Origin of the sequence: Plantactinospora sonchi, from assembly GCF_036422035.1 — a bacterium.
Lineage (GTDB): Bacteria > Actinomycetota > Actinomycetes > Mycobacteriales > Micromonosporaceae > Plantactinospora > Plantactinospora sonchi.
Window position 1 is genome coordinate 1 of the sequence record NZ_JAZGQK010000013.1, and the last position, 230,686, is coordinate 230,686.

The window sequence follows — 230,686 nt, forward strand, 5'->3', positions numbered from 1 at the left end:
TCGATGTCCAGTTCGGTGATCTGTACGTCGACGCCGAGGGCGGCGAAGCTGGACAGTGTGGTGCGGTAGTTGCTGGGGTACGGCGAGCCGCTGTTGAAGTGCGACTGGAAGCCGACGCAGTCGATCGGCACGCCGCGCTGCTTGAAGTCCTGGACCATGCGGTAGACGGCCTGGGTCTTGTCCCAGGTCCAGTTGTCGGTGTTGTAGTCGTTGTAGCAGAGTTTGGCGTTGGGGTCGGCGGCGTCGGCGGCGCGGAACGCGGCCTCGATCCAGTCGTTCCCGGTGCGTTGCAGATTGGAGTCACGGCGGCCGCCGCCGTTGCCGTCGGCGAACGCCTCGTTCACCACGTCCCAGGAGTCGATTTTGCCCCGGTAGTAGGTGGCGACCCGGGTGACGTGGTTGAGCATCGCGGAGCGCAGCGCGGTGCCGCTCATGCTCTGCATCCAGCCGGGCTGCTGGGAGTGCCAGGCGAGGGTGTGGCCGCGGACCTTCCAGCCGCGGCTGGTCGCGTGGTTGACGATCCGGTCCGCGTTGGTGAACGTGAACTGGTTCTGCTGCGGCTCGGTCGCGTCGATCTTCATTTCGTTCTCGGCCGTGACCTGGTTGAACTCGCGGTTCAGGATGGTCACGTAGGTGTTGTCGCTGAGCTTGTTCGCGGCCACGGCGGTGCCGAAGTAGCGTCCGCCACGTTCGGCGGCGGAGGCGCCGAGGGTGGTCGCGGCGCTGGCGGAGCCGGCGAACGTGATCGCGGTACCGGTGGCGACCAACGCGGCGGCGGCCGAGACGAGCAGGACCCGCATACCTTGCCGCAACTTCGGGCGTCTACCCGTTGGCGGGAATACGTTGCTCATGGTTCGTGCCTCTCGAAGGTGGTGTGGTGGGCGGGGTGTGACGGGCTACCGCCTGCCGTGGTGCCCGCTCAGCAGGTGCGGTCGATCTGCGTGAGTTGCCCCCGGCCGCGGGGCGGTGGGGCCGGGTACCTCGGGCGATGGTTCCTCCTCAGGCGGTTCGGGTCGGTCGAGGTGGCGTACGCCGGCACCCCGGCGCGGCAGGTCAGCCGCCCGATACGGTGGCGCGAGGTAGCCCTTCCGCGCGTGGTCCGGTGCCCGGATGCCGGTCTCCACCGCGCGGACCTCATCGACACGACTCGATTTCGGGATGCTAACGAAAGAATTCCGAAACTTCAACGGGCCGGCTGTTGGCCCGATCTGGTCGAACGGTGCGGCCCGGCGGGTCGAAAGTCCGCTGATCCGTCAGCTGTCGGCGCTGAGTCGCTGGTCAGCTCCGGTGCGCCGGCATGGGACTGCCCGGCGACACGCAGCGCACATGTTCGATGAAAATTTCCGGAACTAACCGTCGGTCCCGGTCGGCGGCAGGGCCGCCTCCACCTCCGCGAGCCGCCGCCGCAGGAACCTGCGTTCCGGCTCGTTGCCGACCAGGTCAAGGGCCTGTCGGTACGCCGTCGCGGCCTCCGCGTCGCGGCCGAGTCGGCGCAACAGGTCCGCCCGGGCGGCGGGCAGCAGGTGGTACGCGGCCAGCCGCCCGCTCCGGTCGAGGTCGTCGAGCAGGGCCAACCCCGCCGACGGGCCGTCCCGCATCGCGACCGCGACCGCCCGGTTCAGTTCGACGACCGGTGACGGTGCCACCCGGGCCAGTACGTCGTAGAGCGCCACCACCTGTGGCCAGTCCGTGCTCGCCAGGTCCGCCGCCTCGTCGTGCAGTGCGGCGATGGCGGCCTGCACCGCGTACGGGCCGGGCTGCCCACGTGTCCCCGCGCCGGGCTCCCCGCCGAGCGCGGCGAGCAGGAGTTGTCGTCCCTCCGTGATCCGCGTCGAATCCCAGCGCGTCCGGTCCTGGTCTGCGAGCAGGACGACGTCGCCGTCGGGTGTGGTCCGGGCGGCCCGGCGCGCGTCGACCAGGAGCAGCAGGGCGAGCAGTCCGGCGACCTCCCGCTGCCCGGCCAGCAGCCGGTGCAGCAGCCGGGCCAGCCGGATCGCCTCGTCGGCGAGGTCGACCCGGACCAGTCGCGGGCCGGCGCTCGTGGCGTACCCCTCGGTGAAGATCAGGTAGATCACCTGGAGCACGGTGGGGAGCCGGACCGGAAGTTGGTCGACGTCCGGTACCCGGAACGGGATGCGCGCCTGACGGATCTTCCGCTTGGCCCGGGCCACGCGTTGGGCCATGGTCGGCACCGGAACCAGGAACGCCCGGGCCACCTCCGGGGTGGTGAGCCCGGCCAGGTGACGCAGGGTCAGCGCGACCCGGGCCGCCTCGGGCAGTGCCGGATGGCAGCAGGTGAAGAAGAGCCGCAGCCGCTCGTCGGGTACGTCGTCCGGGTCGTCGGTGGAGACCGCCGGCCCGTCCCGTTCCGCCTCGACCTGGAGTACGGCGAGCCGGGCCGCGTACGCCTGGTCGCGTCGCAGCCGGTCGACGGCCCGGCGGCGGGCGGTGGTGAGCAGCCACGCCGCCGGACGTGTCGGTACCCCGTGCGCGGGCCAGTGCCGAAGGGCCGCCTCGATGGCGTCGGAGGCGACCTCCTCGGCGAGGTCGAGGTCGCCGAACTGCCGGACCAGGGTGGCGAGCAGTCGGCCGTGTTCCTCGCGGAAGACCCGCTCGACGGCGTGCGTCTCGGTCACGCCGGGTCGGTCCACCAGTCCGGCTTGTCGAACTCCATGACCGGCCGGATCTCGACCGTGCCGCGCGACGCGGCCGGGCAGCGGGCGGCCCAGTCCACGGCGGCGTCCAGGTCGGGCAGGTCCACCAGGTAGTAGCCGCCGAGGATCTCCCGGGTCTCCGCGAACGGCCCGTCGGTGACGGTGCGCCCGCTGTCGGCGCCGACCCGGACACAGGTCGCGGTCTCGGTGCCCTGCAACGCCTGGCTGTCGAGCAGGGCACCGGCGTCCGCGAGTGCCTTGTCGTAGGCCCAGTAGGAGTCGATCTCGGCCTGGACCGCCGCCGGCTCGGCCGGGTCGCCGGCCGGGTCACCGTAGAGCAGGAACAGGTACTTCACGGTTGTCTCCCTCGGGTCGTCGTCGGGGGCGATCGCCTCCCAGCCTGACGACGAACGGACCGGGCCGGAATCGACACACCGGCCGGATCCGATTGTCGTGACCTCGATCCGGACCACCGACAAAAATTCTTGTCTTGACGGGAGCGATTGTCGGTGGAAGAGTATGGGCATGTTCGAAATCGCGGTGATCGAGGACCCGACAGCGGCCGAGGTGTCACTGGACCCGATCCGGGCCCGCCTGCTGGCCGCCCTCACCGAACCGGCATCGGCGGCGACGCTGGCGTCCCGGGTCGGTCTGGCCCGGCAGAAGGTGAACTACCACCTCCGGGCACTGGAGCAGCACGGCCTGATCGAGCTTGTCGAGGAACGCCGCAAGGGCAACATGACCGAACGGGTCATGCGGGCCACCGCGGCGTCGTACGTGATCTCGCCGGTCGCCTTGGCCGCCGTACGCCCCGACCCGGCGGCCCAGGCGCCGGACCGGCTCTCCGCACGCTGGCTGCTGGCGCTGGCCGCCCGACTCGTCCAGGACGTCGGCGCGCTGATCACCGGCGCCGACCGGGCCGGGAAACGGGTCGCCACGTTCGCCGTCGACGGCCGGGTGCGGTTCGCCTCCGCCACCGACCGGGCCGCGTTCGCCGAGGAACTCGCCGCCACCCTCACCGCCCTGGTCAGCAAGTACCACGACGAAAAGGCGCCCGGCGGCCGCGAGCACCGGGTGCTGCTCGCCCTGCACCCCAGCGCCGACCCCGCACCCACCCGGTCCACAGACGACGACACCACCGAGGAGTGAGTGACATGACCAGCCCCGCAGCCATCTCGACGTACCCGATCGCCCGGACCGTCCGGACCGCCGAGCCCACCACGGCACGCGGCCGCCGCCGGCAGCGCGCCCTCGGTGTCGGCGCCGCCGTCGTGTCCAGCAGCCTGCTCTACCTGGTCGCCCGCGCGGCCGGCACCGACTTCGTGCTCGTCGCGCCGAACAACCCGGTGCCGCACCCGCTGATCCTGCCGGAGATCGCGGTCTTCGCCCTGCTCTTCGGCCTACTCGGCTGGGGCACGCTGGCGCTGCTGGAGCGGTTCACCCGGCACGCCAGGGTGATCTGGAGCGCGCTGGCCGGCGTGGTCCTGCTGGCCTCGTTCGTTCCGGTCTTCCTCGAGCGGGCCAGCACGGACACCCGGATCATGCTCTGCCTGATCCACGTCGCGGTCGCGGTCGCGCTGGCCCCGATGCTGCGCCACCGGGCCGGCCGCGCCCGCTGACCCCGCCTCCACCGGCACATCCCGCAGCCGCCACCCCGACATCCGCACCAGCGACAGCGAACAGCGCGTGCCGGGCCTGGAACGTCCACCGGGACAACCAGACCCGGCACGATCTTCCGAAAGGACGGAAACACACCGTTATGGGACACCAATTCGAACTGCAGAAGACCGTCGAGCTGGCCGCGACGCCGGAAGAGGTCTGGGCGGCGATCGCCACCGGTCCGGGCATCGACTCCTGGTTCATGGGGCGCAGCGAGGTCGAGCCCCGCGAGGGCGGTCGGACGCGGTTGTCGATGCTCGGCCAGGTCGCGGAGGCGACGGTGACCGGCTGGGAGCCCGGCAAGCGGTTCGCGAGCCGGACCGAGCCTGGCCCCGACGGCACGTTCCTCGCCACCGAGTACCTCATCGAGGGCCGCGACCAGGGCAGCACGGTGCTCCGGATGGTGCAGAGCGGCGTGCTCGGAGACAACTGGGAAACCGAGTACGAGGCGATGCGGGTCGGCTGGGACATGTACCTGGGCAGCCTGGCCGCGTACGTGGCCCACTTCCCCGGCCGGAGCGCCACCCCGGTCACCGCGTTCCGCCCCGGCGCCGGACACCCCGACCAGGTGTGGGCCGCCGTCACCGGCGCGTTCGGCGTCACCGGCCCGGTCACCGAGGGCGTGCCGGCCCGGCTGACCGTGCCGGGACTGCCGCCGATCGACGGGGTGGTCGACCTCGTCGGCCTGCCGACGTACTTCGGGGTCCGCACCGACGACGCGATCTACCGGTTCCTGCACTCCGGCACCGAACGGGGCAACGCCCTGGTCGTCGGACACCACATCTTCGCCGCCGACCCCGACCCGGCCCGGACCGAGCAGGCCTGGCAGGAGTGGCTGGACCGGCTTCCCGTCGGCTGACCGTCCCGCTGCCGGTCGGTCGCGACCCAGCCCCTGGCCGTCCCGCTGCCGGTCGGTCGCGACCCGGCCCCGGCCGCTCAGGGTTGGTCAGGTGCCGGTCCCCGTCGACCGTCCGGATCTTCGGATCCCCCGGTCCGTCGGCGGGCCGGCACCGGCACCGGCGTGATCCGCATGCCGGCGAGCCCGTGCAACGAGTACAGCAGTCCGAGCACACTGCCCCGGTCCTGGAGCAGCCGCCACTTCGCCTCGTGCAACGCCTGCCCCACCGTGGAACCGGTGAGCAGACCCGTGTAGAACCACCGGCTCATCACGGCTGCCGTCCCGTCCGGGATGTTCGCCGAGGTGCCGATGACGCCCCGGTTGCCGTTGCGCTGGAACGGCTGGAGCAGCGAGATCGCACTGTGCGGGTCCATCACCGCCGTACCGCAGGCGTTGAGGAACACCAGCGGCTTGTCGGTCCGGTGCGTACCCACCCGCCCCGGACCCTGGGCGGCCCAGTGCTCCACCAGGTCGCTCTTCAACTCACGCAGCAGGACCCGCAGCTCCCGACGCTGCTCGTCGGCGAGCAGGTAGCCGTGCCCGTCCGGGTCCTCCGGCCGGGCCTCACAGTCACAGGCGAAGTGCAGGACCTGGTCGGCCGGTACGCCCCGACTGCCGTCGACGCCGAGCGCCGGGTCACACAGCTGCGCGGCCAGGCTCGGCGCGTCGGGCTTGCCCACGTCACCCGGGTACGGCCCCTCCAGCCGGAGCTGGTCGCCCCGGCCCCGGAAGAAGTCCAGCTCCTGCCGGGCCCCCGGATAGCCGGCGTGGTAGACCATCCGGAGCGGCAGCCGGTCCCAGCCAGCGAGGTCCAGATTCCACTGCACGTCGTCCCGGTCCCGGCGCTCCACCACGGCGGCGTAACCGGGAAAGGCGAGCGCGGCCTGCTCCAGCTCCGGCTGGTCCCGTACCCGTGGCGGGCGGGCCGGTTCGAACAGCGGCAGCAACTCCCACGGGAAGACGTGGTCCGACCGGGTGATGACGTGGATCAGCGGCGGCTCACCCGACCGGACGCGCCAGGTCGGACAGGCGGTACGCAGGAACTCGACCAGTCGGCGCGAGTCGTTCTGCGGATCCGTCAACACGTCGAAGAGAAACGCCCGACCGTACGCGCCGAGCGCCGCCAGGCTGTCGCCGGCCGCCACCAGGTTCCGGCGCGCCCTCTCCTCCGGGTCGGCCGGCACGGGTGCGTCGACCCGCCCCCGGTGCTCCCGCAGAATCCGGCCGAGGCCGGCGTTCAGCTTCGCGCCGTGCTGGCGTACCTCGCCGAGCGGGGCGAGCCGGACGGTCAGGGTCGCCCCGACGCCCGGCGCCTCCAGGTCGAGCCAAAGCGCACCCTCGCGCTCCCCCGTGTAGACCCGCACCGTGGGCCGGTGGTTCGTCCGGTGGTCGGCGCGGTGCACCCCGCCGCTGGTTCCGTCGCTCATCCGTGACCCTCCCGTCCGGTCCGGACCGGTCGCCGTCGTTCACCCGTCGCCGTGCTCCGGACCGGTCGACGGCACCAGACGGGTCGAGGCGCCGTCCGACACCGCTTTGACCTGGATCGGCAGCGACTGCACCAGGCGGGCCGAGGAGAGCAGCACGATCCGCACCTCGTGCTCGCCGGCCTCGGGAAAGACCAGCTCGGTGTGGTGCCGGACCTGAGCGTTGTTGACCGGGCAGGTGACGGTCAGCTCCGGCCGGGACACCTCGACAAACGGCGCGTCGATCAGCACGTTGAGCTCGACCTCCGGCGCCGCCGTACCGGCCGCCGCCGCGGGTCGCCAGACCGAGGGCGGCTCGAGCACCGGATGCTCGCCGAGCGCGTACGGCCGCTGCCCGGTCGCGACGACCACGGTGAGTTCGCAGCGTTCGCCGACCGGCGCCTGCCAGACCGGCTCCGGACCGGTACCCGACACGGCCACGGTGGCCGGCCCGCTCAGCTGTACGCCGACCGCGCCCCGGAACGCCACGGCCGGCGCCGGCGCCAGCGCCTGCCGGATCTCGTCCCGCAGCCGCCCGGTGACCGAGCTGGTGACCCGGGCGGTCAGCGACTCGGTGCTGGCCGCCGAGAGGCTGACCCGGTCGGTGGGAAACGCGGCGTACGGGGCCGGGAGTTCCGGACGCGGCAGCCCGGTCGGGAACTCCCGGCCGGCGAGCAGCGGTTCACGGCCGCTGGCCTGGTCGTGTTCCAGGATTCGCAGGACGTCCCGGAGCGCCGCCCAGTCCTCCTGCTCGGCGAAGGTCGCCACGGAGGTCATCAGCAGGTGCCGGGCCGCCTCGCGGTCGCCGGCCCGCAGCCGGATCTCGCCGCGTACCCGGTCCAGCCGGGCGGCGAGCGCGGCGAGCACCGCGGCCGGCTCGCCCCGGACGTGCAACAGGTCGAGCTTGCCGGCGGCCACGTGGGCGAGCCGGTCCGCCTCCACCCACCAGTCCAGCGCGAGCACGGTCCGGGCCAGCAGGCAGTACGTGCGCACCTCGCCGATCGGGTTGCCCATCCGTTGGAAGGTGACCGCGGCGGCGGCGGCCCGCCGGACGGCGCGTACCGCCGCCCAGGCCTCGGTCGGCCCGTCGCCGTCCTCCGCCACCGCCCGCCCGTCGCCGTCCTCGGCCATGGCCCGACCGAGCAGCGACCGCGCCAGCCGGTACTGCACCGTCGCCTTGCGGCGCTGGTCACTCGCCACGAACTGGAGGGTCTCGCCGAAGTACGCGTCCGCGCTGTTCCAGTCACCGCGCCGACGTGCGGCCTCGGCCAGCGAGAGCAGGATCCGGTAGCGGGTGGCGTCGGGGATCCGGGGGTCGAGCAGCTCGTCCTTCGCCGCCTCGGGGGTGTCGACGTGGTGCACCTCGCCGAGCAGTACCCGGACCAGTCGTTGCTCACCCTGGTCGTCGACGGCCACCGCGTGACGGTGCGCGTCCTCCAGCGCGTCGATCGCCTCCCGGTACCGGGCGGCCTGCATGAACGCCTCGCCGATCTTGCGTCGGGCGGTGGCGAGCCGCAGCGCCGCCTTCCGGGCCTCCGGTGAGTCGTCGTCCGGGGCGTCGAGCCGCAGCCGCTCGCAGAACGTCGTCGCCCGGTTGAAGGTCTCCTCGGCCTCCCGGTACCGCTCCACCGCGACCAGGTACGTCCCGGCGGCGAGCAGGACGTCGACCAGACCGAGCCAGTCCTGCTCCCGTTCGGCGGCCTGACTCGCGCTCCGGTACGCGTCCAGGGTCTCGGCAGTGGAGACGTTCGCCGGTACGCACCCGTCCAGCCAGGCGCCGATCCGCCAGCGGATCCGGTCCGGGGTGTCCGCCGTTCCGACCAGCCGGAGCAGGTTCGGGTACTCGAGTCGTACCCACTGCTGCGGGCTGTCCGCGATCCGTTTCGGCAGTGTCGAGTTGGCCGACAGCCACCGGGGCGCCTCGATGGCGGCGAAGTCTGCCTCCAGTACGGCCAGCGCCGCGGCGACGACCTCCAGGTACGCCTCGTCCAGCCGGGCGAAGGCGGCCTCGACGTCGGCCCGGGGCATCCGGGCGGCCTGCTCGGTGGCGAAGAGTCGGACCAGCGGGTGCAGGCCGTACCTGGCGACCCGCGAGGTGTGGTCCATCCCGTGGTCCTGCAGCAGTTGCGCGGTGGCCAGCCGGTCGACGAGCGCGTCCGCCTCACCGCCGGGCAGCCGCATCATCGGGGTCAGTACCCACGGTACGAAGGTGGCCGACGGGATCAGGGCGAGCAGCGCCAGCGCGGTCTGTTCCTGGGGGAGGAGCCGCTCGTACTCGGTCCGCAGGTGCCGCCGCAGCGGGCGTCCGGGTCGGACCAGCCAGCCGAGCCGGGACCGCTCCTCCCGGAGCAGGCCCGCGACCTGGCAGGCGTCCGCACGGTCCTCGGCCACCCGTTCGGCGGCGGCGCGGATGGCCAGCGGCAGGCCGGCGCAGTAGTTCATGATCTCCGCGACGCATTCCGGACGCACCCCGTCCGGTACGCCGGAGACCGCGGCGAACATCTCCAGCGCGCCGTCGTCGTCCAGCGGTGCCAGGTGGTACGACGGCGCCGGCAGGTGGTCCGGCCAGAGCAGGTCACGACGGCTGGTGATCAGCACGGCGGTGGCCGGCGAGTTCGGCATGACCAACTGCACCTGTTCGGCGCTGCGCGCGGCGTCCAGGATGAACAGCATCCGTTTCCGGGCGGTGAGGGAGCGGAAGACCACGGCCCGGGCCTCGGTGGTCGGCGGCATCTCACCGACCTGCCAGCCGAGGGCGAGCAGCAGCTCCTGGAGAATCTCGTGCGGCGGCCGGTCGGCGCTGCCGGTGCCGAGGCTGACGTACACCTGGCCGTCCGGATACTGCGCGGCCAGGTCCCGGGCCAACGCGTCGACGAGCGCGCTCTTGCCGACCCCGGGCATGCCGTGCACCCGCAGCACCACCGGACCGGTCGCCGGTTGGCCCTGTGCCGGGCGTCGCCGGCGCCACCACGACCGGCGGGGCGGTTCCGGCCGGGCCGCCCGCTGCGCCTCGTGCTGCTCGCGCAGGTCCGCCAGTTCCTCGGCGCGGCCCCGGAACAGGTCGTCCCGGGCCGGCAGGGTGGGCACGGCCTCGATCCGCCAGCGGCCGAAGCGCCACCGGCCGAACCACCGCCGGGCGAGCCAGGCCAGGCCGGTCGACCCGGCCAGCCACCCTCGTACCTCCTCCCGGCGGCTGCCCGGCGGTTGCCCCCGCCGGGCCCCCGACCCGCTCGGACGCCCCGACCCGCTCGGACGGCGTGACCCGGCCGACGGTGTCGGCCGGCCGGCGGCCCGGGGCGGCGTGGCGCGAGGCTCCCGGGGGACCAGCGGTTTGCTGGACTCCAGCGCCTCCGGAGGTTCGAGCAGCAGTACGGTGACGGCGCCGAACACGCTCAGCGCGCTGAGCGCGACGTACTGCCAGCCGGTCGGGATGTTCTCGTAGAGCGTGCTGAGCACAACCGAGAGACCGGTGAAGATGGCGCCCGCCCACAGCCGGAGCCAGTGCGCACGGCGCCGGAGCCGCTGGAGCCGGACGCGTAGTGATACCGGCTCGGCCGATCGTCCCCGGTCCCTCGCCGTCATCTCGCGGCGACGGTCGTCGCGTGGGGTCGACGGGTACGGGACGGGCCGCCACCTGGTGGGCTGCCGCCCGCCTCGGTCGGCTCGTCACGCAGTTCGGACTCCACCTCCCAGAGCAGTCGGGCCGCGAGCCAGTGCCCGTACGCGTCGCCGACCCTGGTGTACGTCTGCTTGGCGGCCTTGAGCAGGGCGCTCGCCTCCTGGACCCGGTCGGCGAGGTGGTACGCCTGGGCCAGGGCGGTCGCGGCGTCCGTCATGATCCACCGGTCACCGCAGCGCCGGAACGTGCCGTGGCTCTCCTCCAGCAGCGGAATGGCCCGTTCGAGGTTCTGTTCCGCCAGGTACGCCCGACCGAGTTCCAGCCGGGCGTGCCCGGCGCCGTAACGGTGTTCCAACCGGGTGAAGCCGGACAGCGCGGTGATGGCGAATTCCCGACTCTGGTCGAACTTCTCCTCCTGGAGCAGCAGCCGGGCATGCTGGAGACGGATCCAGCAGCACCGCAACTGCTGGTGGGCGGCGGGATCGGCGGTCAGTTTCTCCGCCTCGGAGAACAGCTCCCGCGCCCGTTCCGGATCCGCGCACATCTGCTCGACCACCCCGTGCGCCAGCAGGATCCCCGGCAGTTCGCGACGGGCGGCCGAACTCTGCGGCGCACACAGCTGCTTGGCCTGTGCGGCGTACCGCCGGCCCTGTGCGCAGTCGCCCCGGAGCGCCTGCAGCACGATCTGCTCGCGGAGCACCCGGATGTGCTCCACGTCGTCCCCGGCCTCCCGGACGGCTTCCAGGGCCTCGCCGAGTTCCGCCTCCGCCTCCGGGATCTGCCGCTGCCCCAGCCGCAGGCTGCCCGACAGCCGCAACGCGCGGGCCCGGACCAGCAACGAGCCGCTGCCCAGCTCCCGGGCCTCGCGGACGTACGCCGCCGCGGCGTCGATCCAGCCGAACTCGGCCACCACCTCGCCGAGCGCGACCAGGGCGAGACCCTCCCGGACCTTGGCCGGGGTGGTGGCGCCGGACCGGCTGTCGACCCGCCGTACGTCGTCCTCGCGGCACCAGGCCAGCAGCTCCCGGGCGCTCTCCAGCGCCTCGTTGAGCCGGCCCTCGTCCAGTTGCTGGTAGACCGTCTGGCCGAGCTGCCGTTCGAGGTCCCGGGCGACCCGCCCCTCCCGCTCGGTCCGCAGCGCTCCCCGGATGCGCTGCTGCGTCTCCGGGTCCAGCGCGGTGCCCATCCGACGCGCGGCGTAGACCTGGGCGTACCAGGGCAGCGTGTACGCCGAGACGCCGGACTCGTCGTCGACCTGCCGCTCGGCGAACCGGGCCAGCGCCAGCCGGTCGAGCAGCCGGGCGGCGAGACCCGGCGGATCCTGCTCGTCGGGGCGTTGGCCGCGCAGCAGGGCGGCGAGCATCCACGGCTGCACCTGACGGGTGTCGGCCAGGCCCAGCACCAGGAGGGCGTTCTGCTCGGCGCGGGTGAGGAGGGCGTACGCCAGGTCGAGGACCCCGGTGAAGGCGATGTCCGGGTCACCCGGCCCGGTGGTCGCCGCCTCCTCCATCCGTCGTACCGCGACCTCCAGTGTCCAGTTGCGACGGCCGGCGAGGACGGCACCGGCGATGGAGAGCGCGACCGGATAACCGGCGGACTCCGCCACGATCCGGGCCGCCTGGGTCGGCTCCTGCGGCACCCGGTCACCGCCGACGAGTTCGTCCAGCAGCTTGGTCGCGGCCGGGGTCTCCAATGGGCCGACCGGCACACTGAACAGGTGCGGGACCGACTCCCGCAGGGTCGGCAGCTCGCCCGTCGCGGTGACGACGGCGAGGCAGCGCCCACCGGCGGGCAGCAGCGGCAGGATCTGCTCGGCCGACTCCACGTCGTCGAGGATGACCAGGACCCGACGCCGCCGGGTACGTTCGTGGTACCAGCTGCGGTACTCCGTCGGGGCGGGCTGGCGTTCCTTCGGCCCGTTCAGTGCCCAGACGAAGACCGCGAGCCGCTCCTCCGGGGTGGTGACGTCGGCGCGGTCGAACCGGAACAGCAGCTGTCCGTCCGGGTACTCCTCGGCGACCTGGTGGGCCAGGTGGATGGCGAGGGCGGTCTTGCCGACACCCCGGGCACCGTGCAGCACGATCAACCGGGGTCCGGACCGGTCCTCGGCCGGCGTCGAGAGGTACGTCCACATCTCGGCCAGCGTGTCGTCGCGGCCGACGAGCAGGCCCGGCGGCGGCAGCTCGGCGGGGATCACCGGCTGGTGCCGAGGACTGTCGGCGGTCCGTTCGAGACCACCGGGGACGGCCGCGACCGGCGGAGCGGCGGCCCGCCGGCGCCGGACGACCGCCAGGAGGACGAACATCAGCAGCGCCCCGGTACTGACGGCCGTGATGTTGATGATCGTCGGAAGGAGCCAGGGGCGGAACAGGATGGCCATCGTCGCAAAGATCAAAATTATCGCCACGTACAGAAGCAATCGGATCCGTGCGCGCATCGAGTCTCTCCCCCTCTGGTTGTTCCATGATGGCGAGAGCGGGCAAGCCAGGCCAGCCATTGCGTCCCTTTAGTTCCCGAACACGGCGTGACGTGGTTCGATGCTCGGCCATTCACACATCGGAAATCAGCCGTCCGGATGAGCGGCCCGCGCCCCGGCTGTCGGGTCGCCGACTCTTCGCGGGGCGCCGCGGCGACGACGGTGTCGCGATGCCGCCGGCCAGGACATCGGCCGGCTCCGCCGGCGGTATTGGTTCAGCGCCGACGCTTCGGTACACAGGTATGTCAACAGTCGGATCAACCCCGGTCCGAAGTTGGTCGTCCTCGTCGCCGGCCTAGTGTTGGTACCCGCCCTCGCCGTGACACCGGACATTGGAGGCGTGGCTGGGGACATCGCTCCGGTCATGTCGGAGCCGGCTGGCGAGGGCTCGGCTCGATCGCGTCCATTTGCTAGCGTGCCGGACAGACATTCACGATCGACGATCGTCGGGGGATCGTATGTGGGGTGGTGACCCGGGCGCGGGTGGTCTGCTGGATCCGGACAGCGCACATGACGAGATCGCCCGGTGGCGGGGGCGTGTCCACCGGATGGCGGTCGACACGGAGTCCATGAGCGCCCGGCTTCGGGACGCGCGGATGACAGCAGCCGACGACGACGGGTTGGTCGAGGTGACGATCGACGCCACCGGCCGGTTGGTTGACCTGCGGCTCAGTGAGCGAACCAGGCAGGTCTCGACCGACGTGGTGGCCAGGACGGTCATCCAGACCATCGCGGTAGCGGCGCGACAGTTGGGTGAACGCGCGCAGCAGATCATCGCCGAGACGGTGGGAACGGATTCGCCGGCTGGTTACGAGATCGCTGAGCGGGTGGGGCAGCAGTTGCGGATGCCGGACCCGACGGTGGGCGGCGAGGACGACCGGCCGCGGTGGCGGTGAGACGCGGTGACCGGTTTTCGTGCCGCGGCGGATCAGATTCGCGTACACGCGCGCAACGTCGAGGCGGTCCAGCACCGCTTCGGTGCGGTGAAGGCGGCCAGCGCGCACATCGAGCGGAACGACGCGGCGTACGGACTGCTGTGCCAGTGGCTTCCGGCGGTGCTGGAGGGCCGGCACGTGCGCCAGGACGAGCTGTACGCCTACGTCGAAGAGAACTTGTCCCTGGTGGTGCAGGCCCTGCGGCAGACAGCGGACGCGTACGACAACGTTGACGGCCGGGCCGCGCAGCGGATCGGCGCGTCGTACCGGCCGACGGGACAACCGTGGTGAGGTCCGGCTCGACCGTGGTGGGGCGGGTTCGATGACCGACCCGTCACTCATCGCCGGTGTCGAGTCGACGCGTGAGGTGTGGACCGGGGCCTCGCTGGCGGACTCCGTCGAGGGCCTGGTCGACGCGATCCGCAGCGAGGGTTGGGTCGACGACCTCCTGGCCGGTACCGGGCTGGCGCTCGAGGTCGCGGGAACGGTCCTGGACCCGTTCAGTGCGTTGCTGGCGAACGGGCTCGGTTGGGCGATGGAGTACTTCGAGCCGCTACGGGAGATTCTCGACAAGCTCACCGGTATGCCGGACGTGGTGGCCTCGCACTCGGCGACCTGGAACAACATGGCGGCCGAACTGCAGGGGATGGCCAACGACCTGAACGGGCACCTGGGCCGGGACCTGCCAGACTGGCAGGGCGGTTCCGCCGAGAGCTACCAGAACCTCATGGTCCACAACGTGGACGCGCTGGCCGGACTGGCGGGGATTTCGGCAGCTATGGCGGTGGCAACCCAGGCAGCCGGAGATCTCGTACGCGCCACCCGCGACATCGTCCGGGACCTTATCGCGGATCTCGTGGCGCGGGTCATCGTGTGGGCCGTCGAAGCGATCTTCGTGGTCACGATCCCGGTGATCGCCGCGCAGATCGCCGCTGCCGTCGTCAAGTGGACCGGGCGGATCCTCAGCTTCGTCACCGCCCTGGTCAACAGCCTGACCAACCTCACCCGGTTGCTGAACGGGTGAGCCGGCCATGAGCAGACCCCGAGGGCCACGTGGCGGCGACGGCGACGCCCCCACCACGGGCGGCACCGGCAGCGGGGACACCTCCACCGGCGCTACCGGCAGCGGAGACACCCCCACGGGCGGTACCGGCAGCGGGAGACCGCCGGGGCGGCAGCGCGGGCCGGCGTCGGCGCAGAGCGTCGGCCAGGGGCAGCAGTCAGTCGGCGAATCCGCGCGGCTGGGCCGCCCAGATCCGGGAGCGTCATTTGGCGGTGGGCCGTTGGTGCCGGGGACACCGCCGAGTACCCCGCCGTCCGGATCAGCGACGGACCCGACGCTGGCCGGCACGACCGCGAATCCCGCCGGCCCCGCGACGTCCGGCGTACCGGGGTCCCCTGGTTCGCCGGCGGGGCCGGGCGGACCACCGGCTGGTTCGCCGGCCGACATCCCGGACTGGCGCCAGCGCATGGACGCCGCGCTCGGCACGGGCGGCAACCCGCCCGTGCTGGCTGGCACGCCGGGCGCCTCGGGAGCCGGCGCCAGCACCGGTGCGGGCGGCACGGATGGCGGCGGCTCCGGAGGTGGTGGTACCGGAGGTGGCGGTACTCCGCCGGGCGACGGTTCTGGCCCTGGTCGCGGCGGCTCGGACGACGGCGGTAGCCCAGGCGATGGTGACGGCAGCGGTTCGGGCGACGGGAACGAGGGGCCGTACACACCGGCTGACCGGACTGACCAGGAGTTGCAGGACGACCTGGATCCCACGCCACGCGACGGTGAGACGCCTGCGCAGGCGGGTGACCGGGCTGACGCCGCCGCAGCGGAGATCGAGGTCCGGCGGTACGTCGAAACCTACGAGCAACTCGGCGACGAGCCGCCCCGGTTCGACGTCGCCAACAACGACGCGCAACACGGCAACCTGACCGGCCGGGACCACCCGCACACCAACGAACGGCACGGTCCGGACATACGGCTGGAGCGCGACCCGACCGGCACCGACCCCACGATCGAGGGCCGGATCTACGGCGATCCACCGTGGGGCAACCACGCGACTTATTCATTCCGATGGGACGACCCATCGGTGCAGAACAGGGCGATCAACGAGTATGTAAACCAGAACTGGGAGCAAATCCGTCACGAGTTGGCGGTGAACGGGAGACACGACGGAGGCTTTGACTTTGGTAACCGCGTGGGCGAGGGGTACTACAACGACGGGGCGTACGGCGCCGGGCCCCGGCAGGCCCATCACCACGTGACCAGCTACGTCGAGATTCGAATCAGAGTCGTGCCTGGTTCCAATCCATCCGAGCCGTATATCCTTAGTGCATTCCCCAGCGCCAACCCGAAAGGTTGAGCCAGCAATGGATCTGTCCCGGTTGCCTGAGTCGGCCCGTAGGCGTGCCGAGCAGCTCAATGCCCGTACTCCGCTGGAAGTGGTTACCGATCTTGCTGCGGGGTACCTGGCGGACGCTGACGGCTTTGACGAGGTGATCGATGACATCCGTAGTGCAGCGGCGTACAATGTACGAAATGTCCGGGGTCAGATTGCCGCGATAGAGCAGGTGCTGGCGGAGCCGCAGCCACCGAACGCTCTCGCCCACATAGTGATCTGGAGAGGCAACTGGCCCTTGGACGACGACCCCACGGACGCTGGGGCGGCTGCCTTCCTTGCCGAACTTGCCGATCATATGCGGGCGGCGGTTGCCGAGGTGGAGGCCGCCCGGCAGGCGCGGTTCCGGAAGCCTGCGGCCACGGAGCACACCACCGGTTCCGGCGAGCGGACCGCAGGGCCGGACGAGCCGACGTCACCCTGAGCTTCACCCGACCCGCCGTCCGTCCCCACCGTTCCACGGCACCGAGGCAACCGCCGCTGCGCGAGTCCGTCCCGGACCGACGGATCGAAGAGCAACCAGGCCTCCGGCGCACCCTCGTCGCCCTGCCTCGTACGACATCATCCGGAGCTGCACGGGAGCCGCCCGACTGGCGACTCCCTCGACCGCTCGTCCAGTCGTCAGCCGCCCAGCCGTTCGACCACTGGGCGCCGGATCACGAACTTGCCCGGCTCTCGTACCTGCTCGAACGCCGCGTTGTTGAGCAGCACGCAGCTTCCGGACGGGCTCGTCACCGTGACCGTGACGGACTTGTTGTTGTCCAGGTTCGTGACCTTGAGCTTGGTGCCGACCGGGAAGACCCCGCTGGACGCGGCCGGCCCGGCATCCTCGTTGAACAGGGTGACCGTCGAGCCCTTGCAGACGACCTCGCCTGTCCCGGACGAGCCGCTGTTCGAACCGTTGCCACCGGAGTTGTCGCTGCCCGCTCCGTCGTCGCCGTCCGGGTCGGCGGGCGCCTTCGGCGGTTGCTCGCCCGGTCCGGCCTCCGGCGGGGCGGCCGGCGCGGCAGGAGCGTCCGCCCGTACGTCTGCGGTGCAGCCGGCGGTGGCCCGGCGCTGCTGGATGAGGTCGACCACGGCCTGCCGGTTGGCGATCCGATCGGCGGAGAGCGCGTCCGGGTTGGCCTGCTGCTCGGCGATGAAGTTCAGGTTGTTACGCAGCGCGGTGTCCAGACCGGTGCAGTTCTCGCCCGCGTTGCCCAGTCCGGTCCCGGCAGCCAACGCGCCGCCGAGCAGGGCTGTCGCGGCCACGCCGAGGAGGATCTTCCGCGCCCGGCTGGTCGTCCTGCCTCGCCTGTACATAAACACTGCTCCCTCGGTCGTCTGCTGCCCGTTGCAGCCGCCGATGGATACGTGGGTGAACTCCGGGCGGATTTGTGCAAATCCCTAAATGTTCCTTAACTGCCACCGATGCTCGCCGCCAGCGGTGGGAACCGCCCGACGCGTACGGCTACCGGACCGGTACCCCGGCCATCGATGTGGCGCAGGGTCCTGTTCGTGGCGTCCGGTCGACCAAGTGTGAGGGGTGCCGTCTGGCGATGTGGAGCGCGCGTACCGCCTCGGAGACGGCGACCGCGCCCTCGCGGTGCCCGATGGTGTCGTCGCCGAAACCCGGGCTGTGGACGAGTAGTACGGGAATGCCCGCGATGTCGACGTCGGTCGGGCTGCACTCGTAGGCGCGGGTTTCGCCGTCAGGTCGTACCTCGCCCGAGGAGTCACGGCCGTGTGGCATGTGTGCTCTGCCGTCTCAGAGTGGCGCTCAGCGAGACCGTCCGGCCCTGGGCGCCGGTGAGGGTCCGCCCGTCCGCCCCGATCACGTACGGTTGATCGAGCGTGACCACCCGCCTGCTACGTTGGCCATCGTGAATGCCGACAAGGGACTGCCGATGCGGTCGATCGCGGGAACCGCGCTGTTGCTGGCGGCGATCGGTGGGTGTTCGTTCACGCCGATCGAACCGGTGGATCCCGGCATCAGTTCCGCGACGTCGAGGCCGCCGGTCGAGCTCAAGTCCTTCGACCCGCCCACCCGCTTCGATGCCGCCGCCGTCACGCCACTGGAGGTCTCCACGGACGCGGACGAGGTGCTTCTGCACGGCACCACGGCGGTCGTTCCGATCCACGGCAGCAAACCGACGGCGTCCTCCGAGGACGAGATCCGTCTGGTCGACGTCCGCACCAACACGGTGCGGGAAGTGATCAAGCCGACGTACCCGCTGCCGAAGATCGGCACGGTGACGGTGTTGCCGGCGCTCACGTCCGTCGGAGGCCGGCCGACCGTGCTCGCGCCGTTCCTCGGCGAGTCGCCGGGACAGGGCACCACGCCGGGCCGTCCGCTGGTCGAGGTCGTGGCAATCGACCCGGAGAGCGGAAAGGCTGACTGGCGCGCCGAGATCCCGGTCGAGGGGTGGCCCGAGAACGGCAGTGCGAACGGCGTCGAGGTCTCGGTCGTGGGCGTGGCCGACGGGGTGGGAATCGTTCGGATCGCGGACTCGTCGCTGTCGGCGGAAGGCGGCGACACGTACGCGCTGGATCTGGGCAGCCGCAAGGTGCTGTGGAGCATGCGCGGGTTCGCGGGGCGGGCCGTGGCGGCCGGAGTGGTCGCGGGCCAGCAACCCGGAGCCGGGCAGACGCCGAAGGTCCAGGTGCGCGGAATCGACGCGCGAACCGGCCGGCAGCGGTGGGCGTCGCCGCGTGACGCGTACTCGGTCGACGTGTTCGCGGCCGGCCCGTCCAAGGCAGTGGTCCGGGGACGCACCGAACCGGACGGGAAGCGGTACGTCGAGGTTGTGGAGATCGCGACGGGACGGGCGGTGACCGTCACCGAGGACAAGCCCGATGCGCCGGCCCCGCACCCGCAGGACTGCGTGTACGACGAGCAGGCCATCACAATCTGCTCCGGCAACGACTGGGTGGGCGCGCTCGACGCACAGACCGGCTCCTGGCTGTGGTCGATCACGAAGGGTGGCTCGCGTCTCGTTCCCTACGTGACCGGCGCCTGGCACGGCGTCGTCTACGGAAGGACCGACAACGGCCCCGTCGTCCTCGATGGCAGGACCGGTACGGACCGGGAGACCCAACCGGGAGTCGCGCCCTCGGTGGTGAACGACTCCGTGGCGATCGGCCCGTGGCCCGGCGGCAACCTGGGGTCGAGCAGCTACCCGGTGATCGGGTGACAGGCGTTCGTCAGCTGGGACCAGTCCGCTCACCGGCTGCCCACCGCAGGTCGGGGTGACGCGGCGACGGGGTGGCCGGTTGTCCGGCCGACCACCCCGTCCATCCGGCTGGACAGCGCCGGATACCGGTCGGAGACCCTCCCGCCACGTCGGTGTAGGCAGGAGCGTGCGTGCCTGCTCGACGAGGATCACGACAGCGGGGTCAGCGCCGCAACTGCTGCGTGATCGTAGGGTCGGCGATCTGGGTGTCCTTCGCCAGCATGAACGCCTTGCTGAGGATGACGGCGAGCACCCGGTCACCCTCGAACGGGAGGAAGACGTCGCGGGTCGAGGAGCCGACCGACTGCTTCGGCACAATGCAGAGGTACTGGTCGTTCGGGCTCATCAGGATGTTGCCCGAACCAAGATGGATCTTGTAGGTGCGCAGGTCGCCGCGGACGACGAGGAAACGACCCTCGACCTCTGCCCGGTCGGCGATCGCCAGCCGGGGGACGAGGCGTCCGAGTATCTCCTTGCGGGTCTGCGCGGTGCCGCTGAGCTCGCCGAAGCTGTAGGACGCCCAGTACTCGCGGAACTGTCCTTCCGGACCGCCGTCCTGCCAGGTCGGGTCGTTACCGACGCTGGCGACGCCGACGAACAGGTCAACGTCCCGCAGGACCTCGCTGAGTACCAGCGGCGGGATCTCGGCCAGCGGCAGCGGATCGGTCGGCTGCGCGTCCTGGTGTATCCACTGCGCGTAGCCGCCGCCACCGGCGTGCGCGTGGTTTTCGGGTGCCGAGATCGGATAGAACCGGACCTGGTCGGTGGTGATCCGCAGGTACGCCCCCGACTCGGTGGCGTCGGTTTCCCAGTCGTCGCCGACGCCCTCGATCCAGAACTCCGCACGCAGCCCCCACTGCGTCAGCTCGCGGGTGGCCGGCTCGTACTCGTCGTCGACCATCATCCGCAGCTTGTTGCGCCATCCCCGGGCCGCGGTCAACGCGTGGAACTGGTGCTGGCGCAGGATGTGCGCGGCGTACCGGTTGGAGTAGACCCGGGTGTTCTCCTCGGCCGCAGTCAGCAGATAGACCTCGCGGTGTGCCTGCTTGAACGGTTGGGTGACGCGTTTGGCCTCCAGCCACGCGCGCCAGGCGATCACCTCGTCCACCTCACGGCCGATCGGATGCCACAGCCGTACCGTCTCGCCGGCAGCGATCTCCTTGTCTTCACTGGTACGCAGAGCGCCGTCCCAGTACGCGCACGGCACGTCGTCGACCAGCCAGATCAGCCGACGAGCCAACGTGCCGACCAGCGGATGGTCGAGGTAGCGGGCGCGCCAGGCCTCGAACGGCCAGACCCGCTGGGCGAGGAACTGGCGGTCGAGGCGTTCCGCCTGGGCCGACAACATCTTTTCCACGTCCTTGACGGCGGCCTTGAACTCGGCGAGTTGCTCGGAGTACGCCGAGCGCACCGAGGCGGGGACCGACTTGACGGTCTTCCCGGCACTGTTGCGCCAGGTGACCGTGACCGTCCCGGACGTGGCGTCCAGCGTCGCGGAGGCCTCGCCGAAGTGTTCGACGCGCCTGCCGACCTCGGTCAGCCCGTACGCTGGAACGGCCAGTTCCTCGACCTCGTCCCGGGTCAGGTGCAACGCGGCGGCCCGGGCGTCGAGGGCCGCGTTCAGCTCCTTCAGCGTGCCCTTGAAGGTGACCCGTGCGGCGAGTCGGGCGAGCTGGGCGAGCGCCTCCTCGGACGGGACGCGCGACAGCGCGTACACGCAGGCATTGGCGACCTTCGGGCTGCGCGGGCCGAGCCCGGTGGCCTTGCGCAGTGACGTCTCGACCAGCGCCCCGAGCACCCGTGGGGTCTCGGGCTGCTCGGGCAGGAACGAGACCAGCCAGACGAGTCCGCGCAGTACCGTGGCGTTGAACTGGTCGAAGGCCTCGTTGACGTCGTGTTCCCACCGGGTGCGGTTGAGCAGGATGGTGCGCGGACGCCCGACCAGGCCAAGCCAGGTCCGCAGCCGGTCACCGGGATCAGTCAGCTCGACCAGTAGCTCGCGGCCGGTCGTTTCCCACCTCTGCGACGGCTTGGCACTCGTCGCGGTCGCCGCGTGCCGGAACACCTCGTACCATCGGCGGGCCTCGGCAGGGTCGAGCGACGCGACGTCGGCCAGGGCACGATCGGCCCACGCCTCGCCCGGATTGAGCATCGGTACGTCAAGCTTGTCCAGCAACGGCTTGATCGCTTCGGCGGCGCTCCAGTAGCCGTGCGCGACGGTGCGGCGCAGCATGGCGACGACCTCCACCGGAAGCGGCCGGCCGGCTTCGAGGAGAAGTTCGGTCATCCGCCGCAGCTCGTCGCCGCCGAAGTAGGCGGTGTGCCTGGCGCCGAAGGCGAGTGCCACCGCGGCCGAGTCTGGTGTCCTGATCTTGCTGTAAGGCTTGACCAGGATTTCCAGCAGGTCGTTGGTGACGCGCCGCTGCTCGGTCTCGGTGACCTGGCAACAGCGTTCGAGGACCGCCATCAGCAGCTCGGGCTTGCGCTCGGGCGCGAGGAGCCCGAGCGCGGTGGTCGCGTCCCGACTCTCGTGGCCCCAGTCCCCGGTATAGACGGCGGTGTAGGCCATCACCTCGTCGGTCAGGGCCTCGACGTCACCGTGCCGGGCGAGTGCCGCCATCCGCTCGGCGCGTTCGGGGAAAATCGTCGGCGTCGGCATCAGCCACCGACCAGCGGGACGAGCTTGAGGAAGGTGACCTGTGCCCCCCGGGTCAGCTCCACGACCGCGTCCAGTTCCTCGACCTGCTGGTCGTCGACGAGCACGATGAAACCATTGCGGGAGAACGCCTCCAGGGCCAGGGCGGCCTGCTGCTCCGGATCGACCCGGCGCGGCTCCTTGAGCTTGAAGCCGTTGAGCGTTCGCTCGGTGTCGGTCGGCTGCATCAGCCCTCGGAAGACGTCACCACCCTTCGCGTTGTGCTCCGCGACCTCCTGGAAGACGCGGCGGCGGATCACCTCACGCAGCGGCAGCCGCTCCTCGAAGATCTCCAGATGCCACGCCGCACTGCGCTCACCCGCGGTCGTCTCATCGACAAAACTCACCATGGCCATGGCGCCGCAGTCTAGGACGGCCCTCCGACAGCGCATCGGCACTCCGTCCTCGGTTCTCGGTTGGGCACGACCTTGTCGCCGTTCATCCGATCCGGCTCGTCACCTCTGCGGTTCGAGCCAGGCTAAGATTCGATGTCACCGCGCTGTCACCGAACGATCACCGCGTCCGAGCTGCCAGGCGAGACGCGTACGGGGAGTTTCTCGTTTGGAGTTCCGAATACTGGGCCCGTTGGAAGTGGTCGCTGACGGGACACCCGTACCCCTGCAAGGCACGCGTGAACGGCGCATCCTGGGTCTGCTGGCCGCCAATTGCGGTCGCCTGCTTTCGCTGAATCAGCTCGTCGACGCGGTATGGAACGACGAGCCGCCGGTCACCGCCGCGGCCAGGGCCGGTAGCCACGTCTCGGGCCGTGCTCGGGGCCGGGTGGGTTGCTGCGGTGTTCGCAGAGAAGCTACGACGGGCGGCCGAGGCGGAGGGTGTGCTGGCGGGCTATGTGGAAAGCTCGCACCGCCTCGGAAACTGCGACCGCGCCTTCACGATCCCAGATGGTGTCGTCGCCGAACTCCAAGCCTCGGACCAGAAGGACGGGACTGCCGGCGATGTCGACGTTCTCCGCGGTGAACTCGTACTCGCGGTTGTCTCCGTCGTCGTCGACCACGCTGACTGTGTAGGACGACTCGTCCTTGGCGGCCATGCCGGTCAGCCGCCAGCGAGCCGGGGGTAGGTTGTCTGTCATTGCTTAAACACCGCGTTCCCGTTCCAGTACTTGAGAAATTCGTCAAGGTCCATAGCGTATGACGACCCGCCGCCCCACGGGTCGCGGATCATGATTCGCCCGTCGGGGCGTACTCCGTCGACCACGACTGCGTGTCCGATCGAGTTGAGCGGGTCCTTGAGCTCGGCGTCCCAGGGTGCGCGTGGGTTGAGCAGGTTCAACGCGTCGGGGCCGACGTAGCCGCCGCGCCAGTCGGGGCCGAGAGCCGATGGTAGGCGGTCGATCGGTGCTGGCGCGCCGAGCGTATCGATGAGGTCGTCCTGCGATTTTCCCGACAGTATGGCGCCGGTAGCGGAGACACAGGAGGCGTCGTTCTGCTGAGCTATCGCCCCGCCGGGCGTTTCGTCGATCGTGCGCCAGTTGCCGCCGGCGCCGGCCATGGACGGGTCGCGGGCCGGTACCGCGCGGATCGGACCGGTCTCGGTCGCGCGGCGCTTGAGCAGGTCGGCGATGGTGGCGACGATCTCGTCGAGTTGGCGGGCCAGCGGCGACAGATTGTCCAGGCTGCGGATCACCGCCCGTAGTACCCGGGCGATCCGGGCACCCCATTTGGCTACCAGGGCAGCGACCTGCGAGCCTACGTACGGGGTCGCGGTGCCGAGGCTGAGGACCTCCTCGGCGGTCCAGAGCGGTAGTCGGACCAGCAGAATCGAGACGCACTCGCCGATGAGATCGCGCACCAGTGTGGGGTCTGTGGATCTAACGGTGTTTCCGGACGCACTCGCCGATGAGATCGCGCACCAGTGTGGGGTCTGTGGATCTAACGGTGTTTCCGGCCTGACCTACCGGGCGTTGTGCCTGGTGAGGGGGTGCCGTGATGACCGCGACACTGAACAACGTGACCCCGAGAAAGGCCAAAGCCGACCAGTCGGCGGAGGCAAAGGCCTGGGTCCTGCGTGTGCAGGCTTACGCTGCCGGGAGCCGAGTCATCCTTCCTCGTCATCGAGCAGTTCGCGGCGCCATTCGGCGAATCGGCTGCGGAGATCGTCCAGCGCTCGGCCGGTGACGCCGTACTGGGCGAAGTCGTCGGGATCGAGCTGGGCGGCTTGTCCGAGCGCGTCGGCGAAGATGCGCGGGTCGAAGCCACGGTCGGCGCGCTGCGCGAGGGTGAGGAGGGCGTCGCGGGTGTAGCGACCGGATCGGAGCGTGGCGTCGATGTCGATGAAGTCCCGGGCGAACGCTCGCCCGTAGAGGGCGCTCATCTTGTTCGCGACCGCGTCGTCGGGGTGCAGTACCGGTCCGATCGCCATGAGGATCGGTTCGTTGGCACGCCAGTCCACGCCGAGTTCGACCTTGGAGGTCCGTACTCCGTCAGTGACGGCCAGTCGGGCGAACGTGTCGTACTGACGCTCGGTCTCGACAGTCAGGCCATCATCTCGGTAGGCGTGCACGACGGCGATGACCGCGGCGGTGAACTCGTTGCGGCGGTCCCAGGCGGTGAACAGGTCGACGTCCTCGCTGGGCCGCTCGAGAAGCCCGGCGGCTTGGACTGCGTAACCGCCGGCCAGCGCGAAGCCGTATCGATCGGCCGCCGCGAGCCCGGTACGGGCGAGGCGTTCGTGGAAGGGGTCCACCGCTATGCCGCGTTGCTGCGGGTTGCGGCGAGTTCGGGGAAGGCTTCCTCCCAGCGCTGACGAAGTTGGGGTGGCAGCCAGAGGGTGGGCCAGAGCCGCCGGAGCAGGTCGGCGTCGAGCCAGGTGTTCAGGTCCTCGACCGTGGCGGCTTCGGTGAGGACCACCTTGTACATGCTGGCCAGGCGTGTGGCCCGGTTCAGGTCGTACTCGGCGTGCCCGGACCAGTCGAGATGACGCGGAAGCGTCACCGTGCCTTCGGTCGGGCCGTGCAGTGCGGTGAGGGTTTCGGCCACCACGTAGGGCCTCCGGTCGCCGTAGGGCCGGTAGTCCGCCGGCGGCTGGGGCGATGTCCTGCGCCGGCTGATGTTTGTCGCCCGCCGGACCTCCGGCCGTAGCGCCTGACGAATCGTCTCCCGGCTGTACCCGGTGACCCGCTGCAGATCCACCGGCCGCCACCCGGCCGCGTGGAATGCCCGAAGCTGCTCGTCCCGCTCGGTCAACGCAGCCGCCCGCGTCGCCTCGTACCGGGAGACAACCGCGTGCAGCTCATCCTCGGAGAACCGGCCCATGCCCATCAGCCTACCATGCTAGGCCCAGCACGCTTGGCTTTCAGGCATATCTCAATAACCGGCGGGACCAGCGATGGTGATCGCGATGGATGCACTCATGTTCTGGTGAAGCCTCGTCCGTCGACGACCACTCACACCGGGCGAACCGCAGATTCGTGGTCAACCCGCCCCGTGACTGCCCACTGCGTGACTTTCGGGCTCGGCATCGACGCCATCGGAGGCGACTCGATTCGCAATCCGCCAGAGGTGCGGGCGCCAGCGGGCGTGCTGATAAGGCCCGGGTGCTGGTAGATCGACCTGAGTCCCAGGTGATCAGGCTCGCGGCATGGAGGCCCGCCCGCAATGTGGTCAGGCCGTCCCACCACCCGCCGGCCGCTGCCACCGAGGGACCAGTCATGGGTCATCTGTCGAGGCGTGTACGGGGCGGGCATGTCTTCTACGGCAAGCCGACCCGGGTGCGGCACTTTCGTTGTACCGCCTCCGCCATGCTTCACAGTCAGACCTGTAGGAAAAACCAGCCCAGGCGCCTCTTCAGGCGATGTTGCGGCGCTTTTTCTTGATTCTCTCGGCGACTGCGTCGGCTGCGTTGTGTGGAGTTCTTTGGTGACGCTTTGGTAGGTGTCGCGGGTGAGCGTGGTGGTGTGGCCGAGTTGTTCGGAGACGATGAAGTGATGGCCCACAATGCAATGACCCTGAGTCGTGACGCCCGGGGAGCCAACTGCGGCGTGCGATCGGGGGCACAGGGGCTGCGGTGGCCGGCCGGAAGACCGGCCACCGCAGCGGGGACGGGATCAGTGCTTGCGCCAACTCCAGCGGTTGCCGGATGGTGCCCAGTCGGTGCTGACCGGCACCGACTCAGCGGCAGCAGCAACTGTCGCGCCCGACGCGGCCGAGGCGGAGGGTGGCGTCACGCCGTCGCAGCCGCCGGAGTCGGGGCGGCCGGTCAGGAAGTACGCCTCGAGGTGCTCGGTGCACTCCGGCACCCGCGCGACCGAACCATGGATGTCGTCTTCGACGGTGAACGCGGTGCCGCCGATCTTCGCCCGCACCTGGGCGACCCACGGGAACGGCGTCGGGCTCTCCCACCGGTGCCCCGACAGCTGCAGCGAGCCGTTCGACTTGCGCAGCCGGAACGGCTCCGTCGCGGGGATCGGCCAGCCGGCACACATCTGGGTGAAGGGTGCCAGGCCCGCGGTGATCGGGAACTCCCGCTGCCAGCTCCGGTACGTCCTCCAGAAGGTCGGGAAGTCGTGCGGGCTGGTGTCGTCGTTGCACAGGATCGCCCTGCCTGCGGCGTCGTTGAACTGCTCGGGAAGGTCGGCCGGCGGCTCGGTCGGTTCCTGCGGCCCGTCCCCGATGAGGATCGGCCGGAGTGCGTCCGGCACGGGGTCGCCGGTCGTCGCCGTGGTCAGCGCCGCCAGCGCGGGCGTGCCTTCCGTCCAGAGCGGGCTGGGCGAGACGGCCAGGAAGGCGGCCAGGTTGCCGTCGATCGGCTGGTCGAGGTCGCTGAACACGATCGGCGTCGCATCCAGCTTCGCCTTCAGCTGCTTGACCAGGGCGATCACTTCCTCGGCGGTGTCGCCAAGGTGGTACGTCGCGTCCCGCTCCGCAGCCCAGGTGGCCCAGCGCGGAATCTTGCCCTCGTCGGCGGCGATCACGTCGTGGAAGCGGGAGTCGAGCCGGTTCGCGGTCGGGCCGACCACGCTGTCCAGCCACATCCGGCCCACCGACTGCGGGTAGAGGCTGCGGTAGACCTGGCCGAGGAGCGTGCCCCAGGAGACGCCGAAGTAGCTGAGTTTCTCCTGCCCGAGCGCCTTGCGTACCTGATCGAGGTCGCGGGCCACGTTGGCGGTCGTGAGCTGTCCCAGGAAGGTGGGGTCGCTCTGCCAGCAGGTCTGGTTCTGCAGAACCTGGAAGTCGTAGATCTTCTTGGCGGTCTCCTCGGTGAGCGGCCCGGCCGGGATCTCGGGCGGCGTGATGTCGTTGCCCGGGTGCGCGCACGCGGCCCGAGTGCTGTAGCCGACGCCGCGCGGGTCGAACCCGATCAGGTCGTACTTCACGGCGAGCGCCTCGAACTGCGGGCTGGTCAGAGCCAGCTCGTGCGGCATCAGATAGCCGCTGCCGCCCGGCCCGCCCGGGTTCACCGCCATGCTGCCCAGCTTGTGCCGCTGGTCGGTAGCCCGGAGCCGGCTGATCGCGACCGTGATCTTCGTGCCGTTCGGGCGGTTGTAGTCGAGCGGCACCTGGACGGTGCCGCAGTCGGTTCGGGCGAGCAGCGCCCGGATCCTCGGTAGCTGCTCCGGCGAGACACCCATCGCTTCGAGGGTCTCGTCCGAGTAGGCCACGCAGTCGCTCCACGTCACCGCTGGTGGCGCCGCGCTCGCCCCGGCCGGCGGCGCAAGGGCGACGAGCCCTGCACCGGCCGCCATGACGAGCACCCCGATCCCGGCGACAATTCCTTTGCGTCGTGTCATGCGGACATTGATACAGATGGACGCGTCAAGCCGAGGTAACCAAAATCGTTCAGGTTTCTCCCAGCCACGTGTTCATGATGTATGCCAGCCAACGGGACGGCGCAGTACAGATCTGCGACGCGATCATCGAGAACGCGATCCACTACTCCGCCAGGGAGCTGCTCGGCTGCGCGACGCCCTGACTGAGATCGACGAGTTCGCCGCCAGGCAGGAGAAAATCGTGGCCGACGAGCGGTGGATCATCGAGGGCAACTACGCCGGGACCCTGTCCATCCGGCTGGCCGCCGCCGACACCGTGATCTTCCTCGACCTGCCCGCGCTGACCTGCCTCTGGGGCATCGCCCAGCGACGCCGGCGTTACCGGGGCGGCCAGCACCAGGCCGACGGTGTCTACGACCGCATTACCTGGAGCTTCGTCCGGTACATCCTCGGCTACCGCCGCACGATGCGGCCCCGAGTCCGCAACTTGATCCAGGAGCATGGGCCGCAAGCAGGCTGATCATGCTCACCGGCCGCCGCCAGACGCGCGAGTGGATCGACCGCGTGCGTATAGACAGCCAGTTGTGACGTGACGACGAGGGGCGGCCGGGCAAGACGGCGGCGCCGCCACCGGCTCCGGGCGAAAGAAAGCCCGCTGCCGAGAGGCTGGGATGGGACGCGAGGCCTGAGCCGCCCCCGGCTGTGGACCACGTGTGCTCTGCCGTCCCTGACCGGCGCTGAGTGACGCTGCCGGACCATGATCGCCGGTGGCGGTCCGCACACCCGGCCGGATCACGTGCGGTCGGTGTGCGGTCGCCTGGCTGCGGTGCCAGCGCCGACCGCCGCTGGGGCTCCCTGCGGTACGCTGACAGCCGCCGCTAGGTAGTGTGGATCACCAGGCCCTCGTAGCTCAGGGGATAGAGCATCGGTTTCCTAATTGGGAATACCAATGTCGGGGCTGGTCGCCGACCTGCAGGCCTGCTTACTGGCATACCGCCCTTTTGTGCAAAGCTGCTCGTTGAGCGCTCCCTTGACAAGCGGCGTTCTCAACGGCCGAGCCCGTTCGCGACCGTGGAGTTGGTCGAACGCAGTCGCCTGAACGAGAAGGGTGGAGGGCACTCGGTCATGATCGCTCGTAGGGCAGAAGCGTATGCTCATTGCCCCTCTACTCGGCTTCGTTGCTGTGATCCGTCGGGCGACCATCCGCAGTGCCGATCGCTGCGTCCGTGGTCGTCGCGAGCGGAGGCCCGTCGGAGGTGGACCAGTGGGTTACAAAGCGCATATGCGGATAATCTCCGATCGGTCCTGTGGCTGCGTCCCTGAGGACGAGCAACAGGCCGAGGAGCCAAGCCGCGAGGGCGCCGCCAGCGACGAGGGCCACAGCGCTGCCAAAGCCCGAGACGTAGGAAAGCCTAACTGAGCTGCCGTAGGGAGGTCCCACCGTCAACCTCAGTCGGCGTCACGACGCCGACCGAGGACGCAGCTATCGGACATTGGTTAGTCCGTTCTGCGCTCGCCGAGGTCGTGCAGAGCGGTGCTGAGTTCGTAGATGAAGCATACGAGGCGGCGGGTGTCCGCGGCGTTGACGGCCAGAAATTAAAACCACGTCTCGGATGGGCCTCTTCGTTCCCGACGGGAGGCATTGAATGAACAGGTTCAACGCGTTGGGCCGACTAGCAGGGCCCGAACCGGACCCGCGGCTCTGCCGGACGGGTGGTCACGAAGGGGCGCCGTAGAGGACTGCTGCTATGGCCGCGCGCATGTCGGCCGCCGTCGAAAAGCGGCCGGCCGGGTCCTTGGCCATGGCTCGCTCCACGATCTTGTCGTAGGCTGCGGGAACGTCGGCCCGCACCGAGCTCGGCACCCGTACCGGCTCCTCCGTGGCTGCGATGAACAGCTTGTGCAGGTTCGTGTGCGGGAACGGATACTCCCCGGTGAGAACAGGAAGAAGCTGACACCGGCGGCGTAGATGTCAGCCGCCACACTGGGCACCGAGCCGGTGATCATCTCGGGGGCCAGAAAAGCGGGTGTCCCGATGATGTTCCCTTCTTTCCTGAGCGGGTGCGCGGAGGTTTCGTTAACCAGAAACGAGACCCCGAAGTCAAGGATCTTTATTGAGCCTTCGGGTGTCAGCATGATATTGGCGGGCTTGACGTCGCAGTGAATCACCCCGGCGCGGTGGGCGTGCTCTAGGGCCACCAAGGTCTCGCACATGATCTCCGCGGCGTCGTCCGGCTCGACCTCGCAGTGCCCAGTCAGCTCGGACAGCGGCTGGCCTGGCACGTACTCCATCACGAAGAACCGCTTTCCGCCCTGTTCCGCTACGTCGTAAATGGCGGCGATGTTCGGGTGGTTGAGTGCGGCCACGGCACGAACCTCCGCCCAGAAGGCGGTCTCCAGGTGTAAGCCGTCGTGTGGTGTCTTGCACGCGACCGTCCGCCTCAGGAAGTGGTCCCAGGCCAGAGATACCGTGCCCATACCCCCCATCCCGACCTTCTTGTCGAGCATCTCGTAACGAGACTGGGAGGTGTCAGGGGCACCGACGCTCGGCCGGGCGAGCGTCTCCGGCTCCATCGGGAGGTTCAGACGTTCCGCTAGCGCGACCAGGCGGGCGCCGCGGGGAAGCCGGGCCTGTACCGGGGATTCTGGCCGGTGGAGCGGATTGCGAGCCAGGCCGAGCGCCCCGGACGTATCCGTACCGGTGCGTTCCGGCAGGGGGCGGCCTCTAGCGGCGAGCGCCGACTTGACGTAGGCGTAGGCGAGATCCACCGTGATCACCCTGGGGCCGCCGGCGATGCCGCTGGTGAGCAAGTCGAGTAGTTCTCCGGTGAACGCGGTGTACCGTTCGCCCGGTGGGGCAAGCGCCGGGCCGTTCTCGCTCGCCGAACTGAGTACAACCGCGCCCGCTGTGGCCGCCTGCAGGCGGACCGCGTCGGCTGCGCCCGCCATCAGGCCGTGTGCCTTGCCGCTGAAGCAACTGTCCAGAATCACTACCCGGCGGGTGGCCCGCGTGTCGGCCAGCAGCGTCTTGATCCAAGTGAACGGCACGCATGTCCAAGGCTCGTAGTGACGCGACCCGGTCAGCGACAGCGAGAATTGCATCTGGTCGTCCAGATGGCCATGTCCGCTGTAGTAGACGAGCAGGGTGTCGGTGGCCTCGGCGGCTGCCCGACGGACCGGCTCGACCAAGTGGGCCACCTGCCCGGGATCGACCACCGGCAGGATGTTCTCCCGGGGAAGCTGCCAGCCGTCCGACGCGGCGAGGTGATCGGCGAGCGCCTGGACGTTGTTCCGAACGGCTGGCAGCGGGTCGAGATGCACATACCCGGCGGTCCCGATCAGGCACGCTCGCGATCCGCTCGGGCTCGGCATGGTCACTGCGGTCACTCGTCCGCTGTAGCCGATTCGATCGCCCGCGTCACCTCGGCCGGATCCGTGACGTCGATGACCACGCTCCGCTCGCCGACCTCGATCCGCACCACCGGCGCCTGTGCCCGGCTGCGCCGCCAGGCCGCGATTGCCAGCGCGAGATTCGCCGATGAGAACCCGATGTTGACCACCAGTTCGATGACCTCGGTGGCCCCCATAGTCCCCGGCGCCGGCTGCACGGGTACGACCGCGATCTTCGCAGTCGTCCGGATCTCGTCCTTTTCCCGCAGCCAATGCGCGAGTCGCCGAAGGTCAAGCGTCGATCCGTCGAGCGTCACCCGGTAGATAGTCAACCCGGAACCATCCCATCCTCTGCTTGTCGCGGTCAGCAGCACCATAGTGGCGTCCGCGCGCCAGCCCGTCTCCGAGCGCTTCTCCGGGTGCCTGCCGACGAGGAAGGTGGGCCGACCCCTCGCCTTCCTGACGTTGCTGGCGACGATGGCGTCTGCCCCGACGCCCAGCACACCGGCCGAAGTGTCGCGTTGCTGACCTGCGCAGACGACTTCGCCCCGTCAAACGTGGCTGCGCCTGGTTCCGCGCTGAGTTGCTCGACCGGCACAATGTCGGCCATGACCATGGCGTACGGGCAGGCGCACCATACGTTCCTCCGGGAGGCTGTGCCCGACATTCAGCGTCTGATTGACCTCCACACGTCGGAGACCGGCGCGGGGCGCGGCCGGCGCCGCACCGACATCCAGGTCGTTACCCGTTCGGCGATCGTCATGACGTGCGCGTCGTGGGAAGCGTTCTGCGAGGACCTTGCCTCGGAAGCGCTGCGCAAGATCGCGATCCGCACGAAGGACCCAGCTGACCTACCGGCCGAGATCAAGAAGACGTTGAAGAAAAGTCTTCTTGCCGAGAAGGACGACCTCGCAATCTGGTCCATCGCCGGACGAGGTTGGAAAGATCAGCTCAAGCTACGCGCCGACATGATCGTTGCTGACGAGGACCGATCGCTCAACACACCGAAGCATCGGCAGGTCAAATCGTTCTTCCGAGAAAATGTTGGCATTGGGGACATCACCCAGTGCTGGTCGTGGGTCCGATGCCAGCCCGATACAGCATGCCGGAAGCTGGACGAGTTCGTGGCGCTACGTGGCTCGATTGCCCACCGCCGAGCCCCTGCCGGGAGCGTGTATAAGCGGGAAGCGGTCAGCTCTTTGGACCTTGTGCAGAGACTCGCTTCGTGCACTGCGAAGCAGGTCGACGAGTTTCTCGCCAAGACGACCGGCCGCGGTCTCATCAGACGAGACATCAACGCGTAGCTGCGGGCAACGAGGGCCATCGACGCGGCGAACACGCCGGGCAGGTTGGTGCGGGTGCCCGGGGAGTCGACGGTGACGAGCGGTCGTCATCGAGGGTGACCAGGCCACGGAACACGTCGCTGCGGGGGTCGTGGCCGATGGCGACGAACACGCCGGTGACGTCCAGGACCCGGGGTCTGGCCGGTGTTGGACATCCGCAGCCGGGCTCCGGCGACGGCACCGTCGTGGCCGAGGATCTCCTCGACGACGCTGTTCCATACCACCCGGACGTTGTCGTTGCTCAGCGCCCGTTCGGCCACGCTGCGGCTGGCCTGGAAGGTGTCGCGGCGGTGGATGACCTTGACGCCGCGGGCGAAGCGGGCCAGGAAGGTGGCTTCCTCCACGGCGGTGTTCCCGCCGCCAACGACGGCGATGTCCTGGGCGCGGAAGAAGAACCCGTTGCAGGTAACGCAGGACCGTCATGCCGGTTGCAGCGCCAGAGACGTCCCGCATGTCGGACAGGAAACACCGACCAGCGTGCAGTCGTTCGCGCACGGGCTCCAGTCCCGACAGCGGTGGCATTCCCTGTCTGGATCGTGCTGCATCATCGCCGAGCACCTGCAGTTGTTGCAGATCCACCAACCGTCCGCGGGAGCCATGGGCTGCGGAACCGTCAGCAGGTGAAACGATCCCCGGACGATGTAGTGGCGTCCGCCCGTCAGCTCAATCGACCCTTCGTGCAGACGCCGGCTTCGTAGTCGGCGGCCCGTTGGGCGATTTCAGTCCTCTCGCGACGAACGGCTTCGACAGCCTGCGCAACGTCTGTACTGGAGATCATCCACCGCCCAGAAACCTTGACTACCGGTACTCGCTGGCCGCCCATGAATACAGTTCCGTCTCGATGCGCCTGGTCGCGGTACCAGGAGTACGCGTTTCCGCCGCCGAAAATCGCTACGCCTCGGTCAGCGGGATGAGATCAGGTAGCGCACTCATGATCCGCCACTTTCCTTCCATGCTGCTCGAGGCCCGGCTGAGGCCACCAGCAAAACCACGGTACGCCGGGCCACCGACAGGAGGCCGGGTCGGGACGAGAGCCTTTAGGGGCTTCCGTCCGGGACGTCGGCTGTAGTTCGACGGCCGCCGGCAACTCCCGGCATGACAGCGGCGCTCCGCCCTTCACAAGGTGATGAGCCAGGAGGCCGAGGTCGACGGCAATCAGCTCGCAGCCACCCTGAATGAGCGGGTCTTGTGCTGCCCGCAGGTGTGGTACTGCCCTCGCAGGAAGAGGTGCAGCAGGCCGGTTTGGCCGCCTCGCCGGACTGGGCTGCCACATACAGCCGTGTTCAGCTCCATCGAGTTCGCCGTGCCCCTTACTGTCGGGTGGTGCAGCGATGGGATTCGCTCAATGAGCGGCAGCTCGATCTGCTTCGTCGGATCCACGGCGGCTATGACCTCAGCGGGCCGGACGGCGTCAAGTACCGCCGGTCGGTGCGTGCGCTCCAGGATCGGGGCTTGGTGACGGTGACACGCAAAGCAGGGGTGTGGAGGGCATCGTCGACTGACGCCGGTCGCTTTTACCTTGAGCATGGCCACCACCCCGATCATCCCGACCACCGTGCCGCCCTCCCCCTGCCCGAGGCGCCGGCCCCCGGTGGCATCGGCGGCGACCCTTCGTCGGCGGACCTGCTGCGATCGGCTCGCGAACTGCTCGACCGCCTCGTTCGACCTGCGCGCTGTCGAGCAGGGACAAAGCGCGTCAGGGTTTAGGTTCATGATAGTTCTGTGGCATATGAGCTGAGCAGACTCGACGAGCGGCGATTCGAGGAGTTGTGTAGGGCGCTCGCGATGCGAGTGCTGGGCCCGGCGGTCCAGGCCTTTGGCGCGGGACCGGACGGTGGCCGCGAGGCCACCTTCGACGGCGAGGTGTCGTTTCGGCCTGATTGGTGCGGCTACGGCGTCCTCCAGGCGAAGTGCCGCCGGACCGCTGGCGGTGTCGCCGATGCTCAATGGTTGTGCCAGACCCTCACGAGCGAGCTGGACCAGTGGCTTGATGCGCGACGGCGGCGCGTCACCGACGGCCGGATCCCGCAGTACTTGATCGTTGCCACGAACGTCCGCCTTTCCAGCGTCGCAGGGCGCGGCGGCATCGACCGCGTCAACGACTTACTCAGCGCATACGGGCAGCGCCTCGGCCTCAAGGGCTGGGCCTTGTGGGACGCCAATCAGCTGTCTGCCTACCTGGACGCCTATCCCGAGATCAGCCGACGTTTCGCGGAATTCCTCACGCCCGGGGATGTCCTGGCTCAGGCCATGGACACCATCAATGATGTCAACGAAGCCCTGCGTGAGCGGCGGAGCGCGGCCGGAGCACCGAAGCGCCGGGTCGTCGACTGGGAGCCCTTCGACCTGGGCGTGCACCGCTCGATCAGCCCGGCGGAGCAGGTCGCGACGACGCTGCCGGACTACGTTGGTCGAAGCCATGACGCGAACCTTCGCCGGCTGCTGCACCCCATGCCCATTAACGGCGTGTTCATCGTCCTCGTCGGTGGCTCGTCGACCGGGAAGACGCGCACCGCATACGAGGCGGTCCTGACGTGCCTGCCGGACTGGGCGCTGGAGTTCCCCACTACCGCCCTCGCCTTGGGGGAGCGGCCAGCGAGTCCGCCCTCAGTCATCTGGCTCGACGAGGCGCAGCGGTATTTCAGCTCCCCCCACGGCGAGGCGGCGGCCGTCGCCCTGATGGAGATACTGCGATCGAACGCGCCTGTGGTCGTGATCGGCACCCTGTGGCCGCAGTACTGGCAACGCTTCGCCACGCAGCCGAACCCAGGCGACGCCGATCCGCACCATGAAGTTCGAACACTGCTGGCCCGAGCCGTCCGCATCGACGTACCGTCGACATTCCTGCCCGTCGATGTCGAACTGGCCCGGTCGCGCTCCGATCCACGCCTCCGCGACGCCATCGCGACCGCCGGATCCTCGAACCGGGTCACCCAGGCACTGGCAGCCGGCCCGGACCTCATCGCCGCCTACCGGGATGCCGATCCGTACGCCCGAGCGCTCATGCTTGCCGCAGCCGATGCCCGCGCCGCCGGTCGCGCCGCCCCGCTGTCTGCGACCATGCTCGAACACGCGGCGGCAGGTTATCTCGACGAACAGCATCGAGCCCGCACCGAACCTTGGTTCGCCGCAGCCCTTGCCTACGTCACCCGCATGGTCAAGGGCGTCATCGCTCCGCTGACGCCGGTGCGGTCTCAGCCCGACCTCGGCGAGCCCGACGGCTACGTGCTCGCCGACTACCTCCTTCAGCACCTGCGTCCAGAGCAACACATGTATCCGCTGCCCCCACAGTTGTGGACCGTCCTGCTCGCCGATCCAGGCCCGATCGAGGACCAGCTACGCCTGGCCAGGGAAGCCGAGGAACGCCACCTCTACCGCGACGCGGTCACACTCTGCGCGTCGCCGGCCAATCAGGGCTCACCCGGTGCGGCCATGGCCATCGGCGTGCTTCTCAGCAGACTCGGCCGGCACGACGAGAGCGACCCCTGGGTAAGACGAGCGGCCGAACTCGGCCATAAGGGCGCCATTCAATCGCTCGCACAGCGGTACGTGTGGGACGCGACCTCGGGTCAGGAGGTGCACGAAGACCCGGCTGACGCCGAGCGACACCTGCGACAACTCGTCGCGAACCCTGACGATCTTGACTCTCTTGTTCGGCTCGTGGACCTGCTCACCGACAGCGGACGCAGCGACGAGGCCCACCGCTTGTTGACGAGCCGCGCCGAACAAGGCGACCCCCCGCACTGGTCGTGCTGGCAAACGTGCTGTACGAGCAAGACCAGCAAGGCGATCTGGAACCCCTGCTGCACCAGCAAACCGCCAAGGGCAGCCCGATCGCCGCGATCCTGCTCGCCGGCCTCATGGATGAACTCGGCCGCGCAGAGGAGAGCCAAACACTACGCTCGACCATTGTCCAGAGGATCCCCGCGGATGCCCTCCAGCACTGCATCGAACTACTGATCGAGGCCGACCAGTGGCGCGGAGTGGACGACTTGTTGCGACACGCGGCCGAAGAGGGCCATGCCTGGGCCATGCAGCGGCTCGCCGGACTGCTCATCGAGGACGGCATCGAACTCGACGACGATCCCGAACTCTTCGAAGAAGGCGAAAGCTGGCTGCGGCGGGCCGCCGACGCCGGCGACAAGCACGCAAATCTGCTGCTGCCCAACCTGCTAGAACGCCTAGGCAAGACCGAGGATGCGGCGGATATCCTACAGCAGCGGGCGACCACCGACGACCAGGAAGTCCTCCTCGACGTTGCCGACCAACTCATGCACCTCGGGCATCACGACGAGGCGAACGAGGTGCTTCGGCGGTTGACTGCCGCTGGGAAACCCCAGGCGCCGGTTCGGCTCGCGCACGTCCTCCGGCAAGCCGGTCAGCTCGAGCAGGCCGAGGTGCTCCTTCGCCAGACAGCCGCCGAGGACCTGCACGCGCTCGTCGAACTGGCCCGCATGCTCGCCAAAACCGGGCGCACTGCTGAGGCGGAACAACTAATGCGTGGCGTGGTGCAACCAACGACGGAAGTATTGTCGGCGCTGGCCGATGTACTCGAAAAGGACGGGCGCGCAAAGGAGGCCGATCGGGTGCTTCGTGACGCGTGCCTGGCAGGTGCTGACCTCATCGAACTCGAATTCAGCTTGCAAGGGACCGAGGCGGAGCAATTGCGCCGCTACGGGCTAGAGCCTGATGGGCGAACCGCAGCGCCATGGCGCGCCCCTGAGCCCACTCCCAAGGCGCGCACGGCAGTCAACGAAAATCTACCGTTCGCGGAGTGGTTCGGTCTGCCCTATCCCCGTTATTCCGAACGGGGGCCATAGGCGCCGGCGGCCGCTGTTCGCGCGGCGAGCGCAGACGAAGCCTCCAAGCATCAGCCCCAGCCAGCTGGCGACGATGCCCAGCGGCACCACCGGCTCTGGCAAGTCAATCGACGAGGTCATCGAGGAACTCGGCCATGCCCGTGCCTGAGCATCCGGAGGCGAAGTCGCCGCGGCAATTTGGCCAGCGTGAACGCCGTCCCGCATAGCGAGTGGGATCGTTAAGGAGACGGTGATGGAGGTGACACCGGAACTGGTGCTCGACCGGGTGAGGGCGGCGCATGGCGGCTCAAGCTGGAGGGCTTGGACGAGGAATCCCTGGCCGCGTGGCGACACGCGGCGAAGGTGGCCAAGCTGCGGTTGCTGCGAGCCGGTCCGCACCGGCTGCGCAGCTGGTCGTTTCCGGGTGGCATGTCGCTGCTGCTTGTGGAGGTCGACCGCCGGGGCGTCGAGTCGCCCGCGTTGGCGCCACCGGATCAGCCAACCCGGCAGTGGGTTCCGCCTCCGCGTCCACGGCCCCGCACGCAGGAGTTCCTCGGCCGGATCGTCCCGGTCCCTTCGACGGTGCGCCGCCCACACCTGATCGTGCAGGAGCTCACCGAAACGCTGGACTTCCCCGAGTGGATGATCTACCAGCACCGGCCCTACCTGGTGCCGAACAAGCGCCGGCCGTTGCAGCGGATGCGCCAGATCTGGCAGGCCATCATCACCGAGGCCGAGTTCTGCGGGTACGAGACGCTGTTTCGGCACAACCGACGGGACCACTACGACAGCGGTTCAGCTGATCCTGCGCATCGACCGAGACGAGTTCCCGCTCCAGCTCTACGGGGAGCGCGGCAAGCCGCTACAGCAGACGATCAAGGAAGTGCACCCGGCGCGGCGCCGCGGCTACGACACCTAGACCGACAGCCCCGACCAACCCCTGCACAGGCAACTCGGCGAGGTCTTCACCCACATCGAGCAGTGGGCCGATCTCCTGATCGCGCGCCGCGAAGCCGAGGAGCGCCGCGAACAGCAGCGCCGACGGGAACGACAGCGGCGAGAAGATGAGGCCCGACGTCAGTTTACCGAGGACCACCGTCGCCAGACCATCCAGGCGCGCGTCGGCGAGCGGCAGTTCGCCGACGACGCCCGCGCCCACGCGGCAGGGCTAGCGGCAGTCGCTTACGGCTTGGAGCCCGACCGTGCGCAGGAGGTGCGGGCCTGGGCGACGTGGATCCTGCAGCATGCCGACCACGTTGATCCCCGGCTCAGCCGGGAGGGCATGCCGAAGACGCCGGCACCCGAGAGGGACGACCTGCGGCCGTACCTGCCTTCGGGGCACTGGTACTAGCCGTGGTACCAGCGGCGGTTCGGGTGCCACGGCTGGTAGGGCGGCGTAGAAGCAGTCCTCTCGGCGTGCTGCTGTCTCGGTGCGGACACGGCCGCCGATGGCGGTGGATCGTCGGGCCTCCAGGCGGGTCGGCCAGCGGGTCAAGGTCATCGGCGTAGGTGTGTGCCCATGCCAGCCACGGGTCGTCGATCCGCATGCCGGCGGTGACGAGATCGGTGCAGTAGGAGCGGATGTTCTCGGCCAGTAGCCACGCAGCTACCTGCTGTCGCAGGATCTGGTCGCGGTGCGCCGTCACCGCCCGGTCGCGTTCCTGCTGCAGCCGCGCCTGCTCGGCCCGTTCTGCTGCGTCGCGGCGGTCACGAAGTCGCCGGCCTCGCTGGCGCAGGTCCGTCAGGATGGCGGGCAACTCGTCCTCAAGGCGCTTGCGGGCGTAGTCCGTCCACTCCGCCACGCCGGCGTCTGCGTCGGTGACCGTGAGCACCAGGCGCAGCGTCCAGCGGGCTCCCTTCTCCTCCCGTACTCGCACCTGGAGAGGCTGTTCGTCGACGACCACGCTCAGCAGCGCGTCCGTACCCCGCCTGACGGCCCATGCCCGTTTCTCCGCCTCCAGGCAGAGCGCTTGCAGGAGCATGAGCGTCCGGGAGCGGCTTTCGTCGGACTCCGGTAGGCGGCTGGGCTGCTTACGCAACCGGTCGATGACCGGATGAGGATCCACCAGAAGCTCGGGGACCGGCACCGATGAGCGACTTGTCGGCTGGTACTGCTTGCTCGGGTGGCGGCCCCGCCGTAGCTCAATAACCAGGTCACCGGTGTTGCGGCCTGGGTGAACCAAATGCCAGCCCTTGGGCACATGTCCGCCAAACCGCAAAGCATGGATGAGTCGACGCCAGGCCGCTCTCACCTGTTCTGGGGGGTCCAGACCCTGCACAAATCCCTCCGCCTTCTCGAGCAGGTCCAACAACCCCTGTACCGAGGCGGGCGGCCTCGTGGACCCGGGTAGGGCGTCCATGCAACGATGCTTGCACACCTCTGTGCGGCTACGAGGGAGGCTGGCGGCAACTCCGCGACGACCTCTGGTCGGGTAGGGCAGGCAGGAAGAGGAAGTGGCCGGACGCGCGTCATCGGCTGAGCTGTGGAACCTCGACGCTCATCTCCCGCCCCGACCGCTGCAGGCGGGTACTGAGAAGGCCGGCAGGAACCTTCTGCAGTGCTGCCGTGCGTGGTGTTTCGGCTGGCAAGGATTTGCGGTCAGCGACGACGCACGGCAAACGTGATTCGCTTCGTCTTTGCCGGCTCCCTGAAGTCAAGGCCGGTGCCGTCTTCGAAGGTCATTCGTCCGGTCGGCATAGGTGTCCCGGCGGCCGGGCTCCATGCGGTGGTCTCTCGCAACGCCGCCATTTTTCCGGTCCGCTCAAGGTCGACGGCTATGACGTGGACGCGGCAAACCACGTCGACCCGCCGAGCGTCGTCTTGGGCGACCAGGTCCACGATCTGGTCGCCGACCAGGTCGTCGAGCGAGGGCGTCAAGGTCTTCAACGAGTTGACGCCGTACACCCGGAAAGACTCGATCTTCTTACCCACGACCCACTCGCGCGCTGTGTTGACCTCTTGTGAAGCCAGCGCTCTTCCCACGGGCGGTCTCCGATCTCGGGCCTGACGATCGCCAGAGTACAGCCTACGGGTTTTGTCTCCGCTGGTCCCGGGGGGTGATGTCATCCGGCCCAACACTGCGGCACCGAAGCCGTCTGTTGAGGCCGCGTGGGCACCGATCATGAGGAGTATGACGAAAATCGCAAAAACACCCTTCCTGCCAAAACCAGCCTTATCAATTCTAATCGCCTTGTTCCAACGCCTAATCTGTAAATCCGCTGACCGATCCCAGGGCATCTAGATCGCTTGCACCGAATGTCAGACGTTGGCGATACCGTGTCAGGTACTACTCTGTCGGGGTGTGCTGGCCGTGGTTTGCGCGGTCGGCCCCTCGTTCGTCAGCCCTCTGTAGCAGCGAGAAGCTTATGGTGGTGACCTCGATGCCCCGTCCGCATGAGCCTGTGCCTCAGCAGCGGTTGGCCGACCTCTCAGCAAACACCCGGGAACGGGCGGTTGCTGGGTGACACCGAGCGGTGAAAGTGCGCCAGTTTCGGGCGGCATGGATGCCACCGGGTCCCCCGAAAGCTCGCCGGCCTCTCTTCAGACCAGTGAGTTCGTGGAACGCCTGTACCGCAGCACCAACAGCTATGCGGACCGCTTGACCGCCGAAGAACTCGCTTGGATCGATGTGGACCTCGGTCTCAACGATCATGTCCTGGGTCTGGCTCGCGCCCACCATCAGATCATCATCACGGGTAACCCCGGTGACGGAAAGACGCACCTCATCGAGCGACTCAGGCCAGCGTTAGAGGCGGCCGGAGCGGTTGTTCTTACCGATGCCAACGAATTGTCCGATGACAGCATCCTCACTCACTGGCGCGACTGCGACCGGGACCGTCGAGCCATGGTGCTAGCTATCAATGAGTGGCCGCTTTTCGTACTGCGTCGCCACCCGTTGGCTGTCGACTTCGAGCCACTCAAGGCAGCGCTTCGGCAGGTGCAGCAGGCGGTGTCCTATGGCCGGGAGCCTGTGAAGGAGGTTGAGGGTCCCGTTCGAGTCCTCGACCTTAGCATGCGGAATGTGCTTGCTGCGCCCATCACACTCGGGGTCATTGCCCGTCTAACCGATGATCGGTTTTACACCAGCTTGTCGCCAACAGACCCGGCCGTCGTCAACCGTGAGGCATTGCGCCATCCTCAGGTTCGAGAGCGGATCGCCCTGATGCTTGCGGAGGTTGCACGGCGAGGCCACCACGCAACAATGCGTCAGTTGGTCGGTTTCGTGGCGTTCCTGATCGCCGGAGGGGCAACGGCTGCGGTCCGGCTCGCGAGCCAGGGTTCGCACCGATACCACTACGCGCAGCTTGCCTTCGAAGGCGGCGTCGGACCGCTGTTCGATGCCGTCCGGGAGGTTTTCGACCCCGCTGCCGTAACGCACCCCCGGCGCGACACAGAGCTCTGGCAGGGGACCACGAAGGCAGAAGAGTGGATCGACGGGCTCCGCCCACCTGCCATACAACCGATGCCGGCGGATGGCCGAGATAACGAGTATCGCGCGCTCAAGCGGCGGTTCTTCTTTGAGCACCGTGACGGTCGGTCGCTTCTCGACCTCTTGCCCAGCGATGAACGCAGCTTCGACAGGCTGGTCACGGAAGGTAACGGAGCAGGCGGAGGCGTTGTCCGACAACTGCTTCTAGCAATCAACAGGTTCTACGAGCCGGACTGCCCGGATAGCGACCGCGAACGCCTCGTCCTCTGGCAAAGCCACCGCTTCGACGTTAGGGCCCCAAGCACGTTCCTCTCCCTGCACGAGGTTCATCATGGCCGATTCGAGGTAGATCCACCCAAGCTGGCTCCGTGGGTCGACGAGTGGTTGCCCGATGAGCAGCGTCTCGTCCGGACCTTTGCCCTGACCGCTACAGACGAGTACGGCGTGGCGGTCGCCAGCCTCTTGGTCGATCGCGCGTTGTACTTAACGCTTTCCGAGGCCAGGTGGGGCCTCGGGCGAACGAGTTGGTCGCGGAGCGCAACTCGGCGCATTACACGATTTGTCGACAGCGTGCATAATTCCGTGGGTCCGAGCAAGACAGAAGTTGTGGATGTGCGAATCCGCAACGTGGAGAAGAACATCGAAGCGAGGTTCGAAATTCAACGTCATCCGGCGAGGTACCGACTGTGACAACGGACCTGAAGGTCTTCCTGAATGACCTCTACATCGCCGAGTTCGGACTTGTTCCCACCAACAACTCGATCAAACCTGTGCACGTAGCCAACGGCCTCGGAAGGGCGTTGATGGGACGCGCATATGACTCGGACGCACTAGCCGAATTTCTTCGGCCATCAATCCTAAACCAGAAGACACGTGAGAAAGTCGAGCGCAATCCGAATAGCGCAATCCTTGAGCGTTACGGCGAGGCGATCACCAGTCGCGATGGTGAATTCATCGATCGAGACTCGCTTAGCACGTTGCGGAACCTTGCCGAAGGCGTGCTGGGGACAGATAAGGCCGTATTCGGCGAAGCGGCACGCTCCTCATACACCCTGTCCAACGAAACACTCCTCACCCGTGATCCATCGGATCATCGCTGCGGCATATTTCTGGCGCGTTTACTGACGGCTGGGCATGAAGCGGATGCCGCCACCCACATCCGTAAACTGCTGTCAACTGACGACGACCCGTGGTCGATGCTGGCAATGCCGATGGCGAAGCTCGCTAAACCGCAGGGCGTTGATACCGCAACCGAAGCTGCAATGCGGCACGCCTATGCTCCCTTGATCGTTGATGATGCAAGCATGCCTGCTTTTGCTTCACCTACCCTCACCTACCTTCGCCGCTCCTTTGACCGTCTTGCCCGTTTCGAGCGAACCAGCGGTTCGAAGTTGAATTCCCTTCGAAGGCTGGTGACATTCGCCTGCTTCGCCGTACACGTCCATCTGATCTCCCGTTACTCCGAGGCTGTTGAAGGCGCTCCACGCTCCCCGATCCTGCTCGACATGTTCGATGGCTCCCGCACATCCCTGCGTAATGCATCGCGAGCATCCTTTCGGGCTGCGGGCGACACGATCGAGGCGTTGATGCTGCTTCGTATTCGAGAACGGCTTCAGCCACAGGTCAGCGCCCTCGGGGCTGAACAAGTGATCGCAGGCCTCCCCGCCAGGGTTCAGGACCGGGTCCGGCAGGGCTTCGATGCGTATCGTCACGACGACCAGGTGTCCGAGTTGGAAGCCATCGCCGAGGCGTTCTGGCAAGTTGCCGCGGAAGAGAAAAACCATCCGCGAGGCTTCCTGGCAGACCTTGGCCGCCGCGCTGGTTACCTCACTCCTTGGTCCGTCGCCGGTCGCGGCGGCAAGCAGCAAAAGCGCTATGGGATCAATGCCGAATTCCTCGAAACGCTCGTTGCGGCCACTGTCGATCCAGAGAGGCCGCTCGACTTTCCGGAGTTTCTCGACGAAATTCGCACGAACTATGGAATCGTGGTCGGACAGCGCTCCGATGACCAGATCGTGCGATGCAATAACCTGGCACAGAAGCCATTCGGGACGCCAACTTCCGTAAGCGAGGAGGAGTTGCGACTCAACGTCGAGGCATTGCGCAGGGCAATGCTTGAGGCTGGCTACGCGAAGGCGTTCGCCGACGGGCAGACCGTCATCACTACCGACCCAAAGAGTTTGGCGCTGCTATGACGACGATCGACCCTCGGGAACAGCTAGTCAGCGAGCTGCTGTGCCGTAAGGTGGTTGAGCTGTACGGATCGGTTGGCGTCCTTGTTCGGGACATACCGCATTTCGACGCACGCACTGTGCTAGCCCGGCTGAGCGGGATCCTAGACAGGTCCGACTTGCGGGTTGCGTTGCTGTCGAGCGATGCTCTGGCCCTGGCGGCCGAGGTTGGCATGCCGGCAGATAAGTTCACCAATAGCGTCCAGCAAGCCGAGCAGTGGCGTAATGACAGAAGCCTTGAGGCGACGATCGTGGTGATCGCGGCCGGAGATCAGGCACGGCTTTCATCGCTGCAAGACTTCGCTCCCATCGGCCCGGTCGAGCTCAAGGGTCTACTTATCAGGCAAGCACAGCAGCAGCTCGCTGGCGCCAACGATGTACTCATCAGTTGGTGGAAACGGCTCGGCGGCGACCGGAACATCTCTTTCGGGCAACTTCTCGACTACTACACCTCATTGCCAGACGGGCCTGACCAGGCGATGGAGTTCAAACTGAAGTCGAGCAGGGAACTTCCGCGCTTGGGCCTGCTGGCAGACCCGAAGCTGTTTGACGACGCGAGCGACCGGGCGGTCGCCAATCGCATTCAGAGGAACCGCGATCTGGTCGGTCGGCTCCAGACGCTGACGGAAAAGGACCGGCGCGCAATCGCCGAGAACATCGCTAAAGAGGCTGATCCGAACCGACGCGCGGCTCTTCGGCGCAGTCTTCGCCTCCTTCGGCAACTGCGCCGCGGCGAGTCGGCGGATCAGCTCACTGTCGCTGACGCCGAAGATCTCTTCTCGGTCCGCCGGTGGCAACCCTCGCCCCTGCCAGCAGACCATGGCGCGGTACCTGGTCCCATCACACCGCCAGATACCAGTACCCAAGGCCCTCACCCCTCGGGCGGCGTCGTGGATGGTGGGAACGGAAATCGGCCGCTCGACACGCCGGTTTCGGCCTCGACTGTCGCCGCGGACGCATTGCTTTCCGGTGACGCGTCTCTTCAGGATGATCTCGACGCCGCCGTGGAGTCGGCTGCAGGAGTCAGCGAACTCGACAGCGGGGGAACTCCCGTCGGCACGGAACGATGGGAGGACGAGCTTCCCTCCGGGATCATCGTCCAAGGGCAGGTCTCCGGCGAAGTCGTCGACATCGTGACCCGGCTCGTCGGCGTCGGTCGTTACGGGGGCTGGATCGATGGGAACGACGGCGACATCTGGGAGAGAATCCGCGGCTACCGGGGTGAAGATGACCTCAAGGCAGAGTGGACCAGCCAGCAGATCCTTGAGTTCCTCGATAGCCTCGACGACGACGCTGGCCGGGAACTACGTGCGCGGTTTGAGTCGTTCGACAAGGCTCGAGACAAGATCGTGGGGTATGCGGGTCGTCTGACAGTCGAGCCCCTTGCGGTGGCCGCGGCACGGAATTCAAGGGTTGTGATCTGCGACTACGTCGAGCGGTATCACGACCTATTAACGTGCATCGGCAACACGTACGGGAAGCTGTTTGCGGAGTACACCCAAGATGTCAATCAGGTCATCTCCCAGATCTTGAAGCTCGACACCATTGCCTTTGGGTCTGGCCTGACTACGATCGCGATGCTCACGCCCCTGCATCCCTTGTACCTGTGGCGGTACTCTGAATTCGCGCGCATCGTTGTCGCTCAACGTGATCGGCTTAGCGCACGCGACCTCCAGTTGGTGAGGGACTCGGCGGGAAAGCTACCTAACTTTCTGACCAGTCTCTGCCTCCCAGATCTGACGCCTGATACGCCACAGGTTCTGCCTCACGTTAGCGATATCGGGCATCTTCCGTACTTCGCGGTTAAGCAAGAACGAAGCGTGGGGCAAGACGGCTATGCGCAGATTCGTCGCATCGTCGAGGCGTTCCTTGAAGCACACCCTCCAGCGCGCCACGGGCTCCGCCTGGCGTTGCTGGACCCGCCCGGCCCAGGGCCGTATCTGAAGCTGTTGACCGACCTGGCGTACAGCGAGAAGATCCAGGGCGCTCACCTAACCGTGCTCTACAAGGGCCGCAACGCTGGAATCCAGTCGCTCGAACTTGATGACGACGACGAGGCGCGGGTAGCGCAACTCTTCCACGCAACCACAGAGGATCGGCGCTTCAGTTTCGAAGTGCGCGCACTGCCGGCCGACACGGTGAAGCCACCGGGAGGCATGCTTGCACACGTCCTGGTGGCATTCGACCAATCGGCAGGTATGCAGGATGCGCTCAGCTTCATAGAACAGCCGGTCCAGCCCCTCGCGATGCCTCAGCGACTTAAGTACCGCGTATTTGCCAAGACTGTGGACCTGGAACCCGCGCCAGGCGGGCCCTTCGCCGCCTATTTCACGGTTGCCCAACTGATTGCCAAGCAGGCACCCGCGTCACGCCTCGCCATGCGACAGGATGGCGACGTGCGGGAACGCCTCAAGGCTGTAGCGGCAACGGCACCGTGGTTCGTCCTGGCCGATCGGCACGTCGACCGAGACCTCATGCTCGGGAAGCTTCAGGTCTTCAGCGGTCGCGATCGCACCCGTGAGGTAGTTGCATTCGCCGACGCCACCGACCCGTTTCGGCGAGCGCTGCGCGAGGTTGTCCGTCAGTACAACACTGCCGTCAGTGACGCTGACCTTGACGAACTCCTGCAGGAGCTAACAGAACTTCTCGACGTTGGTGCCTTGACACTCACTACTGACCTCGAGCGCCAAGTTGATCAAAACCGAACCAAGGGTTTGCTTGGAACGCTCATCGTGGCGCGGTGGTATAAGAAGAACCGGCCCGCGGATCGCAGGCGTCTTCTAGTCAGCCTCGATGATGATATGGCCCGTAGGTGGTTGCACCTGCACGAAGACGCCCGAAGGGCCGACCTGCTCGGGATCGAGTACAGCGAAGAAGGGTGCATTATCACCGTCTTTGAGGTGAAGACGATGCAGGACACCTCGGCTGAGTTTCATATTGATGGTGACACCGCCACGGGGCCGGCAGTCAATCAGGCCCTGTCCACCGGCATGCTGCTTCGTGACGTGTTCGATCCCGACCGGGCAGATGAGCTTATCACGACGCCAGCTCGCCGGGAGATCCTTCGAACGCACGTGTATCGCGAACTCGCGAAACGCGGCCACGACACCGACGAACGACGGGCCTGGGCAAGTGCCTCGCAACGGCTGTTCGAAGGCGAGGTGCCCTTCACCATCGAGCTGCATCTCGTCGAGGTCTCCATCGGTGTGGACACGGAGTCGCTACGACCGCCCAGGCGTGTGAGCGCCCAGGCCACCAACGGTCACACTTTCCCGCTCACCGTGACGCAACTGAACGAATCCGGCGTAGGCGCGCTGCAGCAGGCCGTCCCGCCCATACGTGGAGTGCCCAGTCCGCCGGAACAAGAGACGCCACCAAGGGCGGAACCAGACAGCCCTACACCTTCTGAAGTAGGGCGATCAGTCTCTGCTCCCGCCGAAACGACCCTTGCTAGGTCGTCGTCTAGCAGAGTCGCAGCCCTTGAGACCTCAGCAGCAGCCTCGTCGTCGGCTGACCGGCCGCGCGCGCTTCTTGGTGAAGCTGCCGGGCAGTACGGCAGGCCGGTTGACGTCTGGTACGACCCGCAGCGTCCCGACCGTCCGCTGGCCAACGGCCATATTGCAATCACTGGGGAGACCGGCAGTGGCAAGACTCAAGCCACCAAAGCGATCCTGCGCGAACTCATGGCGGCGCCGAACGGTCTGCCAGCCCTGATTCTCGACTTCAAAGATGACTACGCGGGCGCGGAGTACACGCGTACCGAGCAACTGTCCATGTTCGACGCCAGTATTGGGGGGCTGCCCTTCAACCCGTTGGTACCGCCGACCGATCCCACCTCAGGCCGGGCAAACCCGATGTCGCACGTGCATCAACTCGTCGGCATCCTTAAGCGGATCTATCGCCTTGGGGACCAGCAGGCATACCACCTGCGCGAAGCAATGAAAGAGACCTATACGATCCTGGGGCTCGACGGTAGAGCCTTCACACCAGCGTCGGACCAGACATATCTACCCTTTGACGCCATCCGTGAGGTGCTCGAACGTGAAGGCCATGATGCGCTCATCGGGCGCCTGTCGCCCATCTTTGATCTTGGGTTGTTCGCCGGCGACGGAGACGGCTCTACGCTCGAGCAGCTGCTCGACGGGCGTTCCGTGGTCCGCCTCAGCCAACTGCCCGGCGAGGAGGTCAAGAATGCGGTGGCCGAGTTCCTGTTGATGGCCCTCTACAACCAGCTCATCCGACGGCCACAGCCGCGGGTGCTGAAGCGGCTTGTCGTGCTGGACGAGGCGTGGCGCCTCGTCCAATCACCCTTCCTGGAACCTCTCATGCGAGAGGGTCGGGCGTTCGGCGCGGGTGTCGTCATTGCCACGCAGTACCCGAAGGATCTGCCCGATGCAGTGTCCGGCGCTACGGCGACGAGACTGTTTTTCAGCCAGACCCAGGTCGACCAGGTTCGTGCGGTCCAGAAAGCCCTGGTCGGAAAGACCAGCGGCCCTGAAGCCGAACGCTTGGCCGAAGCAGTGAGAACGATGGCTCCCCTTACCTGCTTTGTGCAGAACGCCCACCAGACGGCATACACACGAACCTCAGTTCGTCCCTACTACGAGCGCATCATCGATGTTGACCCGGTGCCACACGATCGCCTCTTCTAGGCAGTCAGTACAGCTCCAACTGCTCATGTTCACCGGCGGCCATTGGCAGATCGGGCAGTGTGACGCGCGCACCGTGCCTGACCGGTCTGGTTAGGCGGTGCGCCGTGACCGCCTCCAGCACCGCCGGCGACTTGCTACGTGGGTGGCACCACCGACGCATCCACCATGCGGAAATGGCGTCCACGTCTGCGGTGCTCTTACGACGGTGGAACTTGTAGCTCGGCTCGGCGTCGCTACCAAGCAGGTAGGGCAGAAGGTTGTCCACCAAGCTGATGCCGTAGATGATGCGTTGACGCCCATGCTGCAGCAGGGTGTCCGACGGCCACTGCAGGAGGTCGAAGCCGTGACGAACCTTGCGGAACTTCGGGTTCACCCCTTCGCCGAAGATGCTGTTGACCCGCGCGCCGCGTGCCGTCTGCTCCGCAAGACGCACCAACGCTCGCACCGATTCCGCCGATAGGTGCGACGTGCCGAACGACTTCGACCGGCCGAGCTGGCGGAACTCGATAGGAGAGAGCCCGCCGAGAACCTCGGGCGGGATCCGGATCCGGTTGTACTGGCTGGCGCCCGAGCCGTAGAGCGAGGTCGTTCCGACGAAAACCAGGTTTGACCGCCGACGGATCGGTCGACCTGCCATCGATGACGCGATCTCACTGGCATAGGTCGAATAGCGCCGGTGGTAGGCCCTAACGACCGTTGGGCTGACCGCCAGCATGCTCACGAGCTTGCCCCCAAGCAGCGCATTATAGGGAGCGACAGCGCCGCATACGGTGAGATCAGCAATCTCGGTTCCTACTGCATCAGCTTTCGCTCGACGCAGTACGGACATGATCGCCCGCCGGGCCTTCGGGCTGTCGAGCGCGCCGGAGAGTCCGGTGCGGCTTGCCTTCGGGTATAGGTAGGGCGCGAGCGCTTGTCGAGCGCTGAGAAGATCGGCCAGTGCCAAGCAACGCTTACTGCGGAAGAGGTCGGATTCGGCACGTCGACGCCAGCTTTGGACATCGTCGGCGTCGTGAACCCTTTTGAAGTCCGTTGCCTTGACGAACCGGTGATGATCTCGGCGGCGAGTTTCTGCCTCCTTCAGCAATCGCTCGATTGCATCCGTGGTGGGATTTTCCCACAGCGATGGCCAGTACAAGCCGTCTTTAATCAAGTCATCGACATGCAGTTCTTCCAACGCTGTCTGCAGTCGGGCGGTGATCCACCGAGCCATCCGCAGAGTCGGGGCGGCGCGCAGGTTTTCAAGGAACACTGCCGGTTGCCAACCGATCCAGTCATCGCGTTCCGCTAGTTGTACGACAGCGCTGCCAAGTGCGGCGATCCCGATTACCGGGTGGAATGGGGCTGCACGGTCTCGAATTAGAATCATCATGGTACGCCCGGGAGTGCTCGTGTACTGATTAGACCAGGTATGACGAAAGTACCGCCAAATGTCCATGAGCCTGAGCCCAGTCTGCATGCAGCGCTCACTACTGGACACTACCTGTACGTATGGGTCGATCACTCCACGCAACCGGGCCAGATCCGCGTCGCCGTCGATCTCGAGAGCCTGAAGAGCCGTCGAGAGTTCCTTGCCATCTCTCATGAGGCTGAAGATCGATACGAACTTACCCTCGAACTCCCGCGGCTTCTCCATGGCGGCGATGAAACGACGCACCGACGGGATGGACAGCTGCTCATCTCGTTTGATGAGCTCCTGTCGCCTTACTCGACTCTTCTCCTCGACGGGATCGGCGACTCCAAGCGGCGGAGCGATGGCCACCTCGTGGTCATCGACCCGCACGTTCCACCCTTGACCAGCAAGATCAAGCAGAACGTGGGTGGCGGCTGTGAGCGCGGCGTTGTCCTTCGCGAGGCAACGTGCTCGTGCGGCCTGACGTGCCGAAGCGTCATCGGTTGCCAGCGCGCGACCAAGCGCCGCAAACGCCCGCCGCTCAGCGGGTTGACACTCTGGTGGGCAGGGGAGCGAGTACCACATCTCGATCATGCTAGGCATTCATGAAGGTGGCGAGGACGTCGGCCCACATCTGGCGCAGCGTCTGTGCATGCCCCCGCTCGGCGCCTCGCCGCAGCGTTGCCTCAGCGCGGGCGGAGGCCAGAAGTGTGAGAGCAACTTGACGAGCAAGGTCGTGGTCTCTGCCTAGCTCACTCATCGCGAGCGGACCATACAGATCCCGATACCAGGGATGCTTCGTGTTGAGTAACACGATGATCTGCCGATCTCGCACGACGACCTCAAATGCGCCCATCGTGGGCAGTTCCGCGGCTGCAATCTGGTACGGCGCGTCGTGCCGGCTCAGGCCATCCACCAAGTCCTTGAGTTCGTCGGGGATGGGCCGGCGCCCGCGCGGCAAGGACGGCAGTGAGGCCTCAGCACGTGCAGCCTGCCGCTCCGCCGCGCTCAACGGCTCTGCGGCCTTCACGAGCATGAATTGGTTTCGGGCGCGACCGTTTAGCGCACGAGCGATCGTCTCCAGATCCGGTGAGATAATTTCCAACAGTTCTGGTCGCGGTGAGATCGCCTGCTTGGCATGGGTGATCCCAAAAAGTTCGTCGAGGACTGGGTCGAACCTGATCTCGCACCGCCACCAGTCATCGTAGTTCTCGCGACGTTTACCGCCCATGAAGAACCACCCGCGATCGATTTCGCGGCCCGCGCGGATGATAGAGACCGGCGGGCCAGCCGTAACGCCCATTGTCCGCTTCTCCTCCGTCGACAACCCGTGCCAGCGATCGATCGGAAGTTCACTGAAAGTAACCGATATCGTGCCGGTCATGGAACCTGCCGGGATCTCGTACAGGAGATCGTCGCCAAACTGTCTACCGCCGGTGATTTTTGACCCAGGTTGCAGACACAGAGGATCGTTTGCTACCACAGGTTGCCCGTTCACCTGAAGACTGACGCCGTCGGCAAGGAAGTGTCGGTAGATTCGCCCTAGATCGTCCTTGAGCCTCCGGACGAGCGCAGAAGAACGTTTGTATTCCACCCTGTCGCAGCGCGTCAGCCGCACCACTGTACCGGAGTCGGTGTTGGGTACAAACGCCGGCCGGTCGATGTGCTCGACAGGAGGCAGCGCAGCATCACCGGCGTGCACCAGTTCGTCGATGTCTAGCCTCGACCGAAGGACACCGACACCAAGTCGCCAGGTGTAGACCTCAACGCGCCGGCTTCGGCTGAGCGCACCGTTCGGCAACCCCATGCCGTAGCGCCCCAGCGACCTCCGGTCGTTGAACCGGCTCGTTCCGCCGAAGGTCAGCGCCTCCGCGAGTGTCTCAGCGTCCATGCCCACGCCGTCGTCGACGACCATGATCTCAATTTGCCGGTCGGGGCTCCGCGCGGCAGCAACCTCAACCGCGACCTTCCGCGCTCCAGCCTGTAGGGAGTTATCGATCAGCTCCGCGATCGCCAGTCCGGTCGTCTTGTACCCAGTGTCGCGGGTTGCGAAGAGGAAGTTGGCGGGGTTCACGAGCCGAGGCCGAACGACTGGACCGCTGTCGACCTGCGTCGCCATCAGTAACGCCACCTCCTGCCGGCCCATTCGCCGGATGCGTGATCGTATATTGCCACGTGAAATGCGATAGATATGTTTTAGACGCGCGTCTTGGCGATAGACTACCTCGGTGTCCGGAGCAGGTACATGACCACGCGGCGACGAATCAGCGCCGATACGCCACTCCCTGAATGCCCCGAGAAGCGCATCGGCCTTTCGTTGCCAGCTCCGATCAGCGATCGACTTGACGATCTCGTAACGCTCGCTGAGGAGACGGGCGAACGAACAAATCGCAAAGAGCTTGTCGCCTCGCTGATCCTCGCTGCGCCCCCGGTAGGTGAGGACGTGGCGCTTCTGCTGTACGCCTACCGGCGGGTGTGCGACGGAGTGGGGGATTCCAGCCGTCGATGCCAAGGGCGGCCCGGTAGGCGACAATGAACAGCCGTCTCCTGATTTGCGGAACACCGAAGTCAGCAGCGTTCAGGCTCGCGGCCCGGACCACGCAGCGCTCGTCGTCCGGCACGTCACCGTCATCTAGTCGCTTCTTCAGGCGCTGATGATGCTGTCGCCAATCCTCGTCGGGCTTGCGGACCTCATGGGGCAGGCGCAAGCCGTCGAGGATGTAGTCGTAGTAGTCCCTAAATGATGGGCGTGTTAGCCCCACCACGTTTTCGGCAATGACGACCTTGGGGCCGCACCTGGTGAGTGACGCGGAACATCTCGGGCCGGAGGTCACGCTCGCCCCCGATCTTCTCCTCAATGTCCTGCCCCTTGCCTGCGATACTCCAAGGCTGACAAGGGACATCCCCGGCAAGCACGTCCACCTTCCTCTAAAAAGGGGCAAAATCGATATCTTGGACCTTCCCCTCAATTAGGGGCCATTTGGCGTCTGTCGCTGGTATCGCGCGCGCCGCCGCGAACCAGGTCAGGGCAGTCCTTGACGCGGTTGTTCCTCAGGGATTCACAGGCCCGTTGGTAAAACTCGACGGCTAAACGGTGGCGGTAGCCGGCGCGATGCAGACCCTCGGCGAGCCCTCCGGCTCTGGTGAACAATCCTATGCTGGTCAGAGGCTCGGCGGTGCTTTCCGCATGCTCTGAACCATTAGAACGTTTGTTCATTACCATCCCCGCTGCCCTACAGCCGCCACGGTGATTCTGAAGTCTCCGCATGGCCATCTCCAGCGTTGGCCGCTCACATCCAACAGGCCATCCCGCAGGAATTCAACTCGCCCACGCGGTTGGCCCCTGGCCGGATACGCCGCGACACACGTCAGATGCTCGACTGAGGTTCTTTTGGCAACTCGGAGGCCTTCGAGCATGCTCGGAGGAGCTGAAGATGGTCGTCCCGGCGCTATGCGCCGAACACACTTGCTGCCAGGAGTGCTCCGGCGACGAGGTACGGCCCGAACGGAAGCTGCCGCTCCGCTGGGTTGCGGGCACATCGCAACCCAGTGGCAGCGTTCGGGATGGCGAGGAGATACGGCTGCGCCGCGCCAAGAAGCACCGCAGCCCAGCCAACGGTTCCGAGAGCGAGGCCGAGTAGCCCGGCAAGGCGGACATCACCTATCCCCACCCTGCCGCCGATCACCGCGAGTAGCAGGTACGCACCTGCCAGCAGCACCCCGTCGGCGAGGGATATGCCCAGAGCCCAGGGTTGGCGGGACACTGCGGCGGCCACTGCGACGATCCCAACCAGGGCGGCGGCAGGGGTGAGCACCACCGGATTGGGCAGCCGACGTACAGCTACGTCGGTGCCGGCCAGCGAAAGCCCGGCACCGGGTACCAGCAGCCACACCGTCGTCAGGGCCAGGCCCTTCGCGGCCGTCGGTGCAAGCCGCCAGGCCAGCGTGATCGGAGTGGCTGCGAAGGATTTGGTGAGCAGCAACCATGCGGGGCCGAGAGGTTGTCCGCAGGTACCCGCAGCGGCTGCCGAGGCTGACCCAGCCACGCGCTCCCGGCGGGAAGGTCGTCTGGCAGTGATGGCAGGCAGCCCGGGGCGGAAGGACGGCCGGCATTGACACGCAGCCGAGTACGAAATCTTCGCGGCCGGGGACGGGCCGTGATGGTGTCACCCCTCTCCGGCGTTCAAGTGGTACCCGGAGACTGTCAACGCCGGCTGAACTTTGGCTCTGGCATAGATCCTGTGATTGATCTTGGTGGCGGTTCACGGTGTGGTCAGGACGCGTTTGCGGAGGGGGTCGAGGTTCGCTCGGCCGTACATCTGTCGCTTGATCGTCTTGATGCGGTTGACCTGGCCCTCGACCGGACCTGAACTCCAAGGTTGGGCGAGGCCGGCGACGACGGCGTCGCGGTCGCTGACAAGACCGGCGGCGAAGCCGCGGATCTCGGGGTATCCGGCGTGGCGGGCTCGGTCGATCCAGGCGTGCGAGGTGCTGCCCGGTGCCTTGGTGGCGGACCAGCGCGGCGAACCCGCGGGCGAGGCCGGCGACGGTGTCGAGGTCCGGGCAGCGGCGGCGGGCGTCGGCGAGATCGACGTGTTCGTCGTCGGTGAGTTTGTGGCCGGGTCGCATGATCCAGGCGGTGATCCGTCGGGCCGACGGCACCCGGACTGCGGTCGCAGGGGCAGGCCGGGCGCGGTTGATGGTGAGCCAGTCCCGCAGCACCCGCAAGCTGCCTTGGTAGCCGCGGGCCAGGATCTCGGCGTGCAGGTTAGCGGTCTGGTGGATGCCGTCGGTAAGGCGTTGCCGCAGGTAGGAGTGGAACGGGGCGAGGATGCTGGGTCTGCTGCTGGCATTCGGGCCGATCAACGCCTCGGCGGTGGCGGCATGGGCGTACTTACGGGCGGTTCTGACGTTCATGTCGAGGCGGCGGGCGGTCGCGCTGATCGACAGTCCTTCGGCTCGTAGGGCGTGCACGGCCGCGTGGCGTTGGCGGGTGTTCGCCGCCCGACGCCCCGCCTCGCCCGGCTCGTGCGCCGGCGTGACCAGGGCAGATGTTGGTTCGATGTGGGTGCGTAGGCAGCGGCGGTGCCCGCGGATAATTTTCTCGACGGTGTCGCTGAGGTTCTTCAGCAGGTGCCACCGGTCGGCGACCTGGATCGCGTCAGGTGCTCCCTTGCGGGCGCCGTCGGCATAGCTGCCGCCTCGGTCGCGGTAGATGATCTGAACACCGGGATGGTCGTGCAGCCAGGCGGCGAGGGTGTCGGCGGTGCGGTCGGGCAGAACGTCGATCGGCCGGCGGGTATGCATGTCGAGCAGCACGGTCGCGTAGCGGTGCCCACGGCGTCGGGCAAAGTCGTCCACGCCCAGCACCGTCGGTGTCACCGGCGGCGGGTCGGGCATACGGCGGATCATCCGGATCAATGTCGAGCGGGAGACCGACACCGCCAACCGCTGCGCCAATCTGCTGCCCGGTCGACCGCCCAACGCCACCGCGACGGCCTCCAGGTCACCGGCCGCCACGACGGTGTGACGGGCATGCCGACGAGTCAGGCCGGGGACCTGCTCAACGAAGGTCCGCCGCCCGCATTCGGTGTTCACGCAGGTGAATCGGCGGACCGTCAACGCGACCAGCACCTCGTGACCACCTAACCTGACATCGGCCAGCCGCCGCACATAGCGACCATGCCTTGTGGTCGACCAGGTGCTGCAGGTGCCACACCGGGCCCGCACAGTCTGTGTCGCCGCATCGATCCTGACCCCGACGCCCCGGACCACCACCGCTTCCAACCGCAGGCCCGCCAGGTGCGGCAGCAACGCCGGAATGATCTCCATCCCGGCACCCAACCCGAACTACCGACGAGCGCGACTCACAAAATGTGTGCCAGAGCCAGTTTTCAGGCGGAGCTGACAGAGACCAGTGCCGACATCGTGTGCAGCGCCCGGCGCTACGGCTGCGCGTCACACTTCAACTCCGGTCAGCCCAGCTGTCGGTGTCGCACCGCGCCGGCTGGCAGGGGTCCAGCGGCCGAGGCGCGGTTCTAGGCGGTCCTGCGGCGCTTGTTCTTGATTCGTTCGGCGACTGCGTCGGCTGCGTTGTGGTGGAGTTCTTTGGTGACGCTTTGGTAGGTGTCGCGGGTGAGTGTGGTGGTGGTGTGTCCGAGTTGTTCGGAGACGACTTTGATGTCGATGCCGGCGTCGAGGGCGATGGTGGCGGCGCCGTGGCGGAGGTCGTGGAGGCGGATGGGTGGTAGTCCGGCTCGTCGGACAAGTTTGTTGAAGCGTTGGGTGACGAGGTTGGGGTGCCAGGGGTGTCCGTTGGGGCGGACGAAGAAGAGTCCGGTGTCGGGCCAGGCGGGTCCGGCTTTGAGGCGTTGGGCGGCGCGGCGGGCGCGGTAGGCGGTGAGGACGCTTGCGGTGTCGGCGTCGATGGTGAGGTCGCGGTTGCCGGCTCTGCTCTTGGGTGGTTTTTGCCGCGTCCGGTGGCCGTGGGTGGCGATCTGGTTGTTGATGGTGACTTCTCGTTTGTCGAGGCGGACTTCGGAGTCGCGTAGGCCGCAGGCTTCGCCGCGGCGGGGGCCGCGGTAGGCCATGAAGTGGAAGAGGGGGTGTAGGTCGGGGTCGTGTTCGGCGGCGTGGTCGAGGAACTGGGCGAGGAGTTCGTCGGTCCAGACCATGACTGGGCCGGGGATCTTGCTGGTGGTTTTCCAGTGTTCGACGCGTTCGGGTTCCCAGACGATGGGGTGTGGGCGGTCGCCTCGGGTTTTGACGAGGGTGGCGGGGTTGGTGACGCCGACGATGATCTCTTCGGCGAGGGCGTCGTTGATGGCTTTGCGCAATGTGGCGCGGATGAGTCGGCGGGTGGACGGGCCGCAGGGGCGGATGCCCTTGACGGTGGCCCGGACCTTGGGGTCGGGGCTTGTCTTGGCGGCGTGGATCTCGGCTGTGCGTTGTTCGATGGCGGCGAACATGTTCTTGATGTGGTGGGGGCGGAGTTTGTCGAGGGGGATGGTCCCGAGGTGGGGGATCAGGTAGTTACGGACGTGGGATTCGTAGCTGAGGATCGTGTTCTCGTCGATCTGGAGGCCGGTGACCCAGGTGGTCAGGTATTCGGCGACGGTGGGGGCGTCGGCGAGCGTGCCGCCGGTGCGTAGTCGTCGTCGGATCTCGTCGGGGTCGGGCAGGGGTCCGCGGGTGCGGGCGACGTGTTGGAGCATGTCGCCGATCTCGACGCCGCGGGCGCGGTCGCGTCGGGCGAGGGCGAGCAGGGAGCGGACCTGGTCGAGTTCGTCGGCGGCTTCGGTGCGGGCGTTGAAGCCTCCTCGGCGGAGTGGGCGGCGGCGGCCGTCCGCGGTCTTGGGGAGTTCGAGTTGGTAGTGCCAGTGGCCGTGGTCGGAACTCCAGGAGCCGTTGGCGCGGCGGAGTTTGGGGCACTGGACGCCGATGAGCTTGCCGGTTTCGGTGTCGCGGCAGCCGCATCGTTTGAAGATTGATCCGTCAGGCATGGGATCGGGAAGCTCCTTGGCAGAGGTGTTTGCTGGTTGTGGTGCTCGGGGTGAGCAGCGGATTCGCCGATGGACATGAACGCGTGCCTTGCGGATGGGATCAAGTCGCCACCCACGGCGTCGTCGTGTCCGCCGTCGGCTGGTGCCTCCCTGACCGCCCCGGCGACGGGCCGGGGCGGTCAGGGAGGCGGATCTGGTCGTCAGCGGTGTGCCGGGTAGCTGTAGTCGCCGTCGACGACGGCTTCGTCGCCGGGCCGTTCGGGGTCGTGGATGGGGTGTGGGGCGAGTGGCTCGACGCTTCCGCGGATCGGGTCGGCGGGTGGCCACAGTTGCGGGGTGTGGGGAAGTTCGGCCAGGGCGAGCCGCTGGTGTGCGCCGATCGGCTGCCACACCGGGTCAGCAGGGTGGCCCTGTTCCGGGTTGCTGGTGACGACGGTGAGCTGTCGCAGGTTGCGGCGGTCGAGATGCCACCGCAGCTCGTCTTCACGTTGTGGGTCGGCGGCCTGGAACAGCAGGGTCGCCAGGCCGGTGCGTTCCGCCAGCGGCGGATAGGAGTGGACCCGGTCGGCGAGGGCGGCGATGCCGATCCCGCCCGGGTCGGGTTCGAACCAGAAGCCGTGCCGGCTGCGGTCGTGGATGTACTCGCCGTGCCAGGTGGGACGCCGCGCAGGCGTGGTGACCATGGCGCAGGTACGCGGTGACCACCAGGTACGCAGGTCGGTGCCGGGCTGGGTGCGGGCGCGTGCGGCGAGGTCGACGAAGAACTGGTTGGTGTGGAGCAGGCTGAGCAGGCTCTCGTGGACCCACAGTCGGTCGCGGGCGCGGTACACCCGGGCCGGGGTGACCCGGCCGCCGTCGGGTCGGGTGATCTCGGCGCCGAGCGGGCCGAGGCACCACCAGGTCTCGAGGGCGTTGAGGTGGATGTTGGTGGGGAGGCGGTCGATCCAGCCGCGGCGGGCCAGGATCATGAGCCGCCGGGCGGTCGACGTGGGGCTGTCGGCGAAGCCGAGAGCGGTGAGTTGGGCGGTGGTCAGGGTCCGGTGTTCGGCGAGCATCTGGACGGCCCACCGGTCACGGGGGTAGAGGCGGCCGATTTCGGCGAGGAACAGTTCCGCCGGTATCGGCCTGGTGGACGGGACGGTGAACTGGGGATGGTGTGGGGTCTTCACGACCTGTACCTCCGGTAGGTGTGCCGCGGTTCGCGGCGAGGGTTTGGGACAGGGGATCCCGCCGGGGGCCGTCGCTGTCGTTCGGCGGGCGGAAACGCCTCCGCCGCCCGGCGCGGTGCGCGGGCGGCGGAGGCGGACAGGGCTGGGCCGACGGCCGGTGTCGACACCGCCGGGCGGGCGCGGGGTTCCGGGCTACGGCGGTGGGCCGTCGGCCCGGTTGGGTGCTGTCGGTGTGAGGCCGAGGGCGGTGAGGATCGGGGCGACGGGTACCCGGTAGTGGGCGCCGGCGCGGATGACGGGTACGGGGAACGCGTCGCGTTTGACCAGCCGGTAGGCGGTGGCCAGGGAGAGGTTGAAGATCTGGGCGGCGGTGGCGAGGTCGGTGCTGACGCCGAGGGCGTGGATGCTCTCGGCGTCCCAGACCGGGCCGCCATCAGTTCCGCCGGGAGGGCGGGTACGGCTTCTTCGTCGGGTGGTCACAGGAAGCTCCCTTTGGAGAACGGGTGTGGGGTGGGTGTGCTGGGGTCGTGTGTCGTGGCGGGGCCTCCCTCCGTTCGCGGCGGTGGCGGTCAACGACGTCGGGACGGAACGGGCGTTGGCGAGGTTGACCGGTCAGGTTGAGCCGGGTGGGGACCCGATCGCGTCGGGCCCGTGTTCGGGCTGTTCGAGGTACGGGAGCGCCTCGGCGAGGCCGGCCAGGGTGACGAGGCCGTGGTGGCGGTGGAGCCACCACAGCGGTCCGGCAGGGCTGCTGCCCGCACGGGTGGCGTGGTCACGGCTGGCGGTGGCGACCGGGACGAGCAAGGGCTCGTCGGCCAGGCGCTGGTGGAGGTGGTGGGCGCGTTCGGCGGAGTGGAGCCAGAACAGCACCGGCCAGCGGGGGCCACGGTATGTGGCCATCCGGTGGTAGCCGGCGAGTTTGCGGACGAGTTCGGTCAGTGGCTCGGTGCCGGTGTCGTACTCGAGGAAGAACGGCACCCGCCGGTTGTCGGCGCGCCAGACGCCGTGCCCGTCGGGGTGGATGGGCGCGGGGTGGCCGCGTAGTTCGATCAGGGCGTCGGGGCCGGCGAGGGCGCCGGGTTCGCGGCACCGCGTTTCCGGCCACCACCGTTGCAGTTCGTGGTCGGGGTGGGTGCGGGCGTGGCCGGCGAGGTCGGTGAAGAACTGGTTGACGCCGAGTCGGTGGGCCAGGACGCGGGCGACGGTCCAGCGGCGGCGTCGGGCCTTCGTTTGGCTGGGGCGGGGTGGTGGCTGGTCGCGTTGGGCGGCGACGATCTCGGCGCCGAGCTGGTCGAGGACGTAGTGGTAGGGGTAGGTGCCGCCGTCGGTCTTGAGCGGGCGGAACCGGTCGACGACGCCGACGCTGCGCAGCCGGCGGAGCCGGCGTTGGGCGAAGTCCAGCGACGGGAACAGGGCGTGGGCGATCTGGGGCGTGGTCAGCACGCCGTGGTCGGCCAGCCAGTCCAGGAGTAGGTAGTCGCGGGCGATCAGTGTGGACTGCACACGTAGAACCTGGTCAAACACCGTTTCTTCTTTCTGTGATGCCTACGGGGGAGAGGGGAGACCGGAAGGTCTCTCTGAGTCGAGGCGGAATCTGTCACCGGCGCGGTGTGCTGGGATGACAGGCGCAGCCGGGGTCCGTGTCGGGGTCAGGTTCAACAGCGACCCGGAAACGTGGGCAGACACCGACGGAAACACCGACCGCGGAACCGTCCCGGCACCCTGACTTGCGGCAAGGCAGGGCGAGGCGAGACACCGGCACGGTGGGATGCCACAGCCGGAGCGGCACGAGCCGCGGCCCGGCCAGCATGGGAGCTCCGGCGGCGGGTGGCCGTGGCGTCACCTCCCCGGCGGGTGACGGGGCGATGCCGGCGGCCCGGGGTCGGCTGTCGCTCACTCACGGGCTGGCCGGCGGCGTACCTGACCGTGCGCCGCTGGGGCCCCCGCCGCTACGGTGCCTGGCTGGTTCCGCCGCCGCCACGCCCCCATACCCAAACCGGCGTTTGTGAGCTCTGGCGAACACTTGCCGAACTCACAGCCGCTCACAGCCGCTCACGCGGGAGACGTCGCCCGTACCGCCGGCCGCTGTGAGAACTACTCTCCGTGTCTGTCGGGTTCTCCATCGGTCTGTGAGTGCGGCAGGGGTCCGGACCTGACGCTCATCGACCGGGCGGCCGACACGACGGACGCCGCTGCGCCATCCCCAACCAGTCCGGCCGTCCGGCCCTGCCGCCACCCGCTCTCCGCATCGGGGCCCACGTGCCCTCGCCACCGAACGACGTTGCTGATCAGAAGGGCACCCGCGGTGCGCGGATGGCGGACACGCGATGTCCGTCGTTCGGCCGGAAGCTGAGGACATCACCTCTGACATCGAAGACCCCGATTGGACAGGACGTGACACCGGTACCTGTGACATTGACTAAAATCGTTGTCACAGGTTGTCCGGCGGAGACTGTGTCATCGACGCATGTCTCCGGACATCGGATCCCCTGGCGCTGTCGCGGGCGATGACACCGGCGCTCCGCCGACGCGGCCCTGACATCTGGACACGTTGACCGCCGACGTCGCCCGCCAGTCTCCGAGAGGGGCGGCAGGCTACGTCCCCTGACCCCGTAAAGGCGAGTGACGAACCGATGAACCATCCGTCGATGCAGCTCGCGAGGCGTCCTCGCCGACACCGACTCCAGGCCGCGTGGGTGTCATCGGCGAATCGCCGTACGTCTCGGCGGATGTCTCACCAACGGTGCACCGCAACCTTCGTGACCTGTCCCAGGGTCGCTGACAACTGTCATCGCCAACCTGTGACATTCGCGAACATCCATGACAACCAAGGGGTCTTGCCGGTTTTGACATCGACCAGCAGCTATTGACAGTGGTAGGTGGTGAAGCCTGTGACATCGACATACGCCGTTGACGCGAGGTGCTGTCAAAGGTGTCAGGGAGTCGGACGTCGCCCGGGTGACAGGTGGCCGGCGTCGCGGCGGCCGTACTCGTCCCGTCACCCGGGCCCGCCTCGGTGGCTCCGCGACCGTGCTCGCGCTCGGGTGGCGACCGGGATCCGACCGCGCCGCTCAACTCATCCCTCACATACCAATCGGGCTTTGTCAGACGTGGCGAACACTTGGCGATCTGACGCCGGTCTGACAGCGCTGAGACGCATCCGCCGGGTCGCCGCTGACAGATACCCAGAGTGACCGCCGGTGGTGCGCGCTCCGCCAGGTCGGCCGCCCGAAGGGGGCGGGGCCGGTGGCCGCGCCGGCTACCAAAACCGATTCCGGACGCCTGAGCGCCCGTACCGCCGGACGCGGGCTCGCCGGTCACCCGCGCCGAGACCCGACGGCGGGCCGCCCTGTCAGATCGCTGTGAGAGCTCCGTCAGAAGCCGCCGGCCTGCCCGCGACGAGACCCGACACGGCAGTCGCGATATCTGACAACACAGCTCAGCCGCAATAGTCAATCTATGATCTTCCAACTCGAAGATCGACTTCTTGTGAGTGTGGTGTGGTATGCGGCCCGTGGCCGGTAACCGCTGTGAGACCCGTGTCAGATCGCCAAGTGTTCGCCACGTCTGACAAAACCCGTTTGGGAGGTGGGGCGATCGCGTCGCACCGACCGCTCCGGCAGGCGACTTGATCTCCGGTCGAAGGTGAGCGTGGATCGTCCCGGCCGACGTCGAACCCCGGCCGCGGTACCGCCGGCGCGCCTTCGACGACGCCCCCCTGAGCCGTCGACACTCAAGGAGATCGAACATGCCCGCCGGAAACGCCGCCCACGGTCTCGCAGACGCCGCCCACGATCCCGGCCAGGACGTCCCGCGCGACGTCACGGATGTGCTCCTCTGGCGGATGGCCGCCAGGGTCGTCGCCGCCCACCAGCCCCAACCCGGTCGGCCGAGCCGCTGTACGAGCCTGCTTTGCGTCGGACAGCAGTACCCGTGTCCGCCGGTACGCGCCGCCCGCCGCGCCCAGCAGGTCAGCCGCCGCCTACCGGCGGCGACGACGGCAGACGAGGCGCCGGCGCGAGACCAGCCGGCGGTGGCTGGTCGACCGGCGCAGCCTCCGCCGCGCCGCCGGTTCGCTGACTGGTACGCCGCCACCCGCGCCATGATCCAGCCGCTGCGGACGCGGGAGCGGCCGGCCGTGCCACGACCCGGCCGTACGCTGCCGGCCGCGCTCGTGATGCCGGGTCCGGTTCGGATCCGTGGCGTGTCGACCGCTTGATTTCCGCAACATCAACTGCGGGATCGGCTACGTTTTCCGGCATGGGTCTGCTGGACGACGCGGTGACGGTGCTGGACGAGCGCGGGGTGCTGGAACCGCTGGGTGACCTCATCCGGCAGGTGTACCGGCGTGCCGCGGAGCGGCACGAACCCGAACTCGGCGACGACGCGATGAGCTTCGGCACCACCGTGTGGCGCAACCTAACCAACCTCGGCAAGGCCACCTTCGACGGCGTCGACGGGGTACGGGTCCGACTGGAGGACAACTCCCTGGAGATCGTCTGCGCCGGCTACGTCGTGCGCCTGTACTCGCTGCAGGGCGGAATCGAGTCGATCCGCTGGGAGGGCAGCGAGGCCCGGCTCGGCGGGGCGGTCGAGAACAGCCGTGACGGGCAACTCGCCTTCGACGACGAGGAACAGTTCCCCGAGGTGTTCGCCGGCGTCCTGCCGCCGAAGCGGCACATCCGCATCGCGCACACCGGGGACATCACGACCGGGGAGGCGATCGCGTACCTCGGCCTGCCCCGCGACAACCGCGACGGCGGCTCACCCTGGTTCGAGGTGAAGGTCTGGTTCGGCGAGCCGACCACGGTCGGTACCCCGCTGCCGATCGTCGGCGACCCGGCGGAGCTGCCGGTACAGCGGCACGACGAACTGCCGATCCCCGAACTGGCGATCGAGACCCTGCGGCCCGGCTCGGCATCCGGCCCTACCGCTGGTCGTGTCGTCGGCCGACTGGCGTGACCGGCGGGCAACGACCGCCGGTACCCGCCGCCGCGGCGGCCGCCGCGTTCGAGCCGCACGCGCTCGGTCTGGCCCGTCGTTGGCGCCGGATGCGTAAGAACGAACTCGCCCGGCAGATCGGTGTGACAGCGGCGGCGGTCAGCCAGTACGAACTCGGTCAGGCCCGCCCGTCGGCGGCGGTGCTGGCCCGACTGGCGCTGGCCCTGTCGATGCCGGCCGAGTTCTTCGCCTCCGGCTTCCCCACACCCACCACGCCCGGCCACGCACACTTCCGCAGCCTCCGCGCGACCAGCCAGGCCGAACGCGACCAGGCGGAGGCGTTCGGCGAGGTCGCCTGGCGGGTCGTCGAGGTGATCGGCCGACACCTGCGACTTCCCGCGTTGCGGCTACCGCACCTCGACCTGCCCGAACCGGTACGCGCCGAGGACATCCGCGCGGCGGCGCTGGCGGCACGGCAGGCGTTCGGCCTCGACACCGGCCCGGTCCCGCACGTCGTCCGACTGCTCGAGGCGTACGGGGTGATCGTGCTCGACCTGCCCGACGTCTCCGAACGCGTCGACGCCTTCTCCCACTGGTACGGCCAACGCCCGTTCGTCTTCCTCAACCCGGCCAAGAACGACAAGGCCCGCTCACGGATGGACGCCGCCCACGAACTCGGCCACCTCCTGCTGCACCACGACGCCGAACCCGGCAGCCAGATCCTCGAACGCGAGGCCACCGCGTTCGCCTCCGAACTCCTCGCCCCCAGCACCATGCTGGCCGACGAACTGCCGACCCGACTCGACTTCGACCGGCTCCACGAACTGAAACGCCGCTGGGGCGTCAGCCTCAAAGCCCTCGTCTACCGCGGCAACGACCTCGGCATCTACCGCGACCACACCTACCGACGCGGAATGACCCTGCTCGCCCAGTGGGGCTACCCCGAACCCGGCGACCTCGGCCCCCGCGAACAACCAGCACTCCTCGGCAACGCCACCGAACTCCTCCACCAGCAACAGGTCACCACCGAAAACCTCGCCACAGCGGCGGGCCTGCCACCAGCCCTCGCCCAGACCGTCATCAACGCCGCCACCGAACGCGTCCCGGAACTCCGGCTCACCCTGATGTAACCGGTGACCGTCCCGAGTTGTGAACCATCAGCGATGTCACCGGAGGTAGAGGTACAGGTCTCCGCCTACCAGTCTGGAAATTGGCGTACGCCTCGTTGTTCTGGCCAATCGTGACGAGATACGGGCACGCCCTCATAAAACTGATCAATCTGCGGATAGGGGCGAGTCGTGCGTCAGATCGTACGCAGGTCCGTGCGAGCCATCCTGCTGGATGAGGACGACCGCCTTGTATTGATCAAACGGACCAAGCCCGGCCAGGCACCGTACTGGACAACGCCGGGCGGCGGCATGGAGCCGACAGACGCCACCCTGGAGGCGACGCTGCGCCGTGAGCTGCGCAAAGAGCTCGGTGCCGAGGCGGCTCGTCTCGCCCAGGTGTTCCTGTTCAGCGCTCCCGACGGAGCCGGCGTCTCTGTCCAGCACTTCTTCGCCTGCCGGCTGCTCCAGCTGAGCGACGATGTGCGCACCGGGCAGGAGTTCGCCGATCCGTCGCGTGGCGAATACCAGCTTGACCGGGTTTCAATCGACATGCTGGACGTGGTCGACCTGAAGCCGGAAGCGCTGAAGGACTTCATAGTCGCCAACGAGGAGGCGCTGCTCTCGATGTAAGGAGGCTGGCCAACATCCTCGGATCGAATCGGGTCGCCCGGGCTGCTCCCATCCGTGCCGGAAGGTGCCGGCATCCCTCCCCGAACACGGAATCGCAGCAATACAGGGCTCGTCCGTCAGGCGACGTTGGTAGTCTGCGCGGTCTGCTTGATGGCGTCGTGGCCTCAGGGGAAGATGCTTGGGTGATCACTGCTGTGTTCTTCGATGTGGGCGAGACGATCGTCGACGAGTCCCGGGAGTACGGAACCTGGGCGGACTGGCTCGGCGTACCGCGCCACACCTTCTCGGCTGCCTTCGGCGCAGTGATCGCTCGGGGCCTCGACTACCGGGAGACGTTCCAGGTGTTCCGGCCGGGGTTCGACCTGGCCGTGGAGCGGCAGCGCCGGGCCGCTGCGGGACAGCCGGAGTCGTTCACCGAGGAGGACCTGTACCCGGATGCCCGGCCGTGCCTGGCCGAGCTACGCGAGGCAGGGCTACGTGTCGGCCTGGCCGGCAACCAGACGGCGCGGGCGGAGACGATCCTGCGCGCCCTGGACCTGCCGGTCGACGTGATCGGCACGTCGGACGGCTGGGGTGTGGAAAAGCCGTCCACGGCGTTCTTCGAACGAGTCATCGCCGAGGCGGGCTGCCCGGCAGGCCAGGTGCTCTACGTCGGCGACCGGCTGGACAACGACATCCGGCCGGCCCAGGAGGCGGGGATCGCAACCGCCCTGGTCCGTCGCGGCCCCTGGGGTTACATCCTCGACGATCACGCGGTCAGCGACCGCTGCCTGTTCCGGCTCGACTCACTGGCCGAACTGCCCGACCTCGTGCGTAAGCACAACGAGTCGGCCGGCTAACTTCCCGGAAGAGCGGCCCGGCCAGCGCTGAGAGCGGCGACGCGTTCGTCGAGCTGGACGCCGTGTCGGCTGTCGCCGAGTACGGGGCGAACGGCTCGGACCCGGTCGAGGCCGGTGCCGTACCAGTCGTCCTGCAACGCATCGACCGCCTGGTTGAGGTAGTCGGCGGCTCGGTCGCCGTCGGTGCCGTGAGCGGTGGCGAGGTCAGCGAGGACAACGCTGCGCTGTTTGGCGCTGGTGCCGGTGAGCCCGGCGAGTGCCTGGTCGAGTTGACCGGCCGCCTCGCGGTGGTCGCCGCTGGCGAGGGCGACGTAGCCGGCAAACGAGTGCAGGCGGCCGTCGTCGTAGAAGTCGAGCCATTCGACCGGGGTGGAGTCGCCGTCGATCGCCCCTGCCGCCAGGTCGATGTGGCGGCGGCTCGCGGCCGCTGCTCCGGCTCGCGCCTCCACCTCCGAGGCGACGCAGTGCAGCCACGAGCGGACGACGGGACTGACGCCGTGCCAGGTGTGTTGCAGGGCCGCGTCGATCAGCGGGCGGGCGTTGGCCGGGTCGTGGCCGAAGGCGGGGATGAACGCCATGTGGCCGAGGACTGCGGCGGCCAGGGCGTGGTCGCCGGCTTCGCGGGTGGCGGCGAGGGCGACGTCGTAGCAGCGTTCGGCGATGGCGGGTTGGCTGAGGTCGAAGAAGGCGAGCCGGGCGGTGAGCAGGGCGGATTCGGCGAGCGCGCCGGCGAGATTAGCCCGGCTGTGGCCGGAGGCGGCGCGTAGGAGCCCGACGCCGAGCTGGGTGTGGGCGTAGGCGGCCTCGTAGAGCGGCCGGGCAGGGCTGGTCCAGTACAGCTCGCGCTGGCAGCGCACGATCTGCCGGTACGAGTCGGGGTCGACGGTCTTGCCGTCGGCGTACGCGGCGTCGGGGTCGAGGGACAGCAGCGGTGCGACCAGGGGCAGCATGCTGGCGCCGACGAGCGCGCGTAGGACGGACGCGCGGTCCCAACCGTTGCCGTTGTCGTCTCCGGTGAGCATGTCCCACAACCTCCTGAACTCGTGCAGTGTTTCCGCGTCCGGGCGTACGGCCAGCTCCTCGGTGGTGAGCAGGCCGAGGTCACTGGCTGGCTTGCCGAGGATCGCGACCAGGTGTTTGCGGTAGCGCGGGTCCGGCCACCGCTCGCCGATCTCCCAGCGTCGGACGGTGTTGGCGTTGAGCCCGGTGTCGGTCTCGCCGGCGCGGCTCATCTCGGTACGGATGCGTTCGGTGATCTCCTCATAGGACCAGCCGCGTTGGAGTCTCTCCCACGCGAGCCGCCGGTTCGGGGGATAGCGCCGTTCCGCCATCGCGCACCTCCGCACATCGCCTGTCGACATGGATCACGCTAGCCAGCTCGGCTACGGGTCGTCACTACCTGGTTGCGACTGGACGGGCAGTGGACGGTACCGGTCCACGGCTGTGGACGGTTCGCTGATGCCGAGCATCGAACACCGCCGTTCCCGGTGGTGCCGATGGTCGCCGAACCGACCGTCAACGGCATGGGGTTCATGGTGAACGAATTGATCGGCATTGACCAGACGTCGCCCGAGTTCAGCAGGCTCGCCGCAGTGACGGTCGGTCTCGGTCCCGTGGGGTTGATTCCCCGCCTGTGTACCGCCATCGGGGCTGCGCGGGCGGGTGACCGGCGGGGCGCTCCCAGCCGCCGCCTCCGGTGGCGGACCTGCCTACCTCTCGGGCAGGTCCGCCACGCCGGGCAGGTACCCGGGCTCGGCGGGCCCGGCGCTTCGCGAGCCGATCCTCTCCTACCCACGCTGTCAGGTGGCGGGCCTGCGAGTACTCGACGTGGAAGGACGTAAGACGATGATGTCCCGAGTCCTGGTGACCGGCGCCGCCGGGTTCATCGGATCGCATCTGGTGGACGCGCTGCTGGCCAGGGGTGTCACGGTCCTCGGTCTGGACCGCCGCCGCCTCGGCGAACATCCCCTGGCGGGCGAGAACCTGGCAACGGCCGTGACGAACAGGTTGTTCACGCCCTACCACCTGGATCTGGCCACAGACCAGCTCGACGATGTGGTCAAGGGCTGCGACACGGTCTTCCACCTCGCCGCCCGGCCCGGTGTCCGCCAGTCGTGGGGCGGCGAGTTCCTCGACTACGCCCAGGCGAACGTCGTCGGCACCCACCGGCTGCTCGACGCCTGCACCCGGGAGGGCGTACGGCGACTGGTGGTGGCCTCGTCGTCGAGTGTCTACGGCCCGGCGGACCGGCCGAGCCGGGAAATCGACCCGACCTGCCCGGTCTCCCCGTACGGCGTCAGCAAGTTGGCCGCCGAGCACCTCTGCCTGGCCTACGCCCGTCGACCGGACAGCAGGCTAAGCGTCGCCGCGCTCCGGTACTTCACCGTGTACGGGCCTCGGCAGCGACCCGACATGCTGATCGGCAGGATCCTGTTCGCGGCCTACACAGGGTTCCCGATCACGCTCTACGGCGACGGCAGCCAACGCCGCGAGTTCACCTACGTCAGCGACGTCGTCACCGCGACCCTGGGAGCGGCGCACCTCGACGTCCGAGCGGCGGTGATCAACGTCGGTGGCGGCGCCAGCGTCTCCATGCGTGGCGTGATCGACGAGGCGGCGAAGGTCACCGGCCGCCAGGTGCCGGTCAAGGTCGTGGACGCCCAGCCAGGCGACGTACCAGCGACCGCCGCTGACCTGACCCGCGCCGGACGACTGCTCGGCTACTGGCCCACCGTCGGCCTGCACGAGGGACTCGCCCGGCAGTCGGCCTGGCTGGTCAACCTCTCCCGCGACCGACTCGCCGCATTCACCTCCTAATCCCCGCAGGGAGCCTTGATGATCGTGTTGACCGCGAACTCGGCGAGCGAACTGTTCACCGCCGCGTGCCAGGCCGTGCTGCTCAACGGCCACGTAGCCCGTCCCCGTACCCTCACCACGACCGAGGTCGTCGGCGCGCACCTGTGCCTGACGAACCCCCGACGACGACTCGTCGACGTGCCGCCCGCCCGAGTGATCAATCCAGCGTTCGCGGTCGCCGAGGCGCTGTGGATCCTCTCCGGCTCCGACGACCCATGGATCTTCGACTACAACGAGAACCTCCGCAGGTACGCCGACGACGGGGTACTCCGCGGCGCGTACGGGCCACGACTACGCCGGTGGGGTGGCCGGATCGACGAGTTCGACGCGGTGATCGACCAACTCGACGCGGTACGCCGACAGTTGCACGCGGACCGGGATTCGCGGCGGGCGGTTATCCAGCTCTACGACCCGTCCCGCGACCATCGCGGCTACCGGGACGTGCCGTGCACCCTCGGCTACCGGTTCTTCATCCGGCACGGCCGACTGGTGATGCACACCAGCATGCGCAGCCAGGACCTGTGGCTCGGCTTCCCGTACGACATCTTCACCACCACGCTCATTCAGGAACTGCTGGCCGGCTGGCTCGGTGTAGAGCTGGGCGAGTACCACCATCACGTCGATTCACTGCACCTGTACGCCGAGAACGCCGAAGCGGCCGCCGCCTCGCTGAACGGCACCCCCGGTAGCGCCGAACTCGACCCGGTCGAGGTGCCCTGGCCGGACTTCGACACCCTGCTCCAGCGGGTGATCTCGGGCCTCGTGCAGCCGGCGGACGGGTCAACCTGGCACGCGTTCGGCCGGACGCTCGCCAGCTACCGTGCCTGGAAGGCCGGCGAACGCGACCAGGCACGGGCCCTCGCCGCCGACACCCCTGGCCCGCTCAGTGACGCCCTTTCGAGCTGGTACGACCACCTCACCCCCGCGCTAATGGGTGACCCGCGATGACGGCCACCCACGCACGCAGACGCGACGCCGAGGTCGTGCTGGGGTTCTGCGCCTACACGCACGACTCCGCGGCGGCACTCCTCGTCGACGGACACCTGATCGGCTTCGCCGAGGAGGAACGCCTCGACGGAATCAAGCACAGCAAGGCGTACCCGGAAAACGCCGTCACCTGGCTCCTCGGCGAAGCCGGATTGACCGCGAACGACGTGACGACAGTGGCCTACAACTTCGACGGACGCCGCTACCGGTCCGCGCTCGGCCAGCTACCCGCGCACCTGCTCCAGTCGGTGACCCGTCCGCGGGCGATGCCCCGGGCCCGCAGCTTCCTGACCGTGCACCGCCGCTACCAGGCCCGGATGCGGGACCTGGCCCGGAGCTTCCCACGCGCCCGACTCCATCCGGTGCTGCACCACCGCGCACACGCTCTGTACGCGTTCCTCGCCTCCGGTGTCGACGACGCGGCGGTCCTGGTCGTGGACAGCCTCGGTGAGCTGCAGACCACCACGATCTGGCACGCCGCGCACAACGACGAGCAGCCCTTCCGTCTCGACCTGCACACCGCGATCGACGACCCCGCGTCACTCGGCTACGTCTACGGCGCGGTCACCGAACACCTCGGCTGGCGGCGCGGCGACGAGGAGGGCACCGTCATGGCGCTGGCCGCCCTCGGTGACCCGACGCGCTTCCGAGCACTGCTGAGTCGGGCAGTTCGGCTCACTCGGGACGGGTTCACCCTCGACCCGGCGCTGATGCCACTGCGCGTGCTGTCCAGCCGGTACGCCCGGACGAGTCCGGCCTTCACAGCCGCGACCTGCCCACCTCGGCTGCCAGGCGAGCCGGTCGAGCCAGTACACGCCGACCTGGCCGCCGCGCTGCAGGAACGCACCGAGCACGTGATGCTGCACCTGTCCGGACAAGCCACCCGACTGACCGGATCCGGCCTGCTCTGCCTCGGCGGAGGCGTGGCGATGAACTGCGTCGCCGCCGGCCTTATCGCCCAGTCAGGCATCGTCGACGAGATCCACGTGCCGCCCGCGCCCGGTGACTCCGGCACGGCCATTGGCGCGGCCGCAGCCGCCTGGCTCGACGCCACCGGCCGGCCACCCACCGGCATCGAAGGGCGCTGCTACCTCGGCCCGGCGTACCCGGACCTGATGCTGCCACCGGAGCCGCGCCCCGGACTGACCGCAGAACGCCCGGCCGATCCCGTCCGGCACCTGGCCCGTCGCCTCGCCGCCGGCGCGCTCGTCGGCCTCTTCACCGGTCCGCTGGAGGCCGGACCACGGGCGCTCGGCAACCGGTCCATCCTCGCCTCGCCTTTCGCGTCCGGCGTCGTGGACCGGCTGAACGCCACGGTGAAGTTCCGCGAGCCGTTCCGGCCTTTCGCCCCGGTCGTCCTCGCTGACAAGGCGGCCGACTACGTCCGGCTCCGCCAGCCCTCGCCGTACATGTCCATCGCCGCTCCGGTCACCGACCTGGCCCGAACCCAGCTGCCCGCGATCGTGCACGCCAACGGCACCGCCCGGGTCCAGACCGTCACTTGGACGCAGTATCCGTTCCTCGCCGAGGTCCTGGCCGCCTTCGGCGAGATCACCGGGCATCCGGTTTTGATCAACACCTCGCTGAACGTCAAGGGCAAGCCGATCTGCGGGACCCCGGACATGGCCCTGGACTGCCTCACCGCGACCGGCCTGGACGCCCTGCTCATCGAGGGCTGGTGGGTGACGAAGTGCTGATTGGCTACAGCTTTTGGGGATTCCTCGGCCCGGGGATCGTCGACACCCCCGACGGGGGACGCAGCCACCGCCGAGCCCTCATCGACGGGCTGCGCCAGACCGGTCACGACATAGTCTTTCTCCAAGCCAACCGCGACCTGGACGAAGCGGGCCTCGACCTCACCGACCGCTACCGGTGGGACGCCGGCCTGCCTGACCTCGATGCCCTGTTCCTCGAATGGCGCTGGCCGATCCCGGGCCGAAACACCACTCCCTGCGGCCGGCCCGGACACACCTGCGACCTGCACCGCCAAGCGGAACTCGTCGCCCACTACACCGAACGGCTCAGCACCCCGACGATCCTGTGGGACAAGGACCGCCGACTTGCCCCGACCGATCCCCTCCGCCGCGCCGACAACGTCACCGTCTGCGAGCCGGCCCTCCACCCGAGCCCGGGCGCCGTGCCGCTGCTCTTTCCCGTCCCCGACACAGCGCTCGACACGGCCGACCCCACTGCGCTCGCCGCCTGCCAGCGGCCGACACCGCTCGTCTATGTCGGCAATCAGTACGACCGAGACGACGCCTTCGACACTTTCTTCGCGCCCGCCGCCGCGCAGGTGCCCCATCTGATCGCCGGCAAGTGGCCCGACACCAGCCGGTGGTCCGGCCTCAACTTCGTTGGCCGGATCCCGTTCCTGCGGGTCGCCGAGATCCATTCGGGTGCGCTCGCCACCGTGCTGCTGCTGCCCGACCGCTACGCCCGCGCCGGCCAGGTCACCCAACGGATCTTCGAAGCGGTCCTCGCCGGCTGCGCTCCGCTCCTGCCCACCACCGTCCGAGGCGCCGCCGGCCTCGTACCGGCGAGCCTGCGAGTCGGCGATGCCGCCGACGTACGGGACCGGGTTGGCTGGCTCATCGAGATCGCCGGTACCAGCGAACACACCACGCTGATCGGCGAGTGCCTGCACCGCCTCGACCCGTTCCGGCTCTCCACCCAACTCGACGTTCTCGACCGTCTGCTGCGCCGCGCGAAAGCGACACGGCAATGACCCACCGTGTCGATTCAACCGCGCCAGGTGTCGCGCCTACCCTGGAGAACCATGGACAGGATCGCCATCATCGGCTGCGGCGGCAGCGGCAAGTCCACCGTCGCCCGGCAACTGGCCCAGATCCTCGACGTACCCCTGACCCACCTCGACGCGATCTACTACGACGAGCAGTGGAACCCGCTGCCCCAGGACGAGTTCGCCGCCAAGCAGGAGAAACTCGTCGCCGGCGAGCGGTGGATCATCGAGGGCAACTACGCCGGCACCCTGCCTATTCGGCTGGCGGCAGCCGACACCGTGATCTTCCTCGACCTACCCGCGTTCACCTGCCTCTGGGGCATCACCCAACGACGCTGGCGCTACCGGGGCGGCCAACACCAGGCCGACGGTGTCTACGACCGAATCACCTGGAACTTCGTCCGCTACATCCTTGGCTACCGGCGCACCATGCGGCCCCGGGTCGAGACCCTCATCCGGGAACACGGGCCGCACGTCCGACTGATCTCGCTGCGCAGCCGCCGACAAGCCAACCGACTGGTCGACCGAGTACGGCAGCAGGCCCAGCCAATGGCGTAACCGCGCGGGGACGGGAGGCGGCCGGTGTCGGCTAACCCGTTCCTCGACCCCGCGCTGGTCCACGGCGACCTGTACCGCACCGACGACCGGCTCGCGGAACGCACCCGCGCGCTACGCCAAGCCAAGATCGCCGGACGAGACGCCGCCCAAGTCATCGTCGACCTGCTCGCCCAACGGACCTCACCCGTTGCAGTCGTGCTCGACATCGGCTGCGGACGGGGCACCACCACGCTGCGGATCGCTGCTGGTCTCCGCCCTCGACGACTTATCGCGGTTGACACCTCTGCCGCCCTGCTGGACACCGTCCGTACCCGGCTGGCCCAGGCCAACGAGGTCGGCTCGGCGGTCTGCGCCGACTTCCACCACCTGCCGTTGCCCGATGCGATGGCCGACGCGGCGGTAGCCGCCTTCTGTCTCTATCACTCGGCCACACCGGCCGCCGTGGTCGCGGAGATCGCCCGCTGCCTCCGTCCCGGAGGTGTCACCGTCCTGGTGACCAAGTCGCTGGACAGCTACGCCGAACTCGATCAACTCGTCCAAGCAGCGAACCTCGACCCCGACGCCACACGCCGGCCGAGCCTCTACGAGAGCTTCCACAGCGACAACATGGTCGCCCTCGCCGCCACCCACCTCACCGTGCTCGACGTCCTGCACGAGCGGCACGTCTTCGAGTTCGCCGACGCCACGCACCTCGCCCGATACCTCGCGACAACCCCGAAATACCGGATCCACTCGGCAGGCGGGCCAGCCAACCTGGCCGCGATCCTCCAAGAACGGCTGCCGGTGCCGCCGTACCTGACCCAATCCACCGTCAGCTACGCCCTGGCGGTGCGACCGTGACCAGCAACCTCCTCCTCAAGCGGTACGACGACCCGAAACGCTGCTCGGCAGCGGCGGCCCACCACGCCTGGCTCACTTCGCTGGAGTCTGGGGTCCGCCTCCCGCACCTGGTCACACGGACGAGTCGTCACCTGGCCTTCGAGCGGCTACCGGGCCGGACACCCGACGTGCCCGACCTGCCTCGCGTGGCGTCCGCGCTCGGTCGGCTGCACGACGCCGCGTACGGCAGAGAACTGCACTCCACGCGCCTCGACCAACCACACGTCACGTCGACCGGGCTGACGCTCCCCGACTTCACCGCGCCGCGTCGCGAGGCGCTACATCGGGCCGCCCGCGTCACCGGAATCGACCTGGCCGCGCTCGACGCCATTCTCGAACGGCCTGGCCGGCCCGCGGCCTTCTACAAGGACCCAAACGTCCGCAACTACCTCGTCAAGGCAGGGACCGTCGCCATCGTCGACTTCGACGATCTCACCCTCGCCCCTTTCGGCTACGACCTGGCCGGCCTGCTCGTCACCGCCTCGATGACGTACGGCCGCCTCAGCCAGCAGACCCTCACGGGCTGCGTCGAGGGCTACCGGGCCGCGATCGCGCCGAACTCCTGCGACCTGGAGGAGCTCCGCCAGTACGCCGAACTGCACCACCTCTTGACGCTCCGCTACCTCGGCGCCAACGGATACCGGCACCCGTGGCCCACCGTCCGGCCCTGGCCCGACCCGTTCACACCGACCTGACCACCCCGAAGGAGCCCTGCCGATGGCCCCAACCACCGAACTCGTCATCGCCCGCCACGGCCAAGCCGCCTGCAACGTCACCGGAATCGTCGGCGGCGAACACGGCTGCACCGGACTGACCGACCGGGGACGCCATCAGGTCAGCCGGCTCGCTGCTCGGCTGGCCGCTGAACACGACGATCGCCCCTACGCCGTCTTCTACTCCACGCCCCGGCGTCGGGTGGTCGAGACCACCGAGATCATCACTGAGGCACTCCGCCTGCCCACCACCGTCGAGCCAGACCTTCGCGGTCCCGACCACGGCGACGCCGACGGCCGTCCGTGGGCAGACATCAAGACTGCCTTCCAGGGCCCGCCACAACACAATCCGGACACGCCGTACGCCGACGGCTCCGAAACCTGGAACCAGTACCTCGACCGGGCAATCAGCGCTTTACAGAAGATCCTCGCGCGGCACGACGGCGAGAGGATCCTCATCGCCGCCCACGGCGAGACCATCGAGGCGGCCAACCACCTCCTCCTCGCACTCCCCCAGAACGCCTGCCTACGGCTCGGCTTCGTCACCGATCACGCCTCGATCACCCGATGGCAACACCCAACCAACCGGTTCGGCCGCACCATCTGGCAACTCGTCACCCACAACGACACCCGACACCTCGAACCCCGACGATGAGCACCGATCTTCTCGGACTCTGCCGGCGCCTCCTCGACACCGACGCGGTACCGGTCACGTGGCACCGAGGCCACGGAGGTACTCAGGTGCTCCGTGCCTCGACCGCAGAGCACGGCGAGGTAATCGTCAAACAACACCGCACACACGAACGGCACACGCAGGAGGTACACGCCTACTGGACCTGGATCTCAGCCCTCGGCGACCAGGCGCCCCGCCTACTCGCGGCAACCGACGATCCGCCCGCGATCGTCATCACCGCCGTGCCAGGTATCCCACTCGACCAGCGGAAGCTCGATTCCGACGCTGAGCGAGACGCCCACCGCCAAGCCGGGCTGCTACTGCGGACACTCCACGCCGCCGGACGACCGAGGTTGGAGCCGGACTGGACGGCCTGGCTCGCCGAACGCGCCGAGTACTGGATCCACCAAGCCGGCGACCGCATCACACCCAGCTACCGCGCCGAAGTACGCGCCCACATGCGAGCCCTCCAAGACCTCGCCCCATTACCGGCCGTGCCGTGTCACCTCGACTTCATGCCCCACAACATGATCTACGGCGATGACGGGACGGTTCGCCTGATCGACTTCGAACACAGCCGCTACGACCTATCCGCCCGCGACCTCGTACGCCTCGCCACCCGCATCTGGCCCCTTCGCCCAGACCTACGCGCGAGCTTCCTCGACGAGTACGGCCAGCTCACCGCGCGCGACCGCGAGATCGTGGAACACGCCACCTACCTCGACGCCCTAACGAAACTACGCCGCATCCGGCCGTTTACGTCGCCGGTGTAGTAGGCCCAGTGGTTATGGCGGAAGAAGTCTGCTCCACCCGGACGGCCACAATTCGCCCCACAGTGCCAGCTCCGCGACAGGATGTCTGCGTGACCGTGGACGCGGTGGTGGGATCGTCGGAAACAAAGCTTCTAGTGATTCGAGGCAACTCGGGATCGGGGAAGAGCTCAATCGCGCGAGAGGTGCGGCAACGCCACGGGCGGGGGATGGCGCTGGTGGAGCAGGACTACCTGCGCCGCGTCGTCCTTCGGGAACGCGACGTCGACGGCGGCCTCGCCCCCGAGCTGATCTCCCAGACCGTGCGGCTCGCGCTGCGGCACGGCTACCATGTGGTCCTCGAAGGGATCTTCATCTCCCACCGGTACGGGCCGATGATCTCGGCGTTGCGCCGGGACCATCGCGGTGACACGCACGTGTTTTACCTGGACGTGTCCCTGGAGGAGACGCTGCGCCGGCACACGCTCCGGCCGCAGGCGTCCGAGTTCACCGCCGAGGACATGCGCGGCTGGTACCGACCTCGCGACCTCCTTGGCCTGCCCGACGAGATGGTGGTCCCCGAGTCCTCCTCGCTGGGGGAGACGGTGGCGTTCATCCAGTACACCGCTGGCCTCGTCGCGCCCAGCCCGGCCGCCGGCTGAGACCCGCCGGGGCGCGCCACACCGAGCCACGCCTGGCCTCGGCTCTGGCGCGCCGAAAGCCAGTTGCCGCCTCCACCCGCTGACCCCTCTCCAACGGGCGTGGGCTCGGCAGCGAGTTACCGCTGGCCGAGGATCGTTGCGGCCGCGAGGACGAGGGCGGTCACGCCGATCGCGGGCGGGCGGCCGTCGGATGCCATGAACCGGAAGTACAGCGCGGCAGCAGGTGAGCGGCCAGCCTCTCCCGGTCCACCGGCAGTCCAGCGAACCGGTCCAGCAGCCACGGCGTGCTCAACACGCGCCGTGCGACCGGGTGCTCGACGGCCAAGGTGAGGTGCACCGTTGCCGCTGCTGCTCGCCATGACGTTCCGGGTGCTCGCCGACCGGCTGCACGACCGCCTTGCCAAAGAGGGGCACCCTGACATACGACCCGCACACGGCTTCGTGGTCGGGCACCTGGTGACCTCGCACGGCGCGAGGGCGGTGGAGTTGGCCGGCTACCTCGGCGTCACCGAACAAGGAGCCGGCCACATCATCGGGGAACTGGAACGGTGGGGATACGCCGAACGCGTCGGACGTCCCACAGACGGCCGCAGCCAACTCATCATCGCCACGGACAAGGGGCGCTCCCTGGTCGCACGCGTGACCGCGATATGGCAGGACGAGGAGGCCCGGTGGTCGGCCTCATCGACGCCGACAACCTCGAGGGCTTTAGCGAGGCCCTGCAGACCTATGTCGGCGCCACCAGTGACGGGCGTTCCCCGATGAGGCCGGCCTGGTAGCCGATGCGGCCAGCCGGCCGGACAGGCGGGTGACGGCGGGGTGCCGCAGGCCTCAGGTGGCGTTACGACCACCGTCGACGTCCAGGATGGCACCCTGGACGAAGCTCGCATCGTCTCCGGCAAGGTAGGTGATCGCGGCGGCGATTTCCTCAGGGGCCGCCGCTCGCCCGGCTGGGGCGGCCGCAGCCAGGCGGTCCAGCCCCGTGCCGAAGGGCTGAGTCCCTTCGGTGCGGGTGGGGCCCGCGCTGACCGCGTTGACGCGCACCCCGCTGGGTCCGAACTCCGCTGCCCACGCCTTGGTCAGCAGGAGGAGCGCCGCTTTGCTGGAACCGTAGAGCGCGAAACCGGGCATGCCGAAGCGGCCCGCCATGCTCAGCACGTTGACCACCGCGCCCCGCCCGCGTGCGGCCATCGCCGGACAGAGTTCCGCGACCAGGAGGAAGGGCGCCTCGACGTTCACCGCGTAACAGTGCGCGAAGTCCTCGTGCGTGCCGTCGGGGGTGCGACCGTGCGCCGGGTACACGGCGGCGTTGTTGACGAGGATGTCGATACGCCCGCCGCCGAGCTCGGTGGCGCGCCGGGCCATCGCCGGCGCACTGCCGGCGTCGGCGAGATCACCCAGCAGCAGGTCGGCCGTGCCGCCGGCGCTGCGGACGGCAGTCAGCACCGCCTCGCCGCGCGCTGCGTCCCGACCGCCGACGATGACGTGAGCCCCTCGACGGGCGAGTGAGACGGCTACCGCCCTCCCGATACCGCTGGTGGCGCCGGTGACGAGCGCCACCGAGCCGGCCGATACCGATGTGTTCATGCGGCCTGGCCCTGCTGATCTGGACCTTGCCCACGCCGGTCGTGGACGGTGATCGCGTACCCGTCGGGGTCTGTGAAGATGAAGTTCCGCCCGAACGGGCCGTCGGAAGGCGGCACCATGATCGGAACGTCGTGGGCCACGAGCTCGTCGTGAACAGCCTGAGCGTCGTCGGCGCCGAGCCATACGACCACGCCCGCGCCGGGCTGCGGCGCGACGGCGTCGAGATCCACCCCGGGCAGCGGCTCCCGCAGGGCGAAGGCGATGGGCTGTGTGGCGAACACGATCGCGTGCGGCGGAGCTCCCGCCGTGCGCTCGAGTCCGAGGTGTGTCTCGTAGAAGGCTGCAGCCTTCTCGAGATCTCGAACTTGCAGGCCGATGAAGTCCGGTCCAATGACGGTCACAGCGTTCTCCTCCATGTCAGCATGTTGACACGCCCAGTGTGTGTCATCATGCTGACATGAGTCAAGAGGAGGAGTTCCGACCGGTCGACGAGCAGGTCGGTTATCTGCTGAAGAAGGCGGCCAGCGCGCTGCGCACGGCGATGGACAACGCGCTGCGCCCCTTGGACCTGACCGTTCCGCAGTTCGTGTGCCTCGAACGGTTGCGTCAGCAGCCGGGAATGTCCGGCTCGGAGCTGGCCCGCGCCATGTTCGTCCGCCGGCAGTCCATGAACCTGGTCGTGAAAGGACTGGAGCGCCGTGGACTGCTGATCCGCTCGCCGGTTCCGCGGCACGGCAAGGCGTTGCCCACCGAGCTGGCGCCGGCGGGTATGGAGAAGCTTGCCGCCGCGTACCAGGCGGTCAGCGTGGTCGAGAGGACATTGCTGGACGCGTTGACGCCCGACGGCGAGCGGCGATTGCGCGCCGACCTCACGGCCTGCGCCACCGCCCTGACCAACCTGGCCGGAGAAGCCGAGCCGGACTGAGTCGATCCGGCGGTGCCGCATCATCGGTCGAGGTGGGCGACCGTCACCTTGACCGATTCCACGACCGGCACGCCCGGGGTGACCGGCGGCCGGTCCACGACGACCACCATCAACCCCAACGTCCGCGCCGCCTCGAGTTTGGCCGCCGTCATCGCGCTCCCGCCCTCCTCGGTGACGAGTGCATCGATCGCGTGCGCGGGCATGAGGGCCGTCTCTTCGGCACCGCGAACGGGCCACGGTCCAGCACCATTTCCAGACGCGGCAGGAGTGGGAGGGACGGCGGGTCGACGCAGCGCAGCAGGAACAGCATCGACTGGTTGCCTTTCCTGTCCGGCGGGTTGGTGATGGCGGCCCAGATCAGCAGTACGAGCAGCGCGACTATGAACAGCCGGGTAAGGCGGATCCGGAGGCGTAGCCAGGTCCAGGCCAGAGCGCTGGCCCGTACGAGCGCAGCGACGAGTAGTAGGCCGCCGGCGGCGACGGCGAGGAGATCGATCGGGTTGGGGCGGTGGAGGGTCACGAAACGGCCTCGTCGCGGCGGGGCGGGTGGGGCTGTCGGGCGGGCCGCCACATGGGGTGGAAGGTGACGCCGTCAGGCAGCTGGAACGGCTGTCTGGGGAGGTAGCCGTGTCTGGCGTAGAGGTCACGGCTGCCGTCGCTGCTGGCCTCCAGATAGGCGGGTAGGCCGACGCGGTCCAGCCTGGCGTGATGGTGGTGTAGGAGGGCGGTCCCGCGGCCGGTGGACTGCTTGCCGGGTGTGACGGCGAGGAACGCCAGGTGGTGGTGTGGCTCGGTGGGTTGGTGGGTGTGGAACAGCTTGTCGAGGGTGCGGAACCGGTCGGTGTAGGGGGCGCAGGCGATGGCCAACCGCCGTTCGTACTCCACGGGCGGGGGCATGGGGCTGGTCCGGTGAAACCAGACGGCGACGGCACTGCGGTCTTCCAGGACGTGGACCTCGCCGTAGAAGAAGGCGTGTTCGACAAGGATGCGGAAGTTCGCGGTCAGGATCGTCCGTCGCTGGTCCGGGTCGGGAACGAGCCAGGCGACGGGAGCGAGTGGCAGGAACGCCTCGGCGATCAGCGCGCTGACGGCCTCCCGTTCCCCGTAGGTGGCTCTGGTGACGGGTGGTAACTGGCTCACCGCGACGATCCCTGACCGGAGGCGGCGTGCCGGTGAGCTGCCGGCGTGGGGAGGGTGGTGGCGGTGCTGCGGGCGCCGAGTCCGATCGTGGCGTACACGTGTGGGCGGGTCCGCTTCAGCAGGAGACCCCAGGCGGTTCCAGCGGCGGCGACGGCCAGGTAACCGGCGGGCACGGCCCAGGCGAGGTGGTGGTTGTCGGGGACGCCGAGCAGGGTGGCGATGTTGCCGACCGCGAGGACGACCACCACGATCAGGGCGAGGGCTGCGGCGGCGGGGGCGATGAGGCGTCGCCAGACGGTCTCGTCGTGTGGGCTGTGGCCGAAGAAGGCGACGACGGAGATGCTGGTGGTGGCGATGAGGAACAGCACACCGAGTCCGCCGGAGGTTCCGGCCCAGTAGAAGAGGTGGATCAGCGGGTCGGTGCCGGCGATCGTATAGGCGACGATCACGACCAGACCGATGGCGCTCTGCCACAGCGAAGCGGTACGCGGTGCGCCGCTGGTTCGGGAGGTGCGGCCGAGGCCGGCGGGGAGGACCCGTTCGCGGCCGAGGGCGAACATGTAGCGGGCAGTGGTGTTGTGGAACGAGATCATCGCGGCGACGATGCTTGTCACGAACAGGGCGTGCCCGATGTCCACCATCGTCTGGCCGAGATGGTCTCCGGCCTGGTTGAAGATGACCTCTGTCCCTTCCGCGCGGGTGACCTCGACGATCCGGTCGGGGCCGGTCGCGACGGTCATCGCCCAGGCGGACAGGGCGTAGAGGACAGCGATCACGGCGACGGACAGGTACGTGGCGGTCCGCACGGTGCGATGGGGGTCTCGTGACTCCTCCGCGAAGACCACGGCGGCTTCGAAGCCGACAAACCCGAGCACGGCCAGGATGAGGATGGCGCCGACGCCGGGGCCGAACAGGCTGCCTGGTGCGAGGGTGTCGACGGCGACCTGCCCTCCGGCGGGGTGGGCGAGACTGCCGACGTTGTAGACCATGATGATTGCGACCTCGGCGAGCAGGAGGACGGCGAGGACCTTGCCGTTCAGGTCGACTCGCCGTACGCCGAGAGCGGCGGTGACCGCCCACGCGAGCAGGGCGATGACCCACCAGGGCGGCACGACGCCGAACCACTGGTCGAGCAGCGGTTGGGTCGCCGCCCCGATCGCGCCGTACAGGCCGACCTGCAGCGCGTTGTAGGCCAGCAGGGCCACCCAGGCGGCGCCGACACCAAGCGGCCGGCCAAGGCCCTGGGCGATGTAGGAGTAGAACCCGCCCGGGTTGGCGACATGCCTGGCCATCGAGACATAACCGACGGCGAACAGACCGAGCAGTAGCCCGACGAGGAGGAAGGCGAGGGGGATACCGGTCAGACCGGTGGCCGCGTAGCCGGTGGTGATCACCCCGGCGACCACGGTGAGCGGAGTCGCCGCGGACAGGACGAAAAAGAGTACGGCCGGGACACCGAGCCGGTCGGCGGCGAGACTCGCCGTGACTGGACCGGCCCGGAATGGTGCGGCGGATAGGGACATCGAGGATGGCCTCCGAATTCGAGGGGTGTGGGGCGCGGGGTGGTCAGGTGCGGTAGGCGAGAACCGCCTGGCCGACGGCGACGTGGGTGTGGGTCAGCAGTTCCCGCAGTGGTGGGGCGATGCTGTCGGCCAGGCGATGTAGGTAGTTCCGGCTGGACGCGGGTGCGTCGCGTAGCAGTTCGTCGGCCAGGCCGCTGACGGCGACGAGGCGGGCGAGGAACGCGTCCGTCTGGCTCATCTGTCGGCGCTCGCGCAGATTGACAGACAACCTGGCCGTCGGCCAGTGGGCGGCGTTCCAGTCGACCGGAATCCACCGCACCTCGGCGGGCCGCAGAAGCCGACGCGACGCCTCCCGGCGGACGTGCCCGCCGCGCCACAACCGCTGTGCGACCTGGTCGTCGGCGTCGCCGGCGAGGAACTCGAGCCAGACCTGTATCGCTGTGTGCTGCGGCTGGGCAGCGAGTTGCTCCAACACGGCGTGGGCCAGGACGTCGGTGGGCGGGTTCCGGTCGACCACCCGGAGGCGCCCGTCGCGGGCGTCGATCCTCCCGGCCCAGACGAGTTCGGCGAGCAGTGACGCCGCCAGGCCGAGCCCGGCCACCCGCCCGTTCACCCGGAGTTTCCCCGTCACGTCGTGATGAGTCAGACGCCAGAAGTCGTCAGCGAACCGCACTTCAACTCACCCACATCGGATAAGGGTCGGGAACAGCGGTAGTGCGCCAGCCCGCCGCCACGCCCTTCCCGGCAGTGACGGCGGGCGGCAGCCTCACGCCCGCGACACGAACGAAAGATCGTCAACTCGTGCTGAGGACGCACTGTTATTCCCCACAACCTGATCACGTCTTTCAGGTCGGCCCCCAGCCGATGGAGGCGGACTGCGAACTCCGCCGGAATGGGGATGATCGCCATAACCAATTCCTGTCGGGTTAGCGGGCTGAGTCGACGCACCAACGCATCGGGTTTCGATGTCTTTCGTCGACGCATCTATTTGCTCGAATTTTGGACGTCGCTGCAATGGTCCTCATGCGGACAACCGTCGTGTCCGCATGTACGCGGCCAGCTGCGCCCGGTGCCGTCGCGGGTGGGACCAGCTCCCCTGCCGGCCGGTTGTACCCGGTGCGAGCGGCCGGACCGGCCCTGGCGACGAGATCGTTCTGCACTTTCCGGTCGTACTGTGCTCTGATCGAGAGGTGGACGAAGAGGCGGAGTCGTTAATCGGGGGGATCGACGTTGAGGCAGTGCCTGTCGAGCCCGACTCGGCGGAGCCTGGCGCCAGTTTCGACTGGTTGGCGAGCACAGGCGTCGGGCTGAGTTGGGTTGAAACCCAGCCGCTGACGGGTCGAACGATCGTGGTGCGCGCAGACCCCGCCCGAATCGCCGGCTACGCCGTGCGGGACGAGAGCGTGGGCAGCTCGCTGCACGCGTACGGCGGCATGCCGTATCTGTTCACGACCTCGGGCGCGCTGGTGGCGGTGAACGCGGCCACTGGCCAGCTCAGCGCTCCATCCGGACGCACCAGTGACGCGTTCACGTACGGGGACCTGGCCGGCGGTGACGGTCAGGTGCTCGTTGTGCGCGAGCATGATCGTGGCGATCAGCTCATCGCCCTTGCTCCGGCCTCCGGCCGGCTGCGGGTACTACTGGCCACGGATGGCTTCCTCGCGTCGCCCCGCGTCCACGAGGACCGCCTGGCGTGGATGCAATGGGCCAGCGACGTCATGCCATGGGACTCCTGCGAGATCTGGATCGCCGACTACAGCCCGGTCCAGGGGCTCCGGCGGCCGCGACGTGTGGCTGGTGGTCCGACGGAGTCGGCGATTCAGCCGCACTGGGGCGCTGACGGCACCTTGTACTTCATGTCGGACCGGTCTGGCTGGTGGAACCTCTACCGGTGGCGTGACGGCCGTGCCGAGGCGGTGGCACCGATGCCGGCCGAGTGCGCGACAGCGCCCTGGGAGTCCAGCTATGCCAACTACCTACTGCTGCCGGGCCAACGAGTCGCTATGACGGTGCAGTCCGGACCGGAGCAGCACCTGGCGGTTGTCGAGCCCGATGGCGGCAGTCGAATGATCCAGACACCGTACACGTCCATCAAGCCCTACCTGGCGGCATTGGGTGACAGGGTCGCGTTGATCGGCGCCTCCCCGACACGGGCGTCGGAGATCGCGCTGGTCGCGACGGACGGCAGTGACGAGATCGAGGTAATCAGACGTTCGACCGCCCGAGGCGGGGCGCCCACGGCGTCGGCACCCGAACAGCTCCACGTCAGGGCCGACGGTGCGACGACCACCGTGCTGTTCTATTCACCCACGTCCGCCGAGGATGGAGGGCCGCCGCCGCTGATAGTGCGGCCACACGCCGGCCCGACGTATCAGAACGAGCTGCGGCTCGATCGCGAGATTCAGTTCTTCACCAGCCGCGGTTTCGCGGTCGCGGAGGTCGACTACCGGGGCAGCACCGGCTACGGCCGCGCGTTCCGCAAGGCACTCGACGGGAACTGGGGCCGTCTCGACGTAGAGGACTGCCGAAACGCCGCCCTCTATCTCATCGCGTCCGGGCGGGTCCGTTCGGACGCGGTTTTCATTTCCGGAGCCAGCGCCGGTGGCTATACCGCGCTGAAAGCGGTGTGCGACGACGGTCCCTTCACGCTCGCGGTCGCACGGTCGGCGATCGTCGATCCGCAGCGGTGGCGGACGACCGCACCGAGGTTCCAGCGCCCGCATGCGACGATCCTGGCCTCGGCGACATCGCCGGTGGTCGCGGAGCAGGTGCGGCGATCTGTGCTGCTGGTGCATGGCGCGGCCGACCAGGTGGCGCCGATCGGCGACGTTGACGGACTGGCGGCGGCGCTACAACAGCGCGGGCTGCTGGCCGACCTGGTTCGATTCGACGGAGTGGGCCACTATCTGTCGGGTTCCGCACAGCAAACCGCCCTCGACGCGGAGCTGGCCGCCTATCGGAAGGCGCTGCGACGAATGGGGGTTGCTATGCCGGCGTGACGAGCGGCCGCAGAGCTGCGTGGGCGTAGTCGGTGGTCTCCCGCACCTCGGGCAGATCGGCGTGTGGCTGCAACTCGGCGAGCATGAGCACGATGCGATGGGTGGTACGGAACGAGGCGAGCCCGGCGGCGTGGTCGACGGCACGCCGTGCGGTGGCGCATGCCTTGTCCAGTTGGCCGGCGCGGGCAAGGGCCGCGGCCTGGAGCGCGGTGTCGATGCTGACGCGTCGGGCCCGATCCGGTGGCAGGAGCCGCAGAGCCGTTTCGGTCTCCCGCTGCGAGAGTTCGTAGAGTCCCAGGTCGAAGAAGCAGTGGGCCTTTTCGTCGGCGAGGTCGGCCTCGCCGAAGTAGCTGATCCACCCGGGCTCGTCACCGGCCCGACTCCGACTGAGGTCCGCCTCGGCCTGAAGCAGCGCGGCGGCGCAGGCGGCCTCGTCGCCGCAGCGGGCGTGAGCGCGGGCGAGCACCGTGCGTAACGCGGCCCGGATTGCGGGAGTGGCCTGGCCCTCCGTGCCTGCGAGCCCGGCGGTGGCCAGCCGTAACGCCTGGCCCGGGTCGCCGCAGTGCAATGCCAGGTGAGCCAGGCTCACCGCGACGAGGTACCCACCGTAGAGCCGGTTCCCGGAGCGGGCCGACAGGTCGAGTGCGTGGAGGTAGTGCTGCTGCGCGAGACCGTCGACGCCCAGGTCGACCGCCTCGTACCCGGCCAGTTCCAGCATGCCGGTGGCGATGTTCGGCGCCATGGTGGCGAGGCTCGGCAGCCGGCCATCCAATGTCGCGGCCAGCGTGGGGTAGATCGCGCCGGCACCCCGTACATGGTCTTCGCTGCGCAGTCGTTCCAGCATGGCCGCAGCGTTGGCTACGTCGCCATCGTCGGCGGCCGGGCGTCGGCTGCTCGACCGTGTGGCGAGCAGCCAGTCGAGAACCGGACGATCAGTGGCGGCGCTGCGGAACGTGGTGGATGGCGTCGCACCGTCCCGGGCCGCGCGCAGCAGCCGTTCCCGCTCGATCAGCGGCAACAGCCGGGTCAGGGAGCCGCCTCCATTGAGCTGCTGGTCGCAGCGTTCGATGAACTCGCGGGACGGGATCCGCTCGGCGGTCTCGATCCGGCGGACGAGGTCACGGTGGGCGAAGACCCGCACACCAAGCTCGGCCTGCGACATGCCGCAGGTGGTGCGCAGGTAGCGGATTCGGGCACCGACGTAGTCCAGCACCGAGCGTGCTGGCACCAACGGCTTCGGAACCTGTCCCACCTGGATGGCCGTCCTCGTGACCTCGCCCTGAGCGACCGGGCAAGTGCCGATTGTTTCCGACCCTCGCGCCACACGCAACATCGATGTTTGCCTTCGCGTTTCTGTCCGGCGTTGAGTGTGGCGGTGCGGACACGAGGGTTGGCCACACGCGGGGTCTCGAATGGCGGCTTTGCGGACCGGTAGGACCATCGGAGCCTACGACCCGGTCGGGAACCCGATCCTGCCCCACATTCACGTCTCGGTAGGCCTCAAGGAGCATTCGGCCACGGCGCACACCAGCCACCTGCTGGCCGCCCGGGTCCAGTTCCTCACCGAGATGCTCCTGGTCGAAGTTCTCGACCCGCCGATCACCCGGCCTCGCAAGCCCGACCTGTACGGCGTCCCGCTGCTCACGTTCGGCCCGCCGTCCCAATCACCTACGATGCGACAGTGACAGCCGCGAGGTAGCCAGGGGCTTCTCAAGTCTGGGCAGGGCGCCGTAGTGCGGACATGACCGCACGGGTGTGCACGACACCCTCACGGACCAGTTCCGTTCGATCGTCTGCGCAGCGCACTATCGTCAGGTGGTTGGCCGTGGGGCAAATCCCTCCGTCGACCGCAACCGACACATCAGCTCCGGACTTCGCGATGAACTCCTGGACTTCGGCAAGGTTGATGGATGGTCCGGGGGCATCCATGACAGAGAGGTTGGCCGTCGTGGCGGCGATCAGACACGATGCTCTCGCCGCCAGTTCCCCCAACAGGCCAGGGGCATAGGTGACCAAGGCCCAGGGTGTACCCACCATGCGGTATCGCGATCCGTCGGATGCGTCGCGCCATCGAAGCAGCAACGCCATATCCCCTGGCCAAAACGCATCCGCCAGAAGCTCCGCCTCCGCGGTCAGGCGGAAGTGCTGCCGTACGGCGTCCATCGACGGGGCGACCAGGACCATTGCCTTCTCGGTTGGCCGCCGCTTGGCGGCGAAGATCCGGGTGCAGGCATCCGCGTCGCCCGCGTCACAGCAGATCATGTACCACCGACTCGTCGGCATGATGACAAGCTCGCCGGCCTCCACGGCCCGCCTCGCGAGGTCAACTTCGGATGGGGATACGACACGCATTTGGATCTCCGGTCAGCCGAATTCCATCATCGGATGAGCTGCCACCACCGGTCGTGAGCGCATGGACGCGCCGCAGCTGGTTCAGCGGGCGGCTCGCTCGTACGGTCGTGGTCATCCCGTCGAGAGCAGCGAGTTGGGCCCCGTCCGGCCCAGAGGCGATCACCGTAGGACGATCTGCGCCCCGAGAAGTAAGTACAGAAGAGGATTCTGGTAGGTCAGGTCAGATCGCGAGTGGCTGCAGCGGTGCGTACTCCAGCCACGGATCGCGCAGCGCCTCGAGCCGCTGGTGAGCGTGGCGGGCGTGCGCGACCCGGAAGTACGCCATCACCCGCGGCGTCATGGACGTGTTGCGACCGACAGCGTGCGGGACAAGGTGGTGCATCAGCAGTACGTCCCCCGGCTGTCCGAGCAACGGTGTGCCTTCTTCGTCGTCGATGTGTGGCGGGACCTGGTCAGTCATGCCGGCTGACCACTCCGAACGGAACCACTCCGCCATGCGGAGGTGACCACCTGGCACGTAGCGCAGTGCGCCGCTGTCTCGGTCGGTGACCTCGGACAACACGACCCCGACCAGGAGTGTGAAGGTACGCAGCTCGGCAGGATCGAGATGGGGGCAGGCCACCCCGTCTACATGCATAGCCTTCGCCGACTGGGCTGCCCCCTGGGCGTCTGGGATACGGATCTGAATCTGGGTCGTCGACACCGGCTGTGTTTCCGGAACGAGCGAGGCCACCAAGTTGAAGATTCCGGATTCGTGAAACAGGGCAAGCATGTCTGGGTGCGTACCCAACTCGGGCGCGAATGTGCGCTGCGTATATGACTCGATAAGGTCTGACTGCATCTTGCCCTGGTACCAGCCATTAATCAACAACCGGGCGCGGTCGACGAGTTCGGAATCTACGAAGTTTCGCCGGATCACAATGCCTTCTCGGACGAATTGAGCCATTTCGTGCGGGGTGATGGCGGCGGACATGGAAGCCTCCAAGGGGTCACGGTACTGGCGGCAACGGGTTTGCCTTGGTCAGGCGCGCGATGACATCGGAACACCGATCGAGGGCGCTGGAAATTATCTGCTCACCGAGTTCGGCGGACGCCTGCCGCGCGTCTCCGCCGATAATGCCGAGCTGACCCATTGAGGGATCGTCCGAGTCCCAGGGCCAGGTGCACCCGCGGTCGAGGACGAGCCGGCGGATGTCAGCGACCTGGTTCGGGTTGGGAACGTAGTCGACTGGCAGCAGAGCGAGGCGTACGTCCTGTGGGGACAGCGCCAGCATCATCGAGGTTTCCCGCAGCCCCGCGTGGATATCCGGCGATTCTCCGCCGGCCCGGACGGTCGCCATCGAGCTGGGGTGTAGGACGCAGACGTTGACCCGGTGGCGCTGACGCAACTCGTAGACGATGGCCTCGAGGATGCCGCGGTTTCCGCCATGTCCGTTGACCATGAGAAGGTTACGAACATTGGTGGAACGAACGTATTCGGCGCAGACGGTGTCCAAAAGGCTCGTGAAGACCGAGACTGGCAGGGTGATCGTGCCGGGCGCCCAGGCGTGCTCGGGTGAGAGCCCGTAGGGGATGGCCGGCAGCGCCCACAGGTCATGGCTCGCGCCGTACCGGCGGACCAGCCAGTTGGTGAACTGCTCCGCGATCACGGTGTCGGTGGACAGGGGAAGGTGCGGTCCATGCTGCTCATAGGATCCGATGGGCAGGCAAAGCACCGATGTCTCCGTCAGCGCGGAGCGGATCTCATCGGTAGCGAGCCGTCCGACCTCGCGAATTCGCGTGGTCATTGCTGGCTCCGGCGGCCGATGCGGATAAGAAACTCGTTGTTCTCGTCAAAGGTGTCGTCGTCGCTGAACCTCGCGAGCGTGTGACGGACGGCGGCCTCGAACTCCGGAAGGCGGTCACCAAACAGGTGAGGCGCGGCAAATGAAGTGGAGTAGAGGTAGCCGAGGATGCTCTCCGCCGACCAAACTCGATGGACCGCCACCCGCATCTCTTGGACGTCGTTGAAGGCTGATTCTTGCATTATCTCGCTGTACGGCCGGTCGTGGTGACGGAACACCCCGGCGCCAGCGCGGCGCTCCTTGCCCAGGAAGTCCTGGATCATCTCACGGATCGCGGACTTCCAGGGACTGCCCGCAGCCCAGAAGCTGTTGTCTCCGAAGATCGCGACAGCGCCGTCTGGGGCCACCTGGTCGTCCAGTTGCCGTAGTACCCCAGCCTGGTCAAGCCAGTGAAACGCGCGACAGATGGTCACAAGGTCGGCGCGCCAGTCGTCTGGCGGCGTGAACTCCTCAGCGGCACAGCGTCGCAGGGCCATCAGGGTTCCGCCCGGCACCTGCGGCCTGAGCACCGCTTCCGCTGCGGCCAACATGTCGGAGTCGGTGTCGATGGCGAGGATGTCGTCGAAGTGGGGGAGCAGCGCCTCAACGACCAGGCCCGTGCCGGTCCCCACGTCCAGCAGGCGTCGCGGGCGACGCTCTGGCGCCGCCGCGGTCAGGACGTCGGTGACAGCTGCTGGGATCCCGGGACGGTACCTGCGGTAGTGCTCCACGGTTCCGGCGAACGTACTCATCGAGGCCTCCTCATACACAGGTCACGCACGTGTTCCGCAGCAGCGCCGAGATTGGCCGCTACCAGCACGTCTGACCTAACGAACCGGTTTGCTTCGGGCAGTGCACGGCCTTTGGAAATCCAGATCGCGCGCGCCCCGGCGTGGATAGCGCCGAGAATGTCACACTCCCAGTGGTCCCCGATATGCACGATCTGGCGCGTGTTCAGGCCCCACCGAGATGCGACTACCTGGAAAGCTCGACGATCGGGTTTGGCATAGCCGATACGACAAGACGGGAAGTGATCGGCCACCCACAGCGACAACATCGACTTCAATCGTTCAGGCTCTGCCTCGATGCAGGTGACGTTCGACAGTGTCACCACCGGAAGCACGGCGCTGATCCGTTCGAGCGCCTGCGGCACCTCAGGGAATAGACGTAACGGTGCGGGGGTCATGTTGCGGGGGAATTTGGTAGGAGGTAGGCGGAGAGCCCGGCATACCTCGTCAACAAGCTGGTCAGTGATTGCGGACGCGGTGTGCAGCCGCTGCCGCAGCAGGCGGACAGCGTCACGAGGGTCCAGCGGGGACGCGGCCACCAGTGCGGCGGTGATGCCAGGGCGCTCAGCGATGCCCAGGGTGCCGCCGACGTCCATGGTGACGAGCGCTGGTGACTCAGCCGGCATTCGCGGATCCCTGCCCCGATCGTGCCGTTTCGTCAGTCGCCTGTCCGGCGAACGGATCCATCGCAGGGATCGCGGCGACGATTGCATCGATGCGGGCCTGCCGGATATGACTCGTGGCTGCCTCTTCGAGGAACGTCAGCGCGTAGCGGAGTTCAGCGTCGTCGAGGTGATCGAGCGCCCGCTGATGCCGGGCTGCTGCCGCTGCCAGATCAGCGGGTATCGCGCGCCGTCGGCTGCCATGCGGTAGGTGCAGTACCCCAGAGCAGCTTGTCGCCAGATCGGCGAACGCCTCCGGGGCGACCGGACGCAGTACCGTCACGTCGTCGAGCGTGATGATCCGTACGGCGATCCGCCGATCACCGAGTTGGAGTACGCCCGTGAGGAAGGTGTCGTGGCCGCCGAGCCGCTCGGCGAGCACGAGTTGTGCCCCACCCTCGGCGTGACCGACCGCCCCGGCAACGGCCACGCTGGTAGCACTCGCTGGCATCATTGCCTCCTGGGTGTGAGGCCAAGGCCTGGCGCCTCGGGCACGAGGAGCCGGCCGGCGTCGTGCCGGATTGGGTCCGTGAACAACGTCTGCCGCCGAGGTTCCCACTGCATCTGGTACTCGACCGCCAGCACGTTGTCAGGGAACGCGGCGGCCAGGTGCACGGCCGGAACGAGGGACCGCCCGTGCGGGTACACCGGTACGCCAGCGGCGATCGCCCGCCTCACCAAGGACAACGCTGCGGTGAGACCGCCGCAGCCGACCACGTCGAGGGTGAACGCGCTCAGCGCCCGCAGGCCCAACAACGGCGTTGGGTCGTCGCCCAAGCGCAAGCGCTCACCCAGCGCCAACGGTGGATGCGAGGCAGTCAGGAGCCCATAGCCCTCCATGTCATACGTGTCCAGCGGTTCCTCCAGCCAGACCAACCTCGCGGGGTCTACCAGCTCGCTGAAACGCAGCATCAGCGCCTCATCCCAGGCCCAGAGTGCATCGAAAGCAGTCGGTGCGCCCGCAGCCTCGCTGACCCGTTGAACGACTAGCGCCAACCGCTTGGCGTCGGCCTCGATTTCCAGTCGCGGGTCCGGTCGAAGGCCCCACTTGGTGGACCGCCATCCCTGATTGGCGACGCGCCGAACAAGATGTGCGGTGGACCCGACGCTGACATCGAGGCGTAACCACGAGGCGTACGCCGGTACGGCGGTCTGGTCACCGGACGCCCCGAGTAGCACCGAGACGGGGCTTCCTTCCAGTCGGCCATGAAGATCCCAAACCGCGCAATCCAGCGCACCGATGGCCCATGAGGCCACGGCTCCGAGCGGTGCACCCAGGCCGCGCTGTAACTGGACCAACAGACGGTCATGGTCAACAACGGAAGCGCCGATCGCCAATGACGCGACGCAGGCATCAAGCAGCGCTGCGGCTGGGCCGCTCACCGGCCCGTACCAGCCCGTATGTCCGGCGGCACGCACCGCGACGAGGTGGGCGTCGTCGCCCGACCCCACCAGATCCGAGTAGTCGATGATTTCGATGCTCTCGATCCGAGGCTGGTTCATGCGGGGATTCCGTCCACAGGCTCGGCCGGCACAGGAGTGGTTGTTCGGGCCTTACTGGTGTTTCCGTCCGCTGACAGCGCTCGTCGGCCTTCCCCGGCCCAGCGTGCCGTCAGCAGGCGTTCCGCCGCCGCGGATAGTCCGGCCACGTCCATTCCGGCGGTCTCCGCCAGCCGGTGCTGCGACATTGGCCCAGCCGGTTCACACCACCCAATCACCGTCACCGGTCGGCGCAGCCGGCCCTCGATCAGACCCCAAACTGCCGCACGGTGGCCGAGCGTTGCGATGACAAGTGGCGCGGTAGCACCGAAGTAGTGCCGAATCTCGGCAGCCGACAGCCCGGACGGCCAGATTGCCGGGTCTCCGAGGGTGGTCAAATCCTGTACGCCGACGACCCGGACCCTGAGGCCCCGGCGTTGCCTGAGGGCCAGTGCCGCCGGGCGGGCGATCGTTGCGGGCAGGTCGCCAGCGGCGAGAATAACAAGGTCCGGCTCGCCATCGTCGCTTGTGTGCGGCCAGACCGCCAGGCCACGAGCGCACTCCTGCTCGACGGTTTCCAGCGGTTGCTCGTCGGTGGGGTGCTTGCCCGCGAGAATGACGTTCACCTGACCGACCGAGTTGAGCGCGCGGTCGAGCACCACTGCGAGCCGACTCGGATCTGCGGGGGTCAGCACCCGGACTGCCGGGTCTTGTGTCGCCAGCAGGGCCGTCGTCAACGACGGGTCGCCGTGGGTGTAGGTGTTGTGCCACCCGTACGAGGTGAGCAACAGGTTCAGGCTCGGTCTCTTCTCCGACGCCGCCATGACCCGGTACTGCTTGAGCAGTTGGACGAGCCCGGTCAGCAGCAGCGGAGCGAAGGCTTCGTACGAGACGAGCAGGCCGCGGCGGCCTGTGGCAGTCCAGCCAGCGAGCCAGCTCAGCAGGACTTCCTCCGCGAGCACCTCGGTAGCCCAGGGCTCCTGGGCAAGGTCGCCCAGTCGGTTCGATGCCAGTTCGTCGGGACTGAACAGATGGAAGTCTCCGTCGCCGGCATGCTTTCGGAGTACAGCGGTCACCGCACTGGCGAAGCAGCCGTATCGGACAGGTGTCGGAGGCTCACCGGCTGAGGAGTGTCGCGCCGTACGGCGTGGTCGCACACGACCCTGCACGACCCGGACGGCCTCGGCCAGTGCGCCCGTCGCGGTCCCGTTGGCGGTGAAGAGCTCCGCCGGGCGGTACGAGGCAAGCCACTGCCGAAGCGTGGCCAGCTGATCCGGGTGTCGCCGGGGGTCCGTGAGAGGCGTCTTGTGGGTGAGTGGGGTGCCCAGGAGCGGGCGCGCCGCCAGTTCCGCCGGGCCGCTCCACCCCTTGGTGCACCGGAGGAATATCGCTGTCGGAAGCTGCTCCCGGACCGCGGTGACCGCTGCGACGAGCGCCGCGCGAAAGCTCTGGTGTTCCCCGAGACCCGCCGCGTTGAGGTGGACAACGCTCGACCGCCAACCCAGTCCGGTGGCGTACCCCCGCAGTGCGTCATCGTCCATCGCTCCGAGGAGCGACTGGCTCCCCATGCGGAAGCCGTTGACCTGGATGATGGGCAACACCCGGGTACGGTCGGCCAGCGCGCGGCCGGTCAGCCATGCTGCCGCCGTTGCCGGCGTCTCGCACTCGCCGTCGCCGAGCACCGGCACCAGGATCCGATCGGGGGCGTCGAGCGCCGCGCCCTGAGCGAAGGCGAGCGCGCCGCCGATTTGCCCGCCGAGGTACCAGCCGCCTGGTAACGACGGTGACACCTCGGCACCGAGTCCGTCGAGATCGGGAAATGCGGCGACGAGCCGGGAAAGACCCTTGGCGTCCGCGCCGAAGCGGGGCCGTACCCTGGCAAGATCGCCGGTGAGCCAGGCCATCGCGACCTGGGCGACGCCAGCGTGGCCAGCACCGATTATTGGCACGAGTTCGTCATCGATGCTCGCTCCTGCCAACATCACGTGGCTCAGGACGAACGCGACGCCCGGCACCGTTCCCCAGTGTCCCGACGGACGGTTCTTAACCTGTTCGGGGACCAGCGGTTCGGTCAGCAACGGGTTCGACTCCAGGTGGAGTTGCGCCACGCTTACATATGTGACAGCGCGCCAGAGAGCGTCGGCCAGCTGCGCGAAATCCGTCATCACGCCGCTCCCGGAGCCGAGAAGTCGGGTAGCGCCTCGCCGTCGAAGGTGAAGTACCACAGCGGCCGGTAGCACTCCCACGCCGCCGGTCGGAGACCTGTCGGCCCGATGACTGCCTCTATGGCACGCCGCGCCTCCAGATAAAACTCCAGGTCGATCGCTCCCGGCGACCGCAAACCGGCCATGATCGAGTTATGTGCCTGGTACACCTGGAAGTTCGGAAAGTCCGTGATGTGCCGGCCGAGTTCGGTGATCCCAGCGACCAGGTCGGTCAGCGGATCGAGCCCGACGATATAGGTGTACGACGCATCCAAGCCGGCCTGGCGCGCTCGGACGAGCACGCCAGGCATCTCGGCCCTGGACACTTCGGCCTTGCTCGCCTTGAGCAGCAGATCCCGTCGGGTGAAGCACTCCGCCGTCAGCCGAAGCACGAATGGCGCCACGCCAGCGGCCAACTCCTGGAAGGCATCAAGGCTGCGGATGACCGACGTCAAGAACCCGATCCGAGCCGAGATTCCGTGTCGGGCAAGCGCAGCCCGCAGTCCGAGCAGATGGTGCACTGCGGATGATTCACGTTCAAAGCAGCCGGTCGAAACCGTCACCTCCCGTAGCTCTGTGAGGTCTCGACGGGGGTGCTGCTCGACCAGTGCAGCGAGTAGTTCGTCCAACCCTCGGTCCTCGGTCAGCCGGGGATCGGCGGCCGCCTCCAAGGTGTTGGGGCAGAACGCGCACCCGGTGCAGCGACTACGGGCGTTCGGGTTCAGGGTCGCGGCGCGCCCACCCCGGCGGAAGTAACCGCCCACCGCCTCGTCGGCGTCAATCCGCTCGACCTGGGCAACGAGCTTTCCCTGGAGCGTGAGGTTCCCGTCGTGCAGCTTGAACGGCGAAACGTCGGCGTTGAGGGGCACGATCACCTGCCACGACACCTGCGGTTGCCTCGTGAGCCGGACGGTGAGCCGAGCGCGACGCCGATCCTGGTCGGACGAGATCCCGTACAGGTTGACGGCTATCAGGAGTGCGTCCTCGACGGGTACGGAGTGTCGTATCGCGCATCGTTCGAGCTGTCCAACAGTGATGGGTGCGTTATTGGCCAGTGTGGCGTTGGGGGTGACCGACACGATCGCTCCTTTGTCCGCACGTTGAGCCCGGAGGTCCCTGCGGCTGTCTTGGAGCAGCACAGGTCCATCAATTCACTCGGACCACGGCACCACGCACAACGCTCCGCATGCGGACAGCTACCTTGTCCGCATGCCATGAACGGCGCGGACTCGATTGCAGGCAGCCTCGCTCGGCGACGCCGACGACGGACTCTGCCTCGGCGAGGCCGCCCGCCGGGTCGCGGAACGGTCACCCGCGAGCGTCCACGCCTCCGTGCTGTCCCGCCTCGCGTACGCCTACGCCGCCGCCGTAAGCGCGCCCCGGCCGTCGCCGACCTGCTGCCCGAGCTGGAGAACGCGCTCGCGCGGCAGCGGGCCTGACACTACGGTCGATCGATGAGCCGCAGCGACGTCGACGTCTTGGTGATCGGCGCTGGTGTGTCTGGCCTGACCAGTGCCGTCTGCCTTGCCGAAGCCGGAATGCGGGTCACGGTCTGGGCAGCCGAGCTACCCGAGCGAACCACGTCGTACGCCGCCGGGGCGATGTGGGGTCCGTACCACGTCGAACCCGTCGACCGGGTACGTCTCTGGAGTGCCCAGACCCTTGAGGTTCTGCGGCAACTCGCCACCGACGCGAGGACTGGGGTGCGCCTTGTCCCCGGTGTTGAGGCGTCCCGTAAACCGGTCGATCCGCCGGAGTGGGGGCACCAGCTCGACGGATTCCGGATGTGTGAAGCAGACGAACTGCCCGACGGCTTCGCCACCGGATGGCGGTACACGGCGCCGATCGTCGCCATGCCGGTCTACCTCGGCTACCTGCGACAGCGGCTGGAGGAAGTCGGCGGCAACATCGAGATTTGCCGGATCGACTCGCTCGACCAGGCCCTCGGGGTTGCGCCCGTCGTCGTGAACTGCGCCGGCATGGGGGCGCGGGACCTCGTGCCCGACCCTGACCTGACACCGATCCGCGGACAGCTCGTCGTGGTCGAGAACCCCGGGATCAGTGAGTTCTTCTCCGAGGACACCGGCCCCTCGCCCGACCTGCTGCACTTCTATCCGCAGGGCGAGACCGTCGTCCTCGGCGGTATCGCCCAGCCCGGCGAGTGGAGCCGGGAACCGGATCCGGACACCGCCGCGGCGATCGTCACCCGCTGCGCCGAGGTCGAGCCACGCCTCCGAGGCGCCCAGGTCATCGAGCACCGAGTCGGTCTACGTCCGACACGGCCGTACGTCCGGCTCGAGGAGCAGGAGTTCGATGGCGCACGGATGATCCATAATTACGGCCACGGCGGTGCAGGAGTATCCCTTTCCTTCGGGTGCGCGGCAGAGGTCACCGAAGAATTCTCCAAGGTTAGCGGGTATCGATTGAGCGCTTATGATTAAGCAGGATCGCGGCCAGCGGCGCTGCGGTGGCGGCAACAGATTAGTTCATTCGCCTGGGACGAGGACGTTATCGGTGAAGCCGTAGTGGTCCCACCACAACGCCCTACGGTGCTTCCGGAGAACCCCGTCAAACCGGGTTAACAGCAGCACGTCGCCGTTGAGGATTAGTGCGGCGTCCTCTCGTCGACAGGTGAGTACGCGGGATACCACGGCCAGCATGTTGGAAATGCCGTTCTCGACAGGGCTCTCCTTGGCCATTCGGAATGTGACGTTGACGTAGCTGTCCGGCTCCCATACCCAAGTCGTCGCGTCGTCGTCCTCGGCCTCGTAGTACCCGTCGTGGCCGGGCCGCACGATGAGGGTGAACCCCTGCTGATCGTGCAGGTCGGCGGTGAGTAGCCCTGGCGTCTCGGTCGGCGTCGGCCGCTCGGCCGGGTCTGGCACTGCACACTCGACCAACTGATCGAGAGGGATCTTCCCGGCAAGCGTCAACCGGTATTCGATAGCCATCTGTCAGCCTTTCGCGTCGGGGTGCGCCACGATTTTCACGAGCTTACCGGTCGGCGTTAGCGCCACCAGTTCCTTGAGGTTGTCCACGGGCCAGTCGTCGAACTGCTTCCGCAAGGCATCGAGGTCGCCCCGCCAGTCACCGAGATTGAGTACGACACGCTCAGTCTGCCCGTCCTCGACCTTGTCCCGCACGCCGCTCCAGACACCCCGTACCGACTTCGTCTCTCCCGGCGCGTAGCAGTCGAAAACGTGTCCCTCGACCAGATAGTCTGGGTCCTTTCCCGGATTTCCGCGATCGCCGGTCTGTGCCCGTGCCTCGGCCACCTCGCGACGGCTCGGATTCTGGTGCACGTGGTAGCCACGGTCGGCCAGCACGTCCGCGCACTCATTCTCCCGTTCCAACGAACGGCGCCCACTGGCGTCCAACCGTGCACCGATCCTGGTCCGTGAGCCCGTCGGTGATCCGCCGGGTCGGCCGGTGGGCGGCCTGTTCCAGGCGAGATCGGCGCTGTTCGCTGCCCTGGTTCGCCCGGCGGAGGCATCAGGTGAGACCGGCGCCGGGCTGGTCGGCGAGTTGCCGCCAGCCCGGCCTAGTTTCCCGAGTTGCCCGTCCGGCGTGCATCGTTGACGGCCGAGGCGAGTGACTGCTTGACGGCGCTGCCCTGTTGAGCCACCAGCGACAGGATCTCCTTGATGGTTCCGAGCATGGAGAGCAGCGGCCCGGGATCACCACCCTGCAGCACCCGGACGACGAGTGTCCGGGCCTCCTCAACGTCGCTGATAGAGGAACCAACTCCGTCGTGCGCTGTACCCACCCTGTCCGCCGCGCGGTTCAGCGCCTCGACCACCTCGGCAGGTGAGGCTTCTCTGGGTACCGCCACGACAGAGGTGGAAGCCTGATCGATGGCCCCGTCGATGTTGCCCAAGCCAGCTTGGATGTTTCCGATCGCCCCCCGCACCTGGGACATGCCGGCGGCGATCCCGTTGAATCCTGCGGCTGCGGCCCTCGTCGCCACTTGCTCAGCCTCTTGCGCGGTGGCGGAAGCGGTCGACCTGGCCCGGTCCACACCCGCGCGCATCGACCGCAGTTCGCCGCTGATGGCGTCGGTTCGCGACATGTTCGCAGAGTCCTCCGTCGAAGGGCAGGAGATCAGCAAGCCGGTCTGCTCCCGGCAACGTGGTCGGGGGGACGACCGCCGCAGAGCGAAGTCCGCTGTCAATCGTACGAATCCCCGCAAGACCTCCAAGCCGTCTCCGCCGGTCTGTCGGGCGTCCGATGGTCACCACCACCACTGTCACCACTGCGGGTGCCGGCAACTGGCGTTGGCGCCGGTGGCGCTCAGGTCGGGTGGCCTGCACGCTGCCGACACCGCTCCGCTCCCAGATCCACGTCGCCTCAGGTGCCCTTCCGGCTGCCATCGATGATCTTCGTGCGTGTGTGCGATGTGTGCTCCTGTGCGATGATCGACGCTGAGTGACGATGCGCGACCGTGCTCGCCGCTGGTGGTCGGTCGGGCCAAGCCCTGATCGCGTGCGGTCGGTGTGCGGTCCGCTGGTGGCGGTGCCAGCGTTGACCGCCGCCGGGGCTCCCTGCGGTACGCTGACAGCCGCCGCTAGGTAGTGTGGATCACCAGGCCCTCGTAGCTCAGGGGATAGAGCATCGGTTTCCTAAACCGTGTGTCGCAGGTTCGAATCCTGCCGGGGGCACCAGGTCAGAGGCTTGATTCCAAATCTGGCCTACGGATCGTGGAGCCATGCGTGGAGCGAGCCGCCTATGTAGCTCAGAGCAGGTCGAAGAAATTCCTCGGACTAGCCTCAGTCTGACGCTGCTGTTTTTCGGATGGCCAGATTGGCAGACGGCGGGCACCTGGTTGACTGCGGTTTTCTTCTTCATCGACACTCGCATTTGATTGCAGTTCTAGTAGCTCCTCGACGTCTGATGTGTCCAGCCTGCAGTCCCATCGGTCAGCTAAGTCAGTAATCTTCTCAAGCGTCTCATCCTCGTCGCCCCTGGGGTCGTTTTCTAACTGATCAACCAGCTCGTAAATAACCTCGGCGGCGTAGCTATCAAACTCCCTTTCCAGCTCTTCCACGAATTCATCCGTGACTGGAACGATGTCGATAACGTCTTTTAGGGTAGACCAATCATCCATGTCTTCTGCTTGACTTAAGTATGCTAGTAGGTCGGACTCGAACTTGGTCCTTGTTGGCCGCCATTCGTCCGGGATTTGTGACCGAAGGGCGCCGACCGCTTGAACTAGGGGGTCTGTGCCTATGCGCGGTAGATTCGAGATTATTCGCTCTGTGATGAGTTCAATGAGGCCCTTCTTGGGTGATGCGCCGGTTAAGTGATAGAGCCCAACGAGTAGGCTCAGGCGCTCACCGATGTGTGTGTGCCATTGTCGCTCGATGAAGAAGAGGGTGCCATTAACGACGGTTGGACCGGGCGAAAAGAACAGGCGCTCCGTGGCCCTTAGTAATGTTAGCTCCAAGTCCTTTTGGCGTGGCTTGAAGTGACCCACATTTTGGCGCCTTGGGGGGTAGTACCCGCATAGCCCCGCGAGTATGCGAATTTGCCCAAAATAGGCCGCCGCTTTGCTGATGGCGGAGATAGTGTCTGGATAGGCGAGCATGAACTTATATACAGCATCTGCCAAGCCTGGTTCTATGCGTTCAACTAGAACCAGTCCTGGGTGCTCGACGCGAACTGAGAGGAAATCGCCATCGAGGATTGCCATAGCGGCGTCGAAGTCTAGGTCAAGGGAATGCCGGTTGTCTGCGGCTCGTAGTGCTCTTACTGCCTTGTAAAGCTCGGATCCGAGTATAGTTGCATAACCAAATGATGCTCGCGTCAGGAGAATGTCCCGCTGTAATCCGTTCATCTGGTAGCGAAGAATGTGGTCCCACAATTCCTCTGGGCGCTCTAGTGCTGCTACAAGGTAACCCGGCAGATCAGTTTCGGATATGTGGCCGCTGTCGACTGCCGGCTCGGTGGTAAACCTGTTGAATCTCCGTCGAGGCGACGGTCCACCGTCCCGAGCCAGCTTCGAAATCGCGGTAGAAGTCAAGCGAGGGTTGAACTTGCGGTGTCTTACAACCTTGTCATATTCGCCAGAGGGAGCCTTAGATGCTACTTCTCGGAGTGGCGAGAAGTAGAGCTGATTATAAAGAATGTGTGACTTTTCATGGACTGTAAGAGATTCGGCCCGTATCGATATACGGGTGGTGTCGAAGACTGTGTCGGAGAGCTTCTCGTAGCTCTGTTGAGCTCGCCGGAGCACGTAGTCCCGCGTAGTCATTATTAAAGCCTTGGTTGGATCAGACTCGACTAGCTGAATCAGCCTTAACAGCTCGGCGTCCCCGTTCGTCCGTAGCTTGGCTTCTAAGCCATCCTGGCCAAGGAAATCATCGAAGAACAAGACTTGCTTGGCGTCAGGATTGTGCTGCGCTTCTAGCTCTCGGGCGTCCCCAACCGCCACTATGGGTTCCCAGCCGTCTGCCATAAACTGTAATAACAGGATGTGGGCGGTGGTTGTCTTTCCGACTCCGGGAGGTCCCGCCAGTATGCAAACGCCGTGCTCGTTAAGGCATGCCCTTGCCCTCGTCACGAAGCCAGTCTCTACGAAACTGCGACGGAGTCGTCGGAGTTCGTCACGCAAGTAACCCGATCTAAGATGTTCTATGCTGTGCAGCAATGTGCTCATGACTGCTGCGCTTGACATCCACAGCTTGGGTGTCGCCTGTTCTACCTTCGGATGTCGTCTGATCAGCGCGGCAATGTCGTCCCGGGCGTAGATGTCTGATTCGACAATATTTCCTGAGAATATGACTGAAATGCTTTTTTTATTAGCTCGTGTCAGTCTCGCGGTTGTGGCAAGGACATATCTGGACGCCTCGTTGCTGATGCTCTTTTGGGCTTCCTTGGTCAACTCCGTTTTGAGATCCTTGTATGCTGATGTGGGTCGGTGTTTGCACTGCACGACCAGTTCTTGTCCTGTGGCTAAATTAAGCGGCGCGTTGGTGGGCCCTAATACGCGAAGGTCAACTCCACCGTCCCTACCTTTCGGAAACGCTTCAACGCGCACTCCCCACTCTGCGGTTAGAAGGTCGCAAACAAGTCGTTCGAAGTCGTAGTCGGACAGATTCTCAAAGTTCTCCGTCACTCCACACCTCTTGCGAAGCTGCATAGTCCCACCAAGCTGGCCCTAGACTGAGCCTAGCGGGGACTCCGGTTCGGTGCGCCGTCCTCGCGGTTAGCCTGGCGTTGACGATGCGGCATAGAGGGCGTTCATGGGAGCCCGGTTCGTGGCGCGAGCAGCGAGATGGAACTACCGCTACCGTTGCTTCATGCCTCCCAAGTCGAAGGCGCGCAAGCGCTCTCGTGGTGAGATCGAGACGCTACCTAGCGGGTCACTGCGGGTACGGGTTTATGCCGGCATTGACCCGATATCCCGGAAGCGCCACTACCTTGTTGAGACCGTTCCGGCCGGACCAACGGCCGCGCGGGAAGCTGAGCGGGTTCGTACCCGGCTGCTGAACCAGGTTGACGAGAGGCGCAACCCGCGTACGAAGGCTACGGTCAACCAGCTCATGGACCGGTACCTAGAAGTGCTCGACGTCGAGCCTACGACCCGGGGTACCTACGAAGGCTATGTGCGGAACCACATCCGGCCGTTGCTCGGGGAGCTGGCCGTCGGTCGCCTCGATGGCGAAGTGCTCGACTCGTTCTACGCCCTGCTACGTACCTGTCGGGCGCACTGCCGGGGGCGGAACTACATCGAGCATCGCGCCCAGGGCGAGCACGAGTGCGACAGCCGCTGCCAGCCGCACCGGTGCCGGCCGCTGGCCGACTCTTCCATCCGGCAGATCCACGGCATCCTGAGCGGCGCGTGCAAGCGGGCTGTTCGGTGGCGCTGGCTCGGCACCAACCCGATCGATCAGGCCGAGCCGCCGTCCCCGGCGCGGCCCGACCCGCAACCGCCCACACCCGACCAGGCCGCGCGTATCGCAGGCGAGGCATGGCGTGATCTCGATTGGGGCATGCTGGTCTGGCTTGCCCTGATGACTGGCATTCGGCGGGGTGAACTGTGCGCGCTGCGGTGGGATCGGCTCGACTTCGCCGTCGGGGTACTTACCATCCGGTCGAGCATCGCGCAGAGCGGGGCCAAGACATGGGAGAAGGACACCAAGACGCACCAGCATCGGCGCATCACGCTCGATGACCAGACGTTGGCGTTGCTGCGTGCGTACCTCCGTAGGTGCACCGAGCGGGCCACTGCGCTCGGCTTGGTGCTGCCGACGGACGCACGCATCTTTTCTGGGGCGCCTGACGGCAGTACTTGGCTTAAGCCTGGCTCGGTCGGCCAGCGATACGTCCGGATGTGCGCGCGACTCGGGTGGGACATGAACATCCACCAGCTCCGCCACTACTCGGCGACGGAACTGATTGCGGGCGGTGTCGACGTGCGTACCGTTGCCGGTCGTTTGGGTCATGGCGGTGGAGGAGCTACGACTCTACGGGTCTACAGCGCATGGGTTTCTGAGGCGGACCAGCGTGCGGCCGGCAGTCTGGCGAGCCGGATGCCGGCCCTGCCTGTGGAGATTGGAGACGGCGAAGCCTTCCCGGTCCCTGCCCCCAGACCGGTGACGGAGGACTCGGCGCCGTACCAACGCATCGCTGCTGACCTACGAGCGGCCATCACCTGTGGCGCACTTCAACCGGGCGCCGCGCTGCCGACTGTCGCCGACCTTGCCTCGCGGTACGACGTGGCCGCCAGTACGGCCCACCGTGCAATAGCCGAACTCGCCGCCGCCGGGGCGGTGCTGGTGTCCCGGGGTAAGCGAGCAACGGTCGCGGAGCACCCGCGTACGGCGCCGACGCCACGGTCGGCATGATGGCGGGTATGCGGCTACTGGTACTCGGTGGAACTTGGTACGTCGGCCACGCGATCGTGAGCGCTGCAATCGAGGCGGGTTGGGAAGTAACCACCTTCAACCGGGGTACCGCTGATCCGTTCCTTGAATCGGTGCGATCGCTTCGGGGCGACCGGAACCGGGCCGATGACGTTCGTGCCCTGGCCGCTGCCGGGGAATGGGATGCCGTCGTGGATACGTCGGGCTACGTGCCGCGCAACACTCTCGATATTGCCCGTGCTCTTGCACCCGTTGCTGGCCGATACGTCTTCATGTCGACCGTGAGCGTTTACCAGGATTGGCCTATCAGGCCGCTGACCGATGGGTCAGCTACGCTCTATTGTCCGCCGGATGCCGGCCCGGACTACGGCGAGGATACTGAGGACGGCCCAACGAGGTACGGCTATCAGAAAGCGGGTTGTGAGTCGGCAGCGTCCCTGGCTTTCGGTGCCGAGCGGACGACCATTCTCCGTCCCGGTGTCGTGCTCGGCCCACGGGAGTACGTCGGGCGCCTGCCGTGGTGGCTTCGCCGGGTGGCTGCTGGAGGTCAAGTGCTGGCTCCCGGTTCGCCGGACCGCGCGATCCAGCCGGTGGACGTGCGCGACCTTGCAGCGTTTGCGCTGCGGACGATCGCCGACGGAACGTCTGGAACGTACAACGTCACGGCGCCGATCGACGGGGCAACCTTCGGGGACCTACTCGGTGCGTGCGCCGAGGTGACGCACTCTGACGCATCGTTTGCATGGGCGCCTGATTCCGTGCTGCTGAGCCGTGGCGTCCGACAGTGGTCGGAAATTCCACTGTGGCGGACGTTCCCGGGAGTGTGGGCAGTTGATTCCGTTAAGGCGCGAGGTGTTGGCCTCGAATGCCGGCCGCTCCGCGATACGGTGGCCGACACCTGGGCATGGATTGTGGCGACGGGCTCAACCAGTAGTCACGAGCGCGCCGGCGAAATTGGAATCGGCGCAGAGAAGGAGTCGCGGATCCTATCTGAACTGCCGTAGCTCATTGCAGCGGCCGTGCAGATGTCTCGGCAAGCCATGCAGACAGTCGTTCCGCGATCTGGCGTGCTTCCGGGTCTGCGTCCCACGGTGGAACTGATAGCAGGTTGCGAACTTTCGCTAGTCGGCCGGTCAGCGAGACGTTGCGCTTGTGAGCCGGCAGTTCCAAAACTTCACCGAGTGCGGCATGCGCCCCGTCACGGTCGCCCATGTGTAGGTGTGCGGCGGCAATGTCGATGTGCGTGCCGTTGATTTGGGAGTACGGACGCCGGGCTGCCGGTAGTGACTCGTAGGATGCGAGCGCCGCCCGTGCATACCTCGCAGCTTCGTCGCCGTTCCGCAGATCAAGCCACGCAGCCGCCGCGCATGCTGCGGCGCGGGCATCTCCAAATGCGAACTCGCCGCCAACGGACTTGCTCAGACCGTCGGGACTCGCCTCTGCGTCATCCCGGTCACGCTGAGCAGCGTCTAAAACGTCTGCAACTGAAGCGCTGTCTCCGAGCAAGGCATGCGACCGGGATGCGATATAGCGGAGGCGGAATTTGGGCTCACCGGTCGGGGCGCCACGCATAGCGCGTGCGAAATAGGTCAGTGCCGTATCGGGTTCGTTGCGCCAGTTCGCCAGAGTCATTTGGAGCCCGTAGGTCCATGCCTTCAGTGCGGCGTGACCGGCCATATCCGCGTACTGCGTCGACGCACGCGCAAGCGTCGCCGACTCGTTCCAATGCCCCAGATCAAAGGCTGTAGAGGCCATCAGAGACGTCCCCTGCCCGATTACGACGTACAGGTCAGCGAGGACGCCGGGCCGCCGCGTTCGCTCGGCGAGTGACCGGGCCTCATCCCGCAAGCGACGGGCTGTTCTGAAGACGTCGAGCGCGGCCATTCCGCCGGATCGAGCGAGAAGCATCATGTCTTCTTGCAGCGACTCGACTGATTCGCTGGTGGCGGTGCCCTCGGTCAGAAGAGGGTCGTTGGAGATGCTGTCAGCAGCGCTGGTCACAACATCTGTAACTGATGCGCTGCCTGCAGTTGTTCCCGGAGTTTGTGCCGACTGCGAGATAGTGGCTCTGAATCTCGTTTGCGCCGTTTCGGAGAGTCGCTTAAGAGCGGCGGTAAGCACATCTTGGTTTGCTTGACCGGGAACAGTATCGGGACGGCTGTGCCAGTAAGCGACTGTACGAACGGCTATGCCAAGCCATGCCGCGAAACGCTCGTTCGTCATGTTGGCCGATGCTTGAAGGGCGCAAGCCAGACCACCTGTCCAGCGCTCGACTTCGGCCACGGTCGCCTCCCCACCGGCCCGGGTTGCACTGGCCTTGCATGCGGTTGCACCGGTTCTGCCTGGGTAGCGCGCCCTGCTTCGACTTCACTGGACGTACCACCCGGCCGGGGCATCCCGGCTCAGACTACTCAGGAGGTTGTCGTGGCGGGAAGGCCAAACAGCGACGCGGTGCAGCCCCGGTTTCGGTCGGTCGGTGAGACGGCGGACATCCTCGGGATGTCCGTGGTCACGCTGTACCGAGCGATTCACTCTGGACAGTTTCCGGCCATCAAGATTCGTGGTCGCTTCGTCATCCCGGCCCGCGTCATTGACGAGATGGAGTCATCGGCTCTGTCGGTCGGCCTGGTCGATGCTGGCGACTTCGTGAAGACCCGGGCCAGTTGACCGGGCGCTACCCGTCGGCGCGACGCGGTCGTTTCGGTCCCGGCGAGGCCGGAGGGATGCCCTGCTCTCGGGCCATCTTCCGGATGTAGGCGCCGGTGAACGGCGACAACCGCTCTACCTCGGTAGGCCCGACACCGGCACGTAGAGCGGCCAGCACAGCTGCGATCGTCCCTTGCCGGGCCTCCTCGTGCGCCGCTTCGGTACGTCGGTAGCGCCTGGTAGCTGCGGCAAGTTCCTCTCGAACGTCACTCACCCAGACAGGTTAGCGCAACTCCCTTGCGCAACCGATCCACGTATCGATACTCTGTTGCGCATTCCAGTTGCGCAACACTAGACGTGCGACGTTGCCTTGAAAGGAAGAGATCAAATGGTCGAGACTCGCGAAGGCGCCGAAGGGCAGCCAACCGCTGCCGATCTCGCCGCGATCGAGCACGAGTGGCCGCTGATTGCGGCTGACCTGGACCTTCTCGACGCCGAGATCACCCTGATCTACGCCGAGGACCACGGCGGACCGACCGAACTGGACTGGCGCCGGGTGCGCCGGGCCGAGGCCCGGGTCACCCGTGTCGCCGCCGACCTGACCGCCCGTTCCGACCCGCGCTGCGCGGCCTGATGTCTCGCGTCCGCGCCGCCTTCTTCGATCCGGACGGGGCGCGGTTCGGCATCCCGACCTTTTGGTGGCGGGGTGCCCCGCCGGGCTACGCCACCCGCCGACAGTTGACCGCCGCTGGGCTACGGCCCGCCGGTCAGCCGGTCGCCGGCCAGGTGCTCTGGCGCGGCCTTGGCGGTACCCGGGTCGCCTACCTGTACCGGGTCGACCTGGCCCGACCGAAGCGCACCGCGACCCCCGCTCAGCGTGCCGCGATCGGTAAGGCGCTGGCGGCCCGCCGGACGTGCCCGACATGCCGGGTGGTCCGGCCCTACTACATCCCGCGCTCGCTCGGCGAGTGCGTCGACTGTGCCTATCCCGAGGAGGTAGCAGCATGACCCCCCGCACCTACACCGACTTGAGTGTGCTGGCCGGTATCGCGGCCGGCGCGTCGTGGGCCGATCCGATCATGGACCCGACCCGCATCGACTGGACCGGACGCCAGCGCACGGCCGCGATCCCCTTCCGGGTGGTCGACGGCCGGCCGGTCAACCCGCACGGTCCGACCGGCATCCGGTACGGCCGCAACGAACTCGGTCACTGGGGCGAGTTGGTGGCCGCCGACGCGGTCGTCGTTCTCCGCGACATCCACGGCCTGCGCTGGATCGTGATGGTCGAGCGGGAGGACGGGCACGGATGGGCGCTGCCCGGCGGGGGTGTCGACCCGGGCGAGAACCCGACCGCCGCCGCCGTGCGGGAGCTGCGCGAAGAGACCGGCCTGATCGTGGATCCGACGGACCTGTGGACGGTGACGCTGCCGGCCCGCTACGTGCCCGACCCGCGCGCGTCGGATGAGGCGTGGATGGTCACCGTGCCCACCAGGTTCGACCTCGGCCGGGGGCACGTCGACTTCCCGGAGGTGACCGGCCAGGACGACGCGCGCCGCGCCGTCTGGGCACCCGCCAGCGACTACGCGACCCTCACCCGCCACCTGGCCGACACCTACGGCGGCACGGTCTTCGCCGCTCACCGCCAGATGCTCGCCGACATCCTCGACGCCTGACTGGAGGTCACCCGCCATGACTGCCCCCACGATCAACGGCACGAAGTACCCGCAACCGGTCGAAGACCTGTTGCTCGCCGCCCGCCGGCTGGACCTGCCCGACGGTCAGGCGCTCCCGTCGCGGAACCGGCTGATGCGCGAGTTCCGCATCGGGTCCCCGAAGGCGGGCAAACTGCTGGCCCTGCTCAAGGCCGAAGCCGGTGACGGTAACCACCAGGGACCTTCCGCCACCACCCCGGCGCCCGACCCGGACCCGGTGCCGGCACCGTTCGTACCCGAGTCCGTGCCGCCGGTCGACCCGGACCCGGCACCCGTCCCGGAGATCACGCCCGTCGACCCGCCGGCCGAGGTCACGCCGGTCGGTCGCCCGGACACGCCCACCCCGGCCGCGCCGGTCCGGTCGGCGGTGGTGTGGCCGGTGGTCCTGCTGGCGTTGCCCGCGTTCGTTGCCATCTGGTCGGGGTGGGTCGGACTCGGCGGACTCACCGGGTTTGGGGTGGTGCACCCGCTGCCGGGTATCTGGGACAGCTTTTCCATCAACTCCGCGATCACCCTGCCGATCGGTGTCGAGACGTACGGCGCCTACGCCCTCTACGTGTGGCTGTCCGGCCGTGTGCCCGACAAGGCACGCCGGTTCGCGAAGTGGTCGGCCATCGCCTCACTGTTGGTCGGCGCGGCCGGTCAGGTCGCCTATCACCTGCTCGTCGCGGCCGGTATTGAGTCCGCCCCGTGGTGGATCACGACCGCCGTCGCGTGCCTGCCCGTTGCGGTGCTCGGCATGGGCGCCGCCCTCGCTCACCTCGTGCGTTCGCACGACTAGCTATGCCCGGCGGCACGGCCTCTGGCCTGGAAACCCGCGCCGTGCCGCCGGTCCTCAACCCTCAGCCGAACGACCTCGGGAGAGACCACTCATGTTGTCACTCGTGCGAGCGCTGCGGCGAGCAGCGACCCGCCTGCGCCCCCGCCGGCCGTACTGGCTCGGCACGCCACTACGCGCCACGATCGCCGCTGCCGCCTGCGGCGGCTACATCCTGCTCATCACCTACAGCCAGGGCACCGAGCGGGTCCACCTGCCGACCCGCATGGAGGAGTACGACCGGCCCGATGAGCGGGAGTTCGCCGCCGTGGCTACCGCCCTGGCCGAACGCGGCCTGACCCGCACCACGCCGTGGCAGATCGACGCCTACGGCCGCCTGTGCGCCCCCATCGCCAGCAAGGAGGCCCGCCGTGGCTAGCCCCACCCCGCACGACGACGGCCGTTTCGACTGGCGGGCTGCTGAGGCGGACCTGACCGATACCGCCGACGGCCCGGATGCCGAGGTGCTCTACCTCGATGCGGCGCGGTCCCGCCGTGGCGACGGTGACTCGGACATCGGTCCGGCCGGCGCCGGTGACGACCTGGACGACGTCGAGTCCGGCGGGCCGTTGCTGGTTGACTCGCCCGAGGCGCAGAAGCGCACTCGGTTCAGCCTGGCCAGTTTCCGCGACGCGCGACGGGTGCCGATTCTGCCGTCGTGGCTGCGGTCGGGTCGGGAGTTCACCGGGAACCTGATGTGGGCGACCGGGTTCGGGTTGCACGCGATGGGCTACCACCTGCTGCGGTTTCCGAAGTACGTCGGGAAGCTGGTGTTCCGGGCGCCGGTCGGCGCCTACCGGGTCGCCCGGACGACGGTGCGGTGGTTGTTCGATCTGGAAGGTGAGCCGGTACGGCAGGCCACGGTGCGGCGGGAGGACGCCGAGGAGTACCTGAAGCTGTCGCGGCAGCGTGACCGGCGGGTGCGGTGGCGGGGCATCGTGGCCACCTTCGGTACCGCCGTGACGGTGGCCGGTGGGGTGACGCTGGTGTTCGCTCCGTCGTGGTCGCGGTGGGCGGTGCTGGGCATGCTGGTCACGCTGTTCGGGCTACTGGGTGGCCGCAACGACGAGCCGCTGTTGGGCACGGCCGTTGTCCGTACCCAGGCCGCGCCGTTGACCTCGGTGGAGGTGTTCCGGGCGTTGGCCGCCCTGAACATCAAGGGCATCAACGACGCGATCCGGCGGGGTGACACCGGCAAGGGGTGGTTCCCGGCCCCGATCGCCCGGGAGAACGGCACCGGGTGGCGGGCCGATGTCGAACTGCCGCGCGGGGTGACCGCGTCGACGGTGGTCGACAAACGGGAGGAGTTGGCCGCCGCGCTTACCCGCCCGCTCGGGTGTGTGTGGCCGGAAGCCAACGCCGAGGTGCACCCCGGACGGCTGGTCCTGTTCGTGGCCGACCGGGACATGTCCCGGTCGAAGCAGGTCGCGTGGCCGCTGCTGAAGTCCGGCACGGTGAACCTGTTCCGGCCGTTCGCGTTCGGCACCGACCCGCGTGGCCGGCTGGTGAACCTGACCCTGATGTTCGCGTCGATGATCGTCGGGTCGATCCCGCGTATGGGTAAGACGTTCTCCCTGCGGTTGGCCCTGCTCGGCGCGTGTCTCGACCCGCGTGCGCAGATCCACGCGTTCGATCTGAAAGGCACCGGGGACCTGTCCGCGCTGGAACCGGTGGCGCACCGGTACCGGGCCGGTGACGATGACGAAGACATCGCCTACGGCCTGGCCGCGATGCGGGAACTGCGGGCCGAGCTGCGGCGGCGGACGAAGGTGATCCGGGACTTGCCGCGTGACCTGTGCCCGGAGAACAAGGTCACCGACGAGTTGGCCAACCAGCGCAAGCTTGGCCTGTTCCCGATCGTGGCCGGGGTCGACGAGTGTCAGGTGTGGTTCGAGCACCCGAAGTACGGGGCCGAGTTCGAGGAGACCTGCACCGACCTGATCAAGCGCGGGCCGGCCGCCGGCATCACGCTGATCCTGGCCACCCAGCGACCCGACGCCAAGTCCCTGCCGACCGGCATCTCCGCGAACGCGGTGCTGCGGTTCTGCCTGAAGGTCATGGGCCACACCGAGAACGACATGGTTCTCGGTAGCTCGATGCACAAGAACGGGATCAAGGCGACCATGTTCTCTCGCCGTGACCGGGGCATCGGCTACCTGGCCGGGGAGGGCGACGACCCGGTCATCACCCGGACGTTCTTCATCGACGGCCCGACCGCTGAGCAGGTCGTACGGCGTGCCCGGACGCTGCGGGAGAAGGCGGGAACCATCACCGGGCACGCCACCGGGCAGACCGTTGACACCGCCGCCGTCCGCAAGGACACCCTGCTCGATGACCTGGCCGCCGTCATGTCGGACAAGAAGCCGAAGGTGTGGGCGACCGTGCTGGTCAAGCTCCTCGCCGAGCTGCGGCCCGACGTGTACGCCGGTCTGACCACCGACCAGCTACGCGCCGCGCTGAAGCCGTGGGGGGTCACTCCCGGCCAGGTGTGGGGCAGCGACCCGGACACCGGCGAGTCCGGCAACCGGCAGGGCTTCAACCGCGTCGACATCCTCACCGCGCTCACCGACCGTGACGGGAAGAAGGGGCGCGGCGCGGCCGGATAGCCCGTCGACCGGTCCTAGGTCTAGGAGCGGTGGCTTCTAGACCTAGGACCGGCCCTAGGAATCCAGACAACACCTGATCAGGCCCCTAGTACCTAGGGGCTGCACTGTCCCGCACCCTGAACCGGCTCATGGAGGCATTCCGTGACCCTCGCCGTTGCCCTAGCTACCCTCATCCCCGTCGGTTACGCAGCGTGGTACGCCGCGCTGTGCGTCGCCGACCCGTTCGGCCGTTGCCGACACTGCGCCAGGCGCCGTAACCGGCTCGACCGGCGGCACCGTGACTGCCGCTGGTGCGACGGAACCGGCCGCCGCGTGCGGGTCGGCCGCCGCGTCTACGACCACTTCCGCGCCGAGTACGACCGGGGCACCCGGTGAAGCGCCGGCCGACCCGGCACACCGCCTGGTGTGCCCGTGACCACCGCTGCAACCTCGGCGAACACCGATCCGAGGACCTCGTGGTCGACCTGCCCGGCCACGGTCGGGCCGTACTCACCCGCGTCACCGCGACCGGCGGCACCGGTCAGGCAGAGATCCGTCTCCGTGTCGCCCTGGCCGACACCGAACCGGCCGCACGGCGCCAGTTGACCGCGATGCTGACCGACCTTCGGGCGCTGGTCACTCGCGCCGCGCTGGCCGGCCGACCGGCGCCCGCCCGTCGGTGGTGACCGGTGGGCCGCCACCTGGCCGACCGGTGCCAGCACTGGATCGGCGACGCGGGTCGGTACTGCCACTCCACCGACCGGGTCCGGATGTTCCTGCCCGGACCGCGCTGCCCTCGCCATACCCCGGCGGTCATCGCCGGCCGTGTCACCTGCACCACCCCTGATGGAGGGAACCTGACCATGCTTGACCTGTTGACCACCGCCCGTGCGCACGCGGTGCGCGGGTGGCGCATCTTCCCGCTACGCCCCGACGACAAGCGGCCCGCCGTCAAGGACTGGGAGTCCAGGGCCACCACCGACCCGGACCGCATCGAACGGTGCTGGTCGGCCGGCCCGTACGGCATCGGTATCGCCTGCGGCCCGTCCGGGCTGCTGGTGGTCGACCTGGACGTGTCCAAGGTGCCCAGCGGGCCGGACGGTGCCGACACGTTCGGCACCGTGGCCGACCAGCACGGCGACCCGCACGTGTGGCAGACGTACACGGTGCGGACCGGTCGGGGTGGCCTGCACCTGTACTACCGCCACCCGGCCAGCGGCCCGGAGCTGCGGAACACCGCCGGCACCCTCGGGCCGGCCGTCGACACCCGCGCGCACGGCGGCTACGTGGTCGCCGGCGGGTCGACGGTCGCGGGCCGGCCGTACACGGTCGACGGGGACACCAACCCGGCGCCGCTACCCGGATGGCTCGCCGACCTGCTCCGACCCCCACCGCTACCGGCTCAGCGACCGGTGGTGGTCGACCTGCCCGGTGGCCGGGAAGGCGCCTACGTGCGGGCCGCAATCGACCGGGAAACCGGCCGCGTCACCACCGCACCGGAGGGGCAACGCAACCGGTCGCTGTACATCGCCGCCGTGGCACTCGGGCAGTTGGTGGCCGGTGCGGTGCTTACCGAGGTACAGGCGACAAGCGTGCTGGAACAGGCGGGGTTGTCCGCCGGACTCGGTCCGGTCGAGACGGCGCGGACCATCCGATCCGGGCTGGCCGCCGGGCAGCGTCGCCCCCGGACGGTGGCCGCATGAGCACCGAGCAGCTGCAACCGTGGCGGTGGTCCTACAGGGCCGACCCGCGCGCGCTGCCATTGGCTGACCGGCACTACAACCGGCAGAAGATCGGCTCACCGCAGTTCGTACCACCTGGCCGGTGCGTCGTGCTGCTCACCGATGACGCCGATGCCCTGTGGGTTACCTCTTGGCCGATCGCGGCCTACGTCCAGCACGCATGGGCCGGAGCCATGGTCTGCTCCCTGTTCCGCCGGGAACCAACCTGCCCACACCGCGCCTCCACGCTGATCACCGCCGCCGTCGCCGCTACCCGCGCTCACTGGCCCGACCTGCCTGCGCTCGGCATGGTCACCTTCGTCGACCCGGCCAAGACCCGACGCAAGCGAGACCCCGGACGCTGCTACCGCCGCGCCGGCTGGACCCCGGTCGGGTGCACCAAGGGCGGACTCATCGCCTTACAACTGCTACCCGCCGACTGCCCGACCGCCGTACCCGCCCGACCGCCGTACGCCTACGGGCAAGGCGACCTGTTCGAACTGGAGACCGCAGCATGACCGCACCCGCACGTCTCCACCTGGTCACTGGCCCAACCGACACCACCACCGACCGCCCCGACCCGGGCGGGCCGCTGTGGGATGTTCCAGTGCCGTTGACCGGCCCGACCACCGCGCCGCCGCCGTTCCCGGTCGACGTGTTCCCGGCATGGCTGGCTGACATGGTGACCGGCGTCGCCCGGTTCACCCAAACCGACCCGGCCATGGCCGGCACCCTCGCCGTCGCGGTGCTCTCCGGGTGCGCGGGTGGCCGGCTGGAAGTAGAGCCGGTCGGCGGGTGGCGGGAACCGGTGAACGTGTTCGCCGCCGTCATCGCCGGCCCCGGCGAACGCAAGTCCCCGGTGCATCGGGCGATGACCGCGCCGCTGTTCAGTGCGCAATCGACGCTCGGCGAGGCGATGCGACCGCGCATTGCGGAGGCCGCCGCGTTGCGGGACATCGCCGACCGGCAAGCCGAGCAGGCCAAGGCCCAAGCGGCCAAGGCCGCCGACCCCGACAAGCGGGATCAGGCGTCGGCCGAGGCGGTGGCCGCCGCCATCGCGGCCGAGTCCATCACCGTTCCCAAGCTGCCGAAACTCATCGTGGACGACGCCACCCCAGAAGCCCTCATCGGTCTGATGGCAGCCAACGGCGGACGGATGGCCATCATCAGCGATGAAGGCGGTATCTTTGACACCCTCGCCGGCCGCTACTCCGGTACGCCGAACCTCGATCCGTACTTGAAGGGTCACGCCGGGCAGCCGATGAGCAATGAGCGGCAAACCCGCGAGGGTGCCTCGATCGAGAAACCCGCGTTGACGGTGTGCGTCATGGCGCAACCGTCGGTGCTGCGGAAGTTCGGCGGGAACGCCGACCTTGCCGGCCGGGGACTACCGGCACGGTTCCTGTTCGCCCTGCCCCGGTCCCTGGCCGGATATCGGCTGGTCGACACCGAACCCGTGCCCGAGCAGGTGACCACCGGCTACCGGCACCGGGTCCACGACCTGGCCGCCACCCTCGCCGAATGGGAAGACCCGGCCGTGGTCACCCTCACCCCCGACGCCAGCCGCGTCCGACTCGCCGCCGCCCAAGAGGTGGAGGCACAGCTACGGCCCGGCGGGACCCTGTACGACATGCGGGAATGGGGCAACAAACTGTCCGGCGCCACACTGCGCCTCGCCGGGCTACTACACGTAGCCCACCACCCCGCCGACGCGTGGCGGCGCCCGGTCGACGCCGACCGGATGACCGACGCGGTACGCCTGGCCGAGTTCTTCGCCGCGCACTACCGGGCCGCACTCACCACCATCGGCAGCAACACCGCGATCGAGACCGCCCGGTACGTACTCGGGGTGCTCACCACCAAGGGCATGACCGCCTTCACCCGCCGGGAGCTACACCGCCGTGTCTCCCGGAAGCTGCCAAAGTCCGATGAAGTGTCCGCCGTGCTGGCCGAGCTGACCGCGCTCGGATGGGTCCGATCCGGTGCGGACGGCCGCTACGAACTGCACCCGCGCGCCGCGGCAGAGGTGCCGGGAAGCGTTGACACGTTGACACCCAACGCCGATGGCGACGTTTCCGCAGCTCAAGACACCCGCGAGGGTGTCAGCGGGCCACGTTGACACCCGTTGACAGGCGTTGACACCCCGCTGCCGGACCACCCGGTGTCAACGGGTGTCAACGTCTGTCAACGTCCATCGGTGACACCCTTACACCGGCCGTCACCTGCGGAGACAGTTGCCCGGTCGCCGATTGTCAACGCGTCAACGCTTCCTGGTCGCTCTTCAATGCCTCGTCGGTGCCCCGCTTGATCGATGGCAGCGCGAGAAACGGTACGCTGAGAGCCGCAGAGCCGGATCGGCCCTATGTCTTACACCGGGATGCCCCGGATCTTGCCTCTGCGGCGCCCTCAGAGGCCGTCTCTACGTCTCTCTGTCGCGATCTCTCATGAAGGGCCAAGATTGGCCAGCTTCCAGCGGACGGCGCCCTCCGTCCAAATTAGGCTGCGTGTCACCTGCCGCTGAACTTACTCACGCGATCCACATCATGGTCATTGCCTTGATGAATCTTACCTGGTCGGCTCCTCAATGCTGGCGCGGCTGTCGTCGCTATACTCCAACACCCCGTGCCGCATCTGCCCCTGTGATCGCTTGAAGAACCGGTCGGGCACAAGCTCGTTGGATGCAACTATTGCACCGTACTCGGCGCGTAAGTCACGAACTGTTTTTTCTAAAGTATCGGTATCTCGCTCCATGGCAAGGGCAAGTTCCAAACGAACCGCATGTCGCAATACCGTTAATCTTTTTGCCGAATCTTTGAGGGGGTCTGCCCTTTTGCTGGCACCAAGAAAAGACGCTGTGGCAACGACTGCGCTCGCGATGGCGCTGACGGCCCCCCACTGCTTCGGCTGATTGAGCGAAACTAACAACGAGGCGACGGAACTGATTACTGCCGGCCAGAATATAATGGCCTTTCCCCAGAAGTCGGATGACTTGGCTGCGTTGAAGTAAGTTAGGGAGGTATAGTTGCAGTCTTCGTAAAGATTCTCGCACTCTTTTCTGAGCTGGTCATGTGCACTAGATGCGGCCATAGGGCCTTCTTTCTGAGGTGGGGACCGGTATAGAAGAGGGTTCGGTTCTTAGGTAATCGGCAGTTATCCGTAGCTCCGGCATGGACCTAGAGATTAGTTCGAGCATCTCTGACCCGCAATTCTTTGCCTCATAGCATGCTACGAGCAGCGCGCGCCTTACATTGATGTCTCGTTCCTCTCTGAACTGCTTTTTGAGCAAAATCGCATCTGTTGGTTCGCCATGCAGCCCCAGGTACCTTGCGGCAAACTCACGGACAAAGCTCTGAGTGTTCTTATTCTCGATGAGCCGCCAGGCAGAATCTCGCGCCGCAAGTTCTTTCACGCCATTAGTGATTAGGTATAACAGCAGGTTCTGCTGTGCGAACGGGTACTGCGATATCTTGCTGTCGAGAAGAAAGTCCGCGATTCGTCCCCCATGTTTTGATTCAGGCTTGTAGAAGATGCCCAGGTACTTAAGCGCCTCGCGGCTAATGTGAGGCACCGATCCCATGTTTTCTAGTATCCATTCGACCGCGTAGCCGTCTTTGATGGATGCTAGCTTCGTAAGGCTGAAGGTGAAATTCCGCTTGTCTACAAACTTTCCGCTAACCGCACCATCAAAGAACTTGTGGAGGTCGGCCGGAGCTTCGTCCTTGCCTGTGGCGATACCGTAGTTGATTGCGTTCATGTCGGCATCTAGCAGTTCATCTAAGACACCGTCGGCGGGGAATACGTGGGTCTTAGCGCCAGCGAGAACTAGTCGTCGACTCCGAAGAATCGCCGTTAGATGCAGCAAGGCCTTCCTGAGTGCAAGCCAATCCGCTCCGAAAATTAACATGTCATCCGAATATCGAAAGTGCTTGAATCCCTCTCTCTTCAGTGCGAGATCGACTGGAAGGAGGTATAGATTGGCGAGGATCCCAGTTACATCAAAGCCCTGTGGTATTCCCCAGACGTTATTCAGGGCGTTGAACGCGCGCAAAAAAATCGTCAGGCTGTCCAATGCCCATTTTGGAGGAGCTAACGCCTCTAGTTCCTCCAACAACAAGGAAACATCTACATTCTCGTAGAATGCGGAGACATCTGTTCTTGCAAGCATGAGTTTGGGGTTCGCCCGATGGAACGTCCGTGCCTCTTCCATCATTTTCATCCATCGACCAGTGGGCGCGTACAGCCTCTTTTCCCAGCTTAGCCAGCGATGGCTGAAAACTGCATCCGAAAGCCTGCTATCGATTTTCTCCACAACAGCCAAAACAGATGCCTCGTACATCAGTCGGCTTTCGAGGCTGACTCTCGCAAGAGGTCGGACTAACAGCTCATTCTTGGGCAGATCGATGAGCTCAACATCTGCCGGTTTTATGTCACAGTCGAGGACTCTTTGTGCTAGCAAAAGGCGCTGTGTGGGCCAAGCATGTTGCATATCGGCAAACGCTATTGGATCCGGCAAGTCAAGATCACCGGTTGATGCGCCGACATGCGACCATGCGAGGTCGAGGTGCTTGAGGACGTCGTCGAGGCCGGCCGGCTCCATGAGCCGGCACTCTACAACTGCCGCGCGACTAGCTTTGGGGCTGGCCATCACGGCGATCGAGTGTGGAGCCAGACGTGGAGCGAACTAGGGCGTGCCGGTGAAACTGTAGGGCGTGGAGACATGGCACACGCAACTGAAGTTACTGGTGGAAGCCAGGGTCGTAGCGGTCGTGGCCCTTCCTAAACCGTGTGTCGCAGGTTCGAATCCTGCCGGGGGCACCTCGAAGATCAGCGAAAACGCCCTCCGACCAGCGGAAACACTCCCAGGTGGATGTGATCTCGTGGGCGGTCATAGGCCATCTGAGTCGCCGTTTGTCGCCATCCATGGACTCTTCATGATTGATCTTGAGAGAGTTTGCTCAGGTCAGGACGGCTGACCCGGACAAGATCCGGGCTGGTGGACGCTGCCACGGCTGAACGACCCGGGTGCAGGGTGCGTGGATCTGTCGGTGTGCGCGCACATGATCATGTTGCGGACGCACGACGTTGCTGGATGCGGGCGTGCCCACCCATTGCAGTACTCGGACGACTCATGCGGGCATGGACGGGAGGACTCGGGTGTGTGGACCTCCCGGGAACAACGTCGAGTATCACCGAGTTCCGGACCCTCGCGCGACTCGCCGCTCAACACGACGAGATCATCCGTCTGCGGGCCGCCGCCACTCCGCCGGCCGAGCCAGCCGATTTCCGCAACGGGCAGCGACCATCGGCTCATGCAACTGACCGAGCGACCAGGCCGACAGCGAAGCGGCGTCGGCTGCCCGACCATGGGCAGCGAGGCGCGAACGCAGCCCGAGGACCGATTCTGTGTCGCCGTTTCGCCGTGAACCCTTCGCGTACCGCTCAGGTCGGTCAACGGCGCACCCGATAGCGCAGGTGAAGCACCCGGTTGCCCTGAATCACCACGTCAGGGTCCTCCAACAGGTGCTGCGCGTCGACCGACCCGAAGTAGCGCTTGCCGGACCCGAACACGACGGGTACGACGTCCATCCGCACCTCGTCGATCAAGCCCGCGGCAAGCACCTGGCCACCGACGTCGCCAGCGGCGACCTCGACCATGCGGTCACCCGCAAGCTCCTTCGCCTTGGCCACGGCTGCCTCGACGCCGTCGACGAAGTAGAACGGCGCCTCGGGATGCCAGCCCTCGGGCCTACCCCGGTGGGTCACGACGACGACGTGGTCGATCCCGCTCGGAGGCTTTCCGTCCCAGCCGTCCGTCATGTCGAAAACGTGGCGGCCGGCGATTGTCACCCCGATCTGGTTCCAGTACGCCCGGGTGTAGTCGTAGGACTTCTGCGACACCTTCAATACGCCGCTCTCGTCCAACGCGACGTCACCGCTGGTCAACCAGTCGAACAACGGTCCGGGCTGGTCGTTCTCGTCCGCGATGAAGCCGTCCACCGACACCGAGCTGTACATGACCACCTTGCCCACGGGCACTCCTCTACTTTGGGTGCTCCCAAATTACCGTGTCGTGAGCAGGCGCTCTTGTAAGAAATCAATCGGCCGGCAGCGGCCAGCCGTCCATCGCGTGGCCGGGATGTTCCCGCAGGAACCGCCGCCGGACTTCGACGTACCGGGTCGGCGTGAGCCCGGTGAACGCCCGGAACTCGTGGCCGAAGTGGGCCTGGTCGAAGTAGCCTGCGTCATAGGCGAGGTCGCCCCAGTCGATCGGTCCGGCGGGGTTGAGCGCGAACACGGTGGCGGTGAAGCGGTGGGTGCGGGCCAGTCGCTTCGGCGTGACGCCGATGAGTTCCTTGAACCGCTGTGCCAGATGTGTGCTGCTGACACCGGTTGCCACACTCAGGTCGCCGATCGCCACCGCCCCGCTGGTCGCCGCGATGACGCTGCTCGTATAGCGGACCAGTGCCAGGCCTGCGGTCTCGCACAGCCGTCGCATCAGCTCCTCCTCGAGCAGCGTCAGCATCTCGTGCGGTCCGTCGGCCGTGGCCAGCCGGTCTCGCAGCTCAGCGATGGCGGGCCGGCCCCAAACCTGCTCTACCGGCACCGGCCGGTCACACAGCTCTGCCGCGGGCATCGGCAGGAACGGCGCCAGCCCCCACGACTTGAAGTGCACACCAACGGACCGGGTCCAGGGTGGGTAGCCGAACTCCCACGCGCGGGTGGGCATGGTGACCACGCAGCCGTCGGCGTACTCGGCCGTCTCGATGTCGGTGCCGCCGCGGATGCGGAACGGCGCCCCCAGGTTGACGATGAGCAGCGCCGACGGCGCGGGCGGCAGCGTCAGCCGGGCGTACGGCGGCGCACCCTTCAGGTAGTAAAGGTCGTCGATCAGCCCGTCCAGCGGCGGTCGCGGCACTCTGGACACGTACTCCACGTCGACAGCATCGCCGACGCCGCGCCGGCATCGCGCGCCGGGATGGTCCAGCCGTGCTGCCGCCGACCCCCGCCATCATCGGCTTCGATTTGGCGAGGCCAGCCAGCCCGCTGTATCTGCCGGGACGCGACATCCGGCCGGGCTTCCACGCTGCCGAAACGATCTCTCCTGGATCAAGGCGTCGCGCAAGCGCGGCGCAGGCCGTCAGCGCTCTGCCTGCTGGCAGCCTCCGGCCGGCATCGGCCGGCGCGGCGGGCCAGACCTGATCAGCACGCGGCCCGTTCGTTCGCCGTACTCGTCGACGTCGAGCTCAGCGCCGGTGGCGGCGAGGAAGCGGATTGTTCTTTGGCCGAGGTGCCATCCAGGCCCGATAGATGGTGTTGCACAATTTTCTTTGCTCAGGTGTCTCTCAAGGCAGCGCCTCAGGGGCGGGGGCCGCGCCATCGCGCATACGGGCCGCGTCAACGCTGGGCGGAGCACCGAACTGACGCCGGTACTCCCGACTGAACTGGGACGGATTGTCGTATCCGACACGGTGACCGACACCGGTGACGTCATGCGGACGGTTCGCCAGCAGCAACCGCGCCGCCTGCAGCCGAAGGTTCTTCTGGAACTGGATAGGGGCCATCCCCGTTACCGCCTGAAAGTTCTTGTGGAAGGCCGGAACGCTCATCCCCGAAAGTCGTGCTACGTCCTCGACCCGAAACGGCCGGTTGTAGTTCTCTCGGATCCACCGCACCGTACGTCTGATATGAGCCAGGCTGCTGTCCGCTAGGCCGAGCTGACGGACGGTGTCACCTTGCTCGCCGGTTATCAACCGCCAGAGGATTTCCCGCTTGAGCAGCGGGACCAGTATTTTCCGGTCCCCTGGCCGGTCGAGCAGACGCAGTAACCGCACGATCGCGTCGAGCAATTCGTCCGGGGCGTCGGTGACCGCGACTCCCGGCGGTACGGCACCCGGGGACTTCGGCAAGTCATCCGGCCCGGCCTCCAACAGCAGCTCCGCGATGGCGGCGGGTTCCAGGGTCATCCCGAAACCGAGTGCAGGGCGGCCCGGGACGGCATCGACGAACTGTCCTGTCACCGGAAGATCGACCGAGGTGACGAGGTATTGACCGGCGCCGTACTCGTAGACGCGGTCGCCCACTGCCAGACGCTTGGAGCCCTGAGCGACGACCGCCAGCACGGTGCCGGACATCGAGGAGCCCGGTAGAGCGCTGTGGTCGGCTCTACAGATCCGGACACCGTCGATGGCAGTGGTCAAGTCCGGACGGGCATGCCGTTGCAGCAGTTCACAAAGCTCGTCTGCAGACATGTCACCAGTGCAGCACGGAACCCGTGCCGCCAGCCCGGCTGCGAAAGGATCGTGCAAGGATTGGATAACTACGTGCAAACGTGTGTTGCGGACGGAAGATCGCGGCCTCGGCCAGGGGCCAGCCGTTCTTTGCCGCCAACGGCGACAACAACCCAACCGGGTAGCTCAACGCCTGCTGGCGCGGCTCCGCACCCCCGAAGCGGTGCGTGAACCGCGCCAGCAGATCATCCAGACCAGCCCGCCGTTCGCCGATGTGATCGCCCAACACAAGCTTGAGAGCCTGCCCGACCCTCTGGAGACATCAGGCACAAGGTGCGATCACCCGGCCAGTCCGGCACATAACATCGACACCGACAGCTGGCGCATCGGCAACGACAGGTTACCGATGCTGCCATCAACTGTGAAACTGCCAATTTCGAGTGTTCAACCTGGGAGCGGTCAGAGGTTCTGGCCGCCCGAGACCTCGATGTTCTGTGCGGTGATCCAGCGGCCGTCGTCGCCGACCAGTGCCGCGATCGCCAGGCCGATGTCGTCGGGTTCGCCGACCCGGCCGAGCGCGATCGTCGCCGCCGCGGCCGTAATCGCGTCGGGGAAGCGTTCGAAGGCGTTGTCGGCGAAACCCGTACGGGTGGGGCCAGGCGCGACGGAGTTGACGCGGATGCCGCGCGCGCTGAACTCCTTTGCCATGTAGCGGGTCAGCACGTTGAGGCCACCCTTCATGGCGCCGTACGCGGAGTAGCCCGGCGCCACCCCGGAGTCGTGCGCCGCACTACTGGTCACGTTGACGATGGCACCATTGTCGGCGAGCAGCGGCAGCAGGGTCTGGGTCAGGAAGTACGGCCCCTTGAGCAGCACCCGCACGAGTTGGCCAAACATCTCCTCCGAGGTTTCCTCGAACGGTACCGCCAGATGGCCGATTCCGGCGTTGTTGACCAGGACGTCGAAGGAGTCCCGCTGCCATGTGGCCTGCAGCGCCGCGGCTACCGACTCGCGGAACGCGGGAAAGGTCTCGCTCCGGCCGACGTCCAGCGGCAGTGCCACGGCGCTGCCGCCCTCCTTCTCGATCGTCGCCACGGTGTCCAGGGCTCCGGACCTGTTGGTGCTGTAGGTCAGGATCACTCCTGTCTGACGCTTGGCGATCTGGATGGCGGCGCTGCGCCCGATGCCGGAGCTGCCGCCGGTGACGATGGCGATCCGCATGTTCTCACCTGTCTATTACTGGAGCCGCTCAGTGCTCGCTGAAACTTTGACCCTTCAATTAATCAGCGCCAACTGGGAAAACGTTATAACAATGCTCTGCGATTCTTGCATTATCCTGTCTATGCCGCGAATATCGGATGCCTTGATCGGGCCACGCACAGACAGAGCCGTTCGTTCTGCGGTCCGCCAGCGCGAACCCGAGGTCATCGGCCGGGCGATCAGCGCCGCTCTCATACCCGGCGGATGAGGGGGACCGATCAGACCCGAGTGCCTCAACGCGACGTCTGCCAAAAAGCTCGTCCGAACCCCGCCCGTCCCCCGAAGGTGTCACGGTCGGCTACCACCAGCCTGAGTGCTGGTCTGCTTCTTCGGACCGAGGTTGACGACGTGGATGCGGGCGAGCGCGGCGGCTGGGGTGGCGGGGCTATTTCAGTGTGGTGAGGCGGCGGTTGAGTTCCGCGCGGACGGCGGGCCACTCGCTTGCGATGATCGAGTAGACGACCGTGTCGCGTACTGATCCGTCGGACATGATCTGGTGGCTGCGTAGGATTCCGTCCTGCTTGGCGCCGAGCCGTTCGATCGCTCTCCGGGAGCGGTGGTTGAGCCAGTGGGTACGGAATTCGACCGCGATGTAGCCCATGTCGTCGAAGGCGCGGGTCAGTAACAGAAGCTTGCAGGCGGCGTTGACGCCGGTGCCTTGTCGGGAAGCCGCGTACCAGGTGTAGCCGACCTCGGCGCGACGGTTGGCCGCATCGACGTGGCACAGGCTGGTCACGCCGATCGCCCGGCCGGTTCCGGAGAGGCACACCGCGAAGGGCTGCATGGTGCCCGCGGACCGCTCGGCGATGAATTGCCTGACGGTGTCGCCCATCGTGTCGGGGGTGGGGACGCTCGTGAAGAACAGTTCCCAGAGGTTCCCGTCGCGGGCGGCCTCGACCAGGCCGGGCACGTGGGATTCGTCCAGTGGCCGCAACTCCACTCCGTGGCCACGCATCCCTGCCTCAGCGAGTACCACGAAGCTCCTCCCACATCGCCCGGGTCATCTCGTATTCGACCTCGCCCAGGTCGGCTCCGGGTAGTGGGGCATCCCAGGTGGGGAAGTACGTGCGGACGTAGCGCATGCCAACGGCCTCCATCACGCCTCGGGATCCGGCGTTCACGGTCATGGCCTGTGCGATCACCCGCTGCTGCCCGACCGTGTCGAAGGCATGCCGCAGCAGGGCGCGGGATGCCTCACTGGCCAGGCCCTTGCGCCAGTACCGGCGGAGGAGGCGGTAACCCAGGTCTGTGACGGTCGGGTCGTCAGGCTGATCGGGGCCGTGCGCCGGAGGGAGCATCAGGAGCCCGATGAACTCGCCGTCGTCCTCACGCGCCGGCGGTGTCGAGCCGGGCGCGCCGCCATCGGACCCGAACGCCATCCAGAACCCGAGGCCGTCCACCTTGCGCGCCAACGACAACCGTTGCGAATGGGATTCGACCACCTCGTCCCTGGATCGCGCCCGACCGATGATGTAGCGAAGCACCTCCGGATCGGAGTCGAGCTGGATCTCCAGCTCAAGGTGCCGGTCGGCGAGGGGAACCAACAGCAGACGGTCAGTGCGCAAGATCGGTTGGGGCACGCGCCAAGGATTCCATCGTGCGGCCGCCGCCGCGAGCGGGTTTGCCGCAGGTCACGCGCAGCGGCCGCAGGCGGGGTGCACCCGCGCCCTCCGTGGTTCGTCGCCGTACGGGTGTGCGCGGTTGCTGTCAGGTCGGGGTGGACCGGAGGGCGTCCACGACCGGGCGGCGGGTGGCGGCCAGGGCGGGGATGGCGGTGAGTACGGCGACCGTGAGCAGGACCGTGAGTGCCAGGGCGAGCATCCAGCTGGTGGGTGGGTACCTGAGGTTGCCCGGAGTGGTGACCAGATTCAGCCCGATGCCGGCCGGGACGCCGAGGGCGACGCCGAGTGTCGCCGGAAGAAGCTGCGCCACCGCCATGCCCACGGTCACCTGTTCGGGGGTGGCGCCGAGTGTGCGGGCGACGGCCAGGGGGTGCCGGGCGTCGAGAACCGCGGTCCAGGTGCTCACGACGGCGTTGATGAGCGCGAGGACGCAGAGTACGACGACGACGAGGAGCATGGCCTGGAGGGTTCGTGCACTCTGCGGATTGGCCAGTTGCGCGGCGCCGAGTTTGACCTGCCGGTTCTGGGCCAGGCCCATGAGCAGGGCGGCGAGCCCGATTGTGGTGATCAGGGTGTTCACCATGACGAGACGGGCGCGGCGGGGGCGACGGGCGTTGACGCGGATCCCGATCAGGATGGCGGTGGGCATTCGGCGGGACAGTCGGACGCGCCACCCGCGGCGTCGGGGTGGCGTGGCGGCGTTCGCCAACGCGTCGACGGTGTCGGTGGTGGCGGCGCGTAGCACGGGTGCCAGCGCCGCCACGGCGGCGATGGCGATGGCGAGGGCGGTGCCGGCGACCACGGCCCGCAGCGCGGGCGGATGGGTGCCGGTGGAGCCGAGGAGCCCGGCGCCGGGATTGGTCAGCGCCGGTGCGGCGAACCAGCCGGCGGCCAGGCCGGTGCCGGCGGCGGCGAGCCCGATGACGAGGTATTCGGCGAGGTGTACGGCGGCGATCATGGCCGGTCCGGCGCCGACGGCCTTGAGGAGTCCCACCCGGCGACGTTGGTCCGCGACGCGGCCGGCGACGATGTTGGCGACGCTGACCACCGCGAGCACGGTGAGCAGCCAGCTTCCGATCAGCAGGGCCAGGTGCGCCCGTTTGACGAGCCTGCCGTTGGCCTCGGCGATCTGCACCCAACTGGTGTACTCGATCCCGCCCGTGCTCAGGTGCGTGAACGAGGTGCTGACGCGCGGGTCGGCGTACCTCAGGTTGAGCGTGTACGACAGCGGCCGGCCGCCGGCCAGCGCGCCGATCTGACTGCTGTCGACCCAGGCCAGGCCGGCGGCTTGGACCAGCGGGCTGCCCGGACCGAAGCGCCAGTCGGCGCGGGGGTAGACGGCCCTGGCGGCGGTGACAGCGGTGCCGACCACCCGCAGCGGGTGGCCGTTGATGTCGACGGTGTCGCCGGTGCGTACGCCGAGGGCGTTGGCGAAGGTGGGCTCGATGACCACGCCGCCGGGGCGTACCCAGGTGCCGTTGGTCACCGCGGGCCGGTCGAGTGCCGCCGGGGAGTTGTCCCGGCCCTGGACGACCGCCTGCACGGTCTTGCCGCGGGCGGTCAGCATCAGATAGCCGATCGGGTACGGCCCGCTGTGTGCGGTGACGCCGGGCGCGGTCGTCAGCGGCGCGAGGGCGGCCAGAGCGCGCGGGCCGGCTGCGCTCGGTGTCGCCACCACGTCGGGGCCCGCGGTGGCGGTCCGGGTCCGCTCGTACGGCTGGGTGAGGGCCCCGTCCAGGGCGAGGCTGAGGGTCAGCGTCGCGGTCGCGGCGCTGATCGCGAGCAGCAGCAGTACGGTCTCCGTGCGGCGTCGGCGCAGGTCCCGCACCAGCAGCCGACATACCAGCAGTAGACGGCCGCCCACGTCAGCGCCACCCGCCGTAGACCGTGCCGGTGCCGGCGTTGGTGGTGTCGACGAGCCGGTTGTCGTCGGCGAACGACCCGTCACGCATGGAGATCACCCGGTCGGCGACGGCGGCGATCCGTGGGTCGTGGGTGACCACCACCAGCGTCTGCCCCGCCGTACGCAGCTCCTCGAACAACCGCAGAACCTCCAGGGTGGCCGCGCTGTCCAGGTTTCCGGTCGGTTCGTCGGCCAGTACGACCAGCGGCTCGTTGCTCAACGCGCGGGCGATGGCCACCCGCTGGCGCTGCCCGCCGGACAGCGCCGACGGCAGGTGTCCGGCGCGGTCGGCGAGCCCGACCCGGTCCAGCAGACGCAGGGCACGTTGTCGGGCCCGACGGGGAGACTGCCCGGCCAGCAACGCGGCCATCTCGACGTTCTCCACCGCGGTCAACTCGTCCATCAGGTGGAAGGACTGGAAGACGAAGCCGACGTGGTGGCGCCGCAGCCGGGCCAGGCCGCGTTCGCTCATTCCGTCGATCCGGTGCTCGGCCAGCCAGATCTCGCCGTGGGTGGGACGTTGCAGCCCGCCGAGCAGATGCAGCAGGGTCGACTTCCCGCAGCCGCTCGGGCCCATGATCGCGACAGCCTGCCCGGCGGGTACGTCCAGATCGACCTCGTCGACCGCGCGGACCAGTGCGCTTCCTCCGCCGTACCACCTGGTCACCCCGCGCGCCCGCAGCAGCGCCGACTACGACGTCCCCGCGGAGGCGGCGAACTACCGCTTCACGGTCGAGGTGGAACGCCCGGCGGCTGCCCAACTCTCCACCCGGGTCAGCGCCAGTTGGACGTTCCGGTCCGGGCGGCCGGCCAACGGTCAGACCCGACACCTGCCGGTGCAGGCGGTGCGGTTCGCCCCCGAACTCGACGGGCGGAACGCGGCACCGGCGGGCCGGGAGTTCCGCGTCCCGGTCCGGGTGCAACGCCAGGCCGGCGCGGAACCGGCCGGATGCGCCAGCCTGACCGTCGACGTCTCCTACGACGACGGCCGGACCTGGCGGCCCGCCCGGGTGACCGGTACCGGTCCGAACCGGATCGCCGTCCTCACCCACCCGACCGGTGCCGGGTTCGTCTCGCTGAGGGCATCCGCGACCGACACCGCCGGCAACACCGTGCGGCAGACGACCATCCGGGCGTACCGCCTGACGGACTGACCGTTCGGCCCGGACTGATCGACCCGACGGCTCCGCCGGTGGACGGCACCCTGCCGCTCACCGGCGGAGCCCGAGGCGCTGACCGGCATCGGTCACCGGTGACCCGGGGAGCGTGCCGGGCCGGTCCGACACGACGCCGTGGGCCGCGGCCACCTGGCCAGGCCCACCAGCGGGAACGCTCGGCCCACGGGGACCCTGTCCCCCGAGCGAGCTACCCGTGACTGTCCACCGTGCGGTGACGATTCCCGGCCGGGGAATCCATAGCGTTCGACGTGGCCGCGACGCCTCGGTCGCGGCCCTCGTCGAAGGAGTCACCATGCGTCTGTCGAAGCAGCTCCTGGCCGTTGCGGCGGTCGCCTTCGTCGGCGGTCAGGGCGTCGTGGCGGTGCAGGGCGACCCCTGGCTCACCCTGGTCGTCGGTGTCCTGACGGCCGTGCTCGCGGTACTCGTCTACGCGTGGGTGGTACGGCGCACCGAACGCCGCGCGCCCACCGAGGTGGCCCGGGCCGGTGCCGTCGCCCGGCTCACCCGGGGGCTGCTGATCGGGGCCGGGATGTTCGGGGCCGTCATCCTCAACATCGCCTTCCTCGGCGGCTACCAGGTCCACGGCCTCGGCTCGGTGACGGGCGCGGTGGCGCTGTTCGGGTTCATGGCCGCCGCCGCCGTGACCGAGGAACTGCTCTTCCGTGGTGTGCTGTTCCGCATCGTCGAGGAACGCACCGGCACCTGGATCGCGCTGTTGCTGACCGGCGTGCTCTTCGGCCTGGTGCACATGCTCAACCCGGACGCCACCCTGTGGGGCGCGACCGCCATCGCGATCGAGGCCGGGTTCATGCTCGCCGCCTGCTACGCCGCCACCCGCAACCTCTGGGTGCCGATCGGACTGCACTTCGGCTGGAACTTCGCCGCCGGCGGCATCTTCAGCGCCGTGGTCTCCGGCAACGGCGAGTCGAAAGGTCTGCTGGACGCCACCATCTCGGGTCCGACCCTGGTCACCGGCGGTGACTTCGGACCGGAGGGCAGCCTGTACACGGTGGGCGCGGGCGTACTGCTGACCCTGGTGTTCCTGTGGCTGGCCCACCGTCGGGGTCACCTCGTCCCGCGCCGTCGCCGCCGGGCGGCCGGCAGCCCGGCGACCGGCGCCGCGTCGACCGCTACAGTCGCCCGGTGATCGACGTCCGGAGATTCCCGGAGCTGTGGCGGCGTGCCGACGTCACGGTCCGGGATCTCCCGCTCGCACTGTTCCTCGTCGTCGCGTCCCTGGTGCCGGCCCTGCACAACCGGGGTACACAGCTCGGCGAGCTGCCGACCCGTCCGATGGACGGGCTGACCGTCGTGGTGCTCGCCCTGGAGTGTCTGCCGCTGGTCGTGCGTCGACGGTGGCCGACGGTCTGTCTCGCCCTGGTGGCGCTCGGCTTCGCCATCGACCAGCTCCGCGCGTACCACACGGTCGCGGGCACCGCGCTCTTCCTCGCACTGTTGAGCGCGGGCGCCCATCTGGAACACCACCGGCGTACGACCGTGGTCCTGCTCTCCGCCGCGTACGTGCCACTGGCCTTCGCGCTGCACCGGCACGGGGCGACCGAGGGCCTGCTCGGGTTCGGGACCTTCTACCTGATGCTGGCTCTCGCCTGGGGCGTCGGGGCCTGGCTGCGGCTGACCCGGCAGGCCGAGGCGGACCGGCGGCAACGGGTCGCGGAGACCACCCGGACCGCCGAACGCACCCGTATCGCCCGCGAACTCCACGACGTCGTGACCCACCACGTGACGGCGATGGTGGTGCAGGCCGAGGCGGCCCGCTACCTGACCGCCGCGCCCGATCGCCTCGACCGGACGCTGACCGCCGTCACCGACACCGGTCGGCGGGCCATCAGCGACCTGCGGCACCTGCTCGACCTGCTCAACCCCGACCACGGCACCGGGCCGCGTACGCCGACCGTCGGCGAGCTCCGGGCGCTCGTGGAGCAGACCCGGCAGGCCGGGCAACCGGTGGAGTTCACCGAGGACGGCAGGCCGGCGGAGGTGACCGGCAGCGGCGAGGTCGCCGCCTACCGGGTCGTGCAGGAGGCGTTGACGAACGCGCTCAAGTACGCCCACGGCAGCCGTACCACCGTGCACGTCCGGTACGGCGGAAAGGAGACCACTGTGGAGGTCAGCACCAACGGCACCGGCACGCACGTCGCGTCCCCGGGCGGCAGCGGGCGCGGGCTCGCCGGGCTCCGGGAACGGGTCGGTGTGCTCGGTGGCGAGTTCAGCGCGGGCCGGGAGGCGGGTGGCGACTTCGTCGTGCGGGCCCGCATCCCTACCGGGACTCCCTCGTGACCGCACCGATCCGGGTGCTGGTCTGTGACGACCAGGCGTTGATCCGTACCGGATTCACCACGATCGTCGACGCGCAGCCCGACCTTGAGGTGGTGGGTGAGTGCGGGGACGGACGTGCCGCGGTCGACCTCGCCAACCGGCTGCGACCGGACGTGGTCGTGATGGACGTACGGATGCCGGTGCTCGACGGCATCGGAGCGACCCGCCTGCTGGCCGGTGCCGGCGTCGCCGACCCGGTGAAGGTGCTCGTCGTGACGACGTTCAACCTCGACGAGTACGTGTACGAGGCGCTGCGCGCCGGGGCGAGCGGCTTCCTGCTCAAGGACGCCCCGCCGGCGCAGCTGCTGCACGGCATCCGCACCGTCGCGACCGGTGCCGCGCTGTTGGCACCCGAGGTGACCCGGCAACTCGTCGGCCGGTACGCGGCGCGGATCCGGCCCGCCGACAGCGGGCCGGACGACGTGGCGTTGACTCCCCGCGAACTGGAGGTGCTGCGGCTCATCGCGAACGGCCTGTCCAACGGCGAGATCGCCGCCACGCTGGTGATCAGCCAGGAGACGGTGAAGACGTACGTGTCGCGGATCCTCACCAAGCTCGACCTGCGCGACCGGGTGCAGGCGGTGGTCTACGCCTACCGTCGGGGCCTGGTGACCTGAGTTCCCGGCCGGGTGGGCGACGACGGCGCCGCGTCCCCGTGGCACGCGGCGCCGGGTTGTCGTCGGGTCAGGCGGCCGCGTCGAGCCGTCCGCGCTGGTCGGGGGTGAGCACCAACGCCACCCCGGCGAGCGCCTCGTCGAGCTGCGCGACCGTGCTCACCCCGACGATCGGAGTGGCGGCGGGTTCTCCGCCGGTGAGCCAGGCGAGAACCACATGGTTGCGGGTCGTACCGGTCTCGGTGGCGATCTCGTCGAGGACCGCGAGACGCCGTTCGGTGCCGGAGTGCGCGTACTCCGGTGGGAGGGGCTTGTCGGCCCGGGTGTACCGCCCGCTCAACAACGGGGTGTAGGCCCAGAGTCCCAGGTCGGGGTGGCTCTCCAGGTAGTCGACCCCCTCGTCGCTGACCATGCCGAACCGGTGGACCACGGTGGGTCGGGTCCCGGGGCGCGGCCGTAGGTAGGTGTGGTGCTGCTGCAGGAAGCTGAACCCGGTCCAGCCGTTCGTCCGGGCGATGTTCCGGGCCCGCTCCACCTGCCAGATCGCGTAGTTCGAACAGCCGAGCGCGCCGACCGTACCGGCGCGGACGAGTTCGTCGAAGGCCCCCACCGTCTCCTCCAGCGGCGTACGGCGGTCCTCCTTGTGTGCCCAGTACAGGTCGACGTGGTCGGTGCCGAGCCGGCGCAGGCTGCCCTCGATGCCGTTCTTGATCGCGGCCGCCGAGAGCCCCTCCGCCGTCTCCGGGAACCGGCCCGCCTCAAGCGGCTCGCAGCCCACCTTGGTGCTGATCCTCACCCGGTCGCGAACCCCCGGGCGGCGGGCCAACCAGCGTCCGAGCAGTTCCTCGCTCTGGCCGCCGAAACCGCTGGGGTGCTCCCAGAAGGCGTAGCAGTTGGCGGTGTCGATCCAGGTGCCGCCGGCGTCGACGAACCGGTCCAGGATCTCGAAGGACCGCTGCTGGTCGACGACCGTGCCGAAGAGCATGGCGCCGAGCGCGATGTTGTACGTCATGAGGGTGACCCTAGGCGGTTATCGGATGGTGGTTACGCTCCAATCCGATGGCTGATTCCCAGACCAATTTCGCCTGGGCGACACTGCTGGACGTCGATCCCCGACAGCCGGGGCGGCTGCCCCTGCACGAGCGGCTGGCGCAGGCGTTGCGGGCGGCGATCCGGAGCGGGCGGCTGGCCACCGGGGCGGCCGTACCGCCGAGCCGGGCGCTCGCCGAGGAGTTGGACTGCTCGCGGTGGGTGGTGACGGAGGCCTACGGCAAACTCCTCGCCGAGGGGTACCTTTCCGCCCGGGTCGGTTCGGCGACCCGGGTCTCGTGGTCGCCGGAGGTCACGTCGCCGCGCCGGCAGGACGCGGCCGGCCCGACCCGGACAACGGTCCGGTACGACCTCGGCCCCGGCCTGCCCGACCTGCGGGCCTTCCCCCGTCGGCGCTGGTCGGAGGCGGTCCACGCGGTCACCGGTTCGGCGGTCCGCTACGACCTGGGCCCGCCCGGCCGGTCCGGTCATCCGACGCTGCGCCGGACGGTCGCCGAGTACCTGCGGCGGTCCCGGGGCGCCGACACGGTGCCCGGATCGGTGACCGTCTGCGCGGGCATCACCGACGGCCTGTTCCGTACCGCCCGCGCCCTGCGGGCCGAGGGCATCGTCGAGGTGGCGGTGGAGGACCCGGGGTGGGCGCGGTTGCGGGCGGCGGTGACCAGCGCCGGCCTGCGGGTACGTCCGGTGCCGGTGGACACCGACGGCCTGCGGGTCGACGTGCTGTCGCGCCACCCGACGGTCCGGGCCGTCGTCGTCGGCGCGGCACACCAGTTCCCGACCGGTGCGATGCTCTCCCCGCAGCGGCGTGCCGAGCTGGTGCGGTGGGCCCGGTCGGTGGACGGGTACGTCATCGAGGACGACTACGACTCCGAGTTCCGGTACGACCGCCGCCCGATCGGGGTGGTGCAGGGGATGGATCCCCGGCGGGTGTTCCTCCTCGGCTCGGTCAGCAAGACACTGTCGCCCGCTCTCGGCCTCGGCTGGCTGGTCGCGCCGTCGCCGCTGACCCGGGCGCTGCGGGAGGCGAACGTCGTCGCGGCACCGCCGCCGGTGCTGGACCAGCTCGCCCTGGCCACGTTCATCGACCGTGGCTGGTACGACACCCACCTGCGGGCGGCCCGGCGACGGTTCCGGACCCGCCGTGATCTTCTCGTTCGGGAACTCGCCGCCCAGCTGCCCGCCGGTCGGGTCGCCGGCACCGCCGCCGGCCTGCACATCCTGCTGCATCTGCCGGACGGCACCGACACCGCGAGGGTGGTCGCGGACGCGGCGGCGGCCGGGCTACGGCTGGCGGACCTCGACACGTACCGGTCGGGACGGGCCGGCTCTCCCGCGCTGGTCATCGGCTACGGCAACGTGGGCGACGCCGAGATCGCGCCGGCGGTCGCGCTGCTCCGTAGCACGCTCAGGGATGCCGGGTGACGGGCAACTGGCCAGTGCCGCGGACGATGTCGCGGTAGACGGCGAATGCGGGCTTGGGCCGGTAGGTGTCGGTGACGATGCCCAGTGTCCCGGTCGGTTCCGTGGAACCGCTGTCGGCGTCCCTGAGGCTGAACAGTTCGTAGTGGGTGATGTTCAGAGACTCCTGTTCGGCGAGGATGACGCCGAGCATGTCCGTCAGTGAGTCGCACTGCGTCTGCTCGGTGCGCGGTGACCCGCTCGGGGTGCCGTTCTCCGCGATGTGCAGGGGAGTGCTGGGCGGGATGTGCGCGCGGGGCAGCGATTCGCCCCGCAGGTGGTGCAGGGCGTGCGCGGTGAGGGATGCGGTGTCTCCCGGGTTGCCCCGTGGGGCGACGGGCGAGAAGGCGTCGGGGTACAGGCCCAGGCCGACGTAGTCGACGTGGGCCGCGAAGTCGTGGTACGGGACCGAGGAGAGGTACGACCAGAACTGGTCGTCGCCGCCCAACCATTCCGGTGGTTCGGCGACGGAGAAGCCGATCCGCACGTGCCGGAGGCCCCGCCGGTCGAGTGCGGCGCGTGCGTGCGGGATGCCGAGGGCCAGGGCTTCCAGTACGCCGGGTGCACTTCCGTCGATGAGCGGGATGGGGAAGTTCGGCTCAAGTGTCACCTGGAGGTAGCGCGTCAGGTGACCGTAGCGGTCGATGACGGTGTCGAGGAAGGCCAGCCATCCGGAGACGTCGGCAACCTGCGGGATGTAGCTGACCACGAGGTCCAGCTCGCGGTTTCCCTCGACGTACCACTCGTCGGGCATCGTGAGGTGGGCGAGCTCGTGTTCGGCGCCGAGTGAGGTGACGACGTCCGGTGGGGTCGCGTCGCCGAAGAAGTGCAGGTACTCGCGGATGACGAACGGGCGGCCGCCGGAGAGGTCGTCGACGAGGCGGCGGATCGCGGCGACGTCGGACGGGTGGGAGCAGAGCGTGCCGGCCCGCCCGCCCGGATAGATACCGAACTTCACGCTTCTGCACTCCCGTCTTGCTCGGTTCGCTGGGTTGGCCAACCGATCTCGTGTGACCGGATCCGCTGTACCAGGGTTCTGATCCAGGTGACTTCGGCGGCGACGATGCTGCGCCAGTAGGCGACTTCGAGCATGTGCACCTCGGGCACGTCGCCGTCGATCAGTTCCGAGAGGACAGTCAGTTCCCGGTCGAGCCGGTCGGCTCGACCGTGCAGGATGGACGCGGCCTGGTCGGTCGGGAGAACTCCGACGTAGGCGACCGCCATGACGAGGTCCACGGACGCGGCGGGGGTGTCGCGTACCCCGGCCTCGACCTTGCGGCGGATGTCGGCGAGACCTGCGGTGGTCAACTCGTAGGTCGTACGTGGTGGCCGGTTGCCCACTCGCTCGGGAAGCCGGGAGGAGACCAGGCCTGCCCTCTCCAGCGCCTTCAGCAGGGACGTGACCGTGCTGCGGGTGACCGGGAGGTGTCCGTATCGCTCGCGTAGGCGCGTGGTGATGTCGTAGCCGTGCGCCGGCTGTTCGAGCAGGAGTCCGAGTATCGGCAACACCAGGCTGTTCCGTGACGCGTTCAGAGGCACCAGGACAACCTATAGACGTATACGTCTAATCGCAAGATCGAATCGGGCACCCGAGACAAGGGCCAGTCACGATGCGGTGAACACCAGGGCTGCCCCTCCTGCCGTCGCATGGCAGGCTCGTTCTCCGTGATCGATGATTTCGCGAAGGAGTACCTGCACGACGAACTGCGGTTCACCCGTCAGGCGCTGGTCTGGAAGCTCGACGGTCTCTCCGAGTACGACATCCGACGGCCCCTGACAACGACCGGGACCAACCTCCTCGGCCTGGTCAAACACCTGGCGACCTGGGAGGCCAGGTACCTCGGCGAGATCTTCGACCGCCCGTTCCCGGAGCCGCTGCCCCGGTGGCAGGACTCGGATGGCGGCGACCTGTGGGTGACCCAGGACGAGACCCGCGAACAGATCATCGGCTTCTACCGGCGTGCCTGGGCACACGCGGACGCGACGATCGAAGAGCTTCCCATCGACGCTCCCGGCCACGTGCCGTGGTGGCCGCGCCCCGACGTGAAACTGTTCAACATCATGGTCCACGTCCTCAACGACACCACCCGGCATGCCGGACACGCCGACATCCTGCGCGAGCAGCTCGACGGCCAGACCGGGGTGGCGGCCGGGTACGAGGAGCAGATCGACACGGTGGCCCGCCAGGCCCACCGGGCGAAGATCGAGCGGGCTGCCAAGGCGGCGGCCCGCGGGTCGGATCGTGCTGGTTGATCCGACGCGTACGGCAGGACCGGGTCTACGTCCCAAGCACGCGGCACCCCGGTCTCGGCCGCTTCCGCAGGCTGGTCCGCCTGCTCGCGGCCAACCCAGGTGGCGACGCACGCCTCGTTGCCCTCGGCGTCGGCCAAGACCCACCACTTCGGCGCGTGCGCGTCGGTGACCAGGTGACCTCCGGCGGCCAGGGCGGCGGCGATGCGGGCCTCGGCTTGATCGTGCGGGACGGCGACGTCGAGGTGCATGCGGTTGCGTTGTGGGCGCACCACGCCCATCTGCTGCAACCCGAAACCCGGGCCGCGCCGCGCCGGGTCGGCCAGGTAGTCGTCGCCGATCTGGTGGTAGCCCAGCAGGGCCCGCCAGAACGGCAGTACGTCCGCGCCGACGAGTGTGTCGAGGGTGACGTTGACGAGCTGCACGGCGGTCGGGTCGGCGGGGATGTCCAGTTCCCTGGCAGCGGCCGAGATCCGCCGGGCCAGCGCGATGTCGCGCCGACTCAGGGACACTGTGACGCCGGCGTGGCGCAGGTCGATGTTGAGGTACTGCGCGAAGTCATGCCGGCGAACCTAACATCGGCGGCGCGGCGGCCCCCCGAACGAGCGAACGGCGGCACACTCGCAGTCACCTGTGACGGTTGCCGCAGATGTTGACTCCTCGGAAGGTGCGGCGCCGGGTGGTTCGCACGCGAAGTTTTCCGTTCCATCCCATTTCGTCCCTGCCTGGTGTCGACTGCGCGTGACCGCGTGCACACAACAGGCAGGTCGCCGCAGATCCGGCAACACTGGGTGGCTGGCGTCCGGGACAACCGCCGCGCGGTGGCGGTCCGGTGCGGGCGTACGCCCTTACAGAACCCTTAACTCCCGGCTGGCACGGTGACGGGACAACGGAGGAGACGGCGGAGGGAGAGGCGGTGCGAGTGCTGGTCGCCGACGACGAGCGGCTGTTGGCGGACATGGTCGCCCAGGGGCTGCGCCGGCTCGCGATGGCGGTCGACGTCTGCTACGACGGCGACGCCGCGTGGGAGCGGGTCAGCGTGCACCGGTACGACGTCGCCGTCCTCGACCGGGACATGCCGGGCCGTACCGGTGACGAGGTCTGCCGCTCGATCGCCGGCTCCGACGCCGGGACCAGGGTGCTGATGCTGACCGCGGCGGCCGGGATCCGGGACCGGGTCGAGGGGCTCGGTCTCGGTGCCGACGACTACCTCACCAAGCCGTTCGCCTTCGCCGAACTGGTCGCCCGGGTGCAGGCGCTGGGCCGTCGGTCGGCGCCGGCCGTACCGCCGGTGCTGGAGCAGCACGGCATCGTCCTGGACGAGGGCCGGCACGAGGTGACCCGGGACGGCCGGCCGGTGCCGCTGAGTCCGAAGGAGTTCGCCGTGCTGCACGTGCTGATGCGGGCCGCGGGTCGGGTGGTCAGCGCCGAGGAGCTGCTGGAACAGGCCTGGGACGAGTTCGCCGACCCGTTCACCAACGTGGTCCGGGTCACCGTGATGACGCTGCGCAAGAAACTCGGCCAGCCGCAGGTGATCCAGACCGTGCCCCGGGCCGGCTACCGGATCGGGGTCTGACCGGTGCGGTGGACCTCGGCCCCACGCTGGCGGATCCTGCTGCTCTGCGTGGCGGCGCTGTTCGTCGGCTACAACCTGCCGCTGCTGACCGGGCACCTGTTCAACTGGCTGTGGCCGCTGCGCGAGCTGTGCGACGTGCAGATCACCGGGGTACAGCCGGTCTGCGACCAGGTGGCCGCGAACTTCAACCTCTTCGGGGCCGGGCTGCTGGTCGGGGTGGCCCTGCTCGTGCTGCTGGCCTTCGGGCTCGCGGGCCGGTGGGTGCTGCGTCCGCTTCGCCACCTCGCCGAGTCGATCTCGCACGTCGGCCCGCAGAACCTCGGCTACCGGGTCCGGGCGACCGGCCGGGACGAACTGGCGCAACTCTCCGGCGCCATCGACCAGATGATGGAACGGATCGCCGCCGGGTACGAGGGACAGCGGCGGTTCGCCGCGAACGCCTCGCACGAACTGCGTACCCCGTTGGCGGTGCAGCGTACGTTGATCGAGGTCGGCATGGCGCAGCCGCTGACCAACGACCAGGTCGAGCTGCTCACCGCCCAGTTGCTCCAGACGAACGAGCGCAACGAGCGACTCATCGAGGGGCTGCTCGCGCTGAGCGAGAGCGACCAGGGCCTGCGGTCGCGCAATCCGGAGCGACTCGACGAGATCGTCGCCGAAGTGATCACCGCGTACCAGGACCGGGCCCGGGCCGCCGAACTGGTCGTCACCGGCCACCTCACGCCCCGGGTGGTGGTCGGCGAGCGGGTGCTGCTGGAGCGGCTGGTGACGAACCTGGTGGAGAACGCCATCAAGTACAACCGGCCGGGCGGGACGGTCGACGTCACGGTGGCCCGGGAACCGGCGTTGACCGTGACCAACACCGGTCCGCGGGTGCCGGCCGAGGCGGTGGCCGGACTCTTCGAACCGTTCCGCCGGCTCACCGGGGACCGGCTCGCCCACGGTGGCGGGGCCGGGCTCGGGCTCACCATCGCCCGGTCCATCACCCAGGCGCACGACGGGGTCATCTCGGCGACGCCCGCCGGTCCGGAAGGGCTGCGGGTGGAGGTCCGGCTACCGGACCTGACCTGACCCCAAGCCCGATCCCGGTTCCGTTTCCGACCGACCTGGCTGTACCGCACTCCGTGTTAGGGAGAATTGTGACTTTGATCCACACTCGTCCTGCGGCGGGCTCGAGCGGTGCCGACACCGGCGGCAACGCCGCGGCGGCACAGCCGACCGGGCAACGTGCCGAGTGGGCGGACGTGGCGAAGGGCGCCTGCATCATCCTCGTCGTGCTCTGGCACGTCGTGGTCAAGCACTACCTGCGGATCGACTGGCATCTCGACGTACCGCTGCCAGGTGTCTGGGGGAAGCTGGGGGAGCAGCTCCTGCCGCTGCGGATGCCGCTGTTCTTCACCATCTCCGGTGTCTTCGCGGCGAACGCCCTGGCCCGGCCGTGGCGGGTCGCCGCCCGTTCCCGGATCGCCTTCTTCCTCTACCTGTACGCGCTCTGGCTGCTCATCCACACCACGGTCTTCGCCGCCGCCCCGGGACTGCCGACCGACCGGGCGACGTCCCTGTCCGGGCTGCTGGAACAGCTCACCGTCACCCCGTCCAACCTCTGGTACCTGTACGCCCTCGCGCTCTACTTCACGTTCGCCAAGGCCGTACGCCGGATTCCGTGGCCGGTGGTGCTGGCCGCCGCCGCGATCCTCTCCATGGTCACCGCCGCCGGCCTGCTCGCCACCCCCGGCAACCGGGGCGGCCTCTACCAGAACCTGGTCTTCTTCCTCGGCGGCCTCTATCTCAAGCCGTACGTCCAGCGCTGGGCGGCCACCGCGACGAACCGACGGCTGCTGCTGACCTTCGTCGGGTACGCCGGTGCGGCGACCGCGATGGCCGTGGCCGGTGCCGAACAGTGGTTCGGGGTCTGGCTCCTGGTGTCGATCCTGGCGGTGGCCTTCGGAGTCACCGCCGCCGTGCGGGCGACCCGGTGGCGGCGGGTCGCCGAGCCGCTCAGCGCACTCGGCCGGCAGACCCTGCCGATCTATCTCATCCACATGCCCCTGCTGGCCGTGGTGGACCGGTTCCTCGTCGGCCCGCTCTCCGAACTCGGCACCGCCGGCCAGTTCGTGGTCGCGGTCGAGTACCCGATCGTGCTGACCGCCGTCCTGCTGGTGGTCTGCCTGGCCGTGCACCACGGGCTGACGGCGATCCACGCCAACTGGCTCTTCGCGTTGCCCGGCCGGCGGCGGGGAGCGGCGTCGGCGCGGCCGACCGGACCGGACCGGACCGGCGAACCAGACAGCGACAAAGGAGTTCCGATGGCACCACGACCCGACGACCCCGACCCGACGCTGGTCCTTCCCCGGCCGGTCGGCCCCGCCGGGCCGGTGACCGTGCCGCCCACCTCGGCGGACGTGGAGGCGGCGGCCCGCTGGCTGTCCGGACAGGTGGTCCGGACACCGGTGCTGCACTCGCCGGCGCTCGACCGGCTCGTCGGTGCCCGGGTGCTGGTGAAGGCGGAGAACCTGCAGACCGGCGGCTCCTACAAGCTCCGGGGCGCGCTGCTGGCGGTCGGCCGGATCGCGGCGGCCGGCGGGCACACCGGAGTGGTCGCGCAGAGCACCGGGAACCACGCGGTGGCGGTGGCGATCGCCGCCCGCCGGTACGGGCTCGCCGCGACGGTGGTGCTGCCGGTGGACGCGGCCCCGGGCAAGATCGCCCGGGCCGAGGAGGCCGGCGCGCGGGTGGTGCTGGTCGGCACCACCGTCGAACAGCGGACCGCGGTGGCCCGCCGGATCAGCGACTCGACCGGACACCCGGTCATCGACGCCTACGACCATCCGGACGTCATCGCCGGTCAGGGCAGTGCGAGCCGTGAACTCATCGAGGAGGCCGAACGCGCCGGCACCCCGCTGGACGCGCTCGTCCTGCCGGTCGGCGGTGGTGGCGGCGCGGCCGGGGCCTGCCTGGCCGCCGCCGGACGCCCGATCGAGGTGTACGGCGTGGAGCCGGTCGGCAACGACTCGCTGGCCCGGAGCCTGGCGGCCGGTCGACGGGTCTCCGTCACCCCGGCACCGACCCTCGCCGACGGCCTGCGCCCGTCCTGTGTCGGCGAACTGCCCTTCGGCATCCTGCGGACCGCACTCAGCGAGGTGGTACGGGTCGACGACGACGCGATCGCCGACGCGTTCCGGCTCATTCTGCTGCATCTGAAGGTGCTGGCCGAGCCGTCCGGGGCGGCCTCGCTGGCCGGGGCGCTGCGGATCGGGGCCACCGGCGCGCACCGGACCATCGGGATCGTGCTGACCGGCGGCAACGCCGAGCCGGACGTGGTCGCCCGGTTGACCACCGAGCGGCTGCGCGAGGTCACCGAGGCCGGCGGGAGGGCGGCATGATCCTGCTCTCCGATCCCCGGGTCGCGGCCGTACCCTCCGTCGAGGACGGTGATCCGCTGGTCGACCTGCGGACCGTACCCGGGTTGCGGCTCGACACCCGGGCGGCCGACCCGGCGGGCGGGTACGCCCGGGTGCGCCGGGCGGTGGCGGACCGGTTGCTGACCGCCCAGGCGACCCTGCCGGCCGGACTGCGGCTGCTGGTGGTCGAGGGCTACCGGCCGTACGCCGCCCAGCTCGGCATCTTCACCGGCTACCGGGACGAGTTGCGTCGGCTGCACCCGTCCTGGTCGGACGAGCGGCTGCACCGGGAGACCAGCAAGTTCGTCTCGCCGGTCGAGGTGGCGCCGCACAGCACCGGCGGTGCGGTCGACCTGACACTGTGCACCTCCGACGGTGTCGAGCTGGACATGGGTACCGAGATCGACGCGACGCCGGAGGCGAGTGGCAACGCCTGCTTCACGGCGGCCGACACGATTTCCGCGGAGGCCCGGCGGAACCGGCAGATCATGGTGGACGCGCTGAGCGGGGCCGGCCTGGTGAACTATCCGACCGAGTGGTGGCACTGGTCGTACGGCGACCGTTACTGGGCGCTGGTGACCGGGGCCGACCACACCCGGTACGGGCCACTGCGGGAGATCACCCCGGCGGCCGGTTGACGCGCGGGGCACGAGCATCGATGGGCCTGGCCCGGCGAGGATTCTCCAGACGACCAGTGGGAAGGCGCGCTACCGGCGGACGCCGCGTGGCTGAGCGACGGTGGGCCGGGGCAGCGGACGGCGGGCGCGGTTCGGCATGATGGCCGGATGGGCGAATACTCGACGGCGACCGAGGACCTGGGGCTGCGGCGGCGATGGGACCGGATCGCCGGCGGACTCCTCGGGGTGCACGCCGGTGACTCGCTCGGCGCGACCGCCGAGTTCATGTCGTGGTCGGAGATCCGGGAGCGGTATCCGGACGGCATCCGGGAGATCGTCGGCGGCGGCAAGCTGAACTGGCCGGCCGGGCAGGCCACCGACGACACCGACCTGATGCGGGCCGTGGTGCTGGCGTACCTCGACCCCGGCGACGACGTGGTGCGGGCGGCGGCGGACCACATGGTCAAGTGGTGGGTGGGCGAGTGGCCGGGCCGGGAACCGGGCAGCCGTCCGCACGACTTCGGCGGGGCGACCATGACCGGGCTGCGTCGTTACCAGCAGATGGAGGACCCGCGCCGGGCCGGCGCCGGGAGCGGGCAGGCCGGCAACGGTTCGCTGATGCGTTGCCTGCCGACCGCGCTTGTGGTGTCCGACCAGGAGCGGCGGATCCGGGAGTCGATGGAGATCTCCGCGATCACCCACGACGACGCGCGCTGCACCATCTCGTGCGCGGCGTACAACGAGATCGCCGCCGCGCTGCTCGCCGACGCCAGCCCGGATCAGGCGGTCACGGTCGGCCGCGAGGTCGCGGACCGGTTGGGCGGCAACGAGGTGGCGGACGCGATCGCGTACGGGCGGCGGTTGCAGCCCGCCGAGGCGGTGCGTACCGGTGAGACGTACCTGGCCAACGGCGGCCGGGGTTACGTCCTGGACTCGCTCAGTCTGGGCGTGGCGGCCCTGCTCGATCCCCGTCCCCTGCCGGACGTGGTGATCGACATCGCGCACCTCGGCGGCGACACCGACACCAACGCCGCGATCGCGGGCGGGCTGCTCGGCATCCGGGACGGGGTCTCCGCCATCCCGGAACGGTGGCGTTCGAAACTCCAGTTCGGTGAGGAGTTCCTCGCGGCGGCGGACGCGTTCAGCGGCCGGTCTTCCTGACCGGCCCGGGCCGTCCCGGGCTCAGCGGGCGATGGCGGCCCGGATGCCGAGGGCGACCAGGACCGCGGCGGTGACCCGGCGGCTCGCCCGCACGAAGCCGGGCGAGCGGACCATCCGGCCGGCCCGGACGAGCAATACGGTCCAGCCGAGCAGCCAGGCGGTGACCAGCAGCATCTGAGCGGTGGCGAGGACGAGGATCTGCGCCACCACGGGTCGCCGAGCGTCGACGAACTGCGGCACCAGGGTGAGGAAGATCGACGCTGCCTTCGGGTTCAGTACGTTGCCGAGCAGCGCCTGGCCGTACGCCGAGTGCCGGGCCTGGCCGTACGCCGAGTGCAGGACACGGGCGGACCGGCGACGGCTGCCGACCGGCCCGGATCCCGCCGGGACCGCTGACCGGTGGTGCCGGGGCGGGTTGGCGTCGGCATCGTCCCGCCCGGTGCGCCAGAGCCAGCATCCGAGGACCACCAGGTACGCCGCACCGGCGAGCCGGACGGCGGTGAAGAGCTGACTGGAGTGCATCACCACGGCGGAGAGCCCGGCTGCGGCGAGTCCCGCGTGCACGTACAGGCCGGTGGCGGTGCCGAGGATGACCGGCAGGCCGCTGGCCGGCCCGTTCGGCAGCACCCGGTTGGTGAGCAGGGTGAGGCTGGCGCCGGGGGTGGCGATCAGCGGCAGGACCGCCACCAGGAAACCGGCGACGGCGGCTGCGGGGGGCATCAGACCAGCACCCGGAAGTGGGTGGTGAGCCGTCCCGTGTCGTCGAGGACGTGGTACGCGAGCGCGGGCGGCGCGTCCCGGTCGGCGACCCGCTCACCTTCCCAGGGCATCCGGAGGGTCCAGGTGACCGCCGGGCCGACCACCAGCGGTCGCCCGGCGAACCAGGTGCTGGCCGCGGTGTGCGCGTGCCCGGTGAGCACCGCGACCACGTTCGGCCGGTCGGCGAGCAGGGCGGCGAACTCGTCCTGGTTGCGTAGCTGGTGCTGGTCGGGCAGCGGATGGTGCAGCGTCACCGGCGGCTGGTGGAAGGCGACCAGCGCCGGCATCTCTCCGACCTCGTCGAGGGTGCGGCCGAGCCAGCTGACGGTCTCGGCATCGAGCAGCCCTTCGTCGCGGCCGGGGATGGTGGAGTCGCACATCAGGATCGCGGTGTCGCCGACCACGTGCAGCCGGTTGACCGGTCCGGTGCCGGCCGCCCCACCGCTGCCGGGGCCGGGGTCGGGTTCGCCGAGCAGCACCTTGCGGTAGGCGGTCCGCTCGTCGTGGTTGCCCGGACAGGTCAGTACCGGGAACGGGAGGTCGAGCAGCGCGGCGGCCTCCTCGTACTCGGCTGGGTCGCCGTGGTCGGCGATGTCGCCGGTGACCAGGAGGGCGTCGACCGGTGTGGGCAGGGCGCGCAGGTGGTCGGTCACCCGTCGGGCCCGGGCGGTGGCCCGTTCGGTGCCGTCGAGATGCAGGTCGCTGATCTGTGCGAGCAGCAGCATGATGCCCCGTTCTAACGGTAAAAAGAATGATAAGCGTTAGGGACGCTAACGTAGGCTCTGGCGTGTGCACAAGTACCTGGGGCTGGCGCTGGCCAGCACCATCCGACACGACGGTCACGGCGGAGTGGCCGACGACCTGGCCGAGGTCGACGGGCTGACCACCTGGGTCCACGACCATGCCGACCTGCTCGACCGGGCCGCGCCGGCCCCCGGCGCGCAGACCGGTGACGGGTGGGCGGCCGGATTCGGCGCCGACGGGGCGAGCTGGTCGGAGATGGTCGCGCTGCGTCAGGCGGTCCGGGCCCTCTTCGCGTACGCGGTCCGCCCCGGCCCGCCGAGTCCGGCCGACGCACATCGACTGCTCCCGCTCGACCAGGCCCTTGACCGGCTCAACGCGGCGGCGGCCCGGGCCCCGGTCACCCCCCGGCTCGACTGGCCGGACGGCGGCGAGCCCCTGGTCGACAACCCCTCCGCGGTGACCGACCCGACCGCCCGGCTGGTCGCGGCCGTCGCCCGGGACACCATGAACCTGCTGTCCGGTCCACGCCGCCCGGACCTGCGGGCCTGTACGGCCCCCCGCTGCGTGCGCTACTTCCTCCGGGAGCACGGACGTCAGGAGTTCTGCAAGACGTCCTGCGCCAACCGGGCCCGGGCGGCCCGGCACTACGAGCGGCACCGGGCCAACCCGGCGGAGCCGGTCGGCTGACGGGCCGGGCCGCGCGTCAGCGGGCCGGAGTGAGTACCCGGTCGGGCAGGGCCAGGTGCTCCCGGAACGCCCGGCGACCCGCCGCCGTGACCGCGACCGCCCGGCCGGTGCCGATCCGGCCGATCCAGCCCGCCTCGAAGGCGTGCCGGCAGAGGGCGGCGCCCACCGCACCGCCGAGATGCGGACGACGTTCGGTCCAGTCGAGGCAGGACCGGACCGGGACCCGCCGGGAGGGTTCCGCCCGGATCCCGAGCCCGGCCAGCCAGCTCGTACCCCGGTCGGTCAGGGTCAGCCCGCGTTCCCAGGCCAGGTAGCCGTACCCGGTCATCGCGTCGGTGACCGCCACCCCGAGCGTTCCGGCGAGGTGGTCGTAGCAGGTTCGGGCGTGGGCGAGCGCCCGGCGCCGGCTGGCGGCGGCCAGTGACCGGACCGGCGCGGTCCCGACCGGTACGGCGGCGGTCAGCGTCTCGATCAGTTCCGCGGTCTCCGGGCCGGCCAGCCGGACGTACCGGTGACGTCCCTGGCGCTCCTCGACCAGCAGCCCGCCGTCGACGAGCTGGTGCAGGTGACCGGTCGCGGTCGACGGCGCGACCCCGGCGTGCCGGGCCAGTTCGGTGGCGGTCCAGGCCCGGCCGTCCAGCAGCGCCAGGCAGAACGCCGCCCGGGTGCGGTCGGCGAGCAGGCCGGCCAGTGCGGCCAGCCCGGTCGCGCCCTCGGGGACCTGACGGTCGACGCTGCTCACCGTCGCCATGGTGCCCGCCGGACACTTCGGCCGGCAACAAAACGTCCGGTGGCTACGGTCCCCGGCATGACCGTGCTGAGCTGCGAAGATCCGGCATCCGAGCCGTCGGACACCCATCTGGCCATCCGACCCCGGATCCTGTACTTCGGCACCCCCGTGGTGCTGGTGAGCACCGAAAACCCCGACGGCACCGCCAACCTCGCCCCGATCTCGTCGGCCTGGGCGCTCGGCCAGGTGGTGGTCCTCGGGCTCGGAGCCGAGGGGCAGACCGCGCGGAACCTGCGCGACCGGCCCGAGCTGGTGATCAACCTGCCGGGACCGGAGCAGTGGACGGCGGTCGAACGCCTCGCCCCGCTGACCGGGCGGGATCCCGTGCCGGAGCACAAGCAGGACACCTTCCGGTACGAGCCGGCGAAGTTCGCGGCGGCGGGACTGCGGCCCGTCCCGTCGGAGCTGGTCCGGCCGCCCCGGGTCGCGGACTGCCCGATCCAGTTGGAGGCCCGCGCCGTCTCCGTACACCTGGCGATCGCCGGTTGGTTCCTGATCGTGGAGGCCGAGGTCTGCCGGGTGCACGCCGACCGGCGGATCGTGGTGCCCGGCACCCAGCACGTCGACCCGGCCGCCTGGCAGCCCCTGATCTACAACTTCCGGCACTACTTCGGCCTGGGCGCGGAACTGGGTCAGAGCTTCCGGACCGAGACCCCGCATCCGGCGTACTGAACCGGGGTGGCGTACGTCAGCGGACCCGTACCCACTCGCTGGAGCCGTTGCCGAAGAACCGCATCGTGTCGCCGACGCAGATGTACTCGGTCGGCTCCAGGATCAGTGTCAGCGGAACCCGGTTGTTGCGACTGTTGCCCCGGTAGAGCGTCACCGTCCCCTTGGCCCGCACGCTGCTGACGTACTCGATGCCGTTGCGGTGGTAGACGTTGGCGGTCGCGGTGCCCCGGGTCTCCTGCCGCCACTTCACGCCGTTGACGGTCGCGGTGTCGCCCTTGTCCTTGGTGAAGTCCAGTTTCACCCGGCCGTCGGCGGTGTACGTCTGGATGGTGCCGCCGTCGCCGCTGAACTGCACGTCCCGGCCGTCGATCTTGTTGATCGACTGGGAACTCACCGCCCGCCACACCCCGACCAGGCAGCTGTCCACCCCCGCCGCCGTCACGCTCGGGGTGACGACCGGAGTGGGCGACGCGGTCGCGGAGACGCTGGGCAGCGGCCCGGCGAGGAGCTTCGTACCCTGGCCGGGCTCTTCGCCGTTGGCGAGGGCGGCGGTGACGGTGACCGCGCCGAGCAGACCGACCGCCGCGACCATGACGCCGACGAACCGGGCCCGTCGGTGCCGCCACGCCCCGGCCACCCAACCGACGGGCGAACCGGCGTTCGTCGGCCGTGCCCCGGTGCCCGCCGCCGGCCCGCCCGCCGGTCCGCCGACGGGGAGCAACCGGCCGACGGGGACAGGTCCGTCGACCTGGGTGTGGACGGTCGGCATCGTCCCGGCGTGCATGGTGTCGGCGGCCGGGCCGTCCGACCGGGTTCGCAGGCTGCCCTCGGCCACCACCAGTTCCGGCTGTTCCACCACGCTCGGGGCGATCTCCAGTGCCCGGTGCAGGGCGGAGGCGACGGCCGGCATCCGGCTGGAGCCGCCGGAGAGGAAGACCGCCGCGAGCGCGGACGCCGCGCCCTCGGTCCGGGCGAGCACCATCCGGGTGGTCTCCACCGTACGGGCGACGACCGGTTCGGCGAGTTCCTCGAGTTCCTCCCGGCCGAGCGGCATCTCCAGGTCGAAGAGCGGCACGTGGATCATGGTCGAGGTGCTGCGGGACAGCATCTCCTTGCCGGCCCGTACGTTGGCCCAGAGTTGCTGACGTGCCCGTCGGTCGGAGGTGGTGGTCGGCTGGGACAAGCGGTTCCACAGTGGCTCGTCACGGCCACCGATCGTGGTGCCCAGCCGCGCCACGATGGCGGCGTCGATGTCCAGCCCACCACAGTCGGCGAGCCCCTCGGTCGCGAGGACCTCGTACCCGTCGCCGGTGCGGCGTACGACGGTGACGTCGAAGGTGCCGGCGCCGAAGTCGTACACGACGGCGCACCGCCCCACCGGCAGGTCCCGGCCGGCCACCTCGACGAAGAAGTGCGCGGCGGCGACCGGCTCGGCGACCAGTCGTACCGTGGGCAGCACCTGCCGTGCCGCCGTCAGCAGGGTTGTCCGGCGCTGCGTACCCCAGGCGGCAGGGAAGGTCAGCACCGCCTCGGTGACCGGCTCGGTGGTGACCAGCCGGGCCTGGCTCGCCACCCGGTGCAGCGGTGCGGCGAAGAGGTCCTCGACGGTGACCTCCCGCTCGCCGAGCAGCACGGTCCGGTCGTCGACACAGAGCTTCGGATGCGGCTCGAACGACTGGGGCAGAGACAGCCCGGTGTGCAGTGCGTCCTGGCCGACCAGCAGCCGGTGGTCGGGGTCGGCGCAGACCGCCGACCGGAGCAGCGGTGAACCGTCGAACAGCATCGGTCGGGGCTCCCGGCCGGGCAGGGCGAGCACCGCCACCGTGTGGTACGTCCCGAAGTCGATGCCGAGGCGCGCGCCCGCTCCACTCACGCCCCTCACCGTACGGGAGCCGCGCCCTTCGACGTGGTGGCTGATCGTCCGCCCTCTGTCGTCCGTTCTGCGGCGGTCGCAGGTCGGTGTGCTCAACGCTTCGGGACGGTGTGCTCAGTCCTTCGGGACGGTGTGCTCAACGCTTCAGGTCGGTGTGCCGGCCGGCGAGGACGAGCCGCTCGTACGCCCACCGCCACTCGGCGCACCGGCTCTCGCCGCAGCGTACGCAGACCCCGGTTTCCGGGTCGTTTGCGTGGGCCAGCAGGGTTTCCCGGAAGTGGGCCGCCATCTCGTCCGACACCTCGACCGCCGCCGTGACCCGCTGCCGTGCGGGGTCGGTCATCGTCGATCGCCCCGCCACCGGTTGTCGACCGCCCGGGCGTTACGGGTCTGCCAGTTGCGCAGCGCGTTCTTCACCCGGTCGGCGTCGTCGCGGGCCACCCGTACGTCCCGGCACAGCAACTCGACCTCGTCGGCCATCCGGTCGAGGAAGCCGTACACCTCGTCGGGGTCGAGGCCGCGTCGCCACGACCGGCGGCTGAACCGTACGGAGCGGATCCGGCTCGGGTCGAGCCTCGGATAGAGCGCCCCCAGCATCGCGTACCTGCCTCTCCCTGCGATCTGTCGCCGTCGGGTGGATCGGCGCCGGGACGGGCGGGGGCGTCCTCCCGCCACGCCGGCATGGCGGGAGACCGGTGACCACGGCACCCGCCCCGGGCCGTGTTCTCAGCCTCGCGGTCGTGAACGGGCGCAGACAGCGCTGCCGTGACGGACCGTGGTGGCGACGCTGTTGCATTGATCTTCCTGAACTGCTAACTCTGTAGAGCCGATTCATCACCACCAGCGACGAGGGGGACGCCGGGTGGCCTTGAAGCGAATCCGGTTCGTTCAGCGGCGGAAGGCGCTCGGCTTCACCCAGGAGTCTCTTGCCGAGACGCTCGGCGTGGACCGCACCACGATCGTGCGCTGGGAGCGGGGCGACAGTCAGCCGTTGCCGTGGGTGCGTAAACCGCTGGCCGCCGCGCTCGACGTCTCCCTGGCCGAGCTGGACGAACTGATCTCCGAAATCGTCCCGGCCACCCTGGACAACGCCCCACCCGCCGGGGTTACCGTGGCGACAGGTGTCGATGAGGGAGGTGATCCCACGGACCGTCGTACCTTCACCATCAGCGCGGCGCTGACCGCGCTCGGCATCGTGGGGCCGGCCCGGGACGCGCTCGCCGCCACCGAGATTCCCCGGTCGATCGGGCTGGAGCAGGTGCGGCTCGCCGCCTCACTGGTCGAACGGCTGCGCACGGCGGACGCGGTGTTCGGCGCCAACCAGCTCTGCGACGTCGCGATCGGCGTCCACCAGCGGTTGTCGACACTGGCCAGCCAGTCCTCGTACGGCCGGGAGGTCGCCGAGGCGTTGCAGACCGCGCTCGCCGACCTCGCCAATCAGATCGGCTGGCTGACCATCGACGCGGAACGCCGCGCCGAGTCCCGGCGCTACCTGCACGAGGCGATCAGTCGGGCCCGGGTGGTCGACGATCCCCGGCAGGAGGTCCGCGCCTTCGCCTGTCTGGCGCTGTTCACCCGGGAGAAGGCGCCGAAGGAGTCGTTGCAGTGCGCCGAGGCCGCGCAGCGGGTTTCGGCTGGCTGGGCCACCCCCCGGCTACGCGCGCTGCTGCACCTGCGGGCCGTCCAGGCATATGCCCGGCAGCGGGACGAGGTGGCGTTCGGCCGGGAGCTGAGCAAGGCGCTGACCCAGTTCGACCGGGGCATCCACGACGACGACCTGCCCTTCCTCGGCTTCGTTACCGAGCGGGAGTTGGGTTGCTTGCAGGCTTCGTCCTACCTGGCCCTCGGGCGTCCCGACCGGGCCACGTCCATTTTCCAGGACATCGTCAGCGCACCCTCCACTCCCGGCCACGAGCGCAACGAGATCTACGACCGGGTGCTGCTCGCCGAGGCGACCTGGCGGCAGGGCAACGCGGTCGAGGCCGCCGAGATCGCGCACGCCGCGCTGCCGGATGTCGTCGGGCTCCAGTCCCGACGTATCGCCGCCCGGCTGGGTCAGGTGCGGACCGGACTGGGCCGGGAACGCACCCGCAGCCCCAAGGTCCGCGCCTTCCTCCAGGAGTACGACCAGGTCGCCGCCGGCTGACGGCGGGTACGTCCGACGCGTCCCCGCCTGGCAGGCTGGTCCGGAAGCGGCCACATGACGGGGGAGGGGTCGGTATATGACAGTCCTGCGGGTACGGGGCCGGGCCTTGCCGGACGGTGATCCGGTCGACCTCTACGCCGTCGGCGACCGGTGGACCAACGATCCGGTCCGGAACGCCGAACTGGTCGCCGAGGGCTGGTTGATTCCGGGGCTGGTCGACGCGCACACCCACCCGGGGGCGTCGGCGCCGGGTGATCCGCTGGACGACGAGCTGCTCCGCGCCGACCTGCGGGCGCACGCCGCCGCCGGGGTGACGATGATCCGCTCTCCCGGCCTGGCCGGTGACCCGCCGGACTGGTTCGGCGCCGACCCGGAACTGCCCAGGGCGGTCTACGCCGGGCCGTGGATCGCCCAGCACGGCCAGTTCTTCGACGGCTGGGGGCGCCGGGCCGACCACGCAGACCTGCCGGACCTCGCGGTCGCACAGGCCCGCCGCAGCGGCTGGGTCAAGGTGATCGCGGACTGGCAGTTCGACGACGAGCCGCTGCCGGTGGACGTACTGCGGGCGGTGGTCGAGGCGGTGCACGCGGTCGGCGGTCGGGTCGCCGTGCATTCCCAGCACGCGGCGGGTGGCGCGGCGGCGGTGGCGGCCGGCGTGGACTCGGTGGAGCACGGCATGTGCCTCGATCCGGGGCTGTTGCACCAGATGGCGCGGCAGGGGACCGCGCTCACCCCCACCCTGAAGGTGATCACCGCCAGCCTCGAACGGCGGCGGGCCACCCCGGACAGTCCGACCCGCCGGTGGTACGTCGACGGCGCCAGCCGACACGGAACGCTGGTCGCGGCCGCAGCCGAGGCCGGCGTACGCGTGCTGGCCGGGACCGATGCGCCACCGCACGGCCGGGTCGCCGACGAGGTACGCGCGCTGGTCGCGGCGGGGATGACCCCGCACGACGCGCTCGGTGCCGGGTCCTGGGGCGCCCGGAGCTATCTCGGGCTGCCCGGGTTGCGGGTCGGTGCGCCCGCCGACGTGGTGGTCTATCCGGACGATCCGCGTGCCGACCTGCGGATGCTGGACCATCCGTCGGCGGTGGTGCTGCGCGGCAGGCTGCTGCCCGGGCGCTGAACCACAGCAGGGGCGGGGAGCCGGCTGTCACACGGTGAGGACGATCCGCCCGAGCGCCTCGCCACCAGCGAGATGGCGGAGCGCGGCACCCGCCTCGGCGAGCGGATACGTCCGGTCGATGACCGGCGTCAGCTCACCCGCTTCCAGGTGGGCACGGAGGAGCTCCATCGCCTCCCGCTTGCTCAGGCTGGCGGAACCCCGCCGCAATTGGGGTACGAAGAGTGACGTCAGGCCCAGTCTCGCGAAGCGAGGCAGGCTGCCCAGCCAGCGGTGCCCGGTCCGGCCGAACTGGTCGTGTCCGATCAGGACGTAGCAGCCGTCCGGGGCGAGTACCCGCCGGCAGGCGGAAAACGGACGGTTTCCCGGGATGTCGACGATCAGGTCGTAGCGCGCGCCGCCGGTGGGGTCGTCGCGGGTGAAGTCCACCCGGGTGTGGTCGACAACCTCGTCCGCACCGAGCGAGCGGAGCAGGTCCAGCTTTCTGGTGTGGTCGACGCCGGTCACGTGCGCGCCGTGCGCCTTGGCGACTTGTACAACGACGGCCCCGACGCCACCGGCGGCCCCGTTGACCAGGACCCGCCGACCGGGGCGCAACCGTTCGGTCGGGAGGTTCAGCAGGGCGATGTATCCGGTGGTCGGCACCGTGGCGGCCTGCTCGAACGTCACGTTGGCCGGTTTGCCGACCAGCCCCTCCTCGGGGGCGACCGCGTACTCGGCGAAGGCACCGCCGTTTCGCCACGAGAAACCGCGCAGGCTCTCGCCGAAGACCTCGTCCCCCGGCCGGAACCCGGTCACCCTGCGGCCCACCGCGACCACTACGCCGGCCAGGTCCGTGCCGGGGACCGGACACCTGGGCCGGCGCAGCCCCGAACCCATCAGGCGCAGCACGTACGGGTGGCCGGTGACGACGTGCCAGACGTCCGGATGCACCGAGGCGGCGCGTACCCGGACCAGCACCTCGTCGTCACCGACCGTGGGCTGCCCGATCTCCCGCAGGCGCAACGCCTCGGGCGGACCGTACCGATCCTGGATGATCGCCTGCACGCGCCCCTCCGCACCGGGCGGACACCGCCCTGTCGCCTGGCCCTGCCGTCAGGCTAGTACTCGAACGTCACTTGGTCTTCCGGCTGGTGGGGCTGCCGAGATCGATTCGCCGACCTCGAGGGCGTGTCTTGCTTGTCCTGGACGCGGCTTCGAACGTTTCGTAGCCGCCAGGTCGTGCGGATTCCGTGTCGGGTGGCCGCGGTGGCGGGCGACGGTGCTTGGGTGAGTGGGATGCCGCACCCTGACCTGCCTAATCTGCTTGCAGATCCGCGTTCGGTCGGCCATCCCGGAGACCTGTCCACCTGGCGAGGGCCCCTCGCCAGCCCCGAGGCGGGAGCGGTTCAGCCGACGGGCGCGACCCGAATGAGGTTGCCGTCCGGGTCGGCGACCACGAAGGTCCGCCCGAACGACTCGTCTCGCGGCTCAGACACGACATGGACTCCTTTGCCCTTCCAGGTTGCGAACTGTGCGTCGATCGCCTCTGGCGCCCCGGGCAGGGCCAGGCAGATCTCGCTGGTGCGCAGGGCCGCCCGGTGAAGGTCTTCCTTCGCCAGGTCCCACAGGGCGAGTTGGATCCCCGGGGCGAGGTCGAACGCGACGAAGCCGGGGGTCTCGAGGCTGGGCGTGATGTCGAACAGGTCGCTGTAGAAGCGGGCGGCGGACGGAGCGTCGCTGACGTAGACGATGAACATGTTCGGTGCAGGCATGGGCACGCCTTCCTTCCTGGGATTCTGACGGGGACGACCGTAGGGGGAAAACATGCCGGGATCCGTCATGTTCTTGAGAAAGATCGACGTATGACACCCGATCGGTTCTTCTCGCTGCTGGTGGCGCTACAGGCTCGGCCAACGACGACCGTCACCGCCCTGGCGGGCGAGGTCGGCGTCTCGGCGAGAACGATCATCAGGGACCTGCACTGGCTTCAGGAGGCGGGATTTCCGCTTGTGCTGCGGCGCGGTCGGCACGGCGGCGTCACGTTGCTCCCCGGAGGCGCACTGGACACCTCGCGTCTGACACCAGACGAACGGGAGCATCTCGCGCTCACCGGTCTCGACGACACTCAGCGCCGACGGCTGGGTGTCGATGACGTCACCGGACGCGCGTTGCGCAAGGTCGCCGGCACATCACCGCAAGGAGACCTGCTGGCAATCGGAAACCTTGTGACGAGCGACAACCGACCATGGTTTGGCCGCGACCCTGAGGGCGTGTCGCCAGCCGCGATCATCGGAGACCTCCGCCGGGGAGTACGCCTGAAGCTCGAATACCAACGGTCAGCCGAGACGACGGCCCGCTGGCGGACGGTCGACCCGTACGGGCTCCTGGCAAAGGCGGGACGCTGGTACCTCGTCGCGGACGAGCGGGGCAAGCCACACCTGTTCGCCCTACAGCACGTCACCCGTTGGCAGCCCCTCCGCAGCCCCAGCCGACTCCGCTCTGGAGCGGACCTCGCAACCGTCGCAGCCGATCTGACGTCGGGCTGGGAAACCGCAAGCGACGGGCTGATCCGGATCCGCCTCGACGTCGGCCAGGTCGAACGCGCCAAACGCATCCTCGGCTCGCGCCTGACCATCGGTCAGTCCGATGGAGACGGCACGGTGGCAGCCACACTGCGTATCCGCAGCCTCGAAGACGTGCGCCAGCTCCTGCCTTTCGGGGACGCGGTGACCGTGCTTGACCCGCCCGAAGCACGTGAGCGTGTCAAGCAGTTGGCACAGCAGATCTGTCGGCACTACGAGTGAGACGGCCGGCAGAGGGCTCGCCCTGCCGCGACCACCCGCCCACACCCCTGCACTGGTCGACCTGGCGACGAACATCCCAAGCCCGAGCCCGACGATCCCACTACCAGCGCAGACTCGTTCGGGAAACCAGCCGGAAGATCAAGTGACGTTGGAGTACCAGGCGCCAGGTTCCAACCCGGCCGGGCGTCGACACCGTTTCGTTTTCCAGATCGTTTCAGGCGTTCACTTGTAGAGAAACGGGTCGCGACGGTTCGTCCGGCGACGTCGTCGGACGAGGCGCCGTACGGCGGATAGGACTGATCTGAACGGGCGCGGCCAAACCATTTTCACCCCGTGGTCGGTGAGCCGGGGAGCGGTGGATGGGATCGTTAACATCCCAGAGCAAGATATCGTCGTTCATCGCTATAGGCAACCGGGGTCCGCGGTATACGTCATGATCGTCCGACACCTCCGGCTGCCGGTCCCGGCGGTGCCATCGCTGGGATCCGGCCCACGGGTACGGGTGGTGGGTGGCGCGACGGTCGGCAATGGGAGCGCGTCCATTTGATCATGTAGCACCTCTTGACGGCCGTCGACAAATCGTATTGAGTCAATATCGATCCGAACGGGCAATGCACCCGACGAGCGAAAGACAGGGGGTGGCATGTCCGTGTCCCGGTCTGCTTTGCCATGTCCCGGCGGATTCCTCCGGACCAATGGCGATCAAATAGTCGACGACGACGGTCAGCCGGTTATCTGGCGTGGGATCGGCCTTGCCGGATGGCTCAACTTCGAGAACTGGATGACCGGTTTTCCGGCGTACGAGCAGGGGATGCGGGCCGCCGTCCGGGACGTGCTCGGCCCCGAGCGGGCCGACTTCTTCTTCGCCCGGTTCCTGGAGCACTTCTTCACCGCCGACGACGCCCGGTTCATCGGTGAACTCGGCTGCACCGTGGTCCGGATCCCGGTCAACTACCGCCACCTTGAGGACGACCAGCGGCCGTTCGAGATCAGGGAGTCCGGCTTCCACCACCTGGACCGGGCCATCGAACTGCTCGCCCGCAACGGCGTACGGACCATCATCGACCTGCACGCCCTGCCCGGCTGGCAGAACCAGGACTGGCACAGCGACAACCCGACCCACGTAGCCCAGTTCTGGCAGCACCCGCACTTCCAGGACCGGGTCGTGCACCTGTGGCGGGAGATCGCCGCCCGCTACCGGGACGAGCCGTGGGTGGCCGCGTACAACCCGGTGAACGAGCCGGCTGACCCGAGCGGCGAGGTGGTCGGGCCGTACTCGCGCCGGCTGGTCGAGGCGATCCGGGACGTCGACCCCCGGCACATCGTCATCCTCGAAGGAAACCGCTACTCCAACGACTTCGACGTGTACGGCGAACCGCTGCCGAACGTCGTCTACTCGCACCACGACTACGCCCCGCCCGGGTACGTCCCGGACGGCCGCTACCCCGGCGTCGCCCACCTCACCCACGTCTGGGAATCCCCGGACGGGGTCTCCTACCAGCACGGCATCCTGCTGCCGGAGGACTCCCGGGACCAGTACTTCGACGCCGCCGTACTGGAACGGACCTTCCTCAAACGCAGCGAGTACATGCACCGCACCGGCACCCCGGTCTACGTCGGCGAGTTCAACGTGGTCTTCACCGGCGACCCGGAGACCGACCGGATGCGGCTGCGGCTGCTCGCCGACCAGTTCGACATCTACACCCGGCACCAGGCCAACTGGGCGTTCTGGCCGTACAAGGACATCGGGGTGGCGGCACCGCTCACCGTCGACCCGGAGAGCCCGTGGCTGCGGCGGGTACGGCCGGTGCTGGAGAAGAAGGCCCGGCTCGGCGTGGACCTGTGGGGTGGACGGCACGACCAGATCCAGCACGTCATGGGACCGCTGAGGGAACTGTTCGCCAAGGAGTTCCCGAACTACCTGCCGTTCCCGTTCGGCAGCGAGTTCCTCGTCGGCCGGCTGGTGCCGCAGATCCTCTTCGCCGAGGCGCTGCTGCCGGAGTTCGGCGAACTGTTCCGGGACATGGACGAGGTGGAGATCGACGACATGATGGCCTCGTTCCGCTTCGACCGGTGCCGTCCCCGCCAACCCCTGGTCGACCTGCTGCGCCGGGCCTGCGCACAACCGGCCCCGGGCTGACCCGATGTCGACGACACCACGGCTCGGTACCGCCACGCCCGGCGTACCCACCATCCCCCCGGACGGCCCCGGCACCGCCGCCGTCGTCGGGTCGGACGGCGCCGTCGCCGCCCCGGACGTGCCGACCGCCGGACCGGGGATCGTGGTCGACGTCGGCGGTACCCGGACCCGGCTCGCCCTGGCCGAGCGGGGACGCCTGGTCGGCGAGGTGGTCCGGTTCGACACCCCCCACCGACGGGACCACCCCGGTTTCCCCCTCGACCAGATCCGGGCCGACCTGTTGGACCGGCTGGCCGCCGAGGCGGACCGGCTGCACCGGGCCGCCGGCAGCCGGGACCGCCGCGACCTCGGCGTCGCGTTCGGAGCGGTGGTCACCGTCGACGGTGAGGTCCGGGACGCGAGCGTGCTCTGGCAGGCGCAGTCGGCCGGCTTCGACGTACGGGCCGCACTGGCGCGACGGCTGCCGTGGGCCCGGGTCACCGTCCTCAACGACGTGGCCGCCGCCGCCTGGCACTACCGGAGGCTCGGCCGCTTCGCCCTGGTCACGGTGAGCACCGGGGTGGCGGTCAAGGTCTTCGACGACAGCCTGCCCGGTACCGCCAAGGTGCTCGCCGACCCGGCCGGGCTGGGCGGGGAGATCGGCCACGTACCGGTCGAGGCGGGGCGACTCGACACCGTGCCGGGTGGACCGGTCGGCGCCGCCTGGCTGGGTCGGGCCGCCACCGCCGGAGACCGGGCGGCGCAGGAGGAACTGGCCCGGCTGGACCTGCCGTGGTGCGACTGCGGGGCGGTCGCCGACCTGTGCGCGTACGCCTCGGGCCCGGCCGTGGTGCGGGCCGCGATCCGCCGCGCGCAGCGGCCGAACCGCGGCTTCGCCGGCTCGGCGCTGCACCGGCTGGTCGGCGGCGAACCGGCCCGGATCACCACCCGGACGCTGGCCGAGGCCGCCCGGCACAACGACCCGTTCACCCTCGACGTGCTGCGTACCGCGACCCGGCCGCTCGCCGTGGTGCTGCTGCAGGTCTGCGCCCAGCTCGGCCTCCGGACCGTGGTCGTGGTCGGTGGCTTCGCACACGGTGTGGGCGGGCCCTGGTTCGCCGCGCTGCGCGGCTGGCTCGCCGAACTGGCCGTCGACGCCGGCTGGTTCCAGGGCTGGACGACGGCCGACCGCACCGGCCTGCTGCACGTCCCGGACGATCCGGAGCTGGCCACCCTGGCCGGGATGGCCGGCTACCTCGCCGAACAGCGTGGCCGGACCCGGGAGGTGGTCAAGCCGGTCGGCGAAGCGCGGCTGCTGCTCGGGGCCGGCCGGTGGCCCCGGTGCGGTCGCGAGCAACTGTTGCTCCGCCCCCGGTACGCCGGACTCTGCGGCACCGACCTGCAGATCCTGCGAGGCGACCGGGGCCTGGAGCCGGGGGTGCTCGGCCACGAGTGTGTCGCCGAGGTGGTCGAGGTCGGCTCCGACGTCCCGGACGGGCCCCGTCCCGGTGACCTGGTGACCCTCAACCCGAACCACCCCACCGACGACTACCTGAAACTCGGGCACAACATCCCCGGGGTCTTCCGGGACGTGGTCGTCGTCGACCGGGGCACCCTCGGACAGGGGCAGCTCGTCGGACTGCCCGGCGACTGCGGTCCGGAGTGGGTGCTGGTCGAGCCGCTGGCGGCGGTGCTCCGGGCCCAGCAGGCGATGTCCGGCGAGTGGGCCGGGCAGGACGTACTCGTCGTCGGCGGCGGGGTACTGGCGCTGCTGCACGTCGCGCTCGCCCGGGTCCGGGGCGCCCGTACCGTCACGGTGGCGGCCCGGACCGACCGGCGCCTGCGGGCCGCGCTCGGCCGTGGTCTGCCGGCCCCGGACGCGGTACTGCCGCTGGACCCCGGACTGGCCGCCGGGGTACGTGCCGCCACCGCCGGGCGGGGCGCCGGACTGGCCGTCGTCGCGGTCGCCGGTGACGCCGGGCCGGCGGCGACGGAACAGATCTGGCCGGCTCTGGCGGACCGGGCCGTACTGCACCTGTTCGGTGGCTTCCCGGCCGGCCGGCCACTGCCGGTGGGCGGTGCGGCGGTCGACCCCGGGCCGCTGCGCTCGGCCGCCGGGCGTCAGCGGGTCGACAACCCGGCCGGCGGGTCCTGCACGCTCGTCGGCAGCCGGGGCGGACGCCGCGCCGACTTCGCCGCCGCCCTCGACCTGCTGACCGGCGGCGCCGGCCGACCTCCGTCGGACCTGCTGACGGGTGTCGCCGTCCGATCTCCGTCTGACCTGCCGGTCGGCGTCGCCGGCCGACCTTCGATCGACCTGACGCCGCTGGTCAGCCACCTCGTCTCGCTGCCGGCGCTGCCGGCCGTGGCGGCCGAACTCCTCGCCGCCGGTACGGTCGCCGGCCACCCGCCACTGCGGGTGGTGGTCGACCTCCGGCTGGACGGGACCGTGATCCACCCGACCGGTGACTCACGAGGCCCGTGGTGACCGGCGGCCGGCGGCCGGAGCCGAGTGGAGCCGAGCTGTGGACGTACGTCCGGGCGGCGGCCCGGGGGGAACGGCACGGGCCGGCCGGCACCGTCGCGGCGCTGGCCACCCTGGCCGGCGTACCCCGGCTCGGCTGGGTGGAGGCGCCGCCCTGGTCGCGGATCTCCCGGCTGCTCGCCGCCCGTACCGAGACGGAACCGCTGCGCAACTGCCGACGCGCCCTCTTCGTCGGCACCGGTGGCTGGGCGTTCGGGCTGCGGGCGCTCTGCGAGGCGGTACCGGGCCAGTCCCGGGTCCGGGTACTGGACTCGCTGGATCCGGTCGTACTGCGACGGGTGCTCGGCGAGGTGGGGGAGGCGGCCGGAACGGCGTGTGTGGCGGTCAGCTCCTCCGGACGTACCCGGGAGACCCGGTTGCTCGCCGACACCCTGGCGGCGCTCTGGCAGCGGACCGGTGGCGCCCCGCCGCTCCGACTGTCCGAACACGACGGTGGGCTCTCCCTGACCGGCGGCCGGGACCAGGTGGCCCTCTACGGAGTCCCGCTGTCGGTGCCGGCGCTGCTCGCCGCGCGGATGCTCACCCGGCCCCGGTTCGCCGAGGTCTACCGGGAGTTCGCCGAGGCGCTGCCGGCGATCGGCGAGTGGGCCGGCGAGCAGTCCCGGCGGCTGCCCGCGACGGGCACGCCCCGGGTGGTGTTCCGGCTGCCGGCGGGGGCCGGTGCCGGCCTGCGGCTGTGGACCCTGCAGGCCGCCCGACAGGGCTGGGGTGGCAAGTCCGAGCGGTTCCGCCCGTGGCCGGAGGCGGTGGTCGCGGGTAGGACAGGTCGGACGGCGGAGCCGGACAGCGGCCGGCCGGCGGCACCGGGCGACATCGTGCTCGACCTCGGCGAGGCCAGCGCCGTGCTGCCCCGGAACGAGGGCGGGGCGGGTCCGGTGGCCGGGGCGATGGTCACCAGCTACGCGGTCGCCGCCCTGGTCGCCTGCGTGGCGGTACGCCACGGGCTGCGCTTCGCCAGCCACGACGCCGTCGAACACTACAAGCGGCTGGTACCCGCGCTCCCGACCGCCGCGCACCGCCCGGTCGGCGGCCGGCCGGTCTCCAGCGCCGACGAACTGACCGGAGTGCTGGCCGGTTGGCTGGCGAACCGGCCGGACCTGACCACCCTGCACGTCGTCGGGTACGGCGTGGGGCTGGCCACCGTCCTGGGGGCCGATCGCGGGCTCACCGAACGGCTCGGCCGTCCGGTGGAGGTGCACGAGGGAAGTTCCTGGAACCACCACTCGTACCAGCTCGTCTGGCACACCCGGTCGGTCGGCGTCGCGGTGGTGCTCGCCCCGGACCGGCCGGTGGCCGCCGACGGGCGGGTGTTCGGCCCGGCCCTGACCACGCTCCGCCGCACCCTGGACGCCCTGGCCGGCGCCACCTACCTCTCGCTCGCCCCGCGCTGCCTGCTGCTGCGCTGGTGCCCGGGTGCGTCGGGTACGCCGCCGCCGGTGGCAGTCGACCGGTCGTCCGCCGGGGCGGCGGAGTGTGGCCCGCCGGCACCGGGTGGTCCGGCGATCGATGGAGGGAGTGACCGCCGGTGACCTTCCGGATCGGGATCGTGGGCGCCGGATTCCTGACCCGGCGGTCGCTGCTGCCGGCGATCGCGGCAACGGACGACCTGTGCCTGGCGGCGGTGCTGGACACCGATCCGGTGGCGTTGGGCGCGGTGGCGGCCCGGTTCCCGGGTGCGCTGTGCGGAGCCGACGCCCGGGACTTCCTCCGTACGCCGCTCGACGGGGTGCACGTCGCCACCCCGAACCGCCGGCACGCCGAGTTCGCCTGTCAGGCACTGGCCCGGGGCATCCCGACGCTGGTGGAGAAACCGTTGGCGGACACCGTCGACGCCGGGCAGTGGATCTTCCGGGCGGCGATGGCGTCCGGTGCGCCGGCGATGGTCGGCTACATGTCCCGGTACAACGCCTACAACCGCGCGGTGGTCGCACTGATCCGGTCCGGGGAACTCGGACCGGCCCGGTCGATGACCGCCAGCCACCTCGGCCACCGGGACGGCGACTGGCGCAACCGCCGGGCGGACAGCGGCCTCGGCTGCCTCGCCGACCTGGCGATCTATCCGCTGCTGACCGCGGCCGACGTCTTCGACGCCGCGCCGACCGCCTGCCGGGCCACCGGCTATCCGAGCGGGGACCCGGACCGTACCGACATCTTCGTCGAGGCGACCGTGTGGTTCGGCGACGAGCGGCGGCTGCAGATGGAGGCGTCCTTCACCGAGGCGCCCGGCGTCGGCGTCTCGCGCTACACCGTCGTCTGCGAACGCGGCCTGGTCGTCGTCCGCGACTCGTGGGCGATGGATTCCGGCGGCTCGGTCCTGGTCTGCGACGAGCGGGGACGACGCTGGCTGTGGCCGGAGCCGGTGGATCCGTACCTGGCCCAGTACCGGGCGCTCGCGGCCTGCGCCGCCGGTGAGCCGGTGCCGACCGGGGTCAGCATCGCCCGGGGACTGCGGGACCTGCGGGTGTTGCACGCACTTGACCGGAGCGTCGCCAACGGCGGAGTGCGGTTGGCGTTGAGCGGAGGACAGAACCCATGAAACTGGTCCTGCACAGCTACACCTTCCGCCGCTACCCGTTGCGGCACGTCTTCGCGGTGGCCCGGCGGTACGGCTGGGACGGCATCGAACTGGTCCACTTCCACTTCGACCCGGCCCGGGTGGAGGACGAGGTCGCGGACGCGGTGGCGCTCGGCCGCCGGTACGGGGTCGGGGTGCACTGCGTCGGCTACACCGGCGACTTCGTCTCCGACGACCCGCAGGCCCGGGCCGCCTCGCTGGCGTTGGCGGAACGGACCATCACCGCCGCCGCCCGGCACGGCGTCGGCCTGGTCAACGGCTGGTCCGGCACGTTGGAACGCGACCCCGACGACTGGCGGCGCAACGGCAGCGCCGTCGCCGAGGAACGGCACTACGCGCGGGCCGCCGAGGGCTACCGCCGGCTCGGCGCGTACGCCGGCCGGCACGGCGTACGGGTCGGGGTCGAGGTCTATCCCGGGTCGGTGCACGACACCGTCGCCACCACCGCCCGACTGCTGGCGATGGTGGACCATCCGGACGTGGTCGCGACCGCCGACCCCGGCAACGCGTACGTCGTCAGCGAGCCGGACCGGGATCCGGCGGTGCTCGACCAACTCGCCGGCCGACTCGGCTACTTCCACCTGAAGAACCTGTACCCGGACGGCGGTCGGGCCGACTTCAACGTGGACACCGCCGAGGGTGTGCTGGACAACTACGCCTGGATCACCCGGGCCGCCTCGCTCGGCGTGCCGGCGATCTGTGTCGAGTACTGCGGCGACGGCGACCCGCATCCGCCGATCTCCCGGGCCGTCGGGTACGTCCGCGGCTGTCTGGCACTCCGGGACGACCTGGACCGGCGGCACGCGGCGGCGGAGGCGGCGCCGGTCACCGAGGCACTGCCGGCCGGGCAACCACTGCCGGTCGCCGAGGCACTGCCGGTCACCGGGGCGCTGCCGGTCGCCGGGGCGCTGCCGGTGGTGGCGGCCGGTTCGGGAACGGGCCGGTGACCGGCCGGCCGATCCGGTGGGGGATCCTCGGCACCGGCTGGATGGCGGGCCGGTTCGTCGAGGATCTGCGGAGGCTGCCGGACGCCGAGGTGGTGGCTGTCGGGTCCCGTACCCGGGCGGGCGCCGAACGGTTCGCCACCCGGTACGCGATCCCGCGCGCCCACGACGGCTGGCCGGCACTGGTCGCCGACGACCGGGTCGACGTCGTCTACGTCGCCACCCCGCACGCGATCCACTACGACGCGGTCCGGCTGGCGCTGGACGCCGGCCGTGCGGTGCTGTGCGAGAAGCCGTTCACCGTCAACGCCGGACAGACCGTCGACCTGGTGGCCCGGGCCCGTGCCGGCGGCCTGTTCCTGATGGAGGCGATGTGGCTGCGCTGCGTACCGGCGATCCGACGGCTGGTGGAGCTGGTCGGGGACGGGACGATCGGCGTACCCCGGCTGGTGCAGGCGGACTTCGGGCTGGTCGGGCCGGTCGACCCCGGGCACCGGCTGCGGGACCCGGCGCTGGGTGGCGGTGCCCTGCTCGATCTCGGCATCTATCCGGTGACCCTGGCCCACCTGCTGCTCGGCGTACCCGCGTCGATCGGTGCGCTCGGCACGCTCACCCCGTACGGGGTCGACGAGAGCACCGGGATGCTGTTCGGCTATCCGGACGGCGGCCTCGCCACCCTCACCTGCTCGATCGGCGCCGACACCCCGTGGACGGCGGCGGTCTGCGGCAGCGCCGGCCGGATCGAGCTGGGCCGGGGCTTCTTCCGGCCGTCGACGTTCCGGGTGTATCGGGACGGTGTCGAACCCCGGATCGTCGACGTGCCGTACGACGGTGAGGGTTTTGTGCACGAGGCGGTCGAGGTGATGCGCTGCCTGCGCGAGGGCCGGACCGAGAGTCCGCTGGTGACGTTGGCGGACACGATGGCGGTGCTGCGGATCATGGATGCGGTCCGGTCCCGGATCGGGGTCCGGTACCCCGCCGACGACCTGTTCAAGGACGACCAGCCGTGGCCGGGTCCGGGCTGACTGCGGCTGACGGGCGGCGGCTGACCGGATGACGGGCGGCGGTCAGGGGAAGACCACCCGGTGACGGAGACTGCCGACCAGCCGCCCGCAGCGCATCGCGCACCTGGTCACCCAGACCGCCCGGGACTTCCGGGACCGGACCAGGTCGGGCAGGTGACCCAGCAGCCAGCCCCACTCCCGGGCCGCCGCCCGGACCGAGCAGGGCAGCCCGGCGGCGGCGAAGTCCCGGTAGAGCCGGGGATGGCTGAGGCCGTACGCGTAGTACTGCCGGGCCATCGACGGCAGGTCGCGGCGCAGCCGGTAGTGCACGACCGCGTCCGGCAGCGCGCCGAGCCGGTGGCCGGCGAGCTGCACCCGCCAGAAGAAGCTCACCTCGTCGGAGCCGTACCGGTAGTTCGGGTCGAAGCCGCCGAGCTCCTCGTAGACGCCACGCCGTACGCCGCAGTTCGCGCCGAGCGCGTACGGCAGGAAGTCGAAGCCGCCCTGCAGCGATCCGGGCGGCTTCTCGGGTCGGGTGGCCAGCGAGACCTCGTCGTTGAGCAGGTGCCGCTCGACGTGTCCGCCGACGGCGGGGAAGACGGCGAGTCCGCGTACCATCTCGGCGACCCAGTCCGGGCCGACGATGTCGTCCTGGTCGCAGAAGAGCAGCAGCCGCCCCCGGCTGACCCGGCAGCCCTCGTTGCGGGCGTAGCTGGTGCCGGCCTCGGCGGCGGCCCGGTGCAGCCGCAGTCCCGGGAGCCGGTCGCGGAATCCGGCGACCACCTCGGCGGTCCGGTCGGTCGAGCCGTTGTCGACCACCACGATCTCCCACCGCCCCGGGTACGTCTGGCGGCAGAGCGCCGCGAGCTGCGCGCCGATCGTCGCGGCACCGTTGCGGGTCGGAATGATCACCGAGACCGGCCCCGGGTCGGCCTGGTCCGCCGGCCCACCGTGTGTCGCGGACCGGACGGGCGCCGCGGGTCGCGGGCCCGGTACGGTGGCCGGCCGGCGCGCCGGGACGCCGACCGGAGGCGAGTCCGGGACGGTGGCCGGCCGGGGGGTCACCGTGGTCATGCCGGACTCCGGGCCGGGCGGGGGAAGTGCAGCCGCTCGTCCGCGCGCAGCCAGCGCAGCAGCACCTCGGCGAAGTACCGGTGGCCCTCGCGGAGCGGGTGGTCCCAGTGTCCGAAGGGGACCTTGCCGAACACCATCTCCCGGAAGGTGTCGTGCGCCCTGGGCGGCAGCTGCCCGAGGACCAGGTCGGCGCGGAGGGCGCGCATCACCGGTGCGGCCTCGGCCGGGATCGGGTCGGGCAGCACCTCCCAGGCGAACGCGTACCGGTTCGGCACGCCGAGGTGGGTGAGGTGGTGTTCCAGCAGCAGCCAGTCCACGAAGAAGTTGACCGTCTCGCCGGTGGTGCTGAAGAGGTGCTTCAGGTACGCCCTGGACGGCCGGTCCCCTTCGGCGGCCTTCCAGTCGGCGACCCGCTGCCAGTGCGGCTCCTCCGGCAGGTCGGGGCGTACCCCGAGGTCGGGACGGACCGGGCCGTCCTCGATCCGGCTGTCGTAGTACTCGTCGCGGCTCAGCGCGGTCCACATGCCGACGAAGAGGATCTGGTCGTACGCCAGGCCGTGGGCGCGCCGGACGGCGTCCAGGTGTGCGACGGTGCTGCGGACGACCCGCCGGTTGGATCCGCCGTCGCAGGCCAGGTTGGCGACCCCGATGCCGAGTTCGGCGGCGACGAGGGCCGGCCAGGCGTCGCGTTCCGGTGCGGCCAGCTCGGCGCCCCGGGCGAAGCTGCACCCGTTCGCCACCAGCAGCCGGATCGTGCTCATGCAGCTCGACTCTCCCCGTCACGTCCACCTGGACCGGCCGTCCGTGGGAACGCTCCCATTCGATGATGGAAGTGAATATATCGAGGGTCCGGCGGGGGAGGCAACGCCTCCCGGGCAGGTGGGCGGCCCGGCTGGGACCGGACGGGCCGTCAAGCCCGCTCGTCCGCCTCGGCGGCCCGGGCCCGGACGAGCGTCCCGATCCCGTCCAGTACCCGCTGCAGACCGAACTCGAAGGACCGGGCCGGGTCGGCCGCGGCCTGGTACTCCTCGCCCGTGACCTCGCCGACCCTGGCCGCCACCGGGAACCGCTCGGCGTCGAAGACCTGTTCCAGCAGTGGCTCGTACGAGCGCCACCACTGCTCGTCGGTCATCCCGGTGCGTCGCTCGGCCTGGGTCATCTCGATCGCGCCGCGCACCGCGCCGTGCACGTAGTCGGCGAGCAGGGTGATCACCAGATCCATCTCGATCTCGGTGAGATCGAGTCCCTCCACGGCGGCGAGTTCCCGGTCCCACCGGGCCATCAGGTTGGGGCCGAGCACCGGGCGGCTGGACGCCACCTGCAACAACCAGGGGTGGCGTTGGTAGCGCTCGTAGTTCTGCCGGGCCAGTCGTTCGAGTCCGGCCCGCCAGTCGGCGGCGGATCCTCCGTCGCCCTCGGGGGTGTCCGGGTCGGCGTCCTCGCCGTACACCGTGTCGAGCATGACGTCGAGTAGCTCACCCTTGCCCGGCACGTAGGTGTAGAGGGACATCGCGGTGACCCCGAGCTGGTCGGCGACCCGGCGCATGGAGAGCCCGGCCAGCCCCTCCGCGTCGGCGATCTCGATCGCGGCCCGGACGATCCGCGCCACCGTCAGCTTCGGCTTCGGTCCGCGCCTGGGTCGGTCCGGTACGCCCCAGAGCAGCTCCATGCTCCGCTTGGGGTCGCCGGTGCCGCTGTACTCCGTGGTCACCTCGCCATTCTCCCGGTTCGTCGGCGGGGTTGAACTCCTTACGCCGTACGCTATATTCTGGCGGCCATTCTATACAGCGTACGGGATTAGGGGTGTGATGGCCGAAGCGCTGGCGATCCGGGCCGAAGGACTGCGCAAGCGGTACGGCGACCGGCTCGCGCTCGACGGATTTGATCTCGCCGTGCCCACCGGTACGGTGCACGGCCTGCTCGGGCCGAACGGCGCGGGCAAGACCACGGTGGTGCGGATCCTCACCACCCTGCTGCGCCGTGACGGGGGACGGGCCGAGGTGGCCGGCTTCGACGTGTCCCGCCAGGCCGCCCAGGTCCGCTACCGGATCGGGCTGGTCGGGCAGCACGCGGCACTGGACGAGGTGCTCTCCGGCCGGCAGAACCTGGCGATGTTCGGCCGGCTCTACCACCTGCCCGGACGGGTGGCCGACCAGCGGGCGGACGAGCTGCTGGCCCGGTTCGGGCTCACCGACACGGGCGACCGGCCGGTCCGGAACTACTCGGGCGGGATGCGACGACGGCTCGACCTGGCCGCCAGTCTCATCCTGACCCCACCGGTGCTCTTCCTCGACGAACCGACCACCGGGCTCGACCCGCGCGGACGCAACGAGGTCTGGACAGCCGTCCGTGCCCTGGTCGGCACCGGAACGACCGTGCTGCTCACCACCCAGTACCTGGACGAGGCCGACCAGCTCGCCGACCGGATCTCGGTGGTCGACGCCGGCCGGGTCGTCGCCGACGACACGCCGGACCGGCTCAAGGCCCTGCGCGGCGGTGACCGACTCGACGTCGTGCTGCACGAGGTCGACGACCTGCCGGCCGCCGCCGCGCTGCTCGGCCGCCTCGGCGGCGGGGACGTCACCGTCGACCGGGAGAACCGACGGGTCGGCGCGGCGGTCCAGGACCGGATCCGCGCCCTCACCGAACTGGTACGCGGACTCGACGAGCAGGGTGTCGTGGCCGAGGACATCGCGCTGCGCCGGCCCACCCTGGACGAGGTGTTCCTGCATCTCACCCGGGATGCCGGGAGCGACCGTGCCGGTACCGACGACGATCCCTCGGCCCGACGACGCGAGCCGGAGGCGGCCCGATGAGCATCGCGATCCCGACCCCGCCCCGTACCGTGCCGCAGCGGTTGCGCTGGGCGCTCCAGGACGGCTGGACCGTCACCCGTCGGGACCTGGCGCACTGGGCACGCCAGCCCGCGCAGGTTGTCGTCGGCCTGCTCTTCCCGATCATGGTCGTACTGATGTTCGGCTACCTGTTCGGCGGCGGAATGCTGATTCCCGGGGGCGGCGGGAACTACCGGGAGTTCCTGATGCCGGGCATGTTCGCCATGACCATGCTCTTCGGCATCGAGGCCACCTACAGCGCGGTCGCCACCGACGTCGCCCGGGGCGTCACGGACCGGTTCCGTGCGATGCCGATGGCCTCGTCGGCGGTGGTACTCGGCCGCAGCGGCGCCGACATGCTCAACTCGGTGGCCGGGCTGCTCGTGATGATCGGCTGCGGACTGGCCGTCGGTTGGCGGTGGCACGCGGGTACCGGCGCCGCGCTGGCCGCTCTCGGGCTGCTCCTGCTGCTGCGCTTCGCCCTGCTCTGGGTCGGCATCTACCTCGCGCTGCTGCTCAGGCACCCCGAGTCGGTGGCCGTACTGCAGATCCTGGTCTGGCCGGTGCTCTTCCTCTCCAACGCCGTCGTCTCGCCCGAGACGATGCCGGCCTGGCTCGGCGTACTCGCCGAGGCGAACCCGTTGTCCGCGACGACCGCGGCCGTACGGGAACTCTTCGGCAATCCCGGCTGGGGCGGGGACTCCTGGCTCGCCCGGCACGCGCTGACGCTGGCGATCGGCTGGCCCGTCCTGCTGACCGGGATCTTCCTGCCCCTCTCCGTCCGTCGCTACCAGCGACTCGACCGGTAGGCCGGTACCGGGCCCGACCATCTCCGCCGGACCGGATTGGGGTGGCCGGGCCCGGGTATCCGGGGCGGGCGACGCCGGATACCTCAGAACGCCCGTTCAGGCCGCTACCGCCCGGAAGAGGACATCATGCCCCTCATCCCCGCCGTACCCACCCCACCCGACAGCATCGTGCTGATCCACGGCATGTGGCTGACCCCGCGCAGCTGGGAGCAGTGGGCGGACCGTTACCGGGCCGCCGGCTTCCGGGTGCTGGCGCCCGCCTGGCCGGGCATGGAGGAGGAGGTCGAGGAACTCCGGCGGGACCCGAGCGCCCTGGCCGACCTCAGCGTGGCGCAGATCGTCGAGCACTACGAGGGGATCATCCGGAGCCTGGACCGTACGCCGATCCTCATGGGCCACTGCTTCGGCGGGGCGTTCACCCAGATGCTGCTGGACCGGGGGCTCGGCGCGGCCGGGGTGGCGATCGACTCGGCCCCGGTCAAGGGCGTGCTCCGGATACCGCTGTCGACGGTGAAGGCGAGCCTGCCGGTGCTGCGCAACCCGACGAACCGGCACCGGGCCGTGCCGCTGACGCTCGACCGGTTCCACCAGACCCTCACCAACACCATGTCCCGGGCCGAGGCCGAGCGGATCTACCACCGGTACGCCGTACCGGCGGCCGGCAACGTGCTGTTCGAGGCGGCGGTGGCGAACGTCAACCCGCGTACCGCGTTCCGGGTCGACTTCGGCAACGAGCAGCGGGCGCCCCTGCTGCTGATCGCCGACGGGGCAGACCGGGTCGCCCCGCCGACGATCAGCAAGGCGACGGCCGGGCGGTACCGGAAGTCCACCGCTATCACCGGCTACAAGGAGTTCCCGGGTCGGGCGCACTACAGCCTCGCCCAGCCCGGCTGGGAGGAGGTCGCCGACTACGCCCTGAACTGGGCCGTCGAGGCGGCGAAGTCCCGCCGCCCGTTGCCCACCAACAGCTAGCAGCGACCGGTCAGCGTCGGTCGTCCGGCCCGCCCCCGGGGTTGGCCCAGCTGTGACGGGATGGCGGTCAGGTCGTCCGGCCCGCCCCGGGGTTGGCCCAGCTGCGATGCAACGGTGGTCAGGCGGCCGGCGCCTTGCCGCCGACGACCGGGTGCCACTCCCGTAGCCGCTCCACGGTCACGCCAGGGGTCCGGTAGTAGGGGTCATCCGCCAGGATCTGGCGGACCGTCGGCTCGTCCGCGTCGAAGATCAGCAACGCCCCCGAGTCGTCGGGCCAGGGCCCGGCGGCCAACACCCGTCCCTCGGCGTACAACCCGGTCAACAGCTCCCGGTGTGCCGGGCGGGCCGCCAGCCGCTCTGTCGCGTCGGCGCTGAAACTCAGTTCCACAACGATCATCTTCGGATCGTACGGCCGGCGACCCGGCCCGTGCTGTATCAGCCGATACAGCGCCGACCGCCACGCGTACCAGCTGACGCGGTCCGCCCACCGTGCTGGTGGACCGGACCGGGTGGGGCGGCACAATTGCCGGATGGAGGCGACGGACCTGGGCGCACTCGCCGACGTACCACTGTTCGCCGGACTCCGGCCGGAGCGGCTCCGCCAGCTGCTCGACCACGCGCCGCCACGCGTCGTACCCGCCGGGACGGTGCTCGCCGTCCGGGGCGAGCCGGCGGGACACGTACTGGTGGTGGAGGCCGGAACGCTGACCGCCGTACACGAGACGGTCGACGGCCGGCGGCTGCGACTCGGCGAGTTCACCGCGCCCTGCGCGGTCGACAAGAGCGCGGTACTCGACGGGGGCCGCCACACCGCCACCTGGGTGGCCGCGACCACCGTCCGCTGTCGGCTGCTGCCCGCCCCGGAGCTGCTGCGGCTCGTCGACGACGTACCCGCGGTCCGCCGGCACGTCCTGGCGCACCTGGCCCGCGAACTACGCGACCGGCAACGGGACCTGGTCCGTACCGCCTTCGCGGACGCACCCACCCGGGTGGCGGCCTGGCTGGTCACGTCCGCCGAACGGACCGGCCGGCGGGTCCCGCTGCCCGGTGCCCAGCAAGGGCTGGCGGAGACGCTCGGACTGACCCGGGTCTCGGTCAACCGGGCACTGCGGAACCTGGCCGACGCCGAACTGGTCCGGGTGGAGCCGCGGGCGGTGGTGCTGCTCGCCCCCGAGCTGCTCGCCCGCCGGGCGGCCGGAGCCGACTGACGCCGGAGCCGACCCGCCGTACGGACCCTGGTTCAGCTGACCGCGACGGCGATCTTGCCGACCGTGCCGCTGCTGTTGAAATCCGCGAACGCCTGCGGCACCTCGTCGAGCAGGTAGGTTCGGGCGATCGACGGGCGCAGCCGTCCGGCGGCCACCTCGGTGGCCAGGTGTTCCAGCACGATCCGGTCCGGCACCGCCTCGATCGGCGTGACCGACAGATCCCGGCCGCCGAGCTGCTCCGGACCGACCCCGAGGCTGGACGAGAAGCGTCCGCCCGGGACCAGCAGGTCGGCGAGCAGGTTCGGATCACCGGCCAGGTGCACCACGCAGTCGACCCCGGCCGGCGCGAGCCGTCGTACCTGGGCGGCCAGGTCACCCCGGTGGTCCACGGTGTGTGCGGCCCCCAACTCGAACATCAGGTCGGCCTGCGGCCCGGGCTCGGCGGTCGCGATCACCGAGGCGCCGCGGGCGGCGGCGAGCTGTACGGCGTAGTGCCCGACCCCGCCGGTCGCGCCGGAGATCAGCACCATTTCGCCGTGCCCCGGTCCCACCGCGTCAACGCTGGCCAACGCGGCCACCCCGGCCAGGCCGAGGACGCCCGCCGACCGGTAGTCGACCCCGGCCGGCAACGGGGCCAGTCCGGTGTTTTCCGGTACGACGACGTACTCGCTGAACGATCCGTCGCCGAGCCGTGGTTTGGAGACGACCCCGAAGACCTTCTCACCCGGCATGAAACCGGCCACTCCGGGACCGACCTCGGTGATGATGCCGGCGAAGTCACGGCCGAGCACCACCGGGAACTGGTGCTCGATGTCGCCGCCCAGGAATCCGTCGACCAGTTTCGCGTCGTACCCGTTCAGCGACGACGCCTGGACCTCGATCTTCACATCCCCACCGATGGGCGACGGTTCCGGCATCTCCCGGACCTCCGGCATCGCCCCGTACGACTCCGCCATCACCGCGCGCATGAGTCGACCTCCCCAGCAGACTCGACCGTTCGGACACCGCTGGGTTCCCGCCGGGAGCACCGGCATGCCTTCCCGCCTCGGCGGCCGGGATCGCCAGCCGGTCACCGTCAGTCGAAGAACCGGGCCAGGTGCCCGCGCTCGGGACCGGGATCGGCCGGACCCAGCGGGGTCAGGTCGGCGAAGATCGAGGCGCCGTCGCAGCCGGCGTGCAGTGGATACCAGCGCGGGGCGCCCGGATGACGGTCGCACATGTGCTTGATCGTCTGCACGTCCAGCAGCCGTACGTGGGTCGGGTCGGCGACCGCGTTGACATGCCCCCACCAGGGGCTCATCACGTGCAGGACACCGCCGGGTCGGAGCACCCGGTGAATCTCGTCGACCAGCGTCAGGAAGTCGATCAGGTGCTCCAGGATGTGCACCGTGAAGACCACGTCGACCGAGTCGGTGGCCAGCGGCAGCGGTCCGGAGAGGTCGGCCTGGGCGTCGACCCCCGGTGCCACCCGCAGGTCCAGGCCGAGGTTGTCGGGGTACTGCTTCGCCGCCCCGCAGCCAAGGTCGACGATCACCGGTTCCCGCCCCGCCACCCGGACCTGGGACCAGACGGCCAGTACGCCGTCCAACCGCCCGACGAGGTCCCGCACCATCCGCAGCTCGGCGGCGTCCGTGACGTCACCGGTCAGGTGGGCGACGCCCCGGTCGAACCGGGCCTCGACCGCCGTCCCGCGCATCCGGCTGTCGTGCGTGACCAGATCGGCGTACGCCATGCCGAGAAACTCGTCGATCGCCCGCAACCGTTCTCCGGAGGGCGCCCTGTGCAGTTGCGCGACCATGCCCACCTCCGGGCCCCGCCTACCCGGTTTCCGCCGCGCCATGCCTGTGAGGAGGGGGCCCTTCCTATACAAGAAGCGATAGGAGGGGGCCCTTCCTTACACCTCAGCCGACGGCGCGTCGGCTGCCCCGGTTGACGTTGCGGATCCGGGCCCGGGGCGCGGCGACGGTGATCGGCCGCTTCATGTGGTAGCGGTGCAGCTCGGCGCTGCCCTGCATGTTGCCGTCCTCGGTGACCGAGACCAGCTCCCAGCCCTGGGCGCCGGCGCGGTTCAGGTGGGCCAGTGCGGTGTCCCCGTACGCGGAGACGTCGAGCACGGCGCCGTCCGGGCCGTACCAGGTGTAGGCCAGCTCCCAGCCGGCATCGTCGATCCGGGGCTGGCGCCGCCGGACCAGCAGGGCGTACTCCCACTTGAGCATGGCAGGAGACTTGCCCAGTTGGCCGCACGGACAAACGGACATCGATGGATACCGGTGCTGTGGCTGTGGCGATCCCTGCCGGGCCCGCTGCCGGCGCCGGCCGGCACGGCCACCGCCAGACGTGCGGCTCGGTCCGGCCGCCGCGACGCGGTACCGTGCCGGCGGGGGGATCGGCACCGACCGGGGGGGTACGGCGATGCGGGCAGTGGGTGCGGCCGGCCGTCGCCGGGCGCCGGATCACCTGCGGGACCTGGATCCCGTCGTGGACCATCACCGGATCTACCGGCACATGGTGCTGCGGGAGTTCTGGCCGGAGATGCGGATCGGCCTGAACCTGGCGTTCTACCGTACGTACGCGGTGCCGTCGATCGCCCGGCTGCTGCTCGCCACCGGCGAGTTGACCCGTCGGCCGCTCAAGCGCGGATACGACACCGGCGCGATCATGTACGAGCTGATCAGCAGCGGGGTCGACGATCCTCGGGGCCGGCAGGTGCTCGCCCTGCTGGACCGGATGCACCGGGTCCACGAGATCAGCGACGCCGAGTACCGGTACGTGCTCGGCACGCTGGTGTTCGTACCGTCCCGGTGGATCGACCGGTTCGGGCGACGCCGGCTGCACCCGGTCGAGCGCGAGGCCACCTTCCAGTTCTACCGACGGGTCGGGACGGCGCTGCGGATCCGGGACATCCCGGCGACCCTGGCCGCGTTCGAGGCCGAGTTCACCGAGTTCGAGCGGGTCAACTTCGCCTTCGATCCGGCGGCCCGCACGCTGATCGAGGCGACCCGGGAGCTGATGACGCGGCGGCTGCCCGGTCCGCTGCGGGACCGCGCCTGGGCCTGCCGGGCGGTGGCGGTGACCACCGACGCCGTGCTGGACCCGCCGGTACGCGCCGCGCTGGGTCTGCCCGAACCGTCCCGGGCGCTGGAGGTCGCGGTGCACGGCCTGCTGCGGGTACGGGGCCGGGCACGCCGGTTCACCCGGGTCCGCGACACCGACCACTGGACGTCCGGCCAGCCGAACGCGGCCTACCCGGACGGTTACACCCTCGACCAGCTCGGGCCGGACCGGCTGCCGGATCCGCCGCTCAGCTCTCGTTGACCCGGCCGGCGTCGACCCGGAGGTGCCGGGTGGTCCGGATCGTCTCCAGCATCCGCCGGTCGTGGGTGACCAGCAGCAGTGTTCCCGGGTACGACTCCAGCGCCGACTCCAGCTGCTCGATCGCCGGCAGGTCGAGGTGGTTCGTCGGCTCGTCCAGCACCAGCAGGTTGACGCCCCGGGCCTGGAGCAGGGCCAGGGCGGCCCTGGTCCGCTCGCCGGGCGACAGGGTGGTGGCGGGGCGCAGTACGTGCGCCGACCGCAGCCCGAACTTCGCCAGCAGGGTCCGGGCGTCGGCCGGGGCCATCGTCGGTACGGCGGCACCGAAGGCGTCCAGCAGGGCCTGTTCGCCGAGGAAGAGTCCGCGTGCCTGGTCCACCTCGCCGACCACCACCCCGGGGCCGAGCGTCGACCGGCCTTCGTCCAGCGGCAGCCGTCCGAGCAGTGCCGCCAGCAGGGTGGTCTTGCCGGAGCCGTTGGCCCCGGTGATCACCATCCGGTCGGCCCAGTCCACCTGGAGATCGACCGGGCCGAGGGTGAAGGCACCCCGGCGTACGACGGCGCCGCGCAGCGCCGCGACCACCGCACCGGCCCGGGGCGCGGCGGCGATCTCCATCCGGAGCTGCCACTCCTTGCGCGGCTCCTCGACCACGTCCAACCGCTCGATCAGCCGTTCGGTCTGCCGGGCCTTCGCCGCCTGCTTCTCGGTCGACTCGGCCCGGAACTTCCGGCCGATCTTGTCGTTGTCGGTCGCCTTCCGGCGGGCGTTCTTGACGCCCTTCTCCATCCAGGCCCGCTGGGTCCGGACCCGGGCCTCCAGCGCAGCCAACGTGTCGGCGTACTCCTCGTAGTCGGCGCGGGCGTGCCGGCGGGCGACCTCCCGTTCCTCCAGGTAGGCCGCGTAACCGCCGCCGAAGTGCCGGACCTGCTGCTGCGCCAGGTCCAGTTCCAGGACCCGGGTGACGGTACGGGTGAGGAACTCCCGGTCGTGGCTGACCAGTACGGTCCCGGCGCGCAGCCCGGTGACGAACTGCTCCAGCCGGTCCAGCCCGGCCAGGTCGAGGTCGTTGGTCGGCTCGTCGAGCAGGAAGATGTCGTAGCGGCTGAGCAGCAGCGACGCCAGCCCGGCCCGGGCGGCCTGGCCGCCGGAGAGGGCGGTCATCGGCTGGTCGAGGTCGACGGTGAGCCCCAGTTCGGCGGCGACCTGGTCGGCCCGTTCGGCCAGGTCCGCGCCGCCGAGCGCGAGCCAGCGCTCCAACGCGACGGCGTACCGGTCGTCGGCGCCGTCGGCTCCGGCGGTCAGCGCCTCGGTGGCCGCGTCGAGTTCGGCCTGCGCGGCGGTCACCCCGGTCCGCCGGCCGAGGAAATCGCGGACGCTCTCGCCGGGCCGGCGTTCCGGCTCCTGGGGCAGGTAGCCGACGGTCGCGGTGGGCGGGCTGAGGCTGACGGTGCCGTGTTCGACGGCCTGCCAGCCGGCGAGGGTACGCAGCAGCGTCGACTTCCCGGCACCGTTGACGCCGACGACCCCGACCACGTCACCGGGGGCGACGACCAGTTCGAGGTCGACGAAGAGGACCCGCTCCCCGTGGCCGGCGGCGAGGTCTTTGGCGATCAGTGTGGCGCTCATGAGGACTCCGATGGTATCGGGCGACCGGCGGGCACCGGTCGGCCGCGTTCCGGCCGGCGGAGCAGGCCGGCGACGTGCCGGGATGGATGTCGGGCCGGGGTGGGTGTCGAGCCGGGTCGGGCGTCGGTCGGGGGCGTGGATCGGCGGGCGGAGCGCCGCGCCGGGCGGGACGGACCGGCGTTCCTGGCGGCAGACTGTGGCGGTGAAGACCACGTTGGCGATCGACTGCGGTGGCGGCGGGATCAAGGCTTCGGTCCTCGACGGGGCCGGCACCATGCGGGCCCGGCCGCTGCGGGTGCCGACGCCGTATCCGTTGCCGCCGAGCCTGTTCGTCAGCACGCTGCGCGATCTCGGGGCCCGGCTACCCGACGCCGACCGGGTCACCGTCGGAATGCCCGGGATGATCCGGCACGGCGTGGTGGTGGCGACGCCGCACTACGTGACCCGGGCCGGGCCGCGTACGAAACCGGACCCCGCACTGGTCTCCGAATGGTCCGGGTACGACGCGCAGAGCGCCCTCGCCGAGGCGTTCGGCCTGCCGGTGCTGGTACTCAACGACGCCGAGGTGCACGGTGCCGGGGTGGTCGCCGGGACCGGCCTGGAACTGGTGCTGACCCTCGGCACCGGGCTGGGCTGCGCGCTCTTCGACGGCGGGGTGCTCGCCCCGCACCTGGAACTCTCCCAGGCGCCGGTGCGGTGGGGGATGAGCTACGACACGTACATCGGGGAGCACGAGCGGCGCCGGCTCGGTGACGTGTTCTGGTCCCGACGGGTCCGTACGGTGGTCGACGGGCTGCGTCCGGTGTTCCAGTGGGACCGGCTCTACCTGGGTGGCGGCAACTCCCGGCTGGTCCGGCCCGAGCAGTTGGCCCGGATGGGGGACGACGTGGTGGTGGTGCCGAACACGGCCGGCATCGTCGGCGGGGTACGGGCCTGGGCGATCCGGCCCGGTTGAGGGGGATATTCCGTTCGAAAAGCCCCTGTTCCGGTCGGAGCGCCGCAGAGGGCGGAACAGTCGCGCGGCTGGCGGTGTTGTGCCAGCGTCGAGGCAAGTGGCGGCGACACTGGGAGGTGGGTTGAGTGGATCTTCTGGCGGACTACCGGCGGGCGACCATGTACTTCGAGACCGGGGACCCGTCCGAGGCGGCCCGGTTGCTGGAGCCCATCGTCGAGGCGGAGCCCGACAACGCCGCCGTACGGCAGTTGCTGGCCCGTGCCTACTTCCAGACCGCGCAGCTCGGCCGGGCCGAGGAGCAGCTGCGTACGCTGGTGAACCGCGACCCCAGCGACCACTACGCCCACCACGTGCTGGGCCGTACGTTGGAACGGGTCGGCCGGCCCGTGGAGGCGCTGCGGCACCTGCGGATCGCGGCGGCGATGCACGCGGCCAACGACGACTACCGGATCGCCCTGGAGCGGGTGCAGATCCGGGTCGGCGGCGGGCGCCGGTGAGCGCGGCCCGCCCGCCGGCGGCCCGCCTACCATGGGGTGCCATGGACCCTGTGTCGTCGGTGGCCGCCCGATGAAGCTCAAGCTCGACCTGCACGACATCTTCAACCGTGGGCAGGACATCGACCGGGCGCTGCGCGGGATCATGGACGAGGCCGTGGCGAAGAAGGCCACCATGGTCGAGATCATCCCCGGCAAGGGCTCCGGCCAGCTCAAGAAGCGGGTGCTGCGGTTCCTCGACCAGAAGGAAATCAAGCAGCTCTACCACCGGGTGGAGAAGGACTCGAAGAACTTCGGTCGGCTTTTTGTCCATTTCCGTTGGAAATGACGCCACCGTGTGTCGAGCGCAGGGCCCTGTTCCGACCGGAACGGGGCCCTGCGTCGTGAAGCGGCGCCGTGGCGACGCCGCCGGTCGGGGGCGTCAGTGCCGGACGGGCGACGACGCCGGCTCACCGCTGGTCGTCCGGGGGGTGTGGGCGCTCACGCCGTTGTCGGAGACCGCCGGGGCGGCGCCGACACCGGCCACGGTCAGTGCGGCCAGCAGCAGCGCGATCCACTCGTTCGAGTCCAGGCCGCCGAGGATCACCGTGGCGAGCACCTGGAGGACGCTGAGGACAACGGCGACGGCCGTCTTGGCCCACCGGTACCGCGGCGCGAGCGGGACGAGGTAGACGCCGACGGCGGTGGCGGCGGCGATGGCGATCTGCACCGCCTCGTCCGACTCGATGCGCTGGTCGCCGGAGAGTGCGCCGTAGGCGACGGTGAGCACGGCTCCGGCGACGGCGGCGAGGGCCTTGCCGTACTTGCGGATCATCTGCGGGCTCCTCTGCTCGGCGGGCGCCGGAGGCGTCGTTCGCGCCGGTACCGGTTGGCCACGGGGATTCGACGGTCGGTGAACATGCTGCCCGTTCGGCCCGGACCGGTCAGTCCTAGATCTTTCGGAACAGCCGCCTCGACGCGACATCACCCGGCCGGGTGACATCTCCTGCCGACCTTAGTCCGATTTATCGCGATCAACGGCTGCCGCACTTCGGAAGGGCTGTTGACAGGCCGGAAACTCGATGTCAATCTCCCCGTATCCACCGGGCTGGGAGCGCTTCCATCGATCTCGGCCCATCAGTACCAGACTGGTCCGTCCGCACCAGACACCCGCCCGGCGGTGCCGGCCCCCGGTCACCGCGTGCCCACCGGAAGGACTCCCGTGCCCAGACCCCGCTGGCAGCGAGCCGTCCCCCTCGCCGCCGTGACCACCGCCGCGCTGGCCGCCACCGTGGTGACCACACCCGCCGCCGCGTACGCCCCGACGGGCCGGACCGCGACGGTCGCCGCCGACGCGCCGGAGCAGATCGTCAACGGCACCTTCGACAACGGCCACGCCCCCTGGTGGGGCACCCCGAACCTGACCCTCGACTCCAGCACCGGCCAGCTCTGCACCAACATCCCCGGCGGCACGGTCAACCCCTGGGACGTGATCATCGGGCAGGACAACGTCGCCCTGGTCGCCGGTGAGACGTACGAGTTCCGGTTCTTCGGCCAGGCCACGCCGGCCCGGGTCGGCAAGGCGCTGATCCAGCTCCCGGTCGACCCGTACACCCAGTACCTGTCGGCCAACCCCGAGCTGAGCGTCTCCGGCAACAACTACCGGTACACCTTCACCTCCCCGGTCGACCTGCCGAACGCCCAGGTCGCCTTCCAACTCGGCGGCAGCGCCGAACCGTGGACCATCTGCCTGGACGACGTCTCGCTGACCGGCGGCGCCGAACCCGACGTGTACGTCCCGGACACCGGCCCCCGGGTCCGGGTCAACCAGGTCGGCTACCTGCCGAAGGGGCCGAAGAACGCGACCGTGGTCACCGACGCGACCACACCCCTGCCGTGGAAGCTGCGCGACGGCGCCGGCCGGGTCGTGGCGTACGGCCACACCACGCCGCGCGGCCTCGACCCGTCCTCCGGGCAGAACGTGCACACCGTCGACTTCGGTCGGCACACCCGTGCCGGCACCGGCTACACGCTCACCGCCGACGGCGAGACCAGCCGGCCGTTCGACATCAGCTCCGCCTTCTACGAGCAACTCCGGACCGACGCGCTGAAGTTCTACTACACCCAGCGCAGCGGGATCGAGATCTCCGAGACGCTCCGCCCCGGCTACGGCCGGCCGGCCGGACACGTCGGGGTGGCGCCGAACCAGGGCGACACCGTGGTGCCCTGCCAGCCCGGCGTCTGCGACTACACGCTGGACGTCTCCGGCGGCTGGTACGACGCCGGCGACCACGGCAAGTACGTGGTCAACGGCGGCATCTCGGTACACCAGCTGATGAGCGAGTACGAGCGTTCGGTGCGGTCCCGTACCGGCGAGCCGTGGCGGCTCGGCGACCGGACGCTGGCCCTGCCGGAGAGCGGCAACCGGGTGCCGGACATCCTCGACGAGGCGCGCTGGGAACAGGAGTTCCTGCTCAAGATGCAGGTACCGGCCGGTCGTCCGCTGGCCGGCATGGCCCACCACAAGATCCACGACGATTCGTGGACCGGCCTGCCGCTGCTGCCGCACGTCGACGACAAGCGTCGCGAGCTGCACCCGCCGTCCACCGCCGCCACCCTCAACCTGGCCGCCACCGCGGCCCAGGCGGCCCGGGTCTTCCGGCCGTTCGACCGCAGGTTCGCCGACCGGAACCTGGCCGCCGCCGAGCGGGCCTGGGCGGCGGCGAAGGCCAACCCGGAGATCTACGCCGACCCGAACGACGCCAACGGCGGCGGCGCCTACAGCGACCCCGACGTCAGCGACGAGTTCTACTGGGCCGCCGCCGAGCTGTACCTGACCACCGGCGCGAAGGAGTACCGGACCTTCGTGCTCGCCTCGCCGCACCACACCGGTGACGTCTGGCGGGAGCGCGGCCTGGACTGGGGCAACACCGCCGCGCTGGGCCGGTTGCAGCTGGCTGTCGTACCGAACGGCCTGCCGGACCGGAGCCGGGTGAAGACCTCGGTGCTGCAGGGCGCCGACCGCTACCTGGCCACCCTGCGGGCCCACCCGTACGGCATCCCGTACAACCCGTCGGACAACCTGTTCGACTGGGGCTCCAACAACCTGATCGTCAACAACGCCATCGTGATGGCGGTCGCGTACGACCTGAGCGGCAAGGACCGCTACCGCGACGGGGTGCTGCAGACCATGGACTACATCTTCGGCCGCAACGCCCTCAACCAGTCGTACGTCACCGGCTACGGCGAGGTCGCGTCGCGCAACCAGCACAGCCGCTGGTACGCCCGCCAGCTCAACCCCGACCTGCCCAACCCGCCCCGGGGCACCCTCTCCGGCGGCCCGAACTCGGCGATCCAGGACCCGGTCGCCCAGCAGAAGCTGCGCGGCTGCGCGCCGCAGTTCTGCTACATCGACGACATCGAGTCCTGGGCGACGAACGAGCTGACCATCAACTGGAACGCGCCGCTGGCCTGGATCGCGGCCTTCGTCGCCGACCAGGACAACGGCGACGGGCGCTAGGAAGGGGCCCTTCCACAACAGAAAACGATAGGAAGGGGCCCTCCCTTACACCTCGGCGTGGTCCCCGGCCGGTCGTCGAAACCGGCCGGGGACCTGCCCGACGCCACCTGGCCCGTTGAGGGTGGCGTGGTCCTCAGCCGTCCCGGTCGATCCGCACCCGGGAACGGTCGGGATATCCGGCACGGTTCGCCGGCCAGCGGGTGCCGCGGTCCCGGGGGCCGGCGGCTGGCGGACGTCCGCCGACCGGCGGGTCGACCAGGGCCGCCGCGTCGATCCGGTGCCCGCGCCGCCGACCACCGGCCAGCGCGCTGACCACCGACCGGATCACCACCAGACACATCAGCTGGCGGTGGAGGAGCTGCTGCACCGGCAACGTCCAGAGCGGTCCCAGCCGTTCCCCGTCGAGACGCAGCCCGTACCCGGCGGTCGCCACCTGTAGCGCGAGCAGCCCGAGCCAGGCCAGCACGAGCGGGCTCCAGGGCAGGAGGAACAGCCCGTGGACGGCGAAGACGTCGACCACCGGCGCGACGAGCGGCAGCAGCACCTGGAGAACCGCGAGGTAAGGCAGCGCCCGTCGACCGAGCCGCCCACCGGCACCCCGCTCCCGTACCGCCCGGCGGTGCTTCCAGACCACCTGCAGGGTGCCGTGGCACCGGCGGTGGTACTGCCGCCACAGCTGACGCGGTGTCGCCGGCGCCTCGGTCCAGGCGACCGCCCGCCCCTCGTACGGCACCCGCCAGCCGGCCCGGAGCACCGCCATGGTCAGGTCGGTCTCCCCGGCGAGGGTGTCCGACGGCACCCCGCCCGCGTTCCGGAGCGCCTCCCGGCGGAACGCGCCGACCGCCCCGGCGACGGTGGGCAGGCAGCGCAGCACGTCGTACACCCGGCGGTCGAGGTTGACGCCGGTGACCTGGTCGAGGTGCTGCCACCGGCCGAGTGGCCGGCGCCGGTCCACCACCCTCGTCCTGCCGCAGATCGCGCCGACCGACGGGTCGGCGAACCCCTGGACGAGCCGGTACACGGTGTCCGGCTGGAACACGGTGTCCCCGTCCGTCAGGACCAGGAACTCGGTGCGGGCGTGCCGGATCCCGGTGTTCAACGCGGCCGGCGTGCCGATGTTCGCCTGTTGGACCACCCGGACCCCGGGCAGCCGCATCCGTGCCACGACGTCGGCGGTGCCGTCGGTGGAGCCGTCGTCGACGACGATGACGTCGAGGGCGGGATAGTCGCTGGCCACCAGGGACCGTACGGTCGCCGCGATGGTCGCCGCCCTGTTGTGGGCCGGCACGACGACGGTCACCGGGTCGAGGAACCGTGGCCCGGTCCGGGACCGGGCCTGTTCCCGCCGGCGGTGTCGTCCGGCGCAGACCGCCTGGGTGACGAGCCGGGCCAGGCCGAGTAGCAGCGCGACGCTGATCAGCCAGGTCATCGCGGTGGCCGACCCGTCCGGTGGCGGCACCGGGCCGCCGGTGACCGGCCCGCACGTGACGGCACCGAGGCCAGCCGCCGGACCGGTCCCGAGGCTGTCCACCGGACCGGCGCCGGGACCGGTGTGGACGGCGCGCGGGTGGCGCCGGCCGTCAGGGCGGGGTTGATCCGTTCGAGGCCCGACGCGCCTTCTGCCCGACCAGATGACGGCCGATCCGCCCCGGCCACGGCCGGTCCGGTGGACAGGGGCCCACGGACCCTTCGCCGGACGGACCGGTACGCCGCCAGCACCGTCGGCTCGGCCACGAGTTCACCGCGGCGGGCGGCCGCCGAGGCGGCGGCGAGCAGGCGGACGAGCCCCGCCAGGTCGGGCGGCGGCCGGCCGTCACCGTCGAGCAGCCGCTCGGCGACGGTGCCGTCGAGCCTGCTGATGTGCTGACTGTTCATCTCAGCCACTACAGCGTCGCGCCGGCCGCCGGTGTTACCTCCGCTGCTCCCGGCGCCCCGTCGCGGCCGCTCCGGGCGGTGCACCACCGGGCCGCCGACGGCCGGTCCGGGTCACCGGGGGCACGTACCGGCCAGCGTCGGCCCGGCTCACAACGGGTAGCGGCGGGCGACCGCGACCAGTTCCGACTCGTGCGAGCCGACGACCCCGACCTCCGGCGGTCGGGGCCGGAACCCGGGCAGCCCGGCCAGGCCGTCGCTGCCGTCCATGACCCGCAGCGACACCGGGCCGCCGGTCGGCCGCAGTCGCAGCTCGACCTCGATGCCGTCCGGCGGCGGCGCGTGGAAGACCACCCCGAACGGTTCGGCACCGCCGACCTCGACCGGGCGGCCGGCGACCTGGGCGCCGACGACGGTGGCGCTCGCCGGGTCGACGTGCAGCGAGACCAGACGTACCGGTCGCTGTGGGACGAGACGCAGCCGGAGGGTGCGTACCCCGGCCTCGGTCCGGTCGGCGAGCACGTCGAGCCGGGGCGCGGGCAGTGCCGCCGGCTGTGCCGGGCCGACCCGGAACTCCTCGTCGCCGAAGGCCGGGAAGGCGTCGCCCGCCCGGCCGGTACCGGTGACGTACTGTGCCGTCCAGGGCTGCGGGTCGGTCTCGGTGCTGAGCCAGCGGGCGGTGCCGGTCTCGGCGTCCAGGGCGTACATCAGCTGGGTCGGCACCGGATGGGCGGCGTCGAACCGGTCCACCGCCAGCCCCACCCCGGCGAGGACGACGGTGGCGAGGGCCGCCGCCAGCGCGGGTACCGCACCGGCCCGCCTGGCCCGGAGCGCGGCCATCGCCCGCTGCCCGCCGGCCGTCGGGTGCAGCAGGTCGACGACCGGGAGCGCGGCGAGCCCGAGCAGCACCGCGAAGAGCGCCGCGACGCCACCCATCGCCAGGCCGAGCGCGGGGAAGAGCAGCACCACCGTCGGCAGCAGGATCAGTACGCCGACAGCCGCGCCCACGGTCACCCCGACCACCGCCCAGGGGCCGTCCCGGCGGGTGGCCAGGGCCAGCAGTCCGCCGAGCGTGCCGGCCAGCGCGGGCAGCGTGGTCAGGTACGACCCACCGGGGGCCAGGAACGCGAGCGCCACCCCGAGTACGGCCAGCCAGCCGAAGCCGCCGACGGCCAGGGCGGCCGGACCGACCCGGCGTCGGGTGAGGGCGTACCAGGCGCAGAGGACGGTGCCGGCGAGGGCCAGCACCGCGAGCCGGTACCACAGCGGACGGTACGGGTCGAGCAGCGTCGCGTACCCGGGCCGGATCGCGCCGATCGCCGCCCAGAGCAGTTGGGCCCCGACCGGCGCGACCACGATCGGCACCAGGGCCAGGCCGAACCCGGCGACGAGTCGCGGCCAGGTGGTACGCCCGCGTCGCCGGGCCAGCCAGCCGAGCACCCCGACGCCGGCCAGCGCGAGCAGGGCGAGTGGCAGGGTCAGCCAGCCCGGGTACCGGGCCAGTCCACCGGGTACCGGGAAGTAGCTGGCGTCCCCGTCGGCGGTCACCTCGGCCAGGTCGACGGTGCCGAACTCCCGGGCCAGCGCCAGGGCGTTCGCGCCGTGTTGCTGCAGGGTGCCCCGGTCCACCCGGTCCGGGGTGTCCAACGGGGTGTGGTAGACGGCCGCACCGTCGATGTAGGCGGCGTTCAGCCCGACGAAGCCCTGGTCGAGGAAGGCGGTGAAGTCGGTGTCGTTCGGCAGCAGCCGGTAGACCTCGACCGCGAACGAGGTGCCGACCGGGTACGGGGCGGCCCGGCCGAAGACCTCGACCAGGCCGGCGTTCCGGACCGAGGTCTCGAACATGATCACCGGTCCGGTGCTGCCCCGCGCCTCCAGGTTGAGTACGACGCCGCCGTCGGCGGCCAGCGGATGGCCGGACGCGAACGCCGCCGCCCCGCACAGGCAGGCCTCCTCGGCGTCGGTGAAGACGAGGACGACGTCGTTTCGGGGGCGTGGGCCGGTGGTCAGCGCCCGGGCCACCTCCAGCAACGCCGAGGTGCCGGCGCCGTCGTCGTTGCCGCCCGGCCCGGACTGCACCGAGTCGTAGTGGGCGACCAGGAAGACCCGCCCGGTGGGATCGGTGCCGGGGATCCGGGCCACCACGTTGCGTACCCGGGCCAGGGTGACCCCGCCGGCCCCGCCGCTGAGCTGCCCGGCCTCCGGCCCGACGGTGTCCTGCGTCTCGGTCTCCAGCCCGAGGCCGCGCAGCGTCGTCTCCAGGTGGACCCGGACCCGCTCCGCGGCCGGGCTGCCGGCCACGTGGGTTTCCGCCGCGATCGTCCGAAGGTGCCCGTATGCCCGTTCCGCGCTGAACTGGTCCGCCGGCGCCCCGGCCCCGAGTGGTGCGGGTGTCCGCAGCCCGGCCAGGGTGACGACGCCCACCACCAGCAGTACGGCGAGCGCGGCCAGCGCCGCCGGCACGCGGCGGCGGGGCCGGGCCAGCGCCCGGTCGGCGGCGGGCAGCAGTCGACCCGGACCGGCCGTGGACGATCCGGCGGTGTCGGCGGTGGGCGAGGTGTTGTCGAGGGTGGCCGGGGACGGCCCGTCGGGGGTGGGCACGGGTGCCTCCAGGGGAGTACGGCAGCGGGTGCCATCATGGCGCCCCGATCCTGCGCCGGTCGCCCGGGTCGGCTGAACCGCCACCGGTCGCATAGCGTGACACGTATGTCTGTACTTCCCGACCCGATCGCCGTAGTGCGGGACTTTGTCGCGCGGGTCTCCCCGTACGACCCGGAACCGGACACGGAGCCGCTCGGTTTCCTCACAGTCTCCGCCATTTCGGGCACGGAGACGGTGTCGATCACGCCCCATCTGGCCCGGGCCCTGGCCCAGGCGCTGTCCGCCTACCGGGATCCGGCCGATCGGGGGAGCTGCGCGGGTTGCGGTGGGCGGCGACTTGACGACAATCTGCACTGCGTCGACTGCGGGCGGTTGCACGGCATCCTTGGTGAGGTCATCTCGCGACAGGCGGCCCGGGTACGTGAGCGGGCCGCGGCGGACCAGGCGGATACCGTGCGGTGAGCGGCGGGGCGGCACCGGCAATTTCGGTGCTGACGGTGTGGTGTGGCAGCGTTGGGGTGACAAAGGATCGGCCTCGATCGGGCGGCCCGGGGGCGGGCGCCGACGGTCACGGCTGGCGACCGATCGGAGCGAGGAGGGACCAGTGACGCGACGGAGCGTCGCCGGCGGACGGTCCCCGCGATGGGGAGCGCGACGGTGACCGGATCATCCGTGGTGCCGCTGCCGGCGTATCCGCACGGCGGGCTCGGCCGGCACGCGAAGTTGCCGCCCCGGGAGCGGCTGCGGGTCCTGCTGGTCGAGGACGACGAGGCCGACGCCTTCCTGGTCTCGGAGCTGCTCGCCGAGAGCGACGCGGCGGTCGACCTGCTGGTCGCGCGGAGCCTGAACGAGGCCCGGGCCCGGATGGCCGGGGTCGACTGCGTGCTGCTCGACCTCGGGCTGCCGGACGCCCAGGGATTCGACGGACTGCGTCAGGTGCTGGACTCCGCCAGCGGGGCCGCGGTCTGCGTGCTCACCGGGCGCTCCGACGAGCACCTCGGGGTCGACGCGGTGGCCGAGGGTGCCCAGGACTACCTGGTCAAGGGTCAGGTGGACGGGGTGCTGCTGGCCCGGGCGCTGCGTTACGCGGTGGAACGCAAACGCGCCGACGAGAACGCCCGCCGGCTGCGCGAGGTCGAACTGCGCCAGGCCGAGTCGGCCCGGTTGGAACGCGGACTGCTGCCGCAGCCGCTGATGGACACCGACGTGGTGCGGGTGCACACCTTCTACCGGCCCGGCCGGCACGCCGCGCTGATCGGCGGCGACTTCTACGACGCGGTGCAGACCAGGCCGGACCGGATCGACCTGATCATCGGTGACGTCTGCGGACACGGACCGGACGAGGCGGCGCTCGGGGTCGAGCTGCGGGTCGCCTGGCGGGCCCTGGTGCTCGCCGGGGTGCCGGACGAGCAGGTGCTGCCCGCGCTGGAGCAGGTGCTGATGAGCGAACGCCCGCTGCGGGAGACCTTCGCCACGGTCGCCACCGTACGGCTCGACCTGGCCGGCAACCGGGCCCTGGTCCGGCTCGCCGGACATCCGCCGCCGCTGCTGCTTTCCGGTGGCCGGGTCGAACCGGTGGCGGCGCCGTACGGGCTGCTGCTCGGCGTGCGCCCCCGGCCGCCGATCGCCTACGAACTGCAATTCGACACCGAGGACTGGTCACTGCTGATGTACACCGACGGACTCATCGAGGGGCGGGTGGGGGACGGCGACGACCGGCTGGACGTACCCGGGCTCACCGAGCTGATGGCGCAGCCCCGTACCCGGGAGGTGCCGTTGCCGCGACTGCCGGGCTGGCTGGTCGAACGGGCCGAGGAGGGCAACGGCGGCCCGCTCGCCGACGACGTGGCGATGCTGCTGGTCAGCCGGGGTGAGGGCCGGTGAGGGCACGGTCGGGGGGAACACCGGTGACCGGTTCGGCGAACTGGACCCTGCGACGCCGGGTCACCACGCTCTGCGTGGTGGTCGGCGCGCTGCTGGCCCTGCTGGCCGCCAGCGCGGCGGTGGTCGCCGCCAACAACCGTCAGCACCTGGACACCCTGCTCACCAAGACCGGGCCGCTGCGGACCAACGCGGAGGCGCTGCTCAGCGCGCTGGTCGACCAGCAGACCGGGGTACGCGGGTACGCGGTCACCGGGCGGGAGGCGGACCTGGCGCCGTACCGGTCCGGGTTGGAGCAGGAGACGAAGCTGATCGCCGCGATGGACGCCCTGGTCGGCGACCAGCCGGAGATCCGGCAGGACCTGCACACCGTGCGGGACCACGCCCGGCAGTGGCGGGAGGCGGTCGCCGAGCCGGCCATCGAGGCGGTCCGGACCGAGGGCACCGCGTTGGCCCAGACGCTGCTCGCCACTCGGGCCGGCGACCGGTTCGACAACCTCCGTCGCGAGGTCGCGGCGTTGCAGGAATCCATCCTCAAGCTCCGCAACGACGTCGCCGACCAGGCGCGTCGTACCGGAAACGCGCTGGTGCTGCTCCTCATCCTGGCGGCGGTCGTGGTGGTGGTCGCCGGAACGGCGTTGGTGACCTCGCTGAACCGGCTGGTGATCGGCCCGCTGACCACACTGGCGGGGCAGGTGCGGGAGGTCGCCTCCGGCGACTACCAGCGGGGTATCGAGCCCGACGGACCACCGGAGCTGGCCCAGCTCGCCGAGGACGTCGACGCGATGCGTCGGCGGATCGCCGCCGACCTGGCCGAGGTGCGCCAGGCCCGGGAGCGGATCGAGTGGGTCAACAGCCAGCTGGAGACGCAGGCCGCCGAGCTGGTGCGCTCCAACCGGGACCTGGAGCAGTTCGCGTACGTCGCCTCGCACGACCTGCAGGAGCCGCTGCGTAAGGTGGCCAGCTTCTGCCAGTTGCTGCAACGCCGGTACGCGGGCCAGCTCGACGAGCGGGCCGACCAGTACATCGCGTTCGCGGTGGACGGCGCGCAGCGGATGCAGCGTTTGATCAACGACCTGCTCGCCTTCTCCCGGATCGGCCGGTTGACCAGCGGCTTCACCGAGGTCGACCTGAACCAGGTGATGACCGAGGTGGCGGCCCAGACCGAGAACAGCCGCCGGTACGTCGGCGGTGAACTCACCTGGTCGGAGCTGCCGGTGATCCGGGGCGAGGAGACCCTGCTGACGAACCTGCTGACCAACCTGGTCAGCAACTCGCTCAAGTTCCGTCGGCCGGACCTGCCGCCGAAGGTGCACGTCTCGGCCCGCCGGGTGGGCGACGAGTGGGAGATCAGCTGCCAGGACAACGGCATCGGTATCGAGCCCGAGTTCGCCGACAAGATCTTCGTGATCTTCCAGCGGCTGCACGCCAAGGACGCCTACCCCGGCACCGGCATCGGCCTGGCGATCGTGAAGAAGATCGTCGAGTACCACGGTGGCCGGGTCTGGGTCGACGTCGAGAGCCGCGACGGCGCGTTGATCAGGTTCACCCTGCCGGTTCCGCCGGAACTGCGCGAGGTGTCGGCCCCGGCCGAACCGACCGCGATCGAGGCCGCCGCGCCCGACTCGGACGCCGCCGACGCCGCCGAGGCGACGGAGACCGGACCGTCCGCCGCGACCGCCACCGGCCCGGCCGGGGCGGAGACCGGCCCGTCCGCCGGCTCGCGGCGTGACCCGGCTCTCCCCGCCGGTGAGTCGGCGCGCCCGGCCGACGAGATGAAGGAGACTGTGTGACGGCCGAACTGATCGACGAGGAGGACCGATGACGGCACCGGCGGACGGTAGGAGCCCCATCGAGGTCCTGCTGGTCGAGGACGACCCGGGCGACGTGCTCATGACGCAGGAGGCGTTCGAGGAGCACAAGCTGCGGAACCGGCTCACCGTGGTCTCCGACGGCGCGGCGGCCCTGGCGTACCTGCGCCGGGAGGGCGAGTACGCGGACGCGGTCGCGCCGGACCTGATCCTGCTCGACCTGAACCTGCCCCGCCGGGACGGCCGGGAGGTACTGGCCGAGATCAAGCGGGACGAGCAGCTCTGCCGGATTCCGGTGGTGGTGCTGACCACCTCCCAGGCCGACGAGGACATTCTGCGCAGCTACCAGTTGCACGCGAACGCGTACGTGACGAAACCGGTCGACTTCGAACGGTTCATCTCGGTGGTCCGGCAGATCGACGAGTTCTTCGTCAGCGTCGTGAAGCTGCCGCCGCGTGGCTGATCCGATCGTCGACCGGGTCGGCGCGCTGATGCGCGAGGCCGCCACCACCGCCATCCTGCCGATGTTCCGTCGGCTCGACGCCGCCGACGTGACCGAGAAGGCACCCGGCGAGCTGGTCACGGTGGCCGACCGCCAGGCCGAGGAACTCCTGGACGCCGGGCTGCGCCGGCTCCTGCCCGGCTCCGAGGTGGTCGGTGAGGAGGGGGTCGCGGCCGATCCCGGCGTACTCGACCGGCTCAAGGGCCCGGGCCCGGTGTGGCTGGTCGACCCGGTGGACGGTACCGCCAACTTCGCCGCCGGCCGGCAGCCGTTCGCGGTGATGGTGGCGCTGCGGGAGGCCGGGGTCACCCGGACCAGCTGGATCCTCGACCCGGTCGGCGACACCCTGCTGGTGGCGCGGGCCGGCGACGGGGCGTATAGGGACGGGCTCGCGGTGCGGATGTCGCCCGCCGCACTGGAGCCGACCGCGCTGCGCGGGCCGGCGCCGACCCGGTTCCTCCCACCCGACCTGCGGGAACGGATCCTGGCCGGCGGGCACCGGCTCGGTGAGCTGCTGCCCGGTCTGCACTGCGCGGGTCAGGAGTACGCCGACATCGTCGCCGGACGGCAGCACTTCGCCCTCTTCTGGCGCACCCTGCCCTGGGACCACGTGCCGGGCACCCTGCTGGTCGAGGAGGCGGGCGGTGTCGTGCGGCGGTTCGACGGCAGCGCGTACGACCCGACGGACGGCCGGCCCGGGCTGCTGGCCGCCGCCAGCGAGCAGATCTGGGACACCGTCCACGCCGCACTCCTGGCGTCCTGACACCACGCCGACGCGGGCCGACAGCACGTGCGGATTCCGGTAGGCTGACCGGCGGTCTCCGCCGAGTGGCGCCGCCTTGGGCGCCGGCGGTGGCCGCCGCCGAACGGTGACGGTGGATCCTTCGGGGTCGGCGGCCGACGCGGAAGGATTGGCTTTCGTGCGTACAACGGCCATCGCGCGGCTGCACGGGCCGCGCCGGATCACGGCGCTGCTGGTCGCCGCCGTGCTCCTTGCCGTGACACCCACTCTCCTGATCAGTCCGACCGCTCCGGCGTTCGCCGCGCCGAGTGGCCCCGGCAACGAGGGTGGCACCAAGAAGTTGCGGGACGCGCTGGAGGACGCCGCCAAGGGGCACGTCGAGGCGACCAACAAGCTGGAGAACTCCAAGAAGCGGCAGAAGCAGCTCGGCGAGCGGTTGAAGCAGCTGGAGACGGACATCAGCACCCTCACCGTGGAGGTGGGGGCGATCGCCGCCGAGTCGTACCGGCAGGGTCGGCTGAGCCCGGTCTCGGCGCTGCTCAGCAGCGCCTCGCCGGAGGCGTTCCTGGAACGGGCCGGCCGGCTCGACATGATCGCCCAACGCAACGACAAGCAGCTCCGGCGCCTCACCGACGCGCTCGACGAGGCGACCCGGGCCAAGCTGGCGCTCGACGCCGAGATCAAGGAACAGAAGCGCCAGGTCGAGATCATCGCGAAGAAGAAGCGGGACGCCGAGCGGGCCCTGGCCGCCGTCGGCGGCGGCGCGGCCGGTGGCCTGGTCAGTGCCAACTCGCCGCTGGCCAAGGCGGCGCCGAAGAACTCCGACGGCTCCTGGCCCCGGGAGTCCTGCAACGTCGACGATCCGACCACCTCGGGCTGCATCACCCCGCGTACCCTGCACGCGCTCAACCAGGCCAAGGCGAACGACTACCGCCGGCACGTCTCGTGTTTCCGCAGCGGTGGCAGCGGCGAGCACCCGAAGGGACGGGCCTGCGACTTCTCCGCCGCCGCGGGCGGGTTCGCCAACGAGCACGCGACCGGGGGCGACCGCAGCTACGGCGACGCCGTCGCGGCGTTCTACGTCAAGAACGCCGGTCGGCTGGGCGTGATGTACGTGATCTGGTACCGGAAGATCTGGATGCCGGGTACCGGGTGGCGGGCGTACAACGGTGGCGGGGACCCCGCCTCCGAGCACACGAACCACGTTCATCTGTCCATGTTGTAGCCCGGATCCGGTCGGGCACTGCGTAGCATCGCTGCGATGGACTCTTCACCACCTGAGGTCGTCGACGCCGACACCCGGCCCGAGCAGCCGGAGCCGGAGCCGGAACGGCGCGCCCTGCCACCGGGACTCGCCGCCACGCTGGTTTTTCTCGCCAGTGGCGCGGTCCTGGTCCTGGAGACCGCGTCGCTCCGGCTGGTCGGCCCGTACGTCGGAGTGACGCTGCAGGTCACCAGCTCGGTGATCGGGGTGGCGCTGGCCGCGATCGCGTACGGCGCCTGGATCGGCGGTTGGCTCGCCGACCGCCGTGACCCGCGTGCCCTGCTCGCTCCGGCGCTGGTCCTGGCCGGCATCACCACCGCGCTGACCCTGCCGATCGTCCGGTACGCCGGCGAGGTGCTGCGCGGTGGTGCCGCCGTCGGCATCCTGCTGCTCACCGCGTTGGCCATCTTCCTGCCGGCGGCGCTGCTCTCGTCGATCACCCCGATGGTGGTCAAACTGCAGCTCGCCGACCTGCGCCGGACCGGTCAGGTGGTGGGACGGCTCTCCAGCATCGGCACCCTCGGCGCGATCACCGCCACCCTGGGCACCGGTTTTGTGCTGGTCGCCGCCCTGCCGAGTTCCGCCATCATCATCAGCCTGGCGGTGCTGCTCGGGTTGACCGGCCTCGGGCTCGGCGTGTGGCTGCACCGGCGAGCCGGTAGCAACCTGCCCCGGCCGTCCCGGGCCACCGCCGCGCTGGCGGTACTGGGGCTGGCCGGCGCCTCGTTCTCCGCGGTCGCCCCCACCCCGTGCGACGTGGAGACCGCCTACCACTGCGCCTCCGTCGAGGCCGATCCGGTGAACTCGACCGGCCGGCTGCTGGTGCTGAACTCGGCCTGGCACTCCTACGTGGACCTGAACGACCCGGCGCACCTGGAGTTCGCGTACACCCAGTGGCTCGGTGCGGTGGCGGACGTGGTGGCGCCGGCCGGCCGGGCGGTCGACGCCGTACACCTCGGCGGCGGTGGTTTCACCATGCCGCGATATCTCACCGCGACCCGGCCCGGCACCCGCAACGAGGTCTACGAGATCGACGGTGAGCTGGTCGAACTCGGCCGCCGCGAACTCGACGTGCGACTCGGTCCAGAACTGCGGGCCAGGGTCGGCGACGCCCGGATGCTGATCGGCGAGCGGCCGCGGGGGAGCGCGGACCTGGTGATCGGGGACGCCTTCGGTCACCTTGTGGTGCCCTGGCACCTGGCCACCCGGGAGATGGCGGCCGAGGTCCGTCGGATCGTCCGGCCCGGCGGGATCTACGCGCAGAACGTCATCGACCACCCGCCGCTGCGGTTCATCCGGGCCGAGGTGGCCACGGTCGCGGCGGAGTTCCCGCACGTCGCGTTGATCGCGCCGCCGGCCGCGATCGCCGGGGAGCAGGGCGCGAACTTTGTCATCGTCGCCTCGGACCGGACACTGCCGCTGGAGGTGTTGCGCCAGCAGCTGGCGACCAGCGCCGACGAACCGGTCACCCTGCTGTCCGGTGCCGCCCTCGACGAGTTCGTCGACGACGCGATGGTGCTGACCGACGAGTACGCGCCGGTCGACCAACTGCTCGCCACCGCCTGATCCGATCGTTCGGGTGGGGTGGGGCCGGGTGTGCGGCTCTGGGCGGTCAGGCTTGATCCCGTCGCCCGTCACCCGGCCCCACCCGGAGCGCGCGGCGCCGTCCGCTGGGTTCCCCCCTGCCCGGTCCCGGTGCGCTGCCCAGAGTGAATAGTGACCCGGATTCAGGTGTATCCCGGCCGGCTGTGGGCAAGGAAGGTCCTCATGACCGGGTGGGGTAGGTGGGGCGGGTCGGACCGGCAGCGCGTCGAACTGGTCGGTGACCGGTATCGACTGATCGAGGAACTCGGCGAGGGCGGCATGTCCGTGGTCTGGCGCGGCCACGACGAGGTGCTCGGTCGGCCGGTGGCGGTGAAGATGCTCGCCCCGCGCCTGATCAGCGACCACACCTTCCGGCACCGGATCCGGATCGAGGCGCGGGCCGCCGCCCGGCTCTCCCACCCGCACATCACCGGGGTCTACGACTACGGCGAGTCGGTCCGGTTCGGCCAGACCGTCCCGTACGTGGTGATGGAACTGGTCGACGGTGAATCGCTGGCGGCCCGGCTCGACCGGGACGGCCGGCTGCCGTGGTGGGACGCAATCGTGGTGGCCGCCCAGGTCGCGGCGGCGCTGGCCGCGGCGCACGCCCGGGGGGTGGTGCACCGGGACATCACCCCGGGCAACGTCATGCTCACCGTGATGGGGGCGAAGGTCGTCGACTTCGGGATCTCGGCCGTGGTCGGCGAGCAGGACGGCACCGCGGACGGGCATCTCTTCGGCACTCCGGCCTACCTGGCGCCGGAACGCCTGGGGCAGGGCCAGGTCTCGGCCGCCACCGACGTGTACGCCCTCGGCCTGCTGCTCTACCGCATGCTGACTGGCCAACTGCCCTGGCGGACCGGGACCCGTACCCAGATGCTCCGCGCCCACCTGTACGAGGATCCGGCCCCGATGCCGCCGGTGCCCGGGTTGCCGGCGGAGGTGGTCGCGATCGCCGAACAGTGCCTGGCCAAGGAACCCACCGAGCGGCCGGGCAGTGCCGAACTGGCCAGGGTCCTGGCCGCGGCGGCCGGGGTTGCGGTGCCGGTGCCCGTCGGGGCGGCCTCGGCCGGGCCCGTCGACGGTGCTGGCGGCCCGCCCGGTGGCCTCGTGGCGTCGGTCGAACCGGGCACCACGATCCTGCCGGGCACGGAGACGACCGGGGCACTGCCCCTGCCGACGGGGCGACGTGGGTGGCCGACCGTGCGGGCCGGCCGTGGCCTGCGGGTCGCGGCGGTCGGGGTCGGCCTGCTGGCGGTGAGCGCCGGGGTCTGGGTGGGCGCCGGGGGGGCCGGGGGTCCGGACGGTTCGGTGGCACCGGCCGCGGCGGGCGGTCCGGCGGGTCAGGGCGGTCCGGCGCTGGGCGGACCCGCCGGTTGTCAGGTGGACTACACGCTCCGGGCGGACCAGGACCGGCGGTTCGAGGTCGACCTCAAGGTGACCAACCTCGGCTTCAAGCCGCTGCGGGACTGGACCCTGACCTTCGCCTTCCCCGGCGACCAGGCGCTGCTCGGCGCCCCGTCACCGGACTCCCGGCAGGAGGGGCGTGAGGTGCGGCTGCGGCCCGTACGGGGCAATCCGGAGGTGACCCTGCCCGCTGGCGGTGCCGCCCGGTTCACCCTGGTGGGGACGTACTCCGGGGCGAACCCGGTGCCGGTGGAGTTCCGGCTGAACGACACCTCGTGCACGGTCCAGGTCGCCTCGGGGGTGGGGGACGCCGGTGGTGTCGCCGCCGGTGCCGAGATCGGGATGCTGCCTCCGGTGCCCTCGCCGACCGCCGACCGGCGTGCAGACGACTCCGGTTCTGGCTCCGGTTCTGGTTCCGGTTCTGGTTCTGGCCCCGGACCGGGGGCTGGCGACCGGGGTGGCCCGGGTCCGGACAGTGCCAAGGACAAGGGACCGCACCGGAAGAAGGACGCCGGCCCGCCGGGTCCCGGCAAGAAGGGCTAGCACCACGAGCCGGACGAGGACGATGGCGACGCGTGACGCCTCTGCGTCGGACCACGTCCGGTCGGGCGGCGGGCGGTGGTGAGTTGAGGCTGCCGTCGGGATCGGCCCGGGCGGTGGTGAGTTGAGGCTGCCGTCAGTGGCGGCGGGCGGTGGTGAGTTGGGGCCTGCCGTCGGGGTCGCCCCCGGGCGGTGGTGGTGGCCGAGGCTGCGGTGAGGGTCGGCCGGGTGGTGGTGATCGAGGCTGCCACCGGGGTCGGCCCTTGTCTGTGCCGGCCACCCGTCGGGTGTTACTTGTGGGTTTCAGCCACATAGCCCGTGCGTGACGTCACTCCTACCGTGAGCCGACGATGCTTCTCCCAACTCCCCCTCATGTGGAGCGATGATGACGGTCCGGACGACGCGGCGGGTGTTTGTCACCGCCACCACGCTGCTGGCCGCGGCGCTCGCCGCGACGGCCTGCGGCAGCCCGCAGGAGACCGCGACCGGAGGCGGTGACGGCACCGCGCCGGTCAAGGTGGGCCTGGTCTACTCCCAGTCGGGGGCGTTGGCCAGCTACGGCAAGCAGTACATCGAAGGCTTCCGCGCCGGCCTGGCGTACGCGACGGGTGGCACCAACAAGATCGGCGACCGTACGGTCGAGGTGACCGAGGTGGACGACGCGGGTGACCCCGCCAAGGCGGTCTCGGCGGCGAAGGACCTGATCGGCAAGGGTTACCAGATCCTCGCCGGCTCGACCGCCTCCGGAGTGGCACTGCAGGTCGCCCCGATCGCCGCGCAGAACAAGGTCCTGTTCATCTCCGGGCCGGCCGCCACCGACGGTGCGACCGGGGTCAACCGGTACACCTTCCGGTCCGGGCGGCAGTCGTACCAGGACGTGCTCACCGCGAAGTCGTTCATCGGCGACGCGGCCGGCAAGAAGGTCGTGGTCTTCGCCCAGGACAGCGCGTTCGGCAAGAGCAACGAGGACGCGGTGAAGGCGGTGATCGGCGGTGCCGGCGCCACCGTCACCAGCGTGCTCGCCCCGGCCAGCGCCACCGACTTCACCCCGTTCGCCAGCCAACTCACCGCCGCCAAGCCGGACCTGCTCTTTGTCGCCTGGGCCGGCACCACCGCCCCGGCCATGTGGCAGACCCTCGACCAGCAGGGCGTGCTCGGCTCCACCACCGTGGTCACCGGGCTGGACATCCGGGCCTCCTGGCCGACCTTCGGCGCGGCCGGTACCAAGATCTCGTTCCTGTCGCACTTCTTCGACGGTGCCGCCGACAACCCGGCCGCCCAGGCGGCGAAGAAGGCCGTACCCGGCGGGGTGCTGGACCTGTTCCACCCCGACGGTTTCACCGCCGCGCAGATGGTGGTCCGGGCGGCCCAGGAGGGCGGCGACGACGTCGACAAGATGGTCACCGCGCTGGAGGGGTGGAGCTTCGACGGGGTGAAGGGCAAGATCACCGTTCGGGCCGAGGACCACGCCCTGCTCCAGCCGATGTTCCAGGCGAAGCTCGCCGGCAGCGGCGACGCGATCACGGCGACGGCGCAGAAGGTGCTGACGCCGGAGGAGACCACGCCGCCGGCCGTCGCGATGAAGGGCTGAGCGGTGCTCGCCACCCGCGCTCTGACCTGGCGGATCGGTGAGGTCGCCATCGTCGACGGCGTCGACCTCGACCTGGCTCCCGGGGAGTTCCTCGGGGTGATCGGGCCGAACGGTGCCGGCAAGACCTCGCTGTTCAACCTGGTCTCCGGCCTGCGTCGGCCCACTGCCGGCCAGGTGCTGCTGAACGGTACGGACATCAGCGCGCTGCCGCCGTACCGACGGGCCCGGCTCGGTCTGGGACGTACCTTCCAGGCCTCGTCGGTCTTCGGCTCGCTCAGCGTGCGGGAGAACGTGCGGCTGGCCGTACAGGCACATCGCGGTGGCTCGATGAGGCTGTGGCGGCGGGCGGCGGCCGATCGGGAGGTGGTCGCCGCCGCCGACGCCGCCCTGGACCGGGTCGGGCTGGCCCACCGGGCGGAAGCCCTGGCCGGCACGCTCGCCCACGGTGAGAAGCGGAAACTGGAGATCGCGCTGCTGCTCGCCGGCGAGCCGACGGTGATGCTGCTCGACGAGCCGATGGCCGGGGTGAGCGCCGAGGACGTGCCGGAACTCGTCGGGGTGATCCGCTCGCTGACCGGCGACAGCGGACGCGCGGTGCTCATGGTGGAACACCACATGGACGTCATCCTCGGCCTGGCCGACCGGATCGCCGTGATGCACCACGGCGCGCTGCTCGCCTGCGACGTCCCGGAGACGGTGATGGCCAACCCGGTGGTGCAGGAGGCGTACCTAGGTGAGTCGCTATGAGTAACCCGCCGGTCCTCACGGTCTCCGACCTGTCGGTACGGATCGCCGGCCTGCACATCCTGCAGGGGGTCTCGTTCGACGTGGCGCCGAGCGGGGTGACCGTGCTGCTCGGCCGCAACGGCGTCGGCAAGACCACCACACTGCGGGCGATCCTTGGCCTCACCCCACGCGGCGGCGAGGTACGCGGCACCGTGCGGACGGGTGACCGGATCCTCGGCGGTGAGCCGACCCACCGGCTGGTCCGGGGCGGTCTCGGCTACGTGCCGGAGGACCGCTGCGTCTTCGCCGGCCTGACCGTGGCGGAGAACCTGCGGCTCGCCGAGCGGCGTTCCGGCACCCCCGGGTACGACCGGGTCTACGAACTCTTCCCGGAGCTGAAGCGGCGTGGCCGGCAGCGGGCGGGTTCGCTCTCCGGCGGGCAGCAGCAGATGCTGGCGATCGGCCGGGTGCTGCTCAACGACAATCGACTGCTGCTGGTCGACGAGCCGACCAAGGGACTCGCGCCGAAGGTCGTCACCGAGGTCGCCGAGGTGCTGGAGCGGGTCGCGGTCGCCGTTCCGGTGCTGTTGGTCGAGCAGAACCTGGCGGTGGTACGCCGACTCGCCCGCGACGCGGTGGTGCTGGCCGCCGGCCGAGTCGCCTGGAGCGGTGCCGCCGACGAACTGTTGCGGGAGCCGGAACTGACCCGGTCCCTGCTCGGCGTCGGCGTCGCCGGTGACCACGCTGCCGGTGCCGGCGGGAAGGCGGATCCGAAGTGAGCACCATCGTGCTGTTGACGCTGACCGGGCTGGGACTGGCGGCACTGTACTTCCTGGTCGCCTCCGGACTCTCCCTGGTGTTCGGGCTGGCCGACGTGCTCAACTTCGCGCACGGACTGTTCCTCTCCGTCGGGGCGTACGCCACCTGGTGGGCGGCGGGGAACCTGCCCGGCGCCGGCCCGTCCGGCTTCGGATTTGTGCTCGCGGTCGCCTTCGGGGTGGTCGCCGGGGCGGTGGTGGGAATGGCCGTCGAGCTGGTCATGATCCGCCCGCTCTACTCCCGCACCATCGAACAGGTGCTGGTCACGGTCGGGCTCTCGCTGGCCGGTGTCGCGCTGCTCCAGGCCACCTGGGGAGCTGACCCGCGTCCGTTCCCGCGACCGGAGTGGACCCAGCAGGTGACCCCGGTACTCGGCGCCAAGGTGCCGAACTCGGGAATCCTGCTCATCGTCGCGGCGGCGGTGGTGCTGGCCGCGCTGCTCGGTTTCCTCCGCTACACCCGGTACGGCCTGATCATCCGGGCCGGGGTGGAGAACCGGGAAATGGTCACCGCGCTCGGGATCGACGTGCGCAAGGCGTTCACCCTGGTCTTCGCCATCGGCGGGGCCGCCGCGGCGCTGGCCGGGGCACTCGGCGGCGTCTACTTCGGATCGGTCTCGCCGAGCCAGGGCGGATCACTGCTGATCTTCGCCTTCATCGTGGTGGTGATCGGCGGCATGGGTTCGGTCGTCGGTTCGGCGTACGCCGCCGTCGCGGTCGGTCTGCTGCAGCAGTTCGTCAACTACTACGGCACCTCGGGTGCGGGGGACATCTGCGTGGTCGCGCTGCTCGCGATCGTGCTGCTGCTCCGCCCGCAGGGCATCGCGGGAAGGGCGGCGGCCGCATGACGGAGACAACCACCTCGTCCGCCGGACCGGCGGTGGCCACCAGCCCCGCCGGATCCCCGCCGACGGAGACCCCGACCGCCGGCCCGGCTCCGGCACCGGGCCGAGGCTGGCGGTCGGCCCTGCGGACCTGGTCGCCGCTGCTGGTGCTCCTGGTCTTCGCGGTGCTGCCGTACTCGACGGTCTCCGTGCCGGGGATCTTCGATGGTCCACTCAACGCGCCCGGCACGCTGCAACTGCTCGCCATCTGCCTGGTCTTCGGCGGGCTCGCCGCCGGCTACGACCTGCTGTTCGGCCGGACCGGGATGCTCTCCTTCGGTCACGCGCTCTACTTCGCGGCCGGCGTCTACGGCACCGACATCCTGATCACGAAGGCCGGGCTGCCGCTGTGGCAGGCGGCGCTGCTGACCCTCACCGGCGGCACCACCCTCGCCGCGCTGCTCGGCGCGGTCGCGCTCCGTACCGCCGGCATCGCGTTCGCCATGGTGACCCTGGCGTTCGCCCAGGTCGGCGCGATCCTGGTGGCGCAGGACTTCTGGGGACTCACCGGTGGTGAGGAAGGCCTGCCACTGGACGTCTCCGGGTTGCCGACCATGCTGGTCGGCGTCGCGAACACGGTCAACCTGTACTGGCTGGCGCTGGCGTACCTGGCGGTTGTGGTTCTGGTGGTGCACCGGGTCGCCGGCTCGCCGACCGGCCGGGTCCTCGCCGGACTGCGGGACGACGAACGACGGATCGGGGTGCTCGGGCTCGACCCGTACCGGTTCAAGCTGGTCGCGTTCACCCTGTCCGGCGGGATGGCGGTCGGTGGCGGGGTCATCTACTGCCTGCTGGTCGGCGGCGCGTCGCCGCACGTCACCTCCTCCGAGCTGACCCTGTCGCTGCTGGTCATGGTGGTGCTGGGTGGGCCGGGGACCCGATGGGGGCCGGTGCTCGGCGGAATGCTCTACATGTACCTGGACCACCGGCTCACCGCGTTCGGCGCCTCCTCGGCGGTGGATTCGCTACCGGGCGTGCTGAGCGGACCGCTGTCCCAGCCGTTGTTCGTCCTCGGCACCGTCTTCATCCTGGCCGTCTACTTCTTCCCGGGTGGGCTGGCCGGGCTCGCCGGCCGTCTCGGCCCGCTGCGCGCCGCCGCACGGCGACGCCCCAGCTGACCCCGCCGCTCCTGCGGGCAACTCTCACGGCAAGGTGACCTATACATGATCCGGTAAAGTCCAGCCGTCCAGCTCGACCCGGGTCCGGTAGTCCCGGTAGCGCACGTCGTCGTACCACCGCCCGCCCCGGCGCAGTCGAATCGCCTGCCGCTGCCCGACCGGAAGTACATGGGCGCGTTCGACGTCGTGCAGGTAACGCAACTCCAGTGCCGAGGCTGCCGTGGCGCTGCCACGCCGGCCAACCCGGCTGTGGAAAACTCCGGCGTTGTCCACAGGCGGGCCGGATGGGTTGGTTCGCCCCGACACACCTCGCCGGGTGAACGGTCGGCTCGATCCGGTCAGACCGGGCGGCAGCGCTGGTCCGGGGAGGTCGCGCCGACTCCACAGTGGAACACCTCGACGGGGGCGGTGGCCACGTCGGGCACCCGGGTCACCCGCAGCAACGAGATCCGTTTCGCCACCGGCTCACCCGAGTCGGTGGCGAATTGGATCGGTCCGGCCACCCCCGGGAAACCCTGCGCCGCGTTCTGCCGCAGCACCTCGGTGTGTACACCGAGCGGGTTGACCGCCCGAGGATTCCAGCGCTGCCGGGGGTCGGCGTGCCGCAGCCGCGCCGCGAGGCCCTCCACCGCGCGGATCATCATGGTCGCCGCGTCGTACGCCAGGCTGACCCGCTCACCCACCGGGGTGTCGTCGCCGTCCCGGCAGCGTGGTGGCTCGAGCAGGTCGTCGGCCTGGATCCAGGTCAGGAAACTGCCGCGTACGTCGTCCCGGCGCTCCCGCGCGGCGCGCAGGCTCGCACAGCTGGCCAGTCCGGCCTTGGAGACGTACGTGACCGGGAGGTTGCCCGGTGCGCTGGCCCGCAGGCCGGGATTGGCCATGTACCGGTTGGCCGAGTCGTTGGCGACCAGGTGACGCGGCGGGTCGGCGCCACACTCCTTCAACGCCCGGAGAAAACCGTCGAACTCGGACCAGCGGCCGGTGAAGAGCAGCAGGCCGGGATATCCGCACTCCTCGGTCAACCGCTGCCCGGTGCGCCACTCCTCGACCCGGCCGAGCCGGTCGCCGAACCGCTGCCGGAGCCCGGTGAGCATGGTGCTGACGTACAGGTCCTCGGTGAGGGAACTGTTCTCGCCGGTGGTGTAGTACACCCGCGCCTCGTCGACCCGGAGCACCTGCCGGGCGTACTCGTCGATCATCGCGACCTGGTCCCGGTTGGGCGCGGAGATCTGCAGGTAGAGGTCGGAGTTGGCATCCATGTCGTCCGCGGACAGGGTCGGCGCGATCGCCGGCAGGCCGATCCGGTTGAGTTCGCGCAGTGCGAGGGCGGTGCTGGTCCGGCTGTCGACCAGGCCGACCACGCCGAGCACCGTCGGGTCGTCCCGGGCGAGTTCGGCCAGCATCGCCACCGCCCGGCCGGCGTGCCGCATCTGGTGGCCGCCGTTGGCGACGACGACCCGGAGCAGCGCCGCCCCGTCGGCCCCGGCCGACTCCTGCAGCAGCGCGTACTGGGCGGTCGCCATCCCCTCCAGCTCCTCGCGCTCGGAGACGTACGACTCCTCGTCGGTCCGGGTCCGGTTGCCGGTGAGGGTGCCCAGGTAGACGAGGGTGAGGAACGGCCGCCGCCGGTCGCTGCGTTCCCACACCTGCTCGGCGGCGGCGTTCTGGGCGAAGATCCGTTGCTGGACGGCCCGGAGCCGCTCCTGCCCCGGGTCACGGTTGAAGACGTGTCGTGCCGAGTCGCTGTAGCCGACGCACTCGCCGCCGACCACCTCGACCGACACCGCCGCGCCGAGCGGGGCCGCCGGATGGCAGTCCACCGACCATCGGCTGTCGACCCAGGTCGCGGCTCCGGCGAGGAGCAGCAGGCAGACGGCGGCGGGCAGGAACCGGCGGGACCACCACGGCGGCCTCGGCGGGGTGAAGTTGTGCGTACCGCCCCGTGGCTCGGATCCGTTGCTCGGGTCGCCGAGCGCCAGCACGATGAGCCAGGCCCCGGCCCGGCGCAGCCGGCGCGTCTCGGGCAGCACGTCGGCCCACTCGTCGTACGCCTCCTCGGCGTCGACCAGCGGATAGGGTTCGGGCAGTTCGGGCGGTGGGGCGGTGGCCGCGACGAGGACCAGCAGCGGGTCGTTGCGGCCCGTCTCGTTCCGGACGTCGTTGACCAGGCGGACCAGGGCGTGCCCGGCGTCACCCGGGGTGACGCCGTCGACCAGCAGGATCGGGTACGCGGTACGCCGCCAGCTCCCCGGCCGCCAGAACCGTCGCCGGTACGCCTGCCGCAGGTCCTCCAGAAAGGCGTGTACCAGCAGTTTGTGCACCTGGTCGGGCTGTTCGCCGTCCCGCCAGCCGGCGGTGAGCCGCTCGGCGAAGCCGAGGAAGGTCACCGACTGCCGTGGCGCGAGGTACTGCTGGCGCATGAACCACCGGTAGTGCTGGCCGAGCAGCGGGACCCGTCCGGAGATCGCGACCCGGAAGACGATGCTCGGGATCGCCCGGCGGACCAGCCAGAAGGCGAACTGGTAGACGGTGGCGACGGCGTCCTCGGGGCCACCGCCGGTCGTCTCGTCGGCGAGATGACGCCCACGCCGGTCGCGCAACCGCCGGACCAGGGTCCGGCGGCGGTCGCCCGCGTCCAGTTCCTCGCCCGGGGCCTGGTGCAGCAGCCAGTCCGCGAGCGGATAGTGCCGGAACCGGAGGCGTTCGCCGCCGAAGGCCTCCAGTGAGAGCTGTCGGTACACCGTGCGTAGTGCGACGGCGAGGTCGGTCCCGGCCGCTGGCCGATCGCCCGGTGGCGGATTGTCGTCGAGCGGCGACGAGTCGGCCGCCCCGGTTTCGTCGTCGTCCCGTGCCGGCCGGGTCCCGTCGTCCTGTCGTGCCGGCCGGGGCTCGTCGTGTCGTGCCGCCCGGGTCTCCTCGTGTCGTGCCGCCCGGTCGGCGGCAGGGGCGTCGAGGACGGCGTGCGGAATCCGTCGTCGCTGCCCCCGGCCCAGGATCCGCCGGAGCAGGCTGACCAGGTCGGGAGCGCCCTCGGCGCGGACCAGCCAGATCAAGGGCAGTTTCCGTTCACCCCGGCGCGGGCGGCGGAGCAGGCCGGCCAGCATCCCGAGGAATTCCGATCCACCCGACGGGAGCCGTTCCCGCCCGGAGGTCGACTGCTTCTGGTCCGCCAGCCCTCGCATCACGCACCTCCGACTGTGACCCTGGGTCGTTCAAAGATGACCACAGTGTCGCGAGGGCGGACAAGGGTGGGTCGCGTCGGCCAGGGTGGTCGCCGACCGTCCGCCGGACGTCCCGGAACTGGTCACCGGGCCTCCGCCTGAGGCAGGATCGCAGGAGACGATCAGGACATGGGGGGAGCGATGACCGGACGGTTGGCGGTTGTCAGTGGCGGCGCGACCGGCATCGGCGCGGCGACCGCGGCGGCACTGGCCGAGGACGGGTACGACATCATCGTCGTCGGCCGTCGGGCCGACCTGCTCAAGGAGGCGGCGGACCGGATCGGGGCCGGCTGCGGTCGACCCGACGCGGTCGAGGCGGTGGCGGCGGACCTGACGGATCCGGCCCAGTTGGCTCCGGTCGTGGCGGCGGTCGGGGATCGGCGGGTCGACGTCGTGGTGAACAACGCCGGCGGTTACCTCGGCGGCGACCAGTCCACCCTGGAGGGTGTGGCCGCGCAGTGGCGGGCCAACCTCGACAGCAACGTGCTCACCGCCGTACTCCTGACCGAGGCGCTGCGGCCGGCGCTGCGTCGACCGGGTGGGCGGGTGATCCTGCTCAGCTCGATCGCCGCGCTGCGTGGCGGCGGCGGGCCGTACTCGGCGGCGAAGGCGGCACTGCACGGCTGGGCGTACGACCTGGCGCAGCAGCTCGGTCCGGAGGAGATCACGGTGAACGTGGTGGCTCCCGGCTACGTCGCCGACACCGAGTTCTTCGACGGCCGGATGACGCCGGAGGGCCACCAGCGCCGGATCGACGCCACCCTGGTCGGCCGGGCCGGCGAGCCCGCTGACATCGCGGCGGCGGTCCGCTACCTGGCCGGCCCGTCCGCCGGCTACGTCACCGGACAGGTGCTCGGGGTCAACGGCGGATCCGTTCTCGGCCGCTGACACCTCCGAGTGGCCTGCTCGTTCCGGATCGCGACGTCCGGCCGGGTCCGGTCGCCCGCCCGTGCGCTGAGGCAGTCGTCTGTCGGCATCCGCTGGTAGAAATGTCGGATGGGTGACGATCGGGCAGAGGTACGCGAGCAGGCCGAGGCGGTGCTGCGCCGGCTGGCCGGCGAGCGGGCACGGCTGCGGGACGACCAGTGGCGGGCGATCGAGGCGCTGGTGGTCGACAAACGCCGGGTGCTCTGCGTGCAGCGCACGGGCTGGGGTAAGTCGGCGGTCTACTTCGTGGCCACCGCCCTGCTCCGGCAGGCGTCGGGCGGGCCCGGGCAGGGTGCCCCGGAGACCGGGCCGACGGTGATCGTCTCGCCTCTGCTCGCGCTGATGCGCAACCAGGTCGAGGCGGCGGCCCGGGCCGGGATCCGGGCCCGCACGATCAACTCGGCGAACCTGGACGAGTGGGACGAGATCGCCGCCGAGATCGCCGCCGGTACGGTCGACGTCCTGTTGATCAGCCCGGAACGGCTCAACAATCCGGACTTCCGGGACGGGGTGCTGCCCCGGCTCGCCGCCACCACCGGGCTGCTCGTGGTCGACGAGGCACACTGTGTCTCCGACTGGGGGCACGACTTCCGCCCCGACTACCGCCGACTGCGGACCTTCCTGGCCGGGCTGCCCGCCGGTACGCCGGTGCTGGCCACCACCGCCACCGCCAACGCCCGGGTCACCGAGGACGTGGCGGAGCAACTCGGTGACGCCCTGGTGCTGCGGGGTCCGCTCGACCGGGAGTCGCTGCGGTTGGCCGTACTGGAACTGCCGAGCCCGGCGCACCGGCTCGGCTGGCTCGCCGACCACCTGGACCGGCTGCCCGGCTCGGGGATCATCTACACCCTCACCGTGGCGGCGGCCGGCGAGACCGCCGAGTTCCTCCGCACCCGGGGGTACACCGTCGCGGCGTACACCGGGCAGTCCGACGACGCCGAGCGGCGCGCGGCCGAACGTGACCTGCTGGACAACAAGCTCAAGGCCCTGGTCGCGACGTCGGCGTTGGGGATGGGCTTCGACAAGCCGGATCTGGGTTTTGTCGTGCACCTGGGCGCCCCGCCGTCGCCGATCGCCTACTACCAGCAGGTCGGTCGGGCCGGTCGGGCGGTCGGCGAGGCCGAGGTGCTGCTGCTGCCGGGCGCGGAGGACACCGCCATCTGGCGCTACTTCGCCTCGCTGGCGTTTCCGCCCGAGGAGCAGGTCCGGGCCGTGCTCCGGGTGCTGCAGCCAGATCGTCCGCTGTCGACGCCGGCGCTGGAGCCGATGGTGGACCTGCGCCGCGCCCGGCTGGAGTTGATGCTCAAGGTCCTCGACGTCGACGGCGCGGTCCGCCGGGTCCGAGGCGGCTGGATCGCCACCGGCGAGCCGTGGGACTACGACGCCGCCCGGTTGCGCCGGGTGGCCGAGGCCCGCGCGGTCGAGCAGCGGTCGATGCTGGAGTACGCGGCCACCGACGGCTGCCGGATGGAGTTCCTCCGCCGCTGCCTGGACGACCCGGGGGCGACCGCCTGCGGACGCTGCGACCGGTGCGTCGGCCCCCGGTACCCGGCCGAGGTGTCGGCGCCGGGGCTCGCGGCGGCGCAGGCGTTCCTCGGCCGTCCCGGTGTGGAGATCCCACCGAAGAAACTCTGGCCGACCGGTCTGGAGGCGGTCGGCGTACCGCTGCGGGGTCGGCTCGGTCCGGCCGAGCAGGCGTTGCCCGGGCGGGCCGTCGGACGCCTCTCCGACCTCGGCTGGGGCGGGCGGCTGCGTACCCTGGTCGGCCCGGACAGTGTCGACCCGGCCGGTGTCGACCCGGAACTTCCGGAGGACCTGGCGGGCGCGGTGATCGACGTACTGAAGGTGTGGGCGCACGGTGACGACAGGTGGCCGGCCCGGCCGGTCGGGGTGGTCGCGATCGGGTCGCGCCGTCGGCCGCGCCTGGTCCGTACCCTGGCCGAACGGATCGCCACGGTGGGTCGGCTGCCGCTGCTCGGCGAGGTGCCGGCCCGGTCGGGCGACCCTGCCGATGCCGGGCCGCGCGGCAACAGCGCCCAGCGGGTACGCGCCCTGCACGGCGCCTTCACGCTGCCCGAGTCGATGGCGGTGGACCTCGCCGAACTGGCCGGCCCGATCCTGCTGGTCGACGACCTGGTCGACTCGGGCTGGACGATGACGATGGTCGCCCGGCTGCTGCGCCAGGCCGGCGTGCCGGCCGTGCTGCCGTTCGCCCTCGCGGTGGCCGGCTGAGCGGCGTGGCCGCCACGAGGGCGGAGCGATGGCCGGCTGCCGCCGGGAGTCGGGACGTCCTCCGACCGGGCGGCCGGGGACGGTGGCCGGCTGAGCCGGGTCGCGGGAGTGGGCCGGTCTCGGGTCAGCCGGGGCGGCCGTAGCTGTGGATGGGCTGGTAGTCGACCCGTTCGACCCGGATGCGACGGCCGGTCCCCGGAGCGTGGATGACCTTCCCGTGGCCGATGTAGATCGCGACGTGGTGCAGGTCCCGGTAGTAGAAGACGAGGTCGCCGGGGACCCGGTCGGCCGGGCTGACCCGGGGCACCGCCCGTCGCTGCCGGGCCGCGTTGTGCGGCAGACGTACCCCGGCCGCCGCCCAGGCCGCCATGGTCAGCCCCGAGCAGTCGTACCCGTCCGGGCCCTCCCCGCCCCACTCGTAACGCTTGCCGAGCTGGGCGTACGCGAACCGTACGGCCTTGGCGGCGGCTCCCGGCGCGGAGACGGCCAGCGGTGGGGCGGCCTCGGTGGGTCGGGTAGTGCGGTCGTCGGGCAGTAACCGGGACAGCCGGGCCAGTTCGGTCTCGATCGCCAGCTTGCGCGCGGCGAGCTGCCGCTCCTGGCTCCGCTGCCGGGCGGCGAGGGCCCGGGCCGCGTCGCGGGCGGCGGCCAGCCGGGCGTACGCCTCGGTGAGTCCCGCGACGATCCGCTGCCGCTCCCGGGTCAGCCGGTCCAGCATGATCAACGGATCGAGCAGGTTCTCCCTGTCCCGCATCGTGATCAAGGCGCCCAGGAAGTTCAGCGCCCGGACGTCGCCGACCCGGTACGCCCGGGCCGCCAATTGGCTGACCTCGGCCCGGTGGGTGTCGATCGCCCGCTCCAGCGGCACCATCTCGGCGTGGATCGCGGCCCCGCGGGCCTGGGTCTCCCGCAGTTCCTCCCGCAGGTTGTTGTACTGCTCGACGACGATCTCCAGCTGCTCCGTCGCGGTGCCGAGCTGCGGATCGGCCGCCTCGGCGGCCGGGTCGGCCCGACCGGGGAGCGGGGTGAGCGCCAACGCCACCGTCATCCCGGCGGCGAGGGCGGCGGCACGACGTGGCCATGCGGTGGTCGGCACGATCTTTTCAACGATCGATGGCCGCCCGAGGCGACGCGGTGCCGGTCGGGACCGCCCGCGGACCGTGGGTGACCGGCGGTCCGGGGCAGCTGACCAGCGGGTAACCTGCCGGATATGAGCCAGCAGCGGTCGGCGGATCGTCGGACCAGGTCCGACGGTTCCCGGGGGCGGGCCGGCACCGACGAGTCGGTCGAGTCGGCGGTACCCGACCGGGGCACCGTCCGACTCGCGCTCACCATCGCCGGCCTGGTGCTCGCCCTGCTCGGCGGCTTCGCCCTCGGCCGGCTGAACCCGGCCCCCGGCGCGACACCGGTGGGCGGCCCGGTCGCCGGTACGACGGCGGCCGACCACACCCACCCTCCGGGTACCGCCCCGCACGAGCACCCGACCGGCGCCGGCCCGGTCGGCGGGGCCGACGCGGGCGGACTGGCGGTCAGCGCCGCCGGGTACACGCTGGTGCCGACCGGTACGTCGTTCACCGCCGGCCGCCGCGCCGACTTCAGCTTCCAGATCCGGGCTGCGGACCGGCGGGTGGCGACCGACTTCGCCGTGGTGCACGAGAAGCCGCTGCACCTGATCGTGGTCCGGCGGGATCTGACCGGTTACCAGCACCTGCACCCGACGATGGGGCAGGACGGCACCTGGAGCGTGCCGCTCACCCTGGCCGAGCCGGGGATCTGGCGGGCGTACGCCGACTTCACCGTCCGTGACGGTGCCGGTGCCGAAGTGCCGGTGACGCTCGGTGTCGACCTGGTCGTCGCGGGCGGGTACACGCCACGTCCGCTGCCCGCCCCGGCCCGGGAGGCGACGGTCGACGGGTTCACCGTGACGTACGAGGGAACCGGGCAGGTCGGGGCGACCACGCCGCTGCTGTTCCGGGTCTTCGCCGACGGCAACCCGGTCACCGACCTGCAGCCCTACCTCGGCGCGTACGGGCACCTGGTGGCGTTGCGCGAGGGTGACCTCGGCTACCTGCACGTGCACCCGGAGCCCGAGCTGGCCGGTGGGGCGGTGAAGTTCTGGCTGGCCGTGCCGAGCCCCGGACGCTACCGCCTCTACCTGGACTTCCAGGTCGCCGGCGTGGTCCGGACCGCCGAGTTCACCGTCACGGTCGCCTGACCCGGCCGCTGCCTGACCCGGCCACTGTCGGCCGCTGCCGCGTCCGAGCTTCCGGAGGTCGGTTCAGCCGGCCCGGCGGATCTGTCGATGGGCGAGCTGACGCAGGGTGTCCCGGATCAACTTCTTCTCGTCGGCCGGTACGCCGGGGTCGGCGAGCCGAGCCATGATCATCCGTAGGTCGGCGTCGACCGGCGGTTCGACCACGGGCCGGCGGGCCGGTGAGCCCGGCTCGGCGTCGGGCAGCCCGAGCGCCCGGAACGCGGCGCCGACCGGTACGCCCAGCGCGGCGCAGAAGCCGCGCACCTTGGCCAGCTCCGGATAGTCCTGCCAGTCGCCGGCGAGCCACCGGAAGACGGTGGACCGGCCGACGCCGGTGTGTGTGGCCAACTCGCTGACGGTCCAGCCGCGGTCGCGTTTGGCGTCGTCGATGGCTCGACGCACGAAGCGGGCGAATGCCGCCTGCGGCGAGTCCTGAGTAGCACCAATACTCAGCGGAGTCCCTTTCGCCCGGAGCGGGTGACTCTGCTGAGAGTAGTGCGATGCCAAGGTCGTCAGCGCCGCCTGATTGACCCCATTCCGCCGGTACCCTCGGCCAAATCTGCCCTCCGGTCTCCGGGTGGCCCGCCGGCTACGGGTTGTCGTCCGAGGCCGGCCCGGGCCGGTCGAGCAGGGTCTGCAGACAGGGCGTGACCTGCCACTCCTTGACCAGCCCGGCGTATTCGGCCTGTTGCTGGGCGGTCGGCGCGGCCCCGGTACGCCGGGCCCGCAGCAGCAGGTTGCGCGGGGTGTGTCGGGAGTCGACGAACTCCACCACCTCGACCCGGTAGCCGTGCAACCGGAGCAGCGCCGCCCGCAGCGCGTCGGTGAGTATGTCGGCGAAGCGCTCCCGCAGGATGCCGTGCCGGACCACCGGCTCGTACGGCGTCGGCGCCGGGTTGGCCCGCAGTTGCGCGGCGAGGTCGTGGTGGCAGCAGGGGGCGGCCAGCACCCAGCGGGCCCCCCAGCGCACCGCCCGGGCCAGCGCCTCGTCGGTCGCGGTGTCACAGGCGTGCAGCGCCAGTACCAGGTCGGGTGCCGGGTCGACGGCCGCGTCCAGGATGGTCCCGGCGACGAACCGGACCTGGTCGGCGCAGCCGAGCTGCTCGGCCAGCGCGGTGTTACGACGCCGCTGGTCCTCGCGGACGTCGACGCCGACCAGTTCGACGGTGATGCCCCGACCGGTCAGGTAGCGGTAGGCGGCGAAGGTCAGGTAGGCGTTTCCGCAACCGAGGTCGGCGACCCGCAGCGGGCCGGTCAGTTCGGCGGGCAGGGTGGCCGCCAACGCCCGCAGGAACGCGTCGACCTGCCGTCGCTTGGCGGCGCTGCCGCCGACCGTGGCGAAGAACGGGTCGTCCGGGTCGAGCAGGTGCTCCTTGACCCGGTCGTGCCCGTTGAGCGGACCGACAGTGTCCACCGGGGCCGGTCCGACCACTGTGGTGTGTTCGTCCGCGCTGGCCGGTCCGTCGGCGGTGGCCGACCCGTTCGTGCTGTCCGGTGTGGTCGTACCGGGCGGGTGGCCGTCGCCGCCGGTGCGATCGAGCCCGGCACGTTGTGCCGGGGCGCGATGCAGCTGTGCCTCGCCGCGCTTGGTGACCCGTACCTGCAGGGTGGTGGTGGCCGTCTCGACGTGCCAGTTGCCGAACGGCTCCGCCAGCAGGGCGTCCACCGCCGCGTCCGCCTCCGGCCCGAAGGAGACGTTCCGGGTGTACGGCCGGGCGCCGTCGTCGGTCACGATCTGCAGCCGGGGACCGGCCTTGAGCGCCACCGGGCGCAGCTCGGCGCGTACCACCGTCGGGGCCTCGCCACGGCGTCGCCCGGCGGCGACGGCGCGGGCCAGCCCGGGGGCGAGCAGCAGCGCCCGTACTTCGGCGAGCGCCACGCCGAGATCCTGCGGCATCTCTCTCCACTTTCCGCCGGCGGAACTTTCGCGCCGGCCGGCCACTTCCCGCCGGCAGCGGTGTCGCGCCGACCGACTCCGTCAGGGATCGGGGCCGGCCGGAGCCGGTCCCGTTTCCGGCCGGTTCGACAAAACCGCCGCCGGCGGGTGCCGGCGGCGGGGTGCGCAGGTTCGCTGGTCTAGTCCTCGGTGGACGAGTCGCCACCCGGGGTGGCCTCGCCGGCCGACCCGGCACCGGAGCGCCGACGGCGTCGCCGACGCGGCTTGGTCGCCGTTCCCTCGGTCGCCTCGACCATCGTGGAGGTGCCGCCCGAGCCGACGTCACCGGTCTCCCGCGCGGTGTCGTCCGAGGCGGTGTTCTCCGTCGTTCCGGCGACGACCTCGCCCGCCCGGCGGCGACGACGCGGCCGACGGCGGGTCTCCTCCGGGCCGGCGGCCTCGGTCTCGGGTGCGGTCGGACCGGTCTGGTCGGCCGCTCCGTCGTCCCGGCCGCCGCGTCGCCGGCCACCGGCGCCCCGGGACCGGCCCGCGCCGGCACTCTCGCCCCGGCCCGGACCGCGCCGGCCACCGGCGCCCCTGGACCGACCGCCGAGATCCTCCTCGACCTCGGCCGAGAGTCCGGCCCGGGTCCGTTCGGCGGACGGCAGGGTGCCCGGCGCGCCGGCCGGGATGTCGAGGTCGGTGTAGAGGTGCGCGGAGGTGTGGTACGTCTCCGGCGGCTCCGGCATGTCCAGCCCGAGGGTCTTGTCGATGATCCGCCAGCGGGGCATGTCGTCCCAGTCGACGAAGGTCACCGCGACACCGGTGGCGCCGGCCCGGCCGGTCCGGCCGATCCGGTGCGTGTAGGTGTCCTGATCCTCCGGGCAGTCGTAGTTGATCACGTGCGTGACGCCGGTGACGTCCAGCCCGCGCGCCGCGACGTCGGTGGCGACCAGGACGTCGATCTTGCCGGCCCGGAACGCCCGCAGCGCCCGCTCCCGGGCGCCCTGGCCCAGGTCGCCGTGCACGGCGGCCACCGCGAACCCGCGGAAGTCGAGGTCCTCGGCGACCCGGTCGGCGGCCCGCTTGGTCCGGGTGAAGATCATCGTCAGGCCGCGCTCCCGGGCCTGCATGATCCGGGCGACGATCTCGATCTTGTTCATCGAGTGGGTCCGGTAGACCAGCTGCCGGGTCAGCGGCGACGGTCCGGTCTCGGCGGTGTGCCCGGCGTGGATGGTCACCGGCTGCCGGAGGAACCGTCGGGACAGTGCCACGATCGGGTCCGGCATGGTGGCCGAGAAGAGCATCGTCTGCCGGTCCTCCGGCAGCATCGCCAGGATCTTCTCGACGTCGTCGAGGAAGCCGAGGTCGAGCATCCGGTCCGCCTCGTCCAGCACCAGTGCGTGGACCCGGTCGAGCCGGAGCTGCTTCTGCTTGGCCAGGTCGAGCAGTCGACCGGGCGTACCGACCAGGATCTCGATGCCCTTGCGCAGGGCGTCGACCTGCGGCTCGTACGCCACGCCGCCGTAGATCGGCAGCACCCGTACGCCCCGGGTGCTGCCGGCCGCGGCAAGATCCTTCGCGACCTGCAGACCCAGCTCCCGGGTCGGTACGACCACGAGTGCCTGGGGCAGCCCGTCGCCGCCCTCGGCCGGGGCGAAGACCCGCTCCAGCAGCGGTACGCCGAAGCCGAGGGTCTTGCCGGTACCGGTCGGCGCCTGGCCGATCAGGTCGGAACCGCGCAGTGCGATCGGCAGGGCGTACTCCTGGATCGCGAAGGCCCGGGTGATGCCGACCGCAGCGAGTGCGGCCACGGTCTCCTCGCGTGCGCCCAGCTCCGCGAAGGTGGGAGCCTCGGGACGCACCGGCGCGTCGGCGGCCAGCGCTTCGCCGGCCAGAATGTTCTCGGTGTGATCGCTCATGTGGTTGTGGGGGTGCCCTCTCGTGGTGCGCCCCGTTTGTCCGAAGGGCGCGATGTCGGTAAATGGCGCGGGCCACACGGTCGACGGCGAGTCGCCGAGGAAAAGACCGGGCCGCACGCGCGCCGCGGGGCAGAATTTCCGGGGATCGTCAGGGCCCGTTTCCGGGACGTGGGGAACCCCGAGGCGGGACGTCGGGACATGCCCGTCGGGACATGGCCGTCGGAACCCGTGGAACTCTGCCGGCTGCGGCAACTGATCCATGCTACCTGAGCCCGGCATATGGCGTCTCCACTCCGGCGGGAACGCAGGCGCGCGGGGTCCCCAGGTGTGATTTTGCTAACTCGGGACGGTCGCGGGACGGGGTCCGAGCGGGCCGGGTTGCCCGGTTGTGGCCCTCGATCGCCTGGCGTCCGGCCTGTCGCCATCCCGCGCGCGTCACGGTGTCCGGGCGGTAACCTGCGGACGTGTCCGCCCCCGCAGAACCTGTGCCCGTCGGCCCGCCCCCGGGGCCGGTGGCCGCCTCCCCGGCTCCGACCGGTGGTGCGTCCGCGACTCCGGCACCGGCCGTGTCACCCCCGGCCGACGCCGACCGCCCGGCTCCGGACGATCAGCCCGGACCGGTACCCCTGGCCGCCGTGGTGGACCTGCTCGGCCTGGTCGCGTACGGGGAACTGCTGGCCTTCGACCGGATGGCCGCCGACGCCCGGCTGGCGCCCGACCTGACCCGGCGGGCGGTGCTGAGCGAGATGGCGGCGGTGGAGATCCAGAACTACCGGCGGCTCGCCGACCGGCTGACCGTACTCGGCGCCGCGCCGGACGAGGCGATGTCACCGTTCGTGCCGGCGTTGCAGTCGTACCACGACTCGACCGAGCCGAAGGACTGGCTGGAGGCGCTGACCAAGGCGTACGTCGGTGACGGCATCGCGGACGACTTCCTCCGCGAGATGGCGGCCTGCCTCGACGAGCCGGACCGGCGACTCGTCCTCGACGTGCTGCACGACTCCCGGTACGACAAGTTCGCCGGCCAGGAGATCCGGCTGGCGATCGCGGCCGACCCGAAGGTGGTCGACCGGCTCTCGATGTGGGCCCGGCGGCTGGTCGGGGAGGGGATCTCCCAGGCCGTCCGGGTGGCCGGCGAGCGGAACGCGCTCGCCGCGCTGATCGGTACCGGCCCGGACCAGCAGACCGGCGTCCCGGCGCTGTTCAAGCGCCTGACCGCGACGCACAGCGCCCGGATGACGGCGGTCGGCCTGAACAACTGACCGGACCGCCGGCACGGGGCAGGGTCAGCGGGCGACGAATCCGACGGCGCGCGGGGACGCCTCGGCGATCTCGACGTACGCCACCTTGTCGGTGGGAATGATGACCCGCCGGCCCTTCTCGTCAGTCAGTGACAGGGTGCCGCCGCCATTGCTGCCGAGGGCGTCCGTCACGATCTGCTCGATCTCGGCCGGCGTCTGCGCGCTCTCCAGGACCAGCTCGCGCGGCGCGTACTGCACGCCGATCTTGACCTCCACAGGACCTCCTCGTTCAGGGCGAAAGATCCGCCGTCGGAAAGGCTATCCGATTGCCGGGGGCGGGGGTCAGGCCGACTCGCCCTGGAGCGGAAAGCTCGCGATCCCCCGCCAGGTGAGATTGGTGAGCAGCGCCTCAGCCTCCTCCTTCGGCACCTGGCGGCCGTTGGCCAGCCAGAACTGGGCCGCCGTCTCGGCCGCGCCGACCAGTCCGGAGGCGAGCAGCTCGGCGCGGGCCCGACTCACCCCGGTGTCCGAGATGATGGTGTCGGTGAGCGCCGCGATGCAGCCCTGCTCGACCCGCTCCACCCGGTCCCGGACGGCCGGCTCGTTGCGCAGGTCCGACTCGAAGACCAGCCGGAACGCGCCACTCTCGTGGTCGACGAAGTCGAAGTACGCCCGGACGGCGCCGCTGACCCGTTCCTTGTTGTCGGTGGTCGCCGCCATCGCCTCCCGGACCTTCGCCACGATCGCGTCGCAGTGCGTGTCCAGCAGCGCCAGATACAGCTCAAGTTTGCCGGGAAAGTGCTGGTAGAGGACCGGCTTCGAGACGCCCGCCCGCTCGGCGATGTCGTCCATCGCCGCCGCGTGGTAGCCCTGCGCGACAAAAACCTCCTGCGCCGCCGCCAGCAGCTGTTTGCGCCGGGCCGAGCGCGGTAGCCGAGTTGGTCGGCCGGCAGTCTGCGCGCCGTTGCCCACCTGGGACACGGTCACCTCCGCTTCGCCTCGCACGTCACCGATCCTCGATCCGATCATCGTCCCGGGTCGGGTCCATCCTCCGCGCCCGACCGCACAATTAGCCTGCCGCTGTAACTTATCGGCACTGCCACCACACGGTAGCCTCAGCGGGGGCGACCAAGGAGCGCACGGTGGACGAAACAGGGCAACCCGGAGCCCCCACACCGGGAGAGCACGGTAACGGGGCAGGTCCGCAGGGTGACCCGGCCCGTCCGGTCAACGGCTGGGCGGCCGACGCGGGCTGGCCTGGTACGGAGAACGGCGTGGACGCCTCCGGGCGGCAGTGGCGGCAGCCGGCGGAGCCGGTGCTGAGCCAGGGCTGGGGGGACCGGTCGACGGCGTACCCGTCGCAGCCGTTCCCGGGCGCGTCGGGCGTCCCGGCGGAGCACCGGCAGCCGGTCAACGGCGTACACCCGGGCGAGGGGGGCGAGGCGGAGCGGGGCTGGTCCGGCGGACGTACCGCGCCGGCCGAGCCGAGCTACCCGTACGGGCCGGAGCCGGTTGACCCGTACGCCCGGCGGTCGCCGGGACCGGAACTGCCGGGCGCCCCGGAGGAGTACCCGACCGGCCCACTGACCGCGCAGTCGCCCGACACCGCGGACGCGGGTGAGCCGGCCCGGCACGCGTACACCGAACGGGAGCCCGGCGGCATCATGGCGACAGGTCAACCGCCACGGTGGGGCGAGCCCGTCTATCCCGGCCAGCCCGGACCGATCTCCGGTCCGCCGGCCGTCGCCGTCTCCGCGCCGCCGATGCCGGCCTCGGCGCCGCCGATGCAGATCTCCGGCCCGCCGGCACAGATCTCCGGCCCGCCGGCCGGCCACGACCGGTTGGTGCGGGAGCAGACGGCGTTGATGCCCGCCGTGCCCCGACAGGCCGACCGGGCGCCGGCCCCGGTCTCCGGCGCCGGCCAGCCGGGATCCGCCTCCGGTGCCTGGCCGGTGGCACACCCCGTCGAGCGCGGCGCGCTGCCGAGCGGCCCGAGCGCCGTACCGGCCGGCCCCGCGGACCCGCAGAACGGCCCCGGTACGCCCCAGGGCGGTCCCGGGTCTGCCGACGACCAGGGTGGTTCCTGGTCGTCCGGCTGGGCTCCGCCGTGGGCCGCGCCGAGCCCGGCACCGACCAGTGCGGCTCCGGCTGCCACGCAGACCGCCGGTCCCGGACCGGCCGCCGCGCACGCCACCTCCGCCCCGGCCGCGCCGGGCGGCGGCGGTCATGCCGCGACCACGCACGCGGCCGGTCACGCCCAGGGCGGCGACCCCGCCGAGCCGGTGGACGAGTTCCGGGACGGTGGACACCGCCGGGACGTCGGGTACGCCCCGGACCGGAGTTGGTCGCCGACCGGCTGGGCCAACCAGCCGGTGCAGCGGCTGCCGGTGCAGCGACAATCCACCGAATCGGTCGCCACCGTCCACGATTCCGGATACCGGGACGACCAACCCCAGCCGTCGGCGCACGACGACCACCGGCAACGGTCGGGGTTCGACGACCCCGGCCAGCGTCCCGGGTACGACGATCCCGCGCAGCGGTCGGGATATCCGGCCGGCCCGACGGGCCTGGCCGGTCCCCAGGGGCCTGATCCGGGCAGCCACCGCGCCACGCCGGGAGGTGCCGGCCAGCACGGCGTGCCGGTTCCGACCCAGGACCCGGATTCGCCCGGTTATCTGCCCGGGCCGGGTGGCCTGGTCGCCGCCCGGCACCCGGAGCCGTCCGGTTACCCCCCGGTCCCCCCGGGACCGGGTTTCGGGCCCGGTGGGGAGTCGACCGGCTATCCGTCCGCGGTGGGTCCGGGTTTCGGGCCGGGTGGTGAGCCCGCCGGCTATCCGGCCGCGGTTTCGTCGGGCGGCTACCCGCCGGTCGGCGAACCGGCCGGCTTTCCACCGCGGCGTGAGGCGCTCGCCCTGCCGACCTCGCCCAGCGCCCCCGGTCCGGCCCACCAGCATCCGCCGTCGTCGGCGGCCGAGCCCGGATCCGTGCTCCGCCCCGCCGAGCAGGGCTTGGACGCGCTGCCGCAACGTATTCCCGCCGAGCCAGACGTGCCCACCGTGCCGGAGCCGCCAGCCGTGGAGCCCCCTGCCGAGACGCCGGAACTCGCCCGTATCGCGACCCACCTGCGTCGGGAGGACGGACCGGTGCAGCCCCGCGAGCGGCCGGACGGGTTCGACGTCGATGCGATCGTGGCGGCGGTGCAGGGTGTGCCCGGGGTCCGGGACGCGTCCGTCCGGACCACGCCGGCCGGGGCACACAGCCTGCGTCTGGACCTTTCCGACGGCGCCGACCCGGCCGAGGTGAGCCGGCAGGTGGCCCGACTGCTCCAGGAACGGATGGGGCTCGCGGCGGCCCCGCAGAACCTGCCCGACACGCCGCCCGCCGACCCCGCCCACGCCGGTTGGGCCAGCCCCGGGCCGGCCGCCCCGGCGGCACCGCCCCGGCAGGCGCCGACCGCCGCGTCCCGACCGACCGGACCGGGGACGTACGGCGCACCGACGGCCCAGGCCGGGACGTACGGCGGCGCGACCGGGCCGGGTACGCCGGGCACGTACGGGACCGCGACGGAGGGGGCGCGTCGCCGTCGACCGGCATCGGCCCGGGGTCGCGCCACGGCGGAGCAGCCGGAGGAGGCGGTGCCCCCGACGGAGGCCGGACGGGGTGCCACGACCGTCGGCACCTCGTACTCGGGCAGCCCGGTGACCACCACGGAGAGCGCGCCGTCCCGGCCGCTCAACCCGGGTTCACCGCCCGGACCACGAGTGATCATCGACCACGTGCAGGTGAGCACCTTCGGGCTGGACGCCACGGTCGAGGTCCGGCTCGCCGCCGGGGACCACCCGGCCGCCGGGCTCGCCACCGGACCGGCGGTCGACGGGTACGTGCTGCGGCTCTGTGCCGTCGCGGCGGCCGCCGCGATCGACGAGCTGCTCAGCTCCTCGACCCGGGTCACCGAGCGCGGGCGCTGTTTCGTCGAGCATGCCGCCGTGGTGCCGTTCGGCAGCTGTGAGGTGGCGACCGTGGTGGTCCTGCTGGTCTGCGACGGGTGGGTCGAGCAGCTCGCCGGCTCGGCGCTGGTCGCCGGAGATCCACGCCAGGCCGTCGTCCGGGCCACCCTGGCCGCGGTGAACCGGCGGCTTGAGGCGTTGCTCACCTGACCGGCCGCCGGAAACCCGGCGAAGCGTGACAACCGGGGAGGGGGCAGCGCAGACGTCTCCGCCCCGGTCGAGCCATCGCCGGCGGCCTTTGTCGAGCGGCGGCGCGAACCCTGCCGACAGCGACACACTTGACTGATGAAGCGTGCGCTACTGGAGGCGGACGAGTTGATCGTCCGCGATGAGGTGCCGCCGCCGTGGCCCGGCCGGACGGTACGGATCGATGGTCTGCTCACCCACGTCCGGGACACCCCCGCCACCTCCCCGGACGCCGAACCGGCGCTCTACGTGCACGGACTGGGCGGTTCGGCGCAGAACTGGACGGACCTCGCCGGCCTGCTCGCCCACCGGCTCGACGGGCAGGCCATCGACCTGCCCGGGTTCGGGTTGAGTGGCCCGGCCCGGCGGTACACCATCCCGGCCCTGGCCGACCGGGTGATCCGCTATCTCGAACACTCCGGCCGGGGGCCGGTGCACCTGTTCGGCAACTCGCTCGGCGGGGCGATCTCGGTACGGGTCGCCGGGCTCCGCCCCGACCTGGTCCGCACCCTGACGCTGATCTCACCGGCGATGCCGTTCCTCGATCCGCGTCGCTCGTTGCAGGGCCGGATGGTGCCGCTGCTGGCGGTGCCCGGTGCCGAGCGGCTCGCCGGGCGCTGGCTGACTCAGCTGCCGCCCGAGGAGATGGCCCGGCAGGTGATGGAGGCCTGCGTCGCCGACACCAGTCGGATCTGCGACCAGCGGCGTCAGGAGGCGGTGGAGGAGATCCGGATCCGCTACACGGCGGAGCACTACGCGAGCGCGTATCTGCGTACGCTGCGCGGCCTGGTGGGCAGTTTCGTGCGGGCGTACCTGCCGGGTGCCGGGTCGCTGTGGCGGATCGCCGGCATGATCAGTGCGCCGACCCTGGTCATCGGCGGCTGGCAGGACCGGTTGGTCGACGTACGGGTACCGGCCCAGGTGGCCCGGCTGATCCCGGACAGCCGGCTGCTGATGCTGGACGGGGTGGGGCACGTGCCGCAGCTGGAGGTGCCCCGGACGGTCGCCCGGGCGGCCCTCGGCCTGCTGGGCGAGGTCGGCACCGGCGTCTCGAACGAAGTCGATCTCACGGGACAACAAAATCCGGCGCGCTGACGTCTGATGTAGGCGTGCGGAACAGTCAGCGCCTCCGGCCCCCGTCAGACCCTGCCGAACCCGGGCCGCCCCCGTCGCCTGCCCTCGACCGGATCACGGATCGGGGTCGGGACACGGACCTTCCCCGCGACGCCGCGCGGGGTCGGGGCGGTCGCGACGGCAACCGGGGCCGGGAGGGTCGGGACACGGACCCTCGGGACGCCGCGCGGGGTCGGGGCGGTCGCGACGGCGACCGGGGCCGGGGGCGTCACCGGCCGCGGGCCGGCCGGTCCCGCTGGCTGGCGGTGAGCCTGCTGACGGTGGCCGGTGCCGTCGCCGTGGTCGGCATCCTGGTGCCGCCGGCGGACCGGCTGGTGGCCGACGATGTCCCGGCCGGGGCGGCGACCGGTTCGGCCGTACCGACGGAGCCCGCGACCGCGAGCCCGACCGCGAGTCCCACGCCGTCGGCTGCGCCGCCGCCGGTGCTGCGGCTCGCCGGCCCGGTGCCGTCCAGCGGGCCGGGGACCTTCACCTACGCCAGGGGACGCGGTGAGGTGCTCGGCCGGGCGGGGACGCTGCGGACGTACCGGGTGGCGCTGGAACGTGGTACCGACGAGGACCTCGACGAGTTCGCTGCGAAGGTGGACGCCGCGCTGGCCGACCGCCGCAGCTGGATCGGCAGCGGACAGCTGCGGCTGCAACGGGTACCGGACAACGCCGGCCACGACTTCACCGTCTACCTGGTCACCGCCGGTACGGCCCGGAGGATGTGCGCCGAGTCCGGAGTGGACATCCGGGTCGACGGCAAGCCGTACACCTCGTGTCGGGGCTCCGGGCGGGTGATCCTCAACCTGGACCGCTGGCGGCTCTCGGTGCCGCACTTCGTCCGGGCCAAGGTGCCGCTGGAGACGTACCGGAGTTACGTGGTCAACCACGAGGTCGGGCACGAGTTGGGGCACCGGCACGAGCGCTGTCCCCGGGACGGGCGGCCCGCTCCGGTGATGATGCAGCAGACGCTCTTCCTCAACGGCTGCAAGGCGAACCCGTGGCCGTACCTGGACGGAAAGCGGTACGCCGGGCCGCCGCTCTGACCCACCGCCGGTGCGGCGACTGGTGTCGGTCGGCCACGGCGTGACACGCTTGGCCCCGCCATGGGAAGGCCGGCACAGCGAACCGATTCCGTCCGTCTCCCGGAGCCGTCGACTCCGGGCGACCGTCCTCGCGATCCGGCAGACGGCGCACGGTTGGGTGACCGTCCTGGCGACCCGATCGACGGTTCGCTGTCGGGAGGTCGGCGGGGGCGGCACCGGGTGGCGGCGGCCCGGGCCCGGCGTCGCCGCCAGCGTGTGGTGGCGCTCGCCCTGCTGCTGACCACGGCCAGCCTGGTGCTGGTCGGGCTGGTACACGGCGGGCCGCCGGACGGTGCTTCAGTGGCGGCCGGCGGCTCCGACGGCGTGGTCGCCGGTGGTACGGCGCGCGGCGGTGGCCCGTCCGACACCGCCGGATCACCGGGCGACGGCGCGTCCGGGCAGTCGGGCCGCGAGTCGGCCGGGGAGCCCGCCGACTATCCGACCACCGGTCCCGGCACCTTCGGGTACGCCGGTGGCGGGAAGGTTCTCGGCACCACCGGTGACCTGCGTCGGTACCGGGTCGCGGTGGAGCAGGGGATGGGGCAGGACGTTGGCGGGTTTGCCAGCGCCGTCGACACGATCCTCGGCGACGCACGGGGTTGGACGGTCGCCGAGAAGCTCCGCTTCCAACGGGTCGGCAGAACGGCGAAGGCGCAGTTCACCATCTTTCTGGCCAGTCCGGGAACGTCGGAGCGGATGTGCGCCGAGGCCGGCCTGCACACCGAGCGGTACGGCTCGTGCCACATCCCCGGCGAGGTGGTCCTGAACATCGCCCGCTGGCTGACCGCGGTTCCGGACTACGGCGCGCCGTTGGACGTCTACCAGGCGTACGCGCTCAACCACGAGGTCGGGCACGAGTTGGGGGAGCGGCATCAGGGCTGCCCCTGGCCGGGTGCCCCGGCTCCGGTGATGCAGCAGCAGACGTACGGACTGCGTGGCTGTGCGCCGAACGGCTGGCCGTACGTCGACGGGCGTCGCTACGCCGGCCCGGTGCTGCCGTAGTCCGGTCCCCGGCGCCCCGTCGGCCCGGCCGACTCCGCCCGGTGTCCCGGGGGTCGGTGACTCCGCCCGGTGACCCGCTGTTCCGGTGGCCGCCGTCCGGCGTGCGACCCGTTATTCCCGCTCCCGAATGTCGGGCAGGTGTTCCACCTCATGGTCGTATCGGCTTCCGCGAGCGACAATGGCCCGACATGCCACTGTCGATGCGCTCAGCCGCCCGCTGAGCGAGGATCGGAACCGGGGAGTCCACCGTGTCGCTGCCCCCGCTCGTCGAGCCCGCCGCCGAGCTGACCGTTGACGAGATCCGCCGCTATTCGCGCCACCTGATCATCCCGGATGTCGGGGTCGAGGGGCAGAAACGGCTGAAGAACGCCAAGGTGCTCTGTGTCGGGGCCGGCGGTCTCGGCTCACCCGCGCTGATGTACCTGGCCGCTGCCGGCGTCGGCACCCTCGGGATCATCGACTTCGACACCGTCGACGAGTCCAACCTGCAGCGGCAGATCATCCACGGCCAGTCCGACGTCGGCCGGCCGAAGGCCGAGTCCGCCGCGGCCACCATCCGGGAGATCAACCCGCTGGTCAACGTGGTGATCCACAACACCGCGCTCGACCGGGACAACGTGCTGGACATCTTCGGCCAGTACGACCTGATCGTCGACGGGACCGACAACTTCGCGACCCGCTACATGGTGAACGACGCGGCGGTGCTGCTCGGCAAGCCGTACGTCTGGGGGTCGATCTACCGGTTCGACGGTCAGGCGTCGGTCTTCTGGGCCGAGCACGGCCCCTGCTACCGCTGCCTCTACCCGGAGCCGCCACCGCCCGGCATGGTGCCGTCCTGCGCCGAGGGTGGGGTGCTCGGTGTGCTCTGCGCGTCGATCGGCTCGATCCAGGTGACCGAGGCGATCAAGCTGCTCACCGGGATCGGCGAGCCGCTGGTCGGCCGGCTGATGGTCTACGACGCCCTGGAGATGTCGTACCGGAAGATCAAGGTCCGCAAGGACCCGGCATGCGCGCTCTGCGGTGAGAACCCGACGGTGACCGAGCTGCTGGAGGACTACGAGGACTTCTGCGGCGCGGTGTCGGCGGAGGCGGAGGAGGCGATCGTCGACGCCACCATCACCGCCCGGGAACTGAAGGAGTGGCAGGACGCCGGCAAGGACATCTTCCTGGTCGACGTCCGGGAGCCGGCCGAGTACGAGATCGTCCGGATCCCCGGTGCCACCCTGATCCCGAAGGGCGACATCCTCTCCGGCGCGGCGCTCGCCCAACTGCCGCAGGACAAGCAGATCGTGCTGCACTGCAAGTCCGGCGTACGCTCCGCCGAGGCTCTCGCCGCGGTCAAGGCCGCCGGGTTCCGGGACGCGGTGCACGTCCAGGGTGGCGTGCTCTCCTGGGTGAAGACGATCGACCCGTCGCTGCCCAGCTACTGATCCCACGCTCCGAAGGGGCGGCCGGCGCATCCGCCGGCCGCCCCTTCGTCGTTGTGGCGGCCGGCCGGTGCACCCTCGTTGGGCAGGGCTCATGGCCGTCGACGCCGAGCGATGTCCCCACGCGTCATGTAGTACATGTACTATCTCCTCTCGTAGTCCTTGGACGAGATGGGGTAGATCTATGGCCATCGTCGAGGAGTCGAAGCGACCCAGCGAGCCCGTCGCGGTGCCGATGGCGGCGCCGGTGCTCGACGTACGCGACCTGCGGATGCGGTACGGCTCGACGGACGTACTCACCGGGGTCACCTTCACCGCCCACCCTGGCGAGGTGGTGGCGCTGCTCGGCCCGAACGGCGCGGGCAAGACGACGACGATCGAGATCCTGGAAGGCTTCCGGATGCGCTCGGCCGGCGACGTACGGGTGCTGGGGGTGGACCCCGCGCACGGCGACGAGCGGTGGCGGGCCCGGCTCGGTGTGGTGCTGCAGTCCTGGCGGGACCACGCCAAGTGGCGGGTACGGGAACTGCTCAGCCACCTCGGCACGTACTACACGGCGTACTCCACGGACCAGGTCCGACGGCCCTGGGCGGTCGACGAACTGGTGGACGCCGTCGGGCTGAACGCGCACGCCCACAAGCGGGTGGGTCAGCTCTCCGGCGGGCAGCGTCGCCGGCTCGACGTCGCGATCGGCATCGTCGGCCGGCCGGAGCTGCTCTTCCTCGACGAGCCCACGGCCGGGTTCGACCCGGAGGCCCGGCGCGAGTTCCACGACCTGGTGCACCGGCTCACCGACCTCGAACAGACCACGATCCTGCTGACCACCCACGACCTCGACGAGGCGGAAAAACTCGCCGACCGGATCCTCATCCTGGCCGGCGGCTCGATCATCGCCAACGGTTCGGCCGACCAGCTCGCCCGCCGGATGTCGTCCGAGGCGGAGGTGAAGTGGAGCCGGCACGGCGAGCGGTTCGTGCACGCCAGCACCGACGCCACCCGCTTCGTCCGCGAGCTGTTCCAGCAGTACGGCGACAGCGTCGCCGACCTGGAGATCCGCCGGGCCACCCTGGAGGACACCTACATGGCGCTGGTCCGTGACTTCGAGTCCGGCCGCAGTGGCGCTGCCCTGCGCGACTTCGAGGCAGCGGTCCAGTGAGCGCGAGGAGTGAGCCGGGTTTGCGAGCCCCGCAGTCGCGAACGGAAGACGGTCCAGTGAGCGCGAGGAGTGAGCCGGGTTTGCGAGCCCCGCAGTCGCGAACGGAAGACGGTCCAGTGAGCGCGAGGAGTGAGCCGGGTTTGCGAGCCCCGCAGTCGCGAACGGAAGGGGGTCCAGTGAGCGCGAGAGGCGGAACCGTGAACCCGATGATGCTGGCGGCCCGGGCCGGGCTGGCGCGCGGTGTGGTCGAGGTACGCCACACCCTGACCAACTTCCAGGATCTGTGGAACTACCTCTTCCCCAACCTGATTTTCCTGTGCGTCATGTTCTTCATGCGGGGCGCGAGCGTACCCGGCACGGACTTCTCGCTCGGCGCCCGGAACCTGCCGAGTCTGCTCGGCGGCGGCGTGGCCTTCGGCGCCATGGTGACGATGATGATGACGCTGACCATCGAGCGGGAGGACGGCACGCTGCTGCGGGCCAAGGCGATCCCGCACGGCATGGTCGGCTACCTGATCGGCAAGGTGATCCAGGTGGCCGGCATGACGGCGGTCAGCTCCGTGATCCTGGTGGTCCCGGGGGTGTTCCTGGTGGACGGGCTCGCGCCCGCCGGTCCCGTCACCTGGCTGACCCTGGCCGGGGTGGTACTGCTCGGCCTGGTCGCCTGCCTGCCGATCGGCGCCGTCCTCGGCTCGCTCTTCGACAACCCGCGCAACGTCGGGGTGATCATGCTGCCTATCATGGGCCTGGTCGGTACCTCCGGGATCTTCTATCCGATCAACGGTTTCCCGGTCTGGTTGCAGTGGATCGGACAGGTGTTCCCGATCTACTGGCTCGGTCTGGGCACCCGGTCGGCGCTGCTGCCGGACGAGTTGGCGGCGGTCGAGATCGGCGGCTCCTGGCGACACCTGGAGACGTTCGCCGTACTCGGCGCCTGGGCCGTCGTCGGGCTGCTGGTCGCGCCGATGGTCCTGCGCCGGATGGCGCGACGGGAGTCGGGGTCCAGTGTGGCCGCCCGCAAGGAGAAGGCGATGCAGAGGACCACCTGATGAGCGAGGCCATCTACAACCGGATCGCCGTGCTGCGGGCGGAACGGGGCATCTCACGCCGGGACCTCGCCGACGCGCTCGGCGTCCACTATCAGACCGTCGGCTACCTGGAACGGGGCGAGTACAACCCGAGCCTGCACCTGGCGCTGCGGATCGCCCGCTTCTTCGAGGTGTCGGTGGAGGTGGTCTTCTCCACCGAGCCGTTCCCCCGGATCGGTGCCCCTCGACAGGAGGTCGCCTGACCGGCGGTGTGATCCGTGGCCGCCCCCATCCGGCGACCGGTGGCCCGACCCCGGCCGACCCGCCCGCGCGGCGAGCGCGCCTCCGACCGACGGGTCGGCTCCCGCGACCCGGGACGGCGGTCGGTGCGCCGCCGACGCGCGAAGTGACCCCGCCCGGGCAGGTCGGGGTCAGCTCCGCAGGTGGCCGTCGCCGGTGACGACGTACTTGGTGGAGGTCAGCTCGGGCAGGCCCATCGGGCCACGGGCGTGCAGCTTCTGGGTCGAGATGCCGATCTCGGCGCCGAAGCCGAACTCGCCGCCGTCGGTGAACCGGGTGGAGGCGTTCACCATCACCGCCGCCGAGTCGATTCTCGCGACGAACTCGCGGGCCGCCGTCACCGACTCGGTGACGATCGCCTCGGTGTGCTGGGTGCCGTACCGGCTGATGTGCGCGACCGCGGCGTCGAGCGAGTCGACGACGGCGGCCGAGATGTCCGCGGACAGGTATTCGGTGCCGAAGTCGTCCTCGGTGGCCGGCACCACGTCCGCCGAGTACGCCGCCACCTCCGGCGAGCCGTGCACGGTGACCCCGGCCTCGTGCAGGGCGGCCAGCACCCTCGGCAGGAACGCCTCCGCCACGTCGGCGTGCACCAGCAGCGACTCGGCCGTGTTGCAGGTCGACAGCCGCTGGGTCTTGGAGTTGAGCACGATGGCGAGCGCCTTGTCGAGATCGGCGGCGGCGTCGACGTACACGTGGCAGTTGCCCACCCCGGTCTCGATCACCGGCACGGTCGACTCCTCGACCACCGCCTGGATCAGTGACGCCCCGCCGCGCGGGATCAGTACGTCGACCAGGCCCCGGGCCCGCATCAGCTCCTTGACCGAGTCACGGGAGGAGGCGTCCAGCAGTTGGACGGCGTCCGCCGGCAGCCCGGCACCGGCCACCGCGTCCCGGAGCACGGCCACCAGGGCGGTGTTCGAGTGGATCGCCGAGGACGAGCCGCGCAGCAGCGCGGCGTTGCCGGACTTGAGGCAGATGCCGGCGGCGTCCACCGTGACGTTCGGTCGACCCTCGTAGATGATCCCGACAACCCCGAACGGGACCCGGATCTGCCGCAACTCCAGCCCGTTCGGCAGGGTGCCGCCCCGGACCACCTCGCCGACCGGGTCGGCGAGCGCGGCCATCTGGCGCAGCGCGTCGGCGATCCCCGCGACCCGCTCCTCGGTGAGGGCGAGCCGGTCCAGGATCGCCGCCGACAGCCCGTTCTCGCGACCGGCCGTCAGGTCCGCCTCGTTCGCGGTCAGGATCTCCGGGGTACGGGCGACCAGCGCGTCGGCCATCGCGTGCAGCGCCGCGTCCTTGGCCGCCCGGGTGACGGTGGCCAGCGCGGTCGCCGCGACGCGGGCGCGCTTCGCCGCCTCCGTGGTCCCGGTGCCGGGGGATGTCTGGGTGGGCATCTGCACACTGTAACCACCCGGACCGCCCCGGTCGGTGCGCTGCTCGCGGAGCGGGACGGCCGGGCCTCGGACCCGCTCAGGACGGCTTCTCCCGGCCTGGTGGACGCGGGCGGACATCGGCCGGGCCGGGCGTCCGGGCCGCCTGAGGACGGCTTTTGCCGGCCCGGCGGATGCGGGCGGGGCTCCGGCGGACCGGACGTCCCGGGCCGCCGCTGTTAGGCAGCGCCGTGCGGGATGCGCCGCTGTTAGGCAGCGCCGTGCGGGATGCGCCGCTGTCGGCTCAGAGTAGGACCAGGTCGTCGCGGTGCACGACCTCGCGTTCGTAGCCCGGGCCGAGCGCGGCGGCGAGTTCGGAGGTGGAGCGGCCGAGCAGGCCGGGCAGTTCCACCGCGTCGTAGTTGACCAGTCCGCGGGCGACAGCCGCTCCGGCGTCGTCCACCAGGTCGACCGGATCGCCGGCGGTGAAGGTGCCGTCCACGGCGGTGATCCCGGCCGGCAGCAGTGACTTGCGGCGGTCCACCACGGCCTGCACCGCACCCGGGTCCAGGTGCAGCCGACCCCGGGGCGAGGTGGCGTGGGCCAGCCAGAAGAGCCGGGCCGCCGGACGCTGACGTACCCGGTGGAAGAGCGTGCCCACCGACTCGCCGGCGAGTGCCTCGGTGGCCAGCGGGGTGGCGGTCAGCACCACCGGGATGCCGAAGCCGGTGGCGATCCGGGCCGCCTCCACCTTGGTGACCATGCCGCCGGTGCCGACCCCGGCCCGGCCGGCCCGACCGATCGCCACCTCGGCGAGGTCCTGCTCGTCGTGCACCTCGGCGATCCGGACCGTGCCGGGACGGGCCGGGTCACCGGTGTAGAGGGCGTCGACGTCGGAGAGCAGCACCAGCAGGTCGGCGTGGACCAGCGCGGCCACCAGCGCGGCCAGCCGATCGTTGTCGCCGAACCGGATCTCGTCGGTGGCGACCGTGTCGTTCTCGTTGACGATCGGCACCGCACCGAGGTCGAGCAGTTTGCGCAGCGTGCGGTAGGCGTTGCGGTAGTGGGCCCGCCGGGTGACGTCGTCGACGGTGAGCAGCACCTGCCCGACCGTACGGCCGTGCCGGGCGAAACCGGTGCTGTAGTGGGCGATCAGCAGGCCCTGGCCGACACTCGCCGCCGCCTGCTGGGTGGCGAGATCCCGGGGCCGGCGGGCCAGTCCGAGCGGGGCCAGGCCGGCGGCGATCGCCCCGGAGGAGACCAGGACCAGCTCCCGATGGTCGGCGGCCCGCCGACGCCCGGGTACGGCCGGCTCCACCGGTCGGCCGTCCGGCCCGGTCGCGCCGTCGGCCAGCCATCCGGCGAGTACGTCGGCGAGGGCGCCGACCCGCTCCGCGTCCAGTCCGCCGGCGGCGGTGGTCAGCGACGACGAGCCGACCTTCACCACGATCCGGCGTGCTGAGGTAACTGCTTCCCGCACCCGCCCATTCTGCTCGGGAGGTTCCGGACCGGCCGGACCGGTGCCCCCGGCCTCCCATATCGTGGCAGCTTGTGACCCCGGAGGAGTACGTCGAAGAGGTGCTGGCGGTCGTCGAGCGGATCCCACCGGGACGGGTGATGTCGTACGGAGCGATCGCCGACTATCTGGCCGACCGGTCGGGTCGCGCCTCCGCCCGACTGGTCGGTTCCGTCATGGCCCGACACGGCGCGGCGGTGCCGTGGCACCGGGTGGTCAACGCCGCCGGCCGGTTGCCGCCGGGCCACGAGCGGGAGGCCCGGGACCGGTTGGCCGCCGAGGGGACCCCGCTGCGCGGTACCGGGGTGAACATGACGTCGGCGGCCTGGTGGCCGGACGACTGATCCACCGCCGCTATCGCCGTTAGGGTCGCCACCGTCCGTGCCGGGTCGCTGACCAGGCCGTCCGGGCTGCCGCCGCCTGTGCCGCGCCGCAGACGCCCGGCGCGGACCTGACCCACCACCACCTGGCGCTGGCCGGTGCGGCATCGGGCCGGGTCAGCTGGCCAGTGAGATCGGGCGGGCGCTGTGGCGCAGGATCCGGTCCTTCTCGGCGCCGCCGGGCACGGTCACCAGCAGGCAGCCCGAGCGGCGGGCGACGGTGGCGGTCGAGCCGAGCAGGTGGGCGCTGCGTACCAGCACCGCCGCGAGTTCCGTGTCGGCGATCCGTACCCCCAGGATGGTGGTCCGGACGTGCCGGCCGGCGGCGAGCAGCGCGGCCCGCCAGGCGGCGGCGGCCAGCGCCTGGCGACGGGCGTGCCGGGGCGTCGAGGCGCCGACCACCGACGGGTCCAGCAGTGCGGTACGACCCTGCTGCCAGCCGCTGGCCAGCAGGGTCGGCTGCCCCGGCTCGACGACGTGCAGCCGGTGCAGTTCGTAACGGCGGCGGACCCCGGCGGTGATCCGCTCCGGCCGGGGCGGGCTGCCGAGCCGGGTCAGCAGTTCCGCCAGGCGAGCGGCGGCAGCCGCCGAGCTGAACTCGGCCAGGAGATTGGTCGGCTGCCGCACGCTCCCCGCGCGGGTGCACCGGATCAGGCACGCGGCCTCGAAGGCGTCCGCCAGCGAGGCCCGGTCCAGCGGGCCGGTACCGTCCGCCGGCCGCAGGGACGGCCGCCTGGACGGGTGACTCCCGGTGCTCCAGATCATTCTGTCGCCCCCCGTACTCGCGACGAATAGCTACTCCAACGGTGGCCTTTGAGACCGCCGGACGGTAGACATCGGTTGAAGGCTTGAGCAAAATTTGCGCTGAGCGCGAGCGTCGCCGGGGTGGTGGTGGGGTGGCCGGGACAGGGGCGGACCGGCGTGCGGACCGGAGGCCGGCCGCGCGGCGGGTCACCACTCTGGCCACCGTGTTGCTGCTGGTCACCACGGCGATGCCGACCACCGGCTGCACGTCGCCGAAGTCCGAGACGCGCAGACTCCGCATCGCCACCGGCAGTGCGACCGCCGTGTACTACGCGGTGGGTCAGTCCCTGGCCACCATCCTCAACCGGGAACTTCCCGACGTGACCGCCACCGTGCTGGTCACCGCCGCCTCGGCGGAGAACGTCGAACTCGTCTCCGGCGGGCGGGCCGAACTCGGGTTCACCCAGGCCGACATCCTGCCGCCGGAGTCGCCGTCCGGGTCCGGGCTGAGTGCCGTCGCCCGGGTCTACGACGACCTGCTGCACCTGGTCACCCGGGCGCAGGGACCGGTCCGTCGGTTGGAGGATCTGCGGGGACGACGGGTGGCGGTCGGCGCGCCGGGTTCCGGTACGGCGGTCACCGCCAACCGGCTGCTCGACGTCGCCGACGTACGGGACGGGCTGGCGGAGACCCTCGCGCTCGGTATCGACGACGCGGTGGCCGCGCTGCGGGCCGGTCAGATCGACGCGTTCTTCTTCTCCGGCGGGCTGCCCGTGAAGGCCGTCGCCGACTTCGCCGCCGAGACCCCGGCCCGGTTCGTGGACCTCGGCGCGTGGGTCGAGCCACTGCGGAAGTCCTACCGCGAGGTGTACGTCGGACGCGACATCCCCACCTCGGCGTACGGCACGGAACCGGTGACCACGGTGGCGGTGCCGAACTATCTGGTGGTCGCCTCGGAGTTGCCGGAGCAGCTCGTCTACGACATCACCCGGCTGCTGATGCAGCGGCGGGACGAACTCAGTGCCGCCCATCCGGCGGCCGCCCGGCTGAACCCCCAGTCGGCGATCACCACCATTCCGCTCGTGCTGCATCCGGGCGCGGTCCGGTACTACCAGTCCCACAAGCCCTGAAACCTGTCGGGAAGGGCCCCTTCTACAACCGAAAACGTTAACAAGGAGCCCTTCCTTACGTCCGGAACCAGACTTCGGCGGTGAGGCCGGTCGGCTCGGCGGGGCGCATGCTGAGCCGGCCGCCGGAGGCGTCGACCAGTACCGCCACGATGGTCAGGCCCAGCCCGGAGCCGTCGATGTTCTGGGTGTCCGGCGCCCGCCAGAACCGCTCGGTCGACGATTCGAGTTGTGCCTCGGTCATCCCCGGGCCGTCGTCGGTGACCTCGATGACCACGCCGTCGTCGCGACGGTCCACCGAGACCTCGACCCGACCGCCGGGGTGGCCGAACTTGACGGCGTTGTCGATCAGCGCGTCGAGCACCTGGTCGATCGCGGTACGCACGGCCCGGGCCGGATGCGGGCCGTCGGTCGGCTGGAGGTGCAGCGTGATGCCCCGGTGGTTGGCGAGCGGCTGCCATGCGGCGACCCGCGAGGCGGCGACCGTCGCCGCGTCGACCACCACCATGGTGTGCTGGGCCCGTTCGGTCCGGGCCAGGGTGAGCAGCCCGTCGAGCACCTGGGCCAGCCGGTCGGTCTCCTCCAGTGCCAGTTTGTGTTCGGCGCGGCCGTACTCGTCGGTCAGGCTCGGGCCGAGTTCCTCGACCCGCAGTCGCAGTGCGGTCAGCGGGTTGCGCAGCTGGTGACTCGCGTGCGCGACGAACGCCCGTTGCCGTTCGAGCGCGTCGGCGACCGCGTCCGCCATCTCGTTGAAGCTGGTGGCGAGTCGGCGCAGCTCGGGTGGCCCCTGCTGGGTCGGCACCCGGGCGGTGCCGTCGCCGGCCGCGATGTCGTGGGTTACCACGTCCAGCACGGTCACCGGCCGCAGTACCCAGCCGGCCAGCCGGAACGCGGTCATCACCCCGGCGGAGACCGCCAACAGCCCGATCGCGGCGAGCGCGGTCCACCAGACGGTGATGCTGCGGCGTACCCGGTCGGTGGTGGAGACCGTGATGACGGTGCCGATCACCTCCCCGCCGTCGCTGACCGGTACGGCCACCACCAGGGGCGCCGCCTGCCAGGGCCAGATCACCTCCGGGACGGTCATCTGCCGTCCGGCCAGGGCACCGAAGATCGCGGCGTCGGTCATCTTCGAGCCGGCGAAGTCCCGGGTCGCCGCGACCGGTCGACGTTCCCGGTCGATCAGGGCGGTGGTGATCCCGTACAGCTCGTGGTAGCGCCGGAACTCGTCGTCGACGGCGCTGACCGCGCCGCTGCGCAGCGCGGGGCCGGAGAGGGAGGCGAACCGGTTGGCGTCGGCCAGCCGGTCCGCGCGGATCCGTTCGGTCTCCCGGTTGGCCAGGGTGATCGCCAGCGGCGTCTCCAGGGCGAGCAGGACCAGGATCATCAGCAGGGAGTAGCTGAAGACCAGGCGGCGGCGCACGTCAGTTCCGGTCTACTCGGCGCGGAGCCGGTATCCGACGCCCCGTACGGTCAGGACCAGGTCGGGGTCGCCGAGCTTGGACCGCAGCGATCCGACGTGCACCTCCACCGTGTGCCGGGCCGCGCCGGTGGTCGGCCAGACGTCGAGCAGGATGCGTTCGTGCGGCACCACCGCACCCGGTTGCCGGGCCAGGGACACCAGGATGTCGAACTCCTTGCGGGTCAGCGCGACGGACTGGCCGCGTACCGTGACCAGCCGGGCGGCCACGTCGATCCAGACCGGACCGACCTCGACGATCTCGGCCCGGGGCGTATTGGAACTGGACCGGCGGAGCACGGCGACGATCCGGGCCTCCAACTCGGCCATGGAGAACGGCTTCACCACGTAGTCGTCGGCGCCCATCCGCAGCCCCAGGACCCGGTCCCGTTCCTCACCCCGGGCGGTGACCGCGATGATGCCGAGCTGGGCGCTGCGTTGACGCAACGCGCGGCAGACTTCCACCCCGTCGCCGTCGGGCAGGGTCAGGTCGAGCAGCACCAGGTCGCAGGGGGCGGCGGCGAGGGCGGCGGCGGCGGTGCCGGCACGCTCCACGTCGTACCCGCGCCGGGACAGCGCGGAGGCCATCGCACCGGCCACCCGGGCGTCGTCCTCGACCAACAGGATGCGCATCCGGCTCGCTCCTCGTCCGCGTGCCCTTGTGCCGCGGGGGTGCGCGGCACTGCGATCATCGCGCATCCGACACGGGGGTGTAAGGACCCAGATGCTCAAGTTTGGCTCAGTGGGCGG

At 70.0% G+C, this 230,686-nt stretch carries 199 protein-coding genes, 1 tRNA gene and 6 pseudogenes; 108 read left to right on the plus strand and 98 right to left on the minus strand.

Translation table 11 applies throughout. The features are described 5' to 3' along the window. The 3 genes from V1633_RS16515 to V1633_RS16525 form a co-directional block, all read right to left on the minus strand. Window positions 1–800: endo-1,4-beta-xylanase (locus V1633_RS16515; RefSeq protein WP_331215225.1), on the minus strand; the 800-nt coding region annotated here is incomplete at its 3' end. 549 nt (window positions 801–1,349) lie between these two features. Then, on the minus strand, window positions 1,350–2,636 hold the full coding sequence (locus V1633_RS16520) for an RNA polymerase sigma factor (RefSeq protein WP_331215226.1): 1,287 nt from the start codon (window positions 2,634–2,636) through the stop codon (window positions 1,350–1,352). Continuing rightward, the gene (locus V1633_RS16525) at window positions 2,633–3,010 is read right to left on the minus strand and encodes a YciI family protein (RefSeq protein WP_331215227.1); all 378 of its coding nucleotides are present in this window, start codon (window positions 3,008–3,010) and stop codon (window positions 2,633–2,635) included. Before V1633_RS16525 ends, V1633_RS16520 begins: the two co-directional genes overlap by 4 nt. A gap of 169 nt (window positions 3,011–3,179) precedes the next feature. On the opposite strand from V1633_RS16525, the gene V1633_RS16530 reads away from it, so the two are divergent. The 3 genes from V1633_RS16530 to V1633_RS16540 all read left to right on the plus strand — a co-directional run bounded on the left by V1633_RS16530 (window position 3,180) and on the right by V1633_RS16540 (window position 5,172). Further along, window positions 3,180–3,803, plus strand: a complete 624-nt coding sequence (locus tag V1633_RS16530) for an ArsR/SmtB family transcription factor (protein ID WP_331215228.1) — start codon at window positions 3,180–3,182, stop codon at window positions 3,801–3,803. Window positions 3,804–3,808: 5 nt separating this feature from the next. After that, a complete protein-coding gene (locus V1633_RS16535; RefSeq protein WP_331215229.1) occupies window positions 3,809–4,273 on the plus strand; it encodes a DUF6069 family protein in 465 nt (154 codons plus the stop codon). A gap of 140 nt (window positions 4,274–4,413) precedes the next feature. Next, entirely contained in the window at window positions 4,414–5,172 is a 759-nt protein-coding gene (locus V1633_RS16540; RefSeq protein WP_331215230.1) for an SRPBCC family protein, read from the plus strand. Between the two features lie 77 nt (window positions 5,173–5,249). On the opposite strand, the gene V1633_RS16545 is transcribed toward V1633_RS16540, so the two are convergent. From V1633_RS16545 to V1633_RS16555, 3 genes are read right to left on the minus strand one after another with little or no spacing between them, the layout of a single operon-like run. Then, window positions 5,250–6,638 (minus strand): CHAT domain-containing protein, encoded by a 1,389-nt coding sequence (locus V1633_RS16545; RefSeq protein ID WP_331215231.1) that lies wholly within the window; start codon window positions 6,636–6,638, stop codon window positions 5,250–5,252. A gap of 39 nt (window positions 6,639–6,677) precedes the next feature. Next, complete coding sequence (locus V1633_RS16550) at window positions 6,678–10,256, minus strand: NB-ARC domain-containing protein (RefSeq protein ID WP_331215232.1); 3,579 nt, start codon at window positions 10,254–10,256, stop codon at window positions 6,678–6,680. Beyond that, window positions 10,253–12,673 carry an NACHT domain-containing protein gene (locus tag V1633_RS16555; protein WP_331215233.1) on the minus strand — a complete coding sequence of 807 codons (2,421 nt, stop codon included), beginning with the start codon at window positions 12,671–12,673 and terminating at the stop codon, window positions 10,253–10,255. The genes V1633_RS16550 and V1633_RS16555 overlap by 4 nt, the downstream gene beginning before the upstream one ends. Before the next feature lie 644 nt (window positions 12,674–13,317). Here V1633_RS16555 and V1633_RS16560 point away from each other — a divergent pair. From V1633_RS16560 to V1633_RS16580, 5 genes are all read left to right on the plus strand, one after another. Then, window positions 13,318–13,665 (plus strand): YbaB/EbfC family nucleoid-associated protein, encoded by a 348-nt coding sequence (locus V1633_RS16560; RefSeq protein WP_331215468.1) that lies wholly within the window; start codon window positions 13,318–13,320, stop codon window positions 13,663–13,665. A gap of 6 nt (window positions 13,666–13,671) precedes the next feature. Continuing rightward, window positions 13,672–13,995, plus strand: coding sequence for a type VII secretion target (locus V1633_RS16565; protein WP_331215234.1), 324 nt, complete (start codon window positions 13,672–13,674; stop codon window positions 13,993–13,995). A gap of 31 nt (window positions 13,996–14,026) precedes the next feature. Continuing rightward, complete coding sequence (locus V1633_RS16570; RefSeq protein ID WP_331215235.1) at window positions 14,027–14,728, plus strand: WXG100 family type VII secretion target; 702 nt, start codon at window positions 14,027–14,029, stop codon at window positions 14,726–14,728. Window positions 14,729–15,173: 445 nt separating this feature from the next. Further along, window positions 15,174–16,058, plus strand: coding sequence for a hypothetical protein (locus V1633_RS16575; protein WP_331215236.1), 885 nt, complete (start codon window positions 15,174–15,176; stop codon window positions 16,056–16,058). 7 nt (window positions 16,059–16,065) lie between these two features. Further along, window positions 16,066–16,518 carry a hypothetical protein gene (locus tag V1633_RS16580; RefSeq protein ID WP_331215237.1) on the plus strand — a complete coding sequence of 151 codons (453 nt, stop codon included), beginning with the start codon at window positions 16,066–16,068 and terminating at the stop codon, window positions 16,516–16,518. 197 nt (window positions 16,519–16,715) lie between these two features. On the opposite strand, the gene V1633_RS16585 is transcribed toward V1633_RS16580, so the two are convergent. After that, window positions 16,716–17,345 (minus strand): RlpA-like double-psi beta-barrel domain-containing protein, encoded by a 630-nt coding sequence (locus tag V1633_RS16585; RefSeq protein WP_331215238.1) that lies wholly within the window; start codon window positions 17,343–17,345, stop codon window positions 16,716–16,718. A 611-nt stretch (window positions 17,346–17,956) separates the two neighbouring features. Here V1633_RS16585 and V1633_RS16590 point away from each other — a divergent pair. Next, complete coding sequence (locus V1633_RS16590; RefSeq protein WP_331215239.1) at window positions 17,957–19,267, plus strand: PQQ-binding-like beta-propeller repeat protein; 1,311 nt, start codon at window positions 17,957–17,959, stop codon at window positions 19,265–19,267. Between the two features lie 202 nt (window positions 19,268–19,469). Here the strand turns inward: V1633_RS16590 and V1633_RS16595 are convergent, their stop codons facing one another. From V1633_RS16595 to V1633_RS16625, 7 genes are all read right to left on the minus strand, one after another. Then, window positions 19,470–21,965 carry a DUF4132 domain-containing protein gene (locus tag V1633_RS16595; RefSeq protein WP_331215240.1) on the minus strand — a complete coding sequence of 832 codons (2,496 nt, stop codon included), beginning with the start codon at window positions 21,963–21,965 and terminating at the stop codon, window positions 19,470–19,472. Continuing rightward, window positions 21,965–22,357, minus strand: a complete 393-nt coding sequence (locus V1633_RS16600) for a hypothetical protein (RefSeq protein WP_331215241.1) — start codon at window positions 22,355–22,357, stop codon at window positions 21,965–21,967. Before V1633_RS16600 ends, V1633_RS16595 begins: the two co-directional genes overlap by 1 nt. 452 nt (window positions 22,358–22,809) lie before the next feature. Next, window positions 22,810–23,052 (minus strand): hypothetical protein, encoded by a 243-nt coding sequence (locus tag V1633_RS16605; RefSeq protein WP_331215242.1) that lies wholly within the window; start codon window positions 23,050–23,052, stop codon window positions 22,810–22,812. 38 nt (window positions 23,053–23,090) lie between these two features. Beyond that, complete coding sequence (locus V1633_RS16610; protein ID WP_331215243.1) at window positions 23,091–23,813, minus strand: cysteine peptidase family C39 domain-containing protein; 723 nt, start codon at window positions 23,811–23,813, stop codon at window positions 23,091–23,093. Window positions 23,814–24,059: 246 nt separating this feature from the next. Beyond that, window positions 24,060–24,707, minus strand: a complete 648-nt coding sequence (locus V1633_RS16615) for a nucleotidyl transferase AbiEii/AbiGii toxin family protein (RefSeq protein ID WP_331215244.1) — start codon at window positions 24,705–24,707, stop codon at window positions 24,060–24,062. Window positions 24,708–24,709: 2 nt separating this feature from the next. Then, on the minus strand, window positions 24,710–25,276 hold the full coding sequence (locus tag V1633_RS16620; RefSeq protein WP_331215245.1) for a hypothetical protein: 567 nt from the start codon (window positions 25,274–25,276) through the stop codon (window positions 24,710–24,712). 791 nt (window positions 25,277–26,067) lie between these two features. Then, entirely contained in the window at window positions 26,068–27,750 is a 1,683-nt protein-coding gene (locus tag V1633_RS16625; protein WP_331215246.1) for an alpha/beta fold hydrolase, read from the minus strand. A gap of 220 nt (window positions 27,751–27,970) precedes the next feature. Here V1633_RS16625 and V1633_RS16630 point away from each other — a divergent pair, with 220 nt between their 5' ends. Continuing rightward, window positions 27,971–28,249 carry a P-loop NTPase family protein gene (locus V1633_RS16630; protein WP_331215247.1) on the plus strand — a complete coding sequence of 93 codons (279 nt, stop codon included), beginning with the start codon at window positions 27,971–27,973 and terminating at the stop codon, window positions 28,247–28,249. A 1,226-nt stretch (window positions 28,250–29,475) separates the two neighbouring features. Here the strand turns inward: V1633_RS16630 and V1633_RS16635 are convergent. Together V1633_RS16635 and V1633_RS16640 are read right to left on the minus strand one after the other, a co-directional pair. Then, complete coding sequence (locus V1633_RS16635; protein ID WP_331215248.1) at window positions 29,476–31,116, minus strand: caspase, EACC1-associated type; 1,641 nt, start codon at window positions 31,114–31,116, stop codon at window positions 29,476–29,478. Beyond that, entirely contained in the window at window positions 31,113–31,496 is a 384-nt protein-coding gene (locus V1633_RS16640) for an effector-associated constant component EACC1 (RefSeq protein ID WP_331215249.1), read from the minus strand. The genes V1633_RS16635 and V1633_RS16640 overlap by 4 nt, the downstream gene beginning before the upstream one ends. Window positions 31,497–31,727: 231 nt before the next feature. On the opposite strand from V1633_RS16640, the gene V1633_RS16645 reads away from it, so the two are divergent. Next, window positions 31,728–32,423, plus strand: a complete 696-nt coding sequence (locus tag V1633_RS16645; RefSeq protein WP_331215250.1) for a HEPN domain-containing protein — start codon at window positions 31,728–31,730, stop codon at window positions 32,421–32,423. Window positions 32,424–32,446: 23 nt separating this feature from the next. On the opposite strand, the pseudogene V1633_RS16650 reads toward V1633_RS16645, so the two are convergent. After that, window positions 32,447–32,878: pseudogene (locus V1633_RS16650) on the minus strand (NAD(P)/FAD-dependent oxidoreductase); the annotation flags it as partial. A 1,306-nt stretch (window positions 32,879–34,184) separates the two neighbouring features. Between V1633_RS16650 and V1633_RS16655 the strand changes: the two are divergent. Beyond that, window positions 34,185–36,422, plus strand: coding sequence for a tetratricopeptide repeat protein (locus V1633_RS16655; RefSeq protein WP_331215251.1), 2,238 nt, complete (start codon window positions 34,185–34,187; stop codon window positions 36,420–36,422). Then, a complete protein-coding gene (locus V1633_RS16660) occupies window positions 36,323–37,282 on the plus strand; it encodes a tetratricopeptide repeat protein (protein WP_331215252.1) in 960 nt (319 codons plus the stop codon). The genes V1633_RS16655 and V1633_RS16660 overlap by 100 nt, the downstream gene beginning before the upstream one ends. Before the next feature lie 841 nt (window positions 37,283–38,123). Here the strand turns inward: V1633_RS16660 and V1633_RS16665 are convergent. The 3 genes from V1633_RS16665 to V1633_RS16675 all read right to left on the minus strand — a co-directional run bounded on the left by V1633_RS16665 (window position 38,124) and on the right by V1633_RS16675 (window position 40,193). After that, window positions 38,124–38,420 (minus strand): hypothetical protein, encoded by a 297-nt coding sequence (locus tag V1633_RS16665; protein ID WP_331215253.1) that lies wholly within the window; start codon window positions 38,418–38,420, stop codon window positions 38,124–38,126. Between the two features lie 109 nt (window positions 38,421–38,529). Further along, window positions 38,530–39,570: a hypothetical protein gene (locus V1633_RS16670; RefSeq protein WP_331215254.1), complete on the minus strand. Its 1,041-nt coding sequence runs from the start codon at window positions 39,568–39,570 to the stop codon at window positions 38,530–38,532. Between the two features lie 290 nt (window positions 39,571–39,860). Beyond that, window positions 39,861–40,193, minus strand: coding sequence for a hypothetical protein (locus V1633_RS16675; protein WP_331215255.1), 333 nt, complete (start codon window positions 40,191–40,193; stop codon window positions 39,861–39,863). A gap of 529 nt (window positions 40,194–40,722) precedes the next feature. Between V1633_RS16675 and V1633_RS16680 the strand changes: the two genes are divergently transcribed. The 3 genes from V1633_RS16680 to V1633_RS16690 are packed head-to-tail and all read left to right on the plus strand — an operon-like array spanning window position 40,723 to window position 48,574. After that, a complete protein-coding gene (locus V1633_RS16680; RefSeq protein WP_331215256.1) occupies window positions 40,723–42,381 on the plus strand; it encodes a hypothetical protein in 1,659 nt (552 codons plus the stop codon). Next, entirely contained in the window at window positions 42,378–43,886 is a 1,509-nt protein-coding gene (locus V1633_RS16685; RefSeq protein ID WP_331215257.1) for a hypothetical protein, read from the plus strand. The genes V1633_RS16680 and V1633_RS16685 overlap by 4 nt, the downstream gene beginning before the upstream one ends. Beyond that, on the plus strand, window positions 43,883–48,574 hold the full coding sequence (locus tag V1633_RS16690; protein WP_331215258.1) for an ATP-binding protein: 4,692 nt from the start codon (window positions 43,883–43,885) through the stop codon (window positions 48,572–48,574). Before V1633_RS16685 ends, V1633_RS16690 begins: the two co-directional genes overlap by 4 nt. Before the next feature lie 4 nt (window positions 48,575–48,578). Here V1633_RS16690 and V1633_RS16695 read toward each other — a convergent pair whose 3' ends face one another. From V1633_RS16695 to V1633_RS16740, 10 genes and pseudogenes are all read right to left on the minus strand, one after another. Then, a complete protein-coding gene (locus V1633_RS16695) occupies window positions 48,579–50,552 on the minus strand; it encodes a Druantia anti-phage system protein DruA (protein WP_331215259.1) in 1,974 nt (657 codons plus the stop codon). 10 nt (window positions 50,553–50,562) lie between these two features. After that, complete coding sequence (locus tag V1633_RS16700; protein ID WP_331215260.1) at window positions 50,563–52,479, minus strand: ATP-binding protein; 1,917 nt, start codon at window positions 52,477–52,479, stop codon at window positions 50,563–50,565. Between the two features lie 28 nt (window positions 52,480–52,507). Then, window positions 52,508–52,732, minus strand: a pseudogene (locus V1633_RS36985) (DNA cytosine methyltransferase); the annotation flags it as partial. Continuing rightward, entirely contained in the window at window positions 52,704–52,889 is a 186-nt protein-coding gene (locus tag V1633_RS36990) for a DNA cytosine methyltransferase (RefSeq protein WP_407952035.1), read from the minus strand. The gene V1633_RS36990 and the pseudogene V1633_RS36985, both read right to left, overlap by 29 nt. Before the next feature lie 527 nt (window positions 52,890–53,416). Next, a complete protein-coding gene (locus V1633_RS16705) occupies window positions 53,417–53,950 on the minus strand; it encodes a prepilin peptidase (protein WP_331215261.1) in 534 nt (177 codons plus the stop codon). A 279-nt stretch (window positions 53,951–54,229) separates the two neighbouring features. After that, window positions 54,230–55,799 (minus strand): annotated as a pseudogene (locus V1633_RS37155) (ISL3 family transposase). Between the two features lie 206 nt (window positions 55,800–56,005). Then, window positions 56,006–57,469 (minus strand): tyrosine-type recombinase/integrase, encoded by a 1,464-nt coding sequence (locus tag V1633_RS16725; RefSeq protein ID WP_331215262.1) that lies wholly within the window; start codon window positions 57,467–57,469, stop codon window positions 56,006–56,008. 200 nt (window positions 57,470–57,669) lie between these two features. Further along, window positions 57,670–58,638, minus strand: coding sequence for a replication-relaxation family protein (locus V1633_RS16730; protein WP_331215263.1), 969 nt, complete (start codon window positions 58,636–58,638; stop codon window positions 57,670–57,672). A gap of 192 nt (window positions 58,639–58,830) precedes the next feature. Further along, window positions 58,831–59,118 carry a DNA-binding protein gene (locus V1633_RS16735; RefSeq protein ID WP_331215264.1) on the minus strand — a complete coding sequence of 96 codons (288 nt, stop codon included), beginning with the start codon at window positions 59,116–59,118 and terminating at the stop codon, window positions 58,831–58,833. 132 nt (window positions 59,119–59,250) lie between these two features. Next, a complete protein-coding gene (locus V1633_RS16740; RefSeq protein WP_331215265.1) occupies window positions 59,251–60,141 on the minus strand; it encodes a replication-relaxation family protein in 891 nt (296 codons plus the stop codon). A gap of 2,245 nt (window positions 60,142–62,386) precedes the next feature. On the opposite strand from V1633_RS16740, the gene V1633_RS16745 reads away from it, so the two are divergent. From V1633_RS16745 to V1633_RS16765, 5 genes are all read left to right on the plus strand, one after another. Further along, complete coding sequence (locus V1633_RS16745; protein ID WP_331215266.1) at window positions 62,387–62,857, plus strand: hypothetical protein; 471 nt, start codon at window positions 62,387–62,389, stop codon at window positions 62,855–62,857. Between the two features lie 41 nt (window positions 62,858–62,898). Further along, entirely contained in the window at window positions 62,899–63,600 is a 702-nt protein-coding gene (locus tag V1633_RS16750) for a hypothetical protein (protein WP_331215267.1), read from the plus strand. Continuing rightward, window positions 63,597–64,709, plus strand: a complete 1,113-nt coding sequence (locus V1633_RS16755; protein WP_331215268.1) for an XRE family transcriptional regulator — start codon at window positions 63,597–63,599, stop codon at window positions 64,707–64,709. The genes V1633_RS16750 and V1633_RS16755 overlap by 4 nt, the downstream gene beginning before the upstream one ends. Window positions 64,710–64,877: 168 nt before the next feature. After that, window positions 64,878–65,318 (plus strand): NUDIX hydrolase, encoded by a 441-nt coding sequence (locus V1633_RS16760; RefSeq protein WP_331215269.1) that lies wholly within the window; start codon window positions 64,878–64,880, stop codon window positions 65,316–65,318. A 182-nt stretch (window positions 65,319–65,500) separates the two neighbouring features. Then, window positions 65,501–66,157: an HAD family hydrolase gene (locus tag V1633_RS16765; RefSeq protein ID WP_331215270.1), complete on the plus strand. Its 657-nt coding sequence runs from the start codon at window positions 65,501–65,503 to the stop codon at window positions 66,155–66,157. Here the strand turns inward: V1633_RS16765 and V1633_RS16770 are convergent. Continuing rightward, entirely contained in the window at window positions 66,154–67,488 is a 1,335-nt protein-coding gene (locus tag V1633_RS16770) for a helix-turn-helix transcriptional regulator (RefSeq protein ID WP_331215271.1), read from the minus strand. The two genes, V1633_RS16765 and V1633_RS16770, sit on opposite strands and share 4 nt — an antisense overlap. Before the next feature lie 514 nt (window positions 67,489–68,002). Between V1633_RS16770 and V1633_RS16775 the strand changes: the two genes are divergently transcribed. The 11 genes from V1633_RS16775 to V1633_RS16825 all read left to right on the plus strand — a co-directional run bounded on the left by V1633_RS16775 (window position 68,003) and on the right by V1633_RS16825 (window position 77,739). After that, a complete protein-coding gene (locus V1633_RS16775) occupies window positions 68,003–68,974 on the plus strand; it encodes an NAD-dependent epimerase/dehydratase family protein (RefSeq protein ID WP_331215272.1) in 972 nt (323 codons plus the stop codon). Between the two features lie 18 nt (window positions 68,975–68,992). Beyond that, window positions 68,993–69,961 carry a thymidylate synthase gene (locus V1633_RS16780; RefSeq protein ID WP_331215273.1) on the plus strand — a complete coding sequence of 323 codons (969 nt, stop codon included), beginning with the start codon at window positions 68,993–68,995 and terminating at the stop codon, window positions 69,959–69,961. After that, entirely contained in the window at window positions 69,958–71,697 is a 1,740-nt protein-coding gene (locus tag V1633_RS16785; protein WP_331215274.1) for a carbamoyltransferase family protein, read from the plus strand. Before V1633_RS16780 ends, V1633_RS16785 begins: the two co-directional genes overlap by 4 nt. Then, window positions 71,679–72,725, plus strand: a complete 1,047-nt coding sequence (locus V1633_RS16790) for a hypothetical protein (protein WP_331215275.1) — start codon at window positions 71,679–71,681, stop codon at window positions 72,723–72,725. Before V1633_RS16785 ends, V1633_RS16790 begins: the two co-directional genes overlap by 19 nt. A 51-nt stretch (window positions 72,726–72,776) precedes the next feature. Next, window positions 72,777–73,298 carry a P-loop NTPase family protein gene (locus V1633_RS16795; RefSeq protein WP_331215276.1) on the plus strand — a complete coding sequence of 174 codons (522 nt, stop codon included), beginning with the start codon at window positions 72,777–72,779 and terminating at the stop codon, window positions 73,296–73,298. A gap of 24 nt (window positions 73,299–73,322) precedes the next feature. After that, window positions 73,323–74,138, plus strand: coding sequence for a class I SAM-dependent methyltransferase (locus V1633_RS16800; RefSeq protein ID WP_331215277.1), 816 nt, complete (start codon window positions 73,323–73,325; stop codon window positions 74,136–74,138). Next, the gene (locus V1633_RS16805) at window positions 74,135–74,872 is read left to right on the plus strand and encodes a phosphotransferase (RefSeq protein ID WP_331215278.1); all 738 of its coding nucleotides are present in this window, start codon (window positions 74,135–74,137) and stop codon (window positions 74,870–74,872) included. The genes V1633_RS16800 and V1633_RS16805 overlap by 4 nt, the downstream gene beginning before the upstream one ends. A gap of 22 nt (window positions 74,873–74,894) precedes the next feature. Then, entirely contained in the window at window positions 74,895–75,545 is a 651-nt protein-coding gene (locus V1633_RS16810; protein ID WP_331215279.1) for a histidine phosphatase family protein, read from the plus strand. Then, window positions 75,542–76,336 (plus strand): phosphotransferase enzyme family protein, encoded by a 795-nt coding sequence (locus V1633_RS16815; RefSeq protein ID WP_331215280.1) that lies wholly within the window; start codon window positions 75,542–75,544, stop codon window positions 76,334–76,336. The genes V1633_RS16810 and V1633_RS16815 overlap by 4 nt, the downstream gene beginning before the upstream one ends. A 95-nt stretch (window positions 76,337–76,431) precedes the next feature. After that, window positions 76,432–76,974 carry a kinase gene (locus V1633_RS16820; RefSeq protein WP_407952044.1) on the plus strand — a complete coding sequence of 181 codons (543 nt, stop codon included), beginning with the start codon at window positions 76,432–76,434 and terminating at the stop codon, window positions 76,972–76,974. A 339-nt stretch (window positions 76,975–77,313) separates the two neighbouring features. Beyond that, window positions 77,314–77,739, plus strand: a complete 426-nt coding sequence (locus V1633_RS16825; protein ID WP_331215282.1) for a MarR family winged helix-turn-helix transcriptional regulator — start codon at window positions 77,314–77,316, stop codon at window positions 77,737–77,739. 66 nt (window positions 77,740–77,805) lie between these two features. Here the strand turns inward: V1633_RS16825 and V1633_RS16830 are convergent, their stop codons facing one another. Continuing rightward, window positions 77,806–78,561, minus strand: coding sequence for an SDR family NAD(P)-dependent oxidoreductase (locus V1633_RS16830; protein ID WP_331215283.1), 756 nt, complete (start codon window positions 78,559–78,561; stop codon window positions 77,806–77,808). Then, entirely contained in the window at window positions 78,558–78,977 is a 420-nt protein-coding gene (locus tag V1633_RS16835; protein ID WP_407952036.1) for a VOC family protein, read from the minus strand. Before V1633_RS16835 ends, V1633_RS16830 begins: the two co-directional genes overlap by 4 nt. A 41-nt stretch (window positions 78,978–79,018) precedes the next feature. On the opposite strand from V1633_RS16835, the gene V1633_RS16840 reads away from it, so the two are divergent. Next, window positions 79,019–79,486, plus strand: coding sequence for a MarR family winged helix-turn-helix transcriptional regulator (locus V1633_RS16840; RefSeq protein ID WP_331215284.1), 468 nt, complete (start codon window positions 79,019–79,021; stop codon window positions 79,484–79,486). A 20-nt stretch (window positions 79,487–79,506) separates the two neighbouring features. On the opposite strand, the gene V1633_RS36995 is transcribed toward V1633_RS16840, so the two are convergent. Genes V1633_RS36995 through V1633_RS16860 form a run of 4 tightly spaced genes read right to left on the minus strand, consistent with a single transcriptional unit; the run spans window position 79,507 to window position 82,822 of the window. Next, window positions 79,507–80,082 (minus strand): precorrin-6A/cobalt-precorrin-6A reductase, encoded by a 576-nt coding sequence (locus tag V1633_RS36995; protein WP_407952045.1) that lies wholly within the window; start codon window positions 80,080–80,082, stop codon window positions 79,507–79,509. After that, complete coding sequence (locus V1633_RS16850; RefSeq protein ID WP_407952037.1) at window positions 80,003–80,626, minus strand: GNAT family N-acetyltransferase; 624 nt, start codon at window positions 80,624–80,626, stop codon at window positions 80,003–80,005. Before V1633_RS16850 ends, V1633_RS36995 begins: the two co-directional genes overlap by 80 nt. After that, a complete protein-coding gene (locus V1633_RS16855; RefSeq protein ID WP_331215286.1) occupies window positions 80,623–82,149 on the minus strand; it encodes an APC family permease in 1,527 nt (508 codons plus the stop codon). The genes V1633_RS16850 and V1633_RS16855 overlap by 4 nt, the downstream gene beginning before the upstream one ends. A 43-nt stretch (window positions 82,150–82,192) precedes the next feature. Beyond that, a complete protein-coding gene (locus tag V1633_RS16860; RefSeq protein ID WP_331215287.1) occupies window positions 82,193–82,822 on the minus strand; it encodes a GOLPH3/VPS74 family protein in 630 nt (209 codons plus the stop codon). Between the two features lie 517 nt (window positions 82,823–83,339). On the opposite strand from V1633_RS16860, the gene V1633_RS16865 reads away from it, so the two are divergent. Continuing rightward, window positions 83,340–85,148: a S9 family peptidase gene (locus tag V1633_RS16865; RefSeq protein ID WP_331215289.1), complete on the plus strand. Its 1,809-nt coding sequence runs from the start codon at window positions 83,340–83,342 to the stop codon at window positions 85,146–85,148. Here V1633_RS16865 and V1633_RS16870 read toward each other — a convergent pair. Continuing rightward, complete coding sequence (locus V1633_RS16870) at window positions 85,135–86,400, minus strand: helix-turn-helix domain-containing protein (RefSeq protein ID WP_331215290.1); 1,266 nt, start codon at window positions 86,398–86,400, stop codon at window positions 85,135–85,137. The two genes, V1633_RS16865 and V1633_RS16870, sit on opposite strands and share 14 nt — an antisense overlap. Before the next feature lie 178 nt (window positions 86,401–86,578). Between V1633_RS16870 and V1633_RS16875 the strand changes: the two are divergent. Continuing rightward, a pseudogene (locus V1633_RS16875) lies at window positions 86,579–86,833 on the plus strand (DUF296 domain-containing protein); the annotation flags it as partial. A gap of 25 nt (window positions 86,834–86,858) precedes the next feature. Here the strand turns inward: V1633_RS16875 and V1633_RS16880 are convergent. From V1633_RS16880 to V1633_RS16920, 9 genes are all read right to left on the minus strand, one after another. After that, window positions 86,859–87,455 carry an L-threonylcarbamoyladenylate synthase gene (locus V1633_RS16880; protein WP_331215291.1) on the minus strand — a complete coding sequence of 199 codons (597 nt, stop codon included), beginning with the start codon at window positions 87,453–87,455 and terminating at the stop codon, window positions 86,859–86,861. Window positions 87,456–87,720: 265 nt separating this feature from the next. Next, a complete protein-coding gene (locus V1633_RS16885) occupies window positions 87,721–88,473 on the minus strand; it encodes a phytanoyl-CoA dioxygenase family protein (RefSeq protein WP_331215292.1) in 753 nt (250 codons plus the stop codon). Between the two features lie 16 nt (window positions 88,474–88,489). After that, window positions 88,490–89,287, minus strand: a complete 798-nt coding sequence (locus V1633_RS16890) for a creatininase family protein (RefSeq protein ID WP_331215293.1) — start codon at window positions 89,285–89,287, stop codon at window positions 88,490–88,492. Beyond that, window positions 89,284–90,075, minus strand: a complete 792-nt coding sequence (locus V1633_RS16895) for a class I SAM-dependent methyltransferase (RefSeq protein WP_331215294.1) — start codon at window positions 90,073–90,075, stop codon at window positions 89,284–89,286. Before V1633_RS16895 ends, V1633_RS16890 begins: the two co-directional genes overlap by 4 nt. Then, the gene (locus tag V1633_RS16900; protein WP_331215295.1) at window positions 90,072–90,737 is read right to left on the minus strand and encodes an HAD family hydrolase; all 666 of its coding nucleotides are present in this window, start codon (window positions 90,735–90,737) and stop codon (window positions 90,072–90,074) included. Before V1633_RS16900 ends, V1633_RS16895 begins: the two co-directional genes overlap by 4 nt. Beyond that, window positions 90,727–91,155 (minus strand): hypothetical protein, encoded by a 429-nt coding sequence (locus V1633_RS16905; protein ID WP_331215296.1) that lies wholly within the window; start codon window positions 91,153–91,155, stop codon window positions 90,727–90,729. Before V1633_RS16905 ends, V1633_RS16900 begins: the two co-directional genes overlap by 11 nt. Before the next feature lie 68 nt (window positions 91,156–91,223). Next, window positions 91,224–92,276 (minus strand): enolase C-terminal domain-like protein, encoded by a 1,053-nt coding sequence (locus V1633_RS16910; RefSeq protein WP_331215297.1) that lies wholly within the window; start codon window positions 92,274–92,276, stop codon window positions 91,224–91,226. Further along, entirely contained in the window at window positions 92,273–94,417 is a 2,145-nt protein-coding gene (locus tag V1633_RS16915) for a phosphoketolase family protein (protein ID WP_331215298.1), read from the minus strand. Before V1633_RS16915 ends, V1633_RS16910 begins: the two co-directional genes overlap by 4 nt. Beyond that, window positions 94,417–95,535 (minus strand): hypothetical protein, encoded by a 1,119-nt coding sequence (locus tag V1633_RS16920; protein ID WP_331215299.1) that lies wholly within the window; start codon window positions 95,533–95,535, stop codon window positions 94,417–94,419. Before V1633_RS16920 ends, V1633_RS16915 begins: the two co-directional genes overlap by 1 nt. 375 nt (window positions 95,536–95,910) lie before the next feature. On the opposite strand from V1633_RS16920, the gene V1633_RS16925 reads away from it, so the two are divergent. Further along, the gene (locus tag V1633_RS16925) at window positions 95,911–96,897 is read left to right on the plus strand and encodes an FAD-dependent oxidoreductase (protein ID WP_331215300.1); all 987 of its coding nucleotides are present in this window, start codon (window positions 95,911–95,913) and stop codon (window positions 96,895–96,897) included. A gap of 45 nt (window positions 96,898–96,942) precedes the next feature. Here V1633_RS16925 and V1633_RS16930 read toward each other — a convergent pair whose 3' ends face one another. The 3 genes from V1633_RS16930 to V1633_RS16940 form a co-directional block, all read right to left on the minus strand. Further along, entirely contained in the window at window positions 96,943–97,407 is a 465-nt protein-coding gene (locus V1633_RS16930; RefSeq protein WP_331215301.1) for a SitI3 family protein, read from the minus strand. Window positions 97,408–97,410: 3 nt separating this feature from the next. Continuing rightward, on the minus strand, window positions 97,411–97,833 hold the full coding sequence (locus V1633_RS16935) for a CdiA C-terminal domain-containing protein (RefSeq protein WP_331215302.1): 423 nt from the start codon (window positions 97,831–97,833) through the stop codon (window positions 97,411–97,413). Between the two features lie 164 nt (window positions 97,834–97,997). Continuing rightward, window positions 97,998–98,525: a DUF6244 family protein gene (locus V1633_RS16940; protein ID WP_331215303.1), complete on the minus strand. Its 528-nt coding sequence runs from the start codon at window positions 98,523–98,525 to the stop codon at window positions 97,998–98,000. Between the two features lie 516 nt (window positions 98,526–99,041). On the opposite strand from V1633_RS16940, the gene V1633_RS16945 reads away from it, so the two are divergent. Next, window positions 99,042–99,117: transfer RNA gene (locus tag V1633_RS16945), tRNA-Arg, on the plus strand. A 71-nt stretch (window positions 99,118–99,188) separates the two neighbouring features. Here the strand turns inward: V1633_RS16945 and V1633_RS16950 are convergent. After that, window positions 99,189–101,570 carry an nSTAND3 domain-containing NTPase gene (locus V1633_RS16950; protein WP_331215304.1) on the minus strand — a complete coding sequence of 794 codons (2,382 nt, stop codon included), beginning with the start codon at window positions 101,568–101,570 and terminating at the stop codon, window positions 99,189–99,191. Between the two features lie 184 nt (window positions 101,571–101,754). Here V1633_RS16950 and V1633_RS16955 point away from each other — a divergent pair, with 184 nt between their 5' ends. Further along, the gene (locus V1633_RS16955) at window positions 101,755–103,302 is read left to right on the plus strand and encodes a tyrosine-type recombinase/integrase (protein ID WP_331215305.1); all 1,548 of its coding nucleotides are present in this window, start codon (window positions 101,755–101,757) and stop codon (window positions 103,300–103,302) included. A gap of 8 nt (window positions 103,303–103,310) precedes the next feature. Further along, window positions 103,311–104,324: an NAD-dependent epimerase/dehydratase family protein gene (locus V1633_RS16960; RefSeq protein WP_331215306.1), complete on the plus strand. Its 1,014-nt coding sequence runs from the start codon at window positions 103,311–103,313 to the stop codon at window positions 104,322–104,324. A gap of 1 nt (window position 104,325) precedes the next feature. On the opposite strand, the gene V1633_RS16965 is transcribed toward V1633_RS16960, so the two are convergent. Then, window positions 104,326–105,603 carry a hypothetical protein gene (locus V1633_RS16965; protein WP_331215307.1) on the minus strand — a complete coding sequence of 426 codons (1,278 nt, stop codon included), beginning with the start codon at window positions 105,601–105,603 and terminating at the stop codon, window positions 104,326–104,328. A gap of 141 nt (window positions 105,604–105,744) precedes the next feature. On the opposite strand from V1633_RS16965, the gene V1633_RS16970 reads away from it, so the two are divergent. The 11 genes from V1633_RS16970 to V1633_RS17020 all read left to right on the plus strand — a co-directional run bounded on the left by V1633_RS16970 (window position 105,745) and on the right by V1633_RS17020 (window position 114,920). After that, window positions 105,745–105,987 (plus strand): helix-turn-helix domain-containing protein, encoded by a 243-nt coding sequence (locus tag V1633_RS16970; RefSeq protein ID WP_331215308.1) that lies wholly within the window; start codon window positions 105,745–105,747, stop codon window positions 105,985–105,987. A gap of 367 nt (window positions 105,988–106,354) precedes the next feature. Continuing rightward, a complete protein-coding gene (locus V1633_RS16975) occupies window positions 106,355–106,600 on the plus strand; it encodes a DUF6284 family protein (protein WP_331215309.1) in 246 nt (81 codons plus the stop codon). Next, complete coding sequence (locus tag V1633_RS16980) at window positions 106,600–106,974, plus strand: RRQRL motif-containing zinc-binding protein (protein ID WP_331215310.1); 375 nt, start codon at window positions 106,600–106,602, stop codon at window positions 106,972–106,974. Before V1633_RS16975 ends, V1633_RS16980 begins: the two co-directional genes overlap by 1 nt. After that, entirely contained in the window at window positions 106,971–107,639 is a 669-nt protein-coding gene (locus V1633_RS16985; RefSeq protein ID WP_331215311.1) for an NUDIX domain-containing protein, read from the plus strand. Before V1633_RS16980 ends, V1633_RS16985 begins: the two co-directional genes overlap by 4 nt. Window positions 107,640–107,655: 16 nt before the next feature. Next, on the plus strand, window positions 107,656–108,459 hold the full coding sequence (locus V1633_RS16990) for an ABC transporter permease (protein WP_331215312.1): 804 nt from the start codon (window positions 107,656–107,658) through the stop codon (window positions 108,457–108,459). 103 nt (window positions 108,460–108,562) lie between these two features. Further along, window positions 108,563–108,874, plus strand: a complete 312-nt coding sequence (locus V1633_RS16995) for a hypothetical protein (RefSeq protein WP_331215313.1) — start codon at window positions 108,563–108,565, stop codon at window positions 108,872–108,874. Continuing rightward, window positions 108,867–111,101 carry a cell division protein FtsK gene (locus tag V1633_RS17000; RefSeq protein ID WP_331215314.1) on the plus strand — a complete coding sequence of 745 codons (2,235 nt, stop codon included), beginning with the start codon at window positions 108,867–108,869 and terminating at the stop codon, window positions 111,099–111,101. Before V1633_RS16995 ends, V1633_RS17000 begins: the two co-directional genes overlap by 8 nt. Before the next feature lie 371 nt (window positions 111,102–111,472). Beyond that, window positions 111,473–111,766: a hypothetical protein gene (locus V1633_RS17005; protein ID WP_331215315.1), complete on the plus strand. Its 294-nt coding sequence runs from the start codon at window positions 111,473–111,475 to the stop codon at window positions 111,764–111,766. A gap of 177 nt (window positions 111,767–111,943) precedes the next feature. After that, window positions 111,944–112,783: a bifunctional DNA primase/polymerase gene (locus V1633_RS17010; protein WP_331215316.1), complete on the plus strand. Its 840-nt coding sequence runs from the start codon at window positions 111,944–111,946 to the stop codon at window positions 112,781–112,783. Next, window positions 112,780–113,319 carry a hypothetical protein gene (locus tag V1633_RS17015; protein ID WP_331215317.1) on the plus strand — a complete coding sequence of 180 codons (540 nt, stop codon included), beginning with the start codon at window positions 112,780–112,782 and terminating at the stop codon, window positions 113,317–113,319. Before V1633_RS17010 ends, V1633_RS17015 begins: the two co-directional genes overlap by 4 nt. After that, window positions 113,316–114,920: a YfjI family protein gene (locus tag V1633_RS17020; protein ID WP_331215318.1), complete on the plus strand. Its 1,605-nt coding sequence runs from the start codon at window positions 113,316–113,318 to the stop codon at window positions 114,918–114,920. Before V1633_RS17015 ends, V1633_RS17020 begins: the two co-directional genes overlap by 4 nt. A 446-nt stretch (window positions 114,921–115,366) precedes the next feature. On the opposite strand, the gene V1633_RS17025 is transcribed toward V1633_RS17020, so the two are convergent. From V1633_RS17025 to V1633_RS17070, 10 genes are all read right to left on the minus strand, one after another. Next, window positions 115,367–115,888 (minus strand): hypothetical protein, encoded by a 522-nt coding sequence (locus tag V1633_RS17025; RefSeq protein WP_331215319.1) that lies wholly within the window; start codon window positions 115,886–115,888, stop codon window positions 115,367–115,369. Next, complete coding sequence (locus V1633_RS17030) at window positions 115,875–117,398, minus strand: RNA-directed DNA polymerase (protein WP_331215320.1); 1,524 nt, start codon at window positions 117,396–117,398, stop codon at window positions 115,875–115,877. Before V1633_RS17030 ends, V1633_RS17025 begins: the two co-directional genes overlap by 14 nt. A gap of 851 nt (window positions 117,399–118,249) precedes the next feature. Then, on the minus strand, window positions 118,250–118,831 hold the full coding sequence (locus tag V1633_RS17035; RefSeq protein ID WP_331215321.1) for a dihydrofolate reductase family protein: 582 nt from the start codon (window positions 118,829–118,831) through the stop codon (window positions 118,250–118,252). A gap of 64 nt (window positions 118,832–118,895) precedes the next feature. Next, the gene (locus V1633_RS17040) at window positions 118,896–119,735 is read right to left on the minus strand and encodes a helix-turn-helix domain-containing protein (RefSeq protein ID WP_331215322.1); all 840 of its coding nucleotides are present in this window, start codon (window positions 119,733–119,735) and stop codon (window positions 118,896–118,898) included. Window positions 119,736–120,144: 409 nt separating this feature from the next. Further along, the gene (locus V1633_RS17045; protein WP_331215323.1) at window positions 120,145–121,050 is read right to left on the minus strand and encodes an AraC family transcriptional regulator; all 906 of its coding nucleotides are present in this window, start codon (window positions 121,048–121,050) and stop codon (window positions 120,145–120,147) included. A 438-nt stretch (window positions 121,051–121,488) separates the two neighbouring features. Further along, window positions 121,489–122,250, minus strand: a complete 762-nt coding sequence (locus tag V1633_RS17050; protein ID WP_331215324.1) for an SDR family NAD(P)-dependent oxidoreductase — start codon at window positions 122,248–122,250, stop codon at window positions 121,489–121,491. 424 nt (window positions 122,251–122,674) lie between these two features. Beyond that, on the minus strand, window positions 122,675–123,244 hold the full coding sequence (locus V1633_RS17055) for a GNAT family N-acetyltransferase (RefSeq protein WP_331215472.1): 570 nt from the start codon (window positions 123,242–123,244) through the stop codon (window positions 122,675–122,677). Between the two features lie 7 nt (window positions 123,245–123,251). Further along, complete coding sequence (locus V1633_RS17060; protein WP_331215325.1) at window positions 123,252–123,869, minus strand: GNAT family N-acetyltransferase; 618 nt, start codon at window positions 123,867–123,869, stop codon at window positions 123,252–123,254. Window positions 123,870–123,996: 127 nt separating this feature from the next. Next, window positions 123,997–125,775 (minus strand): FtsX-like permease family protein, encoded by a 1,779-nt coding sequence (locus V1633_RS17065; protein ID WP_331215326.1) that lies wholly within the window; start codon window positions 125,773–125,775, stop codon window positions 123,997–123,999. Between the two features lies 1 nt (window position 125,776). Continuing rightward, entirely contained in the window at window positions 125,777–126,391 is a 615-nt protein-coding gene (locus tag V1633_RS17070; protein ID WP_331215327.1) for an ABC transporter ATP-binding protein, read from the minus strand. On the opposite strand from V1633_RS17070, the gene V1633_RS17075 reads away from it, so the two are divergent. The 4 genes from V1633_RS17075 (at window position 126,390) to V1633_RS17090 (ending at window position 129,946) form a co-directional block, all read left to right on the plus strand. Then, the gene (locus V1633_RS17075) at window positions 126,390–126,968 is read left to right on the plus strand and encodes a molybdopterin-binding protein (RefSeq protein ID WP_331215328.1); all 579 of its coding nucleotides are present in this window, start codon (window positions 126,390–126,392) and stop codon (window positions 126,966–126,968) included. The two genes, V1633_RS17070 and V1633_RS17075, sit on opposite strands and share 2 nt — an antisense overlap. A 316-nt stretch (window positions 126,969–127,284) precedes the next feature. Continuing rightward, window positions 127,285–128,139: a CPBP family intramembrane glutamic endopeptidase gene (locus V1633_RS17080; protein WP_331215329.1), complete on the plus strand. Its 855-nt coding sequence runs from the start codon at window positions 127,285–127,287 to the stop codon at window positions 128,137–128,139. Beyond that, entirely contained in the window at window positions 128,136–129,290 is a 1,155-nt protein-coding gene (locus tag V1633_RS17085) for a sensor histidine kinase (RefSeq protein WP_331215330.1), read from the plus strand. Before V1633_RS17080 ends, V1633_RS17085 begins: the two co-directional genes overlap by 4 nt. Beyond that, a complete protein-coding gene (locus V1633_RS17090) occupies window positions 129,287–129,946 on the plus strand; it encodes a response regulator transcription factor (protein WP_331215331.1) in 660 nt (219 codons plus the stop codon). The genes V1633_RS17085 and V1633_RS17090 overlap by 4 nt, the downstream gene beginning before the upstream one ends. Before the next feature lie 67 nt (window positions 129,947–130,013). Here V1633_RS17090 and V1633_RS17095 read toward each other — a convergent pair whose 3' ends face one another. Continuing rightward, on the minus strand, window positions 130,014–130,955 hold the full coding sequence (locus V1633_RS17095) for an aldo/keto reductase (RefSeq protein ID WP_331215332.1): 942 nt from the start codon (window positions 130,953–130,955) through the stop codon (window positions 130,014–130,016). A gap of 47 nt (window positions 130,956–131,002) precedes the next feature. Between V1633_RS17095 and pdxR the strand changes: the two genes are divergently transcribed. After that, window positions 131,003–132,418 (plus strand): MocR-like pyridoxine biosynthesis transcription factor PdxR, encoded by a 1,416-nt coding sequence (gene pdxR, locus V1633_RS17100; protein WP_331215333.1) that lies wholly within the window; start codon window positions 131,003–131,005, stop codon window positions 132,416–132,418. Here the strand turns inward: pdxR and V1633_RS17105 are convergent. Both V1633_RS17105 and V1633_RS17110 read right to left on the minus strand, forming a co-directional pair. Further along, window positions 132,402–133,412, minus strand: coding sequence for a hypothetical protein (locus V1633_RS17105; protein ID WP_331215334.1), 1,011 nt, complete (start codon window positions 133,410–133,412; stop codon window positions 132,402–132,404). The genes pdxR and V1633_RS17105 overlap by 17 nt on opposite strands. After that, window positions 133,409–133,993, minus strand: coding sequence for a PadR family transcriptional regulator (locus V1633_RS17110; RefSeq protein WP_331215335.1), 585 nt, complete (start codon window positions 133,991–133,993; stop codon window positions 133,409–133,411). Before V1633_RS17110 ends, V1633_RS17105 begins: the two co-directional genes overlap by 4 nt. 126 nt (window positions 133,994–134,119) lie before the next feature. Between V1633_RS17110 and V1633_RS17115 the strand changes: the two genes are divergently transcribed. Beyond that, complete coding sequence (locus tag V1633_RS17115; protein ID WP_331215336.1) at window positions 134,120–134,707, plus strand: DinB family protein; 588 nt, start codon at window positions 134,120–134,122, stop codon at window positions 134,705–134,707. 164 nt (window positions 134,708–134,871) lie between these two features. Here the strand turns inward: V1633_RS17115 and V1633_RS17120 are convergent. After that, window positions 134,872–135,216: pseudogene (locus V1633_RS17120) on the minus strand (VOC family protein); the annotation flags it as partial. A 404-nt stretch (window positions 135,217–135,620) separates the two neighbouring features. Between V1633_RS17120 and V1633_RS17125 the strand changes: the two are divergent. From V1633_RS17125 to V1633_RS17145, 5 genes are all read left to right on the plus strand, one after another. Further along, window positions 135,621–136,280, plus strand: a complete 660-nt coding sequence (locus V1633_RS17125; protein ID WP_331215337.1) for a response regulator transcription factor — start codon at window positions 135,621–135,623, stop codon at window positions 136,278–136,280. 3 nt (window positions 136,281–136,283) lie between these two features. Further along, on the plus strand, window positions 136,284–137,351 hold the full coding sequence (locus tag V1633_RS17130; RefSeq protein ID WP_331215338.1) for a sensor histidine kinase: 1,068 nt from the start codon (window positions 136,284–136,286) through the stop codon (window positions 137,349–137,351). Window positions 137,352–137,419: 68 nt separating this feature from the next. Beyond that, complete coding sequence (locus tag V1633_RS17135) at window positions 137,420–139,663, plus strand: pyridoxal-phosphate dependent enzyme (RefSeq protein WP_331215339.1); 2,244 nt, start codon at window positions 137,420–137,422, stop codon at window positions 139,661–139,663. Continuing rightward, window positions 139,660–140,319, plus strand: coding sequence for a M15 family metallopeptidase (locus V1633_RS17140; protein WP_331215340.1), 660 nt, complete (start codon window positions 139,660–139,662; stop codon window positions 140,317–140,319). Before V1633_RS17135 ends, V1633_RS17140 begins: the two co-directional genes overlap by 4 nt. 147 nt (window positions 140,320–140,466) lie before the next feature. Next, window positions 140,467–141,459, plus strand: coding sequence for an ADP-ribosylglycohydrolase family protein (locus V1633_RS17145; protein WP_331215341.1), 993 nt, complete (start codon window positions 140,467–140,469; stop codon window positions 141,457–141,459). A 21-nt stretch (window positions 141,460–141,480) separates the two neighbouring features. Here the strand turns inward: V1633_RS17145 and V1633_RS17150 are convergent, their stop codons facing one another. Beyond that, window positions 141,481–142,179, minus strand: coding sequence for a LysE family translocator (locus V1633_RS17150; protein WP_331215342.1), 699 nt, complete (start codon window positions 142,177–142,179; stop codon window positions 141,481–141,483). Continuing rightward, window positions 142,179–142,943, minus strand: a complete 765-nt coding sequence (locus V1633_RS17155; protein ID WP_331215343.1) for a phosphodiesterase — start codon at window positions 142,941–142,943, stop codon at window positions 142,179–142,181. The genes V1633_RS17150 and V1633_RS17155 overlap by 1 nt, the downstream gene beginning before the upstream one ends. Before the next feature lie 64 nt (window positions 142,944–143,007). Here V1633_RS17155 and V1633_RS17160 point away from each other — a divergent pair, with 64 nt between their 5' ends. Further along, the gene (locus V1633_RS17160; RefSeq protein ID WP_331215344.1) at window positions 143,008–143,649 is read left to right on the plus strand and encodes a CGNR zinc finger domain-containing protein; all 642 of its coding nucleotides are present in this window, start codon (window positions 143,008–143,010) and stop codon (window positions 143,647–143,649) included. Window positions 143,650–143,665: 16 nt separating this feature from the next. Here V1633_RS17160 and V1633_RS17165 read toward each other — a convergent pair whose 3' ends face one another. Beyond that, window positions 143,666–144,391, minus strand: coding sequence for an ArsR/SmtB family transcription factor (locus tag V1633_RS17165; RefSeq protein ID WP_331215345.1), 726 nt, complete (start codon window positions 144,389–144,391; stop codon window positions 143,666–143,668). Between the two features lie 66 nt (window positions 144,392–144,457). Here V1633_RS17165 and V1633_RS17170 point away from each other — a divergent pair, with 66 nt between their 5' ends. Continuing rightward, entirely contained in the window at window positions 144,458–145,111 is a 654-nt protein-coding gene (locus tag V1633_RS17170; protein WP_331215346.1) for a flavin reductase family protein, read from the plus strand. A 16-nt stretch (window positions 145,112–145,127) separates the two neighbouring features. On the opposite strand, the gene V1633_RS17175 is transcribed toward V1633_RS17170, so the two are convergent. The 3 genes from V1633_RS17175 to V1633_RS17185 form a co-directional block, all read right to left on the minus strand. Continuing rightward, on the minus strand, window positions 145,128–146,984 hold the full coding sequence (locus V1633_RS17175; protein ID WP_331215347.1) for an Hsp70 family protein: 1,857 nt from the start codon (window positions 146,982–146,984) through the stop codon (window positions 145,128–145,130). A 136-nt stretch (window positions 146,985–147,120) separates the two neighbouring features. Continuing rightward, window positions 147,121–147,327, minus strand: coding sequence for a hypothetical protein (locus V1633_RS17180; RefSeq protein WP_331215348.1), 207 nt, complete (start codon window positions 147,325–147,327; stop codon window positions 147,121–147,123). Continuing rightward, a complete protein-coding gene (locus V1633_RS17185) occupies window positions 147,324–147,581 on the minus strand; it encodes a DivIVA domain-containing protein (protein WP_331215349.1) in 258 nt (85 codons plus the stop codon). Before V1633_RS17185 ends, V1633_RS17180 begins: the two co-directional genes overlap by 4 nt. A 265-nt stretch (window positions 147,582–147,846) precedes the next feature. Between V1633_RS17185 and V1633_RS17190 the strand changes: the two genes are divergently transcribed. Together V1633_RS17190 and V1633_RS17195 are read left to right on the plus strand one after the other, a co-directional pair. Continuing rightward, window positions 147,847–149,130: a helix-turn-helix transcriptional regulator gene (locus tag V1633_RS17190; protein ID WP_331215350.1), complete on the plus strand. Its 1,284-nt coding sequence runs from the start codon at window positions 147,847–147,849 to the stop codon at window positions 149,128–149,130. 76 nt (window positions 149,131–149,206) lie between these two features. Beyond that, a complete protein-coding gene (locus tag V1633_RS17195; RefSeq protein ID WP_331215351.1) occupies window positions 149,207–150,256 on the plus strand; it encodes an amidohydrolase family protein in 1,050 nt (349 codons plus the stop codon). A gap of 27 nt (window positions 150,257–150,283) precedes the next feature. On the opposite strand, the gene V1633_RS17200 is transcribed toward V1633_RS17195, so the two are convergent. Further along, entirely contained in the window at window positions 150,284–151,300 is a 1,017-nt protein-coding gene (locus V1633_RS17200) for an NAD(P)-dependent alcohol dehydrogenase (RefSeq protein WP_331215352.1), read from the minus strand. A 341-nt stretch (window positions 151,301–151,641) separates the two neighbouring features. Beyond that, window positions 151,642–152,061 (minus strand): VOC family protein, encoded by a 420-nt coding sequence (locus tag V1633_RS17205; RefSeq protein ID WP_331215353.1) that lies wholly within the window; start codon window positions 152,059–152,061, stop codon window positions 151,642–151,644. Window positions 152,062–152,097: 36 nt separating this feature from the next. Between V1633_RS17205 and V1633_RS17210 the strand changes: the two genes are divergently transcribed. From V1633_RS17210 to V1633_RS17240, 7 genes are all read left to right on the plus strand, one after another. Next, on the plus strand, window positions 152,098–153,039 hold the full coding sequence (locus tag V1633_RS17210) for a helix-turn-helix transcriptional regulator (RefSeq protein WP_331215354.1): 942 nt from the start codon (window positions 152,098–152,100) through the stop codon (window positions 153,037–153,039). Window positions 153,040–153,820: 781 nt separating this feature from the next. Beyond that, on the plus strand, window positions 153,821–155,179 hold the full coding sequence (locus V1633_RS17215) for a glycoside hydrolase family 5 protein (RefSeq protein ID WP_331215355.1): 1,359 nt from the start codon (window positions 153,821–153,823) through the stop codon (window positions 155,177–155,179). A 4-nt stretch (window positions 155,180–155,183) separates the two neighbouring features. Beyond that, the gene (locus tag V1633_RS17220) at window positions 155,184–157,646 is read left to right on the plus strand and encodes an ROK family protein (RefSeq protein WP_331215356.1); all 2,463 of its coding nucleotides are present in this window, start codon (window positions 155,184–155,186) and stop codon (window positions 157,644–157,646) included. Then, window positions 157,643–159,232, plus strand: coding sequence for a hypothetical protein (locus tag V1633_RS17225; RefSeq protein WP_331215357.1), 1,590 nt, complete (start codon window positions 157,643–157,645; stop codon window positions 159,230–159,232). The genes V1633_RS17220 and V1633_RS17225 overlap by 4 nt, the downstream gene beginning before the upstream one ends. Beyond that, window positions 159,229–160,239 (plus strand): Gfo/Idh/MocA family protein, encoded by a 1,011-nt coding sequence (locus tag V1633_RS17230; protein WP_331215358.1) that lies wholly within the window; start codon window positions 159,229–159,231, stop codon window positions 160,237–160,239. Before V1633_RS17225 ends, V1633_RS17230 begins: the two co-directional genes overlap by 4 nt. After that, window positions 160,236–161,225, plus strand: coding sequence for a sugar phosphate isomerase/epimerase family protein (locus V1633_RS17235; RefSeq protein ID WP_331215359.1), 990 nt, complete (start codon window positions 160,236–160,238; stop codon window positions 161,223–161,225). Before V1633_RS17230 ends, V1633_RS17235 begins: the two co-directional genes overlap by 4 nt. After that, a complete protein-coding gene (locus V1633_RS17240; RefSeq protein ID WP_331215360.1) occupies window positions 161,222–162,247 on the plus strand; it encodes a Gfo/Idh/MocA family protein in 1,026 nt (341 codons plus the stop codon). Before V1633_RS17235 ends, V1633_RS17240 begins: the two co-directional genes overlap by 4 nt. 42 nt (window positions 162,248–162,289) lie before the next feature. Here the strand turns inward: V1633_RS17240 and V1633_RS17245 are convergent, their stop codons facing one another. The 3 genes from V1633_RS17245 to V1633_RS17255 all read right to left on the minus strand — a co-directional run bounded on the left by V1633_RS17245 (window position 162,290) and on the right by V1633_RS17255 (window position 165,011). After that, window positions 162,290–163,300, minus strand: coding sequence for a glycosyltransferase (locus V1633_RS17245; RefSeq protein ID WP_331215361.1), 1,011 nt, complete (start codon window positions 163,298–163,300; stop codon window positions 162,290–162,292). Continuing rightward, window positions 163,297–164,061, minus strand: a complete 765-nt coding sequence (locus V1633_RS17250) for a DUF6071 family protein (RefSeq protein ID WP_331215362.1) — start codon at window positions 164,059–164,061, stop codon at window positions 163,297–163,299. The genes V1633_RS17245 and V1633_RS17250 overlap by 4 nt, the downstream gene beginning before the upstream one ends. Before the next feature lie 149 nt (window positions 164,062–164,210). Continuing rightward, the gene (locus tag V1633_RS17255) at window positions 164,211–165,011 is read right to left on the minus strand and encodes a TetR/AcrR family transcriptional regulator (RefSeq protein ID WP_331215363.1); all 801 of its coding nucleotides are present in this window, start codon (window positions 165,009–165,011) and stop codon (window positions 164,211–164,213) included. A 97-nt stretch (window positions 165,012–165,108) separates the two neighbouring features. On the opposite strand from V1633_RS17255, the gene V1633_RS17260 reads away from it, so the two are divergent. From V1633_RS17260 to V1633_RS17270, 3 genes are all read left to right on the plus strand, one after another. Then, window positions 165,109–166,116, plus strand: coding sequence for an ATP-binding cassette domain-containing protein (locus tag V1633_RS17260; protein ID WP_331215364.1), 1,008 nt, complete (start codon window positions 165,109–165,111; stop codon window positions 166,114–166,116). Next, window positions 166,113–166,943 carry an ABC transporter permease gene (locus tag V1633_RS17265; RefSeq protein ID WP_331215365.1) on the plus strand — a complete coding sequence of 277 codons (831 nt, stop codon included), beginning with the start codon at window positions 166,113–166,115 and terminating at the stop codon, window positions 166,941–166,943. Before V1633_RS17260 ends, V1633_RS17265 begins: the two co-directional genes overlap by 4 nt. A 126-nt stretch (window positions 166,944–167,069) precedes the next feature. Further along, entirely contained in the window at window positions 167,070–167,915 is an 846-nt protein-coding gene (locus tag V1633_RS17270) for an alpha/beta hydrolase (protein ID WP_331215366.1), read from the plus strand. Between the two features lie 118 nt (window positions 167,916–168,033). Here V1633_RS17270 and V1633_RS17275 read toward each other — a convergent pair whose 3' ends face one another. Next, window positions 168,034–168,312: a YciI family protein gene (locus V1633_RS17275; RefSeq protein ID WP_331215367.1), complete on the minus strand. Its 279-nt coding sequence runs from the start codon at window positions 168,310–168,312 to the stop codon at window positions 168,034–168,036. 133 nt (window positions 168,313–168,445) lie between these two features. Between V1633_RS17275 and V1633_RS17280 the strand changes: the two genes are divergently transcribed. After that, window positions 168,446–169,123, plus strand: coding sequence for a Crp/Fnr family transcriptional regulator (locus tag V1633_RS17280; RefSeq protein ID WP_331215368.1), 678 nt, complete (start codon window positions 168,446–168,448; stop codon window positions 169,121–169,123). 32 nt (window positions 169,124–169,155) lie between these two features. Here the strand turns inward: V1633_RS17280 and V1633_RS17285 are convergent, their stop codons facing one another. From V1633_RS17285 to V1633_RS17295, 3 genes and pseudogenes are all read right to left on the minus strand, one after another. Beyond that, complete coding sequence (locus V1633_RS17285; RefSeq protein WP_331215369.1) at window positions 169,156–170,091, minus strand: NADP-dependent oxidoreductase; 936 nt, start codon at window positions 170,089–170,091, stop codon at window positions 169,156–169,158. 107 nt (window positions 170,092–170,198) lie between these two features. After that, entirely contained in the window at window positions 170,199–170,921 is a 723-nt protein-coding gene (locus V1633_RS17290) for a BON domain-containing class I SAM-dependent methyltransferase (RefSeq protein ID WP_331215370.1), read from the minus strand. Window positions 170,922–171,087: 166 nt separating this feature from the next. Continuing rightward, window positions 171,088–171,339: pseudogene (locus V1633_RS17295) on the minus strand (hypothetical protein); the annotation flags it as partial. A gap of 196 nt (window positions 171,340–171,535) precedes the next feature. Here V1633_RS17295 and V1633_RS17300 point away from each other — a divergent pair. Further along, window positions 171,536–172,438: an oxygenase MpaB family protein gene (locus V1633_RS17300; RefSeq protein ID WP_331215371.1), complete on the plus strand. Its 903-nt coding sequence runs from the start codon at window positions 171,536–171,538 to the stop codon at window positions 172,436–172,438. On the opposite strand, the gene V1633_RS17305 is transcribed toward V1633_RS17300, so the two are convergent. Next, on the minus strand, window positions 172,425–174,062 hold the full coding sequence (locus tag V1633_RS17305) for an ABC-F family ATP-binding cassette domain-containing protein (protein ID WP_331215372.1): 1,638 nt from the start codon (window positions 174,060–174,062) through the stop codon (window positions 172,425–172,427). The genes V1633_RS17300 and V1633_RS17305 overlap by 14 nt on opposite strands. A 202-nt stretch (window positions 174,063–174,264) precedes the next feature. Here V1633_RS17305 and V1633_RS17310 point away from each other — a divergent pair, with 202 nt between their 5' ends. The 3 genes from V1633_RS17310 (at window position 174,265) to V1633_RS17320 (ending at window position 175,839) form a co-directional block, all read left to right on the plus strand. Next, window positions 174,265–175,017: an ROK family protein gene (locus V1633_RS17310; RefSeq protein ID WP_331215373.1), complete on the plus strand. Its 753-nt coding sequence runs from the start codon at window positions 174,265–174,267 to the stop codon at window positions 175,015–175,017. A gap of 125 nt (window positions 175,018–175,142) precedes the next feature. Next, the gene (locus V1633_RS17315) at window positions 175,143–175,514 is read left to right on the plus strand and encodes a tetratricopeptide repeat protein (protein ID WP_331215374.1); all 372 of its coding nucleotides are present in this window, start codon (window positions 175,143–175,145) and stop codon (window positions 175,512–175,514) included. Window positions 175,515–175,584: 70 nt separating this feature from the next. Continuing rightward, complete coding sequence (locus V1633_RS17320; protein WP_331205943.1) at window positions 175,585–175,839, plus strand: Smr/MutS family protein; 255 nt, start codon at window positions 175,585–175,587, stop codon at window positions 175,837–175,839. A 93-nt stretch (window positions 175,840–175,932) separates the two neighbouring features. Here the strand turns inward: V1633_RS17320 and V1633_RS17325 are convergent, their stop codons facing one another. Next, complete coding sequence (locus V1633_RS17325; protein ID WP_331215375.1) at window positions 175,933–176,325, minus strand: hypothetical protein; 393 nt, start codon at window positions 176,323–176,325, stop codon at window positions 175,933–175,935. A gap of 387 nt (window positions 176,326–176,712) precedes the next feature. Here V1633_RS17325 and V1633_RS17330 point away from each other — a divergent pair, with 387 nt between their 5' ends. Further along, window positions 176,713–179,010 carry a glycoside hydrolase family 9 protein gene (locus tag V1633_RS17330; RefSeq protein WP_407952038.1) on the plus strand — a complete coding sequence of 766 codons (2,298 nt, stop codon included), beginning with the start codon at window positions 176,713–176,715 and terminating at the stop codon, window positions 179,008–179,010. A gap of 133 nt (window positions 179,011–179,143) precedes the next feature. Here V1633_RS17330 and V1633_RS17335 read toward each other — a convergent pair whose 3' ends face one another. Together V1633_RS17335 and V1633_RS17340 are read right to left on the minus strand one after the other, a co-directional pair. Beyond that, window positions 179,144–180,439 carry a glycosyltransferase gene (locus V1633_RS17335; protein ID WP_331215376.1) on the minus strand — a complete coding sequence of 432 codons (1,296 nt, stop codon included), beginning with the start codon at window positions 180,437–180,439 and terminating at the stop codon, window positions 179,144–179,146. 593 nt (window positions 180,440–181,032) lie between these two features. After that, window positions 181,033–183,390, minus strand: coding sequence for a M28 family peptidase (locus tag V1633_RS17340; protein WP_331215474.1), 2,358 nt, complete (start codon window positions 183,388–183,390; stop codon window positions 181,033–181,035). 198 nt (window positions 183,391–183,588) lie between these two features. Between V1633_RS17340 and V1633_RS17345 the strand changes: the two genes are divergently transcribed. From V1633_RS17345 to V1633_RS17405, 13 genes are all read left to right on the plus strand, one after another. Next, window positions 183,589–183,945, plus strand: coding sequence for a hypothetical protein (locus V1633_RS17345; protein WP_331215377.1), 357 nt, complete (start codon window positions 183,589–183,591; stop codon window positions 183,943–183,945). 180 nt (window positions 183,946–184,125) lie between these two features. Then, the gene (locus V1633_RS17350) at window positions 184,126–185,367 is read left to right on the plus strand and encodes a PP2C family protein-serine/threonine phosphatase (RefSeq protein ID WP_407952039.1); all 1,242 of its coding nucleotides are present in this window, start codon (window positions 184,126–184,128) and stop codon (window positions 185,365–185,367) included. Between the two features lie 23 nt (window positions 185,368–185,390). Continuing rightward, on the plus strand, window positions 185,391–187,157 hold the full coding sequence (locus V1633_RS17355) for a sensor histidine kinase (RefSeq protein WP_331215379.1): 1,767 nt from the start codon (window positions 185,391–185,393) through the stop codon (window positions 187,155–187,157). Window positions 187,158–187,185: 28 nt separating this feature from the next. Beyond that, on the plus strand, window positions 187,186–187,638 hold the full coding sequence (locus tag V1633_RS17360; RefSeq protein WP_331215380.1) for a response regulator: 453 nt from the start codon (window positions 187,186–187,188) through the stop codon (window positions 187,636–187,638). After that, on the plus strand, window positions 187,631–188,440 hold the full coding sequence (locus tag V1633_RS17365; protein WP_331215381.1) for an inositol monophosphatase family protein: 810 nt from the start codon (window positions 187,631–187,633) through the stop codon (window positions 188,438–188,440). Before V1633_RS17360 ends, V1633_RS17365 begins: the two co-directional genes overlap by 8 nt. A 157-nt stretch (window positions 188,441–188,597) precedes the next feature. Beyond that, entirely contained in the window at window positions 188,598–189,644 is a 1,047-nt protein-coding gene (locus tag V1633_RS17370) for a coiled-coil domain-containing protein (protein WP_331215382.1), read from the plus strand. A 36-nt stretch (window positions 189,645–189,680) separates the two neighbouring features. Then, on the plus strand, window positions 189,681–191,249 hold the full coding sequence (locus V1633_RS17375) for a fused MFS/spermidine synthase (RefSeq protein WP_331215383.1): 1,569 nt from the start codon (window positions 189,681–189,683) through the stop codon (window positions 191,247–191,249). Window positions 191,250–191,450: 201 nt separating this feature from the next. Continuing rightward, window positions 191,451–193,217 carry a serine/threonine-protein kinase gene (locus V1633_RS17380; protein ID WP_331215384.1) on the plus strand — a complete coding sequence of 589 codons (1,767 nt, stop codon included), beginning with the start codon at window positions 191,451–191,453 and terminating at the stop codon, window positions 193,215–193,217. 382 nt (window positions 193,218–193,599) lie between these two features. After that, window positions 193,600–194,805: a substrate-binding domain-containing protein gene (locus V1633_RS17385; protein WP_331215385.1), complete on the plus strand. Its 1,206-nt coding sequence runs from the start codon at window positions 193,600–193,602 to the stop codon at window positions 194,803–194,805. Window positions 194,806–194,808: 3 nt separating this feature from the next. Then, a complete protein-coding gene (locus tag V1633_RS17390; RefSeq protein ID WP_331215386.1) occupies window positions 194,809–195,552 on the plus strand; it encodes an ABC transporter ATP-binding protein in 744 nt (247 codons plus the stop codon). Continuing rightward, window positions 195,549–196,310, plus strand: coding sequence for an ABC transporter ATP-binding protein (locus tag V1633_RS17395; protein ID WP_331215387.1), 762 nt, complete (start codon window positions 195,549–195,551; stop codon window positions 196,308–196,310). The genes V1633_RS17390 and V1633_RS17395 overlap by 4 nt, the downstream gene beginning before the upstream one ends. After that, window positions 196,307–197,197, plus strand: coding sequence for a branched-chain amino acid ABC transporter permease (locus tag V1633_RS17400; RefSeq protein ID WP_331215388.1), 891 nt, complete (start codon window positions 196,307–196,309; stop codon window positions 197,195–197,197). Before V1633_RS17395 ends, V1633_RS17400 begins: the two co-directional genes overlap by 4 nt. Continuing rightward, complete coding sequence (locus V1633_RS17405; protein WP_331215389.1) at window positions 197,194–198,351, plus strand: branched-chain amino acid ABC transporter permease; 1,158 nt, start codon at window positions 197,194–197,196, stop codon at window positions 198,349–198,351. The genes V1633_RS17400 and V1633_RS17405 overlap by 4 nt, the downstream gene beginning before the upstream one ends. A gap of 39 nt (window positions 198,352–198,390) precedes the next feature. Here V1633_RS17405 and V1633_RS17410 read toward each other — a convergent pair whose 3' ends face one another. Continuing rightward, window positions 198,391–198,624, minus strand: coding sequence for a hypothetical protein (locus V1633_RS17410; RefSeq protein ID WP_331215390.1), 234 nt, complete (start codon window positions 198,622–198,624; stop codon window positions 198,391–198,393). A 65-nt stretch (window positions 198,625–198,689) separates the two neighbouring features. After that, on the minus strand, window positions 198,690–201,533 hold the full coding sequence (locus V1633_RS17415; RefSeq protein ID WP_331215391.1) for a type 1 periplasmic-binding domain-containing protein: 2,844 nt from the start codon (window positions 201,531–201,533) through the stop codon (window positions 198,690–198,692). Between the two features lie 180 nt (window positions 201,534–201,713). Here V1633_RS17415 and V1633_RS17420 point away from each other — a divergent pair, with 180 nt between their 5' ends. Further along, window positions 201,714–202,460 (plus strand): SDR family NAD(P)-dependent oxidoreductase, encoded by a 747-nt coding sequence (locus V1633_RS17420; protein WP_331215475.1) that lies wholly within the window; start codon window positions 201,714–201,716, stop codon window positions 202,458–202,460. A 108-nt stretch (window positions 202,461–202,568) separates the two neighbouring features. After that, window positions 202,569–204,731, plus strand: a complete 2,163-nt coding sequence (locus V1633_RS17425) for a RecQ family ATP-dependent DNA helicase (RefSeq protein ID WP_331215392.1) — start codon at window positions 202,569–202,571, stop codon at window positions 204,729–204,731. Window positions 204,732–204,855: 124 nt separating this feature from the next. Here the strand turns inward: V1633_RS17425 and V1633_RS17430 are convergent, their stop codons facing one another. Then, window positions 204,856–205,827, minus strand: a complete 972-nt coding sequence (locus tag V1633_RS17430; protein WP_331215393.1) for a C40 family peptidase — start codon at window positions 205,825–205,827, stop codon at window positions 204,856–204,858. A gap of 114 nt (window positions 205,828–205,941) precedes the next feature. Between V1633_RS17430 and V1633_RS17435 the strand changes: the two genes are divergently transcribed. Then, a complete protein-coding gene (locus V1633_RS17435; protein WP_331215394.1) occupies window positions 205,942–206,946 on the plus strand; it encodes a hypothetical protein in 1,005 nt (334 codons plus the stop codon). Window positions 206,947–207,009: 63 nt separating this feature from the next. Here the strand turns inward: V1633_RS17435 and V1633_RS17440 are convergent, their stop codons facing one another. The 3 genes from V1633_RS17440 to V1633_RS17450 all read right to left on the minus strand — a co-directional run bounded on the left by V1633_RS17440 (window position 207,010) and on the right by V1633_RS17450 (window position 210,783). After that, the gene (locus tag V1633_RS17440) at window positions 207,010–207,432 is read right to left on the minus strand and encodes a helix-turn-helix domain-containing protein (protein WP_331215476.1); all 423 of its coding nucleotides are present in this window, start codon (window positions 207,430–207,432) and stop codon (window positions 207,010–207,012) included. 142 nt (window positions 207,433–207,574) lie between these two features. Then, entirely contained in the window at window positions 207,575–208,882 is a 1,308-nt protein-coding gene (locus tag V1633_RS17445) for a class I SAM-dependent methyltransferase (RefSeq protein ID WP_407952040.1), read from the minus strand. 179 nt (window positions 208,883–209,061) lie between these two features. Next, window positions 209,062–210,783 carry a DEAD/DEAH box helicase gene (locus tag V1633_RS17450; protein WP_331215395.1) on the minus strand — a complete coding sequence of 574 codons (1,722 nt, stop codon included), beginning with the start codon at window positions 210,781–210,783 and terminating at the stop codon, window positions 209,062–209,064. A 464-nt stretch (window positions 210,784–211,247) separates the two neighbouring features. Between V1633_RS17450 and V1633_RS17455 the strand changes: the two genes are divergently transcribed. After that, a complete protein-coding gene (locus tag V1633_RS17455; protein ID WP_331215396.1) occupies window positions 211,248–212,045 on the plus strand; it encodes a ferritin-like fold-containing protein in 798 nt (265 codons plus the stop codon). 24 nt (window positions 212,046–212,069) lie between these two features. Here V1633_RS17455 and V1633_RS17460 read toward each other — a convergent pair whose 3' ends face one another. Both V1633_RS17460 and V1633_RS17465 read right to left on the minus strand, forming a co-directional pair. Continuing rightward, on the minus strand, window positions 212,070–212,300 hold the full coding sequence (locus tag V1633_RS17460) for a DUF3107 domain-containing protein (protein ID WP_331215397.1): 231 nt from the start codon (window positions 212,298–212,300) through the stop codon (window positions 212,070–212,072). Between the two features lie 66 nt (window positions 212,301–212,366). Next, on the minus strand, window positions 212,367–213,005 hold the full coding sequence (locus tag V1633_RS17465) for a TetR/AcrR family transcriptional regulator (RefSeq protein ID WP_331215477.1): 639 nt from the start codon (window positions 213,003–213,005) through the stop codon (window positions 212,367–212,369). 161 nt (window positions 213,006–213,166) lie between these two features. On the opposite strand from V1633_RS17465, the gene V1633_RS37000 reads away from it, so the two are divergent. From V1633_RS37000 to V1633_RS17505, 8 genes are all read left to right on the plus strand, one after another. After that, window positions 213,167–216,181: a hypothetical protein gene (locus tag V1633_RS37000; RefSeq protein ID WP_407952041.1), complete on the plus strand. Its 3,015-nt coding sequence runs from the start codon at window positions 213,167–213,169 to the stop codon at window positions 216,179–216,181. Between the two features lie 135 nt (window positions 216,182–216,316). Further along, entirely contained in the window at window positions 216,317–217,312 is a 996-nt protein-coding gene (locus tag V1633_RS17475) for an alpha/beta fold hydrolase (protein ID WP_331215398.1), read from the plus strand. A gap of 284 nt (window positions 217,313–217,596) precedes the next feature. Beyond that, complete coding sequence (locus V1633_RS17480) at window positions 217,597–218,382, plus strand: DUF3152 domain-containing protein (RefSeq protein ID WP_331215399.1); 786 nt, start codon at window positions 217,597–217,599, stop codon at window positions 218,380–218,382. Between the two features lie 153 nt (window positions 218,383–218,535). Beyond that, complete coding sequence (locus V1633_RS17485; protein WP_331215400.1) at window positions 218,536–219,423, plus strand: DUF3152 domain-containing protein; 888 nt, start codon at window positions 218,536–218,538, stop codon at window positions 219,421–219,423. 248 nt (window positions 219,424–219,671) lie between these two features. Beyond that, window positions 219,672–220,853 (plus strand): adenylyltransferase/sulfurtransferase MoeZ, encoded by a 1,182-nt coding sequence (gene moeZ / locus V1633_RS17490; RefSeq protein WP_331215401.1) that lies wholly within the window; start codon window positions 219,672–219,674, stop codon window positions 220,851–220,853. A 232-nt stretch (window positions 220,854–221,085) separates the two neighbouring features. Continuing rightward, entirely contained in the window at window positions 221,086–222,006 is a 921-nt protein-coding gene (locus tag V1633_RS17495; protein ID WP_331215478.1) for an ABC transporter ATP-binding protein, read from the plus strand. Window positions 222,007–222,203: 197 nt separating this feature from the next. After that, window positions 222,204–223,055 carry an ABC transporter permease gene (locus tag V1633_RS17500; RefSeq protein ID WP_331215479.1) on the plus strand — a complete coding sequence of 284 codons (852 nt, stop codon included), beginning with the start codon at window positions 222,204–222,206 and terminating at the stop codon, window positions 223,053–223,055. Then, a complete protein-coding gene (locus tag V1633_RS17505; RefSeq protein ID WP_331215402.1) occupies window positions 223,055–223,297 on the plus strand; it encodes a helix-turn-helix transcriptional regulator in 243 nt (80 codons plus the stop codon). The genes V1633_RS17500 and V1633_RS17505 overlap by 1 nt, the downstream gene beginning before the upstream one ends. 168 nt (window positions 223,298–223,465) lie before the next feature. On the opposite strand, the gene V1633_RS17510 is transcribed toward V1633_RS17505, so the two are convergent. Together V1633_RS17510 and proB are read right to left on the minus strand one after the other, a co-directional pair. Beyond that, the gene (locus tag V1633_RS17510; protein WP_331215403.1) at window positions 223,466–224,734 is read right to left on the minus strand and encodes a glutamate-5-semialdehyde dehydrogenase; all 1,269 of its coding nucleotides are present in this window, start codon (window positions 224,732–224,734) and stop codon (window positions 223,466–223,468) included. A 280-nt stretch (window positions 224,735–225,014) separates the two neighbouring features. Then, window positions 225,015–226,190, minus strand: a complete 1,176-nt coding sequence (gene proB / locus V1633_RS17515; RefSeq protein ID WP_331215404.1) for a glutamate 5-kinase — start codon at window positions 226,188–226,190, stop codon at window positions 225,015–225,017. Between the two features lie 71 nt (window positions 226,191–226,261). Here proB and V1633_RS17520 point away from each other — a divergent pair, with 71 nt between their 5' ends. Next, window positions 226,262–226,570 (plus strand): MGMT family protein, encoded by a 309-nt coding sequence (locus V1633_RS17520; RefSeq protein WP_331215405.1) that lies wholly within the window; start codon window positions 226,262–226,264, stop codon window positions 226,568–226,570. A 153-nt stretch (window positions 226,571–226,723) separates the two neighbouring features. On the opposite strand, the gene V1633_RS17525 is transcribed toward V1633_RS17520, so the two are convergent. Next, window positions 226,724–227,371: a hypothetical protein gene (locus tag V1633_RS17525; protein WP_331215406.1), complete on the minus strand. Its 648-nt coding sequence runs from the start codon at window positions 227,369–227,371 to the stop codon at window positions 226,724–226,726. 194 nt (window positions 227,372–227,565) lie between these two features. Here V1633_RS17525 and V1633_RS17530 point away from each other — a divergent pair, with 194 nt between their 5' ends. Continuing rightward, complete coding sequence (locus V1633_RS17530) at window positions 227,566–228,480, plus strand: TAXI family TRAP transporter solute-binding subunit (RefSeq protein WP_407952046.1); 915 nt, start codon at window positions 227,566–227,568, stop codon at window positions 228,478–228,480. A gap of 55 nt (window positions 228,481–228,535) precedes the next feature. Here V1633_RS17530 and V1633_RS17535 read toward each other — a convergent pair whose 3' ends face one another. Next, window positions 228,536–229,900 (minus strand): sensor histidine kinase, encoded by a 1,365-nt coding sequence (locus V1633_RS17535; RefSeq protein ID WP_331215407.1) that lies wholly within the window; start codon window positions 229,898–229,900, stop codon window positions 228,536–228,538. A 12-nt stretch (window positions 229,901–229,912) separates the two neighbouring features. Further along, on the minus strand, window positions 229,913–230,569 hold the full coding sequence (locus tag V1633_RS17540; RefSeq protein ID WP_331215408.1) for a response regulator transcription factor: 657 nt from the start codon (window positions 230,567–230,569) through the stop codon (window positions 229,913–229,915). Window positions 230,570–230,686: the final 117 nt, after the last annotated feature.

Excerpts from the sequence above, each read along its gene's own strand:
- V1633_RS16530 (WP_331215228.1), top strand. The coding sequence starts at position 3,180 with ATGTTCGAAATCGCGGTGATCGAGGACCCGACAGCGGCCGAGGTGTCA.
- V1633_RS16535 (WP_331215229.1), top strand. The coding sequence starts at position 3,809 with ATGACCAGCCCCGCAGCCATCTCGACGTACCCGATCGCCCGGACCGTC.
- V1633_RS16540 (WP_331215230.1), top strand. The coding sequence starts at position 4,414 with ATGGGACACCAATTCGAACTGCAGAAGACCGTCGAGCTGGCCGCGACG.
- V1633_RS16545 (WP_331215231.1), bottom strand. The coding sequence starts at position 6,638 with ATGAGCGACGGAACCAGCGGCGGGGTGCACCGCGCCGACCACCGGACG.
- V1633_RS16550 (WP_331215232.1), bottom strand. The coding sequence starts at position 10,256 with ATGACGGCGAGGGACCGGGGACGATCGGCCGAGCCGGTATCACTACGC.
- V1633_RS16555 (WP_331215233.1), bottom strand. The coding sequence starts at position 12,673 with ATGGCCATCCTGTTCCGCCCCTGGCTCCTTCCGACGATCATCAACATC.
- V1633_RS16560 (WP_331215468.1), top strand. The coding sequence starts at position 13,318 with ATGGCGGTCGACACGGAGTCCATGAGCGCCCGGCTTCGGGACGCGCGG.
- V1633_RS16570 (WP_331215235.1), top strand. The coding sequence starts at position 14,027 with ATGACCGACCCGTCACTCATCGCCGGTGTCGAGTCGACGCGTGAGGTG.
- V1633_RS16575 (WP_331215236.1), top strand. The coding sequence starts at position 15,174 with ATGGACGCCGCGCTCGGCACGGGCGGCAACCCGCCCGTGCTGGCTGGC.
- V1633_RS16580 (WP_331215237.1), top strand. The coding sequence starts at position 16,066 with ATGGATCTGTCCCGGTTGCCTGAGTCGGCCCGTAGGCGTGCCGAGCAG.
- V1633_RS16595 (WP_331215240.1), bottom strand. The coding sequence starts at position 21,965 with ATGCCGACGCCGACGATTTTCCCCGAACGCGCCGAGCGGATGGCGGCA.
- V1633_RS16600 (WP_331215241.1), bottom strand. The coding sequence starts at position 22,357 with ATGGCCATGGTGAGTTTTGTCGATGAGACGACCGCGGGTGAGCGCAGT.
- V1633_RS16605 (WP_331215242.1), bottom strand. The coding sequence starts at position 23,052 with ATGGCCGCCAAGGACGAGTCGTCCTACACAGTCAGCGTGGTCGACGAC.
- V1633_RS16620 (WP_331215245.1), bottom strand. The coding sequence starts at position 25,276 with ATGGGCCGGTTCTCCGAGGATGAGCTGCACGCGGTTGTCTCCCGGTAC.
- V1633_RS16625 (WP_331215246.1), bottom strand. The coding sequence starts at position 27,750 with ATGACACGACGCAAAGGAATTGTCGCCGGGATCGGGGTGCTCGTCATG.
- V1633_RS16640 (WP_331215249.1), bottom strand. The coding sequence starts at position 31,496 with ATGGTGCTGCTGACCGCGACAAGCAGAGGATGGGATGGTTCCGGGTTG.
- V1633_RS16645 (WP_331215250.1), top strand. The coding sequence starts at position 31,728 with ATGACCATGGCGTACGGGCAGGCGCACCATACGTTCCTCCGGGAGGCT.
- V1633_RS16660 (WP_331215252.1), top strand. The coding sequence starts at position 36,323 with ATGGATGAACTCGGCCGCGCAGAGGAGAGCCAAACACTACGCTCGACC.
- V1633_RS16690 (WP_331215258.1), top strand. The coding sequence starts at position 43,883 with ATGACGACGATCGACCCTCGGGAACAGCTAGTCAGCGAGCTGCTGTGC.
- V1633_RS16695 (WP_331215259.1), bottom strand. The coding sequence starts at position 50,552 with ATGTGGTACTCGCTCCCCTGCCCACCAGAGTGTCAACCCGCTGAGCGG.
- V1633_RS16725 (WP_331215262.1), bottom strand. The coding sequence starts at position 57,469 with ATGCCTGACGGATCAATCTTCAAACGATGCGGCTGCCGCGACACCGAA.
- V1633_RS16745 (WP_331215266.1), top strand. The coding sequence starts at position 62,387 with ATGCCCGCCGGAAACGCCGCCCACGGTCTCGCAGACGCCGCCCACGAT.
- V1633_RS16750 (WP_331215267.1), top strand. The coding sequence starts at position 62,899 with ATGGGTCTGCTGGACGACGCGGTGACGGTGCTGGACGAGCGCGGGGTG.
- V1633_RS16770 (WP_331215271.1), bottom strand. The coding sequence starts at position 67,488 with ATGGCGGAACGGCGCTATCCCCCGAACCGGCGGCTCGCGTGGGAGAGA.
- V1633_RS16775 (WP_331215272.1), top strand. The coding sequence starts at position 68,003 with ATGATGTCCCGAGTCCTGGTGACCGGCGCCGCCGGGTTCATCGGATCG.
- V1633_RS16780 (WP_331215273.1), top strand. The coding sequence starts at position 68,993 with ATGATCGTGTTGACCGCGAACTCGGCGAGCGAACTGTTCACCGCCGCG.
- V1633_RS16785 (WP_331215274.1), top strand. The coding sequence starts at position 69,958 with ATGACGGCCACCCACGCACGCAGACGCGACGCCGAGGTCGTGCTGGGG.
- V1633_RS16795 (WP_331215276.1), top strand. The coding sequence starts at position 72,777 with ATGGACAGGATCGCCATCATCGGCTGCGGCGGCAGCGGCAAGTCCACC.
- V1633_RS16810 (WP_331215279.1), top strand. The coding sequence starts at position 74,895 with ATGGCCCCAACCACCGAACTCGTCATCGCCCGCCACGGCCAAGCCGCC.
- V1633_RS16815 (WP_331215280.1), top strand. The coding sequence starts at position 75,542 with ATGAGCACCGATCTTCTCGGACTCTGCCGGCGCCTCCTCGACACCGAC.
- V1633_RS16830 (WP_331215283.1), bottom strand. The coding sequence starts at position 78,561 with ATGAACACATCGGTATCGGCCGGCTCGGTGGCGCTCGTCACCGGCGCC.
- V1633_RS16835 (WP_407952036.1), bottom strand. The coding sequence starts at position 78,977 with ATGGAGGAGAACGCTGTGACCGTCATTGGACCGGACTTCATCGGCCTG.
- V1633_RS16840 (WP_331215284.1), top strand. The coding sequence starts at position 79,019 with ATGAGTCAAGAGGAGGAGTTCCGACCGGTCGACGAGCAGGTCGGTTAT.
- V1633_RS16855 (WP_331215286.1), bottom strand. The coding sequence starts at position 82,149 with ATGTCCCTATCCGCCGCACCATTCCGGGCCGGTCCAGTCACGGCGAGT.
- V1633_RS16885 (WP_331215292.1), bottom strand. The coding sequence starts at position 88,473 with ATGTCCGCCGCCATCACCCCGCACGAAATGGCTCAATTCGTCCGAGAA.
- V1633_RS16890 (WP_331215293.1), bottom strand. The coding sequence starts at position 89,287 with ATGACCACGCGAATTCGCGAGGTCGGACGGCTCGCTACCGATGAGATC.
- V1633_RS16895 (WP_331215294.1), bottom strand. The coding sequence starts at position 90,075 with ATGAGTACGTTCGCCGGAACCGTGGAGCACTACCGCAGGTACCGTCCC.
- V1633_RS16900 (WP_331215295.1), bottom strand. The coding sequence starts at position 90,737 with ATGCCGGCTGAGTCACCAGCGCTCGTCACCATGGACGTCGGCGGCACC.
- V1633_RS16910 (WP_331215297.1), bottom strand. The coding sequence starts at position 92,276 with ATGAACCAGCCTCGGATCGAGAGCATCGAAATCATCGACTACTCGGAT.
- V1633_RS16915 (WP_331215298.1), bottom strand. The coding sequence starts at position 94,417 with ATGACGGATTTCGCGCAGCTGGCCGACGCTCTCTGGCGCGCTGTCACA.
- V1633_RS16925 (WP_331215300.1), top strand. The coding sequence starts at position 95,911 with ATGAGCCGCAGCGACGTCGACGTCTTGGTGATCGGCGCTGGTGTGTCT.
- V1633_RS16930 (WP_331215301.1), bottom strand. The coding sequence starts at position 97,407 with ATGGCTATCGAATACCGGTTGACGCTTGCCGGGAAGATCCCTCTCGAT.
- V1633_RS16940 (WP_331215303.1), bottom strand. The coding sequence starts at position 98,525 with ATGTCGCGAACCGACGCCATCAGCGGCGAACTGCGGTCGATGCGCGCG.
- V1633_RS16955 (WP_331215305.1), top strand. The coding sequence starts at position 101,755 with ATGCCTCCCAAGTCGAAGGCGCGCAAGCGCTCTCGTGGTGAGATCGAG.
- V1633_RS16960 (WP_331215306.1), top strand. The coding sequence starts at position 103,311 with ATGCGGCTACTGGTACTCGGTGGAACTTGGTACGTCGGCCACGCGATC.
- V1633_RS16975 (WP_331215309.1), top strand. The coding sequence starts at position 106,355 with ATGGTCGAGACTCGCGAAGGCGCCGAAGGGCAGCCAACCGCTGCCGAT.
- V1633_RS16980 (WP_331215310.1), top strand. The coding sequence starts at position 106,600 with ATGTCTCGCGTCCGCGCCGCCTTCTTCGATCCGGACGGGGCGCGGTTC.
- V1633_RS16985 (WP_331215311.1), top strand. The coding sequence starts at position 106,971 with ATGACCCCCCGCACCTACACCGACTTGAGTGTGCTGGCCGGTATCGCG.
- V1633_RS16990 (WP_331215312.1), top strand. The coding sequence starts at position 107,656 with ATGACTGCCCCCACGATCAACGGCACGAAGTACCCGCAACCGGTCGAA.
- V1633_RS17010 (WP_331215316.1), top strand. The coding sequence starts at position 111,944 with ATGCTTGACCTGTTGACCACCGCCCGTGCGCACGCGGTGCGCGGGTGG.
- V1633_RS17015 (WP_331215317.1), top strand. The coding sequence starts at position 112,780 with ATGAGCACCGAGCAGCTGCAACCGTGGCGGTGGTCCTACAGGGCCGAC.
- V1633_RS17020 (WP_331215318.1), top strand. The coding sequence starts at position 113,316 with ATGACCGCACCCGCACGTCTCCACCTGGTCACTGGCCCAACCGACACC.
- V1633_RS17025 (WP_331215319.1), bottom strand. The coding sequence starts at position 115,888 with ATGGCCGCATCTAGTGCACATGACCAGCTCAGAAAAGAGTGCGAGAAT.
- V1633_RS17030 (WP_331215320.1), bottom strand. The coding sequence starts at position 117,398 with ATGGAGCCGGCCGGCCTCGACGACGTCCTCAAGCACCTCGACCTCGCA.
- V1633_RS17045 (WP_331215323.1), bottom strand. The coding sequence starts at position 121,050 with ATGTCTGCAGACGAGCTTTGTGAACTGCTGCAACGGCATGCCCGTCCG.
- V1633_RS17050 (WP_331215324.1), bottom strand. The coding sequence starts at position 122,250 with ATGCGGATCGCCATCGTCACCGGCGGCAGCTCCGGCATCGGGCGCAGC.
- V1633_RS17055 (WP_331215472.1), bottom strand. The coding sequence starts at position 123,244 with ATGCGTGGCCACGGAGTGGAGTTGCGGCCACTGGACGAATCCCACGTG.
- V1633_RS17075 (WP_331215328.1), top strand. The coding sequence starts at position 126,390 with ATGATCGCGACAGCCTGCCCGGCGGGTACGTCCAGATCGACCTCGTCG.
- V1633_RS17070 (WP_331215327.1), bottom strand. The coding sequence starts at position 126,391 with ATGGGCCCGAGCGGCTGCGGGAAGTCGACCCTGCTGCATCTGCTCGGC.
- V1633_RS17080 (WP_331215329.1), top strand. The coding sequence starts at position 127,285 with ATGCGTCTGTCGAAGCAGCTCCTGGCCGTTGCGGCGGTCGCCTTCGTC.
- V1633_RS17095 (WP_331215332.1), bottom strand. The coding sequence starts at position 130,955 with ATGACGTACAACATCGCGCTCGGCGCCATGCTCTTCGGCACGGTCGTC.
- pdxR (WP_331215333.1), top strand. The coding sequence starts at position 131,003 with ATGGCTGATTCCCAGACCAATTTCGCCTGGGCGACACTGCTGGACGTC.
- V1633_RS17140 (WP_331215340.1), top strand. The coding sequence starts at position 139,660 with ATGATCCTGCTCTCCGATCCCCGGGTCGCGGCCGTACCCTCCGTCGAG.
- V1633_RS17145 (WP_331215341.1), top strand. The coding sequence starts at position 140,467 with ATGGGCGAATACTCGACGGCGACCGAGGACCTGGGGCTGCGGCGGCGA.
- V1633_RS17150 (WP_331215342.1), bottom strand. The coding sequence starts at position 142,179 with ATGCCCCCCGCAGCCGCCGTCGCCGGTTTCCTGGTGGCGGTCCTGCCG.
- V1633_RS17155 (WP_331215343.1), bottom strand. The coding sequence starts at position 142,943 with ATGCTGCTGCTCGCACAGATCAGCGACCTGCATCTCGACGGCACCGAA.
- V1633_RS17170 (WP_331215346.1), top strand. The coding sequence starts at position 144,458 with ATGACCGTGCTGAGCTGCGAAGATCCGGCATCCGAGCCGTCGGACACC.
- V1633_RS17180 (WP_331215348.1), bottom strand. The coding sequence starts at position 147,327 with ATGACCGACCCCGCACGGCAGCGGGTCACGGCGGCGGTCGAGGTGTCG.
- V1633_RS17185 (WP_331215349.1), bottom strand. The coding sequence starts at position 147,581 with ATGCTGGGGGCGCTCTATCCGAGGCTCGACCCGAGCCGGATCCGCTCC.
- V1633_RS17195 (WP_331215351.1), top strand. The coding sequence starts at position 149,207 with ATGACAGTCCTGCGGGTACGGGGCCGGGCCTTGCCGGACGGTGATCCG.
- V1633_RS17205 (WP_331215353.1), bottom strand. The coding sequence starts at position 152,061 with ATGTTTTCCCCCTACGGTCGTCCCCGTCAGAATCCCAGGAAGGAAGGC.
- V1633_RS17210 (WP_331215354.1), top strand. The coding sequence starts at position 152,098 with ATGACACCCGATCGGTTCTTCTCGCTGCTGGTGGCGCTACAGGCTCGG.
- V1633_RS17215 (WP_331215355.1), top strand. The coding sequence starts at position 153,821 with ATGACCGGTTTTCCGGCGTACGAGCAGGGGATGCGGGCCGCCGTCCGG.
- V1633_RS17220 (WP_331215356.1), top strand. The coding sequence starts at position 155,184 with ATGTCGACGACACCACGGCTCGGTACCGCCACGCCCGGCGTACCCACC.
- V1633_RS17235 (WP_331215359.1), top strand. The coding sequence starts at position 160,236 with ATGAAACTGGTCCTGCACAGCTACACCTTCCGCCGCTACCCGTTGCGG.
- V1633_RS17245 (WP_331215361.1), bottom strand. The coding sequence starts at position 163,300 with ATGACCACGGTGACCCCCCGGCCGGCCACCGTCCCGGACTCGCCTCCG.
- V1633_RS17250 (WP_331215362.1), bottom strand. The coding sequence starts at position 164,061 with ATGAGCACGATCCGGCTGCTGGTGGCGAACGGGTGCAGCTTCGCCCGG.
- V1633_RS17260 (WP_331215364.1), top strand. The coding sequence starts at position 165,109 with ATGGCCGAAGCGCTGGCGATCCGGGCCGAAGGACTGCGCAAGCGGTAC.
- V1633_RS17265 (WP_331215365.1), top strand. The coding sequence starts at position 166,113 with ATGAGCATCGCGATCCCGACCCCGCCCCGTACCGTGCCGCAGCGGTTG.
- V1633_RS17270 (WP_331215366.1), top strand. The coding sequence starts at position 167,070 with ATGCCCCTCATCCCCGCCGTACCCACCCCACCCGACAGCATCGTGCTG.
- V1633_RS17275 (WP_331215367.1), bottom strand. The coding sequence starts at position 168,312 with ATGATCGTTGTGGAACTGAGTTTCAGCGCCGACGCGACAGAGCGGCTG.
- V1633_RS17280 (WP_331215368.1), top strand. The coding sequence starts at position 168,446 with ATGGAGGCGACGGACCTGGGCGCACTCGCCGACGTACCACTGTTCGCC.
- V1633_RS17285 (WP_331215369.1), bottom strand. The coding sequence starts at position 170,091 with ATGCGCGCGGTGATGGCGGAGTCGTACGGGGCGATGCCGGAGGTCCGG.
- V1633_RS17290 (WP_331215370.1), bottom strand. The coding sequence starts at position 170,921 with ATGGTCGCGCAACTGCACAGGGCGCCCTCCGGAGAACGGTTGCGGGCG.
- V1633_RS17300 (WP_331215371.1), top strand. The coding sequence starts at position 171,536 with ATGCGGGCAGTGGGTGCGGCCGGCCGTCGCCGGGCGCCGGATCACCTG.
- V1633_RS17305 (WP_331215372.1), bottom strand. The coding sequence starts at position 174,062 with ATGAGCGCCACACTGATCGCCAAAGACCTCGCCGCCGGCCACGGGGAG.
- V1633_RS17320 (WP_331205943.1), top strand. The coding sequence starts at position 175,585 with ATGAAGCTCAAGCTCGACCTGCACGACATCTTCAACCGTGGGCAGGAC.
- V1633_RS17325 (WP_331215375.1), bottom strand. The coding sequence starts at position 176,325 with ATGATCCGCAAGTACGGCAAGGCCCTCGCCGCCGTCGCCGGAGCCGTG.
- V1633_RS17335 (WP_331215376.1), bottom strand. The coding sequence starts at position 180,439 with ATGACCTGGCTGATCAGCGTCGCGCTGCTACTCGGCCTGGCCCGGCTC.
- V1633_RS17345 (WP_331215377.1), top strand. The coding sequence starts at position 183,589 with ATGTCTGTACTTCCCGACCCGATCGCCGTAGTGCGGGACTTTGTCGCG.
- V1633_RS17350 (WP_407952039.1), top strand. The coding sequence starts at position 184,126 with ATGGGGAGCGCGACGGTGACCGGATCATCCGTGGTGCCGCTGCCGGCG.
- V1633_RS17360 (WP_331215380.1), top strand. The coding sequence starts at position 187,186 with ATGACGGCACCGGCGGACGGTAGGAGCCCCATCGAGGTCCTGCTGGTC.
- V1633_RS17375 (WP_331215383.1), top strand. The coding sequence starts at position 189,681 with ATGGACTCTTCACCACCTGAGGTCGTCGACGCCGACACCCGGCCCGAG.
- V1633_RS17380 (WP_331215384.1), top strand. The coding sequence starts at position 191,451 with ATGACCGGGTGGGGTAGGTGGGGCGGGTCGGACCGGCAGCGCGTCGAA.
- V1633_RS17385 (WP_331215385.1), top strand. The coding sequence starts at position 193,600 with ATGACGGTCCGGACGACGCGGCGGGTGTTTGTCACCGCCACCACGCTG.
- V1633_RS17395 (WP_331215387.1), top strand. The coding sequence starts at position 195,549 with ATGAGTAACCCGCCGGTCCTCACGGTCTCCGACCTGTCGGTACGGATC.
- V1633_RS17405 (WP_331215389.1), top strand. The coding sequence starts at position 197,194 with ATGACGGAGACAACCACCTCGTCCGCCGGACCGGCGGTGGCCACCAGC.
- V1633_RS17415 (WP_331215391.1), bottom strand. The coding sequence starts at position 201,533 with ATGCGAGGGCTGGCGGACCAGAAGCAGTCGACCTCCGGGCGGGAACGG.
- V1633_RS17420 (WP_331215475.1), top strand. The coding sequence starts at position 201,714 with ATGACCGGACGGTTGGCGGTTGTCAGTGGCGGCGCGACCGGCATCGGC.
- V1633_RS17425 (WP_331215392.1), top strand. The coding sequence starts at position 202,569 with ATGGGTGACGATCGGGCAGAGGTACGCGAGCAGGCCGAGGCGGTGCTG.
- V1633_RS17435 (WP_331215394.1), top strand. The coding sequence starts at position 205,942 with ATGAGCCAGCAGCGGTCGGCGGATCGTCGGACCAGGTCCGACGGTTCC.
- V1633_RS17445 (WP_407952040.1), bottom strand. The coding sequence starts at position 208,882 with ATGCCGCAGGATCTCGGCGTGGCGCTCGCCGAAGTACGGGCGCTGCTG.
- V1633_RS17450 (WP_331215395.1), bottom strand. The coding sequence starts at position 210,783 with ATGAGCGATCACACCGAGAACATTCTGGCCGGCGAAGCGCTGGCCGCC.
- V1633_RS17475 (WP_331215398.1), top strand. The coding sequence starts at position 216,317 with ATGAAGCGTGCGCTACTGGAGGCGGACGAGTTGATCGTCCGCGATGAG.
- V1633_RS17495 (WP_331215478.1), top strand. The coding sequence starts at position 221,086 with ATGGCGGCGCCGGTGCTCGACGTACGCGACCTGCGGATGCGGTACGGC.
- V1633_RS17505 (WP_331215402.1), top strand. The coding sequence starts at position 223,055 with ATGAGCGAGGCCATCTACAACCGGATCGCCGTGCTGCGGGCGGAACGG.
- V1633_RS17510 (WP_331215403.1), bottom strand. The coding sequence starts at position 224,734 with ATGCCCACCCAGACATCCCCCGGCACCGGGACCACGGAGGCGGCGAAG.
- V1633_RS17525 (WP_331215406.1), bottom strand. The coding sequence starts at position 227,371 with ATGATCTGGAGCACCGGGAGTCACCCGTCCAGGCGGCCGTCCCTGCGG.
- V1633_RS17540 (WP_331215408.1), bottom strand. The coding sequence starts at position 230,569 with ATGCGCATCCTGTTGGTCGAGGACGACGCCCGGGTGGCCGGTGCGATG.